The sequence below is a fragment of the Pseudoalteromonas sp. N1230-9 genome (genome assembly GCF_032716425.1).
Taxonomy (GTDB): domain Bacteria; phylum Pseudomonadota; class Gammaproteobacteria; order Enterobacterales; family Alteromonadaceae; genus Pseudoalteromonas.
The window spans coordinates 645172-852500 of sequence record NZ_CP090419.1; the positions used below are offsets into that span (position 1 = coordinate 645172).

Consider the following 207329-nt stretch of genomic DNA (forward strand, 5'->3'; position numbering starts at 1 on the left):
ACGTTCATAAAAAACGCGATGTGAAAGCACACCGCGTTTATGATTGTCAGCCTAAAGCTTAGTGCGAAACCACAATCAAACGAATTGCATCCAATTTAACTTGGGCTTTTTCAATATAAGTCGTCAGTTCACTGCGCTGTTTATCAAAAAAGTTAAGCTCTTCATCACGAATATTCGGATTGATTTGCTTAAGAGCGGCTAAGCGCGATTGTTCCTCAGCAAGTGCTGTTTGCATTTTCTCTAACGACTCAGCACGTAGTGCCTCAAGTTTTGTTTGTGCCATGCCTTGTGCGCTGGTGATCATTGGATGAATGGCACTTTGTAAAGCACTGGCTAACTTACTTGCTGTTTGACGGCCCACGGCTGATAGTTGCTGGTTAAACGCGTCAAAGGCAACATTGTCAGCTAGGTTATTACTGCCTTTGTCCAGCAAAATACGAATAGGTGTAGGTGGTAAAAAACGCCCCACTTGTAGTGCTTTAGGTGCCATAGCTTCAGCAATGAAAATAAGCTCAACAAAGAAGGTACCGGCTGGTAACTTTTTATTTTTCAGTAGTGCAACAGACGCTGTACCAAAGTCATCATCACAAATCATATCTAAGCTGCCTTGCACCATAGGGTGATCCCAGCTGATGAAATGCGCGTCTTCTTGCGAAAGCGACGTGCTGCGGTCAAACGTCACTGTAATGCCATCATCTTTCAGACATGGGAAAGATGGGTTTAGCATGTGCTCTGTTGGTTTTAAGATAATGGTGTTTTCACCTTTGTCTTCTTGGCTGACGCCGAAGGTGTCGAACACATTAATCATGTAGCTTGGCAACGTGAATTGATCGTCTAGTTCTTCAATGTCAGCAACTAGGCTCTCCGCACGCCCTTGACCACTTGAATGCAGCTCTAATAAGCGGTCACGACCACTTTCCATTTGTTTTCGCAGCTGAGCATTTTGCTTAGCAACTTGTTCTAGAAGTGGCTCAAGCTCTTCTTCGTCACAATTATGAGAGCCAACAAACTCAAGTAATTCTTCACCAAACTCTTTATACAGCATTTGGCCTGTTGTTGAGGTTGTTTCAAACGCATCAAGGCCTTCGTTGTACCAACGTAATAGAACTTCTTGTGCGGTATTCTCGAAATACGGCACATGAATGTTTACGTCTTGGGTTTGACCAATACGGTCAAGACGACCGATACGTTGCTCTAACAAATCAGGGTTTAGAGGTAAATCAAATAATACTAAGTGGTGCGAGAACTGGAAGTTACGCCCCTCTGAACCAATTTCAGAACACAGCAGAATTTGCGCGCTGTCGTACTCATCGGCAAAGAATGCTGCCGCACGGTCACGCTCAACGATTGACATTCCTTCATGGAAAACAGACGCTTTGATTGCTTCACGCTCACGCAAAATTTGTTCAAGGCTAATAGCCGTTTCAGCTTTAGCACAGATAAGTAAGACTTTTTCGTGCTTAAGTGTTTTTAATGTCTCGATTAGCCAATCAACACGAGGGTCAAATGCCCCCCAGCTGGCATTTTCGCCTTCAAACTCTTGGAAAATCTTTTCAGGAAACAGTGCACGCAAAGCAGTTAGTTCTGCGTTTTGAATACCTCCCATATTGCCCAAAACTGAGATGGCTGTTTTATATTGCTTTGGCATTGCCATAGGGTAAGCATGAAGTTTACGGCTAGGGTAGCCATCGATGCCACTACGGCTATTTCTAAATAAAATACGTCCCGTGCCGTGACGGTCTAATAGCATTGATAAAATTTCGTTACGGGCAGCTTCATCACCTTGCTCTGCACTTGCAAGTAATTCGCTGATGTCTGTTTCTTTTAAGAGTGCTTTTAACGCGTTACGTGATGCATCAACCAAGCCCTTTTCAGCAAGGAGTTGGTTGGCTGCTTCGGCAACATCTTTGTAGTTACTTTCTTCTTCAACAAACGCATCGTAGTCGTAGAAACGATCAGGATCGAGTAATTGCAAACGTGCAAAGTGACTGCGGTGACCAAGTTGATCGGGTGTCGCTGTTAGTAAAATAAGCCCCGGAATGTCTTGGCTCAACTCTGCCATACGTTGGTATTCAGTGCTTGGTTTACCATTATTAATACTTAGGTGATGAGCTTCATCAACGACCAGTAAGTCCCAGTCAGCCAGTGTAGCTTGTTCAAACCAGCGCTTTTTCTTGCTTAAAAACTCAAGGCTAGTAAGTACTAACTGTTCGGTTTCAAATACGTTTGGCGAGTCTGCAAATGCTTCGTCACAGCGTTCTTCATCAAAAATAGAAAAGCGTAGGTTAAAACGACGTAGCATTTCAACAAGCCATTGATGCTGTAAGTTTTCAGGCACGACAATTAACACTCTGCTTGCGCGACCTGTAATGATTTGCTGATGTAAAATCATGCCCGCTTCAATGGTTTTACCAAGGCCAACTTCATCTGAAAGTAATACACGGGGTGCGAAGCGCTTACCCACTTCTTGGGCAATATACAGCTGGTGAGGAATAAGATTGGCACGCTGACCAATTAAGCCCTTAAGCGGTGATTGTTGGCGCTCAAACTGGTGTTGCCAAGTTTGGTAGCGAAGAGTGTAACGATCAAAGCGGTCCACTTGACCGGCAAATAAACGGTCTTGTGGTTTATTAAATTTGATAAAGTGATCTAAAAAGGTTTCTTTTAATTGTGCTTTCTCACCGTTATCAGTGCGAATACCGTGGTAGCACAATAAATCACCTTGTTCTTCAACAGACTCAACTTCAAGTTCCCATTCTTCAACGCTGCGAATAGTATCACCTGGATTGAATGCGACACGAGTAACAGGCGCTTCAGTTAAAGAGTAAACACGGTTTTCTCCACTGGCAGGAAATAAAATGCTGACCTGACGGCCTTCAAGGGCAACAACGGTGCCTAATCCTAAATCTGACTCTGTATCACTGATCCAACGTTGACCTAAGGAAAAATTCATATATGTCTCATCTATGAAGAAAAAAGGCGGCTATGTTACCTGTATCGTCTTGGTACTTCAAGGCAGTAAACTCGCCTTATACAATTAAATTTAGTCAATCATTTAAAGTCATTTTTTTGGATAGAATTTGTATGTATTTTAATCACTTAAATAATTGTAATTTTAGCTGTCATAAAAAGGACTTTTGCTACAAATAGACTAAACTGAGTATATACCTAACAAATAAATAACAGGTTCAATTCCCGTTTGTTTAGTTACTTGGGTATAGCATAAAAATCATAAAACGTAAGGAAAGTGCTATGGAAAAAGCTTCGAACCTTGATAGTAAAATGTATGTGCTCGATACCAATGTATTACTCCACGAACCCCTCGCTTATTTATCTTTCCAAGAACATGATGTTGTTATCCCCATGACAGTATTAGAAGAGCTCGACCACATTAAAGATAGAAAACATGATGTCAGCCGTGATGCTCGTGTTGCTATTCGTGGTTTAGATGAAGTGTTAAAAGATGCGTCCCCAGAGCAAATGTTACAGGGGGTGGCGTTACCCAGTAATAAAAAAGCGAAAGTTCAGTCCCGAGGTCGACTCATTATTGTTAACGACCACTTATTTGCAGACAGTATTTCTGGTTTACCAGGTAACGAAAATGATCACCGTATTATCAATTGTGCGGTGCATCTACAAAAACAGCACAGTGACAGCAAGGTGGTGCTTGTTACAAAAGACATCAATATGCGACTAAAAGCCAAAGGGGCAGGGCTTAAATTTGTTGAAGATTACAGAACAGATCAGCTAATTGATGACATTGCCTTACTGACTAGTGGCTATAAAAAGATAGAAGGCGATTTTTGGCAACAGGTAGGAGAGTGCGAAACTGAGCAACAAGGGCGGGACACTTATCACCATGTAGCAAAAAATACCATCAGTGACGTATTTTGTAATGAATACATTCTTGATAGTAGCGATCACTTTGCTGCGCGAGTAAAAAGTTATGATGATAAACAAATCACGTTAAAAGATATCAGTGTTGAGCGCTTGATGAGCCACACGGCATGGGGAGTAAAACCAAAAAATGTTTATCAAGGTATGGCGCTCGATGCCTTACTTGACCCAAGTATTGAGTTGGTTATTTTAACTGGCCCTGCAGGCTGTGGTAAAACACTACTTGCGCTTGCCAGCGCCCTTGAAATGATTATTGAAAAAGGCATTTATGATAAAGTTATAGTCACCCGTAACACACCTGAAATTGCCGAATCTATCGGCTTCTTACCTGGAACTGAAGAAGAGAAGATGGCACCTTGGCTGGCTGCTATCACAGACACGCTAGAAGTGTTACATAAAGGTGATGAAAATCCGATTTCGAGTCGTAATTACATTATGGAAAAAGCCAATGTGCAATTTAAATCGGTGAACTTTATGCGTGGTCGTAGTATTCAAAATGCCGTGGTGATTTTACAACCCCGAATTGGGGATATTTTAAAGTTTTTACCCCCTTGTTTTTATTGGCCTGTAGAAAAAGTAAAAAGAATTTCCAAAAAAATTGATTACCTTAGCTACTCTGAGCAGTCTCTCAACAATAAACCTTTACTCAAAATTTGTAATTTACAAGAAAAGTACAACACAAAGCCTAGCAACGATTCAATCTTTTGGGAGGCTGCGTAATGAAAAGCTCTATTGATAATCGAAATCCTCGTGTACTAGACACATCTGCATTAGTACATGATCCAAAATCTATTTTTAGCTACAAAGATGATATTTACATCTGTCTAACTGTCCTTGAAGAGCTTGATAACCTGAAAGAAAGAACTAATAAATCGGTAAGTGCCGATGCCCGTATGTGCATTAGAATGCTTGAAGACATTATAAATGGACATACAGCCGAGGAAATGGAAATAGGTATTCCTTTACCATCTACCGAAACAGCCCAGAGAGGAAAGCTTTTCATTGGAATTGACACTCAATTGGATCTGGCTAAGGAGTTAAAGCACGGGATAGGAAGTGATGCTGATAACAGAATAATTAATTATGCTTTATATCTTCAAAAAGAACTCAATAAAGACGTAATAATTGTTAGCCGTGACATTAATATGCGCTTGAAAGCTCGAACCGTAGGGGTCATGGCAGAAGACGTTGCCGTAGATAATCAAATATCAGATATTGATCTTTTATACACAGGGGTACAAGCCTTTAAAGGAGATCTTTTTGATCGAATTAAATCAGACAAAGACTTCAAGGTTTCAGGAGAAGTTTATACTTTCCCAATAAGTCTATTTAATGATGAAGTTCAGCCAAACATGTATTGGTACGATGAAGCTGGACACATTGGGCGAATTTCAGAAGTAACAGATACTGAGGTATTCACAAAGCTATTGCCTCGTAAACAAGAAAAAGTATGGGGCATTTTGCCTAAAAATCAGCGTCAGTCGGTAGCTTTAAGCCAATTAACAGACCCTTACTATGATTTAAATATCATCCTTGGTCCTGCTGGCTCCGGAAAAACTTTTTTGGCAGTTGCTTCGGCGCTGCATCAAGTATTGGAGTTGAAAAAGTACAAAAAAATCGTTGTGGTGCGCTCCAGAGACTTTATGGACGACGATCCGGGATTCTTACCGGGGGATTTAACTGAAAAATCAATGCCTCTTCTGGCAGGTATTACTGACGCATTAATTTCGATGCACTCGGATGATAATCATGAAGGAAATGTCTACGCTACAGTCGAGCATGTGATTGAAAAAGCCAATATAGAATTTACTAGCATGGCTTATTTTCGTGGCCGTTCAATAGACGATGCTGTTTTAATCATTGATGAAGCTCAAAACATGACTAGAGCGCAAATCAAGGGCATGTTAAGCCGTGGTGGGAAAAATTGTCGGACAATCGTATTGGGCAACCTAGCCCAGATTGACGATAAGTTTGTAACACCTGCTTCTTCTGGTGCAAGTGCGGCTGTTAATGTGTTTCGTCATTATGAAAAAGGATCAGTGCTGATTTTTGATGAAGTAGAGCGTAGTAGCTTGGCTGAATTCACTGAAAAGAATATGTAGGCATCAAACTACCATTCACATTTCCTTATAATATTGCGACAATGGCCACTGCTTTTTGCAGTGGCTTTTCAGAGAAGCCCGTTCCCACGAAAACAGGACGAAATGGATTTACTCTGAACTAAAAGATTAAATATTCACATAAAAACTGAGTGACATAGGTGCGTGGCCTAGCGTTGCCGTTTTTTGGTGTATTGATGTCTTTTAATAAAGAAGACCTGCTAGTAAATATAAAAAGGCAGGCAAAACGATTATCTAAATTATTAACTATTCCCCTTGGACAAGCCCAAGAAGGGGCAGCTATTTGTCTATATGGCTGTGACAGTTACAGCGATTTACTAGTAAAAATAAAAGCTGAATCCTTTGATAACCCATTGATAGCACTGTCTGCACTCTCACCAAACTCGGAAATATTTTTAGTAAAAATATTAGCTAGCCACCTAGATAGCATTATTGGAAATTTTGAAAAAAAATTTCCCGGCTCCAATATAAATGAAGAGATGGTCGTATCCTTGTTTGGGCTTAGCTTTTCAGAGTTCAAACTCAAAATATCTACCTAAAGTTGTACAAATACGTAAGTTGTCATTTTGTTTTTTGGCGATATTATAATAAGAAGGCTGAACGGACAGCCTACGCCTACACATGTTTTTCGCCTTGAAAACGTGAACAGTGAAGCGGAGCATCCGTAAAAATTTGGTTATTTGAACAATAAATAAAGCAATGTGTTGGTAGGCCATTGTTTATTAAAAAGTTGTTTGGAGAACTAAATGATCTCACTTTATCAATTAAAGAATAAACTCAATAAACAAGCAAAAGAGTTTGCTGAGTTATTAGAGTTTCCTGATCTTTACGCCCAAGGCCTGTGGGCTAGAGGTGTTTATAACTGCCCTCATTTTTCTGATACCCATAATAGCCTCACTGAAGCATTTGAACAGAAAAAACTGGATTCAATTCTAAAGCACGATTCCCTGAAATATTTAATGATCAACGAACACGATGATCAAGAAATTATTGAATCGCTTCATAAAGAAATTGAGTCAATGGCAAACCGTATTGAAAGCCTGATGCTGGTAGATATTGAAACTTTAGATTTAGTTTCATTGATATACCAAGTTTTAGGGTTACCTGAAGATGCCAAGTTTATTGTTAATACAGGCGCAGACTTCCGCTTAGAGTGGCGACCATACTTTGATGCCTTTGATGATCCGTTGATAGTTCAATATGCAGATTTAAAAGTTCATGGTTGTTATTTCAGGCTCATAGCTTCAAAGTTTCCGGTTGAAAAGCTTTCCTTGGATGACATTAAAAAATACATGTACATCAATCATGTAAACCATAATGGTGAGTTCGAAGGCTGTATTTCTGAAGGAAATACATTTTCTAAGCATGTGCACTGGCTGGTGTTGACACTTGAATTATTCAGTAGCGGCAAAGTAAATAAGGCTCAGTTCAATCCAACAACCTTCAAAATCGAAGGTATGCGCTATTTGGTATACGGCTTCCCTCTGATTCCTTCCTTTGTATCTGATTGGCACAAACCTAATTTGTGTTTACGTGTTAAAAATCTAGATGGCGATCAGAAGTTCATTGTTCGTATCGATCAGCAAGATCTTGTTTTTTATGCGAGGCGCGTTGATACCAATTTTTTTAACACCATCGATTATGAAAAATACATTTCGTTGTATCAATCTAGTGTTCTGTCACATTTTGATGCTGACAACAATTTACTTAAAGTTGATGGGGTTAAATATCTAAGTTTCTTTCGTCCTTTTTCTGTAGAAGATATGAAAGGAGTTCAAGCATGAGACCTAGAGTAAAACTAACCAACGCAAAACTTATCTCAATTCAATCTGATACAGAGGAAAAAGTTGAACGGGTGCTTTACGGCACATTTGCTGACGAAAATGAAAATGGTAAAGAAGGAGATGCTTTATTCACGATAAAGGTTCTGGAAATCAATGGTCAAGAAAGTAAGTGCTTTGGTGTTGACTTTTATATCTTAGATGCTGTACCAAAAGAGTTTGATGTAAATGCATTTGAGTTTAATTTAATGCATGAGTGTATGTATTCTCCTAATAAGTTATTAGAGCTGCGAAATATGCTCCCGGCTAGTTATTAGTAAGGGAATACGTTGGATAGAATATATTTAAAGGATGCCTACATAGTATCTGTTTACGACTATAAAGAATTTGAAAAAATATTTCTTGGCGAGTTTTTATCAGGGGTGGTTATTGAAGATGAAACATTCAGGTTCCGGCCATTTCAGCAAATCGTGACTTCAAAGGTTGTTAGCAAATCTGCTGATGAGGATAAGTTAGAAATATACACACATAGTGAGAGTTGTTATGTGATTGATGCTGACCATAAGTTAATTGATATTTCGTTTGTTGAACTGGTTGTTATGAGGGCGGGAGCTTATTCGGTAGATCGAGTTTTAGAAATGAGAGAGCAACTTAAGTCTCAAAATAAAAGCCATTGAATAACGAAGATAAAAAGTCTGATGAGATTATTATTTGTCACTTACCTCTTTGAAAAAATTGACGTTAGTCAAATATTCATAAATGTTTACATGACATCAATTTACTTATTCGAAAATTTGTATTAGCATAGACAATGTATATTTTTATGAGAATTTTATGTCTAAAGCATTTTCAAAAGTCTTAGTAATAACGCTTATGCTGTTTGCCTTTGTAGGGCAAGCATTTGCGTATTCTGCTATGCCGTGCGAAATGTCATCAGGTTCTCACGAATCACACATGAACATGAACATGAACATGAACATGGATCATGGTGATATGAATAAAAGCAGTAATGGTCAATCAGAAGATTGTTGTGACGTTGAATGTGTTTGTCCTGCAAATGCTTGCTCATCTACGACAGTCCTAAATTCCAGTATTGATTCGACAGATATTCAAATATTGAGTGAATCTGTAGCTGCTCTGCAATCTAAACAACCTCATTCAATTTCCACTTCCCTTTATCGTCCACCAATTTTTGCCTAATACAGGATTAGTGCGTCTAAATTTCGCGCACATGTAATTAATTTTTCTGTTAGTCAATATAGCGTCGTAGCGCTATAGCTATTTTCCAGCGATGTCTGGGGGCAAAAATGATCAATAAGTATTTAAAAATAGCAGTTGTAATGCTGCTTTCACCTGCGTTTGCAAACGCCAATGAACATAAGCATGCACACAATAACGACGTAACACCTCTGGAGTTAATCGTTTATAAAACCCCTACTTGTGGGTGTTGTAAAAAATGGATAACTCATATTGAAGACAAAGGGATCGTTGCGCATTCCAAAGATTTCCGAAACATCGGCAATATCAAAACTAAGTATGGTATTAAACCTAATTACCGTTCATGCCACACGGCAGTGAGTAGAAATGGATTTGCCTTTGAAGGCCATGTACCCGCTAAGTTTATTCAGCAGTTCTTGTCAGAAGAGCACCCCAATGCGATTGGATTATCTGTCCCAGCAATGCCTGTTGGCTCTCCGGGTATGGAAGTCGGCGACCGCTTTATGTCATATAACGTATTAATTTTATTTAAAGATGGAACGAGTAAAGTATATGCAGAAGTTAAGGCTTATGAGGAGCAATTCTAATGAGATTAAATGTTTCAAGCCTTACTCTACTTTCAACTTCGCTAATGCTCGGCTTGTCTGTATTCTCAGCTCAAGCTGAGAAAGTAGTGTCACTTGAACAAGCTATCACCTTGGCTCAGCAAAATGATCCTTGGCTTCATGGGAGTCGGTTAAAACAAAGCGCGGTTGAAAATAGAAGTATCGCTTCAGGTACTTTGCCTGACCCCAAAGTATCACTAGGGATAATGAATTTACCAACAGATACTTGGGACTTAGATCAGGAAGGAATGACTCAACTAAAGGTTGGTGTTTCTCAAATGTTTCCTAGAGGTGATAGTTTAAAGATTAAACAAGAGCAATTAAAAATTGAGTCAACGAAATTTCCACTGCTACGAGAGGATCGTAAGGCTAAACTGATAAGCCAAGTATCACAGTTATGGTTAGATGCTTACTTAGCCCAACAAACCATTAAATTGATTGAAGCGGATTGGGCGCTCTTTGAGCAGATGGCGGAAGTTACTAAAGCTAGCTACTCAAATGTTGTTGGTAAAACCAGACAACAAGATGTTATTCGTGCTCAATTGGAAATCGTGCAGTTAGATGACCGATTAACTTCGCAAAAGCAGAAACTAGAAACAACAATCGCTCGCCTTAATGAGTGGCTTCATATCTACGATGCTGCTGGCTTGAATGAATCATTCAACTTTGATACGCAACCATTAGAGTTTAGGGTTTCTAAAAAGTTGCCTACAATTCATTTGAACAATTCAACAGTCCTAAAAGCATCTAATTACTCAAGAAATCTATTGGCTCAGGAGCTTTCGAATCACCCAGCCATACTTGCAATTGATATAAAACGCAAAGCTTCAGAAAAAGCAGTTGAGTTAGCTAAACAGCAATATGAGCCGCAATGGGGTGTTAATGCTAGTTATGCCTATCGTGACAATATGCCCTCTGGTGATAGCCGAGCTGATTTATTTTCTGTTGGAGTAACGTTTGATTTACCCTTGTTCACCGAGAACAGACAAGATAAGCAAGTTGCAGCTTCTATTGCAGATTCAGAGACTATTAAAACCGAGAAACTATTACTGACAAAGCAAATGATCAGTATGGTGGAAAAGGAGCTTAGACAGCTTAAGCGTTTATCTGATAGGCAATCTATCTATCAAGAACAACTCCTTAAACAAACTCATGACCAAGCAGAAGCGTCATTGACAGCTTACACAAATGATGATGGCGATTTTGCCGAAGTTGTTCGAGCAAGAATCGCAGAATTAAATGCCAGAATATCAGCCTTAAGAATTGACGTTGACGCACTTAAAACAGTTGCTCGTATCAACTATTTCTTTGCGCATTCTCAATCTAACTCAAATGCTGAACATAAGTCGATGCAAACTTCACACAGAATGAATCAGCACTTATCCAATCAGCAATTTGGAGAAAAATAATGTCAACGAATACTAAAACACCAAATTTGAAACTAGTAGCCGCCATCATCATTGGGGCAGCACTAGGTGCTGGAGCATTAAGTTTATATCAAGGTACAGGTTCAAGCGGTAATGGCAATGAAGCTACATCAGCAGAGAAAAAACCGCTGTATTGGGTTGCACCGATGGATTCTAATTACCGCCGGGACAAGCCCGGTAAGTCGCCTATGGGTATGGATTTAATTCCTGTGTATGAGGAAGAATCATCTGGTGATGACTTTGGCCCCGGAGCCGTAAAAATCGCGCCTCATGTAGTGAATAATCTTGGGGTTCGCACTGCTCCTGTTGAGCTTAAAAATATGCATACTGAAATCTCAACCGTAGGTTACGTTCAATATGATGAAGATAAGCTAATTCACATCCATCCTCGTGTTGATGGTTGGATTGAAAAGCTCTACGTCAAAGCAGCAGGTAATCCTGTAGAGAAAGGGCAACCTCTTTACACGCTTTATTCTCCTCAGTTAGTTAACGCGCAAGAAGAGCTGTTGATAGCGTTAAAACGCAATAATAGTTCTTTAATTTCAGCAGCCAAAGATCGCCTTAAAGCGTTACAGCTTTCAGCAGACTTTGTTCAAAAGCTAGAAAAGACACGAAAGGTTCAGCAAACAATCACTTTTTACTCACCACAAGCAGGTGTTGTTGATGGTTTGAAGATTAGGGAAGGTTTTTATGTAAAACCGGGAAACACCTTATTAAGCATTGGTCAGTTAGATCAAGTTTGGGTTGAAGCAGAAGTGTTTGAACGTGATGCGGCTTTGATTAAAGAAGGATTGCCAGTATCAATGACTCTGGATTATTTACCGGGTGAGGACTGGGCTGGTGTTGTTGATTATGTCTATCCAACGTTGAACAGTAAAACTCGTACTCTTAGAGTGCGATTGAAATTCGACAACACAGATTACCAGCTAAAACCAAACATGTTTGCACAAGTCTCTATTCACGCTAATCAAGCTGATAGCACGATACTCGTACCTAAAGAAGCCGTCATTCGCACAGGTAAACAAGACAGAGTTGTACTTGCGTTGGGGGATGGGCAATTTAAGTCTATCGAAGTGACGATTGGCCGGGTTGATATCGACAGCATCGAAATATTAGACGGCTTAAATGAAGATGACGTTGTGGTGACATCAGCTCAGTTCTTGATTGATTCTGAATCAAGTAAAAGCTCTGACTTTAAACGAATGACTCATGATGAAGTGCCTAACTCTGTTTGGATGCAAGGTGATGTTAATAGTGTTATGGCAGGACACCGTATGGTTAATATTTCGCATGGCCCTGCTGAAGCTTGGGACTGGCCTGAGATGGTTATGGATTTTACTGTGGCTGAAAAAGTCGATATTGACTCATTAAAGTCTGGGCAATCTTTGCACTTTGAAGTGAGCAAAACCGAAGACGGTGGATATGAAGTTACTGGAATTCATATCATGAGTGAGCCTGCTGATATGAGTGAAGAAGTATCATCAGCAACAGTATCAGGTTTAATTAATGACATTAACATTGATATGCGAACATTGAATATTAGCCGAGGGCCAATAGAGAAATGGGATAGACCTGCTGCGACGATGGATTTTATCGTCGCGGACAATATAGAAATAGTTGATTTCAATGTTGGTGATAATGTCACTTTCACTTTTGAGGTTAGAGATGACTTAGTTATCACTGAAATCTCTCTTGAATCAGATGAACAACACGGCAAGGAAAATAAAGCTGCTGTTGATCATTCTAATCATTAAGTGGGAGAAAAATAATGATTGAATCAATTATTAGATGGTCTATCGGCAATCGTTTCTTTGTTTTGTTGATTACCTTAATTGTCGCGTTTGGTGGTTTGTACTCATTACAAAAAACGCCAGTAGATGCACTCCCAGATCTTTCTGATGTGCAGGTGATAATTAAGACGAGCTATCCGGGACAGGCACCACAAGTAGTGCAAGATCAAGTGACGTTTCCCCTTACTACAGCGATGTTGTCAGTACCGGGAGCGCAAACTGTTCGTGGTTACTCATTTTTTGGTGATTCCTACGTCTATATCATTTTTGATGATGATACTGATTTGTATTGGGCTAGAAGCAGAGTACTTGAATACTTAAGCCAAGTAGCATCAAGCCTGCCTGATTCGGCAAAACCTCAATTAGGACCTGATGCAACAGGTGTGGGTTGGGTATACATTTACGCTTTAACAGATAAGTCTGGAAACCATGATCTAAGCCAATTAAGAAGCATTCAAGACTGGTTCTTAAAGTATGAACTACAAACTGTTCCGGGCGTGTCCGAAGTTGCCGCCGTTGGTGGTATGGTTAAGCAGTATCAAGTGCAAGTAGATCCTGACAAATTGAGAGCTTACGATATTCCTCTAAGTTTAATACAAATAGCCTTACAAAAAGGGAACAAAGAAACTGGCGCATCCGTTGTGGAAATGGCTGAAGCTGAATATATGGTTACTGCTACGGGATATATTCAATCAGTTGCGGACATCGAAAAAATTCCACTTGGCATTAACGAGCAAGGCACGCCGTTGCGTATTGGTGATGTTGCCAACGTTAACCTTGGTCCTCAAATGCGCCGTGGTATCGCAGAACTTAATGGCGAAGGCGAAGTTGTTGGTGGTGTTGTCGTTATGCGCTTTGGTGAAAACGCTCAACAAACCATAAATGGGGTAAAAGAAAAGCTTGAGTCGCTCAAATCTTCTTTACCAGAGGGGGTGGAGGTTGTCCCTGTCTATGACAGATCGAAGTTAATAGATCGTGCTGTTGATAACCTTTGGAGCAAGTTGCTAGAGGAGCTTGCAGTCGTTGCTATTGTCTGTGTTGCTTTCCTATTTCATCTTCGCTCATCAATTGTGGCAGTTGTTACTCTACCATTAGGTATATTGGTGTCATTCATCATCATGTATATGCAAGGCATCAATGCCAATATTATGTCTTTAGGCGGTATCGCTATTGCTATTGGTGCGATGACTGATGGTGCAATAGTGATGATTGAAAATATGCATAAACATATGGAGAAAACACCACTAACAGATGAAAACCGTTGGCAAATTGTAGCTAAGGCTGCGAGTGAGGTAGGCCCTGCATTATTTTTTAGCTTGCTGATCATAACAGTCTCATTCTTACCTGTGTTTATCTTAGAAGCGCAAGAAGGAAGAATGTTTTCACCGCTCGCCTATACAAAAACCTATGCAATGGCTGCATCAGCAGGCTTGGCAATAACATTGGTTCCTGTTTTGATGGGCTACTTTATTCGAGGCAAAGTCGTCTCTGAAAAGAAAAACCCGTTAAACCGATTATTGATTGCTATCTACATGCCTGTTTTAAAGCGAGTCATGAGGTTTCCAAAATCGACAATAGTCGCAGCAGTATTAGTGACTATCGTTGGTTTTTGGCCTGTCGATAAAATTGGTAGTGAATTCATTCCGCCATTGGATGAAGGCGACCTTATGTATATGCCTACTACATATCCCGGCATTTCAATCGGTAAAGCAAGAGAGTTATTGCAGCAAACGGACAAGCTTATTCGCACTGTGCCAGAAGTTGAAAATGTATTTGGTAAAGTAGGACGAGCTGAAACCGCAACTGACCCTGCGCCTCTAACCATGATTGAAACCTTTATTCAATTGAAGCCACGGGAGGAGTGGCGAGAAGGCGTGACAACTGAGTCGTTAAAAGCTGAGTTTGATAAGTTGGTTAAATTTCCGGGCTTAACCAATGCTTGGGTCATGCCAATCAAGACCCGCATTGACATGTTAGCTACAGGTATAAAAACGCCTGTCGGTATTAAAGTCGCCGGACCAGAACTTGATGTAATTCAGGATATCGGCCAACAAATAGAACAACTCTTGCCAGAAGTGACAGGCACAGCGTCAGTTTACTCTGAACGAGTTGCAGGTGGACGATATATCAAGGTTGATATTTCACGAGATAAATCAAGTCGCTTTGGGTTAAATATCGAAGATGTCCAACAAGTAGTTTCTACTGCGATTGGCGGTATGAATGTGACACAAACGATAGAAGGTCAAGAGCGTTACCCTGTTAATCTGCGCTATCCGCAAGATTATCGAGATTCTCCTGAGCAGCTAGCACGATTACCTGTTGTAACACCAAGTGGTCAACGCATTGCACTAGGTGATGTTGCTGATATTCGAATAGAGAATGGCCCACCGGGTATTAAAAGTGAGAATGCCAGAATCAATGGTTGGACTTTCATTGATATTGATAGCGTTGATGTAGGTACTTATGTTGAAAATGCTAAAGAACACTTAGCAAATAACCTGACATTACCAGCAGGCTATTCAATTACTTGGGCTGGACAATACGAATATATGGAAAGAGCGAAAGAAAAGCTCACCTATGTATTGCCTTTAACACTCGCCATTATTGTTATTCTGCTTTACCTGAATTTCAGAGCGTTTAGTGAAGTGGCTATCATTATCGTTACCTTGCCGATGGCAATGATCGGTGGGTTATGGTTGATGTATCTAGAAGGGTTTAATTTCTCAGTAGCTGTTGGTGTGGGCTTTATCGCTCTAGCTGGTGTTGCGGTTGAGATTGGCGTGATAATGCTGGTTTATCTTAATCAAGCACTTGCTGAGCTTAAGGAAAAAGCGGTGGAGCGAGCAGAACTCATCTCAGATGATGCATATCAAGATGCATTATTGCACGGTGCTGGCTTACGAGTTCGTCCAGTAATGATGACGGTAGCTACAATCATTATAGGTTTAATGCCTATTTTATATGGTACTGGTACAGGTTCTGAGGTCATGAGCCGCATTGCTGCTCCTATGGTAGGCGGAATGACAAGTGCTGTGCTGCTCACGCTTATTGTACTCCCTGCAATTTACTCAATCATTAAAAAGCCTGAAGTAAATGCCTTTAACAAAGAGCTTTCTAACGTGGAGCCTGAGAATAATGCTTAGCACGGCTAGAAAATATCACAAATGGCTAATGGCATTTGTCGGAATACAATTCCTCTTCTGGTCTATTACAGGCGTGTATATGGTGACTATGGATATTCACTATATACACGGCGAAACCTTGGCTAAGAGTGAGGAAGCCAAAATAGATTTAGCAAGTATGGATTACTCCATTGTAAAGCTAGCTGCGGATTATCCTAAAGCTAGCCAAGTTACACTTACTCAAAGTATGGGCCGTCCTTTGTATTCTTTTATTAATGGAGAAAATGGAAAAGTAGCAATAGATGCTAAAACTGGAGCTGTTCAGGCCCTTGTAGATGAAACCAAGGCTAAAGAAATCGCACAATACCATTATGCGCTGAATCATCAAATCGACAGCATAAGGTTGATTAAGTCAGCGACAAACTTGCCTGCTGAGTTGTCCCCAAGGCATTTACCTGTTTGGAGAGTGACGTTTGAGCAATTCTCCACACCGACATTTTATATAAGTCAACAAACAGGATCACTTGTTGCCAAGCGTCATGATTACTGGCGATTGTTTGATTGGATGTGGCGGTTCCACATTATGGATTACTATGATGGAGAAAACGTATCAAACTGGTTTTTGTTCTTGGTCGCAACTCTAGGTCTAATGGGAGCAATTACTGGCGCAGTATTGACTTATTACCGAGTGCTTTCCCCAAATAAAAAGAGAGTCATTTGATGCGACTATTTAAGTTAAATACAACGATACACAAGTGGCTTTCTTTATTTGTTGGTTTACAACTGCTTATTTGGTTGGGAACGGGCCTTTACTTCAATTTGATGGATCACAGTAAAGCCAGTGGTAATGAACTTAGAGTTCATTCTCATCATGAAGGTAGCATTACAGGCTTTGACCTATTCCCTATTAAAGACATTACTAGTAATGCTCCGCAGGAAGTAAACCTTATATGGGTTTTACATCAGCCTTACTATCATTTTGTGTTCGATAAGGGGCAGCATAGCTATCAAGAGCGCCACTCAAAGCTATTTGATGCTGTAACAGGAAAGCCATTTAATTTGTCTGAAGAACAAGTACTAACTTTGGCAAAAAACTCCTACTCAGGACAGGGTAAGTTAACTACTCCAGTGTTATCTCAACCTCCGTTTTCTGATCACGTAAGGCAGCAAAATCCTATGTGGCAAGTTGCCGTTGAGGATGAGAACAATACAACTATTTATTTAGATAGTATTACAGGTCAAGTACTTCGCCATGCCAATGATGATTTCAGATTGAAAGATCTGATGATGAAGCTTCACTTTATGGACTATGGCAATTCTGGAGGATTTAACCATTGGTTGATCATTGCATTTGCTTTTGCAACGCTATTCCTTTCAATTACTGGTGTTACTTGGCTGATACAACAGTATAGAAGTGGTTTACTGAAGCTAGGTTGGGGCACTAACAGGCAAAAAGTGGCAGTGACGTTTTCCAATGAAAATACTATTACTGACATCTCAGCAGTTGGTCGCTCAACTGTATTAGAAGGGCTAGCTAGTTCACATGTATACCTTCCTTCAGGTTGCGGTGGTGGCGGTACTTGTGGCAAATGCGTGTTCTTAAGTTCAACTAAATTACCTATCACACTATCTGAACAGGAACATTTATCTCAGGAGCAACTTAAGGAAGGTTATCGGCTTGGATGTCAGCATAGGTTCTCTGAAATTAGTTCGATTGAAGTTAATACTGATCGCAATATTGAAAATCATGAGCTAGTTGTGGTTGCGACTAATTTCATTACTCCTTTTATCAAGGAAGTGAAATTTAAGCTGAAATCAGGCAAACAGTTGGCATTTAAAGCTGGTGCATATATGCAATTTGATGTGCCAGCAGGGATGAATAGCTTACGTCCAGATGATATGCCAGAGTGCTATGAAAAATACTGGGATAGCTACTATCATGGAAAATTTTCTCATAACGGTGTAACTCGCCACTACTCATTAGTTAACTTTGACGAGGAGTCTGATGAGTTAATGTTTAATATCCGTTGGCAGACCGCAAAGAATGGTTTTAAAGCAGGAATAGGTTCAAGTTATTTAGGTTCACTCCAAGTAGGTGAAACGATAACTGCAAGAGGCCCTTTTTCTGATTTTTATGCCACTTCAAATAAAAAAGTTAGTCGCGTGTTTATAGGTGCGGGTTCAGGACTTGCACCACTGAGGTCTATTATTTTTGAACAGTTGAAAAAGCATAAAGATAAAAGTGGTTTGACTCTTATCTATGGTGCGCGAACTGAAGATGACTTGCTATACCATAATGAATTGAAGTCACTGAGTGAGAAGCATAAAAACTTCTCTTATATTCCTACTCTTTCTAATCCTTCAGAAGAATGGCAAGGGCACTCAGGCTATGTTCAAAAAGTACTTCTGCCGTATATGAACCAAAAAGCAGAACTGCATTTGGCTGAGTTTTACTTGTGCGGTCCAGAAGCAATGATGAGTGAAGTGGAAAAAATAATTACAGATGCTGGGATTCCAAGTAATCAAATTTTCAAAGATAAATTTAGTCGTTAATCCATTAAATAAATAGAGGTATATATGAAAACATTAATTAAACTTTTAACCATAATCAGTGTTGTTTTTAGTAGTGCAGTATTTGCACATGTGCATCTTGAAAAAAGCGTGCCTGCTGATAATGCAATGCTAATGAATACTCCAGAAAAATTGACATTGGGATTTAGCAAAGAGGTACGTGTAGTTAAAGTTACGTTGAAAAATAAAAAAGGTGAAAATATTAAATTTGACTTTAAACCATCAAAAGAAGCTTCCAGAGAGTTTTCATGGGAACTACCTAAATTAGCTCCAACAAACTATATCGTTGATGTGACCTATTTAGGTAAAGATGGACATAAAATGAAAGATAGCTTCGGCTTTATGGTTCATTAGTAAGGCTGTGTGATTGATATGGAAATGTATATCTGGAATACAGTCATTGTACTGTCAAAAATTGTATTTTACGTCGGCTTTGCCTGTATTGCCGGCTATACATTTTTCAGACAAATTTTTGAGCATAATGAATCTCATAGTAATGCTGTAATAGCGAATTTAACGTGGACAAGAACTTATATAGTTATGGCTTTGATCGCTAATATTACTTGGTTCTTTGCCAGTACTGGTGCAATGGCAGAAGAGGGAATTCAGGGGGCGATAGACGCTGATATATTGGCTATTATGTGGGACTCCTCTGTCGGCACTGGAGCTTTGCTTCGAGCGCTTGGGCTAGTTACCGCAATAATCGCTTTAGCTTTAAGGTTCAAACTCGCTGTGAACTCGTACTTAAAACAAAGCGCTTTAATGTTGAGTTTATTAATCCTTGCATACTCATTCACGTTACTGGGTCATATTTCTGAGTTAGGCACAATTGAAAAAGGCTTGCTTATTTTGCATGTGCTCGTTATGGCATGGTGGTTTGGGGCGTTATTGCCACTAAAACAGGCTTGCCATCAGCTAAGTTATGCAGAACTTCATTTGCTGATGGAAAGCTTTGGCAAACAAGCAAGTTTTACATTGAGCCTATTGTTGGTAGCAGGCCTCTGGCTCGTGATTCAATTGGTCGGAAGTCTTGATGCACTAATAAGCTCAAGTTACGGACAAACACTGTTGTTTAAATTGGCCCTTGTAGTGTCTATTTTGGCACTTGCTGCTAAACATAAACTAATACTCGTTCCACAACTTAAAAATAGTCAAGGCAGAGAGGCTTTATCTAAATCTATCTCGATAGAAATGGTAGTAGCTTTTGCCATTTTATCTGTAACGGCTGGGCTTACTAGTGTTGTTGGCCCTGCAAATTAAAACCTAAAAGAGAGAATGAAAATGAAAACAATAAATATATTACTCGTTTTATTAATGACGTTTAGTTTCGCAGCAAACGCTCATGGTGATAAGAACAAAGACAAAGGTTTGTTTAAAGGTATAGATACCCCAGCCGCAAAAGTTGTTTTGGCATTTCATCAAGCACTTGAAACTGGCAATCAAAAACAGGCTAGAGCGCAGTTAGCGGATGATGTCACCATTTTCGAGGGAGGCCGCGTTGAAAGGAGCGCTGATGAATATGCTCATCATCATATGTTGTCGGATATGAAGTATTTAGCAGCGATGAAGAGCGACACACTTGAACATCAAGTGACGATACTTGGAAATACCGCTATCTCTGCGTCGCGCAGTCAAACTACAGGTACTCATAAAGGTGTTGAACGCGATTATCAAGGCATGGAAACGATGGTGCTGGAAAAACAAAATGGTGAATGGAAGATTAAGCACATTCATTGGTCACATTAATTTATTGTTCAAACAACGGAGAGTAAAATGAGAAATAACAATCCATTACATCAAGTTTCTACGCCACGTAGACGCTTTGTACAAGGATTAGCTGCTGGCGGTGTATTAGCTGCTTTTCCAAGTGTTCTTCATGCAGCTTCATCTTTGCTTGCTGGAACTTCAACAGGTACTGCGCCCGAACTAAGTGGGGAAGTCATAGATCTGGTGATAGATGAGTCACCAGTAAACTTCACAGGTGTTGTAAGAATGGCTACAACAATCAATGGCTCAATACCAGCTCCTACCTTGCGCCTCAGAGAAGGTGATGACGTTACTATCAGGGTAACGAATAAATTATCAGTGCCGAGTTCAATTCATTGGCATGGGATCATTCTTCCGTATCAAATGGATGGCGTACCGGGTATTAGCTTTAAAGGTATAATGCCGGGTGAAACCTTTGTTTATAAATTTAAGCTGCAACAAAGCGGCACATATTGGTATCACTCACACAGTGGTTTTCAAGAAATGACAGGTATGTACGGCGCATTAATTATTGAGCCAAGAGAAAAGGATATTATTAGTGCTGACAATGAGCATGTCATCCAATTGTCTGATTGGACTGATGATGACCCAATGGATTTGTTTCGCAAGTTAAAAGTACAGAGCGATGTATTTAACTTTAATCAACCTACTGTTCCAGAGTTTTTTGATGACATTTCAAATAGCAGCGTTTCAAATGCGCTACAACGCCGGGAAATGTGGAATAAAATGAGAATGAACCCTACAGATCTTGCAGACTTATCAGCATCTGCAATGACTTTTTTAATGAATGGTTGTGCGCCTTTGACAAATTGGCGTGGAATGTTTAAAGCTGGCGAAAAGGTTAGGCTTAGATTTATTAACGGTTCTAGCAATACGTTTTTTGATGTAAGAATACCTGAGCTGAAGTTAACAGTTGTACAAGCTGATGGACAAAATGTTGAACCTGTGACAGTAGATGAATTTAGATTTGGTCCCGGTGAAACTTATGATGTACTTGTCGAGCCAAAAAATGACGCATATACGATTTTTGCACAAAGCATGGATCGCTCAGGTTATGCTAAAGGTACTTTATCAATGGCACCTAACGTTGATGCACCAGTACCTTCTTTAGACCCCGTTGAGTGGTTAACGATGACAGATATGATGGGCAATATGACCCATGATAGTGTGCATTCTACAATGGCTGATACGGCAGGTATGTGGGGCATGAATTCTAATAAAATGGATCATAGTGCAATGGGTCATGGAGCGATGGCAATGGATCATAGTAAACATGGAATGACTAAAAACCCATTAGCTGTTGCTAGCACTAAAGTGCGTCATGCAAAAACAGAGTATGGAGCTTCTGTTGATATGCGTGTTGATATGCCTAGAACAAACCTTGATGATCCCGGTATAGGTTTACGTAAAAATGGACGCCGTGTTTTAACACTTGCAGATTTACATTCTCTTGAGGGAATTACAAGCCAGCAAGAGCCTGAGGCTGAAATTGAATTACATTTAACTGGAAACATGGAGCGTTATAGCTGGTCATTTGATGGCTTGGAATTTGGAAAAAGCACGCCAGTTCACATGAAGCATAATCAACGTTTAAGAGTTATTTTACAAAACGATACAATGATGACACATCCAATGCACCTGCATGGTATGTGGAGCGATTTGGAGAATGAAAAAGGTGATGTACAGGTTCGTCGCCATACTATCCCTGTACAACCAGCGCAAAGAATTAGTTTTTTAACAACACCTCATGACGTAGGTCGCTGGGCATGGCATTGCCATTTATTATTCCACATGGATGCAGGTATGTTTAGAGAGGTAGTTGTATCATGAGAAAATTAATACTAACCAATACGTTAAAACTATTATTAATAGGTTTGCCCCTTATAAGTGTATCTGTATCTGCAAAAGATGAGATGACTGAGATGGGTGATTCTAAAATGCAAGCACAAGGTGGAGATGCACCTAAAGATGCTAGAGACCCTCATGCTTATGCCGCAGGTACAACATTGACTGAAGGTCCTTATGCACTCAATAGCGACAAACGACTGACTTTGGCAGATGAGCATTCATTTTACGCGCTACTAGGGGATCGTCTTGAATATAATGAGCAAACAAACGCAGGTGTTTTTGACTTTCAGGCATGGTATGGCACTACTTTTGATAGATTAGTCATCAAAACTGAAGGAGATTTTAGCGAAGGTAATTTAGAGGAGAACCAAACAGATTTTCTATGGGGCCACGCAATATCTGCTTATTGGGATACACAAGTCGGTATTCGACTTGATTACAATAACGAAGGTGAAAACCGCAAATGGCTAGCTTTTGGTTTACAAGGTCTAGCCCCCTACTGGTTTGAAATTGATATGACTGCGTATTTAGGAGAGCAAGGTAATAGTGCATTTTCGATCGAAGCTGAGTATGAGCTATTACTTACTCAAAAGTTAATTGTTCAACCACGAGCAGAGTTGACGCTTTACGGTAAGGATGACGTCCAAAATAACCTTGGTAGTGGCTTGTCTAGCAGTGCTATTGGTTTTCGGGTTCGTTATGAGTTTACCCGCCAGTTTGCTCCCTATGTTGGCGTTGAGTGGACAAATAAATTTGGTAATACAGCCGACTTTGCGAAGTTAAATGGGCAAAGTACTCGTGATACTGCTTTTGTTGCAGGTATCAAGTTCTGGCTCTGATGTGAAGAAATACTATATTGACTTGATGAGAGCTACCGCAACTATATTGATGGTAGCTTTCGTTTTTTGGGATTTAAACCATTTTAGTTATGTTAGGAAAGGCCTAGCTAATAGTTTTTTTGGAAAGAACTAAGAGCAGTAATAGTAAGCTACTTCTTGTTTTCAGTCGGTGCCAGTCTGGTGTATACCTATCAAGGTGGAATATCAGCTAAGAAGTAAAGTTGGCGAATGGTTAAGGTTAAAGAGTCAAGGCAAAAAACATCGCCATTGAAAGACCTACAATAGGCCATTTTATCACTTTTGATGAACGGGAATTGGATGTGCCCGGGATAGAACCGATTGTTGCAAAGTACAGCGCTTAAAGCTGAACAATTGGAAAAATGATCCCTTACTCAATACCTAATTATGAGCGTAGGGTTTTTATTTCTTTTAATGGTGCTCATGCTTGGCTTCAATCTCATGAGTATAAATTAGACACCCCTTTTATACTTGTGAAGTTTAAGCTGTTTAAAAAAGTAAAAAGTAAAAAGTAAAAAGTAAAAAGTAAAAAGTAAAAAGTTTAGGTTTTAGTTCAAAGGTTGATCAAGATCATAAAATTATTTTTATAAAGTGGCTAATATTGTAGGTGCTAAAGAAGGAATGATAATGTTTGGACTTTTCAGGTGGTTTAAAATAGTAATAATAACTGTGTTGCTTACGCAGCATGGCTTTGCTATTGCTAAACCAATGAATTGTGAAGAGCATCATAATGGCTCATCCGACACGCATATTATACAACCAAGCAAAAATATGCATCATCAATCAATGATTGACAATAGTCACTATCACACTGAAAATTCGCAAGATTCTAAAAACCGTCATGGTGATGAAGACTGTGAAAAATGTAAAGCTGGTGATTGTGTTTGTTGTGAAGGCGGTTTTTGTACAAGCTTTCATTTAAATGCCTATCTTGTGGAAGCGCAAGACGAAGGTATTTGCAATATTCATTCTGAGCTAATTCTACAGCGTACACCCCTACCAAAATCTGGTATCCATCTCTTACTTTATCGTCCACCAATTATTGGCTAATCACAGGATCAGTGCGTCTTTTTTTCGCCACTCCCATCAAAAATAGAATGACTTATTCATTGATTTAAATAATCAATTGTTTTGAACGATTAGTACGATATTTGGAAAGGCATTATGAAAATGCTCAAGTTATTGCCATTTACAGTAATTAATACTGTCGATTTTGGCCGAGATTCCTCTTTTTACCAAAAATTAGTTTTTAGCTTTTGCATTATTAATCACGAATAATCACTTGACCTGTGTCTTAGACACAGGTCTAAGCTGTAGGTGAGATTACAAACTTAGGTGAAGAACTAAGGAGTGAACATGAAAGTTGCAGAGCTGGCAAAAAGCCTTGGAACGACTGCTGATACGGTGCGCTATTACTCGCGATTGGGATTGTTAAAACCTGCTAAGTCAGTGAACGGCTACAAGTCATACTCGAATAAAGAAGTATCGAGACTTAAATTCATTTTAAGTGCCAGAAACCTTGGTTTTTCTGTTGCAGATATCAAGCAAATTCTTAATGAATCTGAAGATGGTAAAAGTGCGTGCCCATTAGTCAGAAGCCTGATCAAAGAGAGGCTTGAAGAAACAGAAAAACAGTTTCAAGCAATGTTGGCACTTCGAGGAAAAATGTCTTCAGCTCTTTCTCAATGGGAAGAAATGGAAGACAAAGCGCCGACTGCAAACATGGTTTGTCATCTCATCGAAAACTTTGAGCAAATTAAAAAGGCATAGGAGGAAAAATGGTGACTACTAATACAAATATAGAAACCGAATCAGGCTGTTGCTGTCAGGCAAAAGCTCAATCCTCTTCGTGTAAAAGTAAGGAGAATACGTTGGAGAAAGTATCACATAACCAACAGCTCATCATTGAAGGAGCTGGGTGTGCTAGCTGTGTAGGCAAAATTGAAGGGGCGTTAAAGGCAACTCTTGGTGTAGTCAGTGCGGAAATGAATTTTGCTGATAGGACTGTAACAGTTTCTGGGACAGCTAAGACAGAAGAATTGATCAAAGCTGTTGAGTCTGTGGGGTATAACGCGAAGCCAATTGATGATAGCTCGGCAGCAGATGCGCTTGACGAGAAAGAAGCGGCTGATTGGGCATATTATAAAAAACTAATGCGCGATACGTTTATTGCCCTTTCACTCGGTGTTCCTTTGATGATCTACAGCATTGTGGTTGGAGAAATGACGGTTGAAACAAACCTTGAACGCATGTCTTGGCTGGTTGTAGGCATTTTAACTTTTGGTGTTATGTATTTTTCAGGTAAGCATTTTTATGTTGGCGCTTGGAAAAGCTTTAAAAACCACTCCGCTAATATGGACACTTTAATAGCTTTAGGAACAGGTACAGCTTGGGTGTATTCGATGGTTGTCGTGTTTGCACCTGACGCCGTTCCATTAATGGCACGGCATGTTTATTTTGAAGCTACCGCCATGATCATTGGCTTAATTGATTTAGGTCTGGCATTAGAAATAAAAGCCAGAGGTAAAACCTCTGAGGCCATTAAGCGTCTTATCGGCTTGCAGGCCAAAACGGCAACCGTAGTTCGTGATAGCAAAGAAGTTCAGATTGGTATTGAGCAGGTTTTACTTAACGATATTGTAAAGGTAAAACCGGGCGAAAAAATTCCCGTCGATGGTGTGGTATTGGAAGGGCACACCTCTATTGATGAGTCCATGCTGACAGGCGAGCCTATGCCTGTTGAAAAAGCCGAAGAAGATGAGGTTGTCGCTGGTACTTTGAACAAATCAGGCATGATTATGTTTAAAGCCACACGTGTTGGAAAAGACACGGCGCTTGCGCAAATCATCAATATGGTGAAACGAGCACAAAATTCTAAACCGCCGATTGGCCGCTTGGCTGATGTTATTTCAGCTTTTTTCGTTCCTGTTGTCATGATCATCTCTGTGTTAAGTGCGCTAGCATGGCTTAACTTTGGACCTGAGCCAGCAATTGCTTTTGCCATCGTATCAGCAACTACTGTACTCATTATTGCCTGCCCATGTGCTTTGGGCTTGGCAACGCCCATGTCTGTCATGGTCGGAGTAGGAAAGGCCGCAGAAGCAGGCGTGCTAATTCGCAACGGTGAAGCACTGCAAACCGCCTCTAAAATCACTGCCATGATTTTAGATAAAACGGGCACTATTACTGAAGGGGCACCTAAGGTAACCGATATTGTTTTAGCAAAAGCTACGGACGAAAAAGACGTACTACAGCTTGCTGCAAGTTTAGAGAGCGGCTCAGAGCACCCTTTAGCGCAAGCGATTGTTGAAAGTGCGTTAGATAAGGATATTGAGTTACTAAAAATTGAAGCGTTTAACGCCATTACGGGTTTTGGTGTAGAAGCAAACTGCAACAATAAAGCCCTGCTTTTCGGAAACGATAAACTAATGAAGTTAAAAGGCATAGACCTCACAGGCTTTGTTGAACAAGCGCAGTCTTTAGCCAAAGAAGCCAAAACACCTATGTACTTTGCTGTAGATGGTGAACTTGCAGCAATCATTGCTGTTGCAGATCCTATCAAGTCAGACTCAATCTCTGCTATCAAACGACTTCAGGCTAATGGTATACGCGTCATCATGTTAACGGGTGATAACAAGGAAACCGCTGCTGCTGTTGCCAAAAAAGCGGGTATTAGTGAGTTTCTTGCTGAAGTGCTGCCAGAAGATAAAGCCAACAAGGTGAAAGAGCTACAAGAAGGCGGCGAAATTGTTGGTATGACAGGAGATGGCATCAACGATGCTCCTGCGCTAGCGTTAGCCGATGTTGGCTTCGCCATAGGCACAGGGACTGATGTAGCTATCGAAAGTGCTGACATTACCCTAATGCGTGGTTCACTTCATGGCCTAGCTGATGCCATAGCGGTAAGCAAAGCTACTTTACGAAATATAAAACAAAACTTGTTTGGCGCGTTTGTCTATAACGTAGCCGGGATTCCTTTTGCTGCGGGGGTTCTATATCCCTTCTTTGGCATTCTGCTTAGCCCTGTAATTGCAGGTGCTGCAATGGCGTTTTCGTCATTGACTGTAGTGTCAAATGCAAATCGACTTCGCTTGTTTAAAGCAAAAGAGCATTAAGGAGAAACACGATGATGTTAATTAACTTATTAGGCTTAGTGTTAATCGCACTGATTGTTTGGTGGTTTTGGCTATACAAACCCAATAAAACAATTGTTCAAGGTAATGAAGTACTCATTGAAGTGAGGGATGGCGTGTATTCACCATCCTCAATCCAAGTGTCTGCTAGTCAACCTGTCACTCTGAAGTTTATGCGCAAAGATCAATCACCCTGCGCTGAAACAATGCTTATTCCATCATTGGAGGTAAGCGAGCAGCTTAAATTAAATGAAATTACTCAAATTACCTTATTGAACTTATCACCGGGAGAGCATGAGTTTCATTGTCAGATGCAAATGTATCGCGGTGTCTTAAAGGTTGTTTAGGAGGATGAAAAAAGTGACCGCCATTTTCGATGAAATGGTGTTAACACGAGTAGAAGAGGCACTACTTTCACATGGCTATAAAGGCTTTACCATTCATAAAGCAACGGGCAGAGGTGCATATGCTGATACTTACAACAGAAATCACTTATCAGCACATATAGTTATGACAATTTATGTTGCTTTTGATGATGCAGAACATGTTGCTAAAGTTTTGCTTGATGCAGCGTATACCAACGTTGAAGGAGAAGGACTAGTTAGTATCTCCCCTGTGGATAATCTCTTCTGGATAAATTCTAAGTCTGAAGCTTCAGCGGAAAATTTAAGGTCAATAGGAGGCCAATATGAAAAATGAGCACCCTAAATTTTGGTCAACACCCACGGGTTGGGCTGCATTGGTGCTTATTGCCGCAGCCACCTATTTTTTAATCTTTGAACATGGACAGCATGTACTGCAATTTCTTCCTTATTTGATTTTATTGCTATGCCCGTTGATGCACGTATTTATGCATGGCAGTCATGGCAAACATGGCCACGATCATTCACATGCGCCTGATGAGAAAAAGGAAGAGAGCTTTCAAGAACTCACGGATAAAAATGCTGCCTATCGTGACGGCTACATACAAGGTTTAGAAGAAGGACGTAAGGAATCACATAAAAAGGAGAACAGTGATGAATGAGACATATGATTATGGCTTATGGTCAATGGTGATACTGAACTCAGCAATTTTTATCTTTTTTGCCTTTAGTTTTGTCAAACCAAAAACATCTACTGATTGGCGAAGCCTTGGAGCGTTCTCCGCCTTTATTGTTGCCCTATTTACTGAAATGTATGGCTTTCCTTTAACTATCTATTTTCTGTCGGGGTGGCTGACGGAGACCTATCCAGAAGTAAATTTCTTTGCGCATGAGAATGGGCATTTATTACATACTTTCTTTGGATTTCAAGGTGATGCCCATTGGGACCCATTTCATATAGTGAGTATGGTGTTTATTGTTGCAGGTTTCTTTATGTTGTCTTCAGCATGGAATGTATTGCATCACGCGCAAAAGCATCATCAATTGGCTACAACTGGATGGTATGCAAGGTGTCGCCACCCACAGTATGTAGCTTTCATTCTAATCATGTTCGGCTTTTTATTGCAGTGGCCGACAATCCCAACACTTGCGATGTTTCCGATCTTAGTCGTTGTTTACGTCAAGCTAGCGAAACGCGAAGAAGCACAGGCGATTGCTGAATTTGGTTCGGAGTACCACAGGTATATGGAATCGACACCAAGTTGGATCCCAAGTTTTAATAAAAGTGTAGAAGGTAAAAATCATGAAAACGTTAACTAAATCAATTTTATTTATTAGTTCACTACTGATAACCACTAGCTCATTTGCCCAAAACAATGAGCATAAACATGAAGGTGCGAACAAAGCTGATATGCATCAAGGCATGACAATACCACATGAGAACATGGGAGAAATGCATAAAAAAATGATGGAAATGAAAAAGGAAGTCCATGCCATTAAAACTGAAAAAGATCCTGACAAGCAACAGCAGATGATGGTTGAACATCACCGTTCAATGATGAAGATGATGCAATCCATGCACAAAAATATGGAAGAAATGCCAATGCATCAACAAATCAAGATGACTGAACATCATTTAGAAATGATGGAGAACATGATGCCGCAGATGAACCGGAAAATGGAAGAAATGAAAGATAGCAATCAACAGCATTCACACAAACATTAGGAGAAAAATTATGAGCGATTTAGATCATAGAGTTGGCGTTAGAGAGCAAAATTTAGTTGTTCGAAATCTAAAGCTTAGCAATGTCACAGAAGAAAGCTGTGACGAGTTAGTAAAAGAAATAGATCAGCTTTTTGGTATAGATGAAGTTAGTTACAACATCAAAGAAGGTGAAATACACCTTGCCTATGATGCCGCAAACGTAAGCCTTGATGGGATTGAGGAGGTAATCCGTAAGTATGGCGCAGATGTTCATGATGATTGGTGGACACATACTAAAGAAAGTTACTATAAATTTGTTGATCAGAACATCAAAGATAACTCTGTTCATAAGCCTTGGAGTTGTCATCAAGCACCTTCGGGGGCTGGCCGGAAAAACAAATGAATTCATAAAAAAGTGTATAGATAATTAGTTAGTCAAATGAGGTAACAGTGATGAAAACACCCTATATAAAAGCTCTTTTATTGCTTACATTCGGTTTATATTTAGTGGGTTGTTCTAATACCACTTTTTATCATAAATACATGATGAGAGGTCAGGTAGTAGAAAGTTCTGATAATCGAACTCTAATCTGTATTGGTGCTAAGCATGGCGCAGAGGTTGGGCAAAAATACAGTGTTATTAGATTCCATGAAAGAATAGTATTGAGTGAAGGTGACGATCCCTACACTATCGAAAAGGTAGGAACGGTACAAATTACTAAAATTGTGAATGATCATTTCGCAACTGTAAAGCTAGTGTCTGGTGACATTGCAGCGAAAGATATGGTGGAACTTGAAAACTAATAAAGTGGTGGCGAAAGCCACCACAAGAGCATAACAATAAAACTTAATGAAAAAGCTTTAGTGTTATTTTGTACAACCTTTGAGATTGTTTGCTCAGTTCTGGTTATCTTGATGCCAGTACGACAGAAAAAATGTTACATATGGATTAGAAAGGTGTGGGCTGGCATCCTAGGTCTAATCTTAACAGTTAAGGAGCCGCCGAATAGAGCTATACCTTTACATCAGCAGCATAATCAATGCTCCCGCGATCATAAATAAGTTTTCAGATAGCGATACAAATCCAAGTGGCACACTACTATCGCCGCCTACACAGGCACACTTTAACTGGCGTTTGTCAATGTAAACGGCTTTGAAAACTGAAATTGCTCCAACTGTGCCGATAAACAATGAAAATGGTGCCACTGCGAGAGGCTGTAGTTGGGCAACCATACCAATACCTGCATATGCTTCAATGAAGGGATAAATATAACCATATCTTATCCATCTCATCGCTAGTAAATCATAAGTAATAAACGAATTTGTGAAACTGTATAGGTCTTTCAGTTTTTGCACCGCTAAGAGCGTCATTGAAAAAGCTATAAATAGCATCAGTGTTCTGATGGAGATAAATGAGCCGGAAGCAAAATGTTGAGATGCGACAGCAAGAAGTGCAGCTATCGAGAAAATGGCTACAACTGGCGTGTAGGTTGTGCCAGTTTGACCTGCTTCATCTTTACCAAAATACTCTCTTAAGTCATCGTATCCTCCGACACGCTTTCCTTCAATAAAGGTTTGTGGCGTAGTTTTGACATCATGCTTATCTTTGAAGTCATCAGCTTGTTGTCTTGACGTGAGCTTATGATCTTCTACATCATACCCTTGCCTCTCCAGCAAATCTTTCGACCTTAAACCATAGGGGCAGATATGTTCGTCAGTGACCATTCTGTACAGGGTAGCTGTCTTAGTCATCTTAGTCTCCTTTGTTCAGTGTGCCTTCAAACTTTGGGAGCGGTCGTTGCTCAGCCTGAGCTTGTGAGCTGACCTTTCCATTTTCAGAAATATCCTTAATCAGCCATTCCATTTCTTTTATTTCTTTTCGTTGGGCTTTAATAATACCATTTGCCAATTCACGCACGCGTACATCCTCCAAAGTTGAATGCTCACTAGTAAGAATAGCAATGGAGTGATGAGGAATCATCGCTTTCATGTAGGCAGTGTCAGAAATTGTGCTTTGAGAGCGAACAAGATAAAGACATATGGCGAACAGTATTGTCGCCAATAGAAAAATAGCCATGTTGAGCTTCTTGTTACTGTACATGCCAAGCATAAAGGCCAGCATGATCATTGCCATACCTGCTCCCATATACAACGCCATATAGATACGCGTTTCACTAAACCATATATGTGATACTGCGTAAGTGTTGAGATACATCATGACAAACATAGCAATGGTTGAGGTGATGATCATTGCAGCAAATCTTGAGTATTTCATAAGTAATCCTTACATTGATAGTGTAAATATTTCCCACTGTTAGCCTATTATTCTCTACATGTGGTCATGTTCTCGAAAAATTGCAAGTAATGAGCCAGTATCAATAAGAGTATTTGTAATACGATTGACTCAATTTCAGCGCAATTATTGTGAATCAGTACTAATCTACACATTTCGGTGTAAGAGTTTATGGGCAAAAAATCTTCTTTGAAGGAGATCAAATCAGCTTATATTTAGAGTTTGAGTTTTGAACTTGTGATAGACACAGGCGGAATTGGCTTTAGTTAACAATCTAATGTGGGAACTCAAAGTACTACAAGCTGAGCTTCAACAAATGTAAGCTCGTGTACAAGTGAAGACACAGTTAAAGCATGTGGAAGAATTAATCTTGATAGTTAGAGTTGTCATTTATTTCACTTTTTAAATGAACGAATATTGATCTTTTATCTCGTTCATGTCCGAAAGCTAAAAGTTTCCTACACATGAAAGTGGTTTTGCAAGAGTATCTACTAGAGAACAAGATTTGAATGCTCAACTGTTCAGTTGGGCTATTATGGTTGTAAAAAAATATTATAAGGCAATGTGTCTGGTACTTCGGTTAGAAATGAAAAAAGTTAAAGAAGCTAATCGATTTCATCAGGTAGGGTGATGAGGTAATAGTTACTCGCCTTGATCGGCTAGGCCGATCATTAAAGTCTATTCTTGAGGACATTGAAAGTACTCACAAACGGGGCGATTGTTCAAAGATTATTAATGGTTCTGTCAGTACAAAAAATGATAATCCGTTTACCAGTTTCATTCATAATCTGCGCAATTAGCAATAATGACGTGCGTTCATAACGGTCATAAAGAGCAATCCCCCTGCGCTGAAATAATGCTTATTCCTTCATTGGATATAAGCGAACAGCTTAAGTTAAATGAAATTACTCAAATTACCTTATTAAACTTGTCACAGGGAGAGCATGAGTTTCATTGTCAGATACAAATGTATCGCGGCGTCTTAAAAGTAATTTAGTTTTAAATAGGTCTTTTTACACACCTGAACGAGCAAAAGTAACTTAACAAAAGGCTTCTCGAAAACATTACGAGAAGCCTCTAAATTAAAGTTAAGATTTGTATTTACTGTAAACAATTCTATATAGAACAGGCAAAACAACTAAAGTAAGTAAAGTAGAGGAAATAATCCCTCCAATTACCACCGTTGCTAATGGCCTCTGAACTTCAGCCCCAGTTCCGACGTTTAATGCCATAGGAATGAAACCTAAGCTAGCAACCAAAGCGGTCATTAATACAGGGCGAAGCCTGATAGTTGCACCTTCGATAATTGAGTTTATTAGCTCTCCTGTTTCAAGTAATCGCTGTTTAATGAATGACAGCATCACCAGTCCATTTAATACAGCTATCCCTGAAAGAGCGATAAATCCAACAGCAGCAGAAATTGAAAGAGGCATGTCTCTTAACCACAAAGCCAATACGCCGCCTGTAAGTGCTAAAGGCACACCACTAAATATGATCAGGGCATCTTTTATTGAACTAAATGCTATGACAAGCAGTGTCAAAATTACAAACAATGTGGCAGGTACTACGATGGATAATCTTTGCGTTGCACTCTCAAGTTGCTCAAATGTTCCGCCGTACTCAAGCCAATAACCAGCAGGCAATTCAACATTTTGTTGAATTTTTTGCTGTGCCTCTTGTACGAATGAGCCTAGATCTCGGTTTCTAACATTTGCTGTAATTACAATTCGTCGCTTACCATTTTCTCGGCTTATTTGACTTGGAACTGTCGTATAATTTAACTCTGCAACTTCGCTTACAGGTACAAACTCACCACTTTCTGTCGCGATTGGCAAATTACCTAGCTGATCAAGGTTGGCTCTCAACAGCTCAGGATATCTAACTACAATTTCAAATCGACGATCACCTTCGAATATTAACCCTGCGCCTTCACCTGACACGACTGTTTTTAACCAAGACTGTAAGTCGCTTGCATCCAACCCGTATAGCGCTAATGCTTCAGGCTTGGGGTTAACGGTAAAGATAGGCACGTCATCAACTTGTTCGAGCCGCGCATCAGCAACACCTGAAATTGTATTGAGTGTAGCCAAAACTTCTTGTGCAGAAATGACAAGTTGGGATAGATCATCACCGTAGAGCTTAATCCCTAAATCAGCTCTTACTCCGCTAATTAATTCGTTAAATCGCATCTGAATTGGTTGAGTAAACTCATAATTATTGCCGGGAATAGAGCTGAGATCTTTTTCCAGCCTTTCAACAAAATCCTCTTTCGTTAAATTAGGGTCGGGCCATTGCTCTCTCGGCTTTAATATCAGAAAAGTATCAGTCACATTTGGCGGCATCGCGTCTGTCGCAACTTCTGCTGTGCCCGTTTTTGAAAACACCGTAACAACTTCATCATATTTCATAATTTGTTGTTCAAGTACCTTCTGCATTTCTACAGCTTGGTCAATACCCGTGCCCGGAATACGCATCGCGTGCAGTGCAATGTCACCTTCATTAAGTTGAGGAACAAATTCAGATCCTAATTTACTACCAAGTAATATGCTAAATGTCACAAGTAAAGCAGCGCCGCAAACAACTAGCCAACGTAGTTTTAAAGCCCACTTCAAAACAGGACTATAAACTGACTTAGCGCCGACAATTACTGGACTTTCTTTTTCGCTGATTTTGCCTTTCAAGAATAAAGCAACCGCAGCGGGGACTAGCGTGAAGGTAAATACCATTGCAGACAATAGAGCGATTATCACCGTTGCGGCCATCGGATGAAACATTTTGCCCTCGACACCCGATAAGGTAAACAAAGGTAAATAGACAATCGTTATGATCAATACGCCAAAAACACTAGGTCGTATAACCTCATTGGTAGCAGAATAAACAATGTCTAGGCGTTCTTTCAGGGAAATGACAGAACTATTTCGTTTTTGGCTTTCTGCTAACCGCCTAATGCAGTTCTCAACGATTATTACCGCGCCATCGACAATCAATCCAAAATCTAAGGCTCCCAGACTCATTAAATTCGCAGAGACTTTGCTTTGAACCATGCCCGTGATTGTTGCCAACATTGCCAAAGGAATTACTGCGGCGGTAATCAAAGCGGCGCGTATGTTACCCAGTAATAGGAACAATACGAAGATAACCAGTAATGCACCTTCAATAAGATTTTTCTGTACGGTGCTAATTGCTTTATCAACCAGAGTTGTCCTGTCATATAAGGGAACTATGGACACGCCTTGAGGTAAACTGTTTTGGATTTCACTAAGCTTGTCACCAACAGCCAATGCCACCGAGCGTGAATTTTCTCCTACCAGCATCATTGCGGTGCCAATCACACTTTCCTTGCCTTCCAGTGATGCAGCTCCTGTCCTTAGCTCTTTTCCTATCGCAACTTCGGCGACATCTTTAACTTTTACAAGTGTGCCGTCGTCGCTTTTTATAATGACGTTTTGGATGTCTTGAATAGATTGCAACTGAGCTTGTGAACGAACAAGAATTTGCTGTCCGCTTCTTTCGATGAATCCAGCCCCTTGATTTGCATTATTTCGCATTATTGCATTTGATAGTGCTTCACTGGTAATACCGAAGTGCAACATCCTTAACGGATCGGGATTGATATGGTATTGCTTTTTATAGCCACCAATTGCATTGATTTCCGTAATCCCTTTAACCAATGCAAGTTGTGGTTTCACTACCCAGTCATGGATCTCCCTTAACGCCATCGCATCATAGGGTAAGCCATTATTCTGCTTTGCACTTTCGTCGGCAGTTATACTGTACATGTATATTTCACCGAGGCCCGTAGCAATTGGTCCCATTTCTGGTTCAATGCCAAACGGTAGTTGCTCCTTAATTGCGCTAAGTCGCTCATTGATTAGGTTTCTGGCAAAATACAAATCTGTGCCTTCTTCAAACACAACAGTCACTTGCGACAGGCCATATCGAGAAAGTGAACGGGTATAATCCAGCTTAGGTAAACCTGCCAAGCCCGTTTCGACGATAAACGTAATCCGTTGCTCTGTTTCCAAAGGTGAATAACCTTGAGCCTGCGTGTTTATTTGTACCTGTACATTGGTTATATCTGGCACAGCGTCAATAGGTAGCTTCTGATAGTTCCATATTCCTAAAGCGATGATAAACAAGGCCATAAGCAACATAGTACCACGTCTACGGATAGATAATTCTAGTATCCAAGCGATCATATTTTCACCTCGATAATACTGAAGCCAATATGTAGAGGACAAAAAGGTCGGAGATTAGTGTTCATGTCCAGCCTCCGATTTTTTTAGATCAGCAACTAGCAGATAACTGTTCTTTACAACCACACTTTCGCCGACGTTCAAACCGTCGATGATAGCAATATTGATAGCGTCTGAAGCGCCAGTTTTTACGGCGCTAGGGTGGTATTCATTGCCTTCTTTAATAAAAACAACATCTTTGCCTTCAAACTCTTGAATGGCTCCTTTTGGCACAACAACTGGAGCAGAGTGTTGACTGGTCGTAACCGCACCTTTAATTACAGTGCCAAGCGGCCACTTGTTGGTTTTGTTATCCAATTTTACAAATGCCAATGAGTATGGCTTGTCGTTTAGTGATGGTGTTAAATAGCTAATTTGCGCACTTTGATTAAATTCAGTGCTATGAATTAGCACCTGCTGGTTAGCGTTAACCTTACTTAGCTGAGTAGGAAACACTGATAGTTGTGCCCAAACCACGTCAAAATTGGCTATTGTCAGCAAGTTTTCACCATTTGTAAGCTCGCCAATATTGGCTTGCCTAGCGACTATACGCCCAGACATTGGTGCTTTTATCGAATATTGATTTAAGCTCTCATTGGATTCAATCACTACCAACGTTTCACCTTTTTTGACCTCTTCGCCGAGATTGACTTTTACTTCCTTAATAACACCATCGAATCTAGCGTTAACGTGCGCAAGTGAGGCAGGATCGGCAACGATTTTTCCATATACAACTTCTTCGTTATGAATAACACCGCTAGTTGCTGCTACTGTTTCAATGCTGTTTTGTTTAGCCATCTCAACAGACATAGAGACTATTTCATCTTTGTGTTCTTCACTGGCTGAGGTCGTGATGGAGGTGAAACCAATTACAGCAACAAGCATTAATTTGAAAAGGCTGATTGGTGAATTTAATATATTTTTCTTTTTCATGATTAATTCTCAATAAAGCTTGAAAGTTGGCTTTCTGTATTGCCGGAAGAAATTAATGGAATGCCTGATAAGGACTCAATGGAGGCGCTTTGTTTGTGAACCTCACTTGCGGCAAAAATAAGCGCATATTGCATCTCAATAAGCTCTTTTTGAACTGAAACTAGCTCTAAATAACTAAAGCGCCCGTCCGAATAGGCTTTTTGCACTAATGACAAAGCACTTTCTTGAGGCGGAATAATACTGGTTTGTAAGGTTTCAACCGTAAGGCGAGCCTCTTCCTGAGCCGCATAAAATGTCGCTAATTGGCTGTAAATTGCTCGCTCACTGGCTTTCCGTTGCTGCTCAACTTCATCGAGTTTTGCTTTTTGAGATTGATAGCTGCCTCTATTTCTATCACTCGTAAACAGAGGGACGCTAATTCCTGCAACCAACGCAGTCTCATTGCTACCTTCAAGTCTTTTCACACCTGCGCTCCACGTTATATTAGCGTGGCTTTGTGCGTTGATTGATTGTAATTGAGCTTGCTGAATTCTCGATTGCTCTGCATAAGCTAATATATGAGGACTTTGAGAAAGTTGAGCCATGATGTATTCGAGTGATATTGTTTTGGGAAGTGCAAATAAATCGCCTGATACACGAGAGAATTGCGGTGATTGTTCTCCCCACATAATAGCTAACTTACGAACACTGGCCTCTAACTGCTTGGAAATGGTTAGCGTCTTTAGTCGAGCTGTTGCTAAAGCTGCATCAGCTCGTTTTTGCTCTGATGACGGTGCCGAACCAACACGAACTTTTTTGGAGACAGTTTGATAGGTTTCTCGTGCTAGCTTTTCTGCATTTTCATTGACGAGCATGATTTGCTGTAACGTCAAAACATCGATATAGCGAGCTGCTACTTCACCCAAAATATCGAGTGTTTGTATTCTTTTTTCAACAGCTATTGCTTGCTGTTGGGCATTAACATAAAGCTTTCTGCTATTTACCTTATCTCCCAATTCCACCACGGAAGATATTGATAAGGTAAGTTCAGCGTCGCTGAATCCAGATACATCACCTGTACCTGCAAAGTTTTCCAATTCAGCGCTGACGTTATATTCAGGTTTTAACCCTGCGGTAGCTAACTCGCCGTCTAAACGCTTTTGTTTGTATTTAAAAGCTGTTAGCTGTGGGTTGTTTGCAAGTGTTCGTTGTATTGCCTCTGACAATGAAACTGAATCAACAGTTAAGTCATTTGCAAATACATTATTAGTTGTCACTAAAAACGACAACAGAAGCAACCGTTTTACTTTCTTCCAAGCAAGTACGGGGGCCTTAAAATAAGACATATTCATATTTTGTCCTGTTTATTTTATGAAACGAGCGTTGGCTTCACCGCCTAACGCGCCAATTAAATAAAAGGACTAACTTTTGGGAGGTCGAAGTAATCTGGAAGGGGGAGCTTCAATGACTACTTTTAAATAATCAAATACCTGACTTGATTTGAAATCAATGTCTCTACTGATGTAAACATGCGTAGCAAACTGTACATGCGAGCCATTGCAGTGTCCGCAATGATGACAATCAGCGGGGTTGTGTTGGTCATTATCTGCTGATGATTGTATTAATTTTTCAGAAGAAATGTGGTCATCTAAAGCATGAACATGCTCGGTTTTTATATGCTCGGAATCAACAATATGAACATCAGCAACTTTTGCCACAGCAGAAAATGACTGAAGTAATATCAGCACTATCATGATGTATGCAGGGAATTGTTTAATATTCATTTCGTTTCAACTATCTCTTAGTTATGCCAATGTTAACACTATCGTTTAGCTTGCGTCACGACATTGCTCGTCTATGAACTCTATTTCAATTGTTGTATGAGCAAAATCAAACTCTTTAAGCTCCTGTCGCAACTCTAGCTTGTACGATTTCAGCTCTTCGTTAGATATTTCAGTGTTTAAAACAATATGGGCGGTTAAAACGTTGTGTTCACCATCAAGTGACCAGATGTGTAAGTGATGTACTTCACCCACAATGGCTTTAGAAACTATTTTCGATTTAATATTTTCAATAAGATCAATATCTGGTGTCGCTTGCAAGAAGAGCATAAGTGTCGTTTTCAGTGTTCTTACAACATTAAATAAAATAAAAAGGGTAAACCCAATTGATAAAATAGGATCGAGTATGGGCCATTCAACAAACATCAATACGATTGATACAATAAATATAGCTATCCAACCTAAAACGTCTTCAAGCAAGTGCCAGTTTAAAACTCGTTCATTTAAGGTCTTTCCATGACTTAGCTTATAGGCAGCGTAACCGTTTACCACCATGCCAAAAATAGCTAATAAAAGCATTCCTTCGACTTGAGGCATTTCGGGGTTAGCTAATCTTGGTATGGCCTCAATTAGTATAAAAACAGAACCAACAGTTAATACCAAACCGTTAATCAATGCGCCAAGCAATGAAAAGCGCTTGTAACCATATGAAAACTGGCTAGAGGCAGGCTTGTTACTGAGCTTATTTAATCCCCATGCGGTGCCTATGGAGATGCTATCTCCTAAATCATGGATAGCATCTGCCATGATTGCCGTACTATTGGTTAACCAACCTCCGATAAATTCGATGATGGTAAACGTGAGGTTTAGAAAAAAAGCCCAGCCAATGCGTCTCGAAGCGTCCTCATCATTGTGAGGGTGATCATGACCGTGAGAGTGGTTATGCATGTTGAGCCTCGGCGGTTACATTTTTTCTTCTAAGCCTTTGTACATTCCAATTAATGATATGACGGATAAAGTTTTGGTACGCCCAACGTTTAATACCCGTTAGATTGGTTCCCTGCTCAGCATAGAATTCATCGGGTGAGTCATAAAAGCCAAAGTCGTCGTGTATGCCTTCTTTTTGAATATAAGTATCTTTACCAACCCAGTTCGTCTCTGGGTTACTTATGCAGGTAGTAGCTATTCCATAACCACAAAAATTATCTTTAGCTTGACTGAATTTGGATTGAATTGAACTTAGGTAAGCTTCGTCGAGAATGAAGCCTTCTAAATTGATCCACTTACCTTCATAGAGCACTTCTACCCAGCTATGGATAATGGATTTTGGGGCAAGCCAAAATACATAAGAAGGAATAGCGCCTTTCTGAAGCTGTTGGTCAATCGTGAAACCATGAAATCGGCACTGAATACCAAGCGCTCGGAATAGAGCCATTAACAAGTTTCCCTTGGTATTGCACTGTCCATAGCCATCCGCTAAAACTTCACTCGCAGATATATCATCGCTGCGGTTGTAACCAAACTGAATCTCATCTTTAACAAAGGTGTAAGCAGCTCCTATTGTGTTGTATTCATCCATTGTATTCCAATTCCGATCTGCTATTAGAGATTGGATGCTGTGATCATCTAAGTCTAATATTTGTGTTTTCTCTAAATAATTAGCACTCATTATCCATCTCCTTTAAGAACATGATTTTGATTTACTTCCACTACAGCTATTGTTTTCGCTTGTTAACTCTGCGTTGCTCAGCTCTTTCTTCGCATCAGTAATAATCAGGTAAGCCCCTCTTAAAATTAGGGTTGCAATCACACTACCAATCACAATGTCAGGCCAGCGAGAATCAAGTAGCATCACTAAAACACCAGCAGCAATGACCCCCAAGTTTGCGATCACATCGTTGGCTGAAAATATCCAGCTTGCACGCATATGGACTTCACCATTGCTTTGCATTCTGATTAAAACTAAACAAATGACGTTTGCTATTAATGCTACAAAACCAAAGCCGATCATGAACCAAGAGTGAGGCTCACCTTCTCCGAGTCTTCTTACTATGTCAAAGATTACCAGTATTCCGAGTGTCAGCTGAAAGTAACCGCTGATAAGGGCTGCATTGGCTTTATGCTTTAAAGATCGGCTCACGGCATATAGAGCAATACCATAGACAATTGCGTCAGCCAGCATATCCATTGAATCTGCTATCAAAGCCGTTGAGTTTGCATATAGGCCCACAGTAATCTCAACGCAGAACATAACCGCATTAATACCTAGCAACCAATACAGCACATGTTTTTGTTTCGCATCTTTTAGTTCGACTTCGCAACCACAACCACTCATTGCACGGCCTTAGTTATTTGCTTGATAACTTAACTATAAAGTCTATAGTGACTATAGAGTCAAGATTTAGGACTAAAGTTTTATGAAGATAGGTGAACTTTCAAAAACGACAGGGTGTTCGATACAAACAATTCGGTATTACGAGAAAGAAGGGTTGCTTTCAACTCCTGAACGTACTGAAGGGAATTACAGGTTATACGGTGAACGGGCTTTAAAAGAATTAGAGTTTATAAAGCATTGCCGAAGTTTGGATATCCCTCTAACAGATGTTAAACGCCTTATGGAACTGAAAAATAAGCCAGAAGAAAGCTGTGCAAGTGTTAATAAGCTCATTGCTCAACAATTGGCCTTAGTTAACAATCGAATGAGAGAACTCAAAGCACTAAAAGCTGAGCTTCAACAAATGGCAAGTTTGTGTACAACTGAAAACACCATTGAAGCGTGTGGAATAATTAAGTCACTTGATAGTTAGAATTGTCATTCATTTTCTATCCGTGTTGTGTACGAATAACTATATTTTATTACGTTCATGTACGAAATTTATTTAATGTACTTTCGTTCACTTGATTGTTAAGATGTACGAAAGTTACAGGTTTCGTACATATGAAAGTTGGTTTTGCAAGAGTCTCAACTAAAGAGCAAGATTTAAATATTCAACTGTCCAAGTTGGACGCTCATGGCTGTGAAAAAATATTTCAAGGAAAACAGTCAGGTGCTTCCATTAGAAATGAAGAAAAGCTAAAGGAACTCATCGATTTTATCAGGGAGGGTGATGAGGTAATTGTTACTCGCCTTGATCGGCTAGGCCGATCATTAAAGTCTATTCTTGAGGCTATTGAAAGTATCCACAAAAAGGGGGCTTGTTTAAATATTATCGACGGCTCTCTCAATACTAAAAATGATAATCCGTTTGCCACCGCCATGATCAACCTATGTGGAGTATTCGCTCAACTTGAGCGGGATCTTATAAAAGCCAGAACCGCAGAAGGTCGCGAAGAAGCGAAGGCTAAAGGCAAACATATGGGTAGGTTGCCTGCTTTATCAGACAAACAAGCGAAAGAATTATATAAAGATAAATTAAATGGTGAATCGATCTCTGCATTAGCGAAGAAATATTCTGTTAGCCGCCCGACGGTTCATCGAACTATTGAAAGAATGGAACAAAAAAATAATAAATAAAAGGAGATGTTATGTGGTCTGATAAAGAGTCAAAAATTGACTTCTTAAACTTTAATGAAACGGCTGAGTCGATTAAAGATCTTATCACTGAAAAGGAATTAATGCCTATTAGTATAGGTGTCTTTGGTGATTGGGGCGCTGGAAAATCCACGATTCTTGAACTTACCAAAGCATCTTTGGAAACTGATGAACAAGAATATATACAAGTGCATTTCGATGCATGGACTTTCCAAGGATACGATGACGCTAAAGCAGCGCTATTAGAAACAATTGCATCTACTTTAGTAAAAAAAGCAGCAGACGATAAAAATCTAAGTGCAAAAGCAATAGAGTTTGCTGGACGAATAGATAAGATCAGACTGATGGGACTGCTAATGGATGGTGGTGCAGCATTAGCTGGTATACCGACTATGGGTGGTATACAGAAGATCATGGGACTATTCAGTGGTGGTGACGATGGTGAACTTGATGTTGATGATGTAAAAGGTGCTGTCGATGGCGCTAAGGATGTTGCGAAGAAAAACAAAGGTTTGATCAAAGATAAGAAATCATTCTCACCTCCTAAAGAAATTAAAGAATTCCGAAAAGCATATTCTGATCTGTTAAAGGAGTTTGATAAGCCACTTATTGTCTATGTCGATAATTTAGATCGCTGCTCTCCATTTAATGCCATTTCAACACTTGAGGCGATCAGATTATTTCTATTTTTACCAAATACCGCATTTGTCATTGCCGCCGATGAAGACATGATCCGTTTGGCAGTACCTGAATATCACAAAGGTGCATCTCAACGACATCAAACTGATTATTTAGACAAGCTTATTCAAATTCCTGTGCATGTACCAAGGCCCGGTGTTCTTGAGATAAGGGCATATTTAATGATGCTCACCGCTCAAGACCACGGAGTGACAGATGCTCAGTTAGAAGCGATAAGATGTGCCCTTGAAGAATCATTAAGGCTTTCTTGGAAACAACCACAAATTACCGTTGATGAGCTTCTTCAGGATCACGATATCGAAAAGCATTCAGGACTCAGAAGCAAATTTGTAGTTGCTGAACAGTTAGCTCCACTATTAGCTGAATCCACAAACATTAACGGTAACCCTCGCATAGTTAAGCGATTACTCAATCAAGTTAAGATGAGAAAGAAAACGGCTCACCGTCGAGGAATGCAGCTTGACGAGAAAACTATCACTAAGCTGGTAATTTTTGAGAGGTGCTTAGGCACTCAGGCTACTAACAAGCTTTATGAATTAATTGATAAGGAAAACGGATATCCAAAAGTTTTAGCGGATCTCGAAAATTCAGAAGTTGAATTTGATGAAATAAAGTTACCTGAAGAGTGGAAACTCGACCTAGCTTTTATTGATAAATGGTCAAAATTACCTCCAATGTTTACTGAGATGGATTTGACTCCAGCGGCGTATCTGAGTCGAGAAAGCATTCCAATGGGCGCTGTTAATGCGGTAATGTCAGGAGCCGCTCAAAAACTTGTAGAAGACTTAATGAAGCAACAGGTAAGGGTCAGTGGCGTTAACTCTACTGCGATTACCACAACTCCTAAGGAAGAATACATGTCAGTCATGGATGGTTTGATTGAAAACTTTAAGTTGATTGGTGATTGGACTGAAAGACCTACAGGCATTTATGGAGCAGTGCTACTTGCCAAGCAGGATGATAAATGTTGTTTAAGTCTTCTTACATTCTTAAAAAGCTTGCCCCGACAAAGGTGGCTTAATCCAATTTTAAAAGAACTAGAGGGAACTAAGTAAAATGGGTACGTCCGCATCGTCAACAGGACCGAATAACAAGAGTCCGCTAATTCCATCGTGGGCAGAGCAAGGAGACCCCGTCACGATAGAACCTGCATCAGGTACTGATGGGGATGATCAAACAGGCTTTGACAGTGGTCAAGCAGATGATCAGAATGACAATAGTAACGATATTGACAATGACAAGGTTCAACAAGAAATCGGCGGTTCACCAACAGCAACACCGCCTCCAAATAGGTTTGCTAGTGCAAGAAGAGCATTTGGTAAGTACGCTCAAACAGGTGGATCAACTTCGGATCTAAGGCGTTCATTAAAAAGTTACTCTAGAAAAGGCTCTGGTGGAGGTAAGAGTACTAGCCGGAGACTAGCAAGCGGCATAACTGCTGGTTCTGGATTGCTTGGTTTCATGCGTGGCGACACAGTAACGGTTAATAATCAAAGCTTATCATTAGGTGATCTAACTGGGCTATCGACTGACCAAGCAATTGACAAAATTGCTAGCCATTTAGCGCCTCATAATGCCGATTCGGATGCTGTAAGAGTTGCGTTGGATTACGCACTAGAGGAAGCATTACCCGATACTGAAGAGTTTGATCCTAACAGTTTTACCGACGAAGTTATCCAAGAAGCCATAGGTTGTTATTTAACAGATCTTATATTTCAGGATGTGGTTGAAGGCATGGGCAGAGCTTGGTTTCATGTAGAGCCAGCAAGCAAGCATCATCAAATGGAAGTTGAATTAAGGGAATTAATAAAAGTGATCACACAAGAACAGTTAGACAAAGTAACTAATGGCAACCCCAGTACTATCAGTAAGGAAAATATTACTAAAATTCAAGCCGATGCTATTGCCATGACAGTTGATGAGTGGGAGAGCTTTGATGACTAATTTTTATTTTAATCATGACCCAGCTAACTTGCCTGATTTTTCTAATGATTGTCATCCTGTCCAGATGTTCCATACGCATCAAAATGACATCACTAAGCACAGCTTAGTGTCAAAACAACTACTACAAACAGTTCGTGATTTGGGATTGAATGTAGATGCTGATGCAATAGATCTGATAACAATTGCAACCGCTGTTACCGCCGCTGATACATTTGAATTGAGGGATAATGCAGAAAATGCATGGGCTAGAAAAATGCATTTACATGTTCCTGTTACCGATGAGGATATGTGGAATACTGTTGAGCCTGAACTAAGTTCTTTGCTCAACTTTCTAACGGGCGATCAATGGCAGTTTACTTTTGAAAAAACAACTATGCCGATGCCGACTCCTAAAACAAGTGAGCAAGCGAAAGCAAAAGCAAAATCATTAATTGGACTCAACTCAGTCTGCCTTTTTTCAGGAGGTCTTGATAGCGCAGTTGGTGCAATTGACATTTTAAACGGAGAGTCAGCCTTAAAACCGCTTTTGGTTAGTCACGCTTATCGTGGTGATGGCGCAAAACAGGAAGATATTAAGCATTTATTGTCCCCGCCATTCGGCGAATTGTCCTATTCAATGTCTCCTCATATTATCAAGCAGTTAGAAGGTAAAACTGACATTAGCATGAGGGGAAGAAGCTTCAACTTCCTAGCTATGGCGGTACTTGGTATATCAGCCTTAAGAAATGCTAATTGCGATAGCAGTATTGAAACTATTGTCGTCCCTGAGAATGGCTATATTTCTATAAATCCACCGCTTACCAGAAGACGGATTGGTAGCCATAGTACTAGAACTACTCATCCTAATTTTCTAAGCAGGCTTGAATCTTTGCTTAGAGACACTGGGTTTCATGTCAAATTTGTAAACCCCTATCAATTCAAAACTAAAGGTGAAATGTTAGCGGAATGTGTTGATCAAGACGCAATTAGAAAAGCAGTTCCTCTGAGTGTTTCTTGTAGTCATTGGCACAGAGAGCATAAACAGTGTGGGCATTGTGTACCTTGCCTTATTCGAAGAGCGTCAGTTTTTCATGCTGGTTTTACACAAGATGCGCCATACAAGACAAAGCGGTTGAGAGGTCTTATTAAAGAAAAAGATACTCGCGATGATCTCCAAGCGGTTCAAACTGCCATTATTAGATTGAAACAATCCGATAACTATCGTTCTTGGCTTCGAAAGTCAGGACCAATACCACAAGAAAAAGATATACGAGAAAAATTAGAATCAACTATTAAGCGAGGATTGGCAGAGGTTGAATTATTTCTCCAAGCGGATAAATCATCATGATGGATCTTCATTGCCATGTTGATTTATATCCAGATTATCAAGAGGTATTGAACGACATAAAAAGCAGTAATTATTACGTGCTATCAGTAACTACGGTGCCGTCAGCTTTTGAAGGTACTGTCCAGTTAACAAGTGACATAAAACACTGTAAAACGGCTTTGGGTCTGCACCCTCAACTTGCTCATTTAAGGAAAAATGAACTACCTCTATTCGATAAGCTAGTTGATAGAACTAGATATATTGGAGAAATTGGGCTGGATGGCTCAAAAGGTTATGCTGATTACTTTGATGATCAATTAGAGGTTTTTACGCATATTTTGAAAAAATGTGAAGGCTTTGATAACAAAATATTAACTATCCATAGTCTTAATGCGACAGGTGAAGTACTTGAACAACTTAAGTTATACCCCGATGCTGGTACTTCTATTCTTCATTGGTTTTTAGGTACTAAGAAGCAAGTTCTAGAAGCCGTCGAGCTAGGCTGTTTCTTTTCTATTGGGCCAGCCATGCTTACTTCAGCCAGAGCTAAAAAAGTAATATCGTGGATACCTCAAGATAGGATTTTACTCGAAACTGATGGCCCTTTCGCCAAAGTGGCGGGGAATATTCTGTTTCCTTCAAGTGTTGGCACTGTTACTGAATATCTGGCTGAAATTTGGTGTAAAAATAAGGCTTCGATAATTGAGCAACTGTCAGCAAACCTTAGGTGTTTAACATCAGTCAAGTAACTAATTATACGTCACGTAATCTTATAACAATTTTATTCAGGTTTAATCGATTTGTTTGAAGTATTTGTATTAGCTATAGCACTCAGTATGGACGTGTTTGCAGTATCCATAGGCTTAGGTTCTAAAAAAGTAGCAAATGCTGAAAAACTCTTTATTAAAGCCGTTGCTTATTTTGGATTTTTCCAAGGCTTTATACCTCTTTTAGGCTATTACAGCGGTAAAGGATGATCATCTTGGATTGAAGATTATGCACCTTGGATAGCTTTTATTTTGCTATTATTTATCGGTGGCAAAAATGATTTATGAGTCCCAATCTGAAGGAATTGAAGAAGATATTGCTAATGTTACTCATCGTGTGCTATTTGTTCTTGCTATTGCCGCCAGTATTGATGCAATGGCGGCAGGTTATGCAATCACATTGCTTGAGGTAGATATAGCCGTAGCTTGCTTGATAATAGGCGTCACGACGTTTGCCTTTAGCTAGATTGGTGTGAATATCGGCGAAAGAAGTGGCGTATGGCTGGAGTCTAAAGCTGAACTATTTGGTGGTTTAGTGTTAATCGCAATCGCATTTAAGATATTACTTGGTTGGCACAGAACCACCGAATACTAGGCTACTTACCTGAGCAACATGCATTGCCTTCTTGAATAGGAGGACACTTAACTGTTCCATAAGAGCAGTAAACGCAACAATCACCTTTGAACGGTTTAAGTAGTGCTTTACAGCTTTCGCATTCGTAATACCATTGGCAAGCGTTTGTAGGCATGGTTTCAACTTTGCTAAATCCACATTCAGGGCAAGTTATCTTAGATTTTAATTCTATACCTTGCATACTGGTTCCTTAATGGGCTTAACAATATCTAAAATAGACATTACGACCATCCAAATGATCCCAAAGTAAAATAAGTAAGTGCTCCAGTCGTATTGCCATAAAGGATAAAGGGTCAGCAATACTGCAATTGGGCCAATGACACTTAAAATGCCTCTTAATGACTCTCGATGTTGATACCAATTATAGAAATTAACTAACAACGCTAGTGAAGCAAATAATGGCAATAAGGTGTTCACCGCTATCCCTTCAAAATGTGAAAGAAAACCTAACCCAAGAGCAGATGCCAATGAGCCGAGCGCAGGAAAACATGCTGTGCAACTAAGGGCGGCTAGCCAAACGCCACCAGAACCTACTTTATCTAGAATTTTATTGATCATAACTATCTACCTCAATTTTTAAGGTAGTATAAACTCCGTACATAAGTACGGGGTCAATAGCTATTTAAGTGAATTTATTACCGGGCAGGATTGAGGGTCTTGATTGGCCTTGCAAGAATCTGTCATATCTTGAATTACTTTCTCTAACCGCTGTAAATCAGCAATTTTATTACGGATGAGATTAAGTTTTTGCAATCCCATCGATTCTATATCAGCGCAACTGCTACTTAGTGACATCAGTGATTCAATTTCTTTCAGCGTAAACCCTAATGCTTTAGCTTTCAGAATAAATTTGAGTTGATTAGCGTGTGTCTCGTCATACTTTCGATAACCTGATTCGGGTTTTGGAGGCTGCTCTATTAAACCTTGGCGCTCATAAAAGCGGATCGTTTCAACATTGATATCTAAATCTTTTGCCAGTTTTCCAATGGTTCTCATAAACATACTCTTTAGAAGCAGAGACATCATTATACAATTAATGCGGATTGCCTAAACTCAATTTTATTGCATGAACGGGGTCGCTAAGCGTCCGCTTTGTAGAATTAAGTTCACATATCCAGATCACTCTGACCGTCTCTTGTTCGCTCTTGCTGCCTGTCAGGTGAAGTCTAAACCTAATCAACAAAACTGTAAGATGAGATATGAGCTACTACATCTAATCTACTACTACATCTAATCTATTGTTTCGTTGAAACTAATTCAATAATTTCACCAGTAGACGTATCCACTCTTATTTCTGTATGTTGCCCTGAGTGCTGAAGTTGATTTTTTAAATCAGCATTAATCAGTTTGAGCTTATCTATTTCAGCGTACATTTCTTGTAATCGCACCAGTAGCTTTTCAAAATCCTTATCGATTTCCTTAGGGTCAATCTCGTTTTTTTGCTTTTCTTTAGCAAGCTTGCTTTTTAGTTCGGCTACCTTTGTTCTGAGTTGTTTTATTAAATTATCTTTATTTTTTTCTTCCCAAGTTAATTGAGCTTTTTCAATATTTTCTCGTAACTTTACCCATTTTTCTTCTTCTTTAGATAGATTTGCAATATTTCTTTTAGCTCTCGTTGCTACTGCATTTTTGGTTATCTTGCTGCCATCAGATTTCATCTCTTCAAAAGCACGTTTTATATCATCGTATGCGCTACTCATGCTTGTTCTCCTTGGTTTGTATGCGCTTTGCCTTCATCTAATACATAGTCAGCTGCTGCTATATTATTTTTCCAGTGAATAGCAAATAGCTCGTAATCTTCTTGCTCTTCTTTGGTTAATGCCGCATATGCCTCTAGTTTCTGCGTTGCTTCTTTTTTTATTATTTGCCAATTGACCTTGTGGCGTTTGGTAATGATTTTACTACCACAATACACACAGCCACTAGGGATTCCTGCTCCTTTTATCTTGCAAGCTTCTCCCGCAGTGCAGTACCCCGTAGGTAAGCCACGTATGTTTTTAATATTTTTGACGAGAAATTTTTTCAGTTCTTCAATTGAACTGAAATGGATCTGCTTAATCACAGTCGAATCTTTACTTTGACTATCAGTAATACCTATTATCAGATCTTTAGATGTTTTATTAATTTGCTCACCAGCACCACCTTTAAGTGATTGTGACTCGGCTTCATCTATTAACTCTTCTGCAACACGGTCAATTAAAATCTCATTAAACTCTTCAGTAGTTTTAATTAAAGTTGTTGAGGCCAAAAATGCTCTTCGAGTATAAACAAACGTCATTAGGCTAGTTAAATGTTTAAATTGATATCTAATATCATCAAGCTCACCTAATTTATTGGCAATGACAAAGTAGGCCAACGTATGTCGAAACATGTGAGCGGTTAATCTAAACGTATCGCCTTCTTCGTATGGGACACCTCTATTCTCTCCTCTAACCTCTTTGTAGTTAGATTCAAGGCGTTCAAGCTCTGCTATATCATCATCGTCTAGAGTTAAGTCAAAAAGCTCAATGTTTTCACTGTTTTTAACCTCAAATTTTGTGAATCGCCCAGCATCGCTAAAACTAACACTACAGCTACTATGTGAAACCCCGAAAAGACGGTTTCTTTCTAACCCTTCTTTCAAATTGTGTGCTTGACTACTTGTTATATTGGCTCTGCATGAAGAAAGTACAGCTTTTGCCCTTTCTTGCATACCGATCACATATTTTTCGTAAATACCAACACACTCATGTACTTCAGCGTTTGAAAACCATTCCATCTCAACCTTACTGTTGTCGGTTTTGGTCATAATTGCCGTAATGTAATAAATATCATCTTTGTAATTGGCACAGCCAACCTTGCATGTAAGTACTTCGTTATATCTCATACCTGTATAGGCCAAGATATTAATGTATGTGGCTAATTTTAAATCTTCTAATTCTTCGGATAATTGAATGAATTCCTCTTCATTGGGTAAGTTTCTTACATGTTTTGCTATTAGCTCACCTGTATTCATTTTGGGCGGTGGTTCAATGGAGCCTTCATGTAAACTATCTATTAAGCGTGCATTTAATTCTAGCCATCGTTCTATCTTATCCTTAGAGTTTTCAACTATTTTTTCTGCAAACTTCAGAATTTTTTTCATTACTTTAGTAGGAATGACAGGGTGCGAATAAGTGACTGGTCTCGGATGGTGTAACTCGTTTAGTTGGTTAAGCACATTAATAAAAACACTACACACCTTAGGGCCAAAAAGACGAAAGCTTCGTTGCACGTCAAATAGTTTAGTAAATGAGTGTGATTGTCTGTAAATAGCTATTTTCCCGACTTCATATAAATAGTCTTTTATGAGATTCCTAATAACTAAGTCAGATTTGAACTCCAACTCATGAAATGAGTGATAACCTCTTTGTCTTAAGAAGGCTGCAATTAAATTTAGATACGTTACATCATTTTGAAGTGTAGAGATTTTTAGAGGTTTACCGCCTACAACATCACCATGTGTGAGTTTAATTAGTGAATAAATTCGAATTTGATATGCTAATTCATCAACACCTTTAAAATTCACATTTCTTTGCGTTTCTTCATAGCTTATCCAAGTGTCATCGCCAAAGTGAATAGTGCCATGTTTAGCAATATTCAATGCTCTGTTTTCCCACAAAGCAATCGAATTAAAAGCGCTAGTATCATCAACTTTAAAATCTTCTAACACCTGAACCAAAGGTTTTATAGTGATTTGACCTGTATGTGTTTTTACAACAGCGATATCAAGTAGTTTTGTTTTAGTTATCTCTTTGGTCATAGCAAACCTGTGTTTTTCCAATGAGGATGAATACCCTCTGTTCTCAATAATTCTTTTCCATCAATCACAGCTTGAGCATTAAGCTTGGCAATATCAGTTAATATTTCGTTAACTCTATTTTTCAACTGCTCTATGTTTTCCAGTTGCTCTGTTACAGAGTCAAATGTTGCGGCTGAGTTTTCCATATCAGCAACAACAAAATCCCGGTATGACAAAAGTTTCCAAACATGCAATGCGTCAGCAACACAGCGATAGAACGGACACCACAAGCATGCGTTAAAGTCGGCACATGCATGCTCGTTTGTATCTCGCTGGTCTAATAATTTCCTGTTTTGAGATTCGAATGCCACTACTGCGGATTTATCTTTTGAGTTAATGCATGTGCCATTCGGGACTTTTTTACCGTCTTCTGGTGGAGTCTGCAAAATGATTACTTTGTCGGTAACATCGCGAACAAAATAGTCTGCCATTGTTTTTGTCGCTCTGTTGATTGTCATTGCAACATCTTTGTTATCTTGCATTAAATAATGACGCAAGAACGTTTCATAAGAGTGCTTGCCAGCTTTTTGATACCACTTAAATTCTTTGGCAACTTTTCGGTAAATGTAGTTAAGCCCTGATTTTCTGATCTTTTGCGAATTAAATACGATATCACACCCAAGCTCAGTCAATATCCTATCTATAGTGGTCTTGAAACGTGATGCTGTTAATAATTGAATCTTTACTTCTCCAATACTATTTACTTTGGGAAAAACAAAAATTCTTTTTGATAGGTTCTCAATAGAAGGGCGGTAAATAGACGTAAGTCTAGTCGCAGCCTTAATATCAAATATTACTGGTTCGACAACGTCGCCGTATAAGACGCCTTCTTTTTCTAGATCTTCGGCTTTAATTTCAAATTTATGCCATTGAGTTTGATAATTAGCTCGGCGTTTAAATAAACGAAGAGCAGGAGTTTTACTTGAATGTAATGGCGTGTTAAAGAAAAATAAGTCGTCAGTATCAAGCTCTAGCGTAGGAGTTGAATTCCAACCAGTTTTCAATATGACTTTTGCTGCATAAAGTGTAACTTTGTCTTTAATTGTGAGTAAGGTCTCAGAAAGCCCTTTTTCTATGTAATATGCTAATTCTACTACTTCTCTATATGAGTAGAGTTTATCTTGATTCTGAGATAGTTGCTCTTGATGTTGTGCAGTTAATTCGGTGTTGACCGGAAAGCTTTTAATAGTATCTAGACCATAAAACGATAGTAATTTGTCGATAGCGCTCTGATATTGATTACCAACAAAAACCGACAAATCGCCTTGTTTTGATTTTAGTTGAATTGCCTCTCTTATAGCCTTTAGTATCTCACAGTTATTTTCAACAAAAGCATGAACCCCATGACTGGCAATAAGCTTCATTTGTTCATCTGTTAATGATGATGCATTTTCTTTCAATGCTCTAGCCATACTACCTATGTAACCTTTGAGAGTGACGATACCTATGCTCTCGCCATCAATTCGCTTTGTAAAAACTTTATGGTATTCGACTAGGTTTTGATAAAATTTATAGGCATTGTCATATACCCACTCATGCTTCTGCCATTCGGTAGTGTCACTTTCTTTAAGGTAATAGCCCAATGAGTAGGGTAATAAACTTTCCTTTGCGATTTTTTCACCCGTAACAAAGTGGTAAAGGTCCAATGCAGCGTTTAGTAGCAGTAAAAACTGCTGGTTATTTTGAGTTTCTTCTTGGTAATGCTTATAAAGGTATTTAAATCCCTGAAGGCCATTTTCTGCAAACCCTTGAATTCCACGCTCACTAAGCAGCTTAATTATTGGTGATGCTACGCTACCAGCACTATTCAACCACCTTGGAAATGATAAAGTTGAGGATCTAACTCTTGTTGTATTAGCTTCCGAAGCGCTTGCTATCTGATTTTTCAAAAAAGCATCAACTTCATTGCCAAATTTGGATGATATGCTTTGTGCATACCCTATTACTTCGGCTTCAGTTTTAAATTGATTGACTCTAGCTTTACCCCACACATCGGGTAGTATAAATTTTAAAAAAGTACGGAAGTTGTGATTGCATATAAATGATGAAACGAATTCCCTATCCTGTAATGTTGCCAATAATGGCAGTTTGACGCGTTCAGTATTCTTAAAAGTATCATGTAGACAAAGATTTATAATAGCTGTCGCAGTTTTGAGGATATTGTCCCCAATAGAAGAATCTTTGAGGCTTAATTCTGGAAGGACGAGATAGTCCAGATATTTATTTAGTAATTTACGAATCTCTTTTACTTGATGGAATTCAAGTTCGAATAATTTAGTTATGTCGATTGAAGTAGCCCCATTTACTAGCCTAAAAGGAGCGTTGATAGCGTTATCATAAAAATGAAACTTAGCTAAGTTTTCTAAGGCTTCTTCTATACGAGTAGCATAACTAGGTAGCTTGACATCATTTATTTCATTAATGCAAAAGTATTCCAGTTCTTGCCAAATTTCAAAGTCTGATAGAGCATTTAATCCCGAAGTTTGAATTGATGTCGCAGTATCTGTACTAACCTTATTAAGGGCTAGAGGAAGAGTGTGTTGTAAACTGACACAAGCATTCCGCAAGCGACTCATTGAAATAGCAGTGTCGTCATCTGCGCTAATATTGTTTTCTTTGTCATATGCCCTGTTAAATAAAACGTCTAACTGTTTGGCTAGAACAATTGAATGAGGTTTAAATCTAGCAGGAATACGATTGGACTTCCGCGTTTTAACTTGCTGCTGCATCTTCAGCCTCACGCATCAGTAATTCGTCAACATCACCGTAGATATCTTTCACCCACTCTGACATTGCTCCGTATGCATCCACTGCTACACTTTTGGCAAAGTCGATGTAACGTTTGGTTGTTTTAAAACTTTCGTGACTCATCAAGGTCATTAGTGTCTGTCTGATGGAACTCTCCGATTCACCTTTGTCAATTAGGTATTTAGCGACATAAGTAGCAAAGGTAGCGCGTAAGTCATGGAATGTGCGTAATAGTATTTCTAATCCCTGCTTCCTTTGTTCTTTTCTAACTATGGAAATAGTATTCCCCGGTGTATCTTCGCTTATCCGCGATCCTGAACTATTCATAAACAAAGGAAGCGGATGTTCACTATTGTCCATACCATGATTAGTCTCATGTTTGGTACGTCGCTTCATATTTTGAATTGTCAAAGTGTGATTGTACAAAAGCTTCATTAGAACTCGCGCTATTGTTAATCTCACTGGCTTATGTCCTTTTCGTACAATGTTCAATTTTGGAATACGTTTCTCGTTTTCTTTTTCATCAGGATCAAAAAGGTCTTTCTGGTCGATGGCTGAAATCTCAAAAGAACGAAGTCCACCTAGCAAAGCACATTGCAAATAAAGCTTATAAGTCTCTTTTTGAGCCGTATCCGTCTCCAGCAACTGTTTAAGTTCTTTTGGAGAATATGGTTGTAGATCTTTTTCGGGTGAGTCTTCCTTTTGTTTCAATGTATTTGGAATGCTCAAATTACTAACCCACTTCCATAAGCCTCCAGAACGTGTGTTGCTAGTAGGTAATTGAAACAATGAACTTACACTTGATTTAGCTTTTGTTTTAATACGTACCTGTTTGTATTCAAGTGAGAAGGGGAGGCTATCTATAGCCCCGCGCTTATGGCTCCATATATAGAATGCTTTAACAGCTCTAATTCGTTCTTGAGCGCTGTTAAAGCTTATGCGTTTAGACTTATCTTTGGTTTCGACTCTTTCACATAAATGTTTGTGATATCTCCACACAGGTAACCTAGAAATATCATCATCTACAGATTGTTTTGAAAGTGGTGCAGTTATTACTTCAAAATAGGATGCATCATCTTTATCCAACCAATCTAAGAAAGCTTTTAAGTGCTTAGCTATACTGCAAACAGACTTAACATCTAATGGCTTTCCCGGTTGGCTGGCATGATAAGCGTCACTAAAAGCCTCATTGTCTATTTGATTCTTTTTGAGACTGAAATGACCTTCAAAGCGGTGCATTAAAAATAAGTTCATTTCTTGGCATTCGGTGAAGCGAGTCGGGTGATATAGCACTGGAAAATTAGGTTCTATTTTATCGTGCCTATATGAGTGAGTTCTGATGCCTTTTTCAGTCTTAATAGGTTGCCCTGATTTATCGAGGTGAAAAGACATTCCTTTTCCAAAGTTGACTGATGCTTTAATTATTTTAGTTTTTGTTGTATTTCGAAGTATCATTTTCGTTCACCTTTGATTCTTAGCTAGAGTATGTGTGTAAAAACTTTTTTGTTCAAGTTTATTAAGGGTATGATAGTATTATATCAATTCGGGGGTGATTTTAGATGAAAGCCAAAATTTAACGGCTTCACAATTGAAGACCATTATTACGCGTTGTGGTGAAGGAACCAAGCTCATATGTTCAGGTAATTTGGCGCAAATTGATAGTAACTACCTAACTCCAGTTACCTCAGGCTTAACTTACATTGTTGAACGCTTTAAAGATTTTGAAGGAAGTGCCACCGTAAACTTAAATGGTGTTGTTCGTAGTCGCTTGGCAAGCTTTGCTGAAGAAAATTTATAACTTGCCAGCAGATCCTTGCCTCGTTAATCTAGAAAGTTCCGAGGCAAGGTACTTTAAAGCTAGTGAACTTTTTACCACTTAAACGTTATTACCGCTCTATCACTGTCGCATTGATTGTGCCATTGCTAGTGGCATTTTTCTTATGCTTGCATTTGTATGACTTAAAACTTGAGCGTGCAATTGAGAATCGCCACAGCAGCTTTAGCAATATTTCAGCTCAACTGAGCCATGCAATGAGTGCTGCCGATGGGCTGATTGATACCATGTTTGTATTATACGAGCAGCCATTATCGTATGATTTCGACCCAAGCTGGACCAAAGATGTAAACCAATTTGAGCATTATTATTATCAGCCAGTTGGTGACGAAGTAGGTGAAATAGTTGGACAAGGTAAGTTTGCTTCAACATCTAATGCACTTGAACAGTGGCGCCAAGTTATTGCATTAGGACCTTCTTTTAATACCACGCTCTCACTTATCCAATCTTTACAAGCGGTTGCTTATGTTAATGAACAAGGTTTTGCTTATACCAAGCGGCGCTCAACCGCAGACAGCACCTTATTAACGACAATACTCGACAATAAACTTAAACCACAGCAATTGAACGACAACACGCTTTCGTCAAGCCAAGTCATTACTGTGAATGAGCGTGCTTATTTTGCAATTGGTAAAAAGCGAACCGCCACAAGCCATGACTACATCATTTTAATTTATGATTTAGAAGCAATTTCAAATTGGTTGCAGAAAATAGCGCCACCGCAGGGTGAGTATATTTTTATAAATCAACATAACCAAGTTATAGCCAGCTCTGACGTGCGTTTAAATAGTGTCGTCAGTGCAGGTGATTACTGGCCTGAACCAATGATTATTGACACTAAGCGGCCCGCAAAAAAATTACATAGCTACTTAGTTCAGCCCTCAGACAACTTGCCCATCTACACCCGCTTTTATGAATCTAAACAGGCGCTTAGTGAGCCAATTCGTTACGATATTCTTGTAGAGTTTATATTTTTGTGCGTCTTTTTAATAATGATGTTTAGTGGTGTTTTTTGGTTGAGCCAACGTATATTTGTTAAGCCCATGACACACTTAATCTGCTATTTAGATCAGCATAATGAGAACAGTAACCCGCTTTTACATTATCGTATACCGACAGATTGGCAGCCATGGTTCAGCAGAGTTAAGCAGGTCTTTAAACGTAATGAAGAGCTAGTTACATCTTTACAAGAAGCCAATAAGGCACTTGATTCACAAGTTCAAGTAAAATCAGAGCAATTACGACGTAGTATTGATGCCAAAGAACGTCATTTAGCCTTGTTAAACACTATGCTTAACAATGTGCCAGATCTCATTTATTTTAAAAATACTTACGGTGTTTTTTTAGGTTGCAATAAAGCTTACGAAAGTTACGTAGGCATGCCACAAGAAGAACTCGTTGGTGAAAAGTTTACTAACACAAATCAAGATAATACTGAGCTCAATTTATTAGAAGAAAAAGTGTTAACTGAGCGCCAAGTCTATCAAAAGCGCTTAGTCACAGATAATAAAACATACAACCTCAGTATTGCGCCATTTTATAATGAGCATCAGCAACTGTTAGGTACGATGACCATTGGTAGAGACATAACAGAGCAGCATGAAGCACTTAATGCGTTGCAAAGCTCAGAGGCAAAGCTCAAAAGTGCCATGGAGTATGCTGCGAATGGGGTTATTTTATTATCTCTAGATTACCAAGTGTTGCAGGCTAACAAAGCCGCCCGCCAGATATTTTCAATGCAGAAAAGCTACAATATACCCAGTCAGTACATGTTGGCTGATTTATTCGTTGAGCAATCACTAGAAAAATTAACGCAAACACTTGAGCAGCTTCATAGTGAGAAGAAAAATGTTTATCACTTTAGCTTACCTCAACAAGAGCAAAAGCGTTGGTTGCAAATAAGTGTCTCCTTGGTATGGGATAATGAACAAACCCCTGATTATTATGTTTTGCACGTGCAAGATGTCACAGATTTAATTCAGGCAAAGAATGATGCGGAGAGAGCGACATTAGCTAAAAGTCGTTTTATTGCGAATTTAAGTCATGAAATACGTACGCCCCTTAATGCGGTGTTAGGTTTAATAGATGTAATCGCTTTACAAGGTTTATCGCAAGAGCAGCGAGGTTACGCATCGCAAGCTAAGTCGGCAGCAAATAGTTTGTTGTCACTACTTAATCGTATGCTTGATTTTGCCCGTGTTGAAAGTGCACAAGTGCAATTAAATAAGGCACCATTTAGTGTGGCTGACTTAATTGATTACTGTGAAGGGATTGCAACGCCTCTTTGCAGTAAAAAAGGTTTAGAGTTTATCGTCGAATGTGATGACACCATTAATGCAAATTTATTGGGTGATCAAATTTGTCTACAGCAAGTGCTCGCAAATTTATTAACCAATGCGGCTAAATTTACAGAACATGGCTGTGTAAAACTGAGTCTTACTTTAGTTGAACAGTCTGATGAGCAGCAACTTATTTGCTTTGTGGTTAAGGATACGGGGATTGGTATTAGTGATGCTGATCAAAGCCGATTATTTGATGCTTTTACGCAAGGAGACGAGTCGCTTACTCGTTCTCATCAAGGTGTAGGACTTGGTTTAGCAATTGTTAAATATGAAGTCGCATTGATGGGGGGGGAAATTAAACTCACAAGTGAAAAGGGTAAGGGCAGTGAGTTTAGCTTTTGCTTACAGCTTGATAAAACCACACAGACCGCCAAAAAAAGCAGCCCGTTACTACCATCAACTACAGATTTATCAGGTCTATTAGTGCTCGCGGTGGATGATAATCCACTTAATTTAAATATTATTAAAAGTATTCTAAAGCAGGCTAATATTACTGTTGTTTGTGCTGATAGCGGTGCAAAAGCAATAGAGTTATCTGCGAGTTTAACCCCAGATCTGATTTTTATGGATATTCAAATGCCAGAGATGGATGGTTGTCAGGCGACACGAATTATAAGGCAATCATTCACAAAAGAGCAGATGCCTATATACGCATTAACCGCTCATAGTGAAGCCGCTGATATTGAACAATCTGTCGCTGCAGGTATGAATAAGCATTTAACAAAGCCAATTGTTGCAAATAAGCTGTTTTTAGCAATGAGTGAACTTGATAAACCCATTGAACCGTTTTTTGATCATTCTTTTGTTTTAACTCAGTTTGCAAATAATAGTGATTTGGTATTAACTATGTTGTCAAAGTTTGCCACTATGGCCGCACAGCAATTATTAGAAATTTCTACCTTAAGTACTACAGAAGAACTGGTTAGAGTTGTGCATAATGTAAAAGGGTCTGCTGGTAATTTAGGTTTTAAGCGATTGTCAGCATGTGCTAAACAGTGTGAGGCTAAACTTAAAACGCAAGGCAAGCTTCCTGAGTTATTAAACGATGAGCTGCAACGACAAATAAAACAAGTTATTGCATTTATCATCGAACAAGGATCTACAAATGTTGAAAAAAGCCAAGGTACTGATTGTTGATGACGATCCGTTAAATCGCTTGGTCTTAGAAAAAACATTGCGACAAGATTACGATGTTTTTTGTGTTGAAAGTGGCGAAAAAGCACTTACATTTTTAAAAACACAACCCGTTGATTTATTAATATTAGACATTGTTATGCCGGGTATCGATGGCTATGAAGTGCTAGCGAAAATAAAAGAAAATACCACAACAAACATGTTGCCTGTTATTTTTATATCTGCAAATACCAGCCATGATGATGAGGCCAAGGGCCTTGAGTTAGGGGCGATGGATTACATAACTAAGCCTTTTAGCGCTGCGATTGTTCGTGCCCGTGTTCGCAATCAGTTAATGATCAAACAAAAGAATGATCTACTCGAAATGTTGGCATCGATTGATGGTTTAACTGAAATTCCTAATCGACGTTACCTTGATGAAAACTTATCAAGGGAGTGGCGACGTTCAAGACGAGATCATACCCCTTTATCGGTTTTATTGATGGATGTTGATCACTTCAAGCGTTACAACGACTGTTATGGTCACCGTGCCGGTGATGATTGCCTTAAAAAAATAGCGCATGCACTTGTTGGCTCATGTGAGCGAGGGAGTGATTTTGTTGCCCGTTACGGTGGCGAAGAATTTGCAGCTGTGTTACCGAATACATCCGCAAAAGAGGCGGTTGCATTTGCTAATAAATTACGTAACGCAGTTAATAAATTGAATATTCCGCACAAGGCCTCTTTAAATTCAGAGTATGTAACAATAAGTATTGGTATTGCTACCACTGAATCAGGACAAGTTTATGCTGAGCAAACACTACTTGAAGAAGCTGATTTAGGTTTATATCAAGCCAAAGGGGCTGGGCGCGATCAAGTGGTATCGCGATTAGTATCGGCGACAGTGCAGGAGTAGGTTATTTGTCTACCCCTGCATAAAGTAATTAGCTATTGCTGAGTGATTTATAAATAGTGTCGCCCACACCAATTAATTTATCGTTTTTAAAGACCAAAGGAGTGCACTCATCTTTGGTCGTTTTGCTGTCTGAGTGGATGCTATGAGTGGCATAAAAAAGTACTTGGTATACACCGTCGTCCTGTTTAAGTAACTCTGTAAAGTTAGGTGTGCTTAGTTTGTTGAGTACCGTTTGGTAAGGCGTATCAAGTGCTAAGTTTGCAATGACTTCACGATTATTTTTGTGGTGTTTTTGCCAGCTTGTTGACGAGTCGCCTGCCCAGTGAGTTTCGGCTTCACCATCTGACACGGCAATGACACAACCAGTTAAAAAAGGTGCTGTTAGTGCGGCAATAAGAAGTGCTTTTTTCATTGTTATATCCCTTGTTTTATCGTTTCGTTTTTTCATATATAGCAATCCATTTGCCAATATTTTATTTTCTTTATAATCAAGGGTTTAAGTTGTATTTGCGAGCTAGCTAAGTAATGTGGAACTCATTACTTAGCTTATTTGACTAAAAAATTGCTTTTTAGACCAGTCTATTACGTGCCTCACCTTGACTGAAGGCGTTGATGTTAAGTGCTATTTCAGCCACAAGTCGAGCAATTGATTCTTGACTAGCCCAAGCAATATGAGGTGTTAGGAGTAAGTTGTCACCTTGATAAATAGCAAGTGGGTTATTTTCTTCTGCTGGCTCTTTACTCAACACATCCACACCGGCACCCGCAATCACATTATTAGCAAGGGCGTTGGCTAAATCAGCTTCGTTGATAATTCCCCCTCGTGCTGTATTTATTAGGATAGCTGTTGATTTCATCATATTGAGTTCTTTAGCTGCGATTTGGTCGCGAGTTTCATCGGTCAGCGGGCAATGAACACTGATTATATCTGCTGTTTTGATGGCCTCTTCAAAGCTAACACGTCCTTCGCGAGGAGCATGCCCTTTGCGCTCACTTATTATTACATTAACACCAAAAGCACGGCCTACATCAGCAACCGCTTTACCAAGTGAACCATAACCAATAATCGCAAGTGTTTTGCCTGACATGTCATTAAAACTGTAATCTAAACGACAGAACATAGGACTTTGCTGCCATTTTCCAGATTGGCAATCTTGAATATAACGGTGCGTATTACCTAATAAGTTAGTGATAAGTGCAAATGTATGCTGTACCACAGAAGGAGTGGAGTAGTCTGCCACATTGGTGACAGCAATGTTGTGTGTTTTGGCTGCATCTAAATCAATGTTATTGGTGCCGGTTGCTGCAACACAAATTAGTTTTAGGTTGCTAAGCTGGGACATCGCTTTTTGATCAATAACAACCTTATTAGTAATGATAATATCGGCATCCTGACAACGAGAAACAACATCTTGTGGGTCTGTTAAATCATAGCAAGATAGCGTTCCTAAGTTTGCCAACGAATCTAATGAGGTATCTGCTAATGTGGCGGTATCAAGGATGGTAATATTCATGTGCTTTCCTTTTTTAATTTAATGCTTGACCTTAGGGTGTACTCCAAGGTTTATAGTACGTATAAGCTTTTAAATGGAGACGGTGATGAAAATAGGTGAATTTGCCCGCAAGTTGGGTGTTTCAACAGATACATTAAGGTACTACGAAAAACATGGTTTGTTAACGCCTAGTTCGCGATCGGAGTCAGGGTACCGTGTTTATACAGATACAGACATTAAACAGATGTCGTTTATCTTACGCGCTAAAAACGTGGGATTTAGCTTGTCTGAAATAAATGAGTTGTTGCAAATAAAAATTCATAAAGATCAGCATTCGTGCCATGAAGTTAAAGAAATGACGCTACAAAAACGTGATTTAGTCGCTCAGCGTATTGAAGAGTTAACACGGTTTTATGATTCATTATCGCTATTAGCTCAAAAATGTTGCGGCGGTGAAGAGCCAGCTGAAAATTGTTCTATATTAACGACATTGGAGGATATAGATGGACTTACTCACTAATTTTTGGCAGTTATTTTTACTGTCTGCCCCTTGGTTGATGTTGGGGTTATTAATAGCAGGGCTATTAAATGTTTACTTGCCTACTGACTTTTTGAATCGTCATCTTGGTAAAGAAGGACTTTGGACCACAATTAAAGCTGCTCTTATTGGCGCTCCAATGCCATTGTGTTCATGTGGTGTGATCCCTGCCGCTATAGGACTTAGACGGGCTGGCGCTTCGAAAAGTGCTACGACGGCTTTTTTAGTATCGACCCCTGAAACTGGTGTTGATTCTGTTTCTGTTTCTTATGTTTTATTAGGCCCGTTTATGGCTGTGGTCAGGCCGATTGCAGCTGTATGCAGTGCAATTGCTGCTGGTATGTTAGTTGGTAAAGAGAGTGAAATTAATGATGAGCATACAAAAACATCGAATAACCATGAAAAAGTAACAAGTAGTTGTTGTAGCACCAAGCAAGCAATCGCGAAAGAGCCTGCATCAAGTTGTTGTAGTACAGAGCAAGCTCCTGCTGTTGAGAAAACAAGCTGCTGCGCAAGCAAAAAGGAAGCCGTTAAAATTGAGGGGGGGATTGCAAAACTTAAACGCGCAATAAGTTTTAGCTGTAATAAGTTGCTTGAAGATACCATGATATGGTTGGTTATCGGTCTATTTTTTGCCGCACTGGTCCAAACCTATGTGCCTGAGTCGTACTTGAGTCAGTGGGGGAGTGGTATTTTTGCAATGCTGGTGGTGATCTTAATTAGCATTCCTATGTATATTTGTGCGACGGCCTCAACCCCTATTGCAGCAGGTTTATTGCTCAGTGGTGTATCACCTGGCGCCGTGTTGGTGTTTATGTTGGCAGGCCCTGCCACAAATATTGCAACACTGGGTGTGGTGGGTAAAGAGTTGGGAAAACGCGCTGTAGTTGCTTATCTAATTGGTGTAATAGGCGTTGCATTACTATTCGGGTTTTTAACGGATTACCTAGTGTCTGAGTTTGGTTTTGTGGTGGCACCCATGATGGGGGATGAACATCAAGTATTACCGCACTGGTTGAGCTTAGTGTGTGGCGTATTATTGGTCGCTTTAATGTTGAGGTTAGCGTTAAAAATGTACTTAAAGAAGTCAACACAGACTGGTAAGAGCATTAGCTAATTGATTGTTATAAAAATATATTTTAATAACAATTGAGAGAAGATATTGGTTAACTATCGCGTCTCGGTTCGCATTTAAAATTGCCTGAGTTATAATCCGCCAATTCTTTAAACGGTACGCTAAGCGTGCCGTTTTTTAACTTAAGTAGTTTTTATGAGTGAATGTGTGGATAAATACGCAGATATAAGACCTTACAATGATGATGAAGTTGCAGATTCAGTGGCACGTTTAATTGCTGATAATGCCTTTGTGGATGTTATCGCTAAGTATAATCTACCACGCTTTTTATCTTATTTTCCGTTTATAACACGCCCATTAGTACGTCAGCAGTTAAGAAAAAAGTGGGGTAAAACCAACTCAGTTGAACAAGTTCAGCATGAAGTTGCTGATTATCTGAATAAGCTAATTACTCGTACTACATCGGAAGTCACATTTTCAGGTATCGATAAACTTGATCCGAAGCAAGCTTATCTATTTATCTCTAATCACCGTGACATTGTTCTTGACCCTGCTCTGGTTAACTGGGGCTTGTTTAAGCACAACATGCCGACTGTTCGCATCGCAATTGGTGATAACCTGCTGCAAATTCCATATATTACTGAGTTAATGCGCTTAAATAAGAGTTTTATCGTTAAACGCTCGGCAAAAGCACCAAAAGAAATGTTAAAAGCGCTATCGCAACTTTCTGCTTATATTTATGATTCACTGGCTGAAGGCCACTCTATTTGGATAGCGCAAAAAGAAGGTCGTGCGAAGGATGGTTTTGACCAAACGGATCCTGCACTACTTAAAATGTTGCAATTACAAGGTCGTAAACAGAAAAAAGAATTTGCAGATTATGTGCGTGAGCTAAAAATAGTACCTGTTTCTATTTCTTATCAGTATGAACCATGTGCAATTGCAAAAGCAAAAGAGCTATATCATAAGCAACAACATGGCCAGTATGTGAAGCAGCAAGGTGAAGATATAGCCAGCATTGTTGAAGGTTTCAGTACCGCTAAAGGGCATGTTCACTTAGCGTTTGGCCAGCCAATCGAATCAGGTTGTGAATCACCAGAGGAATTAGCAAAAACCATTGATCAGCAAATTGTTGATTCGTTTTTCTTACATCCAGGTAATTATATTGCTGGTGGCTGTAAACAAGCAGTAATAGATAAACAAGACGCTGAAGCATTTGATACGCGTTTAAGCCAAGTTCCTGAAGAATTAAAGCCTTTGGTCTTGGCTATGTATGCAAAGCCATTTCATCGTAAAGCGGAGCTTGCAACGAGCGAATCTTAAGCAGAGTAAGGTATTTTAAAAGCTACTTTTTAAGTGGCTTTTTTTATGACTAAATTTCAGGCTATACTTTCAGTACCTTTAATTTACTGGCAAATTGTGATGCAACAAATTGAAATATTTGAAATCCCAAGCCCTTGCAAAGGAATTTGTCAGGTTAATAACCGTGGTTACTGTAAAGGGTGTTATCGCAGCCGTGATGAGCGATTTCATTGGAATAACTTCAGTAATGCGGAAAAAAGAAAAGTCATTATTTTATGTCAGCAACGTTATAAACGCTTCCTTCAGAAAAAACTCAATGCCGATGCACACGCACAATCTAGCCCTGAGCAAGGTGGTTTCGATTTTTAGAAATCGGTAAGGTTATATTTGTTTTTTAAAAATCGCACTGTGCCTTGCTCATCTAACTTTTTTAATGCAGCTGTCAGCTTTGGGATTAGTGCCGCGTGGCGCTTATGTACAAAGTGAAAGCTTTGCATGGGCATTAATATCTCTTTATGAAATGGACTCTGATCAAAGTTAGGGTGTTTCGTTGATAGCAAAAAGTCGAGTAAGAGGGTTCCTTCAACGCGTTTTTGCGTCAGTAAATTTAGCTGAGCAGTGATATTTCTAACAGTGATAACATCGCCATGAAATGGGTGTTTATCTAAAAAACTTTGTGCAGCAGGATAGCTGGACTGGATTGCTAATGACTTTAGGTCGCTATAACGACACGTTTGACAGTTTTTTAGTAGCAGTAAATTAAAGTTGAACAATGGGAAATCAACTTTTAAGAGGTTAGGGTAGTCTTGTGTTACGTCAGCAATGCGGCCCAATTGCCCATCAAGAATCCCCTCGTTTGCAGCAGCCAAGGAACTTTGGTGATTAAAATCAATAATGTGCAACTCGTAACCAATCTCTTTATAAGCCGTACGAAGTAGATCTATGACATAACGTGCTTGCGGTGTATCAGCAGGGCGGTTGAATATTAATAAACTAGCGTGAGTAGAGTAAGAAACGCAAAGTAAAACAAATGCAAAAAAATAAATGATAAACTTTGGCATTGTGCTTTCCTTGCGAGCATAAATTCGCCGTTAATTTACTTTCATGCGTGTTTAAAATCAAGGTTGGCACGTCGTTAATATGCTAATTTTTTCTTTATTTTGTTATACTGCGAAAATTGTCACTTTATTCCTGAGATAGCATGAGTTTTAATTTATGTAATTTGCCAAGAGAGCAAAAGTACCAAATTCAACTAGATTATGAAGCGTCTTTTTGGGCTTACCAGATTAAGCGTGGTAAAAACACGCGAGAAGGCGTGTACACAAGCATAAATAGCAGACCCATGTCTGAACAAGCATTTTTAAAGCAGCAATTTGAGCATTACCTGTCGTTAATGAGTTAGTAATGCCCAAGCTAACGTTTTGCTTGCTCGATCCTGTAAAAACACCGCTAGTAAATAAGTTTTATAATAAACACGGTGCGCGTGGTAGAGCGACGAAAGCTGACCAAGTGTGGGTTGCTTACCATGAGATAAACATTGTTGGCGCCTGTCGTGTACAAAATCAACATGGCTATTTATTTTTATCCACGTTATATGTTGATGCCCAGTGGCGTGGTAAAAATGTAGCGTCTCAGTTACTTAAGACTTTACTCGCCGAACAAAAAGGGAACGTTTTTACTTTTGCTTATCAAAATCTAATTGATTTCTATCTACAAAATGGGTTTAACTATACATTAACATTACCCTGTTCTTTGCAATCGTTGTTTGAGGTGTATGCGCATCGAGGTATTGTCTCAATGCAGTTTACATGTGACGCCGTGCCAAGTAAGTAATTTGGAACGTTAATGACTAAGTTTTTATCCAGAATTATCTTCTGTACCATTCTAATAGCCTGTTTATCTAGTCAAATCAGCTTTGCACAGGTCAAACGTTTATCAACAAGTGAAGGCTTATCGCAAAGTTATGTCAACACCATGCTCATCGATAACAGCGGTTACTTATGGCTTTCAACTGAGGGCGGACTTAACCGTTATGATGGTTATGAAGTTGTTAACATTAAAGGCCCCAACGGTGAGCTTGAAGACGCAATTATTGATCGTATTTATCAAGACCCACAAGGGTATATCTGGATAGCGTCAATACAAGCAGGGTTATTTCGTTATGACCCTAGCGAAGATTCATATGAGCAATTTATCCCGAAACCGACTACCGAAGAGCAAATATTCATTGAATCGGTATTCAGCATGGTTGCGGTAGATGATAAAACGCTTTGGTTAGGGCGAGGTCAGGATTTTGCAAAGCTTGACTTAGAAACCAAGCAAGTAACCTCATTATTTGAGATTCCAGAGCGAATAAAAAGCAGTGTCATTCGCGAGCTATACCCTTATAAAGGGTATATTTTTATGGGCACAAGTAACGGAGCATATGTATACCAAATTGCTTCGGGAAAAGTGAGAAAGCTTGAACATTTGCAAGATAAACCAGCCCACATATATCAAAATTATGTAAAGTCTTTCGCTGTCGTCAATGACCAAACCTTATTAGTGGGTGCTGTGAAAGGCTTGTATAAGGTTGATATTAGCCAGCTTGATAAGATGTTTACAACACCTGATATTGCCTTTAATAATGAGCTGCTTGTACGTGATTTAAATATTTGGAAAATCATTCAACAAGAATCAAAAGTGACCTTAGGAACAGATAAAGGGCTATTTGATTATACCCTAGCAACGAGAGAGTTGATAAAAAATACCCGCCTGAAAAAGAGCGGTTACACGCTTGCTGACACCAGTATTATCGATGTAGTGAAAGATAGATCTGGTGGTATGTGGCTGGCAACTAAAAATGATGGCGCATTTTACTTGTCCTACGATAACTATAACTTCATTAATGTTGTTGCTAGCTCAATTAAAGGCGATGGATTATCACATCACTCTATTTGGGGGCTGACTGAGTATCAAGGCCGCCTTTGGCTTGCCACTCATAATGGGTTAACTGCCGTCGATTTAGATACCTATGAAAGTGAAGTATATCTAAAAAACTATCAAGTTGATCTGATCACAACAGAATTTAGCGTTTATCAAATCATGCCTTACAAAGGTAAACTGTGGTTGCACACTAATCGTGGTATTTTTAGCTTTGATCCGACAACAGGACAAGCTAATCCAGTCAAAACAGCAGATCCTGAACAGCAAGTTCTAATTAATGATTGGGTGCATGGTGTGTTATTGATGCCAACGGGGGATCTACTTTATGTCCATCCAGATTATGGCATGTTTGCATATAATATTGATAACCAAAAAGTGACCCGTTTAGGTGGCAAATTTGATGAGTTTGAACCTTTTTTGGCCTATGGCTTTCTGCCTGCCTTATCAAGTAAACCGGATGCACCTCTTTTTTATAATGCGGGAATTTTGTATCAAGTAGACCCGCAGACCTTTGACTTAACAACAATTTATACTGTTCCTGAGCAACATGAAAACGTCGCTGTTAATGTTATGTCCTACATTATCGATAACAACAATGTATTGTGGTTATCTTTATCTAATTTCGGCTTAATAGGTCTTGATGCAACGACTTATGAGCATATCTACACAATCGATTTAGAAAAAAATAAACTCGGCACTTTGCTTTATGACATGGTGTTAGATGAAGCCGGTATGATTTGGATGAGTTCCCACAAAGGCTTGTGGCGTTTGAACCCCGAAAACTTACATTTCCAACAATTTACAGGGGCTGAAGGGTTACTTTCAACAGAGTTTAATAGTGGGGCATTCACACAACTAGAATCAGGGCAAATAGTCTATGGTACGCTGAAAGGGTTTACTTATTTTTACCCAATGGATAACCACTATCAACAAGCTTTAATTGATCATGTCAATATTACGAACCTTGATCTCATGTCTCGTGATTTACCAGCAGAGCTCAAACAACCCATTGATAGTGTTGTGCTTGAACACGACGATATCGGCCTTGAAGTGGCCTTTTCAGCGATGGCATTTAACTACCAAGAGCGAATTATTTACGAGTATCAATTAGGGGATGGCCAAAAAACTTATACTCGCAACAATAATCGCGTTCTTTTTCCTAAATTAAGTGCTGGCAAATATCATTTAAAAGTTTGGGCAAAAGACCCTTTGACAGGTGAGCTAACGCCACCTGCGATTTTAAATATAGAAGTTAAATACCCCCTTTGGCGAGCCCCTCATTTTATTTTCTTATATATATTGCTGATTGCTCTACTGGTCGCAACGTGGGCTTACAGACGAAATCGTACGCAACAAATACTCCTTGCTGCCCACAAAGAGAGTAAAGAAAGTGAAGCCCGTCTTAAGCTCGCATTAGAAGGAAGCCACTCAGGGATGTGGGATTGGTCATCAAAAAGCCTCATTATCTATCAACCAAGGCTTAAGAATGAGCTTGGCTATGATGTTGATGGGGTCAACTTGGATGATTACCTAGCCAAGATACATCCTCACGATAAACAAACATTTCGCCTTGAATGGTTAGAGTTTTTATCAACTGAAAAAGGTTACTTTAATTGTACTTATCGGCTACGTCATGCGGATGGTCAATGGCGTTGGTATAAAGATTTCGGTAAGGTCGTTGAATGGCATGGGAATGTTCCTGAGAAAGTAGCTGGAACTTATACGAATATGACCCGTGAGCTTGTCTTCGAGGAAAACGCGCGCTTGTTTGGTGCAGCCTTTGAACAAACGCGTGATTGGGTCTTTATTTTAGATAAAAATTTACGTATTCGAGCTACTAATAAATCATTTCAAGATGCCTTTGCTTTCCCTGCGGATCCTCGTTCAAGCCGCTCTCTAACATTAGGCTTATCTATATCTGCACGTATTCATTACTTAAGGATCATGCAAAAATTGCAATCAGGTGAACATTTCTCTGCAGAGGATGTTGTTGCGGTTGCCAGTGGCGAAAAGCGTCAAGTGCTCATTAAGATAAGTGCAGTCGCTGGCAGTAATCGTCAATTAGATTGCTATGTGATTATTGTTACTGATATTAGTGCACAAAAGCTGGCTGAGAATGAGCTTCATCTTCTGGCCAATTATGACAGCTTAACTGGCTTGCCTAACAAAACCTTATTTAGTGATCGTGTTAATCACGCCATTGAGCAAGCAGATTATCATCGTACAAAAGCGGCTTTATTGAATGTAGATATAAAGCGTTTTAAAAATTTTAATGATTCGCTAGGACATGAAGAATCTGACGAGCTTATAAAGCGGGTTGCAAAACGTTTAAAGCAGGTACTACGTCCACAAGATAGTCTTGCTCGGTTTGACGGCAATGAGTTTATGATTCTTGCAGAGGACTTTAAGCGTATAGATGAGATACTCGCATTGTGTGCAAGTGTGATGGAGAGTGTTGAAAGCCACATTGAGCTTAGCTTGCAAGCCGTTAAAGTTAATTTGAGTGTTGGCGTTGCAATTTACCCTGATGATGCTAACAACACCAAAGCATTACTCAAAGCTGCAAATGTAGCGCTATACCATGCGAAAGGACATGTTGAAGGGAGCTATCAGTTTTATAAGCAGGAGATGAACTTGCAAGTTCAACGCACCTTGCATTTAGAATCTCAATTAAGCAAAGCATATCAAGAGCATGAATTTTGTAATTATTATCAGCCAATTATTAGTGCAAAAACGCAGCAAGTTGCAGGTCTTGAAGTATTACTACGTTGGCCTAGTAATGATAATTACCAACCAGAAGATTTTGCAAACGCCGCTGAAAGCTCGGGCTTAATCACAAAAATTATGCTGCAAACTTTATCTCGAGCACTGATTGAGCTTCGTCAGTGGCGCATAACACACCCTGAGTTATATGTTTCAATTAACCTATCAGCGCTTGATTTTGAAAGTACTCATCTCGTTGAGAATATTCATCAGGCACTGGATACATCAGAAATTCCGCCAAGTGCTGTGGTTTTTGAGATCACAGAGTCCGTGATGATGCATGATTCAAATAAAGCGCAGCAGAGTATGGAAAAACTTAAAGCGTTAGGCTGTCGAATTTATATCGATGATTTTGGAACTGGCTACGCGTCACTCACCTATTTAAAACGCTTTCCTGTCGATGTGTTGAAAATAGATAAGAGCTTTGTACATGATATTGGTATTGATAAAGATGATGAAGCGATTATTAATTCGACACTAACCCTTGCTCGCAGCTTAGGGAAGGAATGTGTCGCTGAGGGGGTCGAAAATAAGACACAACTTCACTTTTTACGCCAATTAGGGTGCGAATATTTTCAAGGTTATTTATTTAGTAAGCCTGTACCTGGCGACTCGGTTAGCCCATTATTAAACGCCTATTGGCAAGATGAGTTTACTGAATAAAACCCTAATGCGCGATTAAAATGCTAGTCTTGGCGTTTTCCGCAGTGGCGGCAATAAAGGCTACGGTTACGGTTTTTTAATTCATTATGAATCGCTTTATTCGCTTCTTGCTGACTCAGCCCGAGTTTATAGCGCAAGTTCTCTAAGTGCTCTTGCTCAACGGGGGTCAGGTGGCCATCCTCAATCGCTTCGTGGACGGCATCAGTAAATAGTTGCCTACGTTTACGTAATTGCTCAGAGAAGCTTGACGCGAGTAAACCTGTCGGAATTGCGACCATGCCCATACTCACTAAGGTGATTGCACCACCAAAGAGCCGCCCGAGTGGAGTTATTGGCACAACGTCGCCATAACCAACCGTTGTCAGTGTAACCATTGCCCACCACATTGCTGCAGGTATGGAGCCAAATTTATCGGGCTGTACATCATGCTCTATTAAGTAAATGCCGCATGAGGCAATGATTAATACCACTGCCATGATAAAAAATGCGGCGAGTAAGGAGCTGCTTTCTTCACGAAATGAATTAAGAAGCAGTTGCATGGCACGTGAGTAACGCGTGAGTTTAAAAATACGCATTAGCCTCAGAACACGTAAGAAGCGTAAATCAACACTCACAAATACCATTAACAGAGTGGGCAAAATAGCAATCAGATCAATTAAGGCTAATGGGGTAAATAAGTACTTTATGCGAATTTTAGAGTTCGTTAAGGGGCTTTCTTTATGCACGCTTTTATCCACGCTAGACCAAAGCCTTAATATGTATTCTAAGGTGAAAATGGCGACCGATACCAACTCTAAAGTTAAAAACTCCTGATGATATTGCTTTGCCAAAGGACCAACTGACTCTAATACAATAGCAATAACATTGATCATGATAAGTGACATCAAGAACACATCGAGTGCTCGACCTACTCTGCGGTATTTACCATTCCCTTCAAAAACACGGGCAGTATAATTTCTTAAACGATGCACAATAATGATCCGTTTTTTAGTTTAACTGTAGCACCATATTAATGCTGCCTTCTTCAAAGTCGCGAGTGATTTTAAAACCAAGTTTACGGGCAAGCTCTATCATGCCTGTATTTTCCGGTAATGTTATACCAGCAATTTGTTTAACTCCTTGGTTTTTGCAGTGCTCAATGGCAGCATTCATTAATATGCTGCCGAGCCCCAAACCTTGGCAGTCTGAGCGTACCACAATCGCGAATTCTGCCTCTTGTTTGTCAGGGTCCATTAATACCCGAGAAACGCCAAGGGTGCACGCTGAACCATTTTGTTCTTGGCTCACAATAAACGCCATTTCTCGGTCATAATCAATTTGCGTCATTTTTGCGAGTTGATCGTGATTAAATTGAGGCAGCTCACCAAAAAAGCGCTTGTATCTATCCTCTTTAGTTAAAGATTGATCAAACTCTAAATGTGCTTGTTCATCTTCTGGCTTTATTGGCCGCAATTGCGCTTGGGTATTGTTTTTAAGCGTTACATCTTTCACCAATTCAATAGGGTAAGGACGAATACATAGACGTTTACGGTTTGCCTTGGCTTTATAACGACTGAGTCCTATGGTGGCATCAAGCACTAAAAACTGACCGTTACTAGCCAAAATAGGGTTAAGCTCAACACTGGTTATATCAGGCTGGTCGATCACTAACTGAGAAATTCGTGTTAGTAGAGCGCATAAACGGTACTTGTCGACTTTTTCAGGGAGTACTCTATCTTTTAGCACGCCTTTATCGTGTGCCGCAGCAATTAAGTATTTTGCCAGATTCATATTCAAAGGAGGGAGCGCTACAGCAGCTTGCCCAAACTCAAGCCCAGTGCCTGCTTCACCCAGCAATATAACGGGACCAAAGTTGGGTTCTGTTTTAATTGCAATGCGCAGTTCATTGGCGCCAGCCCGCGGTGCCATTTTTTGTAGCGAAAACCCTTCAATATGAGCATCAGGGTAGGTGTTTTTGATACGAAGTAGCATCGCAAAGGCAGTTTGTTCGACTTCTTGCGCATCATTTAGGTTAAGTACCACACCGCCTACTTCTGACTTTGATGGAATGCTTGGGCTAATTAACTTTAATGCCACAGGAAAGCCAAGTTCGATAGCTTGCTCTTTTGCTTCCGTTGGCGTGTAAGCAACCTCAGTTTGAATACAGTCAATGCCATAGTGAGTAAGAATTTGACTTGCTTCGTGGGTTGATAAATAGCTTTGTTCTTCCGCTAAAAACTCATTGACTACAGCGCGCGCAGCTTCTTTATTTATTTTAGCATCATCGGTATTGGATTCTGGCGTTTGTGTTAAGTGCTTTTGATTTCGACGATAACTGACCAAGTGCATAAATGCACCAACCGCCCCTTCAGGGGTGCGGTAAGTTGGAATCGCATTGTTAGCACAGACTTTGCGTGCTGCATACGCGGCGTCTTCACCCATAAAGTTAGTCATGACATAAGGGCGTGCCATTTTTGGGATTTTTTGTAAGGTTTCGACAATGATCTCTGCGTAATCCTCACTCGGCGCAAGCGCGGACGGAGTGTGAATAATGAGTAAGTTTTTAACCTCTTTTGCTTGCAGTAAGATTTCGAGTGCTTGCTGATAACGCCTCGGAGCAGAGTCACCAAAAATATCCACTGGGTTTGAGGTCATCTCTGATTGTGGGATCACTCTATTTAGTGCTGAGCGTGTTTCATCACTTAGCTCCGCGAGTTTACCAGAGCTTTGCAATAACGTGTCCACAGCCATGACCCCAGGGCCCCCCCCATTTGTTAAAATAGTGAGCTGTTCAACTTTTAGAAGTTTAGGGTGCATTGCTAGAGTTTGTGTTGCAGCAAATAGCTCTCTAAGGTCATTTACCCTTAGCATACCTGCGCGTTGAAAAAGTGCGTCGTACACTGCGTCTGAGCTTTGTTTACCCCCAGTGTGAATCTCAGCAGCAAGTGCCCCTGCACTGGTTTTTCCGGTTTTAATCGCAATGACAGGTTTGCTGAATGCGGCTGCCCGTGCTGCGGAAATAAAGCTGCGGATATCTTCAATGTTATCAATGTATAAAAGAATAGCTTTGGTTTTGGCATCTCGACCTAAAAAGTCGAGTAGTTCATCAAAATTGATATCAATGCAGTCACCTACAGAGACAAAATACGAGAAGCCAATTTCTTTATTTTTAGCCCAATCAAGAATTGTGGAGCAAACTGCGGCTGATTGAGAAACAAAGGCAAGTTTTCCAGGACTTGCAACCGTGTGCGAAAAGCTCGCATTTAAGCCAATGTGAGGAATTAACAACCCCAAACAGTTAGGCCCAAGTAACGACACATTTGCTGCCTGTGCAGCGTCTTTTAAATGCTGCTTTTGGTCAGGGTTGAGGCCTGCTGCGATGATGACAGCATGTTTACAGCCAAGCTCACCTAATTCTTTGATTATGTCTATTAAGGTGTTTTTATTAGTACAAATAACGGCAAGGTCTGGCACTTTTGGTAAACTGGCGATACTCGGGTAAGCGAGCACACCATGCACTGCGCTGTGATTTAAACTCACCGGCATAATTGGGCCTTTGAATCCACCCTGTAGCAAATTACGCATAACCACAAAACCAGCACGATTAGGTGAGTTTGACGCGCCAATGACAGCGACTGAAGATGGATTAAAAAATTGGCTAATACGTTTAACGCTCATGCTATTTCCTTCGCTTGCGCTTAGTTGTAAACATTTCAGGGTCTGTTAAGTTTATATACATAAGATAACCCTTTTATATAAGATAACCTGTTTACTGCGACTTTTCGAGTCAAAAACAGTGACCTACATCAAGGAGATAAGCATGAATAAAGCGCAGCCGTTTAATGTCATAATTGCCGCGATTGCATTAACGATTGGTTTATTGGGGCTGGGCTTTATTTTAAAAAGTGCTGCGCTTGATGTAAAAGCCATGGAGCGTACTGTACAAGTTAAAGGCTTGGCTGAAATGGAAGTTGCCGCAGACACCGTTATTTGGCCGTTACAGTTTTCTGATGCCGATAATAACCTTGAAAAGTTAGTCGGGCGTGTTGAAAATAAAAACGATGCGGTCGTTGCGTTTTTGAAGTTAAATGGCTTTAGCGATGAAGAAATTAGCACGGGCAGCCAGTCAATAATTGACAAGCAAGCACGCGAATATGGTGGAGAAAATCAGCAATTTCGTTATATCGCTCGTTCCAATGTTATCGTCTATTCTAATGATATTGAAAAAGTTCAACACGCACTGAGTCAAGTTAATCAGTTGGCAAAGCAAGGAATTGCTATAGTGCAAGACAATTACGAAACACGCATTCAATACTTATTTAATGGCCTTAATGAGATAAAGCCTGCCATGGTTCAGCAAGCGACAGAAAAAGCCCGCGAAGTGGCGATGAAATTTGCCAAAGACTCACAGTCTAAACTTGGTAAAATCAAAACAGCTCGTCAAGGTCAGTTTTCGATTTCAGATAGGGATTCTAATACACCGCAGCTTAAAAAGGTGCGAGTCGTTACCAGCGTTGAATATTACTTATCTGACTAATTAACCTAGCGTAGTGTAGCGACAATCATATTAGTTGGAGTTTGTAAGTAGGCTGCACACAGGAGTATCTTAGACTCTGTTAAGCTTGGTTTATTAACACCATAAAAGCGCTTTAAAGCGGTGAGTAAAGCATGACTTGCACTTTTATGATGTGTTTGATCTACTTCCATCATTGCCAGTAAAGCAGAAAACTCATGTTTTGCTGGCATCTGTGTGTTGTTATTACAAGCAATGTAACATCCTATCGGGGTTAACCCTTGTTGGTTTTGCGCTTTTAGTGCGACAGCTAAGCTTTCATTGCTTTCAAATAACATCAGAGAGCGTAAGTAATTAAAGGGGAGTTTATTTGCTTGGCAATGGCTAAACAGGTGATGTAATAGGTTGTTACCCTGTTGATCTGTAATATTAAAAGCGTTTTGAAATTTGAGCCCTGGCGTGAAAAAACTGAGTTTGTCGATATCATCAATAAAGCCGACAGCTTCGTTAGGAAGTGGGCTTGCTTCGAGCAAATGTGCAGCAACATTTTGTAAAAATAGGTATTTTACTTCGCTGCTATTTGCTAATTGATATAGGTGTTGTAACTGCGCTGCTTGCAATACGCTCGACAAACCTTGGTAATCAGTGAGTAATTCTTTTAACTGATGATGTTGGAGTCGGCTGTTAAGTTGTTCAATAGCGCTTAGCATGAAGTCTCTCAATTATTATTCTTTGGGGTAGGTATAGCTATTTATAGCGTGTTTATCAGTAATAAAAAAGGCCGCAAAGCGGCCTTTTAATCAATTATGCTATTAAGCGGCTTGTTTTTTAGCAACCCACTGATCAACAAATTGCTCTAGAACGTTAAGTGGTACAGCACCATTTTTAAGTACAACATCATGGAACTCACGAATATCGAACTTTTCACCAAGTTTTTCTTTTGCTGCTTCACGCAACTCTAAAATCTTTAGCATACCCACTTTGTAAGCGGTTGCTTGAGAAGGCATTACGATGTGACGCTCAACCATTTTAACGGCATCAGAGGTCGCATTTGGCGTATTATTAACGTAATAATCGATGCCTTCTTGACGTGTCCACTTCATTGCATGGATACCCGTATCTACAACTAAGCGACAAGCTCGCCATAACTCCATAGAAAGGCGTCCAAAATCAGAGTATGGGTCTTCGTATAAGCCCATTTCTTTTGGTACTAGCTCAGAGTACAAACCCCAGCCTTCAATGTAGGCTGTGTAGCCACCAAACTTGCGGAACTTAGGTACACCGTCAAGCTCTTGTGCGATGGCAATCTGCATGTGGTGACCTGGAATACCTTCATGATAAGCAAGTGCTTCCATTTGGTATGTTGGCATCGCTTCCATATCGTACAGGTTTGCGTAGTAAATACCTGGGCGTGAGCCGTCTGGTGCAGGTTGTTGGTAGAAGGCTTTACCCGCTGCTTTTTCGCGGAATGCTTCAACAGCTTTCACTTTCAGACCTGCTTTAGGTTTAACAATGAATAACTCATCTAAGCGTGTCTTCATGTTATCGATAAGTGCTGTTGCTTCGTCAAGGTAACGTTGTTTACCTTCTGCTGTATTTGGGTAGTAGAACTGCTTATCTGTTTTCATGAATTGCATGAATGCTTGAAGGTCGCCTTCAAAGCCTACTTTATCTTTGATAGCGCGCATTTCATCATGAATACGTGCAACCTCAGCTAAGCCAATAGAGTGAATTTCTTTTGCTGTTAGCTCAGTGGTTGTTGTACGTGCTAATGCGTTGTTATAGAAGGTTTCACCATCAGGAAACTTCCATGCACCATCACGCTCATCGGCACGTTTTTCTAGCTGAGCTAAGAAGTTGATTAACTTAGTGTAAGAAGGCTTCACAGCTGCTTTTAGGGCTTTTTCAGCATCGCTGATTAGCGCTGATTTCTCACTGTCGGCAATATCCAGTGTTGCAACTTTACGTTTAAAGTCAGCAAGAAGTGTTGAGTCATCACCAGAATCAAATGGTGCGCCATGTAAAATGTTTTTACTTGAATCAACAACATGTGGGAACACAAACTTAGGTGCAATAATGCCCTTGTCTGCACGTACTTCAAGGTCTTTGATTAGTTGATCAATAACCGTTGTGACACCGTTTAAACGCGAGATATATGCTTTCGCATCAGAGACATCAGTAATTTGATGTTGGTTGATTAGAAAAGCAGGGATCATTGAGTGAACGCCAAACATTTGGTTTACAGGGTAGTTGTAATAACGCCATTTGAAATCAGCTATGTCATTTTCAAGATCTTGTTTTTTTAAGTCGTAACTAACTTTTGTGGCGTCATCAAGTAAGTCGCGGTTAATTGCATTCAGTGCGACTAGGTCTGCTTTTTTTTGTTCAAAGTCAGCTAAAGCACGCTCTTCGCTACCATCATCCCATTTGCCGTAATCTTTTTTAATACCCATATAGGTTTGAGATACAGGGCTGTTCATTATATCGCGATTAAAAGTGTCTTCGAAAAACGCATTGGCTTTATCTATTTCACTTTGCACAGGCTGGCTTTGTACACTTGGCGCTGATGTCGGTTGCTCTTGCATTTGTTGGCAACCGCCAAGTAATGCAACACTGACCGCAGCTGCGATGAAGGTTAGTTTACGCATTTTAGTTCCTTTGTCGTTGTTAGAAATTTAATTTTTGTTGTTAAACGAATAATTCTAGCAGGTCATTTAAATAACGATGGCCTTTTTGGCTCACCTGCCAAGTTTCTGTGTTATCTATTAGTAGCCCTTTTGCGATGGCTGTATTTAAGGCTCGCTGCAGACTTTGCTGCGATAAACCTGTCAGTGACGATAAGTCTTCTTTAGGGCATGACTCGACAAGGCGAAAGCGGTTCATAAAAAACTCAAACGCTAAATCATCTTCCTCTACGCGCCATTGCTTATATAAATAAGGCTTTGCTAAGTCCATGTATCCGCGAGGATGCTTGACTTTTTCAGTGCGAGTGATAACCCCTGTTTTTATGTCGGTGACTTTACCATGGGCGCCACAGCCAATACCGAGATAATCGCCAAATCGCCAATAATTTAAGTTATGCTGACATTGGTAGCCAGGTTTTGCATAGCCTGAAATTTCGTATTGCTCATAACCTGCTTCGGCTAGCAATGCTTGCCCTTGCTCTTGGATATCCCACAATATATCGTCTTGGGGTAACGTCGGTGGTTTCGAGGCAAATTGTGTATTGGGTTCTATGGTTAATTGGTACCAAGAAATATGTGGCGGATTTAATGCAATAATTTTTTTAAGGTCGTTCAGTGCATCCTCAAGAGATTGCCCTGGAAGCCCATGCATTAAATCTAGGTTGAAACTGTTTAATCCTGCTTGGTGAGCCTGTTCAGCCGCATAGTTTGCTTCATCGGCACCATGAATGCGGCCAAGCGCTTTTAGCTTATCGTTTTGCATGCTTTGCACGCCAATCGAAATACGATTGATGCCAGCACCAACATACTCTTTAAAACGGCCTGTTTCGACAGTGCCAGGGTTTGCCTCAAGCGTGATTTCACAGTTATCGCTTAGGCCTATTAATCTGTCGACTTCGCTAAGTAGGCGAGTATAAGCATCACCCGTTAATAAGCTCGGGGTGCCGCCGCCAATAAAAATGCTGTGGATTTTACGCCCTTGCACTAAATGCAGATCGGCTTTGAGATCATCAATTAGGTGCTGAACATACTCTTTTTCGGGGATCGTGCCTTTTTGGCCATGACTATTAAAGTCACAGTAAGGGCACTTTTGCACGCACCAAGGTACGTGCACATATAAACTCAAAGGCGGTAAATTCACAGGCCGCCTTTTTGCTGCAATTGCGCAAGGAGTTGTTTAAGAGCTTGACCACGGTGACTCAGTGCGTTCTTTTGCTCTTTAGTTAGTTGTGCGCTGGTGCACTGCTCAGAAGGCACATAAAACACCGGATCATAACCAAAACCACCTTGACCGTCTTGGCTTTGGGTGATTTCGCCTTCCCAGCTTGCACTACAAATAAGTGGCGTTGGGTCATCTGCATGGCGCATCAGTACCAATACACACCAAAAGCGTGCGCTACGTATAGGGTTATCAGCAAGTTCTTTTAATAGTTTGTCGATATTATCTTGATCGCTAGCACCTTCTTTGGCAAAACGTGCTGAGTAAACGCCAGGTGCACCATTTAGGCCATCTACTTCAAGCCCCGAGTCATCGGCAATGGCTGGCATACCCGTGATTTTCGCCGCATGACGCGCTTTAATGATGGCATTTTCAACAAATGTGGTGCCTGTTTCTGGCACGTCTGGAACTTGAAAATCGCTTTGTGGAACCACGTTAATATTAAGCGGGCTGAGCATGCTTGCCAGCTCTTTTACTTTGCCAGGGTTACCCGTGGCTAAAACCAAGGTGTTGTTCATATGAGAGTTAGTCTACGTAAAATTTTTGCTGAAACTTCAGTGTTTGTATTTGGCCGTTTTTATTGATTTCGATGTTAAAACGGTAAATCTCTTCGTTGCTGTAGTCGATTTGCGCTAAGTAATAAATCGCATCGCCTTCAATAACTTCTTTAAACTCAAGCTGTTTACTATTACCAAGTAAATTGCGTGCGGTGCCTGTTAAGGTCGCTGTTTGTGCTGTTTTGTCGCTGTTTTTTAATACCGAAATATTGATAACCCCTTTGCTCGGGCTACGGTCTAAATCGTAATTTTTGGCGATATTAGGCTGAATAAAGGTGGATGGAAAGGCAATATAGTGAACCTCCCAAGGGCCAAGCTGTTTAAATTGAGCGCCTGTTTGTTCATTCGCCTTAGCAAAGTTTAAAAATAAACTTAGGCAGAGGAAGGTAAAAAGAATAATTTGCTTCATGGAATATCTCACTTAACAAAAGAGGCCTAGCGGCCTCTTAATTCACAAATGGCGTTAGCCTATAAAATCCATTAACAGGATTTGTAAAAACTGCAAACCAATGATGAGTACTAGAATCGATAAGTCTAAGCCCCCTAATGGTGGAATTACTTTACGAATCGGACGCAGCATAGGTTCGGTTAGTTGATGGAAAACAGCTTCAATAGGGTTATAGCCCTGACTTACCCAGCTTAGTAATGCACGGATAATTAAAACCCAAAATAACAGGTTTAAGCCTTCTTTTATCACCGTCATAAATGCCGAAACAAAGACAGGTGCTGCTGACCATCCGCCATAAAACATCAACATAATGACACTTATTTTTGCTACTGCCACTAAATAAGCAAGTAGTAAAGAAGCCATGTCAAAGCCACCAAACCCAGGGATGATTTTACGTAATGGGTTAACAGCAAATGAAGTGGCTTTTACCACAAACTGGCTCATAGGATTATAAAAGTCAGCTTTTGCCGCTTGTAACCAAAAGCGTAAAAGGACCACCATTAAAAAGAGATCAAAAATAATCTCAACTAAAAATTGCATGGCTTGCATAGTTTTACCTTCAAAAAAGTAAGCTTAAAGTTCTTTTTCCATTTCTTCTGCACGAGCAATACAGGCATCCATTGCATCTGCAACAGTACCTACAAGACCTTGGTCTTTTAGGTGCTCAACAGCCGCATGGGTTGTTCCGCCTTTTGATGTAACATTGGCACGTAGCTGAGAAATACTAATGTCTTGCTGCGAAAGCGTCATTTCGGCTGCGCCTAGCGCGGTTTGTTGTACTAAACGGCGTGCATCTTCATCGCTAAAACCAAGTGCTTTGGCTTTTTCTTCAATCGCTTCCATAAATAAGAAGAAGTAAGCTGGAGATGAACCTGTTACCGCAATGATATCATTGATTTGCGATTCGTTTTCTACCCACACAACAATACCTGTACATTCAAAAACTTGTTGTACAAATTCATGCTCTTGCACGGTTTCGCCAGCGCCATATAGACCAGACACACCACGACCAAGTAATGATGGTGTGTTAGGCATACAACGGACCATTTTAACGTCTTGACCTAGCATTTCACGTAGACGTTGTACGGTTAAACCAGCGGCCACAGAAATAAATAGTTTATCGCTGAAGTCTATGCCTGAATCTTGGAATGATTGGCATAAATCACCCATCATTTGTGGTTTAACAGACAATACAATCACATCTGCATCGCGAAGTGCCGCGTTGTTGTCCGCGGTTGTTTGCACCCCGAAATCAGCAGCAACCTTCGCTAATTTTTCTTGGTTGCGATTGGTTGCAATGATGTTTTTAGCTGCAAAACCGTTCTTTACCATGCCGCCAATAATGGCGTAGCTCATGTTACCCGTGCCTATAAATGCGATTTTTTTATCTGACATATGTCTGTTATCACCTTTTAATTTCGTTGGCCAAATATATCCGTGCCAATGCGTACCATAGTTGAACCTGCGGCAATCGCTGCTTCAACATCATTACTCATACCCATCGACAAGGTGTCTACTTGGGGATATTGGGCCTTTAGTTTATCAAAGCAAGCGCTTAATTGCTCAAAATATTGTAATTGTAGCTGGCTATCGTCGGTTTTTGCAGGGATAGCCATGACACCACGTAGACATAAATTGTCGCACTGACTAATAAATTCAGCCAGCGTCATTAGCTCGTCTGGGTGGCAGCCTGACTTTGCCTCTTCTAAACTAATATTAACTTGAATTAATACGTTGAGTGGCGCTTTATCGGCTGGTCGTTGTTCATTCAGGCGTTTCGCTATTTTTGTTCGGTCAACACTTTGTACCCAATCAAAGTTAGCAGCGACAAGTGCGCTTTTATTTGATTGAATAGGGCCGATAAAATGCCAGACTATCTCGTTGTAGTCTTGCAGTGCAGCTACCTTTTCAACGGCCTCTTGCACATAGGACTCACCAAATAGGCGTTGTCCATGTTGATAGGCTGAGATGATATCAGCGGTAGGCTTGGTTTTTGAAACAGCGAGTAAGCTAATCGTTTGCTCATCACGGTGATTATTTTTTGCCGCTTGAGTTATTCTTGCGTAGGCGGATGTAAGTCGTTCTGCTATTGTAACCATATAATTATCAGTTGGTTGTGGAGTCATAAATGGATATTACCGAATTATTGGCCTTTAGTGTGCAACATAAGGCCTCGGATTTACACTTATCATCGGGTGTATCACCTATGATACGCGTCGATGGCGATGTACGTCGTATTAATATTCCAGCATTAGAACAAAAAGATGTAAACAGTCTGGTTTACGATATTATGAACGATAATCAGCGTAAGGACTATGAGCAAAATCTCGAAGTGGATTTTTCTTTTGAAGTGCCTAATCTTGCTCGTTTTCGTGTTAACGCGTTTAATTCAAACCGAGGACCCGCAGCTGTATTTCGTACAATCCCCAGTGATGTGTTAACACTTGATGATTTAGGTGCACCGGAAATATTTAAGACTATTGCTGATAACCCACGCGGTTTGGTTTTAGTCACTGGGCCAACAGGTTCAGGTAAATCAACCACCTTAGCAGCGATGGTTGATTACATTAATCAGACCAAGCACCATCATATTTTAACGATTGAAGATCCAATCGAATTTGTTCACGACAATAAGCTGAGCCTTATTAACCAACGCGAAGTTCATCGTGATACTCACAGCTTCTCTAATGCTTTACGTAGTGCGTTACGTGAAGATCCTGATGTAATTCTGGTGGGTGAGCTACGAGATTTAGAAACGATTCGCTTAGCCATGACGGCCGCAGAAACAGGTCATTTAGTGTTCGGCACTTTGCATACCACATCTGCACCAAAGACTATTGACCGTATTATCGATGTATTCCCAGGTGAAGAAAAAGACATGGTGCGCTCAATGCTTTCAGAATCGTTGCGTGCCGTTATTTCGCAAACATTACTTAAAAAAGTAGGGGGTGGGCGAGTGGCAGCGCACGAGATTATGATAGGGATCCCTGCTATTCGAAATCTTATTCGTGAGGATAAAATTGCACAGATGTACTCATCGATTCAAACTGGCGCATCACATGGTATGCAAACGATGGATCAATGTTTAGGTAATTTAGTGAACTACGGCATTGTTACTACAGCAGATGCTAGAGCTAAAGCGCAAGATAAAACTCAGTTTGGTGGCTAACGGAGCACTTAATTATGACAATACCTTTAAATCGCTTTTTACAGGTGATGATCGACAAGAATGGTTCCGATTTATTTGTGTCCAGTGGCTTACCTGTTAGTGCCAAAATTAACGGTGAACTACAGCCGCTGACCGACGATAAGTTATCTGATGAGCAGGCACTGGCTATGGTTGAGTCTGCGATGAACGAAAAGCAACGTAATGAGTTTCACGCAACAAAAGAATGTAACTTTGCTATTGCAACAGAAGAAGGCCGGTTTCGTGTTTCTGCATTTTGGCAGCGAGACCAAGCGGGTATGGTTATTCGCCGAATTGTGACGCAAATTCCTGATGTAAACGATTTAGGATTACCGTCTATTCTTACCGATGTGATAATGGCAAAACGAGGCTTGGTGCTGTTTGTAGGGGGGACCGGTACCGGTAAGTCAACCTCGCTTGCTGCGCTTTTAGGTTATCGAAATCGTAATCAACGTGGGCACATTCTTACTATTGAAGATCCTATCGAGTTTGTGCATGAACACCAAAAAAGTATTATTACTCAACGCGAAGTAGGTCTTGATACTGAAAGCTTTGAGTCAGCGTTGAAAAGCTCATTACGCCAAGCACCTGATGTTATTTTAATTGGTGAAATTCGTTCACAAGAAACCATGGAATATGCCTTAAGCTTTGCTGAAACAGGGCATTTATGTGTCGCCACCCTGCATGCTAATAATGCTAACCAAGCCATTGACCGTATTATGCACTTAGTGCCAAAAGAAAAACACGATAAGTTAAAATACGACTTAGCACTGAACCTACGCGCAATTGTTGCACAGCAACTGGTGCCAACAGCGGATGGGGAAGGCCGTGTGGCTGCTATCGAGATCTTGCTTAATTCTCCTATGGTCGCAGAGCTTATAAAACGCGGTGACATTGGTTCAATTAAAGAAACTATGGCGAAATCAAAAGAAATGGGTATGCAGACTTTTGACCAAGCCTTGTTTGAGCTTTATAAACACCAGCGTATTAATTATGCCGATGCCTTGCATCATGCCGACTCGCCAAACGATTTACGTTTGATGATCAAGTTACAAAATAACGAGCAAAAAGGGGCTGGCTTTTTACAAGGTGTGACTATTGACGGCCTTGATGAAAAGGGTAATAGCTGATGTTGATGCGGATAAAAATAGCATGCATTTTTTTTATTTTGAGTGCTTTTCCTACAAAAGCAAGCAACTTAAATGACATCGTTATTTTTATCCGTGACGATGTGTATGACGATTATAATCGCTTCTTAAATGGCCGTCAGCCCAGTGAAGTGAAAGACTTTACTGGGGCATATATCCGCCGTGATGTGGTGGATATGATTATCGCGCAGCAAGCTTTGATGCTGGGTGGCTTTACTAAGTCGTTTAGCTACCATACAGGGAATGTGAATTTTCGTAAGACTAAGTTACTTGAAGACGGTAAGTTACTGATTAGTTTTGATAGTGTGTGGTCCCTTGATGCTGAGCAGCTCGCTAAAGATGTTTATATTTCTGACGCGGTTATTCGCAAGGGGGAGTACTATGCTGGTGTATTTACTTCACCGTCTAATCATCGTGTATTAAAACTACAAAAACGTGAAGACTTCAAATCGTTGACTGCTGTATCTACACCTAAATGGCTAACAGACTGGCAAACCTTGTCTGCGCTGCCATTAAAAGAGCTGCTGAGAGAAGACGAGTGGTTGAGTCAAGTTCGTATGGTGTCTATGAAGTGGGTTGATTTTGTGATGATGCCACTGATGCCAAGCCTCAAAAATCAATATCATTTGGAAGACATTCGTTTAGTCGCGGTGCCAAATATAGTCTTACAGCTCAATGATAGCCGTCATTTTATTATTTCTAAGCATCACCCTGATGCAATCCAAGCGTATGCTGCGCTGCAAGCTGGGCTCAAGCAATTGCGTAAACAGGGGGCAATAGAAAAAGCCTACAAAGAGGCAGGCTTCATCCCTAACTTAAACGATTACACCGTGATTAACAGTACAGATTAATCACCATAAAATTGTTCAAAAAAGCTCTCAAGAATAATCACAGCAGACATATTATCCACATTCCCTTTGCCTAAGTTGCGATAGCCACCTTGTTCAAATAAGCGTGCTTTAGCGTCTGCGGTGGTTAAGCGTTCATCCTGAGTTTCAACAGGAATTGCAAAATGATTATGTAGGCGGTTCGCAAATTTCTTCGCTTTGAACGTCACTTCTTGCGTGGTGCCATCCATATTGAGCGGCAAGCCAACAACCATAAGATCAGGTTGCCATTCATCCACTTGTTTTTTAATTTGCTGCCAATCAGGAATACCATCTTTAGCTTTGACTGCTTGTAGGCTTGACGCCGTACCTGTTAACTCTTGGCCGATGGCAATACCGATACTTTTGGTACCAAAGTCAAAGCCCATAACGGTTCGCTCGCCTACAGGCTTAAACGTTCTTTTTGTCATAATGAATCAATTAAAATAAGGCAGTAAAAATTAGGCATGACCAGCTTCGGAACTTAACTGACTGACGTCAAAGCCCAGCATTGAGACTGCTTTTTCCCAGCGCTTTTCTACTGGGGTGTTAAAGATGATCTCAGGATCTGCTTTGATGATCAGCCACGAATTTTCAAGTAGTTCTTGTTCAAGCTGACCTTGCTCCCAACCGGCATAACCCAGTGTAATAATAAATTGCTCGGGTGCTTCTGCTGTCGTTAAGCTTGCCAGTACATCTTTTGATGTGGTGATCATAATATCACTACTAAGCTTTTGGCTTGCAGCATAGCCTGGCTTTGGGGAGTGCAGTACAAAACCTCTGTCTGTTTTTACTGGGCCACCGGCATAGACAGCAAGGCTTGCCGCATCTTGGCTTTTATCGTTATCGATCTCAATTTTATCGAGTAACTCACCCACTGTGATATTGATGGGTTGGTTAATCACCAAACCCATTGCACCATCTTGGTTATGCTCACAAATGTACGTTACAGCATGCTTAAAGAAAGGGTCTTGCATGCTAGGCGTTGCAATTAAGAAATGATTCTCTAATGACTGCATAGGTCGCCCCTTTTGTTGTTTAAATTAAGTATGGCTCAGTTTTCTTTCAATGGCATCAAATAAGTAGCCAGTGATTGAAATGTCATAAGCTGCTTCAATCTCTTTTACACAGGTTGGTGCTGTTACATTAATTTCGGTTAAGCGGTCACCAATGATATCCAGCCCCACAAAAATGAGACCTTTTGCTTTAAGTGTAGGTGCTACCGCTTCTGCGATTTTACGATCTGAGTCGCTTATTGGGCGAGCTTCACCACGACCACCTGCGGCTAAATTACCACGTGTTTCACCGTTTTGTGGTATACGAGCAAGACAGTATGGCATGACTTCACCATCGACAACCAAGACGCGTTTATCGCCTTGTTTAATCTCTGGGATATAATTTTGTGCCATGGCAAAACGGTTACCATGCTCGGTTAATGTTTCGCAAATTACACCGATATTGGCATCGTCTTCTTTGACACGAAAGATTGACGCACCACCCATGCCATCTAGCGGTTTTAAAATGATATCTTTATGTTCAGCTAAAAATGCACGAATGTCTGCTTGGCTGCGGGTTACCAATGTATCTGGCGTGTGTTCGCTAAACCATGCTGTAAATAGCTTCTCGTTTGCATCGCGAAGGCTTTGCGGCTTATTAACAATGAGCGTTCCAGCTTGCTCTGCGCGCTCTAAAATATAGGTCGCGTAAATATATTCAGTATCAAAAGGCGGATCTTTACGCATTAAAATAACGTCTAAATCGGCAAGGGCAATTGTTGATTTTTCTTCAAGCTCATACCAATGATTAACATCATCGAAAACACGTGCTTTTGATGCAGTTGCATAACCTTGGCCTTGACGTAGCGATAGGTCGTCCATTTCCATGTAGTAAAGTTCGTAACCACGTTTTTGCGCTTCCATCATCATTGCGAAGCCCGTGTCTTTTTTAATATTAAAGCCACTAATTGGATCAGAGATTATGCCTAACTTAATTGCCATGTTTTTGCCTTAGAATAGAATGACTACACTGTGTCGGTTACTTTTATATATGGGTGTTTTTATGGTTTTCAATTCGCTAAATCACCAAACTGCAGTTGCAGTGCGCTGAGTACTGTTAGCGCAGCAGTTTCAGTACGTAGTACACGTGGGCCTAAGCGGATATCGACAAAAGCTTGTTGCTTAGCAATATTAATTTCCTCATCCGTAAACCCGCCCTCTGGGCCAACTAAAAAGCGCACCCCCTCGCTTGGAACTTGAATGGTTTTTATACTGTGTTCTGCGCGTGGGTGTAGAGTAAGTTTCAGAGCATCGCTTGTTTGCTCTAACCACTCTTTTATATCGATAGGCGGGTGTACGACAGGCACAAAGTTGCGACCAGATTGCTCTGCGGCAGCAATCGCTATTTTTTGCCATTGTTGATGTTTTTTAGCAAGGCGATCACCGCTTAGTTTGACACCACAGCGTTGGCTAAAAATAGGTGTGATCTCAGTAATTCCCAGCTCTACAGATTTCTGAATAGTAAAGTCCATTTTATCGCCACGTGAAATTCCTTGGCCTAAGTGAATTTTAAGCGGTGACTCTACATCATGATTGATAAACTCTTGCGGCTCTACAATCACGCTCTTTTTACTTACTTCAATAATTTCACTTAAGTACTCTCCGCCTTCGCCATTGAAGATAGAGACTTTTTCTCCAGCTTTCATGCGAAGTACTCGACCGATATGACCGGCAGCATCATCATCAAGTGCTACTTGGGTGTTTAAAGAAATTGCTGATGGTTGGTAAATATGAGGAATTCGCATTGGATGTCGCTTATCAAATAATTTAGCAATATGGTAAGTATACAGCGCGATGGGTGCAATTAATTATTTAAATCTTCACTTAATGTAAGAATATCGGCTGTCGTTTGAGCGATGTCTGTTTGGCAAGATAAGTGGTTTATATGAGCGGCGTCTGGGCAAGGTATAAAATTAAATCCTTGCTCATTTTGGTGTATTAAAAAGCGTACTTTATGCAGCGAGTTGTAAATAAATTTTTGAGCGTCATCGGCAAGTTGGTAGTCAGTATGGTTAATTAAAACGCCTTTTATATCATGGTGCTCATGCAGGTAACTTGCCAATTCGGAAACACTTATTTCATTGCTAAAGTCGCAGTAACAATAATCTTTTATTAGCTCGTCAAACATCAGTTTAACCATGTGCCGGCTATTCGCTCCCGCAACGACTAACGTAGAGCCGCCTTTACCTGCAAAATAATGATGCGTAAAAGCATGGCTAAACTCATTGTCGACATCAACTAACAAATAATTATTAACTTTAAAGGGCATACTGCCTCACTTATTATGTATTTCCATATTAAATCGAAAACATACTAATTAGTAGATAGCCTATCGCGCCGTAAACGGCAAACTCGATACAGGCAATACCTATGTTATCTTGATGATCCACCTCTAACGATGTATTAATATTCGGTAATGAAATATATTTAATGATATAACTCAAAACATATAACAGTACCCACATAGCACCGCAATGAGAGACTAGCGTGAATAGGTTTTCTACCATCTTACCACTAATAAATGATGCACTGGCAAGACCAGCATACCCCGCTAAGGCAAGGCCAATGGATTTGCCCGCATAACGAATACCAATAGAGGTATTTTCAAGGTTAAAATTGCTCTGTAAAGAAGCTCCTTGGTTAGCCTTAGCAAAGCGGTACTCGCGAATTTTACTATCCAGGGCAAACATGCCTTGTAATACAAAAAAGCTAACAGTGGCTATTAGTAAGCTGCTGTAACCTTGAGTATGGCACCAATTATAAAGGCCTAAACTAATAATACAGTTTGCGATTAACATGCCTGAGTCAACCAAAGCAGCACAGACATTTTGTTTTAAAATAGCGGCTTCTTCGTTAAAGCGATATAAAATCCACTTGCGATGAATGAGATGGCCCACTTTAATGAAGGTAAATAACAAAGCGATTAAAATGACCACCTTCAGTGGATTTGATTGAGCCGCACTTAAACTGATTTCATCAAAAATATAAGCAATGGTCGCAATCACGACGAGAATTTCACTGGCAAAGCTAATCCCCATTGCAAAATTATCATGTTGTGCGAGCTCTTCTTTAAGCGCTTGTTTTGCTTTAATTTGCGTTAAGATACGAAGAAGTACTATGGTTATGCAAATTACAGCAAAACTAATAGCAATCGCGACTAAACTAGTGTTAGATAATGATAAATAATGCATGCAGATCCCTGCTAAATAATTCTTTGATAATCATTCTAGTACGGTTATTGATAAGTTAAAAGAGAGTATTTAATGAGTAATTCACAACCGCTTCCTGACGCGCTTTATCAATTAGGACAAACTCGTTTTAACGGTTTGTACCCTGAGCAGCCTGTAGACCCGTTGATTGCTAAATTACTGTCTTTGAGTGACTTCGCTTGGAGTTGCTTACAATCTCAACCCGACTTGAAAGATTGGTTGCTAGATGAAAGCACATTGGCTTGCCGTAACCCGCAACCGCCACTTACTGATGATGACTTTACTGAGTTAGATGATGCCGCAGCGATGGCCAAGTTGCGATTATACCGAGAAAAATATTGGCTTAAGGTTGCGTTCTTAGATGTCTGTTGCGATAACCCAATTGAAGACAGCATCGCTTATATTTCTGCACTTGCTGAGCAGTTAATTGATTGTGCAAATCAATGGGCATTCGCACAAGTTGCAAAAGTCAGTGGCATGCCAACAGATGCGTTTGGAAATGCTATTCCAATGCTTGTACTAGGCATGGGAAAACTTGGGGGAGGGGAGTTAAATTACTCCTCAGATATCGATCTCATTTTTTCTTACCCAACAGATGTGCCAACTCAAGGTGGACGCCGTTCTATTGAAGCGCAAGTTTTTTACACTAAGGTTGCGCAAAAATTAATTATGGCGCTCAACCAAACCACTGTTAACGGCCAAGTTTTCCGTGTTGATATGCGCTTGAGACCTTTTGGTGAAAGTGGCCCTTTGGTAATGAGCTTTAATGCAATGGAAGATTATTACCAAGAGCAAGGCCGAGAGTGGGAACGTTATGCCATGCTAAAAGGGCGTTTGATAGGCGCTGAAAATAGCTATTGGGCTGAGTTCTATGAGTTATTAAGACCATTTGTTTATCGTCGATATATTGACTTTTCGGTGATCGAATCTTTACGAAAAATGAAACAGATGATTGCTCAAGAAGTGCGACGAAAGCGTTTAACTAACAATATAAAACTGGGCGCTGGTGGTATTCGCGAAGTTGAATTTGTGGTGCAAGCATTGCAAATGGTGCGTGGTGGCCGTGAGGCAAACTTACAAACACAATCACTTTTATCAGCCTTACAAGAGCTTACTAACAATCAGGTTATTGACGCTAAAGAAGCGTCGCTGCTTAGGCATAATTACCTCACATTGCGTCGTATTGAGCAATACTTACAAATATTTGATGATAAGCAAACTCAAACATTGCCCGATGATGAGCAAGACCAGCAACGCTTATGTGTGCTGCTTAATAAAGCCAACTTTGATGAGTGCCTAAAAGCGATTAATGAAACAATGGCCTCAATACACAGTGAGTTTGAGCAGGTAATTGGCTTTGAAAGTGACAACGTTGATCCATGTGAAAGTGCATTTATTAGTGCGTGGGAAATGGCCGATGTGTCCTTGATGGATGATGGTAATTTAGCGTGGCAACAGGCACTTGATGACTTTAAAACACGTTTAACAAAAGCAAAAGTTGGTAGCCGTGGGCGAGATATTCTCGACAAGTTGATGCCTTTACTGCTTAAGCAGTTGACAGTGAGTAAAGCCAGTAGTGATGCCTTCACTATGATTTGCCAAGTGCTCAATAAAATCATTTCTCGTACAGCTTATTTAGAGCTCTTATATGAAAACCCTGGCGCGTTAAATCAACTGGTTGCTTTGTGCTGTCACAGCAAATGGATAGGTGAACATATCTCTCGTTACCCAATTTTGCTTGATGAGTTGATTGATCCCCAAGTACTTTATAAGCCTACTCCGTTATCGGCTTATAAAGACGAAATAAGACAGTACTTCCTTCGTATAGAATACGATGATTTAGAGCTGCAAATGGAAGCCTTACGCCAATTTAAACAAACACACCAACTGCGAATTGCCGCAGCGGATGCGACAGGTGTTCTTGATGTAATGAAAGTGAGTGACCACTTAACGGCGTTGGCAGAGGCGATTGTTGAGCAGGCTGTGAACATTGCGTGGCATGCGTGTGTTGCACGTTTTGGCCAACCAACCAATACCACAGAGCAAGAAAAAGGCTTCGCGGTTATTGCTTACGGTAAAACAGGTGGCTTTGAAGTAGGTTATGACTCTGATTTAGATTTAGTGTTTGTGCATAATCACGATGGTAGTAGTTATACCGATGGTGATAAGGCGATTGATTCAAGACAGTTCTATTTAAAATTAGCACAGCGTCTAATGCATCTATTTAACACACGCACTGCATCTGGCATTTTGTACGAGCTTGATACACGCTTGAGGCCTGAAGGAGCGTCAGGGCTGTTGGCAATAAACCTAGAAAGCTTTTATCACTATCAACAAACCCAAGCATGGACTTGGGAGCATCAAGCCTTAGTTCGCTCGAGAATGATTTATGGGCAGGCGTCGCTTCATTCTAGATTTGATGAGATCAGAGCAATTATTTTGTGCCAAGCACGTGATGATGAAAAATTGAAAAAAGATGTCATAGAAATGCGTGAAAAAATGCGCAATCACTTAGCGAAAGGTAATAGTGAATTATTTGACTTAAAACAAGACCATGGTGGAATGACTGATATTGAGTTTATTACACAATATTTAGTCTTAAAATATGCCCCGCAGTATCAAGAGTTAACGACATGGCCTGATAATGTTCGTATTTTAGAGGATGCAGCTAAGCTTGGCTGTATTGATTCTGAAATGCAACATCAGCTAGTGGCTGCTTACATTGAATACCGTTCACGTTATCATGTCATGAGCTTAAACCAGCAAGGTCGATGTGCGCCGCGCACTGAGCTCAAAGAGCATATAAGTTTGGTACAAAGTGCGTGGCAGCAAGTGTTAGCTTCTTAAGCGGCGGCAGTTTTCGCGTATGTAAGGAGAGGGCAGCTCTGTAATAACAGCCGCTCTTTGCTTGAAACAAAAGAAGGTATAAACCTCATTTTCAAAGTCGTCGTTGATAGCACGTCCCACTTGATATAAAGCGGACACAAAGTTGCTATCAACACGAAAGTGATCTTTGACGACATAATCTTTGCTGAGGTACCAGTAAAGCTCAATTTCTTCATTTCGAGCGTAGTCTGATAACACGTCTTTTAATGTTGTTCCGCTTTCAAAGCGACGTGGTAATACATCACCAGTCCAGTTTGGAGATGAGGGCTGAACTATCTTGCCACGCTCAAACAGAGCCATGTCTAGGCTTGTTTCAGGCTCTTTTAATTTAAGTACGTATTTATCACGCTCGTTATTTTTACTGTTAACTTGATTTCTTAGTGACGAATAAAAACGAGAAAGCCCTTGTGCGGCGGCATTTTGAGTATTTTTAATATCGATAACAGGCCCTTTACCGAATAAAAAATAAAGAGCTGCTGCAATCAAAATAATAGCTAATGATAAATGCTTAACCCAAAACCACATTTCTAATACTCTTGTTGTTAATTAGATTTATAAAACCACACAATTTAACAAATGTCACTCACTTATAATAAGAAGGGGCATTCTTATCAGGGCGCGTTTTAAAACGTCGATGTAACCACATATATTGTTCAGGTGCTCTATTAACCGCTTGCTCCATGCGTTGATTGACACGTGTTACGTCATCAAGGTTATCACCACTTGGAAAGTTTTCCATAATCGGGAGTACTTCTAAGTGGTAGCGACCTTGCTCATCACGGCGGCTAGCAAGACTCACTGTTTCACAGTGTTTACTGTTCGCAAAAAGTAGTGTGCCAGTTGTTGTTGCAGCATCTTTTACTGCATAAAATGGCGCGAATTCACAGCGGTTACGGCCGTAATCTTGATCGGGTAAGTAATAGCAAATCTTTTTATTTTTTAGTGCTTTTAGCAACCCTTTAACATCACGCTTTCCAACTAAGAACTCATTAGAACGTAAACGGCCATTGGTCGTAAAATATTCCATCAAGGGATTATTGTGTGGGCGATAAAAACCAATACCTTGATACTTCAACCCCATCACTCGGCTTGCCATTTCTAAATGAAGAATGTGTGGCACGAGCATTAAAACGCCTTTGCCTGATTGTTGAATTTGTTCAAAGTATTCAAGGCCCTTGATTGAGCCATAGCACTTTCTTACACGCCAATCGGGCCACCACCATGCCATGCCTGTTTCCATCATAGCGATACCGGTGTTTTCCATATTCTTAAGCACTAGCTCTTTTTGTTCTTGCTCTGGCATGTCTGGGAAACATAGGCGGATATTGACCTCGGCTATGTGACGACGACGTTTCATAAAGCGATGAACTAATCTACCTAAACATTTTCCAAGGAATAATTGAAACTTATGTGGTAACCAAGAGATCAAAAATAAGAAGAAAACGCCAACCCATGTGAGCCAATAACGAGGACCCAAAAAGGATACTTTGAAAGGAGATGAACTAACCACTGAAAAGTCTCTAAAAAAATAAAAAGTAAGTTTAACCGCAAGTCTTTAAAAATACAAAAGCCAGCGAGAGGCTGGCTTTAAAGTAAGGACCCTATAAAAGAAATACTTAGATTTCTTTTAAACCTTGGTTAATTGCAGCAAGATCCTCAGCTGTTAATGTACCAGCGGCTTGCTTTAAACGCAGTGTTGAAACAACATAGCGGTAACGCACGTTAGCAAGGTTGCTTTTGGCGTTGTAAAGGTTTTGTGTGCTGATAAGTACGTCAACGATTGTACGTGTACCTACCTCAAAGCCAGCCTCTGTTGCTTTAAGCGCACTTTCTGCTGAAACAACCGCTTGTTGCAACGCTTTGTAAGTTGCGATATCCGATACAACTTGGTTGTAAGAAGTAATCACAGAGCGTGTAACTGCACGCAGGCTTGCTTCTAAATCTTCACTGGCTGCTACATAGAATGCACGAGCTTGTTCAGTTGCTGCGACAGTTGCGCCACCAGAATAAATAGGTAGGCTAAAGTTAACGCCCACTGAGGCACTGTCCGCACGAGGCTCGTGTGAATTTCTGTTTAAGTCAGTTAGGCTGTCGCCGTACGAGGCGTTTAAAGTCAGCTTAGGGTAGTGGCCAGCTTTTGCTAAGTCGATTTGATCTTTTGCAATATCAACGGTTACTTTTGATACTTGCAAGTTTAAGTTGTTCTCTTCTGCGATTTTTATGTAGTCGGTTGACTGTTTGTTAGGCGCAACAGTTGAAAACGTGTCAGTATTTAACATGTCTAACTTTGCATGGTATTTGCCTGTGATCTCACGAAGTTGTTCGCGGGCCGTTTCAACGCTGTTTTTCGCAACAATTTCTTTTGCTACAGAGTTGTCGTACTGTGCTTGTGCTTCATGTACGTCGGTAATCGCTGTCAAACCAACTGCGTAACGTTCTTTTGTTTGTTGTAATTGACGTTCAATGGCACGTTTTTCAGCCTGTACAAACTCTAAGTTGTCAATTGCGCTAAGTACATTGAAATAACCATCAGCAACACGAACAATGAGGTCTTGTCTAGCAAAGTCGTACCGTGCGTTTGCTTGCAAAGCTTGTTTATCAGCAATGCCTAATGAATTCCACGCACCCAAGTCAAACAATGTTTGGCTCAGACTAATACCGCGGCTAAATACATCTGTATCACGGTCAAATTCAATGTAACCGGTTGTATCGTTGCCTTCGTATAATGTTGCGTCGGTTTTTTCGTACCCTAAACTTAAACCTAATTGTGGCAATAGCGCACTTAACGCGCGATCGCTCTCATAAGCTTGCGCATCTGCTTGGGCTTTTGCTTTAAGTACGGTAGGATCATTTGCTGTAGCAATCTCGTATACTTGGAGTAAATCTTCAGCGTAAGTGGCAGTAGCAGTCAAAGCGCTCGAAAAACCGATCAGCGCAGCGAGTAGTGTTTTTTTCATTATTCGTTCAGTCCTTAGACAATTTTCGTACTGTCACCATGGTACTCTTTTTTAGTGAATAACCAAAAAAAAAATGCGTAAATCTACATGTCCAAGTGTAACAGAATATAATTGAGTAAATTTTTAGCACAAAACCTAAAGGAATTAGTGTAATGAAAGTAACAGCAATCTCACAGTTTAGCCATGATGATATTGAGCTTAAACCTGTTGAACGTGCATATGATGGCTTTTTTAAAGTTAATTTATACCGCTTTCGCCACGCATTATTTTCAGGTGGTGAGTCAGTAGAGATTAAACGTGAAATCTTAGAGCGTGGTCATGCTGTTGCTGTGCTTCCATATGATCCTGTAACCGATCAGGTTTTGCTTGTTGAACAAGTGCGTATTGGTGCACTTGCATCTAAGCAGTCACCTTGGTTACTTGAGTGTATCGCCGGCATGGCCGATGGAAGTACGGACTATGAGCAAGTTGCTAAGCGTGAAGCATTGGAAGAAGCGGGCATCGAGCTTGATGAGCTTGAATTTATGATGTCTTATCTTTCAAGTCCGGGTGGCACAACAGAACGTTTATACTTGTATTTAGCGCGCACAGACTTATCTCACTATCAAGAGGGGATTTTTGGCCTTGATAATGAAGATGAAGATATTAAAACACATGTAATGTCATACACAGAAGCCATGCTCCGCTTAGAGCAAGGAGAAATCGACAATGCAGCGACAGTTATCTCGTTACAGTGGTTAGCACTGAATAAGCAACGTATACTGTCTGATTGGCAAACTGCTTAACTTACATTTTAATAATGGGGAATTATTTTGACGTACGTAACAGCTGAACAACGTTACATTCAAAGCTTACCTAAGTATTTAACTTTGTGTGAGCATAATTATGTGCGTGCGCTCAAATTACTCCCCAAAGAACGTCAAATAGGCCATGTACGTAAAGTGCAACTCGGTAATAGCACATTTGTGGTTAAAATAGATGATACAGCAAAGTACACCATGGATATTTCTATCTCGCAAGAGACAGGAAACCTGCATGTTGTTACCCCGCTTTATCTAACTGTGCGTATGTATCATGATGCAAAAGTGGCTGAAATAGTTCATCACGATTTTCATCAACGGATAAAGCCATCTTACGCATACCCGAATCCGAATATGCATCAAAAAGATGAAAAGTATCAACTAAATGCTTTTTTGTATGACTGGCTTGTTGCGTGTGTAGAAAATGGCCGTGCAGCGCTACACTGGGATGTAAACAATGGCTTGGTTTAGTGATGCTTATCATTTTGACAAAACAACATTAAAAATTGCACATATTACAGATTGTCATTTATCAAAAGACAGGCAAGGTGAGTATTTTAATGTAAATACCGCTGAGTATTTTTCGCGTTGCTTAGCTGCCATGGCAAACTTACAACTTGATTGCGTGATCTTTGGGGGTGATTTAACACAAGATCACAGCAGTGAATCGTATCAACTATTTGCTGAACTTATTGATGATTCGGCACTGTCTTGTCCTGTGTTTTGGCTACCAGGGAATCATGATGAGCTTGCTGAATATGAAGCGCTTTCAAACTCGCAAATTTTAAACAGTAAACGTATTACCTTTTTAGCTGGACAATTGCTTTTAACAAACTCAAAAGGCGCGACCCCAGCAGGTTGGATAACACAAACCCACTTAAGCGAGTTAAGCGAAGCAATAGGGCAAATACCGAGTGTAGTGTTTTGTCATCATAACCCGCTACCTATTCAAGCCTACTTAGATAAGCATATGCTAGAAAATGGCCCGCAGTTTTTAAACGCTTGCGTCAATAGTGAGCAATGCATTGGCGTGTTTCATGGTCACGTACATCATGAGTATACGCACAATTACCGTGACCTTAGCGTGTTTGCGACACCTGCCAGCTCAATACAATTTACTAAGCATACTATGGCGTGGCAGCAAGAAGATTTAGGGCCTGCGTTTCGTGTGATTAACTTAAATGTTGATAAGCAACAAAGCGTGCAGTTAACAACGGATGTAGTATGGCTAAACGGGTAATTTATATTCATGGTTTCAATAGCTCTGAGCAATCGTACAAAGCCGTTCGTTTTGGCGAGCATATGGCTCAGTTTGATGTTGATTATAAAGTGCCGCGATTAACCCATGAGCCGTTACATGCAATTTTACAATTAGAACAACTGTTAAATGATGATACTGTATTACTCGGTAGTTCATTAGGCGGTTTTTATGCGACCTATTTGTCGCAACGTTATTCGATACCAGCGGTGGTCATTAACCCCGCGGTGCGCCCATTTGAGTTACTTGATAACTATTTAGGGCCAAACTATAACCCGTATCAAGACACCCATTACGAACTTGATACTCGTCACATGGATGCATTGCGCAGTTTATATTTGTCGCAATTAGACACCCCTTCATTGATTTATTTGCTACAGCAAACAGGCGATGAAGTACTGCCTTTTCAGCAGGCGGTTAACTATTATTCTCAGTGTAAGCAACACGTTGAATTTGGAGGCGATCATAGTTTTATCGGCTTCGAACAAACCTTTGCAAGTATTGTAGATTTTCTTAAAATCACGTAAAACATAGCTAAGCGCATAAAAGATATAAAAACTATGAGTCAGCAAAATTATAACGCCGAAGCAATTGAAGTCTTAAACGGGTTAGAACCTGTAAAACGCCGCCCAGGTATGTACACCGACACGGTTCGTCCTAACCACTTAGGCCAAGAGGTTATCGATAATAGTGTCGATGAAGCAATGGCAGGTCATGCAACAAAAATAGATGTCATTCTTCATGAAGATAACTCGCTTGAAGTTATTGATGATGGCCGTGGTATGCCGATTGATATTCACCCCGAAGAGGGTATTCCTGGGGTGGAGCTTATTTTTACCAAGCTGCATGCCGGTGGTAAGTTCTCAAATAAAAACTATCAATTTTCAGGTGGTTTACACGGTGTTGGTATTTCAGTTGTAAATGCGCTGTCAACGCGTGTTGAAGTGACCGTACGCCGTGATGCACAGCAGTTTCGTATGGCCTTTGAGAATGGCGATAAAGTCGAAGACTTAAACGTAATTGGCACTGTGGGTAAGCGTAACACAGGGACTACCGTACGTTTTTGGCCAGATGCCAGTTATTTTGATTCTGCTAATTTCTCGATTACTAAGCTTAATCATTTATTAAAAGCCAAAGCCGTACTCTGCCCAGGCCTGCGCATTAAGTTTACCAATAAACAAACCAAAGAAAGCCAAGAGTGGTACTACGAAACGGGCTTAAAAGATTACTTAGTTGAAGCGGTGAAAGGTTTTGAAGTATTACCAAAAGAGCCGTTTATTGGTGATTTTTCAAGTTCAACAGAAGGCGCTGACTGGGCTGTTGTATGGTTACCTGAGGGCGGTGAATCCATTGCTGAAAGTTATGTAAACTTAATTCCGACTGCGCAAGGTGGTACGCATGTTAATGGTTTACGCCAAGGCTTACTTGAAGCAATGCGTGAATTCTGTGAATTTAGAAACTTATTGCCCCGTGGCGTAAAGTTAACGCCAGATGATATTTGGGAGCGTTGTAGCTATGTGTTGTCGGTGAAAATGCAAGACCCACAATTTGCTGGCCAAACCAAAGAAAAATTATCATCTCGTTCTTGCGCGGCGTTTGTATCGGGTGTGGTGAAAGACTCATTTAGTTTATGGTTAAACGAACACACAGAGACTGCTGAATTATTAGCTGAGCTATGTATCTCAAATGCACAGCGCCGATTACGTGCTGCTAAAAAAGTTGTTCGAAAGCGCATTACCTCTGGCCCCGCGTTACCGGGTAAATTAACCGATTGTAGTGCCCAAGATAATGACCGTACTGAATTATTCTTAGTAGAGGGTGACTCTGCGGGCGGCTCGGCTAAACAAGCTCGCGACCGTGAATTTCAAGCAATAATGCCACTGCGCGGTAAAATTCTTAATACATGGGAAGTCGAATCAGGACAGATTTTAGCATCGCAAGAGGTGCATGATATTTCAGTGGCTCTAGGTATCGACCCTGATTCAAGTGATTTATCGGGTCTGCGTTATAACAAGATTTGTATTTTGGCTGATGCTGACTCGGATGGATTACACATTGCCACATTATTGTGCGCACTGTTTGTTCGTCATTTCCCTGCGCTCATTAAAGAAGGTCATGTATTTGTAGCCATGCCACCGCTGTTTCGTATTGATATCGGTAAAGAGGTGTATTACGCCCTCGATGAAGATGAGAAGAATGGTATTTTGGCTCGCATCGAAGCTGAGAAAAAGCGTGGTAAAGTGAATGTTCAACGCTTCAAAGGGTTAGGTGAAATGAACCCGTTGCAGTTAAGAGAAACAACGATGGATCCAAATACCCGTCGTTTGGTGCAATTAACACTCGATGAAGAAGAGCAAACCATGGAAATGATGGATATGTTACTTGCGAAGAAACGTTCATCAGATCGCCGTCAGTGGTTAGAAGATCACGGTAACCGCGCGCAAGTTTAATACAGGTACATTTGCAACCTAACGGTTGCTAAACGAATTAAAGGGCAAGAAAAATGAAAAAACTACTGACCTCATTTTTATCGCTGAGCTTACTATCAGCGCCAGCAATGGCTGAAGATATTCTTGATAAACTAACGGTTGCTGAAGGCTTCAAAGTAAGCTTATTCGCCGATGATGTTGAAAATGCACGACAAATTGCCGTATCAAAAAAAGGCATAGTGTACGCAGGTTCGCGCAAAGCAGGTAATGTATATGCACTGATTGATCATAACAGCGATGGTGTAGCCGATAAGAAAATTGTTATTGCTAAAGGATTAGAAATGCCATCGGGCTTGGCAATAAAAGAGGGTGATTTATATGTTGCTGAAGTGTCGCGTATTATTCGCTTTAAAGACATTGATAAACACCTCAAAGCCCCTAAGTTTGAGGTGGTGTATGATAAATTCCCAACTGACCGCCATCATGGTTGGAAATTTATTAGCTTTGCCCCAACAGGTGAGTTAATTGTGCCTGTTGGCGTGCCATGTAATATTTGTGCTGAAGATGACAAGTACGGTCGCATTTTTTCACTTAATGTTGATACCAAAGAAATCAAAACCATTGCTCAGGGCGTTCGTAACTCAGTGGGTTTTGACTATCACCCAACAACAAATGCGTTTTGGTTCAGTGATAATGGCCGTGACATGATGGGCGATGATATCCCGCCTTGTGAAATTAACCGAGTTGGTGAAGGTGAAGAGGGGGCGCATTATGGTTTCCCTTATGTTCACGCAGGGGCGATTTTAGATCCTGAGTTTGGTAAAGGTAAAAATATCGCTGATTATAAATCGCCTGCGCTTGCACTGGGTGCGCATGTTGCACCATTAGGCATTCATTTTTACAACGGTAAGCAGTTCCCAGCTAAATACAAAGAACAGTTATTTGTTGCTGAACATGGTTCTTGGAATCGCAGTAAAAAATCGGGTTACAGAGTTATGCTAGCTAATGTTGAACAAGGTCGTATTACTAAATACACCCCATTCATCACAGGCTTTATGCAAAACGAAGAAACATTTGGTCGCCCAGTTGCATTTGCAGAGCTTGCAGATGGCAGCTTATTGATCTCAGACGACTTTGCTAACGTGATCTATCGTGTTAGTGCTAAGAAAAAATAGGTAAGCGTTAATGAGTGATACAGATACCTTGCTGATGCAAGGCATAGAACAACAAACGATGGGGCGTTTTACCGAAGACGCCTACTTAAACTACTCAATGTACGTCATCATGGATCGCGCTTTACCGCATGTAGGTGACGGTCTTAAACCTGTACAGCGTCGTATCATTTATGCAATGAGCGAACTGGGATTATCGGCGCAGGCAAAATATAAAAAATCAGCGCGAACCGTAGGTGATGTACTGGGTAAATACCACCCACATGGTGATAGCGCTTGTTATGAAGCCATGGTATTGATGGCGCAACCATTTTCTTACCGCTACCCGCTGGTGGACGGTCAAGGTAACTGGGGTGCTGCGGATGATCCTAAGTCATTTGCAGCGATGCGTTACACTGAAGCGCGTTTATCAAAGTTCTCGGAAGTTCTACTAAAAGAGCTTGGTCAAGGCACTGTTGATTGGACCGCCAACTTCGATGGTACACTTGATGAGCCAATGGTACTACCTGCGCGTTTACCGCACATTTTACTCAATGGTGTGACCGGTATTGCGGTGGGTATGGCAACCGATATTCCACCACATAATGTGCGTGAGGTGGCCAGTGCCTGTTGCTTATTACTTGATAAGCCAAAAACTGAAATCGAAGAGCTGCTTGAGTTAGTGCATGCGCCTGACTATCCTACAGAAGCTGAGATAATCACACCCAAAGACGATATCCGTAAGATTTATCAAACGGGACGCGGCTCTATTAAAATGCGTGCAATTTACACTGAAGAGCAGGGCGATATTGTTATCACAGCATTACCGCACCAGTGTTCAGGGGCAAAGGTTTTAGAGCAAATTGCAGCACAAATGAATGCTAAAAAGCTGCCGATGGTGGCTGATTTACGTGATGAATCTGATCACGAAAACCCAACCCGTATTGTGATAGTGCCACGCTCGAACCGTATTAAAGCTGAGCCGTTAATGGCGCACTTATTTGCAACCACAGATTTAGAAAAGAACTACCGCGTAAACTTAAACATGCTTGGCCTAGATGGTCGTCCGCAAGTGAAAGATTTACGTAGTATTTTAACTGAGTGGCTGACGTTTCGCCGTGAAACAGTCAGACGCCGCTTACAGTATCGCTTAGATAAAGTGCTTGCACGTTTGCATATTTTAGAAGGTTTATTAACGGCCTTTTTAAATATCGACGAAGTCATAGAAATTATTCGTACTGAAGATAAGCCAAAACCTGTATTAATGGAACGCTTTGGTATTACGGATATTCAAGCCGAAGCGATTTTAGAGTTAAAACTACGTCACTTAGCTAAACTCGAAGAATTCAAGATCAAAGGCGAGCAAGATGAACTTGCCCTTGAGCGTGACAAATTAGAGCAAATTCTGGGCTCTGAACGTCGCATGTCGACGTTGATGAAAAAAGAAATCCAAGAAGCCGCTGACATGTATGGTGATGATAGACGTTCCCCCGTTGTTGAACGTTTGGAAGCAAAAGCGCTGAGCGAAAAAGATTTAATCCCTTCTGAATCGGTGACGGTTGTATTGTCAGAAAAAGGCTGGGCGCGTGTTGGTAAAGGGCATGACTTAGATGTAGAAGGTTTAAGTTATAAGTCAGGTGACAGTTACAAAGCCTCTGCGCGTGGTAAGAGTAATCAGCCTGCGGTATTCCTTGATTCAAATGGGCGTGCTTTTGCGACTGATGCGCATAGTTTACCTTCTGCACGTAGCCAAGGTGAGCCTATGACGGGTCGCTTTAATTTAAGTGCGGGTGCTAACTTTGAGCATGTTGTGATGGCCGAAGATAATCAAGAACTCTTGATGGCATCAGACGCGGGTTATGGTTTCATCAGTGACTTTAAAGATCTCGTGAGTAAAAATAAAAATGGTAAAGCATTGGTCAGTGTTCCGAAAGGGGGTGAACTACTTGCGCCAATTCGCATTACTGATATTGCCACTGACTATTGTATGGCTATTTCAAACGAAGGCCGTATGTTGTTGTTCCCACTACGTGATTTGCCTAAACTAGGTAAAGGTAAAGGCAATAAAATTATTTCTATTCCAAGTGCGAAAGTACAGGCGAGGGAAGAGTTTGTAAAAGTGCTGGCTGTAGTGCCCGAGGGGAGCAGTGTAACGCTTCATGCTGGTAAGCGTAAATTGACCTTAAAGCCAAGTGACCTTGAGCATTATCATGGCGAGCGTGGGCGAAGAGGGAATAAGTTACCACGTGGCTTACAGCGAGTAGATGAAGCTGTAATAGAAGCAACGCAGACCGATGACATAACGGAGCCATCGGTTGATGATATAACAGAATAATACAAGGCCTGCTTAGCAGGCCTTTTTTATTGGGGTAGATTATTGTTCTAATATTATACCAATCCGCAATAATACTTAATCATTTTGAGGGATTAAACCTGTCGCTATCTGCGTTAAAAATTTCTGATTTAGAGCAACTAAATAACGAAATTTTTGCCTTGCTATCAACGAGGTTTTATTGCCTCAAAATAGACCACTTAATTAAGCGAATTGGTATAAAAAGATATATTTTTAGCGCACACATGTAAGCTAAAAGCTATTGCAGAGGCACTTTTCACGTTATAATGCGCGCTGATTTACCCGAGGAGAATCCGTTTGTTAGCTGTTTTTCGTATTATTATCATGGCTTTATTTATCGTGTTTAGCTGCCTTTTTGGCTTAGTCTTATGCATCATTAAGCCATTTCATACCAATAACGTACATATTATTTCTGGCTGGTTTAGCAAAATGGCTAAGTTGCTGGGGGTAAAACTTGAATTACGTTACCATGCGGATGCAAAAACAGTTGGCCCTGCAGTGTATGTGGCTAATCATCAGAATAACTACGATCTATTTACCTTGCCTGCGATGGTGCCTGAAAATTGTGTGAGTCTTGGAAAGAAAAGCCTCAAATGGATCCCATTCTTTGGGCAGCTATATTGGTTATCAGGTAATATTTTAATTGATCGCGCCAATCGTTCAAAAGCTGCAGGCACGATTTCAAAATCAGCTGAGAAAATTAAGCAAAAAGGTCTATCGGTTTGGATGTTCCCTGAGGGCACGCGAAGCTATGGCCGTGGTTTATTACCCTTCAAAACAGGGGCTTTTCACACTGCAATGAGTGCTGATGTACCTGTTGTGCCAGTTTGCATGAGCACAACGCATAAAACTATTAAGCTAAATCGCTGGGATAATGGTACAATTTACCTCGAAATGTTAGCGCCAATTTATCTTGATAAAGACGTATCTGCTCGTGATCATGCATCGCATGTTCATCAGATTATGGCCGCTAAAATAACTGAATTAGATGCTCAAGTGAGAAATAAATAATGGAAAATTGGCGCGAGATTACTGAAGACATCGTTACTTCATTACTTGAAGATGGCTCAGATCCTGAAGTACTGTACGAAGTAGAACACCACTTTGTTAGCGAAAATTTTGAACAGTTAGAGCAAGCCGCTTTAGCTGCTTTTAAACTCGGTTACGATGTTGAAGAGCCTGCTGAACTTGAGCTAGAAGATGGCGAAAAAGTATGGAGCTTTGATGTGGTTGTTGAGTGTGAGCTTGACGTCGAAGCCATTATGGAAGATGTCGATAAGCTTGAAGCGCTCGCTCAACAATCAAACGTTGAATATGATGGTTGGGGAACTTACTTTCAAGAGTAATTTTGTAAGCGTGAAATTTATTTTGTGCGCGATTTAAAGTCGCGCCTATGATCTGAAGTCTTTTTGTCTCGTACTAATTTCGTATTTGCCCTCCTTGCTATAGACATTTTTAACCAATTGGCGATAATAAAAAACTCGATGTTTTTATAAACTAAGCTCACATATGCTTGTAACCTTACCCATTGCCGAACTAGTACCAGGGATGTTTGTTGACAGTGTCAGTAAGCAGCACGAGCACATTAATAGCGTTAAAATTAAAACCCGTGGGTTAGTTAGAGATAAAAGTATTATTCAACGTCTGGTGTCTGAAGGTGTTGAAGAACTCCTCATTGACTTCACTCAAAGTGATGTTGCGCTTCCGGCTAAATACCAGCCTAAACCTGTAGAAAAACCCAAGCTAAAAAAAGAAAAAAAAGTTGCTGAAAAAGGCATATCGGTCGAACAAGAGTTCGTGAAAGCGAGTGTTAACTACGAACAGCACAGTCGTAAGTTGCAAGTTTTATATTCAGATATCACATCAGGTTTGAAAATGAATATGACACTGCTTGATGAAGTCGTGGTTGATATCGTTAGTTCTGTATTTCGTAATCACAACGCCATGACGATTCTTACTCGTCTTAGAGACAAGCATATTTACAACTGGCGACATATGATCAATACGGCCATTTTGGTGAGTGTATTCGCTAAATATCTTGGATATAAAGAGCAAACTGTTAAAGAATTGGCAATGGGAGCGCTACTGCACGATATTGGGCAAGCTAAAATGCCACAGGGTGTACTGTCTAAGCCAAGTCAGCTTAATGACAATGAAATGCAGGTTGTGAAAAAACATGTTGCGCAGAGCCTAGGCTTAGTCAAAGGTGAAAAGGGCATTACGCCGTTAATGCTTGATATGATTGTTAATCATCATGAACGATTAGACGGAAGTGGTTACCCAAGAGGCATTACAGCCGAAAAGCTAAGTCGTCCTGCCAGAATAATGGCAATTGTTGATGTTTATGATGCAATTACTGCTGATAGACCTCACCAAATGGGAGAGGAGCCTATTTCGGCACTGCGTTATTTATTAGCAAATAAACAGTTATTTGACTCAGAACTCGTACAGCGATTTATAAAGTGTTTGGGTGTGCATCCTGTCGGATCGATTGTGAAGTTAAACAATGAACGTTTAGCGTTAGTTATGGAAGGCAATCAGGACAACCCGATAAAGCCAAAAGTGAAAATCTTTTATAATGCGAAGCACAAACATCACATTACAGCGAAAGATGTTCACTTAAGTGAAGAGCATGATCTAAAAATAATATCGAGTATTAAGCCCCTTGATTATCAACTTAATTTGGCTCGTTTGTTAAAAGAGCATCTTCTTGTTTAGACTTTACACAGCGCTTTTTAGCGTTTCGTTTTGCAGAAATAAATGCACCACTAAAACAACTCGTCATTAATACTAGCCATAGCAATGTGCCTTTCTCTACGTGCAGTGCCACACAGCATAACACCAGCGATAATACAGAGCTGAGCATGGCACCTAACCAGTAGTGGTTAACAGGGTTATCACAGTCACCAGCCTTAGTGCATGCGCAATAATTTGCCTTACAGAAATAGTGCACGCTTAAACCACATAGAATTAATGCTGCGATTATCAATGCAATAACCATAACTTTTGCCCAAATAATTTCAATTGCGTTTAGTTTAAGGGGCATAAAATAACATGTCAATCTAAATGATAATTACTATCGTTTGGTGTTTTTGTAACTAGACATCGGACGAGTTTTAAAAAGTTGTTATCTTGTTGTTAAAATGTGGTTTTTTTACCTCTTTCTAACGAAAAGTTACAGTTTTTTGATCTTAATTAAGGTAATGTTCGAAAGTTTGTAATTATTAGAATAATACATCTAATACCAACGCACAGCATTGACCTTTATGCTTAAATAATAGGTTGCCTCTGTGTTTGTTGGTTTAGCTAACATACAAGTTTGCAAGAGGACACAGATTATGAAATTCACTAGAACATTGATTGCAGCATCACTTGCTGTTGTTTCTGCTGACAGCTTTGCTGCAGCCTTCCAATTAGCAGAGCAAAACGTATCAGGCTTAGGCCGTGCTTATGCTGGTGAAGCAGCGGTTGCTGATGATGCGTCAGTAGTAGCGCGTAACCCTGCACTTATGTCTTTATTTAAAACTAAGCAAATCTCAGTTGCGGGTATTGCTGTTATTCCAGATGTAAGCTTAGAAGGTGAATCAGCTGCATACGGTTTAGATGAGAATGTGCTTGATGATAGTAGCATTGCTCCTTCAGCATTTATCCCTGCGGGTTATTTCACAATGCCATTAAACGACAAAGTATCGTTAGGTTTTGGTGCATTTTCTAACTTCGGTCTTTCAACAGAATTTAATAATAATTACGCGGCTGGCTCAATTGCTGGTGAAACTGAAATCGTTACAGTTAACATGAATGCAAGTGCATCATATAAGTTCAACGAACAGTTCAGCTTAGGCCTTGGCTTAAACTATGTATATGCCGATGCGAAAGTAGTTCGTAATGCGGGTGTTAATCCACTTGGTGTACCAGCAGAGACTGAAATTGTTCACCTTGAAGGTGATGATTACGGCTTTGGTTGGAATATTGGTGCTATGTATCAATTAGACGAAAACAACCGTTTTGGTTTTAACTACCGTAGCGAAACAGACATCGACTTTGATGGTGAGTACGCAAATGGCTTACCTGCTGCATTTGGTGGCACTGCGGGCGTTAAAGTACCAGGCGCACTTGAGTTAACGCTTCCAGCTATTGCTGAGTTTTCTGGTTCACACCAGTTAGATAAAAAACTAGGCGTACACTACAGCATTCAATGGACTGGTTGGGATAGCTTCCAAAAATTAGAAGCTTATGTACCAGGTAACGAAGCACCAGTATTTAGAAAAGAAGAAAACTTCTCTGATGCAATGCGTTACTCTATCGGTACAGACTATCAGTACAGCGATGCATTACTTCTTCGTGCCGGTATTGCTTACGATGAGTCACCAGTTGATCAATCTCACTTATCAATCTCTATTCCTGATACAGATCGTTTCTGGTTCTCATTTGGTGGTAACTACGCATTTAGTGAAAACTCAAACGTTGACTTAGGTGTGAGTATTCTTCGCGGTAAAACACAGAACTTTACAGAAGAAGATAGCTTTGCAAAAGCATTAGGCCAAGAAGCATCATGGGACTTTGAATCGAAAGGTCACGCAGTGCTAATTGGTGCTCAGTATAACTACACGTTTTAATAGTAATGCGACGTAAAGTCGCTGCTATAGAGCATTAAAAAGCCGCGCTATAACATTGTTATAGCGCGGCTTTTTTGTAAGCGCGAATAAATCGCGCTATGCGTATGCTGTTATAGACTTTCGATTTTCGCTTTTTGCGCTAATAGTTTGTCTTTCGCATCGGTAAACTCAGCCAGTTTAGCATGCTCTTTAGCAAGTACGGCTTCTGGGGCGTTGTTTACAAACTTCTCGTTAGCCAACTTGTTTTGAACCTGTGCTAAGCCTTTTTCTGCTTTTTCAAGCTGCTTCGCGATACGAGCTAATTCAGCTTCAACATCGATTAGGCCAGCCATTGGGATCATGATCTCAAGGTTACCAACATACGATGTTGCACACGCTGGTGCATCGTCTTTGTTATCAAGAAGCGTGAACTCTTCAAGCTTAGCGAGAGACGCTAAGAATGCTTCGTTTTCAGTTAAACGTCGCTTGTCTTCATCAGACGCATTAGCAAGTAACACAGATAGTGGCTTACTTGGGCTGATATCCATTTCACCACGGATGTTACGGATCGCAAGAATGAATTGTTTAACCCATTCAAGGTCGTCCATCGCTTGACTATCAACATTTGCTTCATTGTACACAGGGAAGCCTTGTACCATGATGCTGGTGTTGGCTGTTTCGATGCCCGCAAGCGGTGCAACACGTTGCCAAATCGTTTCTGTGATATAAGGCATCATTGGGTGCATTAAGCGAAGTAAGCTTTCTAATACCGTGATTAGGGTATGACGCGTACCACGTTGTTGTGCTTCGTTACCTTTAAATAATACTGGTTTAGTAAGTTCTAGGTACCAGTCACAGAATTGGTTCCAAGTGAACTCATAAATCGTATTTGCTGCTAGGTCAAAGCGGTAGTTTTCTAAGTGCTCAGTGTAGGTTTTAACAGTTGCTTCAAATTGGCCTAAAATCCAACGATCAGCAAGTGAGTACTGTTTTTCAGCATCTGTAGCGAAGCCACAGTCTTGCTCTTCTGTATTCATTAATACATAACGGCTCGCGTTCCATAGTTTGTTACAGAAGTTACGGTAACCTTCAAGGCGGTTCATATCCCAGTTGATGTCACGACCGGTTGATGCCATTGCTGCAAGGGTGAAGCGTAGCGCGTCTGTACCGTGTGCTTCGATGCCGTTTTCGAATGTTTTACGAGTGTTCTTTTCAATCTTCTTCGCTAGTTGTGGCTGCATCATATTACCAGTGCGCTTTTCAACTAGGCTTTCAAGATCGATACCGTCAATCATGTCGATAGGATCAAGTACGTTACCTTTCGATTTAGACATCTTATCGCCGTTTTCATCGCGGATAAGGCCAGTTACGTAAACGGTTTTGAATGGTACTTGTGGCTTGCCGTCTTCATCTTTGATGAAGTGCATGGTCATCATGATCATACGAGCAACCCAGAAGAAGATGATGTCGAAACCTGTTACCAATACATCAGACGGGTGGAAAGTTTTTAAATCGTCTGTGTTTGCAGGCCAGCCTTGCGTTGAGAAAGTCCAAAGCGCAGACGAGAACCACGTATCTAAAACGTCTTCATCTTGCTTAAGTGCAACATCATCAGCAAGGTTGTTATCGCGGCGTACTTCAGCTTCGTCACGACCAACGTATACGTTGCCTTCGTTGTCGTACCAAGCAGGGATGCGGTGACCCCACCAAAGCTGACGTGAAATACACCAGTCTTGTACGTCGTTCATCCACGAGAAGTACATATTCTCGTATTGTTGAGGTACAAATTTAATGTCGCCATTTCTAACTGCTTCTTTTGCAGGCTCAGCAAGTGGTGCTACGCGCACGTACCACTGATCAGTAAGAAGAGGCTCAATCACGACACCAGAACGGTCACCGTAAGGTACAGTTAGGCTGTGATCTTCGATTTTTTCTAATAGGCCAAGTTCTTCAAACTCGCTCACAATCGCTTTACGTGCATCAAAGCGGTCAAGGCCGTGTAGACGCTCAGGAATTGGCGCATCTAATTCAAGCTCTTTACCGTCGAATGTATAGCTTTCGCCTTCGCTTAATACCGCAGCATCTTTGTTGAAGATGTTGATCATTGGTAGTTGGTGACGTTTACCTACTTCGTTATCGTTAAAGTCGTGGGCAGGCGTGATTTTCACACAACCTGTGCCTTTTTCCATGTCTGCATGCTCATCGGCAACAATTGGAATGCGACGGTTAACGATAGGGAGTAAAATGTCTTTACCGATCAGGTCTTGGTAACGTTCATCATCAGGGTTAACTGCAACACCTGTATCACCTAGCATTGTTTCAGGACGTGTTGTGGCAACAATGATGTAGTCTTTACCATCTTTGGTTTTTACGCCGTCAGCAAGTGGGTAACGTAAGTTCCACATGTGACCTTGTTTGTCTTTGTTTTCAACTTCAAGATCAGAAATCGCCGTGTGAAGTTTAGGATCCCAGTTAACTAGACGCTTACCACGGTAGATTAAGTCTTCTTTGTGAAGACGTACGAATACTTCTTTAACCGCTTCAGAAAGGCCTTCGTCCATAGTGAAACGCTCACGGTCCCAATCTACTGACGCACCTAAGCGACGTAATTGTTTGGTGATAGTGCCACCTGAGTGGTTTTTCCACTCCCAGATTTTATCGATAAATGCATCACGGCCTAAGTCGTGACGTGTTTTACCTTCTTCAGCTGCAAGCTTACGCTCAACAAGCATTTGCGTTGCGATACCCGCGTGATCAGTACCTACTTGCCATAAAGTGTTATTGCCTTGCATACGCTTTAAGCGTGTTAGCGTATCCATAATGGTATCTTGGAACGCATGGCCCATGTGTAAGCTACCTGTGACGTTTGGTGGCGGAATCATGATTGAGTAAGCGTCACCTTGGCCAGACGGTTTAAAGTAGCCTTTTTCTTCCCAGTCTTGATATAAAGACTGTTCAATATCTTGCGGATTGTAGGTTTTATCCATTACACAGAACCTTAAATAAATGCTTAAATGTCAATTTCTTGCGTTGCAATATGGGCGCCCAGTTGGCGAAGCTTTTTAAACCGCTCACGGGCGGCTTGTTTAGCGTTAGGCTCAACGGGGACAAAATCAAAAACCTGCTGAAAACGACGAATAAAATCCGGTAGGTGTTCAGCTAAGTTGATTAATATTTTTCTGTTGCCGACAGGTGGAGTCATACCAATTTCAACCGGAGCGCCACCTTTGGGGCCTTCACCTTGTAGGTTGTGTGGTATAAAGCTATCTGGCTCAAATGACCAGATGATGTCGTCGATTGTGTGGGCCGTGTCAGTGTTATCGGCGTAAATAAATACGCGATGACCAAGACGATACTGATCTGCTGCTATTTTTGCGGCAAGATCAAAACATGCTTTATCAGCTTGCTGGCTGTTACCATCTTGTTTTAGAACGTAAAATTGTGCGTTCATGCTCATTGTGACTTTCGTCCCCACAGATACACAGATCAAAGCAGAGATTTTGACATAGAACGCGTGTTGCTTCAATTAATAAGGCGCCATTTGGCGCCTTATTTAGGGTTAGTTGTAAGCTTGCGATAAGGCTTAGTCGTGACTTGCTTCACTCACGCCTGCGCGGTTTAGTAAATACTGAGTCAGCATAGGTACCGGACGACCGGTTGCACCTTTGTTTTTACCGCCGCTGCGCCATGCTGTACCTGCGATATCTAAATGCGCCCAATTGTATTTTTTGGTGAATTTAGATAAGAAGCATGCAGCTGTAATCGTACCTGCAGCACGACCACCTAAGTTGGTGAAATCAGCGAATGGGCTTTCAAGTTGCTCTTGATAGTCATCCCAAAGCGGTAGCTGCCATGCACGATCGCCACTTTGCTCAGACGCTTTTAGTAGGTCATGGGCAAGAGGGTTATGGTTTGATAGTAAACCTGTGGCATGTGAACCCAGCGCAATAATACACGCGCCGGTTAGCGTTGCTACGTCAACTACGGTATCAGGGTCAAAACGCTCAACATAAGTGAGTGCATCACACAGTACTAAACGGCCTTCGGCATCGGTGTTTAACACTTCAACTGTTTGACCCGACATAGTTGTTAAAATGTCACCAGGGCGATAAGCATTTGAGCCAGGCATGTTTTCACACCCCGCTAAAACACCGACAACGTTAATCGGTAACTGCATTTGCACTAATGCGCGCATCGTACCAATAACACCTGCTGCACCACCCATGTCGTATTTCATTTCATCCATGGCTTCGCCTGGCTTGATTGAAATACCACCTGAGTCAAAGGTTAAGCCTTTACCCACTAACACGATTGGCGCTTGATCTTTGTCGCCACCTTGATAGTTGATTACCGACATAACCGATTCATTTGCGCTACCACGGCCAACTGCTAGGTATGAATTCATGCCCAGCTCTGCCATTTTTTCTTCGCCGATAATATCAACCGTTACATTATCGAAGTTATCAGCAATTTCTTGTGCTTGTTCACCTAAATACGCTGGATTACAGATATTTGGTGGCATATTGGCAACGTCTTTACATAATTTGCTACCCGCTGCGATGGCTAGGCCATGCTCAATTGCACTTTCGCCAATCGTTAACTCGCGACGTGTTGGTACGTTAAAAACGATTTTACGTAGTGGACGGCGAGGGTCGCTTTTTTTACTTTTCAGTTGATTGAAGGTGTATAAGCAGTCTTGTGTTGTTTCAACTGCTTGACGCACCTTCCAATAGGTGTCACGACTTTTAACATGCTGCTCTGTTAAAAAGCATACCGCTTCCATCGAACCGGTTTCGTTTAGTGTATTAATTGTTTTAGAGATGATCTGCTTATATTGCTTGTCATCTAACTCACGTTCTTTACCACAACCAACAAGCAATACGCGCTCGCTCAGTACATTAGGTACATGATGTAGTAATAATACTTGTCCTGGCTTTCCTTCAAGATCACCGCGGCGAAGTAAGTTAGAGATATAACCATCGCTAATTTTATCTAGCTGCTCACCAATGGGGGATAAACGACGTGGCTCATAAACGCCAACTACAATACATGCGCTACGTTGCTTTTCTGGACTACCACTTTTTACGCTAAATTCCATTGTCACTCCTAGTGTTGAGTCATTTAACCTTTAAAAATAAGGGCAAGAAATTCATTTTTTAGTCCTTTCTTACATTTTTTAGTTTATTAATACTAATATTAGCTCATAAACTATGACTCTATTTACGTGTTTTTGAACTTTATCTTATTGTGAATATCAATATCACATAATTGAGGCCATCTGTACCATTTATGCAAGATTATATGTTCTTGCTAGGTATGATATTTCACTATGATGGCATATAATAAAGTGAGTAAAATAACTAGTTTACTCAAAATTTCTTACTATTCCAGTGAAACACGATGTTTAACAGGGGCGAGCATTGCTAATTTTTCGTTATTTGACCACTGAAGTCTTAAAGTCGCAGGTCGCCGTATTTCTAACTTTGATGACCATTTTTGTGTCACAAAAGTTTGTTGTTATTTTAGGGGATGCCTCCGAAGGGGGACTTCCTGCAAAACTTGTACTATCCATGATCGCGCTAAAGCTCCCTCAGCTTGCCTCGCTTATTCTACCTCTAAGTATTTTCTTGGGGATTATATTAGCCTATAGCCGCATTTATGCTGACAGTGAAATGACCGTGCTTAAGGCATGTGGAGTGAGTGAGTGGTATGTGGTACGTGTAACACTTATTTCAAGCGTGGTTCTTGCCATACTAGCGGGTGTATTAACCTTATATGTTGCTCCGTGGGCAAGCGAACAAGAATACCAGTTAAAAGAGCAGGCAAAAGCGGATGCCGGTTTATCAGCACTAAGGGCGGGACGTTTTCAACAAACCGGTAACGAAAAAGCAGTCGTGTTTATTCATAATATTGAAAACAGTGGAAAAGAGTTACATAAAGTGTTTGTTGCCCAGCTACCTGAACGTGAAAAAGGTGATTTAGCACGTTTAGTTTATGCAGAGCGTGGTGTTGTTATTGAACAAGAAAATGGCGAGCAACAACTCGTTCTTAACGATGGTAAGCGCTACGAAACAGATGGCGAGTCAGCTGCTTTAAACCTAACAGAGTTTGATGGTTACAGTGTGCAAATTCAAGATCAAGAAATTGAGCACCAACGCCGTAAGCTAGAAGCGGTTCCTACTTTTGATTTATTTAAAATGAAAACTTCTGAGGCAATCGCGCAATGGCAATGGCGTATTGCTATACCGCTTTCAATACCTTTACTTACTTTGCTAGCTGTGCCTTTAAGTGTTGTTAATCCACGCCAAGGTAAATTTGCTAAACTAGTGCCTGCGATAAGCTTATATTTGGGTTACTTTATTTTATTAAATGCGGCTAAGTTTGCAGTTGAAGATGGCAAAATCCCTCCTTCAATAGGTCTTTGGTGGATTCATTTATCAGCATTATTTATAGGTGGATTATTGATTATTAAGGGTCGCCCACTAGGCGCTTGGTTAAAGGCTGTTGTGACTAAGCGGGAGTTAAGCGCATGATGAAAACACTCGATTGGTACTTGGGCCGCAGCATTATTCAAACAACAGGTTTTGCATTAATGGTGCTGGTTGGTATCAGTACGTTAATAAAGTTTATTGAGCAGCTTAAATCGGTTGGTCGTGGTAGTTACGATATTGCGACTGCACTTATCTACACCTTGTATAGCATGCCGGGTGATTTAGTTATATTTTTTCCAATGGCTGCGCTCATTGGTGGTTTAACAGGACTGGGTGCACTGGCATCAAATAGTGAGTTAGTTGTTATGCAGGCTGCGGGAATGTCGCGCTTGCAAATTATTGCCTCTGTAATGAAAACCGCTATGTTCATGGCTATTTGTATGATGGCCTTAGGTGAGTGGGGTGCGCCAGAAGCGCAGTTAAAAGCCAAAGAGATACGTAACCATGCTATTTACGGTGGTGATGTGTTTAGTGCTCAGCAAGGTGTATGGGCAAAAGATGGTAGCAATTTTATTAATATAGAAGACGTTGATCAGCAAGGTATTTTACGTGGTGTTCATATGTATCACTTCGATAAATCTTTGCAATTAACGCAAATCACTAAAGCTGAAGAAGCAGTTAACCGTCAAGATGGTTGGCTACTTCGCGATGTAAATAAAGTGAAGATCACACCAGAAAAAATCACCACAGAACAGCAAGATGAAGAGTTTTACGACTCACAGCTGACGGCCGAAAAGTTGGGGGTCGTATCTGTAAAACCAGAGTCACTTTCATTTACAGGGCTCTGGTCTTATTTAAGTTATTTACAACAAAATGAGCAAGACACAAGTACATATGAGCTTGCATTGTGGCGTAAGTTTATGCAGCCGATATCTATCGCAGTAATGTTATTAGTGGCTTTATCGTTTATTTTTGGCCCGCTACGCACAGTAACTATGGGCGCACGCATCATCATGGGTGTTATAACGGGGATCACTTTTCACCTAACAAACGAAATTTTTGGCCCTGTTGTCATGGTTTATCAAATACCTGCCGTAATAGGAGCCGTGTTGCCAAGTATCTTGTTTATTGGTTTTGCAACCTATTTATTGAACAAACGAGTGTAACACTCAGCACAAAAAAAGCGTGGTTTTGAAGCCACGCTTTTTGTGCTTGTATGCAGCTTAATCTAATGAGCGATAAATGCGCTTGTTTTCTTCTTTTGTAAGCGTGATCACTTCTGTTTTAGCTACATAATCTTGCAGTGCCCGCTTATTTTTAAAATCAATTAATACCACTAAATTACCCAACCCCAGTAGTGCGCTAATTGCTCTAAGAGCGCCCTGAGGCCAGCTTATTAGATTACCATCGAGTGTTTGTACTTTTAAACGCCATGCGCGCATACCAATCGTTTGACCACTTTTAGCCCAAAAATAGCTAAAGAAAGCGACGCTCACTAACACCAATAAAGCGCTGCGAATCCCATAAAGAAGCGGTGAGTTTTGAATATAAGCTGAGACATCTTCTGCATCTCCAACAGTTAATATGTCTAGCGAAATTAAAGCTTGAATAGCAAGTAGATAAAGCACAGTTGTCAGCATCGCAAAAGCAATGACAACTAATGTATCGTAGATTAAAGAAGCAAAACGGCGCCAAAAACCGGCACGTGGAAACTCAGCTGACATAGACAATCTCATCCAATTAAATTGCGCAGTAGTTTAGCAAAGTACTCACAAAACAAGAAATACTTAGCGATTGTTTAGTAATTCGACAAACAGGTCTGACCTGCTATAGTTGAGAAAATAATAAAAAGAGCACACACAATGTCTATTTCAAAAAGTGAAACTCATCACGTTTTTAATCAGCCTCAACCATTAGAAAACTATAATGTTTATCAAGCCGATGATGTTTTGAAATATTGGCAAAAGCAATTTTCAGGTCAGTGGGGAACTGAGCATCTAACTGCATTTGGGGAGCAAGTGGGTGGTGTATTACTAAAAGCTGGATTCTTAGCAAACAAGCACTTACCTGAACTAACGACTCACAGTCGGTTTGGCGAACGCATAGATCAAGTTGACTATCACCCGAGTTACCACCAATTAATGCAGCATGCTATTGAGCAAGGGCATTGCGCTTTACCTTGGCAGCAAAAAAAGCCTGGCAGTCATGTAGTAAGAGCTGTAATGGCGGTGCTGCACAATCATGCAGATCCAGGCTCAGGTTGTCCCCTCACCATGACATTTGCCAGTGTGCCAGCGATTGCCTGCCAAGCCAATGTGGCACAAAAGTGGCTGCCAAAAATACTTTCAAAGCATTACGATGGCGGCAATAAACCTTGGTTTGAAAAACAAGGTGTTACTATTGGTATGGCAATGACCGAAAAACAAGGTGGTTCTGATGTGCGTGCAAATACTACAAAAGCTGCGCCATTAACGACTGCAGGAGCAGGTGAGCTTTATAGCTTAGAGGGGCATAAGTGGTTTTGCTCAGCGCCTATGAGTGACGCATTCTTAGTACTTGCAAATACGGATGAAAAACAACTCTCATGCTTTTTAGTACCTAGGTGGCTCGAAAATGGCGAAAAAAATGCCATGTATATTCAGCGCTTAAAAAATAAGTTAGGTAATCAATCGAACGCCAGTTCAGAAATAGAGTTCAGGGGTGCACATGGTTGGCTTTTAGGTGAACCAGGACGAGGTATTGCTACTATTATTCAAATGGTGGCACTCACTCGTTACGATTGTATGTTAGGCTCGAGCTCGTTAATGCTTCAAGCTGTAAAAGAAGCGATATGGCATACCGCAGGGCGAAGTGTATTTGGTAAAAATTTACACCAACAACCTCTCATGTTAAATGTACTGGCTGATTTAGCGATCGAGGCTGAAGCCGCTTTGGCAATCTCTATGCGTATAGCTCATGCCCTTGATAATCAAAATGATAACAGCGAAGTGTTATTGGTTCGAAGTGCCACCGCAATTGGCAAATACTGGATTTGCAAGCGTGCTATTCAACATACCTATGAGGCGATGGAGTGTATTGGTGGCGTGGGTTATGTGCAGGACAATGTCACTAGTCGTCTTTATAAAGAAGCACCGGTTAACTCTATTTGGGAAGGTTCAGGTAATGTACAGTGCTTAGACTTATTACGCGTTTTTAAGCGTGAACCTGAGTCGTTAAAAGCACTTATAAATGAACTTGAGAAAGCGCGAACACTTAACGAAGAGTTTGCGATTAAACTTGATGAATTAAAGCTTATGCTCAATGAAGCTAAACATCTGGAAATGCATGCTCGGCGTATAATGGAGCACCTAGCACAGCTTTGGCAAGCCGCAACCTTGCTACAGTTTGGCGAGCCAATTATCGCTGATGCGTTTGTTAAAAGCCGCTTAAAAGGAACAGGGTTTTCGCAGTATGGTTGCTTGAGCCATGAGATTGATTGTGAGGCTATCGTCCTGCGAATGATGCCAAAACATCAAAGTTAATAATTTGTATATTAATTGTTCGGTTGAAAGGGCGAGATGAATAAAACGCTTGCTGCCATACCCATTCTTTGTATAATGCTTGGCATAGAGACAAAGGCAGTAAATAAGTTTTTGCTCTAAAGTGGTTTTTCTTTATCTTCTCGTGTTTAGAAGGTGAAAGAAAAATGAAGCCAGTATGATGGAATTGGTAGACATGACGGATTCAAAATCCGTTGCCTTCGGGCGTGGCGGTTCAAGTCCGCCTACTGGTACCACTTTTGAACCCTAGCCAATTGGTTAGGGTTTTTTTATGCCTGAAAAAGTAGTGTGCGGACTTAAGCGCCACGCGAGGCGAGGCACTAAAGCAAGTAAAAGTCCGCCTACTGGTACCACTTTTATGACCGTCGATTTTAAAGGGGGTTTTCTTTTCTGTAATGTGGTTTTTCTTAGTCTCATCCATCTTTATAAAACTTACTCAAACTGTAACGATTTTTGTCACAGTTTGTTTCTGCTTTTTACGTGTCACAATGGCCATGAGTTGTTTTTGCTAAAGCTCACTTCTATTAGCTTGGATTCTTGTAAGTGATATTTCAGAGCCCCTCACAGAGCCTGTTTCGCTAATTGATATTAATAACAACTTGGCTTTGTCAGAGTCAATATCGAGTACAGATGAATGCCATGTAAACCACACAGGCCATAGTTTCATGTTATTGGATGAAGGTGGGATCATAACGTTTGATGACGACCACGGTGCGTCAGACTGGGGATTTGATGATGCAGGTATCAGTGATAATACAGATTTTTAGGTAGTGAAGGAAGGGGGGTGGTGGATACCATTTTAGGCAGGTGTAGCAACAATCATCTTATTCGCTGCGGTTTATTATCTGATCAAAGAAATTTTGAAAAGAAAATACACTTCGAATAAGAAATAGTTTGTACTAGATCTGACTGTTACCTATTTTTCAATCGGTGACTGTTAGTTTAGATTTGAGCAAAATTCTTCTCAGCAAATAAAAAAAGTTGGTAATCAAATTCTCGTTAGTTAGTGTCCTTACCAAAGCCCATATCAGTGGGCTTTTTTGTGTTCAAATCTGGTTACTGTTCCAATAAGGTCTGTTTTATATGTATTTACGACTTCGCCCAGTTTCTATCTTAAGTGCTCAATTCTAAAATAGGGATAACGTAAATTCTTTAAAGATATTTTATGAGAGGTAGCTGGGCATTAAAAGATTAAATTTACTTCTACATATTTGACTAAAAGTTTAATTTTTACAATAACATTATTAAGCGCCGTTTTTGCAATATAACAAGTTGAACACCTAGTTGTTTTAATAGTTTATTTACAAATGTAATTTTTGGTGGGATCATCATGATATGTAATACGCACTATTTTGATGTGTTATAAATCATCACAATGGTTTCAATAAGTTTCTATTTTTAAAGGAGTAAGCATATTAATGGAAGAGTATTATCCAATTTGGTTATCTATTATTCTGGGAATTCCATTGGGTTGTGGGATAAGTTTCGCTGTTTGCAGTTTAAAAGGTAAGGCAAAGCAAGCGTTTTTATTAGGGAGTGGGGGCTCAATTACAGGGGTACTTATTGTACAAGCAACTACGATGACTGAAGTGGAGGTTTCTTTAAGCTTCTTATCTCTTTCATTAACGGCATTAGTTACCGCAAGTTTATTGATATATTTTTATGTGTCTGACTTGAAAAAAAAGTGCCCAACCCTTCCTTTTAATATTTCATATCTTATTTCCTCAGACAGTAGATTAACGGAGATATATGAACAATACATCGAATCTGAGACACAAGGTATAGCTCGTAAAGATGAACTAGATATAAAAAGTAAAGAACTTAAAGAAAAAGAAGATGCTCTAAACCTTAAATCAAAAGAATTAGAAAAACAGCGAAAAGCTCAGGAAGAAATGGAGGAGAATATTAAGGAAAGAGTAAAAAATGGATACACACTTAGCCTACCTGACTCAAAAAATATTCCTTTGAGTGAATCTATGGTTCGCTCATTACCTCGATATTTTGAGCATATTCTTAGATTTTTAGATGAAGTAGGCTTACAATTTGAGCAACTTAATGCAAGATTTCCTTCTACGGATGACTTTCCAAAGGAAATTTTAATAAAATCTAGTCTTGAGGTTATAGCCCGTAGTATTCGAAGTCATCTGATTCAAGATTCATCGGCCAGAGTAACATTCAGGATTTTAGATGGTAATCACTTTAAAGCTTTTGCTGTCGATTCTAGAGGTGGCGCTGCTAAAAGTGTTTCTGACATTCCTAATGATAGTACAAACATGATCAAAGCTTCGGCAGGAGTCAAAAGAGGGTTGGTTAAAAGCATAAATCCTGAATATGACTATAATTCAAATGGGATTGGTTCTAAATGGGATGATTACCTGACTAGTACATTTGAACAATATGTCCTTGACGAACATCCACTTATTTCTATGAATATATCTATTCAAGGATCAAGCTCGGAATTATCAAACTTTTTAAAATTCATGTCGTATATAAAGTTTGAAATTTTAATTGAAGATTTGTTAGATATGGTTGATGACAACTATTCGTTGAAAAGTTTTTTATTATCTCTACAGAAGGAAGCCGCATAATGTCAAAAGTTTCTTTGGGTTCAGCATTAACAGCACCTAGCTTTTATGATTACATCGGAGACAAGGAAAAAGCTAAAAAAGCTGAAATATTAGTTGAGGAACATCTTGCAAACCACAGTAGTTCTGATGGGGATGAATATCTGTTTATTGAGGTAAGCCGAGCGGATAAAGCACTCTTAGAGGCGTATAAGAAATATAACAAGCAAATTAATAAAGGCTAAATATAGTTTGCTCTTGCCCCACCGTTGCTTATTTTAACTAACAGTTTTTAGAGTGTTATTTGAGCATTATCAGTATTTACTACTAATATTTTAATTGGAAAGTGGGTAATAGCATGAGATAAAAATGCGCAAGTCTCGCATAATTAGTGTTAAGCCTTCAATCAAGGTTCAGGGAACGATGAAAATATCAAAAGTAACCATCAAAAACTTTAGATCGAAAATGCAGTTTTTGACTTCAAAGATTTTAATGTTTTTGTAGGTCAAAATAATGCTGGCAAAACAAACCTTTTTGAAGCAATAGGATGGTTCTTTAAAGGATTACCAAAAGGAAAATCAATAAGAGATTTATACCCAAATAGAAATACCTCTAAAGAGATTTCAGTGGAAATTGAATTCGAAGGTGCTCTGCATGGCGCTGAGAATATGCGTAATGAAGCTAATAAAACGAAAATGTTAAACGTTCTAGATGGTAACGATACACTTACAGTAAAGAGAACAAGCACTGAACCTACCAAAAGGAAATTAACCATTGGTGGGTTGGAGTTAGCTAGAAACCCAGCAGGTTTTGATAAAGCATTCAACGATTTCTTACCTAAATTTGAGTATATTCATACAAAGCAATATTTTGATGAGGTTGCAAAATATTCATCTAAAACACCTGTTGGAATAATGCTCTCTTCAGTGTTAGAAGAAATCCTTCAAGATGATCCTCAGTATAGTGCTTTTAGAACTAAATTTGATGAGTTGTTTGATGATGAAAATTCGGCGGTAAAAGTTGAATTTGATAAGCTTGGTGATAGCGTCAAGACACACTTGGAGAAACAGTTTGCAGAGTGTACAAAGGTCTGTTTCGAGGTCACTAGTCCTGAGTTTGACGATTTATTGAAAAATTTCCAAACAAAGGTGGATGATGGTGTAGAAACTTATGCTTCGGAGAAAGGTGATGGTATGCAGAGAGCGTTAATGCTCGCAATAATCCAAGCTTATGCGGAGTATAGAAAAAACCGTGATGATGCAGGTAAATCATTTCTTTTCTTCATAGATGAGGCCGAACTACATTTGCATCCAACCGCACAAAGAAAGCTGAAGAATGTTTTATTGGAACTTTGCGAAGATCTCGATCAAGTATTTATAAACACACATTCTTCTGTATTTGTAGCAGATGAACATGCCGCACAAAAAATTTTTAAAGTCGAAAAAGAGGATAGTCATACCAATTTCAGGCCTGTGGACACTTTCGATAAACCATATGTGGTTTTTGAATTGTTAGGAGGAAGCCCTTCAGACTTACTATTACCTCGTAACTTCATAATTGTTGAGGGCCCCAGTGAAGTCGAATTGTTAACTAGAGTTATTCGTCGTTTTTATCCGGATAAGCCGTGTGTTCAAGTAATTTCTGCCGAAGGTGATACTCATCAAGCCAAACGTTCTATCAATGCAATTAAAAAGGCGTTTAAACCGCTAGAGAGCTCAATTTTCGAAGAAAAAATGGTGGTTTTGTGTGATGCACCCACAAATAAGGCGCAAGCTGGATTTGATGATTTTATTAAGACTTTCAAAACCTTTAAAGATAGAGGGCAAATAATTGTCTTAGAGCGAGGTTCACTTGAAGAGTGTTATCCAGACCATGAAGATTGGAAGCGCACAGAAGAACAAGTTTCTGAAATGAGCGGCAAACAAAAGACAAAACTATCAAAACGGGTAGGTGATCATATTACGAAAGAACAATTTGAGAATGAAATGCCAACATTGTTTAACACTCTCGAAACCGCGTGGGAATTAGCGTATTGAAAATTAACAAGTCGTTCCAGGTGATGCCTATAGCGCAATTAGAACAAACGTTAGCCTTAATTTGAAGATGTAATTTGCTTTGACATTTATTTCTAGTCGCTCCATAATTAGAATGTAGTCAGTGGCGGTAGGAGCACCCCACGTAAAAAACTGAAGCGTCCAAACAGAATGTTGTGGAGGTAGGAGCACCCCACGTAAAAAACTGAAGCATCCAAACAGAATTGACTACCGAAAGCCTCCGAAAGGAGGTTTTTTCGTTTAGGGAAGTATATTTGTGCAATTAAAAAAATTAGACAGCTCTTTTTATACTGAAAACTCACATTTAAAAGAAGCATTAGATAACCATAATGGGAATTGGGCTCAAGGCAAGATCCGAGGCTATGGAATCGTACTTATTACAATAAACAGCTTATCTTTTGCAATCCCGCTTAGGTCAAACATAAAGCATAAGTCCTCTTATATCACCGTAAAATCTAACCAAGCCAATATTGAAGGTAAAGGATTGGATTTCACTAAAGCTCTTGTAATAGCTGATCAAAAGTATATATCAAACTTACCTTTCAAAATATCATCCTCAGAACATCAAAAACTGGCGAATAAAGAGTATTACATTACCAAAAAATTTGAGAAATATGTCGAAAAATATATTAATGCAGTTAGCAAGCCTGATGAAAATATTTTAGGCAGTGTGGACTACCGTTTTTCTACTCTTTGTAACTATCATGCCGAGTTAGGTTTACTGTAAAGTCAACAAAGCTTCAACCAAGTACGAAAAACAGCATATTGTGCTCCTTTTCCATTAAGTTTAGCCTGCGATCTTACGCCGCGATTAGTAAAAATTTGCCAAAGTCTGGCTCTGACACTTAAGAGGAAATAAAAAATATAAATAAGGAAATTCAATGGTTACAAAGGATGAAGAAAAAGAGCTACCAATCCCCTTTGAGTGGCGACAAACATTATACACCGTTGTAGAGCGCCTCGTTAAAAATAACCATCACTCAATAGGTAAAATTCCATTAGTGTCAAAATTACCTGAGGCTACCTCAATCCAAATCAATTCTTACATTGAAGATTACGGTGAAAAGTTGATTAGCTTACCTGAATTCGCATGGGATTCATCTGTTTATGTTTGGCATAAAGCCCGTGATTGCAAGTGTTTATCTTCAAGTAAATTATATAAAAAACTGTGACGATTTTTTGCCATTGTGACAATGTTTTGTCAAAGCATTAAAAATTAAAATCTTAAATATCAATAATTTAAGTTTCACCTATGCTGTTACACAAATTCAAAATCCGTTGCCTTCGGGCGTGACACTAAAGCGAATAAAAGTTCGCCTACTGGTACCACTTTTATGACCTCAGCAGTTTTGCTGGGTTTTTTTATGCCTGAAAAAGTGGTGTGCGGTCTTAAGCGCCACGCGGGCGTGGCACTAAAGCAAGTAAAAGTCCGTCTACTGGTACCACTTTTGAACCCTAGCCAATTGGTTAGGTTTTTTATGCCTGCAAGGAACTACAGTGCAAGCCTATTTGTGACTTTCAGATAGCTTCAGAGCCTACCAGCTAATTCTTTCTCACGCTCGTTTTGTTCTATTTATAAACGAATAAATGTAAACGGTGCTTGGTATTTAAATAACCTTAAAATAAGTGTGCTTATTTGTATGGAAAGTAATCGTTTTAGACTAGGGTAGCATGGCGTTTTTACTCATCTTATAATACAATTTGCAGCCTGAAGTTTAAGTGAAGTCAATCACTTAGTGCACAAAATCGGTAGGGTGGCAAAGCGTGGGGACATACGACTTAAAGCGTATTGTTGAAAGTATATCTAATCTTAAAAGTGAAAACTTTTATAATGCAATATGCCTTTCACTGTCGGAAGTACTTGGTGCATCTCATGTTTTTTTAGCCCAAGTTGATGAATCGACAATGCATGCATCAACAATTGCACTGGCTGCGTATGACGAAATAGTGGATAACATTAGCTATGATATTCGCTGTACTCCATGTAATGATGTTAGGTGTGGCGGCATTTCAAGCTACAGCTCGGGTGTGCAAGCATTGTTTCCAGATGATCGCCTACTCGTAGATATGGGAATTGAAGCTTATGTTGGTGTGCCATTACAAAGTTTATCAGGTAAAACCGACACGATTTTAGTGGCTCTTTTTCAGCATGAGATAGGTGATGCGCTTCAGGTTGAATCCTTTTTTTCTTTATTCACAGGCTTAATTCAACGTGAAATAGATAAAGATCGCTTTATTGCTAAGCTAGATTTTGCAAATCAACTTATAGAACAAAGCCATGAAGCAATTTTTATTTGCAATAAAAATGTCGAGATCACTTACGTAAATACTGCCTTTACAAAAATGACAGGGTATACCCTTGATGAAGTACTTGGGCAAAACCCGAAAGTATTAAGCTCCAACCAACATGATCAGCATTTTTATCGCGCTATGTGGCATCAAATAGATAAAAAAGGTAAATGGTCAGGGGAAATAACAAACAAAACGAAACAGGGTACTCTTTACACTCAGTTTTTATCAATCACTCAAATGCAAACGAATGGTGAAATTTGTTATGTTGCGTTTATTCTCGATATTACCGAGAAGAAAGAAGCAGAACAAAAAATCTATTTTCATGCTAACCATGATCAGTTAACCGGCCTAACAAATCGCTTCTATTTCAAAGAGCGCATATCCGAGTTAGTTTCTTCGTTGTCTTATCAAGATGAAGAGAGTACTAATTTAGCGGTTATTTATTTTGATGTAGATAAGTTTCAAGATATTAATACGGTTTATGGCTTGAGCTTTGGTGATAAGGTGTTGTGCCAGCTAGCCGAGCGATTGGAAAGCAGCTTTAAAGAATGTGCTTTTTCACGTATTGATGGTGATAGTTTTGCCGTACTACAAACTTATCAGCAAGTAAGTGAGTTAGAGCTTGTATGCAAGCAGGTTTCAGCCTTGTTAGTGGAGCCTTTTTTAATCGGTGGGATTAGCCAACAAGTGTCGGTGACGCTGGGAGTGAGTACGTATCAGCAAGCAAAATCAATATCATCACAAGACAGAGTTGAAAAAATCGCTCGCCGGTTAGTGAGGCAGGCAGAGTTGGCCACGTTAAACGCCAAGCAAGTTGGTGCGCCGTTCTTGCACTTTTGCAAGGAAATGGATGATAAAGTAAAAAAGCACAACTTACTGGTTGAGCAATTAACCCAAGCTGTTAAAAATGATGAGTTAGACGTCCACTTTCAACCTATTATCGATGTTCAAAGTAACACGGTTGCAAAGTTTGAAAGTCTAGTTCGCTGGCGCAATCAAGGGCAGTGGGTATCACCCGCCGTGTTTATCCCATTAGCTGAAGAGTCTCGTGTGATCATTGAGTTGGGTGAGCTTGTTCTTCGAAAAACGTGCCAACAAATAAAATATCTAGAAGCACAAGGCTATAATCAATTTGTATTCAATGTAAATCGCTCGTTGTTTGAGTTTACTGAGTTTAATCCGCACCGCAACGCATGGCTTGAGATCATTACTGAACAGAACGTCAATCCGTCACAAATTTCTTTTGAATTAACTGAAAGCGTGCTTGCTCCAGAAAACACAAACCACCTTGAAGTATTAACTCAGCTTAAATCTGCTGGCTGTTTAATCTCTTTGGATGACTTTGGGACTGGTTACTCGTCGTTGAGTTATTTACGTCGTTTTCCTGTTGATGTGTTAAAGCTTGATAAATCATTCATTGACGAAATACATACTAACTCAGGTGATGAAGCATTGGTTAAGTCGATAATACAAATGAGCCAAGTACTTGGTATTAAAGTGGTTGCTGAAGGTGTTGAATTGCAACAACAGTTGGCAGTTTTGAAAGAGGCAGGGTGTGACTTTATTCAAGGTTATTATTTTTCAAAGCCTCTTCCAGGCGATGAAATACAAGCATTTTTAACACAATTAGCTAGAGAGCATTGATGATTCGCGGTATGATTTTGCCATTACGAAAAGAGCACATTGATGTATGTCAAAATTAACCGCAAAGCAAAACATTCAAGCGATTGTTGCTGCTATAAAAGTTGAAGAGCAGCAACTTAGAGCACGGTATCCAGTGTTGCAAAAGCAAAATGGCATTGCGCTAGGTATTTTATTTTTATCATTATCTGCTCTAGTTGGTGTTGCGCTACTTTATTATTACGCATTCATTCCCGCTTGGTTATGCATTATTTTAGCTGCTTTTATAACCTCAATATCCCATGAACTTGAGCACGATCTCATTCATAAGCAATACTTTAGCAAACAGCCGCTTATACATAATTTTATGATGTTAACAGTGTGGCTAATGCGCCCAAATACAGTAAACCCTTGGTATCGGCGTAAAATTCACTTACACCATCACAAAGTTTCAGGAACCGAGCAAGATTTAGAAGAGCGTCTTGTTGGCAATGGTATCAAAAACCCCTTTTTAAGAGCGGTTGTAATCAGTGACGGGCTACTTGGTTTGCTTATTAATAGTCAACGCTTTAGTAAAGAAATTAGAGGCTTTAAGTTTTTGCGAGTATTTAATGCTGGTTTTCCAATCGCAACGGCATACTTTGCTATTTTATATGGCCTGATTGGTTATTATGGTGTGCAGTTTGTTAGCCCTTTTGCCTTACCAACATGGGGCGCTCACTTGCTTGCTGGTGCTGAATTTCTCATGGTTGTTCTTATATTGCCAAATATCATTCGCTCAATATCACTTAACCTTGTTACCTCTTCTATGCATTACTATGGTGGGGTTAATAATGTACTTGAGCAAACACATGTTATAAGTAGCCGTTGGTTTTTACCTTTTCAATTATTTTGCTTTGACTTTGGGCGCACTCACACTATTCATCATTTTGTGCCCAATCAACCCTTTTATATTCGCCAGTTAATTAGTAAAAAAATACGTCCTGTTATGAAACAGTACGGAGTACGCTTTAATGATTTAAATAGCATCAAGCTGGCTAATCGATATCCAGTAAATAAAGAGGGAGTTTAATATGCACATAACCGGTCGTTGTCATTGCGGTGAAGTTACATACCGTGCTGAAGTTGATGAAAATAAAGTGATTAATTGCCACTGCACTGACTGTCAAATTATCTCGGGTGCGCCTTTTCGTACTGTGGTTGTATCTAAACCTGATGCGGTTACTTTCACAGCAGCTGCACCAAAAGAATATATAAAAGTTGCCGAAAGTGGCAATCAGCGAGCACAAGGGTTTTGTGCTAATTGTGGTACGGCCTTGTACGCTACTTCAGTGGGCGAAGGCGAACGTGTTTATGGCTTACGACTCGGCGCTGTCGAGCAAGCTGATGAGCTTATTCCAAAAGCCCATATTTGGTATCGCTCACACAAGCCTTGGCTAGATAACCTAAGTAATATGAGCGCCTTTGAAACCACACCTAAATAGCTGCGATTTTATTTTTACTGTTGGCCGATAGTGATATTTCGGCCACTTAAATAACCAAACAAAGCACACAACAGACTTGATGCAATACATAGCCAAAGTGCTCCGGCCCAACTATTAAAGTAGCTATGTAGCGCGCCTGCAACAATAGGCCCTGTTGCGGCTAATAAATAACCGATACATTGTGCCATCCCAGAGAGTGCCGCCGCTTGTAGTGCATTGTGCGTGCGTAGGCTGACAAACGATAAACCCAAAATAAAACAGGCACCTGAACAAAAGCCTAAAGTAATAGACCAAAGTAAGGCAAAGCTAGGTGCAGTGAGCAACCCGAATGAGCAAAGTGCGCCTAATAGGGCAAGGCTTAGCGTAAGAATGCGTTGATCTTTTAACTTTGCAAGTAATGGAATAAGTACAATACCTGGCAGCGCAGAAGCAGCTTGGAAAGCGCCTTGTAGTGCGCCAGCATGTTGCGCACTATGGCCACCTTCAACCAGAATGCTCGGTAACCAGCCAAGCATGATATAAGTGAAAAACGAGTTAAAGCCGAGTAAAAGTGTTATTTGCCATGCCAATGACGAATGCCAGACTCTATTTTGTGTCGCATTCGATATTGATGTTTCTTTGGGCATGGTGTGCTGTCTAAGTTGTGGTAACCAAACTAGCACAGCAAGTAAAACTAACAGCGCGTAACTTGCCAGTGCTATCTGCCAGCCTAGTTCTTTATACTCTGCAAGTGGAATGATAAGTGTTGAGTAGCTGCCACCAAATATACCCATTGCCAACACGTAGCTTGATGTCATCACTGCAACTTTATGCGGAAAGTCACGTTTAATCAGGCTTGGCAACAAAACATTACCAATTGCAATACCGACCCCAATCACTGCGGTGCCTATAAACAAAATATTGGCAGAATTTATGATGCGTGACATCACGCCTGCGCCTATCAAGAGCAGGGCAATAAACAGCGACAGCTCAAGGCCACATTTTTTTGCAAGCCCAGCAGCCATCGGAGAAGCAACCGCAAAGGCGATGAGTGGTAATGTAGTCAGCATACCCGCTTGAGAAGCAGTTAAGTGAAACTGCTCAATTATTTGTTCGAGTACGGGAGCAATGCCTGTAATCGGCGCGCGTAGGCAAGCCGCAATCAGAAAAATGCCTAGCACCAATAGCGCTTTGTTAATTAGGTTTTGAGAGGGTGACACGCTGTTTAGTCGATTAGGTAAAAGTTATTACTATCATACCTAATTACTAAACAGCGTGTGTCAACTATGAGACAGCTAACAAAATAATGCGGTTACTTAAAACTGGTAACTTGCTGATAACATTGCATTGCGTGGCCGACCTGGAAAGTAACGGTCACCGCTAAAGGTTGTGTAGTCAGCGCGCTCTGCATAATGTTCATCAGTAAGGTTATTAATTCGCGCAGTCACCGTAAGCTTAGGAGTGAGCTGCCATGCGGCTCTTAAATTAACAAGAGAGTGGCCTTCATAGCTGTGCTGATTTTCGGGGTCTGTAAAGTAGCTGCTAGTGGTATGCAGCTCAAGCCCAATACGTGTCATGTCGTTTGCTTGCCAAAGTAGCTGCAAGTTTGCGATGTTACGTGGTGCGGTATCAATAAGATTGCCATTGATATTAACCCCACCGAGCACTTGATTGTAACTGTAAGTGTGCTTGGCATGGCTCGCGGCAAACTGCATCGATAGGCTTGATGTGATGGCATAGGCAAGTTCAAGCTCAATTCCACGATGTTGAGTTTGACCATCATTGACATAATAAAAATCACTGTCGCGGAAAATTGTGTTCTTTTTGTTCATGGCGTAAATGCTCAATACATAATGCAGCTTTGCTTGTTGGCCTTTTAAACCAAGCTCTAAGTTTTTAGCTATTTCAGACTTAAGATCTGCCACATTTTGTTCGCGTTGCAACTGATAAAGCTCAGCCGCTTGCGGGGCTCGGTAACCTTCAGAAGCATTGGCGTAGAAAAACTGGTTATCAGCATATTGATAGCTCAAGCCAAGCTTCGGTGAAAAGTTAGTAAAGCGATTAACATCACTTGCAGGGCGAGAGTAGCGACACCCGCCCATTGTGCACTGTGTTCCGTCTTCTTTAGTACGTCCAGCGAGCATTTGATTTTGATAATCATAGCGCATACGTTCGTATCTACCGCCAAGGCTAATGAGTAAGTCATTCAATTGCCAGTCAAGGTTAATGAAGGGCGCCAATAAGGTACTTGTTACTTGATAATCGTAATGTTTTCCTTGAGGGACTGTAGCAACTAAGAATGCTGAGCCTTCAGTTGGACTATCTTGATATTGTAAAAAATCAGCATCAGTAAGCTCACCATCAAAACCCATAGTTAAATGACTTGAATCACTTAACTTATGTTGCCAACTTGATTGCAAGCCAACACCTTGCTGGGCATTTTCTTCAAGCGGTGTACCAGGTAAAAAGTGTTTAAAAAAGGTCATGCTTTGGTCACGAATATAAGGTGTAAACGTAAAGGTATTAATCTCATCCCTAGACCAATTTATTTTTGACCATATACGTAAAGAACGTGCTTTACGAAAGGCATCAGGGTTTGGGTTTGATTGCGCAATATCCTCATCCTTATAGCTTTCAAAGCCCTCAATATAACCTGCTGTTTGTTGATCTAAGTAGGTGTACGTCAAGCCACTATTAACTGTTAAGTTTGCACCATCGAAACGGTGGCGTAATGATACTTTTTCTTGGTCAACCCCTTCGTCATCTCGATAGCCAGTATCGCGAGTAATACTGGCATTGATGCCAAAACCTTGTTGACCAAAATCATGGCCAGAACCTAGTTTGTAACGAGTGTAGCCAAACGAGCCGTAATCAAAACCAAATCGGTTATGGTCGTAGGTCGAATCAGGGGTGATCACGTTGATCACCCCATGCACTGCATTTGAGCCATAAAGCGCAGAACCTGGGCCCTTTAGTACTTCAATACGCTCGGCCATTTCTGTGTGTGCTTCGAATAACTCGTTAATGTTACAAAAACCTGCAGCACGCAGCGGTATGCCATCTTCAGCTGTGAGTAAGCCGCCGCATGCACCAGCACCAGAAAAAACAGGCGAACGTAAAGCGGGTAAATACTCTTGGCCATTGCCGTGTTGAAGATTTGCACCAGCAACTTGCTTAAGGGCTTGTTCAATATGGGTTGGCGCAATGAGTGCTAATTGTTGCTTTGAAATATTACTCACAACAACGGGCAGAGGATCGGCAAGCACCTCTGTGCGAGAGGCAGTTGTCGTAATATGCTCAAGTTCAGTTGTCGCTGCATATGACTGTAAACTTAAAAGTTGTAAGCCAGTGAGTGCTGGGAGGAATAATAATTTCATGAACGCCTTTAGGTTAATTACAACAAAAAATAGAGGGTAACTGCTTTTTGAAGTAGGTAAAAGTATTCGAGGTTAATGGCCTTACTTAAGTAATGTTCCTGCGATTGCTATGAAAGAGATGTTTGATTTAAAAAGAGCAACAATAAGTATCAGAGCGCAGTTTAAGTTTAAAGAAGTGTAAATGTTGGTTTTTTAACGTGTTGATATGTAAGTAATAAGGTTTTTTAATTGTAATCCTTCATCTATGATTCAGTCGCAAACGTTAGGCTTTTGTAACAAGAGCAAACGTAGAGGGTCTCTATTATGAACAAAATAATTACTATCTCTTTGGCTGTGTTAGGTTTGAGTTTAATACCTGCAGAAGCAAGTGCTAGGCATGATCGTGATCATGATAGATATGAGCACAAACACGAACGTAAAAAGCATCATAAACATAAAAAACACTATAAGTATAAAAAACATCATAAGCATCATGAACATTACGATAGATATGATCGCTATAGTTATCGTGACTTACCGCCTGGTCTTTATAAGAAAGTAGGGCATGGTGGTCGTTTACCGCCGGGTTGGTATAAACGCTACCATCATGGTGATATTTTAGACCGTGATATTTATCGTCATGGCCGAGTAATCAAACGCCGTGATAGAAATGGCATCATTGCAATAGAAATTGACGATCGCCTTATTCATCTTGTTCACGATACGCGTGAAATTCTATCCATTGTTTCGCGCCACCGTTAATTATGTTTAAAGCCGCTTATGCGGCTTTTTTTATGAAATTTCACTGCGTGTTCAGCATTCATTGCTAGGCTTAAGAAGGTTAACTAAAAGGAGCATTCATATGAGAACGCTATTAATGGTTTTTGCTGTGGGTTTAGCTGTTATCGCCACTGGTGTGCAGGCTAAAGACAAAGATAAAGAGAAAAATAAGGGAAAGAGCTTACCACCTGGCTTGGAAAAGAAAGTTGCTAGCGGTGGAGAGCTCCCACCAGGTTGGCAGAAAAAATACCGTAAAGGAGATATCCTAGATCGTGATATTTATCGCCATGGGAAGGTCATTAAGTCTCGCGACAGAGATGGTCTTATTTCTATCCAAGAGGATGGGACAGTGGTACGCTTAGTTGAAGATACGCGAGAAATCATTTCTATTTTGAGCAGATAACTAAACGTGGGAGCAGTATGATTTATGTTTTAATCGGTGTATTGACGCTATTACTTATCATCACCTTATTACCTATGTCATATTGCCAGCATTATTTGGTGCGAAGCTGTGACTTTGTTAGGTTACAAGTGTTTTATTTGGCGGCATTTTGCTGCGCAGCTTCAAGCTACTTAGTTATATCTCAATCGTCGTTTTTATCACTTAGCTGTGTATTCTTAAGCATTATTATTTTGCTACTACAAGGGAAGTGGATTTACCCTTATACACCATTTGCTAAGCAGGAGGTATTAGCCAGTTCCAAGGATGCTGAACACAGCATTCGTATTATGTCGGCTAATGTACTGATGTCTAATGAGCGCTATGAAGCGCTCATTTCATTAGTTAATAAGCACCAACCCGACCTACTTATTACGCTCGAATCAGACATCATTTGGCAGCAGCAATTAAAAGGACTTGAGAGCGATTACCCGCACCGAATATATTGCCCTAAAGATAATCGTTACGGAATGCATTTATACAGTAAATATAAAATAAAACGCTATCAGATTTGTGAGTTGATTGAAGATGATATTCCCTCAATTCATATTTTATTTGAAGACGCTGATGGCGTTGAAATGCAAGGGCACTTTATTCACCCTGCACCACCTAGTCCAACCGAAGAAGACAGCTCTCGCACTCGCGATACTGAACTTATTATTCTTGCCAAAGCACTCAAAAAGCTACGCCGTCCTTGCATTGTCGCCGGTGATTTAAATGATGTGGCATGGTCTCGTACAACGCGATTATTTATGAAGATTTCTGGCTTTTTAGACCCACGTAAAGGGCGCGGTTTCTTTAATACTTTTCATGCTGAATATTTCTTTATGCGCTGGCCGCTCGACCATTTATTTCACAGTAATGACTTTACGGTAAAACGCATTGAGCGATTGGCTAAGTATGGTTCAGATCACTTTGCTTTACTTACTGAGCTGGTTTATAAACCCAATGCGTGTAATCAAAAACAAACCGAGCGAATAGATGAAGATGTGGCAGTTGAGGAATTAAAAATGCCCAGTGCATCGAAGCACCAAGTTCCCATGTTCGATGATTAAAGCACTACTAATAGTAAGTAAAAGAAAAGGGCTCAATTGAGCCCTTGTTGTTATTCATTGACCATAACGGTTTTTATATTCACAAATTCGCGTAATCCAAAACCGCCATGCTCACGGCCATAACCGCTATCTTTTACGCCACCGAAAGGCAGATTTGGTTGCGCCAAGCCATAGCCATTGATATTGACCATGCCTGTATCAAAGTGGTGTTTGGCAAGTTCAATAGCCTGCTTTTCATTTTTCGAGAAAATACCACCGCCTAGACCATAGCGGGAGTCGTTTGCAATGCGCATAGCATCGTCGTTATCTTTGGCTTTGATAAGAGATGCAACAGGGCCAAACAGTTCGTCATCATACGCTGGCATGCCAGGCTTAATATTTTCAAGTAAGGTTGCAGGATAATAAAAACCTTCACGTTCGGGGATTTCACCTCCCACCACTGCATCAGCACCCGCTTCAATAGACTCTTTGACTTGCTGATGTAGCTTGTCGCGCAAGTCTTCACGAGCCATTGGACCTAAATCGCTATCATTTTCATTAGGATCGCCCATTTTTGTATTTTCAAATTGCTTTTTGATCATTGCTTTAAAATCACTATAAAGCGCATCGACAACCACAAAGCGTTTTGCAGACACACAGGTTTGCCCGTTATTTATTAGACGACCTTGTGTACATGCGCTGATAGCGGTTTCAAGATCAGCATCATCCAGTACAACGTACGCATCGTTACTGCCAAGTTCGAGGACGGTTTTCTTCACATATTTCCCTGCGCGTTCAGCAACCTTTTTACCAGTGCCATCACTGCCTGTGAACGTAACGCCACGAATCGCTTTGTGTTCTATTAATTCACTGGCCGTTTTGCCATCGATTAAAAGATTTTTAAAGCAATAGTCTGGGAAGCCTGCTTGTGCAAATAGCTGTTCAATTTTTTCAGCCATGCCAAATACATTACCTGCATGCTTTAATACCGTCGTATTGCCCGCCATAATATTTGCACAGGCATAACGAATAACTTGATAAAGTGGGAAGTTCCAAGGTTGAATACCCAAAATAACGCCTATTGGCTGATAGGTAACGATTGCATGGCCGCCTTGCATATCACGCTTTTCATCTGCTAGTACTTTTGGGCCCTGTTCAGCGGTATAGCGACAGATAGCAGCGCATAGCTCAACTTCTTGTAAACCTTGCTGATAAAGCTTGCCCATTTCATCTGTCATAAGCTGTGCAATATCTTGCTTATTCGACTCAATAATACTGGCTAGCTTATTGAGATGCTCTGCGCGTTTAGTTAATGATGTTTCACGCCACGCTTTAAATGCTTCATGGCATTTATCTACTTCTGCTTGCGCCTTTTCTAAAGACAAGAGAGTATATGTTTCGAGAGGTTGCTCTGTAGTCGGATTGATTGTGGTTACAGTGTCAGTCATCATTATCTCCTTACAAAAAATGTAAAGGGTAACCTGCAAGGCGAACACCACTTTTATATTTATTTATCTGTTTGTTTTTTATGGCTTATTTTTATATTTATTCAAGTGCTCATAAGCAGGTTATGTAAAAACTGCAAACAGATGCAAAACTTACAAGGATAGGCAATGAAAAAATCATACTTCGATACAGAATTGGCGATTATTCAAGCCCCCATGGCTGGAGTACAAAATGCAAGGTTAGCAGAGGCTGTTTGCCAAGCGGGTGGGTTGGGGTCTTTACCTTGTGCAATGTTATCTAAAGAGCAATTGGTAAGTGAGCTTGAGTATTTAAGTAATGCCAATGACAAGCCTTACAATTTAAACTTCTTTTGTCACCATACTCCAACTTATACAAAACAGCAGCAAGCTGCTTGGCATACCTTACTTTCTCCTTACCTAGAGGAGTTTGATGTTGATACATCGGCACTTTCAACCGTTGCCTCACGCCAGCCAATTAATCAAGACATTATTGATGTGATAGCACCTTATAAGCCGCCAGTGATCAGCTTTCATTTTGGCTTACCTGAAGCAGCCATTATTTCGCAAATTAAAAAGTGGGGTGGCAAGGTGATTTCATCTGCAACTACACTAGCAGAAGCTAAATGGTTAGTTGAGAGTGGGGCAGATGCTGTAATAGCACAAGGGCTTGAGGCTGGTGGTCATCGAGGTCATTTTTTATCGATGGATTTATCATTGCAACTGACCACCAAAGAGTTGGTTCGTACTTGTGTCGAACTTGATATCCCAACAATTGCAGCGGGGGGCATTGCAACGCCAGAGGATGTGAGTTTCTATCAAAAGTTAGGTGTGATTGCAGTTCAAGTGGGGAGTGCTTATTTACTGACAGAAGAGGCAACAACAAGCTCGTTACACCGCCAAGCATTAATGTCTCAGCAAGTAGGCAGCACTGAACTTACGACTTTATTTTCAGGACGTGCAGCACGCGGGATAACGAATAGAGTGATGGAAGAGTTAGGCGCAATTCCTCAACATGTACCTCCTTTTCCTTATGCATCGATCGCAATCACGGCATTACGAACTCATGCAGAAGCAAACAATGATAGTGGTTTTTCGCCCCTTTGGTGCGGAGAAAAATTTATTAACCGTGATGGGGTGAGCGCAGCAAAGATCACTCAGTTGCTAATGCAAGGATGGCAAGATTGACGGATACGCAGTTACTTGAACTGGGAGATAGCTACCAGCAACTTGCAGAGCAATTAAAGCACCAGTTAGCGGGGAGCTATCCAATCAAGCGTTATGTGCGTGATGACGTGCTTTTAAGGCAAGGAGCGCTGCAAACTCATGGTTATCTTATTTTATCGGGTGTACTCGGAGCACTCCATGCGAGTGAAAATGGTGGGCAAAAGTGCAAAGAGTTTTACTTTCAAGATGAATTTGCCTTGCTCTATGGTAATTGGTTAACACACACGCCAGCTCTTTATCAGCTTAAAGTCATTCGTGACGCTAAAGTAATAAAAGTACCGCTTACATTACTTGAGCAGCCTTTGAATCAAATGATGAAGCAGCAACTTGTTACCCAGCAGTTGCTATTCAAAGAAGCAAAGGAAGCCTTTTTATTACTTAACTCCCCACAGCAACGTTATGAATATTTACTTGCTAAAAAGCCCCATTGGTTGGCTCAGTTGAGCTTAACAGAAGTTGCAATGTATATTGGTATTTCCGCTATTTCATTATCACGAATTCGTAAGCGTCTTAACTTAAGTTAAGGCGCGATAGAGTGCGGCGCATTACACTGCTGTTTTTTCAGGAGTTGTCATGTTTATTTTGTCGCAATGTTTGGTTGCTGTTGCTACTTTACTCGATTTAGCCTCGTTCCAGTTTAAATCTCGTCAGATTATTTTAATGTGTTTGTTTAGCTCGGTTTTGCTAACGTCGATACATTTTTTGTTGCTTGATAATTTAAGCGCAGCGGCACTAATGCTGATAGCTGCTCTACGCTACGGCTACTGCATTTTTGCTCGAAAGCAGTGGGTAATGTATGGCTTTATGGGTTTAAGTGTTTTTGCAGTGCTTATTACATGGCAAAGTTGGTTCAGTTTTATTGCTCTGACTGCGACCTTGGTTCAAACATATGCCTCATTTCAGAGCAAAGATCTATTACTTCGTTGCTTGATGGTTGTGGGGACTGTTTGTTGGATCACGCACAACTTACTTATTTTTTCGCCTGTTGCGGTGGTCATGGAAACCGTTTTCCTGTTGAGTAATCTTCTGGGATTATGGCGTTTTTATGTTAATCCAAAAACAGTAACGCCATAACATAATGTATTCATTTTTATATAGTTTTAGCGATGAGTTTGAGTAGAAAAGTTTCTCGCTGAATCGACAAACCTTGCTTCTCGCTCATTGCCATTGTGGTTTCGTTGTGAGCAATTGCACTATGGATATTTACCCATTTGGGTTGCATGCCATTTTGTATTTCGTAGTGCTCCATTTTTGGCAGAGCCAACTGCTCATCGATGTCGCAATAGTAGCAGTAGGATTTAATGTGTATACACTCAAAGTCATCTTTATACCAAGGCCTTAATTCTTCATAGAGGCCAAGTGGTTTTTTAATTTTAATATTTTGCGCCCCCGTTTCTTCTTGCAGCTCGCGTATTAATCCTTCTTCAACACTTTCACCTGTGTCAATTCCGCCGCCAGGCAAGCTATAGTCATCATAACGAGCAGTATAAAGTAGGAGGATTTTTTCACCTTTTAAAATAATCGCACGGGCGGTTTCACGGGTAAACTGACTTTTGTTTTCGTCATTAATGCTAGGGTGGGTAACTTTTCTTAATAGTTTCATAGTATACAGCTTGGCTTAATCTATAGATCTGCATCATACAGGGTTATGAAAGTTTAATTAAACTTACCCTAAAGTGGTACTTGTAGGGTAATATAGTTTAAAAGTATTGGTTTGTAGTTCGGCGCAGATAGTTTTCATTTCCAAATAAATGCGTAGAATGGTTGAAAAAGCTTAGGGAATTAATATGTTAAACGTACTTTTAGTTGATGATGATAGTGAGTTTAGTGAAGTTGTATGTCATATAGTCGAGTTCCTAGGTCATAATATAAACACAGCCGCAAATCTTGCAGAAGCAGAACAGTGGTTTAAGAACAATACATTTGATCATGTCTTTTTAGACTTTATGCTACCAGATGGCAGCGGCTTACATTTACTTGAGCATCTTAAACTAATTGGTCAATCTCCTCGCGTTACTTTAATTTCGGGTCATCCGTCAGTGAAAGGTAAGCTCGCAGAAATGTGTGAGCCTAATGTGGGACACCTTGTAAAACCACTCCAACGCGAAGATATTGAACGGGTTTTAAATCCTAAAAAAGCCAATACTAAGAAAAAAGCAACACCGAGTATTAAGCGTCATTTTGGCACCCTAATTGGCGAGTCAGAGGTTATGCAAAAGCTTTACACTATGATTGAGCGGGTTGCGGCAACATCGGCTAACGTTATGCTAATGGGTGAAAGTGGTGCTGGTAAGGAAGTGGTTGCACAAGCAATTCACAACGCCACGCAGTGCGATGGTCCTTTGGTTGCGACTAACTGTGGTGCATTCTCGAAAGAACTGATTGGTAGTGAGTTATTCGGTCACGAAAAAGGGGCGTTTACGGGAGCTGTCGCTCGTAAAGAAGGGGTGTTTGAGCAAGCCGCAGGGGGCACGTTATTTTTAGATGAAGTAACAGAAATGCCTATTGATATGCAGCCAAACTTATTACGTGTACTTGAAAGTAAAAGGGTTACGCGTGTTGGTGGCACGAAAGAGCAAGCGGTAAACTGCCGTGTTATTTCAGCAACCAATAGAACGTTAACTGACCTTGCACAAAATAACGTGATCCGCGAAGATATTTATTTTCGTTTGGCGGTTTTTCCAATTGATATTCCCCCACTGCGCGAGCGAAAAGAAGATATTCCATTGCTCGCAGAGGCATTTTTAGATCAACTAAATGACGAAAATGGAACCAGCTTTAAATGGCAAGCAAGTCAGATAAAGGTACTTGAAGGGCATGACTGGCCTGGTAATGTACGAGAATTGCGCCATGCTATCCACCGTGCATTTATTATGAGTGATCCAAAAGGAAGCACTATTACCTTGCCAGACTCGCTAGAGTCACCATTTTCGCGGGTAAACAAAGAGACTCAATCAAATAATCAAGTGCTGGCAGGGCAAACGATTGAAGAAGTTGAAAAAGAGTTGATCCATGCAACTTTAGATAAAGTACAAGGTAACAAGACAATTGCCGCCCAGATGTTGGGGATCAGCACAAAAACACTGTATAACCGTTTGAATGCATACGGCGGTATTGGAGAATACAAATAAAAGGATAGCTATGAATAATAACGAGTCTTTACGTCAGTTGGTGCATGATGCGCGTGCACCTTTAAACCGTATTTCGATGAATGCAGAGTTAGTTAAGCTCGTATTAGAAAATGATATGCCGAAAGATAAAGCACTCGCGGCCCTTGATAAAATAATTATTAATTGCCAGCAATGTAGCGAGCAACTACAAAAAATAAGTGACACTCACTCCGATGAGTAAGCAGCATAGAAACTGGGAAAAAAATGCATAAGCAAAAGGGTAAAATAACAGTTAGCTGGGCAGGGTTTATTAGTGTTGTTTTGTGTATCGTTGTGGCGAATGCATTTTTAGCAATTAATAGCATACGCTCTTTAAGCGACACACAAAGTAGTCTTGATAACACAAATTCATTAAACACAGCTATTGAGCAGTTGCACTTGTCTGTTGTACAGGCTGAGTCTGGGCAGCGAGGTTATTTGCTGACAGACCGTGAGGACTATTTAATGCCATACACGGATGCTATGGCTTCCATGCAAGCACAAATTATGCTTGTGAAAAGTTTGCACTCAGAAATACCTGGACAAGCCGATCGTATTGCCCGCCTTATCTATCTTGTAAATGATAAGGTTGCAGTGATGACTAAAACAACCGATCTTGCCTTAGAAAATAAAGACGTGAAAGCGCGTCGTTTATTGCTAACAGACAAAGGGCGCGAATTGTATAAAGATATTCGTACTGCGGTTAATGAAATTCAAATGCGTGAGCTTAACTTTAAAATTGAAACGTTTGCCGCCCTTTCTGAAATTAAAAATGAAGCTAAAATCACCTTTGCTATCACGGCTGTGACCAGCTCTTTGCTGTTAATCGGTATGTTTATTTTAGCGCGAACTAACCTACAGAATGCTGCTAAATATCACTTAGAATTAGAAAAACAAAATGAAAGCTTAGCCGCGAAAGTTGATGAACGTACTCAAGAACTGACGATTTATGCTGATGAGCTTAGCCGCTCTAATAGAGAGCTTGAAGAGTTTGCATTTGTAGCCAGCCATGATTTGCAAGAGCCGCTTCGAAAAATTCAAGCATTTAGTGATCGCCTTGAGAGTATGTTTAAGAATGAACTTGGTGAAAAAGGCATTGATTATATCAGCCGAATGAAAAATGCCGCTCAGCGCATGTCTAACCTTATAAATGATTTACTTGAGTTTTCACGTGTAACTACGCGGGGTAAAGATTTCACTGACACAGACCTAAACAGTATCGTCGATGAAGTGTTGGATGATTTAGAAATCGCGATTAAAGAAGCTGGTGCAGAGGTCAGTGTTATGACGTTGCCGCATATTCAGGCTGACCCAAGCCAAATGCTACAGCTTTTCTTAAATATCTTGTCCAATGCAGTGAAATTTAGACGTGAAGATGTCGCACCGCTTATTAGCATTGATTATGAGCGTATTGAAGAATTTAGTCCGAACCATAATAGTAATGTTGAATGGGAAGTTATCACCATATCAGATAACGGCATTGGCTTTTCGGAAGAATATCTTGAAAAAATATTTGTACCATTTCAGCGGTTACATGGTCGTTCGCAATACAAAGGTACAGGTATCGGCTTGTCTGTGTGTCGCCGCATAGTTGAGCGTCATGGTGGAGAAATTACGGCGAGCAGTCGCGTTGGTGAAGGGGCAACCTTCATTCTTAAACTACCCGTGGAAACATCGCTTTTCACATTACAAGGAGAGGCTTAGATGCCACTTAACAAAGTTAAACCTATTACCATTTTAATGGCTGATGACGATGAGGACGATCGTTTATTAACTCAAGATGCGCTTGCAGAAAGCCGCGTTCTTAATGAGTTATTTTTTGTCGAAGATGGCGTTGAGTTACTTGAATATTTAGAGCGTAAGGGGAAGTTTAGCGATAAGCAGAATTCTCCTCGACCAGGGCTTATTCTGCTTGATTTAAATATGCCGCGTATGGATGGTCGAGAGGCATTAGAAGCGATTAAATCAAACCCAAATTTAAAAGGTATTCCGGTTGTTATTTTAACTACATCAAAGCAAGAAGAAGATATGGTTAAAGGCTACGACTTAGGCGCTGCTTCTTACATCACAAAGCCTGTGACCTTCGATGGTTTGGTTGATTTGATGAAAACACTCGGTAAGTACTGGGTTGAATTTGTTGAATTACCAACCCCTCAAAACGACTAAAAAGGACAACAAATGTTAGATAAGGTAACCCGACTACTCTTAGTTGAAGATGATGAAGATGATTATATTCTTACTTGTGATTACTTAGAGCAATTGGGTTCCCATACATTTGATGTTGAATGGCTTAGCTGCCCTGAAGAAGCTGTTAATGTGTTGAGTGAAAATAAACACGATATTTGTTTATTGGATTATAGACTCGGTGCTTCTGATGGACTTGAAGTACTAAAAAGTGCGGTTGCTAATGGGTTTCGTGGCCCTATCATTATGCTTACAGGCCAATCGGATGACACCTTAGACTCTGCTGCACTTGATGCAGGCGCTGTTGACTACTTAGTTAAGAACGAAATGAGTTCAAGCCGCTTTGCCCGTGCAATTCGTTATGCACTAGCTAGACGGGATGTAGAAGATGAGCGTGTTGAACGTTTGAAAGCTGAAGCTGAAAATCGCTCGAAAGATCGCTTCTTAGCGCATTTAAGTCATGAGTTACGCACGCCTTTATCGTCAATATTAGGTTATACCGAACTGTTGATGCAAAGCGAAAAAAACCAACACGCGCATAATGAACTTGGGGTCATTTACCGAAATGGTAAGCACCTATTGAGCCTACTTAATGATGTACTCGATTTATCGAAAATTGCGGCAGATAAGTTAGAGCTCAACTGCTGTGATGTTAATCTCGATAGCTTAATGGCTGACGTATACACTTTAATGCGAGTGTCAGCTGTAGATAAGGGCTTATCGCTTAGGTTTGAGTCACAACAGGCACTGCCTTTAATTATTAATACTGATGCCACTCGTCTTCGCCAAATCCTCATCAATATCATTAATAATGCGATTAAATTCACTAACCAAGGTGAGATCGTTGTGCGTGCATGGACTGCATGGGTTAATGAGCGCGAGATGCTGTTCTTCAGTATTAAAGATACAGGGCTTGGCATTGCACCCGAAAAGCAGGCACTGATTTTTAAGCCATTCGAACAAATTGCCGATGTTGAATCGCGTGATGTCGGTGGTGCAGGACTAGGCCTTGCTATTTGTTCTGAATTACTTACACGTATGCAAGGTTCAATAGAGCTTGAGTCCACTCAAGGGGTCGGCTCTGAATTTACTTTATCTATTTATCCTGGCAACATTCGTGATGTTGAGCGCCAATTGCTGACGTTTGACTCTAACCCCGACTGCCATCAAAAGTTAACAACACTGTCAACGAGTGGGCGTGTACTTGTCGTAGATGACCTTAAAGATTTGCGTATTTTGGTAGGGCACATGATCGCAAGTACTGGGGCTGATGTTGAATACGCTGAAAATGGCAAACATGCGATTGAAAAGGTTGCTGCAGCAGAACAAGCAGGCAAAGCTTTCGATATTGTATTTATCGACCTACACATGCCTGTTATGGGCGGCAAAGAGGCGACAATTGAGCTTCGTAAAATGGGTTATAAAGAGCCGATTATCGCACTGACAGCTGCGACCATGAAAGGGGTTAAAAGTGAGCTATCAGCGCTTGGTTTTAATGACATGATCGCCAAGCCCGTTGATTCGGGGCTGCTTTATCAGGTGTTGAATCATTATATTTGCGAAGGTAAAACAGAGCCTGTCATTGAGCATGATGACAGTCCGGCGATGACTCAAAAAAGTACCCGTTATTTATTAGTTGAAGATGACACCGATGCAGCGCAAATCACCCAGCTTTTATTAGAAAGCCTTGGGGTGGAAACGGTAATCGCTGCTAGCTGTGAAGCGTGTTTAAATACCCTAAATGAAGACGCTGAGTTTGATAAAGTACTGCTTGATATGCACTTGCCTGATGGTGGTGGTTTAGATTTAGCAAAACAGCTCAAGCAACGCTACCCCAACTTAACCTTGGTTATTGTCAGTGGGGCAGAGCCTGAGCCAGAGAAAATAGAGAAGTTGGACATTGAACAAGTTCTGTTAAAGCCAATTAACCTAGGTTTACTGACAGAGCTTATTGAGGGCAGTGCTTAATTGATTGTCGAGCAACAAGGCTTGGCTCAAACATAGTTTGCAGAGGCTCTGTTTGCTTTTGATATACGTGGTTTAGAACCCAGTTTGCAGCCATTTTCCCCATTTCATTGATTGGATAGTTAATAGTACTTAGAGGCGGATAAATGTGGCGCGTGAAAAATACATTATCATAGCCCATCACTGATAGCTGCTCTGGAAGGGCTAAGCCAAGCTCTCTGGCGCTGGCGATGGCACCCGTCGCCATTTCATCATTGGCACAAATAACGGCACTAAATGACCCCCCCTGTTGATAGATTGTTTTTAATCCCTCAAAGCCACTGGTTTCCATAAAATCACCTTGATAAAGCAGTTGTTCATCAAATGATAAATTAAATTCAGCAAGCGCTTGTTTGTGACCAGCTAGACGATCTTGAGCATCTTTTTTCCAAAGTGGGCCACTAATATAGGCTATATTTTTGTGACCCTGCTCTAGAACATGTTTGGCTGCAAGGTAGCCACCTTTGATGTTATTTAAAATAATACAACGGTCGCTTAATTCTGGAATAAAACGGTTAATGAGCACAAATGGTACACGGCCCTTACTCAGCTTGATTAAGTAATCGTCGCTGACAGCTTCAACATGCAAAATAAGGCCATCACAGTTACGGCTTATTAGGAACTCAATGCCTTGCTGTTCTCGCTCTTCATCACTGTGACCAGCAGCAATGATTACATGTTTACCTTGGTTTCTAAAAATATTCTCAATACCACTCATCATAGGACCGTAAAAGGGACCTTGTAATTCAGAAACAAGTAGACCAACACTGTTTGAACAATTCGACGCTAATGATTGCGCAATAGAGTTTGGTCTATAGCCAAGCTCACTCATTGCCGCAGTGACTTTTTTACGAGTAGCATCACTGACATTCGCATTGTTATTCATTACTCGCGAAACAGTTGCTAAAGACACTCCAGCTAGTTTCGACACCTCGTAAATGGTGGCCATATTATTCCTTTTTAAAACCCAATTATGGATGACGTTTTAATGATAAGTCGGCACTGATTTGCTCAACGGTTTGATTATCAAGAATATACCTTTTCATAATTAAAGCGACAAGCACGCTGCCAATTGCTGGATAAAGCGTAAATGAAACTAAAATGCCTGACAGCGTATGTTCACTAAGCTCTGTATTGGCCTCATAGCCATAAAACGCTAGTAACCAACCGGCTATGGCACCGCCGAGGGCAAGGCCGAGTTTAATAAAAAAGACCACGCTTGCGTAGACAAGCCCTGTTAGTCTCTCGCCGGTTTTCCACTGGCCGTAATCAATCGTGTCGGCCATTTTTGCCCACAGTAGTGGTGTTGCCATTTGCGTGAAAAAACACCATAAAAAGTATACTGCAAAAGCAAGTATCAGTTGTTCGCTTGGTAACCAAAACGCCACACAGCTGATTGCTGCAGAGATATATTGCAAACGAATATAGGCTGTTTTCTTATCAACACGTTTACTTAGCGGGTTTGCACACGCACAACCTAGGATATTACCTATCATACCGATAGTGACAAAATAAGTGACCAGTTCGGCTTCACCAAGCACATATTTTACGTAATAGATTGCCAGAGTTGTACGTAATACCATACTGGTTAACAGCATAAGTGCAGCAAAGCACAATACTTTAAATGGGCCGTTTTGCCAAAGTGTACTCATGCGGTTCTTCCAACTCAACGATGAGCTGTTATGAGCTACAACACGCTCTTTGGTAAAGCGAAAACAAATCAAGAATAAGATGACACCTAAGCCGCTCATTAAGGCCATGGTTAGTTGGTAGCCTGTGGCGTTATCACCTTTTCCTAGCCAATTTACCAACGGCAGGGTACAGGCGCTAACTATTAGGCCGCCCAGCATGCCAAACACAAATCGGTAAGATTGAATCGACACACGCTCTTTAGGGTCGCCACTTAATACTCCGCCTAACGCTGAATAAGGAATATTAATGGCTGTGTAAACCAGCATTAGCAAAGTATAAGTGACAAAGGCGTAAATGACTTTGCCTGACTCTGGTAGGTCTGGCGTAGTGAAGGTGATCATACTGATCACCCCAAACGGTAAAGCGAGCCAAAGTAAATAAGGGCGATAACTTCCCCATTTAGTTCGCGTGGCATCGGTTAATGCGCCCATTAGTGGGTCGGTAATCGCATCAACAATTCTCACCACCAAAAACAAGGTGCCAACAATAGCAGGTGAAATACCAAAGATATCCGTGTAGAAAAAAGTTAAAAATAACATTACTGTTTGAAAGATAATGTTACTTGCTGTATCACCTAATCCGTAGGCTATTTTCTCTTTTGTTGTCAGCATGTGTGTTCTCGATTGTTGTTATTTTTATCGCTGTATGAGCAGCGCACGGTATTGTTTTGCGCTTTCTTTTAAAATGCGTTGTTGGCTTTGGTAATCAATATAAACTAATCCAAAGCGCTTTTCGTAGCCATACGCCCATTCAAAGTTATCCATTAAACTCCACGCAAAGTAGCCTTGAATATCAACACCTTGACGAATTGCATCACAGACTGCATTTAAGTGAGTGTGATAATAATCAACGCGTTCAATGTCGTTCACTTCACCGTTTTCTAAGGTGTCGGCCATGGCTGCGCCATTTTCGGTAATATACATTTTTGGTAAATCATATTGCTGATGCAGTGATACCAAAAGCTCAGTTAAACCTTGTGGGTAAACTTCCCAGCCCATATCGGTAACACGAACATTCGCAAGGCTTGCTTCTTCAAACCAGCCATCAGCAGTATTTTTGTAGTGTATGCGGGTATAATAGTTAACGCCAATAAAGTCGACGGCTTGACTAATAATCGCCATATCGCCAGCAAGAATAGTCGGTTTAACCTCATCAGCCAACTCATCAAATAAAGAAGGGTATGTGCCTTCTAAAACCGCTTTGATATACCACTGGTTATGGTATTGATCGGCAAGTTTTGCGGCTTTTTTATCATCCGCAGTCAAAGGATAAGTTGGGCTGAAGTTTAATACGATACCCGCTTCTGTGTCTGGGCAGTTTTTGCGTAACACTTGCATGGCAAGGCCATGGGCGAGCAGTAAGTGATGCGCTGCTTGTCGGCCTGCTTGTTGTGATTTTATACCTGGTGCATGTACACCCACTTCATAACCTAAGTAGGCACTACAGAAGGGCTCATTCAAGGTCGCAAAGGAATCGACTAAGTGGCCAAGGTGTTGAGTAACAAGTTCGGCATATTCTTGAAATTTATAGGCTGTATCACGATTTAACCAGCCACCATTATCTTCTAGGTATTGAGGTAAATCCCAGTGGTATAGAGTGACGTAAGTTTTAATATTACGTGCTTTTAACGCCGTTAATAACTGAACATAAAATGCCATACCTTGTTTGTTTATCGTGCCATCTTGATTCATGACCCGTGGCCAAGAAATTGATAAACGGTAAGCATCTACGGCTAAGTCAGCAATCATATCGACATCTTGCTGCCAACGTGCAACATGGTCACATGCTACATCGCCATGACTTTGATCGGCAATTGCATCCGGCTTTTCACAAAACGTATCCCAGATACAATCTAGACGCTGGCTGCGTGCGCCTTCAATTTGAAACGACGCAGTCGCAACACCAAAAGTAAATTCAGGTTTGAGTAAAAATGAGTCTGGCAAAAGAGAAATTGATTTATACACAGTTATTAGTCGTCCTTCGCATAGTGTTTGTAAGACAAACCAAAGTACAGAGCTGCAAATGGTGTAAGCGCTTACAATTTTATTGCAAATAAATTGCTATATATGATTTATATGTTATAAATGTAAGCGCTTACATTTTATGTTGCAATAGTTTTTTGCTTTTTTATTCATCATGATTTAGCACTAGAGCTGATGTAACAAACTGAAAAATATAAATAACTAGAGAATAAAATTATGGCCCATGTTTCAACGCCTGTTTCGGGTAACGCGAGTCAAGCGGCAATGCCAAAGCAACATTTTGCATTGGCATCCTTGACCACATTATTTTTTATGTGGGGGTTCATTACTTGTTTAAATGATATTTTGATCCCTTACTTAAAAGGGATGTTTTCGCTGAATTATACGCAAGCCATGCTTATACAGTTTTGCTTTTTTGGTGCGTACTTTGTGATGTCGATCCCTGCTGGCAAGTTGGTCAGTCGCATTGGCTATCAATTTGGCATTGTGGTCGGCTTAGTGGTTGCAGCTATCGGCTGTGCGCTGTTTTACCCTGCTGCGGTTGCCCATGTATACGAATTATTTTTACTGGCTTTGTTTGTACTTGCTTCGGGCATTACTATTTTACAAGTATCTGCAAATCCTTATGTAAGTGTACTTGGCCCGCAAAAAACAGCATCTTCGCGTTTGACTATGACACAAGCATTCAACTCACTAGGTACGACCGTCGCACCGATTTTTGGTGGGTGGTTGATTTTATCTGAGGTAAGCCAAGCCACGGCTGAAGAAGTGAAACTCCCTTATTTAATGTTGTCGTTAAGTTTACTCGTGCTTGCGGTTATCTTTGCGTTTTTAAAACTGCCAAAACTAGGTAAAGAAAGTGACAGTGAAGCGGCACATCAAGATTTAGAAGACTTTGTTGATTTAGGCAGTGTTTGGCGTTATCGCCACCTCATTTTAGGTGCCATCGGTATCTTTGTTTATGTGGGCGCAGAAGTGGCGATTGGTAGCTTTTTGGTGGGCTTTTTGACGTTAGATAATATTGCTGGCCTCGCAGAAAAAGAAGCCGCTCATTACATTAGTTATTATTTCGCAGGTGCCATGGTGGGTCGCTTTATTGGTGCTGCTGTGATGCAGAAGTTTAATGCAGGTAAGGTGTTGGCATGTCATGGCTTGCTTGCAGTAGTACTTGTTGCAATTGCTATGACAGGTGAAGGTAGTCTTGCTATGTGGGCTATTTTATTGGTTGGCTTATGTAACTCGATTATGTTCCCGACGATTTTCAGCCTTGCACTACATGGCCTTGGCAAATACACCTCAAAAGGCTCAGGTATTTTATGTTTAGCGATTGTAGGTGGGGCAATTATCCCATTACTACAAGGTGTGTTAGCCGATTCTGTTGGTGTGCAAATGGCGTTGTTCTTACCTATCGCCTGTTATTTATATATTACTTACTTTGCGCTTGTTGGCTCAAAAGTATCGACTCAGACTTCATAGGTGCAAAAATGAAATTGAAAAAAACATTCACTCTCTGTTCGTTAATGATGGCAAGCGTCAGCATGCTAGGTTGTACTGGGCAAGATAAGGTGACCAACGTGAACACTGAGCAAGAAATTTGGCCAAACATTGAAACGAGTATTGCTGCAAACCCAGAAATGGAAGCCAAAATTGCTAAAATGCTGGCAAATATGACCCTTGAGCAAAAAGTTGCGCAAATGATCCAGCCAGAAATTCGCGATATTACCGTTGAAGATATGCGTAAATATGGCTTTGGTTCCTACCTCAATGGTGGTGGTGCATTCCCAAATAATGATAAACATGCCAGTGCCGCAGACTGGATTGATCTTGCTGAAAAAATGTATCAAGCCTCAATCGATGACTCGCTTGATGGTAGCTCAATCCCGACTATGTGGGGTACCGATGCCGTGCATGGTCACAATAACGTCATTGGTGCGACATTATTTCCACATAACATTGGTTTAGGTGCAACAAACAATCCCGAGTTAATCGAAAAAATTGCAGCCGCTACCGCGCAAGAAGTGATGGTAACCGGCATCGATTGGGTGTTCGCACCAACAGTTGCAGTTGTTCGTGACGACCGTTGGGGTCGAACTTATGAAGGCTACTCTGAAGACCCTGAAATTGTGAAAGCATACTCGGCAGCCATTGTTAAAGGGTTGCAAGGTGCGGTTGATGAAGACTTTTTATCTGATAAGCGCGTGATAAGTACCGTGAAACACTTTTTAGGTGATGGTGGTACTGAAGGCGGTGATGATCAAGGTAATAACACGGCATCTGAGCAAGAGTTATTTGATATTCATGCGCAAGGTTATGTTGGCGGGTTAGGTGCGGGTGCACAAACCGTAATGGCGTCATTCAACAGCTGGAACGGTGAAAAAATTCACGGTAGTAAATACCTACTTACCGACGTACTAAAAGGCAAAATGGGCTTTGATGGTTTTGTTGTTGGTGACTGGAACGGCCACGGTCAAATTCCGGGTTGTACTAATGGCAACTGTGCGCAAGCAGCAAATGCCGGTCTTGATGTGTACATGGTACCGACAGATGCATGGAAACCACTTTACGAAAACCTTATTAAGCAAGTTAAAAGTGGCGAAATTGCACAAAGTCGCATCGATGATGCAGTAACGCGTATCTTACGTGTAAAAATGCGCGCAGGTTTGTTTGATAAGCCAAGCCCTGCTAAGCGTCCGCTTTCAGGTAAAACAGAGATCATTGGTAGTGCAGAACATCGCGCAGTTGCAAAACAAGCAGTCCGTGAATCACTGGTACTACTTAAAAATAAACAACAGTTGTTACCGCTATCAGCAAATGCCAATGTATTAGTTGCCGGTAAAGGCGCTGATAACATCGGTATGCAGTCAGGTGGTTGGACAATCACATGGCAGGGTACAGGTAATGAGAATAGTGACTTCCCGGGTGGTTCTTCAATTTTTGATGGCATCAAAAATACAGTTGAGCAAGCAGGTGGTCAGGTTCAATACAATGTGAATGGCGAATTTGAATCTAAGCCAGATGTCGCGATTGTGGTGTTCGGTGAGCAACCATATGCAGAAGGTAATGGTGATTTAGATAACCTTGAATACCAACGCGGTAATAAAACTGATTTAGCTCTGCTTAAAAAGCTAAAAGATGCCGGCATTCCTGTGGTGTCGCTATTTATTAGTGGCCGCCCAATGTGGGTGAATGCAGAGCTGAATGCCAGTGATGCGTTTGTCGCAACTTGGTTACCAGGCAGTGAAGGTGATGCAATCAGCGATGTTATCTTTAAAAAGCAAGATGGCTCTATCAATCATGACTTTAAAGGTAAGTTATCGTTCTCATGGCCAAATAACCCGGTAGGTAACGAAAACCGTGGTGATAAAGATTACGCGCCACTACTACCTTATGGCTTTGGTTTAACGTATCAAGATAAAAACACGTTAGCGGATGACCTTAGCGAAAAATCACACGTCGCGGCTAAATTAGAAGACTTAGTATTATTTGAACGTGCCGTAAAAGCACCGTGGTCACTGCAACTACAAAGTGGTTCTGCGTTACAAGCCATGACCAGTAGCCGTGCAGCACTTAATGCGGTTAGCGTAAAAACCTTTGATAAAGACGTACAAGAAGATGCGCGCGCAATCAGCTTTAATGGTAAAGAAGCGGCTGCAGTTCGTTTAATGGCGGCGTTCCCATCGGATTTACGTTCATACGTTGAAAAAGCGGGTCAACTGCAAATGCAAATTAAGATAGACCAAGCTGCTGATGCGCCGCTGATGCTGGGAATGCAATGTGGTGAAAACTGTGACGGCCAATTTGATATTAGCAAACACTTTAAAGCAGCAAATGATTGGCAAACGCTAACCGTAGATTTGAGCTGCTTTGCAGAGCAAGGTGTGCAGCTTGGGCAAGTATTCTCGCCTTGGCAATTAGCCACTGAAGGTGCATGGCACGTATCGATTGCTAAACTATCAGTAACGAGTGCGCACATCGAGGATGCAACGCTCTCATGTCAGTAAAATCGTATGCTGTTATTTTGCTAACAGGTGCGCTTGGTGCCTGTCAGCAAACCCCAGCGCCTGTCAAAGCCAGCCTAGGAGAAGGCTGGCAGTTAGTTTGGCAAGACGAATTTTCGCAAAATGATCTCGACCTAACTAAGTGGCAACACGAAGTAAATTGTCGAGGTGGCGGTAATGATGAGCAGCAATGCTATACCGCGCGTAGCGAAAACAGTTTTGTTAAAGATGGCATATTGCATATTGTTGCTCGCCAAGAGCAATACACTGGGCCATTGCATAATAGCGATGAAGTGAGCAGCGATGCTGAGCGAGAAAAACAAGCGACTCAGCCGTTCACTTCAGCACGTTTACGCACTAAAAACTTAGCTGATTGGCGATACGGACGTTTTGAAATTCGCGCTAAATTGCCAGCAGGGCAAGGCGCGTGGCCAGCAATTTGGATGTTACCGACTGATTGGCGTTATGGTCGCTGGGCATCATCAGGCGAAATAGACATCATGGAAGCAGTTAATTTAAAGACTCTCACTGATGACAAAACAACGCCAGCAGGCAGCCTTGAAACGCGCGTACACGGCACCTTGCATTATGGTGGTCCTGCACCTAAAAATGTTTACAGCGGTACGCCGTACCGTTTCAGCGAAGCTAATAACCCAGCTGATAACTTTCATGTGTATGCCCTAGAATGGCAGCAAGATGAAATTCGTTGGTATGTTGATGATGTTCACTATGCGACATTTCGCCACGACCAGTGGTATCCAACATCACAACAACAAGACGGCTCGTTTATAGAAAATACTGGCTTTGCTCCATTTGATCAGCGTTTTCATTTACTTCTTAACTTTGCAGTAGGCGGAAACTGGCCAGCAAATGTGAATGACAAAGGTGTTGATTTTACGGGGTACCCTAAGCAAATGCTGGTGGATTACGTGCGTGTTTTTCAATGTAGTAAAAATAGTGAAACAGGCATTGGCTGCGCAACAACACAACCATCAGCAGTACAAATTAAGGGTAAATAAATTATGAACCAAGAGCCTGCAGATGCTTCGCCGAACTCGTTGCATCCGCTGGCTTTTGGTTCATTCTATCGGTTGAGCTTTTGTAGTAATAGCTGTCTTATTCTTCTGGCCGTTAGTTCGTCGATATCCGCTAATATCCCTTGCGCAGGCTCAGCAACATGGCTTGCTAAATCCACATCATCAGCAAACACATAATGATTAAAGAGTTGCTGCCATTTCTGTTTTTGCTCGTTTGGTAAGTCTTTAATTGCCAGCATACTATGTAGCATGGCATCAAATGGGTTTGCTAAATACTCTGGGGCTTGTCGCCACCAATAGTTCACCAACACATTAAACGGACTGGTTGCGCTAACCTGATGCCACCAAAGCGCTGGAATATAAATAGCATCGCCAGGGCCAAGAGTTGCCGATTGCGCTTTTGCTACAGCCTCATTAAAGCGTGGAAAGCGGCTGAAATCGGGGTTATTAAAATCAACCAAGCTAATTGCTTGCCCAGCGGGTGTAAATTCGAGTGGACCAACGTAAAGATTATTGACCTGATCAGTTGGCAATAGAGTAAACGTACGCTCACCTGCAGCAACACAAGCTAGGTTATCGGCGTTGTCATAGTGAGCCGCAATCTGACTATGATTTCCCACCCAGAGACTGGTTAAGCAGTTATAATCGGTCACTGTTAATGGGTTTTTAAGGCTAAAGCTAGGAGCGCAATACTCCACAGCTGTAGAGCCCATATACAATGAATCACTGTCGGTTTGTGTGAGTGATATTGCTAATTTTTGTAGTACAGAAAGTAGGTTATCGGCGTGCTGTGAAAAATTAAGTCCCGTGAAATCAGCGTTATAAAAATAGCGACCTTGATGAATTGCGTCGCTACTAAAGCTGCGTACTGGGGCGTTATTGGCAAGGCCTAAAAGATAGTCTAGGGCGCTTTTAGAGCTTTGCTTAGCTGCAATGACTTGTGGCCAATCAGCGCAGAGATCTCTTATTACCAGTGGCTCAGTTAGCTCAGCTAAAAACGCTTTTAGATCAGCAATGCTTGCAGCTTGGCATTCTTTTATTGGCGCAGCCGCAAACATTACTGCCTAGCCCATTTTTTATTAAGCAAATGAGGAATTTGCTCCATTGATGCCAGCACCATATAAATAGCCTGCAAGTCTCCTTGCTGTTGTAACTGCTTGAGTTGTTCAGCAGTTAAGTTATTTAGTGCCTGCTGGTTAATGGTATAGAAGCCAGTTACAGTGACTTTTTCACCATTTTTTTGAGCATATTCAATGCTAAACGTTTCGAGTAATTCAACGCTTAGCAAACGTTCAAAAAAGTGATTAATTGTTTGGTGTTCTTGATGTAACGCGTTAAGTACTTGAGCAATATGATTTAAGTAATCGCTATTCCCACCATGTTCAAGGAAAATGGCTTCACCATCGCGTGTGCTTATACGTGGGCTGTCTAAATCAATATGTACCACCAGAGATTGCTCAGGAATACCATTGTTATACTGGGTTTGTTGGCCAATTAAAAATGGCTGGCGCTGCATACTTAGCGGTAAGTAACTCAGTTGCAATTCGCCTTGCTCGTTAAGCAGCAAGTTCTCGCCATTTTCAAAACCAAATAAAGCGAGGGCTTCGAATTGACCTGTTTGCGGGTGCTTACGAAATACGATAGGTTGATTTGCTTGAACTTTAGCAAACTCACTTGGAAATACGGTAGCGCAGCTAATATTGTCGCCCCAGTTAGCACCGCGTGTGGTGATCACTTTTAGGTCTTTATGGCTGATGTTATCAAGTAAGACATGATTGGCCATTGGGCCTCCTAATGCTGAGATTAAATAGGTTGTATACCAAATTGCTGAATATGATTTAACAGCTCGCGGTTAGTGGGTAGTTGTTGTAATCCGCGTTTGGCTTGTTGTTGGTTAGCACTAAAATGCTCAATAATAGCCGTTGGCATTGCAAGTACAGGAAATTGTGGCAATTGCTTCATTCCATAAAGTACATACTGGTAACTGGCTGCAGAGAAGACCTCTTGAGCACGGTCAAAGTCGTTTAACCACGGACTTTGATATTGCCAAAGTGCTAAGTTTTCTTGAAGTTGCAGAGGGATTGAGTTTGCCTCTTTATGGGCTTGCCAATAGGGACTAGTGCGCTTTGACAACACATAATGCAGCTTTAAAAATTCAATGATACGTTGCCAGCGATAATGGCACTGCTCATCAAACCGCTTTGCCAGTGTCGGCATTGCAGCACGATGTGTTGGGAAATTAGCAAGTAAGTTATTCAGGCCAAGCTCCACCATGACTAACGCTGAGGCTTCAAGTGGTTCAATAAAGCCTGCAGACATACCAATAGCTAAACAGTTTTTATACCAAAAACGGCGTCTATAGCCGGGCGTAAAACTAATTTCACGAAATGTCAGTTCATTTTGCACGGTACCAGGCTGGGTTTTTGCAATGTACTGGCTAAGCGCCTGTTTCGCATCTTCGCTGCTGGCAAAACGACTTGAGTACACCATACCTAGACCACGGCGGCTTTGTAAGCCGATATCCCAAATCCAACCGGCATCTTGCGCAGTGGCTTTGGTATAAGAAAGGATCTCTTGCTGCGGGTTTAAATAGGGCACCTGTACGGCAACGGCTCGATCGTTAAATAACACATCGTGTTGCTCAATTAGCTCTATCCCGTAATGTTGATGTAACAGCTTTGCGTGGGTGCCAGAGCAATCAATAAATAAATCACCCGCAATAGTGCCATGATCGCGGGTTTGCAATGAACTAATATAGCCATCTTCATCACTATTGATACATTCAACATGACTGACGATATGCTCAACGTTTAGTTTTGTGGTGCAGTGCTGTTGTAGCAGCATAGCAAACTTACCTGCATCTAAATGATAGCCATAGTTTGCTTCACCTTGATAGGCGCTATGCAAGTGGTTTTTTGGTGCTTTATGGTGATCGCATAAGTAGGTTTGGCTTGCCACCGCGTGGCTGAAACTCACGGCATCTTTGTTGGCAAACCAGTAAGGTGCAATATTTAATTGCTGATATGCCACCGGTAAGCTGAACGGGTGGTAATAATGTGCGTCGCCTTCATCGTCGCACCAGCCATCAAAGCGTGAGCCTTGTTTAAAAGACGCATCACAGCGTTGAATAAATTCACTTTCGCTAATGCCGATGGTTTTTAAGGTTTGTCGCATGGTTGGCCAAGTACCTTCACCGACACCAATGGTGGCAATATCGGGCGACTCAATCAGGGTGATCTGTGCGTTGTGAGTTAAATGGGGCTGGGCAGCAATTAAACCTGCAGACAACCAACCTGCAGTACCACCACCTAAAATGACGACTTTTTTTACTTCTTTGTGTTGCATGTTCAAGGCTACCTCAAATGCTATATAGACAAACTAGCATAATTGTGAAAAAAAAAGCCGCTGTTGAGCGGCTTTTTTGACAACAAAATGCTAAAACGAGTAGCGGAAGCCGATGTTGTAGCGCGCACCGTATTGGTTTGCACGTAACAGCTGCTCAGAGTAACGAACGTAGGTACGCTGCGTTTCATCTGTTAGGTTTAGACCTTCAACAAACACCGTTAGGTTCTCGTTTACTGCATAGTTCACGTTGATATCCCACTGACCATAAGACTCAGTGAAGATTGGTGAAGCATGTTGGTCAAAGCCGGTTAAGAACTCATCACGCCAGTTATAAGAAATACGAGCCGATAAACCGTCTAAATCATAAATAGCAGAGAAGTTAGCTGAATCACTTAAGCCAGGCAGAGCAAATTGATAGCCAATAGCATCTCGGTCTGCTTCAACATCACCAAATACGAAAGTCGCGTTAGCGGCAATACCAAAGCCAGAATCACCAAACATATGTTGCGCTGCTAGTTCCCAGCCCCATAGGTTACCTGTTTCCACATTGGTGTCGCGAGAAACATCAAAGATTGTGAGTGGATCAGTGCCAATGCCTGTAATACCTGTCCCTTGCTCAGTTCCTTGATTTTCATTGATTTTATCGTGAATAGCTTGGTCAGAAGGTGTTACTCCTTCTGCTGCTAAGTCTTCACGGGCTTGATCAGCACGCTCGCCAAGGAATGGGTCACGAATATCTCCCATGGTCTCTTGGGTTGTAATGTTAACAATGAAATTCTCAACTTGTTTACGATAGTAACCTGCAGATAGGTAGCTGCCTTCGCCATAATAATATTCAAGTGATAAATCTATGTTGTCAGCTACGAATGGTTTCAAGTCAGGGTTACCCACAGCCACTTTACGTTGACCTACTTTTGGGTTACCTAAAAATGAGGTTGTTGAACGCAGTGAATCAACCGGAGGGCGAGCGAGTGTTCGGCTATACGAAAAGCGAGCCATTACATCTTCTGTCACTTCAACATTAATATCTAAGTTTGGTAAAAATTCACTGGTGCTGCCTTCACCACTTGCGAAAGCCTGCTCACCAAAGTTATATGACCACTCATTACCATTAACCCAGGTAATACCTGTTGCAGGTTTTTCTAGGCTTTGCGAGCTAACATCTGTTTTTTCATAGCGTAAACCGACCGCCATGGTGACATACATATTGTTAAATTCAGTTTCAAAGTTTGCTTGAGTGTAGAATGATAAGGTTTTTTCGCTTACTCGATGATCATTATCAATCGGCCCTGCTTGTACCATTCCATTTAATTCAGCAGGCCAGCTACATGCGCCAATGCCTCCATCTGGATGGTCACAGTCAATGCTTTGGGCGATGGCAACGATTTCATCAAAATCAGCATCGTAGTAGTAGTTTAATAGCTTATCGTTACCGCCGCCTGAGAAGCCGTCTAATAAACCTGAACTATCAACACGAGTAAACATGTCATCATTGTACCAATCAGCTGAGTTTAACCACCAACCAGCAGCAAGTTGCTCTGAATAAGCTTGTGTGGTTCTAAAGTCAATTTTGGTATGTGAAACACCAAAATTGATACTTGTAAGGGCGCTATTATTTTCGTTTAACCAAGTCCCTTTTAACTGGTACTGATCAAGATCATTTGTGTTCGTATCTTTATTAACCCCAGCAAATAGCGTTCCCATATCACTAGGTAGAAGCTCTGCTTGGCCATTGGTTAATGTCATATCAATTAGTGGAATTTCGCCTTGGCTAAAATCAGCCATTTTTTCATCGATATTAACAGTTGGGTTTTCACACCACGAGCATGAGGTATTACCAATGATCATAAAGGCATCATGACCTAAACCAACCCCCGCTGTTTCTGCCGATGAGTTATGGGCATCAAACTCAATATTTAAAGTGTCGGTTACTTGCCAATCAATATTTAAACCAAGAGATTTATTTTCGTTGGTTGTTGCACCACGGTTTAGGTTTGTTGAGTAATCTCCGCCAAACTCGCTAACCTTAGTATATGTCCCATTTTCGTTAATCGTTGCAGAACTAACATTACCACCGTTGTTAAACCATACACCAAAACTACGGCCGTCTTTTTCAAACTCTAGTTTTGAATAAGTGTAATCAAGGGTTGTCGTTACGCGATCACTCGGCGCGTATTGCAGTACAAGTTGGCCATTGGTACGTTTACGCGAGTTATCAGAGAAAGCGTAACCCGCATTTTGTGGGTACCAAGTTGTACCGTCTGCACGTTGATTGTTGTCTGTTACATTTAAGTTTGGCGAGGTAGAGAGATCGACATTTGGGATCCAGTTATCAACCGCCATTGATTGCTCGCGGTTATCGCGTTCTTGCACTGAACCTGAGATTAAAATACCGAATTTGTCATCATTAAACGTATTACTGTAGATGCCTGATAATTCTGGTGTTACATCATCACCAGTTTCATTCGATGTATCGTGAACGGCTTTTGCACCGATAGAAGCATGTAAACCAGGATTTGAAAGTGGCTTTGCAGTCGTGATATTAACTGTTGCGCCAATGCCGCCACTAGGGATGTCGGCACGCGCCGTTTTATATACTTCAACACCGCTTACACTTTCTGTTGCGATGTCACCAAAATCGAATGAACGTCCGCCCGTTGTTGGCATTTGACGATTGTTTAGGGTCACTAGGTTAAATTCAGGACCAAAACCACGCACGGTAATTTTGCTTCCTTCACCGTTACTTCGGTCGATAGAGACACCGGTGATACGTTGCAGTGACTCGGCTAGGTTCGTGTCGGGGAACTTACCAATGTCTTCTGAAGTGATTGCATCAACAACACCTGCAGATTGACGTTTAATGTCCATTGATTTTACAAGGCTACCGCGGATCCCCGATACTTGTATAACTTCAATATCACTTGCTTTGTCGGATTGTTCTTCGGCGACAGCTGAGTGAGGAACTAGCGCGCTTAAACCCATTGCCACAGACAGGCTAATGGCAAGCTGCTTTCTCTTGAATTGTGTGTGGTTCATGCAAATCTCCAGATTTGGTTTTATTTTTGTGTTTGTTGTCTAATGTAAGCGCTTACATTTTGTTGCAAAAAAAATCGCCGAACCCGATTTTTATAAATGTAACCGCTTACAATAAGTTATTAGAAAGTAAAACAATCGTCAATAAAAATAACTTTTATGAACGCAATTAATATGTATGTTCATGTTATTATAGATATTATTTTAGCTATAATTTTATTGTTGTAGTATGAAATGTATCTATTTTTAGCAATAATTGAAAAGGTTGCTCACCGAAAAGCACAATCTAGGAGACCATTATGCGAGCAGTTAAATTTGTAAATGAGTTAGTCACACCAAGTAAAGTGGTTTGTGTTGGTCGAAATTATGCAGCTCATATCGCAGAACTTAATAATGAAACGCCAACCAGTATGGTGTTATTTATAAAACCCAATAGTGCTTTGTCAGATACGCTTTGTGCTACTCACGGTGCTGAACAGTTACACTACGAGACCGAGTTGTGCTTTTTAGTTAAAGGTAAACAGCTTGCGGGTGTAGGGCTTGGGCTTGACCTAACAAAGCGCCGTTTACAATCAAATTTAAAAGAAAAGGGGTTACCTTGGGAGCGCGCTAAGGCATTTAATGGTGCCGCTCTTTTTAGTGACTTCGTACCATGTAATGATACCAAGCATTATCAGTTTAGTTTACTGATAGATGGTAAGCCTGCTCAGTATGGTGACACACAATTAATGCTTCATAATGCCGAGAAAATCTTATCTGAAATCAGTGAATTTATGGATCTCGAAGACGGCGATATCATTATGACTGGTACACCTGAAGGAGTAGGGGAGGTCGAATCAGGTTCAACTTTCCAAGTGCTGCTTATGGATGAACAGACTGAGGTGTTGTCTCACCAGTGGCAGGCTGTTTGATTGGGTTTAGTATCAAGCGCTCATACTGTGACGAAAAATCTGCAAAGTTTTGCTCTAACCATACTCGTTGACTCTGTTGGTAGCGCTCACTGGGTAATACTTTTGTTTTTAATGCGTGATTGATTTCAGCGAGTACTTTTTCGGCGTAATTATTTGGAGCACTTGTTGAACAGCCAATCGCGCCAAGCATCATACTTTGCTTTGGGTTACCAATGCTTAGCTTTTCTATGTGTTGCTGATTTTTTTGATTGTAATAATCAGCAACAAACGGGTAATCAATTGTGTAATCAATATAACCATGCTGAAGTTGCGTAAGAATCGCGTAATTAGGATGACTACCAGTGCTACTAAGCGCTGCGCTTTCGTATAACTTGGTATTTTTAGCTATTTTTTCAAATTTGCTCCCGAATTTACGCGCGTCGTTTTGACCAAATATAAACCCAGAGTCAGTCAGTAATGAGATCAAAGAAACAGGGTTACCATGAGCTTGGGTTATTTTTTTGGCTTGCTCATGGGTACTAAGTATTGTGAAAGGAGGGTAAACCGTGGTTGGGATTGAATAAGTCGCACGCTTAGTTTTTTGTTCCCGATGAATCATGCAGGAGTAACACGCCATATGACCTTCATCGAGGTACTTTCCTGCTCTTTTTTGTGGTAGTAATACTTTACTGTGATTAATGTTAGGCAGCGCTTCAATAAGCATATCTGTAATTTCATTACATAAACCACCCTGTTGGTTTTTTTCGCTTTTTTCTAGATAAAACGGCTTGCTGTCATTTTCGAGCCAAGTAATTGATAACGTTTCTGAGGCATGAGCTAACGGAGCTAAAAACAAGCTTAAAACAGTATAAAATTTTAACTTCATATGCTTACTCATCGAGAACCCACTCATAATTACTTATGTTAACTATACACTAAAGTATTGAAAATATAATGGGTTGTTAAATAAATTACTGAATAAGTATTGCTTTTTGGGTGTTAATACTTATTCAGTCAGAAGTTTTATAGATCAGAAAGGTTGCGGGTATTGTTTGAATACATTGTTGATATCAGTAAGAGCTTGTTCTGATAGCTCAATTGAAAAAGCTGCTATGTTGTCTTGCAATTGGGCCATAGAAGTTGCCCCAATAATGGTCGAACTAACACCATCAACTTGGTTACACCACGCAAGAGCAAGTTGTGCTGGCGTTATATTGTAAGTTTTTGCAATATCGACATAATTTGCAATCGCTTGCTGTGATTGCGCTGTGTCTCTAAATAGTCCATTACGCTGTACCAAAGTCCAGCGACTCCCTTCTGGGCGATTACCATTTAAATATTTACCGCTCAGCATGCCGCCACCAAGAGCTGACCAAGGCAGATAAGCGACACCTTCGTGAATACATTGCTCTATTAAATAAGGCCAATCTTTGGCATGCAGTAGACTAAACTCATTTTGAATAGAAACCATACGCGGAAGGTTATGCTGCTCACTTAAACGCAGGTATTGGCTAATGCCCCAAGGCGTATCGTCTGATAAACCACAGTGTTTAATTTTACCAGCCTTTACACAGTCATTCAGACCTTCAAGAATATCGAGCATACCTGCTATATTTTGCTCGGTGTCGGCATCTGAAAAGCGGACTATACCAGGCCACTGCTTGCCAAAATGTGGCGAAGTACGATTTGGCCAGTGAAGTTGGTATAAATCGATAACATCAGTTTGTAAGCGTTTCAGTGACGCATCAACAGCGTCAATCACAGCTTGACGACTAATGTCGCCGCCATCACGTACCCAAGATAACCCATTGCCTGCAATTTTCGTTGCGATGACAAGGTTATCGCGCTTGCTTTTGTTACGAGCTAACCAATTTCCAATAATTTCTTCTGTTTTTCCGTATGTGTCAGGTGAAGGGGGAACGGCATACATTTCGGCAGTATCGATAAAGTTAACGCCTTTATCTAATGCGTAAGCAATTTGTTCATCGGCATCAGCTTGGTTATTTTGCATGCCCCATGTCATGCTACCTAGGCAGACACGAGAAACATCAATACCACTTCGGCCAAGTGGACTATAAAGCATATTAGTTCCTTGTTAATCGTGAGAATGGGCTTTGAGTGCAGTTAATAGCTCATCGCTTAACTGGGCTTTTTTACCCGTTTTAAAATTAAACATAACGACTTGTGATGAGCCAATGGTGGTGACAGCGTCTTGGCTTTCACTAAATACAGTGTAATGCATCATAAAACGATCTTGTTCAATGTCACTAATCTTTACGCCAACATGAACTGTATCAGGGAATGTCACAGGGCGTTTATAGCGGGCATTGTTTTCGCTGATCACAGGGCCTACACCTGTTACTTGTAAATCTTTAAGAAAACCTAGTTGGGTAAAAAAGTCGATTCGAGCTGTTTCGAAATAACGAAAATAGACCACATTATTGACATGTTGCAGGGCATCCATTTCACCCCAAGCGACATTAATTTTTGTTCTGATAGGATGTTGTTCTATAAACGATTGCATAGTAAATCTTCATTAATTGTGAGAAAACTTAGGTTAGCAATATGCTGCTTTTAGCTCAAGGAAATTAGAAATTCCGGCAAATTGTGCTAACTTTAATGGTTCACGCTTACGTAAAGTGTGGCTCATATAGAATACACAATAAAGGATTTTATTATGCAGCAAATAACAGTGAGGATAATAAAGTGGATAGGCTTGTTCATCGTACTAGCACTTGCTTTACTCTGCTATAGTATGGGCACAATGTCAGGTTTTATCGCTTTAATTGTGATTGGTTTTTTACTTGAAGGCGCATTTTGGTTATTTGGCTATCGATTATTTAACCGTAAAAAACCGTCTGAGCACTCAAGTCAAACCTCATAGCTTGCACAATTAGGCAGATTAAATAATAATAACTGTATAAATAAACAGTTGTTATGTGCCTAATGAAAAAATTCATTCACATTGATATGGATTGCTTTTATGCCGCCGTTGAGATGCGTGATAACCCTGCATTGGCAAGTGTGCCGTTAGCAATTGGCGGTAATAGTCGTCGTGGGGTGCTTTCTACAGCTAACTATATTGCCCGCCAATACGGTGTGCGTTCGGCAATGTCTAACTACCACGCCAAACAATTGTGTCCTGATCTGGTCATTGTGCCTGGGCGAATGCAGGTCTACAAAGACATCTCCACGCAAATACGCGCTATTTTCGCTAAATATACCGACCTAATTGAGCCCTTATCACTTGATGAGGCTTACCTTGATGTAACTAACAGCACCGCCTGTAAAGGCAGTGCTACGCTTATGGCTCAGCAAATCCGTCAAGAAATCTATGATACGACTGGCCTGACTGCATCTGCTGGTGTTGCGCCCGTTAAGTTTATTGCCAAAATTGCCAGCGATGAAAACAAACCTAATGGGCAGTTTGTCGTGTTACCTGAGCAAGTCGATGACTTTTTAGCAAAATTGCCGCTGGGTAAAATCCCTGGTGTAGGTAAGGTGACATTGGAAAAGCTGCAACTTAAAGGGCTCTATACAGGAGCTGATGTTCGCGCAAAAGGGGTTAATTGGATGCAGCAGCATGTTGGAAATTTTGGCGTTTCTTTATATCAAAAGTGTGCGGGTGAATACATTGGTAAGGTATCCACAGAGCGGGTACGTAAATCACTGAGTGTTGAGCATACCTATGAATACAACAAAAATAATTTAGATGAATGTTTAAGCCAGTTACCTTCTTTAATGGATGAATTAACACGCCGCCTTGATAAACAGCAATTACATAACCGAATAAATAAACTATCGGTAAAAGTGAAGTTTGCGAACTTTGTAGTAACCAGTGCCGATCAAAGTCATCATCAATTAGATGAAAGTATATTTTCAGAGTTATTAAGTAAAGCGTATGAACGTGGCAAAGACCAACCAGTGCGTTTATTGGGAATAGGTGTTGGAATAAAGAGTCAAGCTCATGAGCATTTTCAGCTCAGTATATTAGACTAAAGGTTAACACCTTGGTGGTTGAAAGTTTGATAGTGTCTAATGGGGTGCTAAATCTTTCTATACACCTCCTTAAGACAACATTATAACTAAATAAGAGAGATGACTATGCAATCGGTCGTGATCGTGCTGCTCGGAATAATCGGTATGTTGTTCGGATGGTTTTTCTATTCGAAATTCATCGCCGAGAAGATTTTCAAAATGGATGATAATTTTGTCACACCCGCTCATGAACTTGAAGATGGTGTTGACTATGTGCCTACAAACAAGGTTGTGTTGTGGGGCCATCATTTTACTTCAGTGGCAGGTGCTGCGCCGATAGTCGGCCCAGCGATTGCTGTATACTGGGGCTGGGTACCTGCTGTACTTTGGGTTGTATTTGGTACTATTTTCTTCGCTGGTGTGCATGACATGGGCGCTTTGTGGGCCAGTGCCCGCAATAAAGGCAAGTCAATGGGGGCACTGTCTGAGACGGTGATAGGTAAACGCACCCGTGCGTTATTTATGATTGTGGTATTTTTAGTACTGCTAATGGTCAACGCTGTATTTGGCGTTGTTATTGCCAAGTCATTTGTGTCACAACCAAATGCTGTTTTTCCTGCTTGGGCTGCCATTGTTGTTGCTTTAGTTATTGGTCAGTTATTAAGACGTAAAGTGTCTTTAATCCCACTTTGCTTTGTTGGTGTGGGGATACTTTATTACACCATTTATCTAGGAAGCGGAATGCCAATTGCTTTACCTGACGAAATGTTTGGTTTAAGCGCAAATGCGAACTGGATTATTATTTTATTCATTTATGCTGCTATCGCTTCACTTCTACCTGTATGGATGCTGCTGCAACCACGCGACTTTATTAATGGTATGCAACTACTGGTTGGTTTAGTCCTGCTATATGGTGCGGTATTTATTTCTATGCCAGATATCACAGCGCCTGCATTTAATACCCAAACTGCGGTGGATACGCCAAGTATTATTCCGCTGCTATTTGTTACTATTGCCTGTGGTGCGGTGTCTGGTTTCCACGGTATCGTGTCATCAGGCACGAGCTCTAAACAGCTAAATAAAGAAACCGATGGCCGTTTCGTTGGTTATTTAGGTGCCGTGGGCGAAGGCATGCTAGCGTTGATTACCTTAGTTGCGGTAAGTGGTGTTGCGCTTGCTGTTTCGCCTGAAGAGTGGCATGAAATTTACAGTCATTTAGGGGCTGGTAGTGTCAGTGCATTTATTAATGGCGGTGCTAACTTAATTGAAAGTGGCTGGGGCTTATCAAACGAGATAGCTTCAACATTACTTGCCGTGATGGTTGTGTTATTCGCTGGTACAACGATGGATTCGGGTGTGCGTCTACAGCGTTATATTATCCAAGAATGGGGTGATATTTATAACATCAGTATTATTCGCAATGGTGTGATTGCAACCTTAATTGCCGTACTGTGTTGCTTACTACTCGCTTTTGGTGCTGGTGGCGCTGATGGCAGTGGCGGTATGATTATTTGGCCTTTATTTGGTTCTACTAACCAGATCCTTGCAAGCTTAACGTTACTGGTTATTTCTGTGATGTTAATTAAAGCTAATCGCCCTGCAAAATATACACTGATCCCGATGAGCTTTGTGCTAGTGATGGCGTTTTTTGCTGGCGTAATAAAACTGGGTGAATACTATCAGCAAGGTAACTGGCTGTTAGTTACCCTTGATGTTTTAGTGCTTGTAATTAGCGTTCTGGTGATGTTAGAAGCGTGGTCTGTGATCGTTAAGCATCGTAACGATAATAAGCAAGTTACAGAGCAGTAAACTTAGCTTGCCAGCCATAAAGCAGCTTAATTTGCTTGGCTGGCAATAGCTGACCAAATCAATGATAATACGGTCCTATGTTTCTAACAGCAGGACCTTTTTTATGGCATACCCTCATGCAATGTCAGCACCTCAGATTGCTGATGCAGATCACGATGCATTAATTATTATCAGTGATGACTTTTCTTCTTTAGCTAATCAAAACTTAAGCCAAGCAATTACTACACATCAAGCTGTTGATGCGCGTATTGGTAAGCAAGTTACACTACTTGTGATTGATTCTAAACGTGTAATTTTAGCACCAACAGGTCCACTTAATCGCGACTATGACGATGTACGTCGTTATTTTGATGCTGCAAAGCAAGGTATATTAGAAGCCAAAGCATCAGGTAGCACTAAACCAGCTTTGTATTTACCACAAGCAAGCCAAGATGGGCGTTATCAACATGCACTTGAGGTGGCTTTTTTAGGTGCATGTCAGGCATTGTGGCAACCGCTTGAAGCGCGAGAATTTCATGGGCAATCCATTGAGCCTATTAGTCAAATTAGCCTTATTGGCGCAAATGAGCAAACAACGAAAGCTGTGAATGCGATTGCAGCGGGTCAATATGCTGCGCGTGATTTATGTGGTACTGAGCCTGAGCGCATGGCACCACCACGTTTTGCAGATTACTGCGTTGAGTTATTTGCAGGCAGCAAGGTGTCTGTTGAGGTGATTTCAGATATCAACACTATCGACAAAGATTACCCAATGATGAGCACGGTAGCACGTGCTTCTTACGCTGTTGAGCGCCATCACCCACGCGTTGTGAAACTAGAATATGTACCTGAAGGCGACGTTGAGCGTACCTTGATGTTTGTTGGTAAGGGTTTAGTTTACGATACCGGTGGTGCAGACCTTAAAGTGGGTGGCTTTATGGCAGGTATGAGCCGCGATAAGGGCGGTGCAGCTTCGGTTGCTGGCTTTATGAAATCAGTTGCTGATTTTGCTCCAAAAGGCGTAAAAGTGATTGCTTATTTAGCTGTGGTTCGTAATTCGATTGGTTCTGATTGTTTTGTTCCAGATGAAATTATTACGAGTCGTGAAGGTGTTCGTGTTCGAATCGGTAACACAGATGCTGAAGGTCGTTTAGCTATGGGTGACTTACTAAGCGAAATGAAAGACCGTGCGTTAAACGAAGTAAATCCAGAGTTATTCACCGTGGCGACTTTAACAGGCCATGCAGCACGAGCAATGGGGCCTTATAGTGCTTATGTTGAAAATGGCCCTGCACGCCAAGCTAATATTTCACGTAAGCTTGCTGATTTAGGTGACTTATGGGCCGATGGTGCAGAAGTATCTCGCAGCCGCCGTGAAGATTATGACTTCATTCGCCCTCGCACGTTAGCTGACGATGTACTTTCAAGTAATAACGCTGCGTCAGCTGTAACTGCTCGTGGTCATCAGTTCCCAATGGCATTCTTAGCGATTGTTGGTGGCTTAGATAAACATGGCACTGAATCAGCGCAACCATTACCTTATGTTCATATGGATATCGCAGGTAGCGGCGTAGAAGGTGGCGATTGGCAGCATGGCAAGCCAACCGCTGCAACAGTTAGTAGCTTATTTGCACGTTATTGTTTGTAAGTTATTAGATTAAGAAAAAACCCGCGTCATGCGGGTTTTTTGTCGTTAGTCGAGCTTGAAGCGGTTTACAACATCGCTTAATGCTTGGGAGCTTTGCTTTAAGTTTTCACTGTCATTTGATAACCCTTGAGTATTTGATAGGGATTGCTCTGTTGACTGTGAAAGTTCATTTATTCGTAAATTTACCTCATCTGCTGCGCTTGTTTGTTGCTCTGTGGCGCGTGCTATTTGGCTGTTCATGTCTTTAATTACACTCACTAAACGCTCAATTTCTGTTAGCGATGTGTTCGCTTCACCAGCTTGTAGCACGGTATCGCTCGAAAGCTGCTGACTTGCTGAAACTGCATCAACAGCGGCTTGGGCACCGGTTTGTAATTTACTGATCATGGCTTGAATTTCATCAGTGCTCTTGCCTGTGCGGCTGGCAAGGGTACGCACTTCATCAGCGACAACAGCAAAGCCGCGGCCTTGTTCACCAGCACGAGCTGCTTCTATAGCTGCGTTCAGCGCCAGTAGGTTGGTTTGCTCGGCGATACTGCGAATCACATCAAGTACAGAGCCTATATTGTTACTTTCGGCAGCAAGGTCTGCGGTCGCTTGACTGACTTGCTCAATATTATGTGACAATGTCTCTATCGCTGTGATGGTTTTATTCAGTACTTGCTTGCCATTTTCAGCGTTGTGGGATGCTTCATTGGCTGCATGCTCGGCTTGTTCGGCATTTTGACTAACATCGTGGATTTGATGCGTCATTTGCTCCATTGCTGTAGCCACTTGAGTTGAACTGTCATTTTGAAGCTCTATAAATGACAGGTTGGTCTTACTGGCATCATCGACATTGTGAGCGTATTGGTTCACTTGCTGGGCATTATGTGCAACATGCTTGAGCGATTCACGCATTTTAGCTGTGTAAAGATTAAAGTAGCGCGATAACCGTGATACTTCATCATTACCATTTTCATCAAGTTGCTGAGTTAAGTCACCTTCTCCTTGAGAAATGTCTTTCATCATGTCTGCAGCAAGCTGCGTTGGCCGTAAAATGCTATTTGCAATGAGGTAACTGAGCGCCGTTAACAAGGCGATAATGATCACGGCAGTGATAATGACGTGGTTTCGTAGTGAAGCGAATGCTTCTTCTATGGTATCGATATAGACACCTGAGCCAACAATCCATTGCCACTTAGCAAACCCTTTAACATAGGCAATTTTATCGACGGGTTGATCTTTCCCAGGCTTTGGCCACTTGTAAGGGATAAATCCTTCACCTTGCTTTTTGACAATATTGACCATATCGACAAATAACAGTACGCCATCAGGATCTTTACTGCCCGCAAGCGATTTACCATTTAGTTCTGGTTTAAATGGATGCATCACCATAACTGGTTGGTAGTCATTAATCCAAAAATAATTGTTGTTGTCGTAACGTAGTGCAGAAATAGTTTGTAAGGCAGCTTGTTTTGCTTGTTCTTCGCTGAGTTTGCCTTCTGTAAAAAGTGCATAGTTATGTTCAATAATACTATGAGCTGATTCAACTAGGTTTTGGGTTTTGATGTATTGTTCTTGTTCTAAAGATTCATATTGTTGCGTTAAGCTTGATATGCTTAAAAAGATAAGACCAATCACTACTACGCTCACCAACATGGCAAGACGTTGTAAAATAGTAAAGCGGCGTAAATAATTCATGTATGTTCCTTCGTCATGCTCATAGGAGCAATGTATTAAGCGTAGCTAAAATAGGTCGAAAATCTAGTTAACTAGTAGAATATATTGAGACAAAAAAAAGGCTGATTTTACAATCAGCCTTTAGTCTAAGTTATCGAAATTAAATCAAATTACTCAACGTTAAAGTGTCGGTTGAAGAAACTTGTGATGGTTTGGTGTAAGTGCGTTTGCACGCTCTTGCCACGTAAACTGTGTTTTGAGCCAGGGTAAGTCATCATTTCGAATTGCTTTTCTTGATCTTGCAGTTGTTTGAACAACTTAGTGGCGTGAGTGAATAACACGTTATCATCCGCCATACCGTGATAAATCATCAACGGGCCTTTTAAGCCTTCAGCATAGGGGAATACGGCACTTGCTTCGTAACCTTTCGCGTTAGTTGCAGGGTGACCGACATAACGTTCAGTGTAGTGCGTATCGTACAGTGCCCAATCAGTTACTGGCGCACCAGAAACACCGGCTTTAAAGTAGTCGCCCGCTTTAAACATGGTCATAAGCGCCATGTAACCACCGTAGCTGTGGCCATAAATACCAATACGCTCAGGGTCAACGTAATCAAGAGTGCGTAAGAACTCGACACCTTTGATTTGGTCAGCAACTTCAGCAACACCTAAGTGCTTATAAATCACATCTTCAAACTTTTTACCACGGTTGTATGAGCCACGGTTATCAAGTTGGAAAATAACATAGCCTTGTTGCGCCATGTACTGGAAGTACAAGTTTTTGCTGCGCCAGCTGTTCGTTACGCGCTGAGCGTGAGGGCCGCCATACACGTTAACTATAACTGGGTGCTTTTTACCGTCTTGGTAGTTAGTAGGCTTGAATAAACGGTAATGCATGATTTGCCCGTCTTCAGCCGTTAACGTGCCGTATTCTGGGGTGATCAAATCAGCTAGGTAAGGCGTTAATGGATGCGACTTATCTAACTTGTTTTCTTCAAGCCAAGTGATGAAATCACCATTGATTTTACGTAACGCAGCAGAGCCTGGCTTATTCACTGATGAGCTGTTATCGATAAAGGTTTTATTATCTTTAGCAATTACCACATTGTGGTAAGCACCTAGCTCAGTTACGCGCTTGATTTCGCCTTTTTTGAATAGCGGTACGCTGTAAAGGTGGCTCTCAAGTGCTGTGTCTTTACGACCTGCAAAATAAACGATGCCTTTTTTCTCATCAATCCCTTTTAAGCTGTCAACAACCCAATCACCTTGCGTGATTTGGCGGATCATTTCACCGTTTGTGCGGTATAAATATAGGTGTTTAAAACCATCGCGTTCAGATGCCCAAACAAAATGCTTTTTATCATTTAAGAACTCAAGATCAAAGTGTAGGTTTATCCACGTTTTGCTGGTTTCTGTTAATGCGACTTTTTGTTTTTTACTATCGCTATTATAAAAACGCAGCTCTAAATTGTGTTGTGAACGGTTTTGCCACTGATATGACAAGGTTTTGTTATCTTTTAACCACTTAGCTCGAGCGATGTAGATGTCTTTATCTTCACCTAAGTCAATCCAATCAGTTTTTTGATTGTTGATATTTACTACGCCAAGTTTTATTTCAACATTATCAGTGCCAGTGAACGGATAGCGTTGATTAAAAAGCTTTACTTCATCTGCGTAAATTTCGTTACGAATGGCTTCTTTTACAGGGCTTTCATCAACACGGGTATAGGCAATTTTTGCTTCATCACCTGACCACCAGTAGCCCGTCATACGGCCCATTTCTTCTTGCGCAACAAATTCAGCCATGCCGTTTTTAATTACGCCACCGCCATCGTTACTTAATTGGATTTCTTTACCCGTTTTTAAATTAAGTGCGTAAAGATTTTGCTCACGGATAAAGGATACATAATGGCCTTTTGGTGAGAAACGTGCATCGGTTTCAAATGCGTCAGTGTCCGTTAACTTGCGGCTTTTAGCTGAGGCAAGTTCGTAGTAGTAAAGATCACCATTAAGTGGAAAAAGGAGTGCCTTTCCATCTTTTGACCATTTGTATTCTAAAATGCCTTTACCAAAAATACGCTGACGTTCACGACGTGCTTTTTCTTCATCAGATAAATTTTCTGGGCCTGAAAATAATGCTGCGGAGTCAACCAGTAGACGATTTTTGTTATCTTTTAGATTGTATTCCCATAAATCGTAGCGGTTATAGTCATCTGTTTTACCTTGTAGGTAAGTAACTCGACTTCCATCAGGTGAAAACTTTAATTGTACAGGCGCTTTACCAGCTAGGCTTGGATCATCAAAAATACGTTCTAGGGTGAGTTGTTCTGCGTTTACACTGAATACCGTTGCAACCATTGGCAGGGCAAGTGAGAGATATTTAATTTTTTTTAGCACAAGGGTACCTTTGCTCGAATAAAAACTGCCACGATGTTAATGGTAAGCTTAGGCAACTGCAACTAAATGCTATAAAGTAGCAGGGGTACAACTTAGATTTAAGGATTTTTTGATGGAAAATACCCACACGCCGTTTTCTCTGGCCAAAGAATTACAGCGCGACTGTATCGAACTTGCTGATTGGCCACTGTGTAAAGTATTGCTGATGAATGACAGCCAATATCCGTGGTTTATTTTAGTGCCAAGAGAGGCGGGTGTTAAAGAGATCATCGACCTGTCTGAACAGCAACAAATTATGTTACTTCAAGAATCTGCTAAGTTAAGTAAGCTGCTTCAACAGGTATTTAGTCCTGATAAGCTGAATGTTGCTGCACTGGGTAACATGGTACCGCAATTACATATTCATCATATTGCGCGTTTTAAAAGCGATGCCGCATGGCCCGCACCTGTATGGGGAAAGTTACCTGCTATACCTTATAGCGATCAGCAAATTTCAGCACTTAAAGCGCATTTTTAATATTCGTGCTAGAGTAAAATTTATTTTTCAGAATGCCAAAAGGAGGGAGTAAGAAGTGAAGAGATTAATGCTTTCAGTACTTTTTATTTTTAGCTCCTTTTCGTGTTTTGCTAAAAGTTATTACTTTGTAGGGAGCCATTTTCCCGCAATTTTGGAGCCCAATCCCCAAGGAGATGCTACCGGACTGGGTGCTGATATTGTTCATGAAATATGTCGGCGTTTAGGGCATACCGTAATTATCGATGTGATGCCATTGAAGCGAGCGTTGAAAATGGTTGAGCAAGGGAAGGCTGATGCGATTATTGGACCTTACAAGTCGCTGCTTCGCGAGCAATATATTCTGTACAGTGAACTGCCTTTCTATGAGGATCCTATTGTATTTTATACTAAACCGAGTAACTCAGTTACTTGGCTTGGCAACTTCGCCAGTTTAAAAAAAGACGTAATAGGTGTAATTCGAGGTTGGGATTACGGTCAAGAGTTTAAGCGTTATGAATCGAGTTTGTCACTCTCTGAGGTGGCGAGTGTGCAAGCAAGCTTTTTACAGTTAATGTACGATAGAGTTGATTTGCTTCTGGCTCATCCACGTGCGGCAAAGCCTGTAATAGAAAGATTAGGGATTGCTGAAGACGTTATTATGCTTTCGCCCTTGCTAACTGTTAATCAAGGCTATTTTGGTTTTTCTAAACAACGAGAGTTAGGTCGTTTTATTGATGAGTTTAACCGAGAGTTTCATAACATGTTGATAAGTGGCGATATCGTAAAGTTAAACAACAAGTATGGACTCAGTTTTGTTGCTCATTAATAAGCTTTAAATAATAAAAAACGCTGCCACTGGCAGCGTTTTTTATTTCAAAATAACTGGTTTAGTCTAAACCTAATACGTCTTTACCTTGCTTGAAGGTTACATCAACAGGGATATTTGCTTGGCTTAGCTTTTCTAAATCTTTAGCAAGCTCAGCTTTAATCTCACCATGAGTTGCGATTAACTGATCAACTTTTTGGTAATCACCGTCACCTTGAATCGTTAAGATTAAGCGCGAAAGTTTTTCCATTGCTTGACTCATTTTCTCCATGTTAACGCTGTATAAGCCGTCCGCATTTTTAGAAAACGCACCTTCTTCAGCAAAGAAGTTAAAGCGGATCATATTTGCTTTACCGTGGGCACTTGATGCACCAAAACGCACTGAGCGGAAGATACCAGCCATGAAGGTGATGTAATAATCTTCTAATGTTCCGTCAGTGATTTCGCCTTTTTTAAGTAGCTGTTCAACCATGTAAAGCCCTAGGATATCTGCTTTACCTTCTTCAAGGGCACTGGCATGCTCTTGTAGTGATTGGCGAACTGTCCCTTTACCTGTAAGGGTGTTTTTAATGCCTAAACCATGGGCTACTTCGTGGAACATGGTGTTAGCAAAAAATGCATCAAAGGTGATGTGCTTACGTTGCTCTGGAACGATTAATTGCTCTGAAATTGGCACTAAGATTTTATCGAACTTAGCGCGCATTGCATTTTTCAGCTGTAAGCGACGTGTGCCTTTTTCTAATTGAACTTGCTCGTCATTTGGCAGGTTGATAGCAATTGTTTTACTACCCGCATTTGAGTGGCCAGCATAGTACACAACATCATAAGCATTTAGGTCTGCATCTGAGCCGGGTACTTCTTGTTTGTACTTGTCTGCAACAGGTAAGCCTTTTTGTAACTCAGGTAGAAAAGCAGCAAACTTAGCTAAGCGCTCGCTCCAAGCAAGGTCTTTAATAAGTACATAAGATTCATAGGCGGCGCGATAACCAAATAGCTGATCTTCGTAAGTTTCGATAGGACCTATAACAACATCAATTGGGTTATTTTTCATATCCATCCACGCAAAGTCAGATGGTTGGAAATCATCACTTACTAGGGCATCGGCACGCATGCTTAAGTAGTTTGCAAATTCTTTGTCGTCAGCAAGTTTACTTGCTTCACGTAGTAAGTTCGCAGCTTTTTCAAGCTCTTGTGCATATTCTACAGAGTATGCAACGCTATAAAGTTTGCCATTTTCATCACGCTTAATTACAGAATAAAGGCCTGTTTTGTCTTCAACATTTGCGCTATTTAATTCTTCTTTAGTGATATCGCTTGGGTAAAAACCTGCGCCTAGTGGCTTTTCTTCGTAGCCAGATAAAAATACTTTATCGCCATTTAAACGATCCCAAGGGCCGTAGTTGATATCTGCAAATTTCTGAACTTTTTCATCATTAATTTTTGCTAAAAATGCGTCTTTGTTCTCACCAAATGCTTGATGCCAAAATAGTTGATCCATGATTTTTGATGCATCAATTAGCTTACCAACCATTTGTTTTTGATTGTCACTTAAGTGGCTTAAGTCTGATGTAAGTGTAAAGTCTGTATAAATATCTAAACGACTCTTGTCAGCATTGATAAGTTGAGGATTATTTTCTTCAGTAATTTGCTTTGTTTGTTGTGCTGTAGGCTTAGTTTGAGAAGTGGTTGCTTGCTCATTAGAGCATGCGCCAAGAAAAACAGCACCTGATAAGATAAGTGCTTGGCTAATTTTATTTAATGTCATTTTTTTGCCCGTTAGAAAGAGAGAATCATTACGTTTAAAACAGAATGTCTTCGCATTAAAGCAAATCTGACATATATATGGCAAGTTTACTGCGCTAGAAGCAATATTTATTTATCAGGTAGTGACTTAAAAATAAAAAAATATAATTTCTGTGTTTTTCTTAACTTTAGCGCTAACTTAGATAATACTAAAACTATAATTAATCTAAGAATGTCAGTCATTAGTTTACGTTATTTGCAAGTGACTAATTCAAGAGGATGGCACGTATATGTCAACAGAGAATGCTTTACTGACCATTTTGGTCGACAGAATAAATAATGACACGTTAGTGTTACCTACCTTACCGGAAGTTGCTGTCAAAGTTAGACAAGCGGCGGATGATCCGAATGTAAATTTAATGCAGATGGCGGATGTCATTGCACATGATCCTGCTTTATCGGCAAGAATGATTAAAGTGGCCAACAGTGCATTTATGGGACGCTCAGTGAAGGTCACAAATTTACATCAAGCGGTAACACGTATTGGTTTAAGGCAAATTAAGAATATTGCTACGGCAATGGCCATGGAACAGCTTTTTGTTTCACATAATGAGTTAATTAAAGGTTATATGGATAAAGCATGGCAAAAGACGCTTAAAGTTGCCTGCCATTCAATTACCTTAATGGACTTCTTTTTACATATGAATAAGCACACGTCATTGAATCGAGATACCATTACACTCGCTTCGTTGGTTTATAACATTGGCGTGCTACCCATTCTTACTGAAGCTGAAAAACACCCCGAAGTATTTGCCAATCCTAGTTTTCTTGCCCACGCCATTCAAAAGCTAGGGGGGAAGGTCGGCGGTGCTATCATGCGAGCATGGGGCTTCACTGATGAGTTTGTTGAAGTTGCTGAAAGCTGGGCAAATCCTAATTACCGCCCTGAGCATATTTGTTACGTGGATTTTATCCGTATTGGTGCGATTCTGGAGGGAATTTTACAAGTTTCAGATAAATCGGCTGCGTTGCAAATGTATGTTGATAAAGGGGTCATTGAGTCTCTGGATATGTTCAATACTGATGAGTACCACAATATGCTCAATGAGGTTAAGGCTGTTTTTACCGACTAAAGCCACATAGGGTATAATTTTTATTTACTCAGTATGAAGTAATTGAAAAGTGCGATATTTATCGCACTTTTTTGTGTCACGCTCGGTTATAAATCGTCAGCGTCACCAAGCCCTTGTGTTAGCTCTTCTAACATTTGCTTGATCTCTTCTGATGCGAGGATAAAGTCTGCATCGAGCTTGACTGCCATATCTTCTTTAGGAATGTCAGCGTTTTCTTCTTTTAATGTTTCTGAGTAGTTCATGCGTTTGATAGAACCATCATTTTGCAGCATAAACTTAACGCGCTCTTGCCAATCTAGCGCCAGCTTAGTTACACGCTTACCATTTTCTAGATGCGACTTAACTTCATCACATGAAAGGTCATGACCTTTAAGTTTTACCTGAGCACCGCTGTCATCAGCTTCTTCAAGCTCGGCATCATTGCCGATAGCAAACCCGTCAGGTGCACTAAACTTAGTTAGCCAATCTGTTAAAAATACATCAAGGTCGTAATTTGCAAATGCAGGAACAACAGGCAGTGTGCCAAGTGATTTACGAAGTAGGGCTAGTAGCTCTTCTGCTTTGTTAAAGCTTGCGCTGTTTACGATTACCCAGCCATTTTTTTGATCGATAAAGGCAAACTGTAGGCTCGATTTTTTAAATGCTTGAGGAAGCAGCGTATGTAGGATATTTTCTTTTAATTCGTCTTTTTCTTTTTTCTTAACAGGACGATTTTCTTCGGCTTCAATTTGTTCTACTTTTTCAATTACAAGTTCGTTGATTACGGCCGCCGGTAGTACTTTTTCTTCACGCTTAGCGCACACTAAAATACTGTCTTGAGAGAAGTGAGAAAGTGTTTGGCCATGTTTGCCAAATGCTTTTGTCCAACCAAACGTTGATAGCTCTTGGCCTGTACATGAACGAAATAGGTCTTGCTCTAGGGCTTTGTCGAAATCTTCTTGGTTATATGAGACGTCTTGTTTAAAGCGGTAACAGATAAGGTTACTAAACCACATAATTAGGCTAATCCTTTCAATAAATTTGCCCAATCATAACAATAAAAAAGTGATGCCGAAATGAATGATTTCGGCATCACGGCGTTTTGCTTACGAGTTGAACATTGAAAGCGGTTTCGGCATGTTTTTTGGAAAGCTTATGTGATAGTGCAAGCCTTTACCAGGTTCACTATTGACTTCAATATCACCACTAAGCGTTTGTTTCACTAGGTTAAAGGTGATATGTGTCCCTAGGCCACTGCCGCCTTGGTCGCGTTTGGTGGTAAAGAATGGGTCAAAAAGTTTTTCTAACTGCTCTTTGGTAACGCCATTACCGTTATCTTTAAAGTCGATAATCACTTCATCTTCTTCGTCTTTGATAATGATATCAATAAGGCCATTTTCGATGCCCTCGAAGCCGTGGATCAGCGAGTTCATAATAAGGTTGGTGAAAATTTGACTAATAGCGCCAGCCGGTAAGTTAAGGGTTAAATCTTCAGGACAATCAAGATTAATATGATGCGATGTTTTCTTTAATTTAGGATGTAGTGAGCGAATAACTTCCCCTAAATATTCTTTAAAGTTAATGGTTCGCACCGCTTCGCTAGCTTGGTCTACTGCAATTTGTTTAAAACTTGCAACCAACTCTGAAGCGCGGTCAAGGTTACTGGTGAGTAAGCTTGTGCTTTGTTTGGCATCATTAATAAATTCTTCAAGCGCTTTTGGCGACAAGGTTTTGTCTTTGTAAGCGGCTTCTATTTGATCCAACCGCTCTTGTAAAAATGAGGTTGCAGTTACACCAATACCAATCGGTGTGTTTACATCGTGCGTAATACCCGCGACTAAGCCACCTAATGCGGCCATTTTCTCTGAGCCGACAAGGCGCTCTTGTGCCATGTTTAGCTCATCAAGGTAACGTTGTAATTCTGTTTGCTTGGTAATTAATTCTTGTTCGGTTTGTTTACGTAAATCGATTTCTTCTGTGAGGGTTAGTTTTTGTTTTTCTAACTCATATTTTTGCTGTTGCAAGTCCATCATAGCTTGGCTTAGGTTGGATGTTTTGCGTGCAACTTCTTGCTCTAATTGCAGGTTTTGTTGGTCAAGTTTTTCGTTGCTGATGAGCAGTTCTTTTTGTGTATGTTCGAGCTCTTCTCTGTACAACACCACTTTATCTATTAAGCGGTTGAATGACTCTTCCATCACTTTTAGTTCGTTATGCTCACTAGTTTCGATTTCGATGTGACGACCTTCTAAGTCATTGAGCTCTAGGTCTTCAATTTGTTCGGTGAGTTGTGCAAGTGGCTCGGTAAGTTGTTTTCTAAAGGCGATTAAAAATAAAATGATCAAAAACGTGGTTTTGATCATCGCATTACCAATCAAGAAATAAATTGAAATCATAATACGGCTAAAGACAACTTCGCGGCTTGAAAATAAGGTGACATCACCGACTTGGGTTGCTCTGCCTGAAAACTCAAAAATAAGTGGGAAAGTATAACCAAATAAGCCCGAAGGGGTGTCCTCGATAATGGCTTCTTCTTGCACTAGTTGTTGACTGTATAATTCGTGTATATCTAGAGAGCGCCCAAGTTGGGATAAAATTTCACCGCTATCATCACGAACAATAATACCTTCAATCATTGGAATGGCGAGTAATCCCTCGGCCGTGGTAATTGTTTGTTTGGTGTTTAACTCCCAAATGGCGCGGGTTAAGCTTCGACTAAATGTTTTTTGCAAGGTGGTTAATTCGTCACGGATATAGTCTTTAGTATTAACGTATTCAGCAATGACCTGCCCACACGTAACTACAAACGTTAATAAAAAGTAGACCGAGAGTACGCTGGTTAATAATTTTTTTGACAGGCTTTTTTGTAGCATGGAATATCCATAGCTCCTTGGTGACAATTGTAATACATTCAGCTAGTTCTAAAGTTAGCTAATAAATGATTAAAAATAAATAAATATATCCTTTTTTGAAGAAACATTTATAAATTGTTACTAAATATTGAAAAAACTTAGCCTTACTGCACTTTAAAAAGTGTGTTATAAATTTACTTCATCTTTAACTTTAGCCTTTTTTAATGTTGTATTTGCTACAGCAAAGATTTTTATCTCATGAATAGTTCTAATTTCACAGTACTTGTCTGCGATGACTCAAATGTTGCTAGGAAACAAGTTGTTAGGTGCCTAGGTGATTGCATCAGTGCTGATATCCATCAAGCCAAGAATGGTAAAGAAGCACTCACTTTTTTACGAGAGCAGAGCTTTGATTTGCTGTGCTTGGATTTAACTATGCCAGAAGTCGATGGCGTAACTGTACTCGAAACCATTAAAGCTGAAAAAATAGAGTGTTTTGTCTTAGTTATTTCGGCTGATATTCAAGTTGAAATGAAACAACGAGTTGCAAAACTAGGTGCTATCGACTTTATCGACAAGCCGATAGATATTGCCCGCTTAAAAGCGACCTTGCATAAATTTGGTATTCATTAGTGTTTCTTATAATCTAAATGCATAATTTATCTTCAAGTAAAGGGTTGACAGCCTAGCTAGTAATAGGGCAGTCTAAAGGCTATGAAAACATTTAATCAAGCAACGACCATTATTATTACAACCATCATCCTTACGGGATAGTGGCATAGGTCGGTGCAACAAATATAAAGGCCTGTGTTCACTAGAACACAGGCCTTTTTTTCGTTTATGGGATGAGGAAACATAAATAATGCGAGTATTAAAATTTGGCGGGTCGTCCTTGGCTGACTACGCGTGTTTACAACAGGTAGCTCAGTTAGTCAAAGAAGAATTACGTGATGAAATGTTGTTAGTGCTATCAGCACCAGGTGGTATGACAGATTCTCTGGTAGCGTTAGCAAGTGCAGCAGAGCATGGGCAAGATTTTAGTGAGTTATGGCAAGCACTGGTTGTGCGTTGTGAACAATTAAAAGCAGCTGTCGAAGCTGATTTTGGTCAGGTAGCAAATTGGCCAGACTTGAATGAGCTTAAGAATAAGCTAGATGGTGTTGCACTTTTAAAATGCTGCCCAGACCAAGTACGTGCTTATGTAATCAGTTTTGGTGAGCGCGTTAGTGTTGCCTTGATGGAATGTATGCTTAAAGAAAGTAATGCTCGCTACCTCGAAGCGACGGCGTGTATAGCTTCTGTAGGTGGTTACATTGATGCTGAAGCTGACTTAGCAGCAAGTAAAGTACGTTTTCAAGAAGCATTGAAAGCGGCGCCAAGTACTATTTATATCATGCCAGGTTTCACAGCATCTAATGAGCTAGGGGAGCTTACAACACTTGGTCGTAATGGTTCCGATTACTCAGCTGCGATTGCAGCAGCGTGTTTAGAAGCTGATGTATGCCAGATTTGGACTGATGTAGACGGTGTGTACAATGCTGACCCGCGCTATATCAAAAAAGCCTCTAAGGTTGATTCGCTTTCATATAAAGAAGCAATGGAGCTTTCTTATTTTGGTGCGAAAGTGTTGCACCCAAAAACGATTTTACCTTGTGCTAAAGCAGGTGTGCCGTGCGAGATAAAAAATACTCATAACCCACGTGCAGAAGGTTCAGTGATCAGTAACGACAGCGTGTCGAGCGATCCAGTTAAAGCGTTATCAAGTTTACAAAACCTCGCTATGTTAACGGTGTCAGGCCCAGGTATGAAAGGTAAAGTGGGCATGGCGTCAAAAGTATTTAATGCATTGGCACATGACAATGTTTCAATTGTTTTAATCACTCAATCTTCATGTGAATTTAGCATCAGTTTCTGTGTGCATGAGAGTGACCTATCACTTGCTCTTGAAGCATTACAAACAGCCTTCGAATTAGAATCACAAGCTGGTTTAATTGAGCCAGTACAAGTACAGCGTAATCTCGCTATTGTCACTTTAGTGGGTGACAACATGCGTGCTCATAAAGGTTTAGCTGCTAAGTTCTTTGCTTCACTAGCTCAAGCACAAGTTAACATTGTTGCTATTGCACAAGACTCAACTGAAAGCGCCATTTCAGCGGTTATCGATGGTGAGCTGTGCAACGATGCTGTAAAAGTGTGCCATGAAAACTTCTTTACGCATATTCCTTCAATCGATGTGTTTTTACTAGGCTGTGGCTTAGTTGGTCAAGAGCTTATTCAGCAGTTAGAGCGCCAACAAGCATGGCTTGAAAAACGTAATATTAAGCTGAACCTATACGGTGTTGCTAACTCAAAACAGCTTTACCTAGATAGCGAAGGCATTACTTTTGATGGCTGGCAACACAAGCTAGCCAGCTCAGAGCAAGCATTTGATTTAAACCTAGTAGAGCAATTTGTTAAACAAAATCACTTAATCAACCCTGTGATCGTAGATTGTAGCTCTGCCGATAAACTTGCTGCGCAATATGTTGATTTCTTAAATGCAGGCTTCCATGTCGTTGCGGCGAATAAAAAAGCCAATACTAGCTCGTATGCTTACTACCAAGATTTAGTTGCTGCGACACAAAAGAATAATCGTAAATTTTTATACGAAACAAACGTAGGTGCAGGCTTACCGGTTCTTGATAACCTGAAATCGCTATTTGGTGCGGGTGATGAACTTATTAAATTCAGCGGTATCTTATCGGGTTCATTATCGTATATGTTTGGTGCGCTACAAGATGGTTTATCACTAAGCGAAGCAACATTAAAAGCGAAAGAAAGTGGATTTACAGAGCCAGATCCGCGTGATGATTTATCGGGTACCGATGTTGCCCGAAAACTACTGATCATTGCCCGTGAATCAGGTCTTGAGTTAGAACTAAGCGATATTGAAGTAGAATCTGTTTTACCAAAAGGGTTTGCAGAAGATGATTCTGTAGCGGACTTTATGGCAAAACTACCATCACTTGATGCGCAGTTTAACGACCGCATTCAAAGTGCAGCAAGTGAAGGTAAAGTACTTCGTTATGTGGGCACTATTGAAAACGGTCAATGTAAAGTCGGCATTGAAGCCGTAGATAGTAGCCATGCTTTATACGATATCCGTGACGGTGAAAATGCACTGGCAATCTTAAGTCAATATTATCAACCACGCCCGTTTGTGATTCGTGGTTATGGCGCAGGTGCTGAAGTAACGGCCGCAGGCGTATTTGCTGATATCTTAAAAACGTTAACGCGCTAGGAGCAGGTCATGATCCGTGTATATGCACCCGCTTCAATCGGGAATTTTGCTGTCGGCTTTGATGCGCTAGGTGCTGCGCTGGCACCTATCGATGGCACCTTATTAGGTGATGTTGTCGAGGTGAGTGCCGCTGAGCAAGATACCTTTGTATGTTCAGGCGACTATGCTCATAAACTGCCTGCTAATGCTGAAGAAAACTTGGCTTATCAATGTTTAATTCATTTTAAAGAACACGTTGCGCCGACTATGCCAGCGGTAAAACTTGAGCTTAAAAAGAACTTACCAATTGGTTCTGGTTTAGGTTCAAGTGCGTGTTCTGTGGTGGCTGCGTTTGCAGCCCTTGATAAATTTGCTGAAACAAATTTATCTCAAGAGCAACTTATCGAGTTGATGGCTGATTTTGAAGCCAGTGTTAGTGGCGGCCGTCATTACGATAACATCACGCCATGTTATTTAGGTGGTTTGCAATTAACTGGTGAACTTATTCCGAACAAGTCAATTTCGTTACCTGTTGATAATCAATGGTATTACGTAGCGGCTTTTCCAGGTTTTTCACTGAATACCGCAAAAGCGCGATCAGTACTGCCAAAGCAATTATCAATGCACGATAGTGTTGAGTTTGCACAGCGACTTTCTGCGTTTAGTAGCTTATTGCTAACTGGTCGCTTTGATGCAGCGCTATCCATAATGAGTGATGAAATAGCCGAGCCACATCGTGCTCCACTCATACAAGGCTTTGCAGAAGCTAAAAGTGCCTTACCAGAGCTTGGCGCAGAGATTGTCAGTATTTCGGGGGCGGGTCCAACATTATTTACCGTGTGTAAGAGCCTTGCAGCTGCTAAGCAGTGTGCAGCGTGGCTGAATGATAATTACATCAATGAGCAGGGCTTTTGCCACATCTGTCAACTAGATCAGCTTGGCACACGACAGCTTTAGAGAATTTAAGGAATAAACATGCAATTACATAATTTAAAAGATGAAACACAACAGGTGTCGTTTGTTGAAGCGGTAAAAACGGGTTTAGGGCGTAACCAAGGAGTGTTCTTCCCAGAAAGCCTTACGCCAATTCAAAACATTGATGCGTTACTAGATTTGGACTTTGTTAGCCGTAGCAGCAAGATTTTATCGCACCTAATTGGTGATGAGCTGCCAGCAGATACCGTTGCTCAGATGGTGCAAAATGCCTTTAACTTTGATGTGAAATTAGTTGAAGTAGAAAAAGACATTTATTGCTTAGAGCTATTTCATGGTCCAACGCTTGCGTTTAAAGACTTTGGTGGCCGTTTTATGGCTGAATGTCTTGCGCAATTTAACCAAGGCGAAAAAGTCACGATTTTAACGGCTACATCAGGCGATACAGGAGCTGCGGTTGCCCATGCCTTTTACAACAAGCCAAATATTGATGTCGTGATCTTATACCCGAAAGGGAAAATATCACTGGCGCAGCAAAAGCTATTCACAACGTTAGGTAATAACATTCACTGCTATGCTGTTGATGGTAGCTTTGATGATTGCCAAAGCATGGTAAAGCAAGCGTTTTTAGACGATGAAGTTAAACAAAAGCTTGGTCTAAACTCTGCTAACTCAATCAACATCAGTCGTTTAGTTGCACAGGTTTGCTATTACTTTGAAGCCATTGCTCAATTACCTAAAGAGCAACGTAGTAAAGCGCATATCTCAGTACCAAGTGGTAACTTTGGTAATGTGTGCGCTGCAATGATTGGTGCTGTGCTTGGTATGCCAGTAGCGAAATTAAGCGCTACAACTAACCAAAACGACACTGTGCCACGTTTTTTACAAAACAAAGAGTGGTCGCCTAATGACACGCTTGAGTCGTTATCGAACGCAATGGATGTGAGTAAACCGAATAACTGGCCACGTGTTCAGTTTATGTTGGATAACAAATGGTTTAGCTATGATGATTTTTACTCAAGCTGTGTGGGTGAAGAAGAAACAAAAGAGGTGATGAAAAAAATTCATCAAACGGGTTACATTGCAGAGCCTCATACTGCAATTGCTTATCAAGGCTTGAAAGAAAATCTAGCAGACGGCAGCGCAGGTATCTTTTTAGCGACAGCACACCCAGCTAAATTTAAAGAAAGTGTTGAAGAAATTTTAGACATCGAACTGTCTATGCCGAAACCACTTGCTGATGCATTAGCAAAGCAATGTTTAGCTGAAGATATCAAGTTTGATTATCAATTGCTTCGCACTGAGCTACTCAGTAAACTCGCGTAATATCTATAAAAAAGAGCGGCTAAGCCGCTCTTTTTTATATTGCTTATTTTAATGAAGTAGTGAATGGCTATGACGGTTTAAAACTCGCATAATGAGAATTACCAAAGAGGCGATACACAGTAACACACTGATAATTGAGATTATTTCGTTTTGTGTCCACTGAATTAAAGTGAACGCTGAAATGAATAAAATAAATGGTTTAAATTCATAGTAATAGTGAGATTTCGTTTGTTTTATTCTTTGGCTTGAGTGATCAGTTCTTCTGGCCTCAGAGCGCATACGCCACACATTTGCGCCCATTAAAAACAGTATTATACCGATTAAAGTTGGCACACTATCTTTGGCTAACGTAATACAACTCACCCCGAGAAAGAAGTACACATAAGGGACAACTTCATAAATTGGTTTGGCTAACATGTCTCGCTATCATCCTTGATACTAACTAATACTATAAGATTAGTTGGTGTAAGCGGAAATACAAGTGTCAGCGGCCGCTTTTTTAATTTAGTGACATTTTAAAAATATATGTAATATTTTAAATTTATAAATTTTTGTTATGTATCAATAAAAAAATATCATTATTAAAACACTGTGAAATAAATTCAATCCCTGTTTAAATATGTTCATCTTTACACGATAGGCAAAAGTGCGTTTTAAGCGTACAATATAGCCTTCAAAAAAACACCATACACGTTGCCTTAGGAGACCCCATGTTAGAACGTAGCATGAATATTTCGGATTTCGATCCAGAGTTATTTGCAGCCATCAATAAAGAGACGGCTCGTCAAGAAGAGCACATCGAACTGATCGCGTCTGAAAACTACTGTAGCCCACGCGTGCTTGAAGCACAGGGCTCTCAGCTAACGAACAAATATGCTGAAGGCTACCCAGGCAAACGTTACTATGGCGGTTGTGAGCACGTTGACGTTGTTGAGCAACTCGCTATTGACCGTGCAAACGAATTATTCGGCACTGACTACGCTAACGTTCAACCTCACGCAGGTTCACAAGCAAACGCAGCTGTTTTCCAAGCGCTTCTTCAGCCGCACGATACAGTACTAGGTATGAGCTTAGCTCATGGTGGCCACTTAACTCACGGCTCACACGTTAACTTTTCTGGTAAAACGTACAATGCAATTCAATACGGCCTAAATGAAGAGACAGGCGAAATTGATTATGCTCAAGTTGAAGCACTTGCATTAGAGCACAAGCCAAAAATGATCATCGCTGGTTTCTCTGCATACTCTGGCGTTGTTGATTGGGCTAAGTTCCGTGAAATCGCTGACAAAGTAGGTGCATACTTATTCGTAGATATGGCTCACGTTGCTGGTCTTATCGCAGCGGGTGTATACCCAAGCCCAATCCCTCACGCACACGTTGTTACTACAACAACTCACAAAACATTAGCGGGTCCTCGTGGCGGTCTAATCGTTTCTGCATGTGGTGATGAAGAGATTTACAAAAAGCTAAACAGCGCTGTATTCCCTGGTGGTCAAGGTGGTCCTTTATGTCACATCATCGCTGCTAAAGCGGTTGCTTTCAAAGAAGCATTACAACCAGAGTTTAAAACGTACCAAGCACAAGTTGTTAAGAACGCTCAAGCTATGGTTGAAGTTCTTCAAGAGCGTGGCTACAAAGTTGTTTCTGGTAAAACAGACAACCACTTATTCCTTCTTGACCTAATCGATAAAGATATCACAGGTAAAGATGCTGACGCTGCACTAGGTAATGCAAACATCACAGTTAACAAAAACTCAGTACCAAACGACCCACGTTCACCGTTTGTAACGTCTGGTCTTCGTATTGGTTCTCCGGCGATTACTCGCCGTGGTTTCAAAGAAGCTGAGTCAAAAGAGCTTGCGGGCTGGATCTGTGACGTACTAGACAACATCAACGATGAGTCTGTACAAGCAGAAGTAAAAGAGAAAGTGAAAGCTATCTGTAAAAAATTACCAGTTTACGCTTAATTACTGGTTAAACCGTAATTAAGATAACAATAGCGTTGTTTTTTGCTATTATAAAGGCCGCTTACTAAGCGGCCTTTTTTTGTTTTTTATAAACGGAAGTTGAACCCTATGCATTGCCCTTTTTGCACCGCAAAAGATACCAAAGTAATTGATTCTCGACTTGTTGGCGGTGGTCACCAAGTGAGACGTCGACGTGAATGTAACGAATGCCATGAGCGCTTTACCACCTTTGAAGGCGCTGAACTTGTGATGCCAAGAGTCATCAAGCAAGATGGTAGCCGCGAACCATTCAATGAAGACAAGTTACTGAATGGCTTGCATCGCGCTTTAGAGAAACGCCCTGTTAGCACTGAGCAGGTCGACGAAGTCGTTAATATCATTAAATCTCAACTTCGTGCCACCGGTGAACGTGAGATCTCTAGCCATTTAATTGGCGAGTGCATCATGGAATCACTAAAGAAACTCGACAAAGTAGCTTATGTGCGCTTTGCATCGGTTTATCGTTCATTTGAAGATATTCGCGAGTTTGGTGAAGAAATCGCTCGTTTAGGTGATTAATCATGTCGTTTACGGAGCTTGATACTGCTTACATGACGCGTGCCATTGAGCTTGCTAAGCAAGGTCGTTTTACTACGACGCCAAACCCGAATGTTGGCTGTGTTTTGGTTAAAGATGGCGAAATAGTCGGTGAAGGGTTTCATCAACTCGCAGGGCAGGGCCATGCTGAAGTGAATGCCTTGGCTGTAGCTGGCGACAACGCGAAAGGCGCCACTGCCTATGTGACTTTAGAGCCTTGTAGTCATTATGGACGCACTCCACCTTGTGCCGAAGGTTTAAAAGCAGCGGGTGTTAGCAAGGTGATTGCCGCTATGGTCGACCCAAACCCTGCGGTGAGTGGTCGCGGCCTACAAATTTTAGCCGACGCCGGTATTACCGTGGCATCTGGTTTACTTGAACAACAAGCGCGCGATTTAAATAAAGGTTTTTTAAAGCGTATGGAATCAGGGTTGCCATATGTGACTTGTAAAATGGCATGTAGTTTAGATGGTAAAACTGCGCTAAATAACGGCCAAAGTAAATGGATAACAGGCTCTAAAGCACGCCAAGACGTGCAAGCGTTTCGTGCCCAAAGTTGCGCGATACTCACTGGCGCAGATACGGTTATGACCGATAATGCAAAACTGAATGTTCGCATTGAAGAGCTTCCATTTACCATGCCAACCTCGCTGCCTTTGCGCCAGCCGACCCGAGTCATTATTGACTCACAAAATAGGTTAACCTCAGAACTCGCTTTATTTAGCATTGAAAGTCCGGTGATTATTTTTACCACGTCGCTTGATAATCAGCATAAATGGCCTCACTTTGTTAAACACGAAGTAGTGCCAGCAGTTAATAATAAAGTTGATTTATCGGCGGTTTTAAAGCGTCTTACTGAACTACAATTTAATCATATTTGGCTCGAAGCGGGTGCAACCCTTGCTGGGGTGTTCGCAGAGCAAGATTTAATTGACGAATACATTGTTTATATTGCCCCTAAGTTAATAGGTGATATGGGCAAAAGCTTACTAAACTTTGCAGAAGTCACTTTGATGAGTGATATCACTGAGCTGACCTTTACTGATACAGTGATGATTGGTGACGACATCCGTATAACCGCGAAAAAAGCAAAGCAAGCCACATATATTGAAAATAAAGAGTAACACTATGTTTACTGGAATAATTGAAGCAACAGGTAAAATTGTTGAACTAACACAAAAGCAAGGTGATCTAGCTATTCGTATCCAAAGCACTAATTTGGATATGAAAGACGTCAAGCTCGGTGACAGTATTGCCACCAACGGTGTGTGTTTAACGGTTGTCGCTAAATATAGCGATGGTTTTAGTGCTGACTTATCAAACGAAACAATCAGCTTAACTGGATTTGCACATTACAAAAAAGGCCAAACAGTTAATCTCGAAAAAGCCATGCAACCACTTTCTCGCTTAGGTGGGCACTTGGTATCAGGCCATGTTGATGGTATTGCGACGGTAGAAAGTATTAGTCCTAACGCTCGTGCAACAGAGTATTGGCTAAGTACCAACAGCGATTTAATGAAATACATTCCGTACAAAGGTTCGGTATGTATTGATGGTATTAGCTTAACGGTTAACGAAGTCGAGCAAAATCGCTTTAAGTTGACGATTGTTCCACACACCGCTGAGCAAACAACGATTGCAGAATTTCAGGTGGGTACTCAGGTGAACTTAGAAGTTGACCAGATTGCTCGCTACTTAGAGCGCCTAATAAAAGGGGCTGAACAACCTTCCCGTTCAGACATATCAATGAGCTTGCTAGCACAAGCTGGCTTTATTAAATAAGCACGGATAGGTCTAATTAATCATACTCTCATGGGCACATTATGAATTTACACAGCGCGCAAGAAATTATCGATGACATTAAAGCCGGTAAAATGGTTATTTTAATGGACGATGAAGACAGAGAAAATGAAGGCGATTTAATCATCGCAGCAGAACATATTAGTGCTGATGCCATCAACTTTATGGCAACACACGGCCGTGGTTTAATTTGTTTAACCATGACACAAGAGCGTTGTCAGCAGTTAGAATTACCACTTATGGTCAAAAATAACGGTGCTGCCTTTTCAACTAATTTCACTATGTCAATTGAAGCGGCAAAAGGTGTAACAACCGGCATTTCGGCGGCCGACCGTGCACGCACAGTGCAAGCGGCTATTGCTAAAGGAGCCGTGCCTAGCGATATCGTTCAACCAGGGCATATTTTTCCGATTATGGCGCAGCCAGGTGGCGTGTTAACACGTGCAGGTCATACTGAAGCAGGTTGTGATTTAGCGCGTTTAGCGGGTCTTGAGCCTTCATCAGTGATTGTTGAAATTTTAAATGCAGATGGCACCATGGCACGTCGCCCTGATCTTGAAGTATTTGCGAAAGAGCATGACTTAAAGATTGGCACCATTGCGGATTTAATCGAGTACAGAAACCTAAACGAAACCACCATTGAGCGCGTTGCTAAATGTAAACTGCCAACCGATCACGGTGAGTTTGATTTAGTGACCTACAAAGACACTATTGATGGTCAACTTCATTATGTTTTACAAAAAGGTGACGTATCTAAAGATGAGCCAACGTTAGTACGTGTTCACTTACAAAGTACGTTTAATGATATTTTGCTCTCAGATCGCAATGCTGACCGTAGTTGGGGTTTATCTGATGCAATGGCTTATATTGCTAAACATGATGGTGTATTAGTGATTTTAGGTAAACAAGAGTCAACCGAAGAGCTTGAAGCAACAGTAAAAGCATTTGCCGCTGAAGATGTGGGTGAAAATGTCAGTCATCGTAAATTCCAAGGTACATCGCGTACGGTGGGGGTCGGCTCTCAGATCCTAGCTGATTTAGGTATTGAAAAGATGCGTTTAATGAGCCGTCCGAAAAAGTACCATGCGTTATCTGGTTTCCACTTAGAGGTGGTTGACTACGTTGAGCCGCAGTCTTAATTAACTAGGCTACTTTTATATTTTTGTGGTATTATGCGCCGTAATTTTTGCGCAATCGCAACCGCTTAAACTTATTTTTTAGGGTTATTAAATGAAAATTATTGAAGGTAACAAATACGCACCAGGCAAAAAATTTGCCATTGTCATTTCTCGTTTTAATGACTTTATTGGTAGTAGCCTATTAGCAGGTGCTGTTGATGAGCTTAAACGCACAGGTGGCGTATCTGACGACGACATTACTGTTGTTTACGTACCAGGTGCCGTTGAATTACCTTTAGCAGCAAAACGCGTTGCAGCAAAGAAAGAACACGATGCAATCATCGCTCTAGGCGTAGTGATCAGAGGTGGTACACCACACTTTGATTTAGTCGCTGGCGAATCAAACAAAGGTCTTGCGCAAGTATCTCTTGAGTACGATATCCCGGTTGCATTTGGCGTATTAACCACTGAAAGCATTGAGCAAGCAATTGAGCGCGCAGGTACCAAAATGGGTAATAAAGGCGGCGAAGCTGCTTTAGGTGCGCTTGAAATGGTTAATGTGTTAGACAAAATTTAAGTTTAAGGAATCTCTGTGAAACCAGCAGCAAGACGTAAAGCACGTATCTTAGCACTTCAAGCCGTATACTCTTGGCAGTTAAGCGGTAACCCAATTGCTGATATTGAACAGCAAATGTTAATTGAAAATGATGTGACTAAAATCGACGTCGAATATTTCAAAGACCTAGCACGCGGTGTTGTTGTTAACTGTAAGCAATTAGATGAAATCGTTGCACCACATTTAGCACGCCCAGCTGATGAGTTAGACATGGTCGAAAAAGCAATTTTACGTCTGTCTGGCTACGAGCTGAAATTCCGTGAAGACGTACCTTACAAAGTAGCAATCAATGAAGGCATTGAGCTTGCGAAGATGTTTGGTGCTGAAGACAGCCATAAATTTGTTAACGGTGTACTTGATAAAGCAGTGAAAGAGCTGCGCAAGTAATCAACCCCGTAAAGGAGAGCCGGCTTGGGCCGGCTTTTTTGTGTATGAAGGAATTTGAATTAATCAATCGTTACTTTAAAGGTCGCGGCATTATTCGTCGTGATGTAAACCTTGGAATTGGTGACGATTGTGCGTTAGTGACCGTGCCTGAAAACTGCCAACTGGCAGTAACAACAGATACCTTAGTTGCGGGTGTACACTTTTTTGATGATATATCACCGCGTGCTCTTGGGCACCGTGCTTTAGCCGTTAATTTAAGTGATTTGGCTGCTATGGGCGCTGAACCTACGTGGGTTTCGGTTGGTTTAACATTGCCAGAAGCTAATATAGAGTGGCTTGAACAGTTCACCGAAGGCATGCATGAGATTGCAGAGTACTTCAATGTGCAGATCATTGGCGGTGACACTACACAAGGCCCTTTAACGATTACCATTTGTGCTAAAGGCATTGTACCTGAAGGCAAAGCGTTGCGTCGTAGTGGCGCTAAAGTGGGTGATTGGATTTATGTAACTGGTCCACTAGGGGATGCTGGCGTAGCCATTGAAGCCCGTAAGCAAGGCCTTGATATTGCCCCTGAACATTTAAGCTATTTGAATAATCGCCTCGATTACCCGACCCCCCGTGTGGCTGCAGGTCAAGTTCTACGCGGTGCAGCCTCATCGGCCATTGATATTTCTGATGGCTTACTGGCAGATTTAGGCCATATTTTAGCGCTATCGCAAGTTAGTGCTGTGATTAATGTTGATAAAGTGCCTGTGTCAGATGCATTAAATTCGTCGATCCCACGTAGAGAGCAATTTGATTACATTCTAAATTACGGTGACGACTACGAGTTGTTGTTTACTGTGCCTGAAAGTAATAAAAGCATGGTAGATATGAAACTACGCCAGTACGGCGTTGAAGCGAGTTGTGTTGGGCAAATTAAAAGTGGCGAGGGCGAGATTGAGCTATTACTTGATGGTGAAAAATTTAACTATCAAGGTAAGGGCTTTCAGCACTTTACGAAGGAGCCGGTTTGAGCAATAACCGTTTATTCAACTTAAAACGCCCACACCAGTTTTTTGGTTTGGGTTTTGGTTTAGGTCTTGCACCTAAAGCACCAGGCACCTTTGGTACCTTTGCTGCCTTGCCATTTATTTTCACCACTATGTATTTTCCGCTGTGGTTACAGATTGTGTTTGCAATTGTGATCAGCGTGTTTGGTATTTGGGCCTGTGGTAAAACAGCCGATGACTTAGGGGTGCATGATCATCCAGCCATTGTTTGGGATGAAGTTGCTGGTTATTATATCACCATGATGGGTGCCGCATTAAGTTGGCAGTCACTATTGGTTGGTTTTTTATTGTTCCGCTTTTTTGATATTGCTAAACCAGGTCCTATCCGAATTTTAGATAGACGTTTACACGGTGGCTTGGGCATCATGGCTGATGATATTTTAGCAGGTATATTTTCATTAATTTGTGTTCAAGCCTTGTTTAAAGCAGGCTATTTACCTTTTTAAACGATGAGTTAGGTGTTACTTGGTGGCAAGTATATGATGCGATTTATAATTCTCTGTTTGTTGATGCTTTGCAGCACGTCTGCATTTGCGTCTATTACCGACTACGTCGTTAAACAGTGGAATATCCAAAATGGCTTGCCCTCACAATCTTTAAAAAGTATTGCTCAAGATGAGCAAGGCTATATGTGGCTAGGCACACAGTTTGGCCTAAGCCGCTTTGATGGAAACACCTTTACTAACTTCAATACACAAAATAGCGATTTTCTACCTAGTAATGGTATTAATAAGCTATTGGTAGATAGCACTGGGTTACTTTGGGTTGGTACCAAAAATGGTTTGGTAACACTTGACCCTAAAACTATGATGTCGCAAACCTTTAACGTAAAAGGGCCTGTTCGCGATATTCTTGAAGACTCAAAAGGCAGTATTTGGATTGCAGCCAATGGCCTTTATTTCGTAGCACGTAATCAGGTTACATTAAATCAAAATTCAGCCTTGGTCGTGCCTGTATCTAATGCCACACCAATTACGCAAATTGTCGGTTCAGTCAGTCAAATGGCGCTATCACCAGAAGGTATATGGTTGGTTAATGAGCGTCACTTATTACGTTTAACCAATACTTCATCTGACTTTGCAAAACTACGTTTAGAACTTACCGCAAAAGTGTCATTACCCGAGCGCCTAGCGCAGACCATTATCCATGATATGGCTTGGCTTGAGGGGAACTTATATTTGGCATCGGAGCTGGGTGCATACTTTCTTGATTTAGATGATGAGCTGCGTCCATTCCCACTCCCTAACGCGAGCAACTCAGCTGTTTATAAGTTTATGAGCGATTCAGATGGTGCGCTGTGGATTTCCACCTATGGTCGTTTATTATTTAGAGATAACTCAGGTGACTGGCAGTGGGTTGAGCCTAGTCAGTTAGATCAGAGCATTTGGTTTGCTGACATATTTCGTGATAATCAAAATAATATTTGGCTGGCAAGCTTTAGTGAAGGTTTATGGCTTGCTCACGAAGGGCGAATAGAGCGCCATTCTGCTATTTCAAATATGACCGAAGCGGTGATGGCGATCAGCCAAGCGCCTGACGGTAAGTTATGGGTTGCTAACCGTAGTGGTGTTGGTTACTTCGATTACAATAAAAATTTTGTAAATCAAATACCCAGCAATCAATTTGGTCGGGCTGCGGTGCATGACTTACAATTTGATGGCGACCGCCTCTATATTGCCACTGGTCGAGGCGTTTTTTATTATGAAAACCAGCGTCTATATACGGTACCTGGTCGAGCTCTTCGTGATAACCCCGTATTTGCAATTAGCCGTTCAAACAAAGGTGGTTTTTGGCTTGGCACGGGTCGAGGCATGTATCGCTTAAGTTATGGGGGGTTAACGCCATTTGCTTACAACGCTTTTTTAAGCAGTAAATTTATAACCTACGTATTGGATGAGCAAAACTTTGGCTTAATTGGCACCAGTAAAGGTGCTTACTACTTTACCGACCGCGGTATTGAGAAAATTGGCGATCAGACCAGTTTAGAGAGTGCGTATGTGACCAGTATTTTAAATATCGACGGTGTGGGTATTTTAATTGGCTCTTTGAATGATGGTTTATTTTATCGCAGTACACAAGGGCAGTGGCGTCAGCTAGATGCTACTGACGGTTTACCCTATGGCTCTATTTTCAGTCTTGTCTACGACAAACAACTAAAGCGTATCTGGGTCAGTACCATGAAAGGCGTATACCGTATGCCTGTTGAGCAGTTTAGTACTGACATTGAGAGCTTGAAAGTTGAGCAGGTTATTTCGTCATTTGACCGCCAGCTTGATGGTAAAGCTAGCCAATGTTGTGCAGGTCTTGGTCATGATGCGGTGGCGGACACTGGTAATTCGATTTGGTATCCAAGTCTACAAGGGGTCGTTGAAATACCTAAAAGTGTTGAACTATTTGGTGTTAAAGCGCTTAAGCCACGTATTGAAAACATTACCACACCTCTTCGTCAAATGAGTACGGCCTCGCTCGGTGCTAAACCTGAATTACAAATTGATGAGCGAGATGTCACCATTAAGTACACCGCTATCGATTATTATGCTCCTTCAAGTATTGAGTTCCGTTACCGATTAAGTGGGTTAGATAGTCACTGGCGCTATGCAAATACACGTCGCGAAGCAATCTACACTAACTTACCACCGGGCTCTTTTTTATTTCATCTAGAAGCTAAACGCCGCGGTGAAGATTGGCAGAAAGCGCGCAGAACAGAATATGCGTTTGTTGTGCCGCAACGATTTGATGAAACTATTTATTTTAGATTGCTCATCACAAGCAGCTTTATTTTATTATTTTATCTTGTCTTTTGGGTGTTTAGAGCGCAAGAAAAACGCAAGCAGTTAGCCCTTGAAAGCTTAGTAACAGAACGCACCGTAGAGCTTCGTGAAGCGAACGATAAGCTTAATCAAGTGAACTCACAGCTTAAATTAGTGAGTCACTCAGATGAGCTTACCGGGCTTCGTAGTCGTCGCTTCTTATTTGATCAACTTCCTAAGGATATTGAGCACTTTCAGCGTAACTCGCAATCACTGCAAGCGCAGGGTAAATCCTTAGTATTGATGATTATTAACTTTGATAATTTTAGCCGTATCAATGACGCCTATGGACCGCTGGCTGGTGATAGTTGCTTACAGCAAATGGCTACACTGTTGAATAGTCGTACCCAAGGCTCCGATTATGTTGCACGTTGGAGTGGTGATGAGTTCTTACTTTTACTGCGTGATTTTAAACGTTCTGGTATAGATAGTTATGCAGCTGAACTGTGTGAGGCTATTGCGGGTAATGCATTTAGACTTCCAAATGGAGAGTCAACAACCATTACAGCTTCTCTTGGATGGTCTTTTTATCCGCTTCCTTTGCTAGGTGGGCAAGTTATTGGTTGGGAAACATCAGTGAACCTTGCAGATATCGCGCTACATCAAGTTAAAAAGCGTGGTGGCGACGGGGTGGCTAATATAACGTTTGATGAGCAGCTTGACGCATTTGAGTTTGAACAAACTCAAAATGTTGATCAGCAACTCAGCGCTCTTCAGGCTAATGGTCTAGCAGATATTAAAATCTGGATGCGCTAAATAAAAATGCCTTATCTAGGGCTAGATAAGGCATTGGAGGCCAACCAAGGCGCTTGTTACCTAAACGCCTATTGATGGTTTAGTGGTTAAGCCAAGCTGGTAAAATAGCCACCGACTCAGGCGCTGTAAATGAGTAGCTGACATCTGCAGCTATATCGCCTCCGGGGCTATTTAAAATATTGTCGAAACGCATTACTAGACCGTTTGATTTCTCAGCAACATAGAGATGGCTGCCTGTGTACATAATATCTACAGGGTTACCAAGCTGACTAGCGGGGCCTGCGATGTTAACGCTAACGTTGGTTAAACCACTTGCCATTGATGCATTATTTATCACGTAAATTTTACCGTCTGTTGCATCCGCAGCACTGCCTACATCAGAGATAATTAACGAGTCACTGGTTGGGTCGTAGTCTATGCCATGAATGTTTGTTGGCGCCGCAAATGCAGTACCACCCGATGCAGGAGTAATTAAGCGATCTTCACCGGAAATAGTTGTCATGCCCGCTAGCCATTTGCTTTTAACTTCATCGAACACTGCAACCGTCCCATTGGTCAGTGCAACAAACGCTTTATCTGTTGCAGAGTCATAGTCAACATCCCAAGGGCGCGCACTAGCACTAGGAGTCAGTGTCATGAGTGGGCTTACGTCACCTGTTGCGCAGCTTGAAAATATCAGCACCCCAGGTGTAGTTGGATTGAATTCTGCAACAAATACCATGCCAGCATCAGATGCTACATCAAGCCCCTTCGGTGAAATAATACCGGTATTTGCGCCGGTAATTAATCTGTCTTGAGCCATTGAAAAACTTTCGCCATCACGAGAAGTCGCCACTTTAGTTGAAATTGCAACGCCGCCAATTGACGTGCTTGCATTATCAAATGTGGCATAGCTGGTTCCTGATTTGTCGAATGCAACACTTTCAATGGTTTGGCTTGCATTATAAGTCGCAAGCTCGGCTGTTAAAGGAGCATTTAAACGACTAATTTGCCCTGTAGTAGGGCCTGCGGTCCCTGGGTTACTGCTGACTGCAACACCAAGTAGTGGCATATTTACCATGATACTATCTGAGCTATCTTGCATATCGTTATGCATGATGGTTTCTGTAATTGATTCTGGTTTTGTGGTCGCAGTGACTAAGTCTGGCGAAATATCACCGCTTGGGCCTGCAAATATGTTACTAAAGACCAGAACTGCGTCATTTGATTTTTCAGCGACTCTTAAGTCACTCCCTGTGAGGCTTATATCAACTGGGTTACCTAGCATAGACATAGGCCCTGCAATATGACGATCTACCGCGACCATGCCACTGGCTTGTGAAGCATCAGAAATAACAAAAATTGCACCATCTGTTGCATCTGATGCACTGCCTACATCAGAGAGTACTAAGGTGTTAGTTTGCATATCAAGCGCGATGCCATGAATGTTGACTGAAACTTTAGCACCACTGTCATCGCTAGGTGTAATTGTTAGGGCTGGTGTTGCGACAAAGCCACCACTGACGTAATTGTCATAAACTGCTACATCACCATTGGTTAGTGCAACGTATAAACGATCGTTGTCATCGTCGTAGGTTAAGTCCCATGGTTTTGCATCTGTGATTGTTGTTGCAAGTGGGGCCACATCACCTGCAGCTTCTTTACCGAATACAGTGACTTGCATCGCATTAAAATCAGCAATCAGCACCAAGCCATGCTTATGAGATACATGAATACCCTTAGGGTTGACAAGGGTTGTGTTAGTACCGCTTATCATACGATCAATACTGCTGTTGTAGCTGCCATCGCTACGACTGAGCACCTGACATACGGTGCTTAACGAGCCATTACCAGAATCCGCTGCTTGCACTAAATTACCTAGGCTATCGAATGCAACACCTTCGTTGGCGCCGCTATTAAACGTACTTAATTTAGCCGCATTTTGATCAATCAAGTTGACTGTGCCTGCGTTATCAGCGCCATTGTTAGCTAGAATAAAGGTGGCTGCCGCAAAGCCTGGCGCACCATTTTGCCCATCCATTCCATCCATTCCATCTGAACCATCTTGTCCTGCAACACCTTGTTGACCTGCTGCACCGTCTTTACCATCATCGCCACTGCAGCCTGCAATACCAATCGTAACAGCGAGTGCTAAGGCCGAAATTGTTAATTTCATAAGTTTAGATTGAGTGTCGATTTGTTCTACTGCTAGGTTGTTTTTAAACGCTTTCATTTGTTCATACCTTCTTTAATATTCCATCAAATGTGAACAGACATCGGTTTTGCTTAGCACAGCTTAAAGCATATTACTTGCTCACGGGTTAACCTCATTGAATAAACGAAGAAGGGGTATGATTGGATGCAGAAAAATTAATTATTTTTCAATTTTTTTGGATGTGATTGTTCTATAAATAAAAAAAGGAGCTCTATGCTCCTTTTTGTAAATTAATGTCAGGTTATGAATGCGTTGATACTGGTTACTATTCCTTGGGGATCTAATCCCATTTCTGCATGCATCTCTTGTTGAGTGCCATGCTTAATGAATTCATCAGGAATACCTAAGTTCAATATTTTCACATTCGCTTTAGCGGCTGCTAAATACTCATTTACTGCAGAGCCAGCACCGCCAGCAATGGCGTTGTCTTCTAATGTCACAAGTACATCGTGCTCTGCTAGTAAGTCATCAATAGCGTGTGTATCAAGCGGCTTAATAAAACGCATATCAAGTAAGCTGGCGTTGAGTCCTTTTGCCGCCAGTTCAGCGTTTTCTAGTAATGTGCCAAACGATAAAATCGCCACTTTACTGCCTTTGCGTATAGTGCGTGCACGGCCTATTTCAATTGCGCTCATTTGCGTTTCAACGTCACAATTGCCCGCACTGCCACGCGGGTAGCGAACAGCCACTGGTTGATTACATTGGTAACCAGTGTAAAGCATTTGTCGGCACTCATTGGTGTCGCTAGGTGCCATGATAATCATGTTAGGTATGCAGCGCATAAAGCTTAGGTCGTAGGCACCTTGGTGAGTTTCCCCGTCTGCGCCAACAATACCTGCACGGTCAATGGCAAATAAAACAGGAAGGTTTTGTAGTGCCACATCATGAATGAGCTGATCATATGCACGTTGTAAAAAGCTTGAGTAAATGGCAACAACTGGTTTTAAGCCTTCACATGCTAAACCTGCTGCCAGTGTTACTGCATGTTGCTCCGCAATAGCAACGTCAAAGTATTGCTCGGGGTATTCTTTCGAAAAGCGTACCATGCCTGAGCCTTCACGCATTGCTGGGGTAATCGCCATCAGCTTGTCGTCTTGTGCAGCCATATCACAAAGCCAGTCACCAAATACATTAGAGAATGTTGCGGCTCCTGGTTTTGATTTGGGTAGTTTTGATATGCTTGGATCAAATTTTGGTACACCATGGTAGCCAATAGGGTCCGCTTCAGCAGGTTTATAACCTTTCCCTTTTTGCGTTTTTATGTGCAGTAATTGTGGGCCTTTAAGATTACGCATATTGCGTAAGGTATCAACCAACATATTTACATCGTGCCCATCAATCGGGCCGATATAATTTAAACCCAGCTCTTCAAAGAAAGTGCCAGGGATGACCATACCTTTTAAGTGCTCTTCCATGCGACTTGCAAGCTCTTTTACTGGAGGCAAGCCTGATAGCAGCTTTTTGCTGCCTTCACGGATGTTGGTATAAAAACTACCTGATAAGATTCGTGCAAAATGATTGTTCAGTGCACCCACGTTTTCAGAAATCGACATTTCATTATCATTTAAGATAATTAATACGTTAGGGTTTACATCACCCATGTGGTTCATCGCTTCGAATGCCATACCTGCGGTAATCGCACCATCACCAATAACAGCTACGGTTTTTCGATCTTTACCTTCTTTTTCAGCGGCAATGGCCATTCCTAGCGCGGCTGAAATTGATGTACTTGAGTGACCCACACTAAATGTGTCGTACTGGCTTTCTTCGCGAAATGGGAAAGGGTGTAAGCCGTCTTTTTGACGAATAGTATGCATCTGGTCACGGCGACCCGTTAAAATTTTATGTGGATAGGCTTGATGGCCTACATCCCAAACGAGTCGATCAGAGGGCGTGTTATAGACATAATGCAGAGCGACAGTTAATTCAACCGTGCCTAACCCAGAGGCTAAATGACCACTACTTTGCGAGACTGAGTTAAGCAGGTACTCGCGTAACTCTTTACTAAACGCAGGTAATTTATCTTGCGCTAAATCACGCAGCTGTGCTGGCTCGTCAACCAAACTTAATAATGGATACTTGCTACTATCAAGTGTCATGATTTTATATACATCCTTCGCTAACCAGAGTGCATTATAGCTTATTGTGACTCTGATTTTTTAGTTATTTTGTCGTTGTTTTACGCATCAATATTTGCGTTCAACAATATAGTTGGCAAGCCTTGCCAGTTCACTCGTATCGAAATTAATCGCCTCTAAAGCTTGATGTGCTTGCGCGAGTAAATCTTGCGCTTTTTGCTTTGCGCCATCCAGTCCTAAAAGAGCGGGGTAGGTTGCTTTATTTGCTGCAATATCTGACCCTTGCGGTTTGCCAAGTGTTTCTGTATCTGCTTCGACATCTAGGATATCGTCTTGTACCTGAAAAGCCAGACCTATCGCTTGTCCAAACAAATTAAGCTGTTTTAATGTGTGTTCGTCACACTGATTGGCACACAATGCACCTAGGGTTATTGCACAATTAAGCAGTGCCCCTGTCTTCAGTTGGTGAATACGCTCTAATTGTTCGACACTGATTTCATTATTCGTCGCACTAATATCAAGCGCTTGACCACCTACCATACCTTCAATACCTGAGGCTTTGCTTAATGAGGCGATCATTTTTATTTGCTGCGCTGGCGGTACAGAAAAAGGATGATTGGCAATTAAGTCAAAGGCAAGTGTTTGTAGTGCATCACCTGCAAGAATAGCGTTTGCTTCACCATAAACTATATGGCAAGTAGGGCGGCCACGTCGCAGATCGTCATCATCCATTGCTGGTAAGTCATCATGAACTAGTGAATAGCTATGGATACACTCAATGGCTGCTGCAAGAATATCGAGGTCTTTTTTCTGTGCCCCCATCATCCTACCTGTTGCATAAACAAGGTAAGGACGTAATCGTTTGCCGCCATTTAACACGCCATAATGAGTGGCTTCTTTTATTGTTTGTTCGGTATCTAAAGGCTGATCAAAATAGTGATTAAGTGTTGCTTCAACATCATTGCGAGCATCTTGCAGTTGGTCTATTAATTGCACTGAAATTAGTCCAAATTTGAATCGAAATTGCTCAGTGGAGCTTGGCTATCGTTACCCATAAGTATGGCAACTTTTTGTTCTGCTTGTTGTAGTTTACCTGATGAGGCATTAGCTAATGCAATACCACGTTCAAACTGCTTAAGAGATTGCTCTAATGACAAGTCACCCTGTTCCATTTGTACAACAATATTAGATAATTCATCCAAGGCTTCTTCAAAGCTCAAGTTTTCTGGTTTCTTCGCTGCCATAGTGGCCTCACTAGCTGATAGAAAGTGAGGCCAATTTTAGGGGGAATGCTAAACTAGGTCAAAGAATGATGTGTTTTTTTACGCATAAAGCAACGCCAATATGCTATTTTTACGCTTTTAGACACAAGATAAACTTGTAGCTTGAGAAACTTACATTAAAATAAAATTAATTCATTTAATGATTTAAGTATTTCAATTGCTTGCCGATAAGCAGTTAATAATAAAAATTTGATGCCTTAGGGTATCGTGCAATTGTTCCTCTGGAGGGGTATGTGGATTTAGCAACCATAATAGGTATTCTTGGTGCCATAGGCTTAATTGCTATGTCGATGGTGTTAAGTAGTGATGGCCAAGTTGCAATGTTTTATAACACCCCTTCGGTGGTCATTGTATTTGGCGGCTCTATTTTCATTGTGTTGTCAAACTTTACTATGGGTCAGTTTTTGGGCATAGGTAAAGTTGCCGCGAAAGCTTTCATGTTCAAGATAGAATCTCCAGAAGAGCTAATAGAGAAAGCTGTAGAGTTAGCTGATTCAGCACGTAAAGGTGGTTTTTTAGCACTTGAAGAAGCTGAAATTCCTAATGGCTTTATGCGCAAGGGCGTTGATATGCTCGTCGATGGTCATGACGCCGATGTGGTTCGTGCTACCTTGCAAAAAGATATCGCACTTACTGCCACTCGTCATGAACATGGCGCAGGATTATTTAAATCGTTAGCCGACATAGCTCCTGCAATGGGTATGATAGGCACGCTAATTGGCCTTGTTGCCATGTTATCAAATATGGATGATCCTAAAGCTATCGGTCCTGCGATGGCTGTTGCATTATTAACGACATTATATGGTGCTTTCTTAGCGAACGTGGTTGCTATTCCAATTCAGGTCAAACTAGAGCTACGTAAAGACGAAGAGGCTCTTAATCAACGCTTAATTCTCGACGCAGTACTCGGTATTCAAGACGGTCAAAACCCGAAAGTAATAGAAGGTATCTTGAAAAACTACTTAGCAGAGTCTAAACGAAAAGTGGATACTGAGGAGTAAGCATGTCTGATCAAGAGTGCAAATGTCCACCTCCGGGTTTACCAGCTTGGATGGGAACCTTCGCAGATTTAATGTCACTGTTAATGTGCTTCTTTGTACTCTTGCTTGCCTTTTCTGAAATGGATGTTCTTAAGTTTAAGCAAATTGCTGGCTCAATGAAGTTTGCTTTTGGTGTGCAAAACAAAATTGAAGTAAAAGACATCCCAAAAGGAACTTCAGTAATAGCCATGGAGTTTACGCCAGGTAAACCCGAGCCTACGCCTATCGAAACAATTCAACAACAAACGGTTGAAATGACCCAGCAGATGTTGGAATTCCAAGCCGGTGATGAAAGCTCAGCAGGTGGACGTCAAGAGCAGCGTGGTAATAAGCGTGGCGGTGAGTCTCAAAGTACAGCGCAAGAACAAGCGATGGATCAATCTATTTCCGCTGCGAATCAAGAACAAACCAACGAGCTTGTGAAGAAAATTGCGCAACAACTTGAACAACAGATTATTGATGGTGCGATTGAACTAGAGTCTTTAGGCCAGCAAATTATTATTCGTATTCGGGAAAATGGCTCATTTCCTTCAGGGAGTGCGTTTTTACAACCTAAATTCAAACCAATTATTCGAGATATTGCAACCTTGCTAAAAGACGTGCCTGGCGAAATAACGGTATCTGGTCACACTGATGATTTTCAGGTTTCCAATGAGCTATATACCAATAATTGGGATTTATCTTCGAAGCGTGCAGTTGCAGTTGCAAGTGAAATGGAAAAAGCGCCAGGTTTCGATAAATCGAGAATGGTCGTAGTGGGCCATGCTGAAACGAGGCCACTTGTTCCCAATGTTACCGATGAAGATAGAAAGCGTAACCGTCGCGTCGAAATCTCAATTATGCAAGGCAAGGCGCAAGAGTCGGATCCTATTGATGTAAGACCCTAAATCAGTTACAGTTACAATTAGTTAAAGAATGTAATGGGTATAAGAATGAAAAAGCTCGATAAGTATTGCTACCTGCCAGGTAACGGTGATGGTAACGATGGTAAAACAGAAAACTAATTAAGGTCGCTACTTGTGCCGGATTGGTTTAACTCTTTTATTGTTATATTGGGTAATAGCTGGGTGTTCATTCTGAGCCCAGCTATTTTTGTTTTTTATATCAGAAATGATTGGCTCGCCTTTAGGTTTTCTGTAATAACCGCTAGTTTTTTTCTATATGGCACTCTTATCCATTCAAGCCTTAGCGAGTTTGATGACATCTTTGTTTGGCGTTACGTTGTATGGGCATTTAATGACATAGCATGGATGGCCATCATTGCTTATCTTGGTATAAAAGATAAGGTTTATCTTTGGCAGAGCGTACTAGGGCAGTTAGTCGTTGTAATGGCACCCATATTACAACTATTTCGCGTAATTGATATTCACTTATGGGATTTATCGTATAGCACATATATGTATAAAACCTTACTCCCTCTTATTAATATAGGCACCGTAGTTGTATGTTATTTGCCTATGATTTACTTATTCACCCGTCGCAATAGGCTCGCTGAGACCATTCCTAAGTAAAAAATGCTGTGTTAGACTACTGTTTATAAAAACAGTATTTAGTGTTGCATTATGAAACTTTACATTGCCGAAAAGCCGTCCCTAGCAAGAGCCATTGCTGATGCATTGCCAAAACCACAAAAAAAGCAAGATGGCTATATTGAGCTTGCTAATGGTGATTGTGTTTCTTGGTGTATTGGCCATTTGCTTGAGCAAGCTGAGCCTGACGATTACGACGCAAGTTTTAAAAAGTGGCGATTTGAGCACTTACCTATCGTGCCCGAACAATGGCAGTTAAAACCTAAAGCAAAAACACGCAAACAACTCACCGTATTAAAAAAGCTGATTAAGCAAGCGAGTATAATCGTCCATGCCGGTGATCCTGACCGTGAAGGACAGTTATTGGTAGATGAAGTAATTGAACAGGTAAAACTAAGCCAAGCTAAAAAACAGCAAATCCAGCGACTCTTAATAAGCGACTTAAACTTAAGTGCAGTTAAAAAAGCGCTGAATAATTTAAAGTCGAATCGCGATTTTATTCCCTTGAGCGTATCAGCCTTAGCTCGCTCACGTGCTGATTGGTTATTTGGCATGAATTTAACGCGAGCTTATACGCTTGCTGGACAAAAAGCAGGGTTTGGTAATGTGTTGTCTGTAGGTCGTGTTCAAACACCTATTTTAGGGCTAGTTGTAAATCGCGATAATGAAATAGCTAACTTTGTGGCAAAACCTTTCTACGAAGTTTTGGCTCATCTCGAAACAGAGCAGCAGCAAACATTTTCTGCTAAGTGGCAACCAAGTAAAGCATGCGAGCCCTATCAAGATGAAGAAGGTAGAGTATTACATAGAGGACTTGCTGAAAATGTTGTGTCACGAATAACTAATCAACCAGCTAAGGTGGTTGAGCTTGAGCAAAAACAAAAAAAACAACAAGCCCCATTGCCTTATAACTTATCTGCTTTACAAATCGATGCAGCAAAAGCGTTTTCAATGCCAGCACAAAAGGTGCTCGATACCTGTCAAAGTTTGTACGAACGCCATAAGTTAATTACGTATCCTCGTTCAGATAATCGCTATTTACCAAAAGAACACCATAAAGATGCAACGAGTATTATTGCTGCAATTGCTAATAATGAAGGGCAAAGTAGTGAAGCTTGTAAGCAAGCTGATATGAGCAAGCAGAGTAAATGTTTTAATGACAACAAGGTTGCAGCTCACCACGCGATTGTTCCTACCGAAAAGCAGCTACGCTCAGCATCATTAAATAGTGACGAACAAAAAATCTATCGATTGATCTGTCGTCATTATTTAATTCAGTTTTATCCAGACTATGTGTTTAACGAAACCAAAATAACGGTTGAAATTGCGGGTGGTCTTTTTAAAGCTGCTGCTAAGCAAGATATTAGCTTAGGGTTTAAAACATTAATGGGCAAAACAGAGTTAAAAGATGAGCAAACCTTACCTGCACTTGAAAAAGGTCAGCCGCTGCATTGTAATCAAGGTGAAGTGATAGACAAAATGACCACACCGCCAGCGCACTTTACTGATGCGACCTTACTAAGTGCTATGACAGGCATCAGCCGATATGTAAAAGACTCTGAAATTAAAAAGATCCTCAAAGAAACGGATGGTCTAGGGACTGAGGCTACACGGGCAGGCATTCTTGAGCTTTTATTCAAGCGCCGCTTTTTAGAGCGTCAAGGTAAAAACATTTTAGCTACAGCAACAGGTAAAGCACTTATTAGCACTTTACCAGAGCAGCTTGCTAGCCCTGACTTAACAGCTAAGTGGGAAGCATCATTAGGGAACATAGCTGAACAGCATATGAGTTATCAGCAGTTTTTAACGCCATTACTGACTGAGTTACATGCTTTAGTCGATCAAGCCAAACAGTGCGATAGTCAAGTCTTTGCTCAATTACCAAAAACGCCGCAAAAGCGACGTTTTAAAAGAAAAGCTAAGCCCAGAGCTAAATCAACCTAAACTACTGTTTGTTGAATAGGGCAACCGCGGCATTACTCATAGCTGTAATACCCGTAGGAAGTGCTTTTTTGTAATCAGGTGCAAACTTACTTGAGTGTAAAGAAGGTAATGTTGCACCAGATTGCATCGCCGCATCATACTGACTAGGCTCAACACCACCTAACCAAAATAAAGTAATTGGAATATTCTTATCTGTACGTCCGTATAAACCAAAGTCTTCGCCGGCCATCACAGCGTCAGTTTCCAGTACATTGCTCTTGCCTATTGCGTTAGAAATAGCATTACGGACTAGATTGGTTTGCTCAGGATTATTATAAGTAGATGGAATAGACTCATCTTCATGCACATACACTTCGGGCGCTAAGCTTTCATCAAGTCCTGCACTTAATGCAATCCCTTTAGAGATACGTTTAATTGCTGCGATTTGTTGTAATCGCACTTCAGGGTTATAACTACGAAGCGTTAATTGCAGTTTAACTTCATCTGAAATGACATTGTGTTTAGAGCCACCGTGAATTGAGCCAACGGTGATCACTGATGGCTCTAATGGTGACAATTCTCTGCTAGTGATCGTTTGTAGTGCTAATACAATACGCGAAGCAATCACAACAGGGTCAATGGTTGTGTGTGGGTAAGCACCGTGACCGCCTTTACCCTTTACAGTAATATCAACTGAGTCAACACTTGCCATTGTGTACTCATTTTTCATGCTGATTTTACCAGCTGGAACACTGGCACTGACATGTAAAGCAATAACGTGGTTAGGCGTAGGGTACTTGGTAAAAAGTCCTTCTTTAAGCATTGCTTTTGCACCACCGCCTACTTCTTCAGCGGGTTGTGCGACCATCATTAATGTACCTTGCCACTGATCTTTGTGTGTCATTAACTGTTGGGCTGTGCCAATAAACGAACTCATGTGAATATCATGACCACAGCCATGCATTACACCTACAGTTGAGCCTTCGTCGTTTGTAACCGTTACTTTTGAAGCGTACGGTTTACCAGTTTGTTCAACAATGGGTAAGCCATCTGTATCGGTACGGATCATCACAGTTGGTCCAGTACCATTTTTATAAATACCAACTACGCCATAGCCACCTACATTATCAGTAACCTCAAAGCCAAGTTTAGTAAGTCGCTTTGCTAATTTTTTACTTGTTTGTTTTTCATGATAAGAAAGTTCTGGAGATTGATGTAAATCTAGGTAAAGCTTTTCAATCTCTGGCATGGTTTTCTGAAGATTTAAATCTAAGGTTGTTGCTTGTGTTATGGGAGTGAGAAGTAATAACGCAGCAGATATAACTGATAATTTCATAATGACCTCGACTGAATGGGCTTGTAATTGTTATGTTTGTCACCATATAAAAACCTAAATACTTATATAGTGCAATTGATCAAATGAATAATATGGTAAATGTTACTCCACAGAATTTACAGCAAGTACTGGGTGAGACCTCAGCCGAAAAATTAGTTTTACTAACTTTCTACTCTGCGCAAAACCCAGAGTGTCATCAGCAAGCTGTCATTTTAGAAAAAATCGCACATGAATACGGTGAGCATTTATTAGTAGCAACCTTAGACTGTGATGTTGAGCAGGCTCTTGCAGCGCAACTTGCACAGCAAATTGGTTTGCAAGCATTACCAACGCTTGTGATGTTAAAAGATTCAGCGCCTGTGGATATGTTACCGGGTGCTCAAACAGAGCAGCAAATTCGTGACGCGCTAGCCAAACATTTACCTGCCCAGCACGAGTTATTACTGGAGCAAGCTAAGCAAGCGTTAATTAATCAAGATTTAAATAATGCGTTTAATTATGCAAAGCAGGCTTATGAGCTTGATCCGAGCCATACGCGTGTAAAATTAGTATTAGCTGATATTTGTATTCAAATTCATAAATTAGAAGATGCACAAGCATTACTAGATTCAGTGGCAGAGAATGAACGTGATGCGTATTTCACAAATATTCAAGCAAAGTGTGAACAAGCATTAGCTGCAACAGACTCTCCAGAAATAAAAGCACTGCAAGCTAAAGTTGAAAAATACCCAAATGATTTAGAGATAAAAGTAGAGCTAAGCAATGCGCTCAATAACGCGGGTCGTAAAGAAGAAGCTTTAGAGGTGTTATTTAATGTGCTTAAAAAAGATCTTAACTACGCGGATGCAAAACCAAGCTATCTAGAAATCATTGCCTCTTTACCTGATGGCGATGCATTGGCGTCTAAGTATCGTCGTAAACTATATAGTATCTTGTACTAATCCATTATTGATTGATAAAAGCGCCATTAAAAATAGTGGCGCTTTTTTTATTTAAAAACTTGCGTATTACCTAATTTCGATAATACTTAAGATCCTCTCGAGAAAAGTTGACTGTATTTTGTACAGTAAACTGTATTTTTTACTGCCTTTAGCTTGTTTTTTGCGCGAAAGGTAAGTTTTTAGTAGTTTTCTACAA

183 protein-coding genes, 1 tRNA gene and 2 pseudogenes are annotated in these 207329 nt (G+C 40.8%); 117 read left to right on the forward strand and 69 right to left on the reverse strand.

Going from position 1 to position 207329, the window contains the following annotated elements:
* Window positions 1-58 precede the first annotated feature (58 nt).
* Complete coding sequence (rapA, locus tag LY624_RS03090) at window positions 59-2953, reverse strand: RNA polymerase-associated protein RapA (protein WP_237120153.1); 2895 nt, start codon at window positions 2951-2953, stop codon at window positions 59-61.
* A gap of 299 nt (window positions 2954-3252) precedes the next feature.
* Between rapA and LY624_RS03095 the strand changes: the two genes are divergently transcribed.
* The 28 genes from LY624_RS03095 (at window position 3253) to LY624_RS03230 (ending at window position 30007) form a co-directional block, all read left to right on the forward strand.
* Window positions 3253-4617, forward strand: coding sequence for a PhoH family protein (locus tag LY624_RS03095; RefSeq protein ID WP_341803862.1), 1365 nt, complete (start codon window positions 3253-3255; stop codon window positions 4615-4617).
* Complete coding sequence (locus LY624_RS03100) at window positions 4617-5999, forward strand: PhoH family protein (protein ID WP_062566157.1); 1383 nt, start codon at window positions 4617-4619, stop codon at window positions 5997-5999. Before LY624_RS03095 ends, LY624_RS03100 begins: the two co-directional genes overlap by 1 nt.
* Before the next feature lie 194 nt (window positions 6000-6193).
* Entirely contained in the window at window positions 6194-6556 is a 363-nt protein-coding gene (locus LY624_RS03105; protein WP_076920056.1) for a hypothetical protein, read from the forward strand.
* A gap of 207 nt (window positions 6557-6763) precedes the next feature.
* On the forward strand, window positions 6764-7801 hold the full coding sequence (locus LY624_RS03110; protein WP_135923573.1) for a hypothetical protein: 1038 nt from the start codon (window positions 6764-6766) through the stop codon (window positions 7799-7801).
* Window positions 7798-8115, forward strand: coding sequence for a hypothetical protein (locus LY624_RS03115; protein WP_135923574.1), 318 nt, complete (start codon window positions 7798-7800; stop codon window positions 8113-8115). The genes LY624_RS03110 and LY624_RS03115 overlap by 4 nt, the downstream gene beginning before the upstream one ends.
* A 12-nt stretch (window positions 8116-8127) precedes the next feature.
* Window positions 8128-8475, forward strand: a complete 348-nt coding sequence (locus LY624_RS03120; protein ID WP_135923575.1) for a hypothetical protein — start codon at window positions 8128-8130, stop codon at window positions 8473-8475.
* Between the two features lie 157 nt (window positions 8476-8632).
* Window positions 8633-8998, forward strand: a complete 366-nt coding sequence (locus tag LY624_RS03125; protein WP_235403999.1) for a hypothetical protein — start codon at window positions 8633-8635, stop codon at window positions 8996-8998.
* Window positions 8999-9105: 107 nt separating this feature from the next.
* Window positions 9106-9603, forward strand: a complete 498-nt coding sequence (locus LY624_RS03130; RefSeq protein ID WP_016708256.1) for a DUF411 domain-containing protein — start codon at window positions 9106-9108, stop codon at window positions 9601-9603.
* The gene (locus tag LY624_RS03135) at window positions 9603-11030 is read left to right on the forward strand and encodes a TolC family protein (RefSeq protein WP_075594015.1); all 1428 of its coding nucleotides are present in this window, start codon (window positions 9603-9605) and stop codon (window positions 11028-11030) included. Before LY624_RS03130 ends, LY624_RS03135 begins: the two co-directional genes overlap by 1 nt.
* Complete coding sequence (locus tag LY624_RS03140; RefSeq protein WP_138625324.1) at window positions 11030-12802, forward strand: efflux RND transporter periplasmic adaptor subunit; 1773 nt, start codon at window positions 11030-11032, stop codon at window positions 12800-12802. The genes LY624_RS03135 and LY624_RS03140 overlap by 1 nt, the downstream gene beginning before the upstream one ends.
* A gap of 14 nt (window positions 12803-12816) precedes the next feature.
* Complete coding sequence (locus LY624_RS03145; RefSeq protein WP_341803863.1) at window positions 12817-15981, forward strand: efflux RND transporter permease subunit; 3165 nt, start codon at window positions 12817-12819, stop codon at window positions 15979-15981.
* Between the two features lie 88 nt (window positions 15982-16069).
* The gene (locus tag LY624_RS03150) at window positions 16070-16681 is read left to right on the forward strand and encodes a PepSY domain-containing protein (protein ID WP_226899251.1); all 612 of its coding nucleotides are present in this window, start codon (window positions 16070-16072) and stop codon (window positions 16679-16681) included.
* Entirely contained in the window at window positions 16681-18513 is a 1833-nt protein-coding gene (locus LY624_RS03155) for a 2Fe-2S iron-sulfur cluster-binding protein (protein ID WP_045979604.1), read from the forward strand. The genes LY624_RS03150 and LY624_RS03155 overlap by 1 nt, the downstream gene beginning before the upstream one ends.
* Before the next feature lie 24 nt (window positions 18514-18537).
* A complete protein-coding gene (locus LY624_RS03160) occupies window positions 18538-18885 on the forward strand; it encodes a copper resistance CopC family protein (protein WP_016708251.1) in 348 nt (115 codons plus the stop codon).
* Window positions 18886-18903: 18 nt separating this feature from the next.
* Window positions 18904-19791, forward strand: a complete 888-nt coding sequence (locus LY624_RS03165; RefSeq protein ID WP_045979603.1) for a copper resistance D family protein — start codon at window positions 18904-18906, stop codon at window positions 19789-19791.
* 15 nt (window positions 19792-19806) lie between these two features.
* The gene (locus LY624_RS03170; RefSeq protein ID WP_008467847.1) at window positions 19807-20277 is read left to right on the forward strand and encodes a YybH family protein; all 471 of its coding nucleotides are present in this window, start codon (window positions 19807-19809) and stop codon (window positions 20275-20277) included.
* A 27-nt stretch (window positions 20278-20304) separates the two neighbouring features.
* Window positions 20305-22128, forward strand: a complete 1824-nt coding sequence (locus LY624_RS03175; protein WP_193522133.1) for a copper resistance system multicopper oxidase — start codon at window positions 20305-20307, stop codon at window positions 22126-22128.
* Window positions 22125-22985 (forward strand): copper resistance protein B, encoded by an 861-nt coding sequence (locus tag LY624_RS03180; protein WP_016708246.1) that lies wholly within the window; start codon window positions 22125-22127, stop codon window positions 22983-22985. Before LY624_RS03175 ends, LY624_RS03180 begins: the two co-directional genes overlap by 4 nt.
* A 645-nt stretch (window positions 22986-23630) precedes the next feature.
* Window positions 23631-24053 (forward strand): hypothetical protein, encoded by a 423-nt coding sequence (locus LY624_RS03185; RefSeq protein WP_004589264.1) that lies wholly within the window; start codon window positions 23631-23633, stop codon window positions 24051-24053.
* Between the two features lie 306 nt (window positions 24054-24359).
* On the forward strand, window positions 24360-24773 hold the full coding sequence (locus LY624_RS03190) for a MerR family transcriptional regulator (protein ID WP_193522134.1): 414 nt from the start codon (window positions 24360-24362) through the stop codon (window positions 24771-24773).
* A gap of 101 nt (window positions 24774-24874) precedes the next feature.
* Complete coding sequence (locus LY624_RS03195; RefSeq protein WP_193522135.1) at window positions 24875-27118, forward strand: heavy metal translocating P-type ATPase; 2244 nt, start codon at window positions 24875-24877, stop codon at window positions 27116-27118.
* 11 nt (window positions 27119-27129) lie between these two features.
* Window positions 27130-27483 carry a cupredoxin domain-containing protein gene (locus tag LY624_RS03200; RefSeq protein WP_138627005.1) on the forward strand — a complete coding sequence of 118 codons (354 nt, stop codon included), beginning with the start codon at window positions 27130-27132 and terminating at the stop codon, window positions 27481-27483.
* A gap of 4 nt (window positions 27484-27487) precedes the next feature.
* A complete protein-coding gene (locus tag LY624_RS03205; RefSeq protein WP_138627004.1) occupies window positions 27488-27835 on the forward strand; it encodes a P-II family nitrogen regulator in 348 nt (115 codons plus the stop codon).
* Entirely contained in the window at window positions 27825-28160 is a 336-nt protein-coding gene (locus LY624_RS03210; RefSeq protein WP_063529849.1) for a DUF2933 domain-containing protein, read from the forward strand. The genes LY624_RS03205 and LY624_RS03210 overlap by 11 nt, the downstream gene beginning before the upstream one ends.
* Complete coding sequence (locus LY624_RS03215) at window positions 28153-28818, forward strand: methyltransferase family protein (RefSeq protein WP_193522136.1); 666 nt, start codon at window positions 28153-28155, stop codon at window positions 28816-28818. Before LY624_RS03210 ends, LY624_RS03215 begins: the two co-directional genes overlap by 8 nt.
* Window positions 28802-29224: a hypothetical protein gene (locus LY624_RS03220; protein WP_062566152.1), complete on the forward strand. Its 423-nt coding sequence runs from the start codon at window positions 28802-28804 to the stop codon at window positions 29222-29224. Before LY624_RS03215 ends, LY624_RS03220 begins: the two co-directional genes overlap by 17 nt.
* A 10-nt stretch (window positions 29225-29234) precedes the next feature.
* The gene (locus tag LY624_RS03225) at window positions 29235-29606 is read left to right on the forward strand and encodes a hypothetical protein (RefSeq protein ID WP_019677951.1); all 372 of its coding nucleotides are present in this window, start codon (window positions 29235-29237) and stop codon (window positions 29604-29606) included.
* A gap of 50 nt (window positions 29607-29656) precedes the next feature.
* Window positions 29657-30007: a hypothetical protein gene (locus tag LY624_RS03230; protein WP_062566151.1), complete on the forward strand. Its 351-nt coding sequence runs from the start codon at window positions 29657-29659 to the stop codon at window positions 30005-30007.
* 216 nt (window positions 30008-30223) lie between these two features.
* Here LY624_RS03230 and LY624_RS03235 read toward each other — a convergent pair whose 3' ends face one another.
* Window positions 30224-30955: a MauE/DoxX family redox-associated membrane protein gene (locus tag LY624_RS03235; RefSeq protein WP_016708238.1), complete on the reverse strand. Its 732-nt coding sequence runs from the start codon at window positions 30953-30955 to the stop codon at window positions 30224-30226.
* Between the two features lies 1 nt (window position 30956).
* Window positions 30957-31478: a DUF305 domain-containing protein gene (locus LY624_RS03240; protein ID WP_008109672.1), complete on the reverse strand. Its 522-nt coding sequence runs from the start codon at window positions 31476-31478 to the stop codon at window positions 30957-30959.
* 698 nt (window positions 31479-32176) lie between these two features.
* Here LY624_RS03240 and LY624_RS21335 point away from each other — a divergent pair.
* Together LY624_RS21335 and LY624_RS03245 are read left to right on the forward strand one after the other, a co-directional pair.
* Complete coding sequence (locus LY624_RS21335) at window positions 32177-32296, forward strand: hypothetical protein (RefSeq protein WP_353683143.1); 120 nt, start codon at window positions 32177-32179, stop codon at window positions 32294-32296.
* Between the two features lie 56 nt (window positions 32297-32352).
* Window positions 32353-32493: a cupredoxin domain-containing protein gene (locus LY624_RS03245; protein ID WP_229677580.1), complete on the forward strand. Its 141-nt coding sequence runs from the start codon at window positions 32353-32355 to the stop codon at window positions 32491-32493.
* A 91-nt stretch (window positions 32494-32584) separates the two neighbouring features.
* On the opposite strand, the gene LY624_RS03250 is transcribed toward LY624_RS03245, so the two are convergent.
* The 7 genes from LY624_RS03250 to LY624_RS03280 form a co-directional block, all read right to left on the reverse strand.
* Window positions 32585-35695 (reverse strand): efflux RND transporter permease subunit, encoded by a 3111-nt coding sequence (locus LY624_RS03250; protein ID WP_016708236.1) that lies wholly within the window; start codon window positions 35693-35695, stop codon window positions 32585-32587.
* 54 nt (window positions 35696-35749) lie between these two features.
* Window positions 35750-36664 carry an efflux RND transporter periplasmic adaptor subunit gene (locus tag LY624_RS03255; protein ID WP_016708235.1) on the reverse strand — a complete coding sequence of 305 codons (915 nt, stop codon included), beginning with the start codon at window positions 36662-36664 and terminating at the stop codon, window positions 35750-35752.
* 2 nt (window positions 36665-36666) lie between these two features.
* Window positions 36667-37995: a TolC family protein gene (locus tag LY624_RS03260; RefSeq protein ID WP_029216105.1), complete on the reverse strand. Its 1329-nt coding sequence runs from the start codon at window positions 37993-37995 to the stop codon at window positions 36667-36669.
* Between the two features lie 69 nt (window positions 37996-38064).
* A complete protein-coding gene (locus tag LY624_RS03265) occupies window positions 38065-38427 on the reverse strand; it encodes a hypothetical protein (RefSeq protein WP_016708233.1) in 363 nt (120 codons plus the stop codon).
* A 45-nt stretch (window positions 38428-38472) separates the two neighbouring features.
* A complete protein-coding gene (locus LY624_RS03270) occupies window positions 38473-39372 on the reverse strand; it encodes a cation diffusion facilitator family transporter (RefSeq protein WP_016708232.1) in 900 nt (299 codons plus the stop codon).
* Entirely contained in the window at window positions 39365-40093 is a 729-nt protein-coding gene (locus LY624_RS03275) for a transglutaminase-like domain-containing protein (protein WP_016708231.1), read from the reverse strand. The genes LY624_RS03270 and LY624_RS03275 overlap by 8 nt, the downstream gene beginning before the upstream one ends.
* Before the next feature lie 12 nt (window positions 40094-40105).
* Window positions 40106-40759 carry a cation transporter gene (locus LY624_RS03280; RefSeq protein ID WP_016708230.1) on the reverse strand — a complete coding sequence of 218 codons (654 nt, stop codon included), beginning with the start codon at window positions 40757-40759 and terminating at the stop codon, window positions 40106-40108.
* An 82-nt stretch (window positions 40760-40841) separates the two neighbouring features.
* On the opposite strand from LY624_RS03280, the gene cadR reads away from it, so the two are divergent.
* The 7 genes and pseudogenes from cadR (at window position 40842) to LY624_RS03315 (ending at window position 47267) form a co-directional block, all read left to right on the forward strand.
* Window positions 40842-41231: a Cd(II)/Pb(II)-responsive transcriptional regulator gene (gene cadR / locus LY624_RS03285; protein WP_016708229.1), complete on the forward strand. Its 390-nt coding sequence runs from the start codon at window positions 40842-40844 to the stop codon at window positions 41229-41231.
* A 131-nt stretch (window positions 41232-41362) separates the two neighbouring features.
* Entirely contained in the window at window positions 41363-41938 is a 576-nt protein-coding gene (locus LY624_RS03290; RefSeq protein WP_062566150.1) for a recombinase family protein, read from the forward strand.
* Window positions 41939-41949: 11 nt separating this feature from the next.
* A complete protein-coding gene (locus LY624_RS03295) occupies window positions 41950-43710 on the forward strand; it encodes a KAP family P-loop NTPase fold protein (protein WP_341803864.1) in 1761 nt (586 codons plus the stop codon).
* Window position 43711: 1 nt separating this feature from the next.
* A complete protein-coding gene (locus LY624_RS03300; protein ID WP_075594018.1) occupies window positions 43712-44599 on the forward strand; it encodes a hypothetical protein in 888 nt (295 codons plus the stop codon).
* On the forward strand, window positions 44592-45926 hold the full coding sequence (gene qatC, locus LY624_RS03305; protein WP_100912783.1) for a Qat anti-phage system QueC-like protein QatC: 1335 nt from the start codon (window positions 44592-44594) through the stop codon (window positions 45924-45926). Before LY624_RS03300 ends, qatC begins: the two co-directional genes overlap by 8 nt.
* Complete coding sequence (qatD, locus tag LY624_RS03310) at window positions 45923-46654, forward strand: Qat anti-phage system TatD family nuclease QatD (RefSeq protein WP_062566148.1); 732 nt, start codon at window positions 45923-45925, stop codon at window positions 46652-46654. The genes qatC and qatD overlap by 4 nt, the downstream gene beginning before the upstream one ends.
* Window positions 46655-46705: 51 nt before the next feature.
* A pseudogene (locus LY624_RS03315) lies at window positions 46706-47267 on the forward strand (manganese efflux pump MntP).
* A 1-nt stretch (window position 47268) separates the two neighbouring features.
* Here the strand turns inward: LY624_RS03315 and LY624_RS03320 are convergent.
* From LY624_RS03320 to LY624_RS03350, 7 genes are all read right to left on the reverse strand, one after another.
* Entirely contained in the window at window positions 47269-47487 is a 219-nt protein-coding gene (locus LY624_RS03320) for a GDCCVxC domain-containing (seleno)protein (RefSeq protein ID WP_062566147.1), read from the reverse strand.
* The gene (gene merC / locus LY624_RS03325) at window positions 47475-47864 is read right to left on the reverse strand and encodes an organomercurial transporter MerC (RefSeq protein WP_016708222.1); all 390 of its coding nucleotides are present in this window, start codon (window positions 47862-47864) and stop codon (window positions 47475-47477) included. The genes LY624_RS03320 and merC overlap by 13 nt, the downstream gene beginning before the upstream one ends.
* A gap of 60 nt (window positions 47865-47924) precedes the next feature.
* On the reverse strand, window positions 47925-48302 hold the full coding sequence (locus LY624_RS03330; protein WP_016708221.1) for a MerR family transcriptional regulator: 378 nt from the start codon (window positions 48300-48302) through the stop codon (window positions 47925-47927).
* Window positions 48303-48541: 239 nt separating this feature from the next.
* Window positions 48542-49006, reverse strand: coding sequence for a hypothetical protein (locus LY624_RS03335; protein WP_016708220.1), 465 nt, complete (start codon window positions 49004-49006; stop codon window positions 48542-48544).
* A complete protein-coding gene (locus LY624_RS03340) occupies window positions 49003-51087 on the reverse strand; it encodes a hypothetical protein (RefSeq protein ID WP_045979590.1) in 2085 nt (694 codons plus the stop codon). The genes LY624_RS03335 and LY624_RS03340 overlap by 4 nt, the downstream gene beginning before the upstream one ends.
* Window positions 51084-53855, reverse strand: a complete 2772-nt coding sequence (locus LY624_RS03345; protein ID WP_062566146.1) for a hypothetical protein — start codon at window positions 53853-53855, stop codon at window positions 51084-51086. The genes LY624_RS03340 and LY624_RS03345 overlap by 4 nt, the downstream gene beginning before the upstream one ends.
* Window positions 53839-55329, reverse strand: a complete 1491-nt coding sequence (locus LY624_RS03350) for a site-specific integrase (RefSeq protein ID WP_341803865.1) — start codon at window positions 55327-55329, stop codon at window positions 53839-53841. The genes LY624_RS03345 and LY624_RS03350 overlap by 17 nt, the downstream gene beginning before the upstream one ends.
* 85 nt (window positions 55330-55414) lie before the next feature.
* Here LY624_RS03350 and LY624_RS03355 point away from each other — a divergent pair.
* The 3 genes and pseudogenes from LY624_RS03355 to LY624_RS03365 form a co-directional block, all read left to right on the forward strand.
* A pseudogene (locus tag LY624_RS03355) lies at window positions 55415-55672 on the forward strand (PhoH family protein); the annotation flags it as partial.
* A 62-nt stretch (window positions 55673-55734) separates the two neighbouring features.
* On the forward strand, window positions 55735-59187 hold the full coding sequence (locus tag LY624_RS03360; RefSeq protein ID WP_341803866.1) for a response regulator: 3453 nt from the start codon (window positions 55735-55737) through the stop codon (window positions 59185-59187).
* A complete protein-coding gene (locus LY624_RS03365; protein WP_341803867.1) occupies window positions 59156-60079 on the forward strand; it encodes a GGDEF domain-containing response regulator in 924 nt (307 codons plus the stop codon). Before LY624_RS03360 ends, LY624_RS03365 begins: the two co-directional genes overlap by 32 nt.
* Before the next feature lie 28 nt (window positions 60080-60107).
* Here LY624_RS03365 and LY624_RS03370 read toward each other — a convergent pair whose 3' ends face one another.
* Together LY624_RS03370 and LY624_RS03375 are read right to left on the reverse strand one after the other, a co-directional pair.
* Complete coding sequence (locus tag LY624_RS03370) at window positions 60108-60491, reverse strand: DUF3192 domain-containing protein (protein WP_130150742.1); 384 nt, start codon at window positions 60489-60491, stop codon at window positions 60108-60110.
* A 157-nt stretch (window positions 60492-60648) separates the two neighbouring features.
* A complete protein-coding gene (locus tag LY624_RS03375) occupies window positions 60649-61593 on the reverse strand; it encodes a D-2-hydroxyacid dehydrogenase (RefSeq protein WP_341803868.1) in 945 nt (314 codons plus the stop codon).
* Window positions 61594-61678: 85 nt separating this feature from the next.
* Here LY624_RS03375 and zntR point away from each other — a divergent pair, with 85 nt between their 5' ends.
* The 4 genes from zntR (at window position 61679) to LY624_RS03395 (ending at window position 64856) form a co-directional block, all read left to right on the forward strand.
* A complete protein-coding gene (zntR, locus tag LY624_RS03380) occupies window positions 61679-62092 on the forward strand; it encodes a Zn(2+)-responsive transcriptional regulator (protein ID WP_193988341.1) in 414 nt (137 codons plus the stop codon).
* Window positions 62076-63227: an SO_0444 family Cu/Zn efflux transporter gene (locus LY624_RS03385; RefSeq protein WP_341803869.1), complete on the forward strand. Its 1152-nt coding sequence runs from the start codon at window positions 62076-62078 to the stop codon at window positions 63225-63227. The genes zntR and LY624_RS03385 overlap by 17 nt, the downstream gene beginning before the upstream one ends.
* A gap of 153 nt (window positions 63228-63380) precedes the next feature.
* Window positions 63381-64508: a 1-acyl-sn-glycerol-3-phosphate acyltransferase gene (locus LY624_RS03390; protein ID WP_130150746.1), complete on the forward strand. Its 1128-nt coding sequence runs from the start codon at window positions 63381-63383 to the stop codon at window positions 64506-64508.
* A gap of 99 nt (window positions 64509-64607) precedes the next feature.
* On the forward strand, window positions 64608-64856 hold the full coding sequence (locus LY624_RS03395) for a DUF1289 domain-containing protein (protein ID WP_341804380.1): 249 nt from the start codon (window positions 64608-64610) through the stop codon (window positions 64854-64856).
* Here the strand turns inward: LY624_RS03395 and LY624_RS03400 are convergent.
* Window positions 64853-65548: a transporter substrate-binding domain-containing protein gene (locus LY624_RS03400; RefSeq protein WP_130150747.1), complete on the reverse strand. Its 696-nt coding sequence runs from the start codon at window positions 65546-65548 to the stop codon at window positions 64853-64855. The genes LY624_RS03395 and LY624_RS03400 overlap by 4 nt on opposite strands.
* A gap of 140 nt (window positions 65549-65688) precedes the next feature.
* On the opposite strand from LY624_RS03400, the gene LY624_RS03405 reads away from it, so the two are divergent.
* From LY624_RS03405 to LY624_RS03415, 3 genes are read left to right on the forward strand one after another with little or no spacing between them, the layout of a single operon-like run.
* Window positions 65689-65889, forward strand: coding sequence for a DUF3283 family protein (locus LY624_RS03405; RefSeq protein WP_130150748.1), 201 nt, complete (start codon window positions 65689-65691; stop codon window positions 65887-65889).
* Window positions 65890-65891: 2 nt separating this feature from the next.
* A complete protein-coding gene (locus tag LY624_RS03410; RefSeq protein ID WP_341803870.1) occupies window positions 65892-66320 on the forward strand; it encodes a GNAT family N-acetyltransferase in 429 nt (142 codons plus the stop codon).
* Window positions 66321-66332: 12 nt separating this feature from the next.
* A complete protein-coding gene (locus LY624_RS03415) occupies window positions 66333-70838 on the forward strand; it encodes an EAL domain-containing protein (RefSeq protein WP_341803871.1) in 4506 nt (1501 codons plus the stop codon).
* A gap of 23 nt (window positions 70839-70861) precedes the next feature.
* On the opposite strand, the gene LY624_RS03420 is transcribed toward LY624_RS03415, so the two are convergent.
* Both LY624_RS03420 and LY624_RS03425 read right to left on the reverse strand, forming a co-directional pair.
* Window positions 70862-71809, reverse strand: coding sequence for an ion transporter (locus LY624_RS03420; RefSeq protein WP_445936720.1), 948 nt, complete (start codon window positions 71807-71809; stop codon window positions 70862-70864).
* A gap of 16 nt (window positions 71810-71825) precedes the next feature.
* Entirely contained in the window at window positions 71826-74495 is a 2670-nt protein-coding gene (locus LY624_RS03425; RefSeq protein ID WP_237120148.1) for a bifunctional acetate--CoA ligase family protein/GNAT family N-acetyltransferase, read from the reverse strand.
* Between the two features lie 142 nt (window positions 74496-74637).
* On the opposite strand from LY624_RS03425, the gene LY624_RS03430 reads away from it, so the two are divergent.
* Complete coding sequence (locus tag LY624_RS03430) at window positions 74638-75354, forward strand: SIMPL domain-containing protein (RefSeq protein WP_193988347.1); 717 nt, start codon at window positions 74638-74640, stop codon at window positions 75352-75354.
* Between the two features lie 5 nt (window positions 75355-75359).
* Here LY624_RS03430 and LY624_RS03435 read toward each other — a convergent pair whose 3' ends face one another.
* The 8 genes from LY624_RS03435 to LY624_RS03470 form a co-directional block, all read right to left on the reverse strand.
* Window positions 75360-76040: a hypothetical protein gene (locus LY624_RS03435; protein ID WP_341803872.1), complete on the reverse strand. Its 681-nt coding sequence runs from the start codon at window positions 76038-76040 to the stop codon at window positions 75360-75362.
* Window positions 76041-76142: 102 nt separating this feature from the next.
* A complete protein-coding gene (locus LY624_RS03440) occupies window positions 76143-77978 on the reverse strand; it encodes a DUF885 domain-containing protein (protein WP_341803873.1) in 1836 nt (611 codons plus the stop codon).
* Between the two features lie 40 nt (window positions 77979-78018).
* Window positions 78019-79155 carry a radical SAM family heme chaperone HemW gene (gene hemW, locus LY624_RS03445; RefSeq protein WP_341803874.1) on the reverse strand — a complete coding sequence of 379 codons (1137 nt, stop codon included), beginning with the start codon at window positions 79153-79155 and terminating at the stop codon, window positions 78019-78021.
* Window positions 79152-79751, reverse strand: a complete 600-nt coding sequence (locus tag LY624_RS03450) for an XTP/dITP diphosphatase (protein ID WP_130150758.1) — start codon at window positions 79749-79751, stop codon at window positions 79152-79154. Before LY624_RS03450 ends, hemW begins: the two co-directional genes overlap by 4 nt.
* 7 nt (window positions 79752-79758) lie before the next feature.
* Complete coding sequence (locus LY624_RS03455) at window positions 79759-80199, reverse strand: DUF4426 domain-containing protein (RefSeq protein ID WP_341803875.1); 441 nt, start codon at window positions 80197-80199, stop codon at window positions 79759-79761.
* Between the two features lie 54 nt (window positions 80200-80253).
* Window positions 80254-80787: a YggT family protein gene (locus LY624_RS03460; protein ID WP_062570114.1), complete on the reverse strand. Its 534-nt coding sequence runs from the start codon at window positions 80785-80787 to the stop codon at window positions 80254-80256.
* A gap of 24 nt (window positions 80788-80811) precedes the next feature.
* The gene (gene proC, locus LY624_RS03465) at window positions 80812-81633 is read right to left on the reverse strand and encodes a pyrroline-5-carboxylate reductase (protein WP_341803876.1); all 822 of its coding nucleotides are present in this window, start codon (window positions 81631-81633) and stop codon (window positions 80812-80814) included.
* A 17-nt stretch (window positions 81634-81650) separates the two neighbouring features.
* The gene (locus LY624_RS03470) at window positions 81651-82364 is read right to left on the reverse strand and encodes a YggS family pyridoxal phosphate-dependent enzyme (protein ID WP_341803877.1); all 714 of its coding nucleotides are present in this window, start codon (window positions 82362-82364) and stop codon (window positions 81651-81653) included.
* A 2-nt stretch (window positions 82365-82366) separates the two neighbouring features.
* Here LY624_RS03470 and LY624_RS03475 point away from each other — a divergent pair, with 2 nt between their 5' ends.
* From LY624_RS03475 to LY624_RS03485, 3 genes are read left to right on the forward strand one after another with little or no spacing between them, the layout of a single operon-like run.
* Window positions 82367-83407 carry a type IV pilus twitching motility protein PilT gene (locus LY624_RS03475; protein ID WP_062570117.1) on the forward strand — a complete coding sequence of 347 codons (1041 nt, stop codon included), beginning with the start codon at window positions 82367-82369 and terminating at the stop codon, window positions 83405-83407.
* 14 nt (window positions 83408-83421) lie between these two features.
* A complete protein-coding gene (locus LY624_RS03480; protein ID WP_062570118.1) occupies window positions 83422-84555 on the forward strand; it encodes a PilT/PilU family type 4a pilus ATPase in 1134 nt (377 codons plus the stop codon).
* 5 nt (window positions 84556-84560) lie between these two features.
* A complete protein-coding gene (locus tag LY624_RS03485) occupies window positions 84561-85424 on the forward strand; it encodes a hypothetical protein (protein ID WP_341803878.1) in 864 nt (287 codons plus the stop codon).
* Here the strand turns inward: LY624_RS03485 and ruvX are convergent.
* The 6 genes from ruvX to LY624_RS03515 all read right to left on the reverse strand — a co-directional run bounded on the left by ruvX (window position 85421) and on the right by LY624_RS03515 (window position 89685).
* Window positions 85421-85870 carry a Holliday junction resolvase RuvX gene (ruvX, locus tag LY624_RS03490; RefSeq protein WP_237120139.1) on the reverse strand — a complete coding sequence of 150 codons (450 nt, stop codon included), beginning with the start codon at window positions 85868-85870 and terminating at the stop codon, window positions 85421-85423. The two genes, LY624_RS03485 and ruvX, sit on opposite strands and share 4 nt — an antisense overlap.
* Before the next feature lie 30 nt (window positions 85871-85900).
* Entirely contained in the window at window positions 85901-86458 is a 558-nt protein-coding gene (locus LY624_RS03495; RefSeq protein WP_341803879.1) for a YqgE/AlgH family protein, read from the reverse strand.
* A gap of 24 nt (window positions 86459-86482) precedes the next feature.
* Window positions 86483-87436, reverse strand: a complete 954-nt coding sequence (gene gshB / locus LY624_RS03500) for a glutathione synthase (protein ID WP_130150763.1) — start codon at window positions 87434-87436, stop codon at window positions 86483-86485.
* Between the two features lie 68 nt (window positions 87437-87504).
* The gene (gene rsmE / locus LY624_RS03505) at window positions 87505-88239 is read right to left on the reverse strand and encodes a 16S rRNA (uracil(1498)-N(3))-methyltransferase (RefSeq protein WP_062570123.1); all 735 of its coding nucleotides are present in this window, start codon (window positions 88237-88239) and stop codon (window positions 87505-87507) included.
* A gap of 59 nt (window positions 88240-88298) precedes the next feature.
* Complete coding sequence (locus LY624_RS03510) at window positions 88299-88763, reverse strand: hypothetical protein (protein ID WP_130150764.1); 465 nt, start codon at window positions 88761-88763, stop codon at window positions 88299-88301.
* 28 nt (window positions 88764-88791) lie between these two features.
* Window positions 88792-89685, reverse strand: coding sequence for a DUF350 domain-containing protein (locus LY624_RS03515; protein ID WP_130150765.1), 894 nt, complete (start codon window positions 89683-89685; stop codon window positions 88792-88794).
* A gap of 72 nt (window positions 89686-89757) precedes the next feature.
* On the opposite strand from LY624_RS03515, the gene glnE reads away from it, so the two are divergent.
* Complete coding sequence (gene glnE / locus LY624_RS03520; RefSeq protein ID WP_341803880.1) at window positions 89758-92550, forward strand: bifunctional [glutamate--ammonia ligase]-adenylyl-L-tyrosine phosphorylase/[glutamate--ammonia-ligase] adenylyltransferase; 2793 nt, start codon at window positions 89758-89760, stop codon at window positions 92548-92550.
* On the opposite strand, the gene LY624_RS03525 is transcribed toward glnE, so the two are convergent.
* The 3 genes from LY624_RS03525 to tolC all read right to left on the reverse strand — a co-directional run bounded on the left by LY624_RS03525 (window position 92539) and on the right by tolC (window position 95546).
* The gene (locus LY624_RS03525) at window positions 92539-93114 is read right to left on the reverse strand and encodes a TcpQ domain-containing protein (RefSeq protein WP_130150767.1); all 576 of its coding nucleotides are present in this window, start codon (window positions 93112-93114) and stop codon (window positions 92539-92541) included. The two genes, glnE and LY624_RS03525, sit on opposite strands and share 12 nt — an antisense overlap.
* Window positions 93115-93172: 58 nt before the next feature.
* Window positions 93173-94099, reverse strand: coding sequence for an LpxL/LpxP family Kdo(2)-lipid IV(A) lauroyl/palmitoleoyl acyltransferase (lpxL, locus tag LY624_RS03530; protein ID WP_341803881.1), 927 nt, complete (start codon window positions 94097-94099; stop codon window positions 93173-93175).
* Between the two features lie 106 nt (window positions 94100-94205).
* A complete protein-coding gene (gene tolC / locus LY624_RS03535; protein WP_341803882.1) occupies window positions 94206-95546 on the reverse strand; it encodes an outer membrane channel protein TolC in 1341 nt (446 codons plus the stop codon).
* Between the two features lie 152 nt (window positions 95547-95698).
* Here tolC and LY624_RS03540 point away from each other — a divergent pair, with 152 nt between their 5' ends.
* From LY624_RS03540 to LY624_RS03585, 10 genes are all read left to right on the forward strand, one after another.
* Window positions 95699-96331: an NUDIX domain-containing protein gene (locus LY624_RS03540; protein ID WP_130150770.1), complete on the forward strand. Its 633-nt coding sequence runs from the start codon at window positions 95699-95701 to the stop codon at window positions 96329-96331.
* Window positions 96332-96358: 27 nt separating this feature from the next.
* Window positions 96359-96817 (forward strand): DUF1249 domain-containing protein, encoded by a 459-nt coding sequence (locus LY624_RS03545; RefSeq protein ID WP_130150771.1) that lies wholly within the window; start codon window positions 96359-96361, stop codon window positions 96815-96817.
* Complete coding sequence (locus LY624_RS03550; protein WP_341803883.1) at window positions 96804-97586, forward strand: metallophosphoesterase; 783 nt, start codon at window positions 96804-96806, stop codon at window positions 97584-97586. Before LY624_RS03545 ends, LY624_RS03550 begins: the two co-directional genes overlap by 14 nt.
* Window positions 97571-98131, forward strand: coding sequence for a YqiA/YcfP family alpha/beta fold hydrolase (locus LY624_RS03555; RefSeq protein WP_130150773.1), 561 nt, complete (start codon window positions 97571-97573; stop codon window positions 98129-98131). Before LY624_RS03550 ends, LY624_RS03555 begins: the two co-directional genes overlap by 16 nt.
* A gap of 33 nt (window positions 98132-98164) precedes the next feature.
* Entirely contained in the window at window positions 98165-100054 is a 1890-nt protein-coding gene (gene parE / locus LY624_RS03560) for a DNA topoisomerase IV subunit B (protein WP_062570134.1), read from the forward strand.
* Between the two features lie 53 nt (window positions 100055-100107).
* Window positions 100108-101208 (forward strand): PQQ-dependent sugar dehydrogenase, encoded by a 1101-nt coding sequence (locus LY624_RS03565; protein WP_062570135.1) that lies wholly within the window; start codon window positions 100108-100110, stop codon window positions 101206-101208.
* Window positions 101209-101218: 10 nt separating this feature from the next.
* Window positions 101219-103519: a DNA topoisomerase IV subunit A gene (gene parC, locus LY624_RS03570; RefSeq protein WP_341803884.1), complete on the forward strand. Its 2301-nt coding sequence runs from the start codon at window positions 101219-101221 to the stop codon at window positions 103517-103519.
* Between the two features lie 315 nt (window positions 103520-103834).
* Window positions 103835-104548 (forward strand): 1-acylglycerol-3-phosphate O-acyltransferase, encoded by a 714-nt coding sequence (locus tag LY624_RS03575; RefSeq protein ID WP_205989539.1) that lies wholly within the window; start codon window positions 103835-103837, stop codon window positions 104546-104548.
* A complete protein-coding gene (rraB, locus tag LY624_RS03580) occupies window positions 104548-104883 on the forward strand; it encodes a ribonuclease E inhibitor RraB (protein WP_062570138.1) in 336 nt (111 codons plus the stop codon). Before LY624_RS03575 ends, rraB begins: the two co-directional genes overlap by 1 nt.
* Window positions 104884-105046: 163 nt before the next feature.
* The gene (locus LY624_RS03585) at window positions 105047-106255 is read left to right on the forward strand and encodes an HD-GYP domain-containing protein (RefSeq protein WP_341803885.1); all 1209 of its coding nucleotides are present in this window, start codon (window positions 105047-105049) and stop codon (window positions 106253-106255) included.
* Here LY624_RS03585 and LY624_RS03590 read toward each other — a convergent pair.
* Window positions 106215-106538, reverse strand: a complete 324-nt coding sequence (locus tag LY624_RS03590; RefSeq protein WP_130150847.1) for a hypothetical protein — start codon at window positions 106536-106538, stop codon at window positions 106215-106217. The two genes, LY624_RS03585 and LY624_RS03590, sit on opposite strands and share 41 nt — an antisense overlap.
* 337 nt (window positions 106539-106875) lie before the next feature.
* Here LY624_RS03590 and LY624_RS03595 point away from each other — a divergent pair, with 337 nt between their 5' ends.
* A complete protein-coding gene (locus tag LY624_RS03595) occupies window positions 106876-108153 on the forward strand; it encodes an outer membrane protein transport protein (protein WP_130150777.1) in 1278 nt (425 codons plus the stop codon).
* 110 nt (window positions 108154-108263) lie between these two features.
* Here the strand turns inward: LY624_RS03595 and LY624_RS03600 are convergent, their stop codons facing one another.
* The 3 genes from LY624_RS03600 to pepA form a co-directional block, all read right to left on the reverse strand.
* Window positions 108264-111119 (reverse strand): valine--tRNA ligase, encoded by a 2856-nt coding sequence (locus tag LY624_RS03600; protein ID WP_341803886.1) that lies wholly within the window; start codon window positions 111117-111119, stop codon window positions 108264-108266.
* 23 nt (window positions 111120-111142) lie between these two features.
* Window positions 111143-111589 (reverse strand): DNA polymerase III subunit chi, encoded by a 447-nt coding sequence (locus tag LY624_RS03605; RefSeq protein WP_062570142.1) that lies wholly within the window; start codon window positions 111587-111589, stop codon window positions 111143-111145.
* A gap of 126 nt (window positions 111590-111715) precedes the next feature.
* Complete coding sequence (gene pepA, locus LY624_RS03610; protein WP_130150779.1) at window positions 111716-113230, reverse strand: leucyl aminopeptidase; 1515 nt, start codon at window positions 113228-113230, stop codon at window positions 111716-111718.
* 322 nt (window positions 113231-113552) lie between these two features.
* On the opposite strand from pepA, the gene lptF reads away from it, so the two are divergent.
* Together lptF and lptG are read left to right on the forward strand one after the other, a co-directional pair.
* The gene (gene lptF / locus LY624_RS03615; RefSeq protein ID WP_130150780.1) at window positions 113553-114665 is read left to right on the forward strand and encodes an LPS export ABC transporter permease LptF; all 1113 of its coding nucleotides are present in this window, start codon (window positions 113553-113555) and stop codon (window positions 114663-114665) included.
* Window positions 114662-115729 (forward strand): LPS export ABC transporter permease LptG, encoded by a 1068-nt coding sequence (gene lptG / locus LY624_RS03620; protein WP_062570145.1) that lies wholly within the window; start codon window positions 114662-114664, stop codon window positions 115727-115729. The genes lptF and lptG overlap by 4 nt, the downstream gene beginning before the upstream one ends.
* A gap of 57 nt (window positions 115730-115786) precedes the next feature.
* Here the strand turns inward: lptG and LY624_RS03625 are convergent, their stop codons facing one another.
* Complete coding sequence (locus LY624_RS03625; protein WP_341803887.1) at window positions 115787-116287, reverse strand: RDD family protein; 501 nt, start codon at window positions 116285-116287, stop codon at window positions 115787-115789.
* A gap of 138 nt (window positions 116288-116425) precedes the next feature.
* On the opposite strand from LY624_RS03625, the gene LY624_RS03630 reads away from it, so the two are divergent.
* From LY624_RS03630 to LY624_RS03680, 11 genes are all read left to right on the forward strand, one after another.
* Complete coding sequence (locus LY624_RS03630; protein WP_130150782.1) at window positions 116426-118084, forward strand: acyl-CoA dehydrogenase family protein; 1659 nt, start codon at window positions 116426-116428, stop codon at window positions 118082-118084.
* A gap of 169 nt (window positions 118085-118253) precedes the next feature.
* Window positions 118254-118338 (forward strand) — tRNA-Leu (locus tag LY624_RS03635).
* Between the two features lie 369 nt (window positions 118339-118707).
* Window positions 118708-118869: a hypothetical protein gene (locus tag LY624_RS03640; RefSeq protein WP_165381478.1), complete on the forward strand. Its 162-nt coding sequence runs from the start codon at window positions 118708-118710 to the stop codon at window positions 118867-118869.
* A 651-nt stretch (window positions 118870-119520) separates the two neighbouring features.
* Window positions 119521-120690 (forward strand): hypothetical protein, encoded by a 1170-nt coding sequence (locus LY624_RS03645; protein ID WP_130150783.1) that lies wholly within the window; start codon window positions 119521-119523, stop codon window positions 120688-120690.
* Complete coding sequence (locus LY624_RS03650; RefSeq protein ID WP_130150784.1) at window positions 120690-120911, forward strand: hypothetical protein; 222 nt, start codon at window positions 120690-120692, stop codon at window positions 120909-120911. The genes LY624_RS03645 and LY624_RS03650 overlap by 1 nt, the downstream gene beginning before the upstream one ends.
* Before the next feature lie 213 nt (window positions 120912-121124).
* Window positions 121125-122702 (forward strand): AAA family ATPase, encoded by a 1578-nt coding sequence (locus LY624_RS03655; protein ID WP_205989545.1) that lies wholly within the window; start codon window positions 121125-121127, stop codon window positions 122700-122702.
* 274 nt (window positions 122703-122976) lie between these two features.
* Window positions 122977-123447: a type III toxin-antitoxin system TenpIN family toxin gene (gene tenpIN, locus LY624_RS03660; protein WP_130150785.1), complete on the forward strand. Its 471-nt coding sequence runs from the start codon at window positions 122977-122979 to the stop codon at window positions 123445-123447.
* A 154-nt stretch (window positions 123448-123601) separates the two neighbouring features.
* Window positions 123602-123892 carry a DUF7668 domain-containing protein gene (locus tag LY624_RS03665; protein ID WP_130150786.1) on the forward strand — a complete coding sequence of 97 codons (291 nt, stop codon included), beginning with the start codon at window positions 123602-123604 and terminating at the stop codon, window positions 123890-123892.
* Window positions 123893-124484: 592 nt separating this feature from the next.
* Window positions 124485-126656 carry a putative bifunctional diguanylate cyclase/phosphodiesterase gene (locus LY624_RS03670; protein ID WP_130150787.1) on the forward strand — a complete coding sequence of 724 codons (2172 nt, stop codon included), beginning with the start codon at window positions 124485-124487 and terminating at the stop codon, window positions 126654-126656.
* 46 nt (window positions 126657-126702) lie between these two features.
* On the forward strand, window positions 126703-127704 hold the full coding sequence (locus LY624_RS03675; protein ID WP_130150788.1) for a fatty acid desaturase: 1002 nt from the start codon (window positions 126703-126705) through the stop codon (window positions 127702-127704).
* 1 nt (window position 127705) lies between these two features.
* A complete protein-coding gene (locus tag LY624_RS03680; protein WP_130150789.1) occupies window positions 127706-128116 on the forward strand; it encodes a GFA family protein in 411 nt (136 codons plus the stop codon).
* Window positions 128117-128130: 14 nt separating this feature from the next.
* Here the strand turns inward: LY624_RS03680 and LY624_RS03685 are convergent, their stop codons facing one another.
* Window positions 128131-129276, reverse strand: coding sequence for an MFS transporter (locus LY624_RS03685; protein ID WP_240701235.1), 1146 nt, complete (start codon window positions 129274-129276; stop codon window positions 128131-128133).
* A gap of 135 nt (window positions 129277-129411) precedes the next feature.
* Complete coding sequence (locus LY624_RS03690; protein WP_130150791.1) at window positions 129412-131472, reverse strand: TonB-dependent receptor; 2061 nt, start codon at window positions 131470-131472, stop codon at window positions 129412-129414.
* A 303-nt stretch (window positions 131473-131775) separates the two neighbouring features.
* Here LY624_RS03690 and LY624_RS03695 point away from each other — a divergent pair, with 303 nt between their 5' ends.
* The 3 genes from LY624_RS03695 (at window position 131776) to LY624_RS03705 (ending at window position 133725) form a co-directional block, all read left to right on the forward strand.
* The gene (locus tag LY624_RS03695; RefSeq protein ID WP_130150792.1) at window positions 131776-132213 is read left to right on the forward strand and encodes a hypothetical protein; all 438 of its coding nucleotides are present in this window, start codon (window positions 131776-131778) and stop codon (window positions 132211-132213) included.
* 100 nt (window positions 132214-132313) lie between these two features.
* On the forward strand, window positions 132314-132634 hold the full coding sequence (locus LY624_RS03700; RefSeq protein ID WP_341803888.1) for a hypothetical protein: 321 nt from the start codon (window positions 132314-132316) through the stop codon (window positions 132632-132634).
* A gap of 17 nt (window positions 132635-132651) precedes the next feature.
* Window positions 132652-133725: an endonuclease/exonuclease/phosphatase family protein gene (locus LY624_RS03705; protein WP_130150794.1), complete on the forward strand. Its 1074-nt coding sequence runs from the start codon at window positions 132652-132654 to the stop codon at window positions 133723-133725.
* A 50-nt stretch (window positions 133726-133775) separates the two neighbouring features.
* Here the strand turns inward: LY624_RS03705 and LY624_RS03710 are convergent, their stop codons facing one another.
* On the reverse strand, window positions 133776-135152 hold the full coding sequence (locus LY624_RS03710) for an NAD-dependent succinate-semialdehyde dehydrogenase (RefSeq protein ID WP_130150795.1): 1377 nt from the start codon (window positions 135150-135152) through the stop codon (window positions 133776-133778).
* 165 nt (window positions 135153-135317) lie between these two features.
* On the opposite strand from LY624_RS03710, the gene LY624_RS03715 reads away from it, so the two are divergent.
* The 3 genes from LY624_RS03715 to LY624_RS03725 are packed head-to-tail and all read left to right on the forward strand — an operon-like array spanning window position 135318 to window position 137468.
* Window positions 135318-136355 (forward strand): NAD(P)H-dependent flavin oxidoreductase, encoded by a 1038-nt coding sequence (locus LY624_RS03715; protein WP_130150796.1) that lies wholly within the window; start codon window positions 135318-135320, stop codon window positions 136353-136355.
* Window positions 136343-136918, forward strand: coding sequence for a Crp/Fnr family transcriptional regulator (locus LY624_RS03720; protein WP_240701236.1), 576 nt, complete (start codon window positions 136343-136345; stop codon window positions 136916-136918). Before LY624_RS03715 ends, LY624_RS03720 begins: the two co-directional genes overlap by 13 nt.
* Window positions 136919-136967: 49 nt before the next feature.
* Window positions 136968-137468 carry a YgjV family protein gene (locus tag LY624_RS03725; protein WP_130150798.1) on the forward strand — a complete coding sequence of 167 codons (501 nt, stop codon included), beginning with the start codon at window positions 136968-136970 and terminating at the stop codon, window positions 137466-137468.
* A gap of 16 nt (window positions 137469-137484) precedes the next feature.
* On the opposite strand, the gene LY624_RS03730 is transcribed toward LY624_RS03725, so the two are convergent.
* A complete protein-coding gene (locus LY624_RS03730) occupies window positions 137485-137997 on the reverse strand; it encodes an NUDIX hydrolase (RefSeq protein WP_130150799.1) in 513 nt (170 codons plus the stop codon).
* A 184-nt stretch (window positions 137998-138181) separates the two neighbouring features.
* On the opposite strand from LY624_RS03730, the gene LY624_RS03735 reads away from it, so the two are divergent.
* Genes LY624_RS03735 through LY624_RS03755 form a run of 5 tightly spaced genes read left to right on the forward strand, consistent with a single transcriptional unit; the run spans window position 138182 to window position 143695 of the window.
* On the forward strand, window positions 138182-139525 hold the full coding sequence (locus tag LY624_RS03735) for a sigma-54-dependent transcriptional regulator (RefSeq protein ID WP_130150800.1): 1344 nt from the start codon (window positions 138182-138184) through the stop codon (window positions 139523-139525).
* Window positions 139526-139535: 10 nt separating this feature from the next.
* On the forward strand, window positions 139536-139745 hold the full coding sequence (locus LY624_RS03740) for a histidine kinase (RefSeq protein ID WP_130150801.1): 210 nt from the start codon (window positions 139536-139538) through the stop codon (window positions 139743-139745).
* 23 nt (window positions 139746-139768) lie between these two features.
* Window positions 139769-141247, forward strand: coding sequence for a sensor histidine kinase (locus LY624_RS03745; RefSeq protein ID WP_130150802.1), 1479 nt, complete (start codon window positions 139769-139771; stop codon window positions 141245-141247).
* On the forward strand, window positions 141248-141709 hold the full coding sequence (locus tag LY624_RS03750) for a response regulator (protein WP_130150803.1): 462 nt from the start codon (window positions 141248-141250) through the stop codon (window positions 141707-141709).
* Between the two features lie 12 nt (window positions 141710-141721).
* A complete protein-coding gene (locus tag LY624_RS03755) occupies window positions 141722-143695 on the forward strand; it encodes a response regulator (protein WP_130150804.1) in 1974 nt (657 codons plus the stop codon).
* Here the strand turns inward: LY624_RS03755 and LY624_RS03760 are convergent.
* Genes LY624_RS03760 through LY624_RS03770 form a run of 3 tightly spaced genes read right to left on the reverse strand, consistent with a single transcriptional unit; the run spans window position 143676 to window position 147387 of the window.
* Entirely contained in the window at window positions 143676-144680 is a 1005-nt protein-coding gene (locus tag LY624_RS03760; protein WP_341803889.1) for a LacI family DNA-binding transcriptional regulator, read from the reverse strand. The genes LY624_RS03755 and LY624_RS03760 overlap by 20 nt on opposite strands.
* A 22-nt stretch (window positions 144681-144702) precedes the next feature.
* Entirely contained in the window at window positions 144703-146034 is a 1332-nt protein-coding gene (locus LY624_RS03765; protein ID WP_237120114.1) for a glycoside-pentoside-hexuronide (GPH):cation symporter, read from the reverse strand.
* A 24-nt stretch (window positions 146035-146058) separates the two neighbouring features.
* Complete coding sequence (locus tag LY624_RS03770; RefSeq protein ID WP_341803890.1) at window positions 146059-147387, reverse strand: GH1 family beta-glucosidase; 1329 nt, start codon at window positions 147385-147387, stop codon at window positions 146059-146061.
* Between the two features lie 234 nt (window positions 147388-147621).
* Between LY624_RS03770 and LY624_RS03775 the strand changes: the two genes are divergently transcribed.
* From LY624_RS03775 to LY624_RS03785, 3 genes are read left to right on the forward strand one after another with little or no spacing between them, the layout of a single operon-like run.
* A complete protein-coding gene (locus LY624_RS03775; protein ID WP_341803891.1) occupies window positions 147622-148881 on the forward strand; it encodes a sugar MFS transporter in 1260 nt (419 codons plus the stop codon).
* An 8-nt stretch (window positions 148882-148889) separates the two neighbouring features.
* Window positions 148890-151406, forward strand: a complete 2517-nt coding sequence (locus LY624_RS03780; RefSeq protein ID WP_341803892.1) for a glycoside hydrolase family 3 protein — start codon at window positions 148890-148892, stop codon at window positions 151404-151406.
* Entirely contained in the window at window positions 151397-152422 is a 1026-nt protein-coding gene (locus tag LY624_RS03785; RefSeq protein ID WP_341803893.1) for a glycoside hydrolase family 16 protein, read from the forward strand. The genes LY624_RS03780 and LY624_RS03785 overlap by 10 nt, the downstream gene beginning before the upstream one ends.
* A 65-nt stretch (window positions 152423-152487) precedes the next feature.
* Here LY624_RS03785 and LY624_RS03790 read toward each other — a convergent pair whose 3' ends face one another.
* The 4 genes from LY624_RS03790 to LY624_RS03805 form a co-directional block, all read right to left on the reverse strand.
* Window positions 152488-153498, reverse strand: a complete 1011-nt coding sequence (locus LY624_RS03790) for a cupin-like domain-containing protein (RefSeq protein ID WP_341803895.1) — start codon at window positions 153496-153498, stop codon at window positions 152488-152490.
* The gene (locus LY624_RS03795) at window positions 153498-154223 is read right to left on the reverse strand and encodes a SapC family protein (protein ID WP_341803896.1); all 726 of its coding nucleotides are present in this window, start codon (window positions 154221-154223) and stop codon (window positions 153498-153500) included. The genes LY624_RS03790 and LY624_RS03795 overlap by 1 nt, the downstream gene beginning before the upstream one ends.
* 20 nt (window positions 154224-154243) lie before the next feature.
* A complete protein-coding gene (locus LY624_RS03800) occupies window positions 154244-155785 on the reverse strand; it encodes a tryptophan halogenase family protein (protein ID WP_341803897.1) in 1542 nt (513 codons plus the stop codon).
* Window positions 155786-155875: 90 nt separating this feature from the next.
* Window positions 155876-158821 (reverse strand): TonB-dependent receptor, encoded by a 2946-nt coding sequence (locus tag LY624_RS03805; RefSeq protein ID WP_237120107.1) that lies wholly within the window; start codon window positions 158819-158821, stop codon window positions 155876-155878.
* Window positions 158822-159117: 296 nt separating this feature from the next.
* On the opposite strand from LY624_RS03805, the gene LY624_RS03810 reads away from it, so the two are divergent.
* Window positions 159118-159729: a fumarylacetoacetate hydrolase family protein gene (locus tag LY624_RS03810; RefSeq protein ID WP_341803898.1), complete on the forward strand. Its 612-nt coding sequence runs from the start codon at window positions 159118-159120 to the stop codon at window positions 159727-159729.
* On the opposite strand, the gene LY624_RS03815 is transcribed toward LY624_RS03810, so the two are convergent.
* From LY624_RS03815 to LY624_RS03825, 3 genes are all read right to left on the reverse strand, one after another.
* A complete protein-coding gene (locus LY624_RS03815) occupies window positions 159680-160594 on the reverse strand; it encodes an ABC transporter substrate-binding protein (protein ID WP_341803899.1) in 915 nt (304 codons plus the stop codon). The genes LY624_RS03810 and LY624_RS03815 overlap by 50 nt on opposite strands.
* A 144-nt stretch (window positions 160595-160738) precedes the next feature.
* Window positions 160739-161791 carry an aldo/keto reductase gene (locus LY624_RS03820; protein WP_341803900.1) on the reverse strand — a complete coding sequence of 351 codons (1053 nt, stop codon included), beginning with the start codon at window positions 161789-161791 and terminating at the stop codon, window positions 160739-160741.
* A 12-nt stretch (window positions 161792-161803) separates the two neighbouring features.
* Window positions 161804-162232: an acyl-CoA thioesterase gene (locus tag LY624_RS03825; protein ID WP_341803901.1), complete on the reverse strand. Its 429-nt coding sequence runs from the start codon at window positions 162230-162232 to the stop codon at window positions 161804-161806.
* Window positions 162233-162385: 153 nt separating this feature from the next.
* Between LY624_RS03825 and LY624_RS03830 the strand changes: the two genes are divergently transcribed.
* The 4 genes from LY624_RS03830 (at window position 162386) to LY624_RS03845 (ending at window position 167122) form a co-directional block, all read left to right on the forward strand.
* Window positions 162386-162592, forward strand: a complete 207-nt coding sequence (locus tag LY624_RS03830; protein WP_341803902.1) for a hypothetical protein — start codon at window positions 162386-162388, stop codon at window positions 162590-162592.
* A 62-nt stretch (window positions 162593-162654) separates the two neighbouring features.
* Window positions 162655-163707 carry a DNA polymerase IV gene (dinB, locus tag LY624_RS03835; RefSeq protein WP_130150817.1) on the forward strand — a complete coding sequence of 351 codons (1053 nt, stop codon included), beginning with the start codon at window positions 162655-162657 and terminating at the stop codon, window positions 163705-163707.
* Window positions 163708-163812: 105 nt separating this feature from the next.
* On the forward strand, window positions 163813-165495 hold the full coding sequence (locus LY624_RS03840; protein ID WP_062570182.1) for a carbon starvation CstA family protein: 1683 nt from the start codon (window positions 163813-163815) through the stop codon (window positions 165493-165495).
* Window positions 165496-165598: 103 nt separating this feature from the next.
* Window positions 165599-167122, forward strand: a complete 1524-nt coding sequence (locus LY624_RS03845; protein ID WP_341803903.1) for a M17 family metallopeptidase — start codon at window positions 165599-165601, stop codon at window positions 167120-167122.
* 45 nt (window positions 167123-167167) lie between these two features.
* On the opposite strand, the gene LY624_RS03850 is transcribed toward LY624_RS03845, so the two are convergent.
* Window positions 167168-168805: a methyl-accepting chemotaxis protein gene (locus LY624_RS03850; protein WP_130150819.1), complete on the reverse strand. Its 1638-nt coding sequence runs from the start codon at window positions 168803-168805 to the stop codon at window positions 167168-167170.
* A 149-nt stretch (window positions 168806-168954) separates the two neighbouring features.
* Window positions 168955-171180: a S9 family peptidase gene (locus LY624_RS03855; RefSeq protein ID WP_341803904.1), complete on the reverse strand. Its 2226-nt coding sequence runs from the start codon at window positions 171178-171180 to the stop codon at window positions 168955-168957.
* Window positions 171181-171292: 112 nt separating this feature from the next.
* On the opposite strand from LY624_RS03855, the gene LY624_RS03860 reads away from it, so the two are divergent.
* Both LY624_RS03860 and LY624_RS03865 read left to right on the forward strand, forming a co-directional pair.
* Complete coding sequence (locus LY624_RS03860; protein WP_130150821.1) at window positions 171293-171697, forward strand: HIT domain-containing protein; 405 nt, start codon at window positions 171293-171295, stop codon at window positions 171695-171697.
* 55 nt (window positions 171698-171752) lie between these two features.
* Window positions 171753-172502, forward strand: a complete 750-nt coding sequence (locus tag LY624_RS03865; RefSeq protein WP_157066227.1) for a substrate-binding periplasmic protein — start codon at window positions 171753-171755, stop codon at window positions 172500-172502.
* A gap of 61 nt (window positions 172503-172563) precedes the next feature.
* On the opposite strand, the gene LY624_RS03870 is transcribed toward LY624_RS03865, so the two are convergent.
* Entirely contained in the window at window positions 172564-174267 is a 1704-nt protein-coding gene (locus tag LY624_RS03870) for a dipeptidyl-peptidase 3 family protein (protein ID WP_341803905.1), read from the reverse strand.
* Window positions 174268-174535: 268 nt separating this feature from the next.
* Between LY624_RS03870 and LY624_RS03875 the strand changes: the two genes are divergently transcribed.
* Window positions 174536-175378, forward strand: a complete 843-nt coding sequence (locus LY624_RS03875; RefSeq protein ID WP_062570189.1) for an HDOD domain-containing protein — start codon at window positions 174536-174538, stop codon at window positions 175376-175378.
* 86 nt (window positions 175379-175464) lie between these two features.
* Here LY624_RS03875 and rdgC read toward each other — a convergent pair whose 3' ends face one another.
* Entirely contained in the window at window positions 175465-176373 is a 909-nt protein-coding gene (gene rdgC / locus LY624_RS03880; protein ID WP_062570190.1) for a recombination-associated protein RdgC, read from the reverse strand.
* A 90-nt stretch (window positions 176374-176463) separates the two neighbouring features.
* On the reverse strand, window positions 176464-178227 hold the full coding sequence (locus LY624_RS03885) for a sensor histidine kinase (protein ID WP_062570191.1): 1764 nt from the start codon (window positions 178225-178227) through the stop codon (window positions 176464-176466).
* A gap of 237 nt (window positions 178228-178464) precedes the next feature.
* Between LY624_RS03885 and LY624_RS03890 the strand changes: the two genes are divergently transcribed.
* From LY624_RS03890 to thrC, 4 genes are all read left to right on the forward strand, one after another.
* Complete coding sequence (locus LY624_RS03890; protein ID WP_062570192.1) at window positions 178465-178839, forward strand: response regulator; 375 nt, start codon at window positions 178465-178467, stop codon at window positions 178837-178839.
* 229 nt (window positions 178840-179068) lie between these two features.
* Window positions 179069-181486, forward strand: a complete 2418-nt coding sequence (gene thrA / locus LY624_RS03895; RefSeq protein ID WP_341803906.1) for a bifunctional aspartate kinase/homoserine dehydrogenase I — start codon at window positions 179069-179071, stop codon at window positions 181484-181486.
* A 9-nt stretch (window positions 181487-181495) separates the two neighbouring features.
* Entirely contained in the window at window positions 181496-182422 is a 927-nt protein-coding gene (gene thrB, locus LY624_RS03900) for a homoserine kinase (RefSeq protein ID WP_130150826.1), read from the forward strand.
* An 18-nt stretch (window positions 182423-182440) separates the two neighbouring features.
* Window positions 182441-183724, forward strand: a complete 1284-nt coding sequence (gene thrC, locus LY624_RS03905; RefSeq protein WP_130150827.1) for a threonine synthase — start codon at window positions 182441-182443, stop codon at window positions 183722-183724.
* A 48-nt stretch (window positions 183725-183772) separates the two neighbouring features.
* On the opposite strand, the gene LY624_RS03910 is transcribed toward thrC, so the two are convergent.
* On the reverse strand, window positions 183773-184141 hold the full coding sequence (locus tag LY624_RS03910) for a hypothetical protein (protein WP_062570196.1): 369 nt from the start codon (window positions 184139-184141) through the stop codon (window positions 183773-183775).
* Between the two features lie 293 nt (window positions 184142-184434).
* Between LY624_RS03910 and glyA the strand changes: the two genes are divergently transcribed.
* The 10 genes from glyA (at window position 184435) to LY624_RS03960 (ending at window position 194809) form a co-directional block, all read left to right on the forward strand.
* Window positions 184435-185691: a serine hydroxymethyltransferase gene (glyA, locus tag LY624_RS03915; protein ID WP_062570197.1), complete on the forward strand. Its 1257-nt coding sequence runs from the start codon at window positions 184435-184437 to the stop codon at window positions 185689-185691.
* A 108-nt stretch (window positions 185692-185799) separates the two neighbouring features.
* Complete coding sequence (nrdR, locus tag LY624_RS03920; protein ID WP_054552576.1) at window positions 185800-186249, forward strand: transcriptional regulator NrdR; 450 nt, start codon at window positions 185800-185802, stop codon at window positions 186247-186249.
* Between the two features lie 2 nt (window positions 186250-186251).
* Complete coding sequence (ribD, locus tag LY624_RS03925) at window positions 186252-187391, forward strand: bifunctional diaminohydroxyphosphoribosylaminopyrimidine deaminase/5-amino-6-(5-phosphoribosylamino)uracil reductase RibD (protein WP_341803907.1); 1140 nt, start codon at window positions 186252-186254, stop codon at window positions 187389-187391.
* Between the two features lie 4 nt (window positions 187392-187395).
* Window positions 187396-188049, forward strand: a complete 654-nt coding sequence (locus tag LY624_RS03930) for a riboflavin synthase (protein ID WP_130150829.1) — start codon at window positions 187396-187398, stop codon at window positions 188047-188049.
* Between the two features lie 41 nt (window positions 188050-188090).
* Window positions 188091-189206, forward strand: a complete 1116-nt coding sequence (gene ribBA, locus LY624_RS03935) for a bifunctional 3,4-dihydroxy-2-butanone-4-phosphate synthase/GTP cyclohydrolase II (protein ID WP_341803908.1) — start codon at window positions 188091-188093, stop codon at window positions 189204-189206.
* 91 nt (window positions 189207-189297) lie between these two features.
* Window positions 189298-189762 (forward strand): 6,7-dimethyl-8-ribityllumazine synthase, encoded by a 465-nt coding sequence (gene ribH, locus LY624_RS03940; RefSeq protein ID WP_036966328.1) that lies wholly within the window; start codon window positions 189298-189300, stop codon window positions 189760-189762.
* Between the two features lie 15 nt (window positions 189763-189777).
* Window positions 189778-190188, forward strand: coding sequence for a transcription antitermination factor NusB (gene nusB / locus LY624_RS03945; protein ID WP_054552571.1), 411 nt, complete (start codon window positions 189778-189780; stop codon window positions 190186-190188).
* A gap of 44 nt (window positions 190189-190232) precedes the next feature.
* Window positions 190233-191207 (forward strand): thiamine-phosphate kinase, encoded by a 975-nt coding sequence (gene thiL, locus LY624_RS03950; RefSeq protein WP_130150831.1) that lies wholly within the window; start codon window positions 190233-190235, stop codon window positions 191205-191207.
* On the forward strand, window positions 191204-191689 hold the full coding sequence (locus LY624_RS03955; RefSeq protein ID WP_130150832.1) for a phosphatidylglycerophosphatase A family protein: 486 nt from the start codon (window positions 191204-191206) through the stop codon (window positions 191687-191689). The genes thiL and LY624_RS03955 overlap by 4 nt, the downstream gene beginning before the upstream one ends.
* Window positions 191690-191722: 33 nt before the next feature.
* Window positions 191723-194809 carry a ligand-binding sensor domain-containing diguanylate cyclase gene (locus LY624_RS03960; RefSeq protein ID WP_130150833.1) on the forward strand — a complete coding sequence of 1029 codons (3087 nt, stop codon included), beginning with the start codon at window positions 191723-191725 and terminating at the stop codon, window positions 194807-194809.
* Between the two features lie 79 nt (window positions 194810-194888).
* On the opposite strand, the gene LY624_RS03965 is transcribed toward LY624_RS03960, so the two are convergent.
* The 4 genes from LY624_RS03965 to xseB all read right to left on the reverse strand — a co-directional run bounded on the left by LY624_RS03965 (window position 194889) and on the right by xseB (window position 200325).
* The gene (locus LY624_RS03965; RefSeq protein ID WP_341803909.1) at window positions 194889-197021 is read right to left on the reverse strand and encodes a hypothetical protein; all 2133 of its coding nucleotides are present in this window, start codon (window positions 197019-197021) and stop codon (window positions 194889-194891) included.
* Window positions 197022-197239: 218 nt separating this feature from the next.
* On the reverse strand, window positions 197240-199102 hold the full coding sequence (dxs, locus tag LY624_RS03970; protein ID WP_341803910.1) for a 1-deoxy-D-xylulose-5-phosphate synthase: 1863 nt from the start codon (window positions 199100-199102) through the stop codon (window positions 197240-197242).
* An 87-nt stretch (window positions 199103-199189) separates the two neighbouring features.
* A complete protein-coding gene (gene ispA / locus LY624_RS03975; RefSeq protein ID WP_130150835.1) occupies window positions 199190-200077 on the reverse strand; it encodes a (2E,6E)-farnesyl diphosphate synthase in 888 nt (295 codons plus the stop codon).
* A gap of 5 nt (window positions 200078-200082) precedes the next feature.
* On the reverse strand, window positions 200083-200325 hold the full coding sequence (gene xseB, locus LY624_RS03980) for an exodeoxyribonuclease VII small subunit (protein WP_062570206.1): 243 nt from the start codon (window positions 200323-200325) through the stop codon (window positions 200083-200085).
* A gap of 272 nt (window positions 200326-200597) precedes the next feature.
* Here xseB and pomA point away from each other — a divergent pair, with 272 nt between their 5' ends.
* From pomA to LY624_RS04000, 4 genes are all read left to right on the forward strand, one after another.
* Window positions 200598-201365: a flagellar motor protein PomA gene (gene pomA, locus LY624_RS03985; RefSeq protein ID WP_062570207.1), complete on the forward strand. Its 768-nt coding sequence runs from the start codon at window positions 200598-200600 to the stop codon at window positions 201363-201365.
* A 2-nt stretch (window positions 201366-201367) separates the two neighbouring features.
* Entirely contained in the window at window positions 201368-202291 is a 924-nt protein-coding gene (locus LY624_RS03990; RefSeq protein ID WP_130150836.1) for a flagellar motor protein MotB, read from the forward strand.
* A 132-nt stretch (window positions 202292-202423) separates the two neighbouring features.
* Window positions 202424-202915, forward strand: a complete 492-nt coding sequence (locus LY624_RS03995) for a hypothetical protein (protein WP_130150837.1) — start codon at window positions 202424-202426, stop codon at window positions 202913-202915.
* A 51-nt stretch (window positions 202916-202966) separates the two neighbouring features.
* Entirely contained in the window at window positions 202967-204877 is a 1911-nt protein-coding gene (locus tag LY624_RS04000) for a DNA topoisomerase III (protein WP_341803911.1), read from the forward strand.
* Window position 204878: 1 nt separating this feature from the next.
* Here the strand turns inward: LY624_RS04000 and LY624_RS04005 are convergent, their stop codons facing one another.
* Window positions 204879-206192 carry a M20 metallopeptidase family protein gene (locus LY624_RS04005; protein ID WP_341803912.1) on the reverse strand — a complete coding sequence of 438 codons (1314 nt, stop codon included), beginning with the start codon at window positions 206190-206192 and terminating at the stop codon, window positions 204879-204881.
* Window positions 206193-206275: 83 nt separating this feature from the next.
* Here LY624_RS04005 and LY624_RS04010 point away from each other — a divergent pair, with 83 nt between their 5' ends.
* Window positions 206276-207133: a tetratricopeptide repeat protein gene (locus LY624_RS04010; RefSeq protein WP_062570212.1), complete on the forward strand. Its 858-nt coding sequence runs from the start codon at window positions 206276-206278 to the stop codon at window positions 207131-207133.
* Window positions 207134-207329 lie beyond the last annotated feature (196 nt).

Coding starts and splice junctions, on each gene's coding strand:
- rapA (WP_237120153.1), bottom strand. CDS start 2,953: ATGAATTTTTCCTTAGGTCAACGTTGGATCAGTGATACAGAGTCAGAT.
- LY624_RS03095 (WP_341803862.1), top strand. CDS start 3,253: ATGGAAAAAGCTTCGAACCTTGATAGTAAAATGTATGTGCTCGATACC.
- LY624_RS03100 (WP_062566157.1), top strand. CDS start 4,617: ATGAAAAGCTCTATTGATAATCGAAATCCTCGTGTACTAGACACATCT.
- LY624_RS03105 (WP_076920056.1), top strand. CDS start 6,194: ATGTCTTTTAATAAAGAAGACCTGCTAGTAAATATAAAAAGGCAGGCA.
- LY624_RS03110 (WP_135923573.1), top strand. CDS start 6,764: ATGATCTCACTTTATCAATTAAAGAATAAACTCAATAAACAAGCAAAA.
- LY624_RS03115 (WP_135923574.1), top strand. CDS start 7,798: ATGAGACCTAGAGTAAAACTAACCAACGCAAAACTTATCTCAATTCAA.
- LY624_RS03125 (WP_235403999.1), top strand. CDS start 8,633: ATGTCTAAAGCATTTTCAAAAGTCTTAGTAATAACGCTTATGCTGTTT.
- LY624_RS03130 (WP_016708256.1), top strand. CDS start 9,106: ATGATCAATAAGTATTTAAAAATAGCAGTTGTAATGCTGCTTTCACCT.
- LY624_RS03135 (WP_075594015.1), top strand. CDS start 9,603: ATGAGATTAAATGTTTCAAGCCTTACTCTACTTTCAACTTCGCTAATG.
- LY624_RS03140 (WP_138625324.1), top strand. CDS start 11,030: ATGTCAACGAATACTAAAACACCAAATTTGAAACTAGTAGCCGCCATC.
- LY624_RS03145 (WP_341803863.1), top strand. CDS start 12,817: ATGATTGAATCAATTATTAGATGGTCTATCGGCAATCGTTTCTTTGTT.
- LY624_RS03150 (WP_226899251.1), top strand. CDS start 16,070: ATGGATATTCACTATATACACGGCGAAACCTTGGCTAAGAGTGAGGAA.
- LY624_RS03155 (WP_045979604.1), top strand. CDS start 16,681: ATGCGACTATTTAAGTTAAATACAACGATACACAAGTGGCTTTCTTTA.
- LY624_RS03160 (WP_016708251.1), top strand. CDS start 18,538: ATGAAAACATTAATTAAACTTTTAACCATAATCAGTGTTGTTTTTAGT.
- LY624_RS03165 (WP_045979603.1), top strand. CDS start 18,904: ATGGAAATGTATATCTGGAATACAGTCATTGTACTGTCAAAAATTGTA.
- LY624_RS03170 (WP_008467847.1), top strand. CDS start 19,807: ATGAAAATGAAAACAATAAATATATTACTCGTTTTATTAATGACGTTT.
- LY624_RS03175 (WP_193522133.1), top strand. CDS start 20,305: ATGAGAAATAACAATCCATTACATCAAGTTTCTACGCCACGTAGACGC.
- LY624_RS03180 (WP_016708246.1), top strand. CDS start 22,125: ATGAGAAAATTAATACTAACCAATACGTTAAAACTATTATTAATAGGT.
- LY624_RS03185 (WP_004589264.1), top strand. CDS start 23,631: ATGTTTGGACTTTTCAGGTGGTTTAAAATAGTAATAATAACTGTGTTG.
- LY624_RS03190 (WP_193522134.1), top strand. CDS start 24,360: ATGAAAGTTGCAGAGCTGGCAAAAAGCCTTGGAACGACTGCTGATACG.
- LY624_RS03200 (WP_138627005.1), top strand. CDS start 27,130: ATGATGTTAATTAACTTATTAGGCTTAGTGTTAATCGCACTGATTGTT.
- LY624_RS03205 (WP_138627004.1), top strand. CDS start 27,488: ATGAAAAAAGTGACCGCCATTTTCGATGAAATGGTGTTAACACGAGTA.
- LY624_RS03210 (WP_063529849.1), top strand. CDS start 27,825: ATGAAAAATGAGCACCCTAAATTTTGGTCAACACCCACGGGTTGGGCT.
- LY624_RS03215 (WP_193522136.1), top strand. CDS start 28,153: ATGAATGAGACATATGATTATGGCTTATGGTCAATGGTGATACTGAAC.
- LY624_RS03220 (WP_062566152.1), top strand. CDS start 28,802: ATGAAAACGTTAACTAAATCAATTTTATTTATTAGTTCACTACTGATA.
- LY624_RS03225 (WP_019677951.1), top strand. CDS start 29,235: ATGAGCGATTTAGATCATAGAGTTGGCGTTAGAGAGCAAAATTTAGTT.
- LY624_RS03230 (WP_062566151.1), top strand. CDS start 29,657: ATGAAAACACCCTATATAAAAGCTCTTTTATTGCTTACATTCGGTTTA.
- LY624_RS03235 (WP_016708238.1), bottom strand. CDS start 30,955: ATGACTAAGACAGCTACCCTGTACAGAATGGTCACTGACGAACATATC.
- LY624_RS03240 (WP_008109672.1), bottom strand. CDS start 31,478: ATGAAATACTCAAGATTTGCTGCAATGATCATCACCTCAACCATTGCT.
- LY624_RS03245 (WP_229677580.1), top strand. CDS start 32,353: ATGCTTATTCCTTCATTGGATATAAGCGAACAGCTTAAGTTAAATGAA.
- LY624_RS03250 (WP_016708236.1), bottom strand. CDS start 35,695: ATGATCGCTTGGATACTAGAATTATCTATCCGTAGACGTGGTACTATG.
- LY624_RS03255 (WP_016708235.1), bottom strand. CDS start 36,664: ATGAAAAAGAAAAATATATTAAATTCACCAATCAGCCTTTTCAAATTA.
- LY624_RS03260 (WP_029216105.1), bottom strand. CDS start 37,995: ATGAATATGTCTTATTTTAAGGCCCCCGTACTTGCTTGGAAGAAAGTA.
- LY624_RS03265 (WP_016708233.1), bottom strand. CDS start 38,427: ATGAATATTAAACAATTCCCTGCATACATCATGATAGTGCTGATATTA.
- LY624_RS03270 (WP_016708232.1), bottom strand. CDS start 39,372: ATGCATAACCACTCTCACGGTCATGATCACCCTCACAATGATGAGGAC.
- LY624_RS03275 (WP_016708231.1), bottom strand. CDS start 40,093: ATGAGTGCTAATTATTTAGAGAAAACACAAATATTAGACTTAGATGAT.
- LY624_RS03280 (WP_016708230.1), bottom strand. CDS start 40,759: ATGAGTGGTTGTGGTTGCGAAGTCGAACTAAAAGATGCGAAACAAAAA.
- cadR (WP_016708229.1), top strand. CDS start 40,842: ATGAAGATAGGTGAACTTTCAAAAACGACAGGGTGTTCGATACAAACA.
- LY624_RS03290 (WP_062566150.1), top strand. CDS start 41,363: ATGAAAGTTGGTTTTGCAAGAGTCTCAACTAAAGAGCAAGATTTAAAT.
- LY624_RS03295 (WP_341803864.1), top strand. CDS start 41,950: ATGTGGTCTGATAAAGAGTCAAAAATTGACTTCTTAAACTTTAATGAA.
- LY624_RS03300 (WP_075594018.1), top strand. CDS start 43,712: ATGGGTACGTCCGCATCGTCAACAGGACCGAATAACAAGAGTCCGCTA.
- qatC (WP_100912783.1), top strand. CDS start 44,592: ATGACTAATTTTTATTTTAATCATGACCCAGCTAACTTGCCTGATTTT.
- qatD (WP_062566148.1), top strand. CDS start 45,923: ATGATGGATCTTCATTGCCATGTTGATTTATATCCAGATTATCAAGAG.
- LY624_RS03320 (WP_062566147.1), bottom strand. CDS start 47,487: ATGCAAGGTATAGAATTAAAATCTAAGATAACTTGCCCTGAATGTGGA.
- merC (WP_016708222.1), bottom strand. CDS start 47,864: ATGATCAATAAAATTCTAGATAAAGTAGGTTCTGGTGGCGTTTGGCTA.
- LY624_RS03330 (WP_016708221.1), bottom strand. CDS start 48,302: ATGAGAACCATTGGAAAACTGGCAAAAGATTTAGATATCAATGTTGAA.
- LY624_RS03335 (WP_016708220.1), bottom strand. CDS start 49,006: ATGAGTAGCGCATACGATGATATAAAACGTGCTTTTGAAGAGATGAAA.
- LY624_RS03340 (WP_045979590.1), bottom strand. CDS start 51,087: ATGACCAAAGAGATAACTAAAACAAAACTACTTGATATCGCTGTTGTA.
- LY624_RS03345 (WP_062566146.1), bottom strand. CDS start 53,855: ATGCAGCAGCAAGTTAAAACGCGGAAGTCCAATCGTATTCCTGCTAGA.
- LY624_RS03350 (WP_341803865.1), bottom strand. CDS start 55,329: ATGATACTTCGAAATACAACAAAAACTAAAATAATTAAAGCATCAGTC.
- LY624_RS03365 (WP_341803867.1), top strand. CDS start 59,156: ATGTTGAAAAAAGCCAAGGTACTGATTGTTGATGACGATCCGTTAAAT.
- LY624_RS03370 (WP_130150742.1), bottom strand. CDS start 60,491: ATGAAAAAAGCACTTCTTATTGCCGCACTAACAGCACCTTTTTTAACT.
- LY624_RS03375 (WP_341803868.1), bottom strand. CDS start 61,593: ATGAATATTACCATCCTTGATACCGCCACATTAGCAGATACCTCATTA.
- zntR (WP_193988341.1), top strand. CDS start 61,679: ATGAAAATAGGTGAATTTGCCCGCAAGTTGGGTGTTTCAACAGATACA.
- LY624_RS03385 (WP_341803869.1), top strand. CDS start 62,076: ATGGACTTACTCACTAATTTTTGGCAGTTATTTTTACTGTCTGCCCCT.
- LY624_RS03390 (WP_130150746.1), top strand. CDS start 63,381: ATGAGTGAATGTGTGGATAAATACGCAGATATAAGACCTTACAATGAT.
- LY624_RS03395 (WP_341804380.1), top strand. CDS start 64,608: ATGCAACAAATTGAAATATTTGAAATCCCAAGCCCTTGCAAAGGAATT.
- LY624_RS03400 (WP_130150747.1), bottom strand. CDS start 65,548: ATGCCAAAGTTTATCATTTATTTTTTTGCATTTGTTTTACTTTGCGTT.
- LY624_RS03405 (WP_130150748.1), top strand. CDS start 65,689: ATGAGTTTTAATTTATGTAATTTGCCAAGAGAGCAAAAGTACCAAATT.
- LY624_RS03410 (WP_341803870.1), top strand. CDS start 65,892: ATGCCCAAGCTAACGTTTTGCTTGCTCGATCCTGTAAAAACACCGCTA.
- LY624_RS03415 (WP_341803871.1), top strand. CDS start 66,333: ATGACTAAGTTTTTATCCAGAATTATCTTCTGTACCATTCTAATAGCC.
- LY624_RS03425 (WP_237120148.1), bottom strand. CDS start 74,495: ATGAGCGTTAAACGTATTAGCCAATTTTTTAATCCATCTTCAGTCGCT.
- LY624_RS03430 (WP_193988347.1), top strand. CDS start 74,638: ATGAATAAAGCGCAGCCGTTTAATGTCATAATTGCCGCGATTGCATTA.
- LY624_RS03435 (WP_341803872.1), bottom strand. CDS start 76,040: ATGCTAAGCGCTATTGAACAACTTAACAGCCGACTCCAACATCATCAG.
- LY624_RS03440 (WP_341803873.1), bottom strand. CDS start 77,978: ATGCGTAAACTAACCTTCATCGCAGCTGCGGTCAGTGTTGCATTACTT.
- LY624_RS03450 (WP_130150758.1), bottom strand. CDS start 79,751: ATGAACAACACCTTGGTTTTAGCCACGGGTAACCCTGGCAAAGTAAAA.
- LY624_RS03455 (WP_341803875.1), bottom strand. CDS start 80,199: ATGAAGCAAATTATTCTTTTTACCTTCCTCTGCCTAAGTTTATTTTTA.
- LY624_RS03460 (WP_062570114.1), bottom strand. CDS start 80,787: ATGCAAGCCATGCAATTTTTAGTTGAGATTATTTTTGATCTCTTTTTA.
- proC (WP_341803876.1), bottom strand. CDS start 81,633: ATGTCAGATAAAAAAATCGCATTTATAGGCACGGGTAACATGAGCTAC.
- LY624_RS03470 (WP_341803877.1), bottom strand. CDS start 82,364: ATGACTCCACAACCAACTGATAATTATATGGTTACAATAGCAGAACGA.
- LY624_RS03475 (WP_062570117.1), top strand. CDS start 82,367: ATGGATATTACCGAATTATTGGCCTTTAGTGTGCAACATAAGGCCTCG.
- LY624_RS03480 (WP_062570118.1), top strand. CDS start 83,422: ATGACAATACCTTTAAATCGCTTTTTACAGGTGATGATCGACAAGAAT.
- LY624_RS03485 (WP_341803878.1), top strand. CDS start 84,561: ATGCGGATAAAAATAGCATGCATTTTTTTTATTTTGAGTGCTTTTCCT.
- ruvX (WP_237120139.1), bottom strand. CDS start 85,870: ATGACAAAAAGAACGTTTAAGCCTGTAGGCGAGCGAACCGTTATGGGC.
- LY624_RS03495 (WP_341803879.1), bottom strand. CDS start 86,458: ATGCAGTCATTAGAGAATCATTTCTTAATTGCAACGCCTAGCATGCAA.
- gshB (WP_130150763.1), bottom strand. CDS start 87,436: ATGGCAATTAAGTTAGGCATAATCTCTGATCCAATTAGTGGCTTTAAT.
- rsmE (WP_062570123.1), bottom strand. CDS start 88,239: ATGCGAATTCCTCATATTTACCAACCATCAGCAATTTCTTTAAACACC.
- LY624_RS03510 (WP_130150764.1), bottom strand. CDS start 88,763: ATGCCCTTTAAAGTTAATAATTATTTGTTAGTTGATGTCGACAATGAG.
- LY624_RS03515 (WP_130150765.1), bottom strand. CDS start 89,685: ATGCATTATTTATCATTATCTAACACTAGTTTAGTCGCGATTGCTATT.
- glnE (WP_341803880.1), top strand. CDS start 89,758: ATGAGTAATTCACAACCGCTTCCTGACGCGCTTTATCAATTAGGACAA.
- LY624_RS03525 (WP_130150767.1), bottom strand. CDS start 93,114: ATGTGGTTTTGGGTTAAGCATTTATCATTAGCTATTATTTTGATTGCA.
- tolC (WP_341803882.1), bottom strand. CDS start 95,546: ATGAAAAAAACACTACTCGCTGCGCTGATCGGTTTTTCGAGCGCTTTG.
- LY624_RS03540 (WP_130150770.1), top strand. CDS start 95,699: ATGAAAGTAACAGCAATCTCACAGTTTAGCCATGATGATATTGAGCTT.
- LY624_RS03550 (WP_341803883.1), top strand. CDS start 96,804: ATGGCTTGGTTTAGTGATGCTTATCATTTTGACAAAACAACATTAAAA.
- LY624_RS03555 (WP_130150773.1), top strand. CDS start 97,571: ATGGCTAAACGGGTAATTTATATTCATGGTTTCAATAGCTCTGAGCAA.
- parE (WP_062570134.1), top strand. CDS start 98,165: ATGAGTCAGCAAAATTATAACGCCGAAGCAATTGAAGTCTTAAACGGG.
- LY624_RS03565 (WP_062570135.1), top strand. CDS start 100,108: ATGAAAAAACTACTGACCTCATTTTTATCGCTGAGCTTACTATCAGCG.
- parC (WP_341803884.1), top strand. CDS start 101,219: ATGAGTGATACAGATACCTTGCTGATGCAAGGCATAGAACAACAAACG.
- rraB (WP_062570138.1), top strand. CDS start 104,548: ATGGAAAATTGGCGCGAGATTACTGAAGACATCGTTACTTCATTACTT.
- LY624_RS03585 (WP_341803885.1), top strand. CDS start 105,047: ATGCTTGTAACCTTACCCATTGCCGAACTAGTACCAGGGATGTTTGTT.
- LY624_RS03590 (WP_130150847.1), bottom strand. CDS start 106,538: ATGGTTATTGCATTGATAATCGCAGCATTAATTCTATGTGGTTTAAGC.
- LY624_RS03595 (WP_130150777.1), top strand. CDS start 106,876: ATGAAATTCACTAGAACATTGATTGCAGCATCACTTGCTGTTGTTTCT.
- LY624_RS03600 (WP_341803886.1), bottom strand. CDS start 111,119: ATGGATAAAACCTACAATCCGCAAGATATTGAACAGTCTTTATATCAA.
- LY624_RS03605 (WP_062570142.1), bottom strand. CDS start 111,589: ATGAGCATGAACGCACAATTTTACGTTCTAAAACAAGATGGTAACAGC.
- pepA (WP_130150779.1), bottom strand. CDS start 113,230: ATGGAATTTAGCGTAAAAAGTGGTAGTCCAGAAAAGCAACGTAGCGCA.
- lptG (WP_062570145.1), top strand. CDS start 114,662: ATGATGAAAACACTCGATTGGTACTTGGGCCGCAGCATTATTCAAACA.
- LY624_RS03625 (WP_341803887.1), bottom strand. CDS start 116,287: ATGTCAGCTGAGTTTCCACGTGCCGGTTTTTGGCGCCGTTTTGCTTCT.
- LY624_RS03630 (WP_130150782.1), top strand. CDS start 116,426: ATGTCTATTTCAAAAAGTGAAACTCATCACGTTTTTAATCAGCCTCAA.
- LY624_RS03645 (WP_130150783.1), top strand. CDS start 119,521: ATGGAAGAGTATTATCCAATTTGGTTATCTATTATTCTGGGAATTCCA.
- LY624_RS03650 (WP_130150784.1), top strand. CDS start 120,690: ATGTCAAAAGTTTCTTTGGGTTCAGCATTAACAGCACCTAGCTTTTAT.
- LY624_RS03665 (WP_130150786.1), top strand. CDS start 123,602: ATGGTTACAAAGGATGAAGAAAAAGAGCTACCAATCCCCTTTGAGTGG.
- LY624_RS03675 (WP_130150788.1), top strand. CDS start 126,703: ATGTCAAAATTAACCGCAAAGCAAAACATTCAAGCGATTGTTGCTGCT.
- LY624_RS03680 (WP_130150789.1), top strand. CDS start 127,706: ATGCACATAACCGGTCGTTGTCATTGCGGTGAAGTTACATACCGTGCT.
- LY624_RS03690 (WP_130150791.1), bottom strand. CDS start 131,472: ATGAAATTATTATTCCTCCCAGCACTCACTGGCTTACAACTTTTAAGT.
- LY624_RS03695 (WP_130150792.1), top strand. CDS start 131,776: ATGAACAAAATAATTACTATCTCTTTGGCTGTGTTAGGTTTGAGTTTA.
- LY624_RS03700 (WP_341803888.1), top strand. CDS start 132,314: ATGAGAACGCTATTAATGGTTTTTGCTGTGGGTTTAGCTGTTATCGCC.
- LY624_RS03705 (WP_130150794.1), top strand. CDS start 132,652: ATGATTTATGTTTTAATCGGTGTATTGACGCTATTACTTATCATCACC.
- LY624_RS03710 (WP_130150795.1), bottom strand. CDS start 135,152: ATGACTGACACTGTAACCACAATCAATCCGACTACAGAGCAACCTCTC.
- LY624_RS03715 (WP_130150796.1), top strand. CDS start 135,318: ATGAAAAAATCATACTTCGATACAGAATTGGCGATTATTCAAGCCCCC.
- LY624_RS03720 (WP_240701236.1), top strand. CDS start 136,343: ATGGCAAGATTGACGGATACGCAGTTACTTGAACTGGGAGATAGCTAC.
- LY624_RS03725 (WP_130150798.1), top strand. CDS start 136,968: ATGTTTATTTTGTCGCAATGTTTGGTTGCTGTTGCTACTTTACTCGAT.
- LY624_RS03730 (WP_130150799.1), bottom strand. CDS start 137,997: ATGAAACTATTAAGAAAAGTTACCCACCCTAGCATTAATGACGAAAAC.
- LY624_RS03735 (WP_130150800.1), top strand. CDS start 138,182: ATGTTAAACGTACTTTTAGTTGATGATGATAGTGAGTTTAGTGAAGTT.
- LY624_RS03740 (WP_130150801.1), top strand. CDS start 139,536: ATGAATAATAACGAGTCTTTACGTCAGTTGGTGCATGATGCGCGTGCA.
- LY624_RS03745 (WP_130150802.1), top strand. CDS start 139,769: ATGCATAAGCAAAAGGGTAAAATAACAGTTAGCTGGGCAGGGTTTATT.
- LY624_RS03750 (WP_130150803.1), top strand. CDS start 141,248: ATGCCACTTAACAAAGTTAAACCTATTACCATTTTAATGGCTGATGAC.
- LY624_RS03755 (WP_130150804.1), top strand. CDS start 141,722: ATGTTAGATAAGGTAACCCGACTACTCTTAGTTGAAGATGATGAAGAT.
- LY624_RS03760 (WP_341803889.1), bottom strand. CDS start 144,680: ATGGCCACCATTTACGAGGTGTCGAAACTAGCTGGAGTGTCTTTAGCA.
- LY624_RS03765 (WP_237120114.1), bottom strand. CDS start 146,034: ATGCTGACAACAAAAGAGAAAATAGCCTACGGATTAGGTGATACAGCA.
- LY624_RS03775 (WP_341803891.1), top strand. CDS start 147,622: ATGGCCCATGTTTCAACGCCTGTTTCGGGTAACGCGAGTCAAGCGGCA.
- LY624_RS03780 (WP_341803892.1), top strand. CDS start 148,890: ATGAAATTGAAAAAAACATTCACTCTCTGTTCGTTAATGATGGCAAGC.
- LY624_RS03785 (WP_341803893.1), top strand. CDS start 151,397: ATGTCAGTAAAATCGTATGCTGTTATTTTGCTAACAGGTGCGCTTGGT.
- LY624_RS03790 (WP_341803895.1), bottom strand. CDS start 153,498: ATGTTTGCGGCTGCGCCAATAAAAGAATGCCAAGCTGCAAGCATTGCT.
- LY624_RS03795 (WP_341803896.1), bottom strand. CDS start 154,223: ATGGCCAATCATGTCTTACTTGATAACATCAGCCATAAAGACCTAAAA.
- LY624_RS03800 (WP_341803897.1), bottom strand. CDS start 155,785: ATGCAACACAAAGAAGTAAAAAAAGTCGTCATTTTAGGTGGTGGTACT.
- LY624_RS03805 (WP_237120107.1), bottom strand. CDS start 158,821: ATGAACCACACACAATTCAAGAGAAAGCAGCTTGCCATTAGCCTGTCT.
- LY624_RS03810 (WP_341803898.1), top strand. CDS start 159,118: ATGCGAGCAGTTAAATTTGTAAATGAGTTAGTCACACCAAGTAAAGTG.
- LY624_RS03815 (WP_341803899.1), bottom strand. CDS start 160,594: ATGAAGTTAAAATTTTATACTGTTTTAAGCTTGTTTTTAGCTCCGTTA.
- LY624_RS03820 (WP_341803900.1), bottom strand. CDS start 161,791: ATGCTTTATAGTCCACTTGGCCGAAGTGGTATTGATGTTTCTCGTGTC.
- LY624_RS03825 (WP_341803901.1), bottom strand. CDS start 162,232: ATGCAATCGTTTATAGAACAACATCCTATCAGAACAAAAATTAATGTC.
- LY624_RS03830 (WP_341803902.1), top strand. CDS start 162,386: ATGCAGCAAATAACAGTGAGGATAATAAAGTGGATAGGCTTGTTCATC.
- dinB (WP_130150817.1), top strand. CDS start 162,655: ATGAAAAAATTCATTCACATTGATATGGATTGCTTTTATGCCGCCGTT.
- LY624_RS03840 (WP_062570182.1), top strand. CDS start 163,813: ATGCAATCGGTCGTGATCGTGCTGCTCGGAATAATCGGTATGTTGTTC.
- LY624_RS03845 (WP_341803903.1), top strand. CDS start 165,599: ATGGCATACCCTCATGCAATGTCAGCACCTCAGATTGCTGATGCAGAT.
- LY624_RS03850 (WP_130150819.1), bottom strand. CDS start 168,805: ATGAATTATTTACGCCGCTTTACTATTTTACAACGTCTTGCCATGTTG.
- LY624_RS03860 (WP_130150821.1), top strand. CDS start 171,293: ATGGAAAATACCCACACGCCGTTTTCTCTGGCCAAAGAATTACAGCGC.
- LY624_RS03870 (WP_341803905.1), bottom strand. CDS start 174,267: ATGACATTAAATAAAATTAGCCAAGCACTTATCTTATCAGGTGCTGTT.
- LY624_RS03875 (WP_062570189.1), top strand. CDS start 174,536: ATGTCAACAGAGAATGCTTTACTGACCATTTTGGTCGACAGAATAAAT.
- rdgC (WP_062570190.1), bottom strand. CDS start 176,373: ATGTGGTTTAGTAACCTTATCTGTTACCGCTTTAAACAAGACGTCTCA.
- LY624_RS03885 (WP_062570191.1), bottom strand. CDS start 178,227: ATGCTACAAAAAAGCCTGTCAAAAAAATTATTAACCAGCGTACTCTCG.
- LY624_RS03890 (WP_062570192.1), top strand. CDS start 178,465: ATGAATAGTTCTAATTTCACAGTACTTGTCTGCGATGACTCAAATGTT.
- thrA (WP_341803906.1), top strand. CDS start 179,069: ATGCGAGTATTAAAATTTGGCGGGTCGTCCTTGGCTGACTACGCGTGT.
- thrB (WP_130150826.1), top strand. CDS start 181,496: ATGATCCGTGTATATGCACCCGCTTCAATCGGGAATTTTGCTGTCGGC.
- thrC (WP_130150827.1), top strand. CDS start 182,441: ATGCAATTACATAATTTAAAAGATGAAACACAACAGGTGTCGTTTGTT.
- LY624_RS03910 (WP_062570196.1), bottom strand. CDS start 184,141: ATGTTAGCCAAACCAATTTATGAAGTTGTCCCTTATGTGTACTTCTTT.
- glyA (WP_062570197.1), top strand. CDS start 184,435: ATGTTAGAACGTAGCATGAATATTTCGGATTTCGATCCAGAGTTATTT.
- nrdR (WP_054552576.1), top strand. CDS start 185,800: ATGCATTGCCCTTTTTGCACCGCAAAAGATACCAAAGTAATTGATTCT.
- ribD (WP_341803907.1), top strand. CDS start 186,252: ATGTCGTTTACGGAGCTTGATACTGCTTACATGACGCGTGCCATTGAG.
- LY624_RS03930 (WP_130150829.1), top strand. CDS start 187,396: ATGTTTACTGGAATAATTGAAGCAACAGGTAAAATTGTTGAACTAACA.
- ribBA (WP_341803908.1), top strand. CDS start 188,091: ATGAATTTACACAGCGCGCAAGAAATTATCGATGACATTAAAGCCGGT.
- ribH (WP_036966328.1), top strand. CDS start 189,298: ATGAAAATTATTGAAGGTAACAAATACGCACCAGGCAAAAAATTTGCC.
- thiL (WP_130150831.1), top strand. CDS start 190,233: ATGAAGGAATTTGAATTAATCAATCGTTACTTTAAAGGTCGCGGCATT.
- LY624_RS03960 (WP_130150833.1), top strand. CDS start 191,723: ATGATGCGATTTATAATTCTCTGTTTGTTGATGCTTTGCAGCACGTCT.
- LY624_RS03965 (WP_341803909.1), bottom strand. CDS start 197,021: ATGAAAGCGTTTAAAAACAACCTAGCAGTAGAACAAATCGACACTCAA.
- dxs (WP_341803910.1), bottom strand. CDS start 199,102: ATGACACTTGATAGTAGCAAGTATCCATTATTAAGTTTGGTTGACGAG.
- xseB (WP_062570206.1), bottom strand. CDS start 200,325: ATGGCAGCGAAGAAACCAGAAAACTTGAGCTTTGAAGAAGCCTTGGAT.
- LY624_RS03990 (WP_130150836.1), top strand. CDS start 201,368: ATGTCTGATCAAGAGTGCAAATGTCCACCTCCGGGTTTACCAGCTTGG.
- LY624_RS04000 (WP_341803911.1), top strand. CDS start 202,967: ATGAAACTTTACATTGCCGAAAAGCCGTCCCTAGCAAGAGCCATTGCT.
- LY624_RS04005 (WP_341803912.1), bottom strand. CDS start 206,192: ATGAAATTATCAGTTATATCTGCTGCGTTATTACTTCTCACTCCCATA.
- LY624_RS04010 (WP_062570212.1), top strand. CDS start 206,276: ATGAATAATATGGTAAATGTTACTCCACAGAATTTACAGCAAGTACTG.